This is a genomic window from Paenibacillus arenosi (assembly GCF_014841135.1).
Classification (GTDB): domain Bacteria; phylum Bacillota; class Bacilli; order Paenibacillales; family Paenibacillaceae; genus Paenibacillus_B; species Paenibacillus_B arenosi.
Window position 1 is genome coordinate 288,357 of sequence record NZ_JACYTN010000001.1, and the last position, 230,686, is coordinate 519,042.

General features: G+C 43.7%; 188 protein-coding genes and 4 pseudogenes (2 of these 192 only partly in view). 171 read left to right on the top strand and 21 right to left on the bottom strand.

The features are described from left to right. From IFO66_RS01260 to IFO66_RS01310, 11 genes are all read left to right on the top strand, one after another. Positions 1 to 1,016, top strand: the end of a protein-coding gene (locus tag IFO66_RS01260; protein ID WP_192023397.1) for a non-ribosomal peptide synthetase/type I polyketide synthase. 8,050 nt of this gene lie to the left of the window's left edge; the window shows 1,016 of its 9,066 coding nt (coding positions 8,051-9,066); its start codon lies off the left edge, out of view; the stop codon is at positions 1,014 to 1,016. A 17-nt stretch (positions 1,017 to 1,033) separates the two neighbouring features. Beyond that, positions 1,034 to 6,469 carry a non-ribosomal peptide synthetase gene (locus IFO66_RS01265; protein ID WP_192023398.1) on the top strand — a complete coding sequence of 1,812 codons (5,436 nt, stop codon included), beginning with the start codon at positions 1,034 to 1,036 and terminating at the stop codon, positions 6,467 to 6,469. 21 nt (positions 6,470 to 6,490) lie between these two features. Beyond that, entirely contained in the window at positions 6,491 to 10,504 is a 4,014-nt protein-coding gene (locus IFO66_RS01270; protein WP_192023399.1) for a non-ribosomal peptide synthetase, read from the top strand. A gap of 76 nt (positions 10,505 to 10,580) precedes the next feature. Then, positions 10,581 to 13,865 carry a non-ribosomal peptide synthetase gene (locus tag IFO66_RS01275; RefSeq protein WP_192023400.1) on the top strand — a complete coding sequence of 1,095 codons (3,285 nt, stop codon included), beginning with the start codon at positions 10,581 to 10,583 and terminating at the stop codon, positions 13,863 to 13,865. Positions 13,866 to 13,891: 26 nt separating this feature from the next. After that, on the top strand, positions 13,892 to 18,592 hold the full coding sequence (locus IFO66_RS01280; protein WP_192023401.1) for a type I polyketide synthase: 4,701 nt from the start codon (positions 13,892 to 13,894) through the stop codon (positions 18,590 to 18,592). Beyond that, entirely contained in the window at positions 18,593 to 24,169 is a 5,577-nt protein-coding gene (locus IFO66_RS01285) for a condensation domain-containing protein (protein WP_192023402.1), read from the top strand. 50 nt (positions 24,170 to 24,219) lie between these two features. Further along, on the top strand, positions 24,220 to 32,586 hold the full coding sequence (locus IFO66_RS01290) for a non-ribosomal peptide synthetase (RefSeq protein ID WP_192023403.1): 8,367 nt from the start codon (positions 24,220 to 24,222) through the stop codon (positions 32,584 to 32,586). Between the two features lie 14 nt (positions 32,587 to 32,600). After that, a complete protein-coding gene (locus IFO66_RS01295) occupies positions 32,601 to 33,557 on the top strand; it encodes a hypothetical protein (RefSeq protein ID WP_192023404.1) in 957 nt (318 codons plus the stop codon). Further along, positions 33,554 to 36,724 (top strand): cyclic peptide export ABC transporter, encoded by a 3,171-nt coding sequence (locus tag IFO66_RS01300; protein WP_192023405.1) that lies wholly within the window; start codon positions 33,554 to 33,556, stop codon positions 36,722 to 36,724. Before IFO66_RS01295 ends, IFO66_RS01300 begins: the two co-directional genes overlap by 4 nt. Before the next feature lie 22 nt (positions 36,725 to 36,746). Beyond that, positions 36,747 to 37,607, top strand: a complete 861-nt coding sequence (locus tag IFO66_RS01305) for a 3-hydroxyacyl-CoA dehydrogenase family protein (RefSeq protein WP_192023406.1) — start codon at positions 36,747 to 36,749, stop codon at positions 37,605 to 37,607. A gap of 23 nt (positions 37,608 to 37,630) precedes the next feature. Then, complete coding sequence (locus IFO66_RS01310; RefSeq protein ID WP_192023407.1) at positions 37,631 to 37,906, top strand: acyl carrier protein; 276 nt, start codon at positions 37,631 to 37,633, stop codon at positions 37,904 to 37,906. 2 nt (positions 37,907 to 37,908) lie between these two features. Here the strand turns inward: IFO66_RS01310 and loaP are convergent, their stop codons facing one another. Continuing rightward, positions 37,909 to 38,439, bottom strand: a complete 531-nt coding sequence (gene loaP / locus IFO66_RS01315) for an antiterminator LoaP (protein WP_192023408.1) — start codon at positions 38,437 to 38,439, stop codon at positions 37,909 to 37,911. Positions 38,440 to 38,622: 183 nt separating this feature from the next. Between loaP and IFO66_RS01320 the strand changes: the two genes are divergently transcribed. The 5 genes from IFO66_RS01320 (at position 38,623) to IFO66_RS01340 (ending at position 46,363) form a co-directional block, all read left to right on the top strand. Beyond that, positions 38,623 to 43,089, top strand: coding sequence for a non-ribosomal peptide synthetase (locus IFO66_RS01320; protein ID WP_225445409.1), 4,467 nt, complete (start codon positions 38,623 to 38,625; stop codon positions 43,087 to 43,089). A gap of 63 nt (positions 43,090 to 43,152) precedes the next feature. Beyond that, entirely contained in the window at positions 43,153 to 43,875 is a 723-nt protein-coding gene (locus IFO66_RS01325; protein ID WP_192023409.1) for a thioesterase II family protein, read from the top strand. A gap of 13 nt (positions 43,876 to 43,888) precedes the next feature. Beyond that, positions 43,889 to 44,953: an HAD-IIIC family phosphatase gene (locus tag IFO66_RS01330; RefSeq protein ID WP_192023410.1), complete on the top strand. Its 1,065-nt coding sequence runs from the start codon at positions 43,889 to 43,891 to the stop codon at positions 44,951 to 44,953. A 3-nt stretch (positions 44,954 to 44,956) separates the two neighbouring features. Next, positions 44,957 to 45,208 (top strand): acyl carrier protein, encoded by a 252-nt coding sequence (locus IFO66_RS01335; protein ID WP_192023698.1) that lies wholly within the window; start codon positions 44,957 to 44,959, stop codon positions 45,206 to 45,208. A gap of 3 nt (positions 45,209 to 45,211) precedes the next feature. Continuing rightward, entirely contained in the window at positions 45,212 to 46,363 is a 1,152-nt protein-coding gene (locus IFO66_RS01340; RefSeq protein WP_192023411.1) for an acyl-CoA dehydrogenase family protein, read from the top strand. A gap of 84 nt (positions 46,364 to 46,447) precedes the next feature. Here the strand turns inward: IFO66_RS01340 and IFO66_RS01345 are convergent, their stop codons facing one another. Then, complete coding sequence (locus IFO66_RS01345; protein ID WP_225445410.1) at positions 46,448 to 47,083, bottom strand: hypothetical protein; 636 nt, start codon at positions 47,081 to 47,083, stop codon at positions 46,448 to 46,450. Between the two features lie 297 nt (positions 47,084 to 47,380). Here IFO66_RS01345 and IFO66_RS01350 point away from each other — a divergent pair. The 16 genes and pseudogenes from IFO66_RS01350 to IFO66_RS01425 all read left to right on the top strand — a co-directional run. Beyond that, a pseudogene (locus tag IFO66_RS01350) lies at positions 47,381 to 47,959 on the top strand (DMT family transporter); the annotation flags it as partial. Between the two features lie 124 nt (positions 47,960 to 48,083). Further along, positions 48,084 to 48,605 carry a YfiT family bacillithiol transferase gene (locus tag IFO66_RS01355; RefSeq protein ID WP_192023412.1) on the top strand — a complete coding sequence of 174 codons (522 nt, stop codon included), beginning with the start codon at positions 48,084 to 48,086 and terminating at the stop codon, positions 48,603 to 48,605. 16 nt (positions 48,606 to 48,621) lie between these two features. Continuing rightward, positions 48,622 to 49,509: a TIGR01777 family oxidoreductase gene (locus tag IFO66_RS01360; protein WP_192023701.1), complete on the top strand. Its 888-nt coding sequence runs from the start codon at positions 48,622 to 48,624 to the stop codon at positions 49,507 to 49,509. A gap of 77 nt (positions 49,510 to 49,586) precedes the next feature. Next, the gene (locus IFO66_RS01365; RefSeq protein WP_192023413.1) at positions 49,587 to 49,865 is read left to right on the top strand and encodes a hypothetical protein; all 279 of its coding nucleotides are present in this window, start codon (positions 49,587 to 49,589) and stop codon (positions 49,863 to 49,865) included. A 100-nt stretch (positions 49,866 to 49,965) separates the two neighbouring features. After that, entirely contained in the window at positions 49,966 to 50,298 is a 333-nt protein-coding gene (locus IFO66_RS01370) for a hypothetical protein (RefSeq protein ID WP_192023414.1), read from the top strand. Positions 50,299 to 50,678: 380 nt separating this feature from the next. Continuing rightward, positions 50,679 to 51,443 (top strand): hypothetical protein, encoded by a 765-nt coding sequence (locus tag IFO66_RS01375; RefSeq protein WP_192023415.1) that lies wholly within the window; start codon positions 50,679 to 50,681, stop codon positions 51,441 to 51,443. Positions 51,444 to 51,457: 14 nt separating this feature from the next. Next, positions 51,458 to 59,716 carry a polymorphic toxin-type HINT domain-containing protein gene (locus tag IFO66_RS01380; protein WP_192023416.1) on the top strand — a complete coding sequence of 2,753 codons (8,259 nt, stop codon included), beginning with the start codon at positions 51,458 to 51,460 and terminating at the stop codon, positions 59,714 to 59,716. Positions 59,717 to 59,724: 8 nt separating this feature from the next. After that, positions 59,725 to 60,126 carry a barstar family protein gene (locus IFO66_RS01385; RefSeq protein ID WP_192023417.1) on the top strand — a complete coding sequence of 134 codons (402 nt, stop codon included), beginning with the start codon at positions 59,725 to 59,727 and terminating at the stop codon, positions 60,124 to 60,126. Positions 60,127 to 60,223: 97 nt separating this feature from the next. Next, positions 60,224 to 60,751 (top strand): annotated as a pseudogene (locus tag IFO66_RS01390) (polymorphic toxin-type HINT domain-containing protein); the annotation flags it as partial. 22 nt (positions 60,752 to 60,773) lie between these two features. Further along, positions 60,774 to 61,271 carry a hypothetical protein gene (locus tag IFO66_RS01395; RefSeq protein ID WP_192023419.1) on the top strand — a complete coding sequence of 166 codons (498 nt, stop codon included), beginning with the start codon at positions 60,774 to 60,776 and terminating at the stop codon, positions 61,269 to 61,271. A 92-nt stretch (positions 61,272 to 61,363) separates the two neighbouring features. Continuing rightward, positions 61,364 to 61,642 (top strand): annotated as a pseudogene (locus IFO66_RS24280) (pre-toxin TG domain-containing protein); the annotation flags it as partial. Positions 61,643 to 61,771: 129 nt separating this feature from the next. Then, positions 61,772 to 62,489 (top strand): annotated as a pseudogene (locus IFO66_RS01405) (polymorphic toxin-type HINT domain-containing protein); the annotation flags it as partial. Positions 62,490 to 62,503: 14 nt separating this feature from the next. Next, entirely contained in the window at positions 62,504 to 62,872 is a 369-nt protein-coding gene (locus IFO66_RS01410; protein WP_192023420.1) for a DUF7674 family protein, read from the top strand. A 91-nt stretch (positions 62,873 to 62,963) separates the two neighbouring features. Further along, positions 62,964 to 63,299, top strand: a complete 336-nt coding sequence (locus IFO66_RS01415) for a hypothetical protein (RefSeq protein ID WP_192023421.1) — start codon at positions 62,964 to 62,966, stop codon at positions 63,297 to 63,299. A gap of 29 nt (positions 63,300 to 63,328) precedes the next feature. Next, on the top strand, positions 63,329 to 63,724 hold the full coding sequence (locus IFO66_RS01420; RefSeq protein ID WP_192023422.1) for a barstar family protein: 396 nt from the start codon (positions 63,329 to 63,331) through the stop codon (positions 63,722 to 63,724). Positions 63,725 to 64,322: 598 nt separating this feature from the next. After that, positions 64,323 to 64,631: a hypothetical protein gene (locus IFO66_RS01425; RefSeq protein WP_225445411.1), complete on the top strand. Its 309-nt coding sequence runs from the start codon at positions 64,323 to 64,325 to the stop codon at positions 64,629 to 64,631. Positions 64,632 to 65,052: 421 nt separating this feature from the next. On the opposite strand, the gene IFO66_RS01430 is transcribed toward IFO66_RS01425, so the two are convergent. Continuing rightward, positions 65,053 to 66,132, bottom strand: coding sequence for an alpha-helical endospore appendage domain-containing protein (locus IFO66_RS01430; RefSeq protein WP_192023423.1), 1,080 nt, complete (start codon positions 66,130 to 66,132; stop codon positions 65,053 to 65,055). 532 nt (positions 66,133 to 66,664) lie between these two features. On the opposite strand from IFO66_RS01430, the gene IFO66_RS01435 reads away from it, so the two are divergent. The 3 genes from IFO66_RS01435 (at position 66,665) to IFO66_RS01445 (ending at position 70,632) form a co-directional block, all read left to right on the top strand. Continuing rightward, the gene (locus IFO66_RS01435) at positions 66,665 to 68,101 is read left to right on the top strand and encodes a hypothetical protein (RefSeq protein ID WP_192023424.1); all 1,437 of its coding nucleotides are present in this window, start codon (positions 66,665 to 66,667) and stop codon (positions 68,099 to 68,101) included. A gap of 358 nt (positions 68,102 to 68,459) precedes the next feature. Next, positions 68,460 to 69,236 carry an exodeoxyribonuclease III gene (locus tag IFO66_RS01440; protein WP_192023425.1) on the top strand — a complete coding sequence of 259 codons (777 nt, stop codon included), beginning with the start codon at positions 68,460 to 68,462 and terminating at the stop codon, positions 69,234 to 69,236. Between the two features lie 112 nt (positions 69,237 to 69,348). Next, positions 69,349 to 70,632 carry a BslA/BslB family hydrophobin gene (locus tag IFO66_RS01445; RefSeq protein ID WP_192023426.1) on the top strand — a complete coding sequence of 428 codons (1,284 nt, stop codon included), beginning with the start codon at positions 69,349 to 69,351 and terminating at the stop codon, positions 70,630 to 70,632. 267 nt (positions 70,633 to 70,899) lie between these two features. Here IFO66_RS01445 and IFO66_RS01450 read toward each other — a convergent pair whose 3' ends face one another. Both IFO66_RS01450 and IFO66_RS01455 read right to left on the bottom strand, forming a co-directional pair. After that, complete coding sequence (locus IFO66_RS01450; RefSeq protein WP_192023427.1) at positions 70,900 to 73,092, bottom strand: alpha-helical endospore appendage domain-containing protein; 2,193 nt, start codon at positions 73,090 to 73,092, stop codon at positions 70,900 to 70,902. Positions 73,093 to 73,207: 115 nt separating this feature from the next. Continuing rightward, positions 73,208 to 73,360, bottom strand: a complete 153-nt coding sequence (locus IFO66_RS01455; RefSeq protein ID WP_192023428.1) for a hypothetical protein — start codon at positions 73,358 to 73,360, stop codon at positions 73,208 to 73,210. A gap of 57 nt (positions 73,361 to 73,417) precedes the next feature. Between IFO66_RS01455 and IFO66_RS01460 the strand changes: the two genes are divergently transcribed. From IFO66_RS01460 to IFO66_RS01515, 11 genes are all read left to right on the top strand, one after another. Next, complete coding sequence (locus tag IFO66_RS01460; protein ID WP_192023429.1) at positions 73,418 to 74,524, top strand: YheC/YheD family endospore coat-associated protein; 1,107 nt, start codon at positions 73,418 to 73,420, stop codon at positions 74,522 to 74,524. Between the two features lie 236 nt (positions 74,525 to 74,760). After that, positions 74,761 to 75,063: an alpha-helical endospore appendage domain-containing protein gene (locus IFO66_RS01465; protein ID WP_192023430.1), complete on the top strand. Its 303-nt coding sequence runs from the start codon at positions 74,761 to 74,763 to the stop codon at positions 75,061 to 75,063. 39 nt (positions 75,064 to 75,102) lie between these two features. Next, on the top strand, positions 75,103 to 75,477 hold the full coding sequence (locus tag IFO66_RS01470; protein WP_192023431.1) for an alpha-helical endospore appendage domain-containing protein: 375 nt from the start codon (positions 75,103 to 75,105) through the stop codon (positions 75,475 to 75,477). A 27-nt stretch (positions 75,478 to 75,504) separates the two neighbouring features. Next, positions 75,505 to 76,260, top strand: coding sequence for a hypothetical protein (locus IFO66_RS01475; protein ID WP_192023432.1), 756 nt, complete (start codon positions 75,505 to 75,507; stop codon positions 76,258 to 76,260). Next, positions 76,232 to 77,155 (top strand): MBL fold metallo-hydrolase, encoded by a 924-nt coding sequence (locus tag IFO66_RS01480; protein WP_192023433.1) that lies wholly within the window; start codon positions 76,232 to 76,234, stop codon positions 77,153 to 77,155. The genes IFO66_RS01475 and IFO66_RS01480 overlap by 29 nt, the downstream gene beginning before the upstream one ends. Before the next feature lie 380 nt (positions 77,156 to 77,535). After that, complete coding sequence (locus IFO66_RS23635) at positions 77,536 to 78,543, top strand: alpha-helical endospore appendage domain-containing protein (RefSeq protein WP_225445412.1); 1,008 nt, start codon at positions 77,536 to 77,538, stop codon at positions 78,541 to 78,543. A gap of 249 nt (positions 78,544 to 78,792) precedes the next feature. Beyond that, the gene (locus IFO66_RS01490; protein ID WP_028595669.1) at positions 78,793 to 79,119 is read left to right on the top strand and encodes an alpha-helical endospore appendage domain-containing protein; all 327 of its coding nucleotides are present in this window, start codon (positions 78,793 to 78,795) and stop codon (positions 79,117 to 79,119) included. A 311-nt stretch (positions 79,120 to 79,430) separates the two neighbouring features. After that, positions 79,431 to 80,558, top strand: coding sequence for a glycosyltransferase (locus IFO66_RS01495; RefSeq protein ID WP_337912553.1), 1,128 nt, complete (start codon positions 79,431 to 79,433; stop codon positions 80,556 to 80,558). A gap of 90 nt (positions 80,559 to 80,648) precedes the next feature. Then, on the top strand, positions 80,649 to 81,311 hold the full coding sequence (locus IFO66_RS01500) for a glycosyltransferase family protein (RefSeq protein ID WP_192023434.1): 663 nt from the start codon (positions 80,649 to 80,651) through the stop codon (positions 81,309 to 81,311). A 74-nt stretch (positions 81,312 to 81,385) separates the two neighbouring features. Then, the gene (locus tag IFO66_RS23640) at positions 81,386 to 83,665 is read left to right on the top strand and encodes a glycosyltransferase (protein ID WP_225445413.1); all 2,280 of its coding nucleotides are present in this window, start codon (positions 81,386 to 81,388) and stop codon (positions 83,663 to 83,665) included. Further along, the gene (locus tag IFO66_RS01515) at positions 83,662 to 84,921 is read left to right on the top strand and encodes a glycosyltransferase (RefSeq protein WP_192023435.1); all 1,260 of its coding nucleotides are present in this window, start codon (positions 83,662 to 83,664) and stop codon (positions 84,919 to 84,921) included. Before IFO66_RS23640 ends, IFO66_RS01515 begins: the two co-directional genes overlap by 4 nt. Before the next feature lie 128 nt (positions 84,922 to 85,049). Here IFO66_RS01515 and IFO66_RS01520 read toward each other — a convergent pair whose 3' ends face one another. Next, on the bottom strand, positions 85,050 to 85,715 hold the full coding sequence (locus IFO66_RS01520) for a class I SAM-dependent methyltransferase (RefSeq protein WP_192023436.1): 666 nt from the start codon (positions 85,713 to 85,715) through the stop codon (positions 85,050 to 85,052). Between the two features lie 238 nt (positions 85,716 to 85,953). Between IFO66_RS01520 and IFO66_RS01525 the strand changes: the two genes are divergently transcribed. From IFO66_RS01525 to IFO66_RS01580, 12 genes are all read left to right on the top strand, one after another. Beyond that, positions 85,954 to 86,370 (top strand): hypothetical protein, encoded by a 417-nt coding sequence (locus IFO66_RS01525; RefSeq protein ID WP_192023437.1) that lies wholly within the window; start codon positions 85,954 to 85,956, stop codon positions 86,368 to 86,370. A 320-nt stretch (positions 86,371 to 86,690) separates the two neighbouring features. Continuing rightward, complete coding sequence (locus tag IFO66_RS01530) at positions 86,691 to 87,959, top strand: helix-turn-helix domain-containing protein (protein WP_192023438.1); 1,269 nt, start codon at positions 86,691 to 86,693, stop codon at positions 87,957 to 87,959. Positions 87,960 to 88,286: 327 nt separating this feature from the next. Continuing rightward, on the top strand, positions 88,287 to 88,457 hold the full coding sequence (locus IFO66_RS24285) for an aspartyl-phosphate phosphatase Spo0E family protein (RefSeq protein WP_225445458.1): 171 nt from the start codon (positions 88,287 to 88,289) through the stop codon (positions 88,455 to 88,457). Positions 88,458 to 88,643: 186 nt separating this feature from the next. Next, positions 88,644 to 89,504: an HNH endonuclease signature motif containing protein gene (locus tag IFO66_RS01540; RefSeq protein WP_192023440.1), complete on the top strand. Its 861-nt coding sequence runs from the start codon at positions 88,644 to 88,646 to the stop codon at positions 89,502 to 89,504. Between the two features lie 18 nt (positions 89,505 to 89,522). Further along, a complete protein-coding gene (locus IFO66_RS01545; RefSeq protein WP_192023441.1) occupies positions 89,523 to 90,083 on the top strand; it encodes an SMI1/KNR4 family protein in 561 nt (186 codons plus the stop codon). 51 nt (positions 90,084 to 90,134) lie between these two features. Then, positions 90,135 to 90,482: an SMI1/KNR4 family protein gene (locus IFO66_RS01550; RefSeq protein WP_192023442.1), complete on the top strand. Its 348-nt coding sequence runs from the start codon at positions 90,135 to 90,137 to the stop codon at positions 90,480 to 90,482. 339 nt (positions 90,483 to 90,821) lie between these two features. Then, a complete protein-coding gene (locus IFO66_RS01555) occupies positions 90,822 to 92,279 on the top strand; it encodes an alpha-helical endospore appendage domain-containing protein (RefSeq protein WP_192023443.1) in 1,458 nt (485 codons plus the stop codon). 188 nt (positions 92,280 to 92,467) lie between these two features. Beyond that, the gene (locus IFO66_RS01560) at positions 92,468 to 93,712 is read left to right on the top strand and encodes an alpha-helical endospore appendage domain-containing protein (RefSeq protein ID WP_192023444.1); all 1,245 of its coding nucleotides are present in this window, start codon (positions 92,468 to 92,470) and stop codon (positions 93,710 to 93,712) included. Positions 93,713 to 94,112: 400 nt separating this feature from the next. Next, positions 94,113 to 94,679, top strand: a complete 567-nt coding sequence (locus tag IFO66_RS01565; protein ID WP_192023445.1) for a delta-aminolevulinic acid dehydratase — start codon at positions 94,113 to 94,115, stop codon at positions 94,677 to 94,679. Between the two features lie 182 nt (positions 94,680 to 94,861). Further along, positions 94,862 to 96,862 carry a prolyl oligopeptidase family serine peptidase gene (locus tag IFO66_RS01570; RefSeq protein WP_192023446.1) on the top strand — a complete coding sequence of 667 codons (2,001 nt, stop codon included), beginning with the start codon at positions 94,862 to 94,864 and terminating at the stop codon, positions 96,860 to 96,862. Positions 96,863 to 96,891: 29 nt separating this feature from the next. Further along, positions 96,892 to 97,617: an HAD family hydrolase gene (locus IFO66_RS01575; RefSeq protein ID WP_225445414.1), complete on the top strand. Its 726-nt coding sequence runs from the start codon at positions 96,892 to 96,894 to the stop codon at positions 97,615 to 97,617. Positions 97,618 to 97,640: 23 nt separating this feature from the next. Continuing rightward, positions 97,641 to 98,390, top strand: coding sequence for a suppressor of fused domain protein (locus tag IFO66_RS01580; protein WP_192023447.1), 750 nt, complete (start codon positions 97,641 to 97,643; stop codon positions 98,388 to 98,390). A 127-nt stretch (positions 98,391 to 98,517) separates the two neighbouring features. Here the strand turns inward: IFO66_RS01580 and hmpA are convergent, their stop codons facing one another. Beyond that, positions 98,518 to 99,732, bottom strand: a complete 1,215-nt coding sequence (gene hmpA, locus IFO66_RS01585; RefSeq protein ID WP_192023448.1) for an NO-inducible flavohemoprotein — start codon at positions 99,730 to 99,732, stop codon at positions 98,518 to 98,520. Positions 99,733 to 100,379: 647 nt separating this feature from the next. Between hmpA and IFO66_RS01590 the strand changes: the two genes are divergently transcribed. The 5 genes from IFO66_RS01590 to IFO66_RS01610 all read left to right on the top strand — a co-directional run bounded on the left by IFO66_RS01590 (position 100,380) and on the right by IFO66_RS01610 (position 105,781). Next, positions 100,380 to 101,054 (top strand): YitT family protein, encoded by a 675-nt coding sequence (locus IFO66_RS01590; protein WP_420488634.1) that lies wholly within the window; start codon positions 100,380 to 100,382, stop codon positions 101,052 to 101,054. Positions 101,055 to 101,184: 130 nt separating this feature from the next. Further along, complete coding sequence (locus tag IFO66_RS01595; protein WP_192023449.1) at positions 101,185 to 102,066, top strand: NAD-dependent epimerase/dehydratase family protein; 882 nt, start codon at positions 101,185 to 101,187, stop codon at positions 102,064 to 102,066. A 939-nt stretch (positions 102,067 to 103,005) separates the two neighbouring features. Next, positions 103,006 to 103,290: a hypothetical protein gene (locus IFO66_RS01600; RefSeq protein WP_192023450.1), complete on the top strand. Its 285-nt coding sequence runs from the start codon at positions 103,006 to 103,008 to the stop codon at positions 103,288 to 103,290. A 224-nt stretch (positions 103,291 to 103,514) separates the two neighbouring features. Next, the gene (locus IFO66_RS01605; protein WP_225445415.1) at positions 103,515 to 104,351 is read left to right on the top strand and encodes a GAF domain-containing protein; all 837 of its coding nucleotides are present in this window, start codon (positions 103,515 to 103,517) and stop codon (positions 104,349 to 104,351) included. 221 nt (positions 104,352 to 104,572) lie between these two features. Continuing rightward, positions 104,573 to 105,781, top strand: a complete 1,209-nt coding sequence (locus tag IFO66_RS01610; RefSeq protein WP_192023451.1) for an MFS transporter — start codon at positions 104,573 to 104,575, stop codon at positions 105,779 to 105,781. A 129-nt stretch (positions 105,782 to 105,910) separates the two neighbouring features. On the opposite strand, the gene IFO66_RS01615 is transcribed toward IFO66_RS01610, so the two are convergent. After that, entirely contained in the window at positions 105,911 to 106,267 is a 357-nt protein-coding gene (locus IFO66_RS01615; protein ID WP_192023452.1) for an LSm family protein, read from the bottom strand. 142 nt (positions 106,268 to 106,409) lie between these two features. Between IFO66_RS01615 and IFO66_RS01620 the strand changes: the two genes are divergently transcribed. From IFO66_RS01620 to IFO66_RS01660, 9 genes are all read left to right on the top strand, one after another. Then, positions 106,410 to 107,381 (top strand): phosphotransferase enzyme family protein, encoded by a 972-nt coding sequence (locus tag IFO66_RS01620; protein WP_192023453.1) that lies wholly within the window; start codon positions 106,410 to 106,412, stop codon positions 107,379 to 107,381. Positions 107,382 to 107,459: 78 nt separating this feature from the next. Next, positions 107,460 to 108,365 carry a BsuPI-related putative proteinase inhibitor gene (locus IFO66_RS01625; protein WP_192023454.1) on the top strand — a complete coding sequence of 302 codons (906 nt, stop codon included), beginning with the start codon at positions 107,460 to 107,462 and terminating at the stop codon, positions 108,363 to 108,365. 619 nt (positions 108,366 to 108,984) lie between these two features. After that, positions 108,985 to 110,223 (top strand): sugar ABC transporter substrate-binding protein, encoded by a 1,239-nt coding sequence (locus tag IFO66_RS01630; protein ID WP_192023455.1) that lies wholly within the window; start codon positions 108,985 to 108,987, stop codon positions 110,221 to 110,223. Positions 110,224 to 110,338: 115 nt separating this feature from the next. Then, the gene (locus tag IFO66_RS01635; protein ID WP_192023456.1) at positions 110,339 to 111,238 is read left to right on the top strand and encodes a carbohydrate ABC transporter permease; all 900 of its coding nucleotides are present in this window, start codon (positions 110,339 to 110,341) and stop codon (positions 111,236 to 111,238) included. Between the two features lie 45 nt (positions 111,239 to 111,283). Beyond that, entirely contained in the window at positions 111,284 to 112,102 is an 819-nt protein-coding gene (locus tag IFO66_RS01640; RefSeq protein WP_192023457.1) for a carbohydrate ABC transporter permease, read from the top strand. Positions 112,103 to 112,138: 36 nt separating this feature from the next. Beyond that, entirely contained in the window at positions 112,139 to 113,134 is a 996-nt protein-coding gene (locus tag IFO66_RS01645) for a LacI family DNA-binding transcriptional regulator (RefSeq protein ID WP_192023458.1), read from the top strand. Positions 113,135 to 113,160: 26 nt separating this feature from the next. After that, on the top strand, positions 113,161 to 113,922 hold the full coding sequence (locus IFO66_RS01650; RefSeq protein ID WP_192023459.1) for an alpha/beta hydrolase: 762 nt from the start codon (positions 113,161 to 113,163) through the stop codon (positions 113,920 to 113,922). Between the two features lie 92 nt (positions 113,923 to 114,014). Then, on the top strand, positions 114,015 to 116,189 hold the full coding sequence (locus IFO66_RS01655) for a glycoside hydrolase family 3 N-terminal domain-containing protein (protein ID WP_225445416.1): 2,175 nt from the start codon (positions 114,015 to 114,017) through the stop codon (positions 116,187 to 116,189). A 33-nt stretch (positions 116,190 to 116,222) separates the two neighbouring features. Then, positions 116,223 to 119,603: a GH36-type glycosyl hydrolase domain-containing protein gene (locus IFO66_RS01660; RefSeq protein ID WP_192023460.1), complete on the top strand. Its 3,381-nt coding sequence runs from the start codon at positions 116,223 to 116,225 to the stop codon at positions 119,601 to 119,603. A gap of 118 nt (positions 119,604 to 119,721) precedes the next feature. Here IFO66_RS01660 and IFO66_RS01665 read toward each other — a convergent pair whose 3' ends face one another. From IFO66_RS01665 to IFO66_RS01685, 5 genes are all read right to left on the bottom strand, one after another. Further along, entirely contained in the window at positions 119,722 to 120,060 is a 339-nt protein-coding gene (locus IFO66_RS01665) for a L,D-transpeptidase (protein ID WP_192023461.1), read from the bottom strand. 142 nt (positions 120,061 to 120,202) lie between these two features. Further along, positions 120,203 to 120,580, bottom strand: coding sequence for a VOC family protein (locus IFO66_RS01670; protein WP_192023462.1), 378 nt, complete (start codon positions 120,578 to 120,580; stop codon positions 120,203 to 120,205). Between the two features lie 87 nt (positions 120,581 to 120,667). Beyond that, positions 120,668 to 121,150 carry an SRPBCC family protein gene (locus IFO66_RS01675; protein WP_192023463.1) on the bottom strand — a complete coding sequence of 161 codons (483 nt, stop codon included), beginning with the start codon at positions 121,148 to 121,150 and terminating at the stop codon, positions 120,668 to 120,670. 45 nt (positions 121,151 to 121,195) lie between these two features. Further along, positions 121,196 to 121,558 carry a VOC family protein gene (locus IFO66_RS01680; protein WP_192023464.1) on the bottom strand — a complete coding sequence of 121 codons (363 nt, stop codon included), beginning with the start codon at positions 121,556 to 121,558 and terminating at the stop codon, positions 121,196 to 121,198. A gap of 65 nt (positions 121,559 to 121,623) precedes the next feature. Then, the gene (locus IFO66_RS01685) at positions 121,624 to 122,511 is read right to left on the bottom strand and encodes a helix-turn-helix domain-containing protein (RefSeq protein WP_192023465.1); all 888 of its coding nucleotides are present in this window, start codon (positions 122,509 to 122,511) and stop codon (positions 121,624 to 121,626) included. Between the two features lie 423 nt (positions 122,512 to 122,934). Here IFO66_RS01685 and IFO66_RS01690 point away from each other — a divergent pair, with 423 nt between their 5' ends. The 4 genes from IFO66_RS01690 (at position 122,935) to IFO66_RS01705 (ending at position 126,376) form a co-directional block, all read left to right on the top strand. Then, positions 122,935 to 123,282 (top strand): DUF4181 domain-containing protein, encoded by a 348-nt coding sequence (locus IFO66_RS01690; protein ID WP_192023466.1) that lies wholly within the window; start codon positions 122,935 to 122,937, stop codon positions 123,280 to 123,282. Positions 123,283 to 123,579: 297 nt separating this feature from the next. Further along, positions 123,580 to 124,017 carry a hypothetical protein gene (locus IFO66_RS01695; RefSeq protein ID WP_192023467.1) on the top strand — a complete coding sequence of 146 codons (438 nt, stop codon included), beginning with the start codon at positions 123,580 to 123,582 and terminating at the stop codon, positions 124,015 to 124,017. 332 nt (positions 124,018 to 124,349) lie between these two features. Continuing rightward, positions 124,350 to 125,330, top strand: coding sequence for a hypothetical protein (locus tag IFO66_RS01700; RefSeq protein WP_192023468.1), 981 nt, complete (start codon positions 124,350 to 124,352; stop codon positions 125,328 to 125,330). Positions 125,331 to 125,401: 71 nt separating this feature from the next. Further along, positions 125,402 to 126,376: a hypothetical protein gene (locus IFO66_RS01705; protein ID WP_192023469.1), complete on the top strand. Its 975-nt coding sequence runs from the start codon at positions 125,402 to 125,404 to the stop codon at positions 126,374 to 126,376. Between the two features lie 169 nt (positions 126,377 to 126,545). Here IFO66_RS01705 and IFO66_RS01710 read toward each other — a convergent pair whose 3' ends face one another. Both IFO66_RS01710 and IFO66_RS24020 read right to left on the bottom strand, forming a co-directional pair. Beyond that, positions 126,546 to 128,828 carry a PA14 domain-containing protein gene (locus IFO66_RS01710; protein ID WP_192023470.1) on the bottom strand — a complete coding sequence of 761 codons (2,283 nt, stop codon included), beginning with the start codon at positions 128,826 to 128,828 and terminating at the stop codon, positions 126,546 to 126,548. A 328-nt stretch (positions 128,829 to 129,156) separates the two neighbouring features. Beyond that, positions 129,157 to 129,291 (bottom strand): hypothetical protein, encoded by a 135-nt coding sequence (locus tag IFO66_RS24020; RefSeq protein ID WP_273014973.1) that lies wholly within the window; start codon positions 129,289 to 129,291, stop codon positions 129,157 to 129,159. Positions 129,292 to 129,544: 253 nt separating this feature from the next. On the opposite strand from IFO66_RS24020, the gene IFO66_RS01715 reads away from it, so the two are divergent. The 3 genes from IFO66_RS01715 to coaD all read left to right on the top strand — a co-directional run bounded on the left by IFO66_RS01715 (position 129,545) and on the right by coaD (position 131,450). Continuing rightward, on the top strand, positions 129,545 to 130,138 hold the full coding sequence (locus IFO66_RS01715) for an NAD(P)H-dependent oxidoreductase (RefSeq protein ID WP_192023471.1): 594 nt from the start codon (positions 129,545 to 129,547) through the stop codon (positions 130,136 to 130,138). 221 nt (positions 130,139 to 130,359) lie between these two features. Beyond that, on the top strand, positions 130,360 to 130,950 hold the full coding sequence (gene rsmD, locus IFO66_RS01720) for a 16S rRNA (guanine(966)-N(2))-methyltransferase RsmD (RefSeq protein ID WP_192023472.1): 591 nt from the start codon (positions 130,360 to 130,362) through the stop codon (positions 130,948 to 130,950). After that, positions 130,947 to 131,450 (top strand): pantetheine-phosphate adenylyltransferase, encoded by a 504-nt coding sequence (gene coaD, locus IFO66_RS01725; protein WP_192023473.1) that lies wholly within the window; start codon positions 130,947 to 130,949, stop codon positions 131,448 to 131,450. The genes rsmD and coaD overlap by 4 nt, the downstream gene beginning before the upstream one ends. Before the next feature lie 36 nt (positions 131,451 to 131,486). On the opposite strand, the gene IFO66_RS01730 is transcribed toward coaD, so the two are convergent. Continuing rightward, complete coding sequence (locus tag IFO66_RS01730; RefSeq protein WP_192023474.1) at positions 131,487 to 132,911, bottom strand: nucleoside recognition domain-containing protein; 1,425 nt, start codon at positions 132,909 to 132,911, stop codon at positions 131,487 to 131,489. 119 nt (positions 132,912 to 133,030) lie between these two features. On the opposite strand from IFO66_RS01730, the gene IFO66_RS01735 reads away from it, so the two are divergent. Beyond that, a complete protein-coding gene (locus IFO66_RS01735; RefSeq protein ID WP_192023475.1) occupies positions 133,031 to 134,116 on the top strand; it encodes a YlbL family protein in 1,086 nt (361 codons plus the stop codon). Between the two features lie 189 nt (positions 134,117 to 134,305). On the opposite strand, the gene IFO66_RS01740 is transcribed toward IFO66_RS01735, so the two are convergent. Beyond that, entirely contained in the window at positions 134,306 to 135,568 is a 1,263-nt protein-coding gene (locus IFO66_RS01740) for a nucleotidyltransferase (protein ID WP_192023476.1), read from the bottom strand. 263 nt (positions 135,569 to 135,831) lie between these two features. Between IFO66_RS01740 and IFO66_RS01745 the strand changes: the two genes are divergently transcribed. The 12 genes from IFO66_RS01745 to ftsY all read left to right on the top strand — a co-directional run bounded on the left by IFO66_RS01745 (position 135,832) and on the right by ftsY (position 148,633). Next, a complete protein-coding gene (locus tag IFO66_RS01745) occupies positions 135,832 to 136,344 on the top strand; it encodes a YceD family protein (RefSeq protein ID WP_192023477.1) in 513 nt (170 codons plus the stop codon). 52 nt (positions 136,345 to 136,396) lie between these two features. Then, positions 136,397 to 136,570: a 50S ribosomal protein L32 gene (rpmF, locus tag IFO66_RS01750; RefSeq protein WP_028595623.1), complete on the top strand. Its 174-nt coding sequence runs from the start codon at positions 136,397 to 136,399 to the stop codon at positions 136,568 to 136,570. Between the two features lie 270 nt (positions 136,571 to 136,840). Continuing rightward, complete coding sequence (gene fapR / locus IFO66_RS01755; RefSeq protein ID WP_028595622.1) at positions 136,841 to 137,449, top strand: transcription factor FapR; 609 nt, start codon at positions 136,841 to 136,843, stop codon at positions 137,447 to 137,449. Then, positions 137,433 to 138,431, top strand: coding sequence for a phosphate acyltransferase PlsX (plsX, locus tag IFO66_RS01760; protein ID WP_192023478.1), 999 nt, complete (start codon positions 137,433 to 137,435; stop codon positions 138,429 to 138,431). The genes fapR and plsX overlap by 17 nt, the downstream gene beginning before the upstream one ends. An 11-nt stretch (positions 138,432 to 138,442) precedes the next feature. Beyond that, the gene (locus tag IFO66_RS01765) at positions 138,443 to 139,432 is read left to right on the top strand and encodes a beta-ketoacyl-ACP synthase III (RefSeq protein WP_192023479.1); all 990 of its coding nucleotides are present in this window, start codon (positions 138,443 to 138,445) and stop codon (positions 139,430 to 139,432) included. A gap of 43 nt (positions 139,433 to 139,475) precedes the next feature. Beyond that, positions 139,476 to 140,408, top strand: coding sequence for an ACP S-malonyltransferase (fabD, locus tag IFO66_RS01770; RefSeq protein WP_192023480.1), 933 nt, complete (start codon positions 139,476 to 139,478; stop codon positions 140,406 to 140,408). A 251-nt stretch (positions 140,409 to 140,659) separates the two neighbouring features. Further along, complete coding sequence (fabG, locus tag IFO66_RS01775) at positions 140,660 to 141,406, top strand: 3-oxoacyl-[acyl-carrier-protein] reductase (protein WP_192023481.1); 747 nt, start codon at positions 140,660 to 140,662, stop codon at positions 141,404 to 141,406. 108 nt (positions 141,407 to 141,514) lie between these two features. Beyond that, positions 141,515 to 141,751 carry an acyl carrier protein gene (gene acpP / locus IFO66_RS01780; RefSeq protein ID WP_028595617.1) on the top strand — a complete coding sequence of 79 codons (237 nt, stop codon included), beginning with the start codon at positions 141,515 to 141,517 and terminating at the stop codon, positions 141,749 to 141,751. 135 nt (positions 141,752 to 141,886) lie between these two features. Beyond that, on the top strand, positions 141,887 to 143,122 hold the full coding sequence (gene fabF / locus IFO66_RS01785) for a beta-ketoacyl-ACP synthase II (protein WP_192023482.1): 1,236 nt from the start codon (positions 141,887 to 141,889) through the stop codon (positions 143,120 to 143,122). 12 nt (positions 143,123 to 143,134) lie between these two features. Then, entirely contained in the window at positions 143,135 to 143,833 is a 699-nt protein-coding gene (gene rnc / locus IFO66_RS01790; protein ID WP_028595615.1) for a ribonuclease III, read from the top strand. Positions 143,834 to 144,038: 205 nt separating this feature from the next. Next, positions 144,039 to 147,611 (top strand): chromosome segregation protein SMC, encoded by a 3,573-nt coding sequence (gene smc, locus IFO66_RS01795; protein WP_192023483.1) that lies wholly within the window; start codon positions 144,039 to 144,041, stop codon positions 147,609 to 147,611. A gap of 14 nt (positions 147,612 to 147,625) precedes the next feature. Continuing rightward, positions 147,626 to 148,633, top strand: coding sequence for a signal recognition particle-docking protein FtsY (gene ftsY / locus IFO66_RS01800; RefSeq protein WP_192023484.1), 1,008 nt, complete (start codon positions 147,626 to 147,628; stop codon positions 148,631 to 148,633). Between the two features lie 130 nt (positions 148,634 to 148,763). Here ftsY and IFO66_RS01805 read toward each other — a convergent pair whose 3' ends face one another. The 3 genes from IFO66_RS01805 to IFO66_RS24025 all read right to left on the bottom strand — a co-directional run bounded on the left by IFO66_RS01805 (position 148,764) and on the right by IFO66_RS24025 (position 151,611). Then, complete coding sequence (locus IFO66_RS01805) at positions 148,764 to 149,990, bottom strand: MFS transporter (RefSeq protein WP_192023485.1); 1,227 nt, start codon at positions 149,988 to 149,990, stop codon at positions 148,764 to 148,766. A gap of 147 nt (positions 149,991 to 150,137) precedes the next feature. Beyond that, on the bottom strand, positions 150,138 to 150,716 hold the full coding sequence (locus IFO66_RS01810; protein ID WP_192023486.1) for a thymidine kinase: 579 nt from the start codon (positions 150,714 to 150,716) through the stop codon (positions 150,138 to 150,140). A gap of 142 nt (positions 150,717 to 150,858) precedes the next feature. Next, positions 150,859 to 151,611 (bottom strand): MerR family transcriptional regulator, encoded by a 753-nt coding sequence (locus IFO66_RS24025; protein WP_337912554.1) that lies wholly within the window; start codon positions 151,609 to 151,611, stop codon positions 150,859 to 150,861. 600 nt (positions 151,612 to 152,211) lie between these two features. Between IFO66_RS24025 and IFO66_RS24035 the strand changes: the two genes are divergently transcribed. From IFO66_RS24035 to IFO66_RS01905, 18 genes are all read left to right on the top strand, one after another. Then, entirely contained in the window at positions 152,212 to 153,864 is a 1,653-nt protein-coding gene (locus IFO66_RS24035) for a glycoside hydrolase family 19 protein (RefSeq protein ID WP_192023487.1), read from the top strand. Positions 153,865 to 154,061: 197 nt separating this feature from the next. Continuing rightward, positions 154,062 to 155,804: a glycoside hydrolase family 19 protein gene (locus tag IFO66_RS01825; RefSeq protein ID WP_192023488.1), complete on the top strand. Its 1,743-nt coding sequence runs from the start codon at positions 154,062 to 154,064 to the stop codon at positions 155,802 to 155,804. Positions 155,805 to 156,008: 204 nt separating this feature from the next. Beyond that, a complete protein-coding gene (locus IFO66_RS01830) occupies positions 156,009 to 156,368 on the top strand; it encodes a putative DNA-binding protein (protein WP_192023489.1) in 360 nt (119 codons plus the stop codon). Positions 156,369 to 156,387: 19 nt separating this feature from the next. After that, positions 156,388 to 157,761: a signal recognition particle protein gene (gene ffh / locus IFO66_RS01835; RefSeq protein WP_192023490.1), complete on the top strand. Its 1,374-nt coding sequence runs from the start codon at positions 156,388 to 156,390 to the stop codon at positions 157,759 to 157,761. A 39-nt stretch (positions 157,762 to 157,800) separates the two neighbouring features. Further along, positions 157,801 to 158,073 carry a 30S ribosomal protein S16 gene (gene rpsP / locus IFO66_RS01840; protein WP_144991032.1) on the top strand — a complete coding sequence of 91 codons (273 nt, stop codon included), beginning with the start codon at positions 157,801 to 157,803 and terminating at the stop codon, positions 158,071 to 158,073. A 23-nt stretch (positions 158,074 to 158,096) separates the two neighbouring features. Beyond that, entirely contained in the window at positions 158,097 to 158,327 is a 231-nt protein-coding gene (locus IFO66_RS01845; protein ID WP_144991030.1) for a KH domain-containing protein, read from the top strand. A gap of 133 nt (positions 158,328 to 158,460) precedes the next feature. After that, positions 158,461 to 158,979 carry a ribosome maturation factor RimM gene (gene rimM / locus IFO66_RS01850; RefSeq protein WP_192023708.1) on the top strand — a complete coding sequence of 173 codons (519 nt, stop codon included), beginning with the start codon at positions 158,461 to 158,463 and terminating at the stop codon, positions 158,977 to 158,979. Then, positions 158,979 to 159,764 carry a tRNA (guanosine(37)-N1)-methyltransferase TrmD gene (trmD, locus tag IFO66_RS01855; protein ID WP_192023491.1) on the top strand — a complete coding sequence of 262 codons (786 nt, stop codon included), beginning with the start codon at positions 158,979 to 158,981 and terminating at the stop codon, positions 159,762 to 159,764. The genes rimM and trmD overlap by 1 nt, the downstream gene beginning before the upstream one ends. Positions 159,765 to 160,183: 419 nt before the next feature. Continuing rightward, positions 160,184 to 160,597 (top strand): GNAT family N-acetyltransferase, encoded by a 414-nt coding sequence (locus IFO66_RS01860; protein ID WP_192023492.1) that lies wholly within the window; start codon positions 160,184 to 160,186, stop codon positions 160,595 to 160,597. Between the two features lie 28 nt (positions 160,598 to 160,625). Further along, positions 160,626 to 160,826, top strand: a complete 201-nt coding sequence (locus tag IFO66_RS01865; RefSeq protein WP_192023493.1) for a Ni2+-binding GTPase — start codon at positions 160,626 to 160,628, stop codon at positions 160,824 to 160,826. Positions 160,827 to 161,138: 312 nt separating this feature from the next. Beyond that, complete coding sequence (gene rplS, locus IFO66_RS01870; RefSeq protein WP_192023494.1) at positions 161,139 to 161,480, top strand: 50S ribosomal protein L19; 342 nt, start codon at positions 161,139 to 161,141, stop codon at positions 161,478 to 161,480. 121 nt (positions 161,481 to 161,601) lie between these two features. Further along, a complete protein-coding gene (gene lepB, locus IFO66_RS01875) occupies positions 161,602 to 162,219 on the top strand; it encodes a signal peptidase I (RefSeq protein ID WP_192023495.1) in 618 nt (205 codons plus the stop codon). Positions 162,220 to 162,252: 33 nt separating this feature from the next. Continuing rightward, positions 162,253 to 163,113, top strand: a complete 861-nt coding sequence (gene ylqF, locus IFO66_RS01880; protein WP_192023496.1) for a ribosome biogenesis GTPase YlqF — start codon at positions 162,253 to 162,255, stop codon at positions 163,111 to 163,113. 234 nt (positions 163,114 to 163,347) lie between these two features. Further along, entirely contained in the window at positions 163,348 to 163,740 is a 393-nt protein-coding gene (locus tag IFO66_RS01885) for a hypothetical protein (RefSeq protein ID WP_192023497.1), read from the top strand. A 139-nt stretch (positions 163,741 to 163,879) separates the two neighbouring features. Continuing rightward, positions 163,880 to 164,542: a ribonuclease HII gene (locus tag IFO66_RS01890; protein ID WP_192023498.1), complete on the top strand. Its 663-nt coding sequence runs from the start codon at positions 163,880 to 163,882 to the stop codon at positions 164,540 to 164,542. A 91-nt stretch (positions 164,543 to 164,633) separates the two neighbouring features. Then, positions 164,634 to 166,628 (top strand): DNA ligase, encoded by a 1,995-nt coding sequence (locus tag IFO66_RS01895; RefSeq protein WP_192023499.1) that lies wholly within the window; start codon positions 164,634 to 164,636, stop codon positions 166,626 to 166,628. Beyond that, positions 166,625 to 166,939 carry an EscU/YscU/HrcU family type III secretion system export apparatus switch protein gene (locus IFO66_RS01900; protein ID WP_192023500.1) on the top strand — a complete coding sequence of 105 codons (315 nt, stop codon included), beginning with the start codon at positions 166,625 to 166,627 and terminating at the stop codon, positions 166,937 to 166,939. The genes IFO66_RS01895 and IFO66_RS01900 overlap by 4 nt, the downstream gene beginning before the upstream one ends. Continuing rightward, positions 166,932 to 167,339: a YraN family protein gene (locus tag IFO66_RS01905; RefSeq protein WP_192023501.1), complete on the top strand. Its 408-nt coding sequence runs from the start codon at positions 166,932 to 166,934 to the stop codon at positions 167,337 to 167,339. Before IFO66_RS01900 ends, IFO66_RS01905 begins: the two co-directional genes overlap by 8 nt. A gap of 753 nt (positions 167,340 to 168,092) precedes the next feature. Here the strand turns inward: IFO66_RS01905 and IFO66_RS01910 are convergent. Beyond that, the gene (locus IFO66_RS01910; protein WP_192023502.1) at positions 168,093 to 169,640 is read right to left on the bottom strand and encodes a YifB family Mg chelatase-like AAA ATPase; all 1,548 of its coding nucleotides are present in this window, start codon (positions 169,638 to 169,640) and stop codon (positions 168,093 to 168,095) included. Positions 169,641 to 170,118: 478 nt separating this feature from the next. Between IFO66_RS01910 and sucC the strand changes: the two genes are divergently transcribed. The 61 genes from sucC to IFO66_RS02215 all read left to right on the top strand — a co-directional run. Beyond that, entirely contained in the window at positions 170,119 to 171,279 is a 1,161-nt protein-coding gene (gene sucC, locus IFO66_RS01915; RefSeq protein ID WP_192023503.1) for an ADP-forming succinate--CoA ligase subunit beta, read from the top strand. 26 nt (positions 171,280 to 171,305) lie between these two features. After that, positions 171,306 to 172,244 carry a succinate--CoA ligase subunit alpha gene (gene sucD, locus IFO66_RS01920; protein WP_192023504.1) on the top strand — a complete coding sequence of 313 codons (939 nt, stop codon included), beginning with the start codon at positions 171,306 to 171,308 and terminating at the stop codon, positions 172,242 to 172,244. A 304-nt stretch (positions 172,245 to 172,548) separates the two neighbouring features. Beyond that, positions 172,549 to 173,667: a DNA-processing protein DprA gene (gene dprA / locus IFO66_RS01925; protein WP_225445419.1), complete on the top strand. Its 1,119-nt coding sequence runs from the start codon at positions 172,549 to 172,551 to the stop codon at positions 173,665 to 173,667. Positions 173,668 to 173,729: 62 nt separating this feature from the next. After that, positions 173,730 to 175,820, top strand: coding sequence for a type I DNA topoisomerase (gene topA / locus IFO66_RS01930; protein WP_192023505.1), 2,091 nt, complete (start codon positions 173,730 to 173,732; stop codon positions 175,818 to 175,820). Between the two features lie 50 nt (positions 175,821 to 175,870). Next, entirely contained in the window at positions 175,871 to 177,199 is a 1,329-nt protein-coding gene (trmFO, locus tag IFO66_RS01935) for an FADH(2)-oxidizing methylenetetrahydrofolate--tRNA-(uracil(54)-C(5))-methyltransferase TrmFO (protein ID WP_192023506.1), read from the top strand. A gap of 70 nt (positions 177,200 to 177,269) precedes the next feature. After that, positions 177,270 to 177,812: an ATP-dependent protease subunit HslV gene (gene hslV, locus IFO66_RS01940; protein ID WP_192023507.1), complete on the top strand. Its 543-nt coding sequence runs from the start codon at positions 177,270 to 177,272 to the stop codon at positions 177,810 to 177,812. Between the two features lie 30 nt (positions 177,813 to 177,842). After that, positions 177,843 to 179,240: an ATP-dependent protease ATPase subunit HslU gene (gene hslU, locus IFO66_RS01945; protein ID WP_192023710.1), complete on the top strand. Its 1,398-nt coding sequence runs from the start codon at positions 177,843 to 177,845 to the stop codon at positions 179,238 to 179,240. A gap of 296 nt (positions 179,241 to 179,536) precedes the next feature. Then, complete coding sequence (gene flgB / locus IFO66_RS01950) at positions 179,537 to 179,941, top strand: flagellar basal body rod protein FlgB (RefSeq protein WP_192023508.1); 405 nt, start codon at positions 179,537 to 179,539, stop codon at positions 179,939 to 179,941. A gap of 3 nt (positions 179,942 to 179,944) precedes the next feature. Next, a complete protein-coding gene (gene flgC, locus IFO66_RS01955) occupies positions 179,945 to 180,397 on the top strand; it encodes a flagellar basal body rod protein FlgC (protein ID WP_028595582.1) in 453 nt (150 codons plus the stop codon). 35 nt (positions 180,398 to 180,432) lie between these two features. Beyond that, positions 180,433 to 180,738: a flagellar hook-basal body complex protein FliE gene (fliE, locus tag IFO66_RS01960; protein ID WP_192023509.1), complete on the top strand. Its 306-nt coding sequence runs from the start codon at positions 180,433 to 180,435 to the stop codon at positions 180,736 to 180,738. 40 nt (positions 180,739 to 180,778) lie between these two features. Beyond that, entirely contained in the window at positions 180,779 to 182,371 is a 1,593-nt protein-coding gene (gene fliF, locus IFO66_RS01965) for a flagellar basal-body MS-ring/collar protein FliF (protein ID WP_192023510.1), read from the top strand. 7 nt (positions 182,372 to 182,378) lie between these two features. Further along, positions 182,379 to 183,392, top strand: a complete 1,014-nt coding sequence (fliG, locus tag IFO66_RS01970; RefSeq protein WP_192023511.1) for a flagellar motor switch protein FliG — start codon at positions 182,379 to 182,381, stop codon at positions 183,390 to 183,392. Position 183,393: 1 nt separating this feature from the next. Next, positions 183,394 to 184,236, top strand: a complete 843-nt coding sequence (locus tag IFO66_RS01975) for a FliH/SctL family protein (protein ID WP_420488641.1) — start codon at positions 183,394 to 183,396, stop codon at positions 184,234 to 184,236. Then, entirely contained in the window at positions 184,226 to 185,563 is a 1,338-nt protein-coding gene (fliI, locus tag IFO66_RS01980) for a flagellar protein export ATPase FliI (RefSeq protein ID WP_028595577.1), read from the top strand. The genes IFO66_RS01975 and fliI overlap by 11 nt, the downstream gene beginning before the upstream one ends. Positions 185,564 to 185,566: 3 nt before the next feature. Then, positions 185,567 to 186,013, top strand: coding sequence for a flagellar export protein FliJ (gene fliJ, locus IFO66_RS01985; protein ID WP_192023513.1), 447 nt, complete (start codon positions 185,567 to 185,569; stop codon positions 186,011 to 186,013). Positions 186,014 to 186,064: 51 nt separating this feature from the next. Next, entirely contained in the window at positions 186,065 to 186,988 is a 924-nt protein-coding gene (locus IFO66_RS01990) for a MotE family protein (protein ID WP_192023514.1), read from the top strand. A 75-nt stretch (positions 186,989 to 187,063) separates the two neighbouring features. Further along, entirely contained in the window at positions 187,064 to 188,386 is a 1,323-nt protein-coding gene (locus IFO66_RS01995; protein ID WP_192023515.1) for a flagellar hook-length control protein FliK, read from the top strand. 41 nt (positions 188,387 to 188,427) lie between these two features. Continuing rightward, entirely contained in the window at positions 188,428 to 188,949 is a 522-nt protein-coding gene (locus tag IFO66_RS02000; protein WP_192023516.1) for a flagellar hook capping FlgD N-terminal domain-containing protein, read from the top strand. Beyond that, on the top strand, positions 188,946 to 189,338 hold the full coding sequence (locus tag IFO66_RS02005) for a TIGR02530 family flagellar biosynthesis protein (protein WP_192023517.1): 393 nt from the start codon (positions 188,946 to 188,948) through the stop codon (positions 189,336 to 189,338). Before IFO66_RS02000 ends, IFO66_RS02005 begins: the two co-directional genes overlap by 4 nt. A 94-nt stretch (positions 189,339 to 189,432) precedes the next feature. After that, positions 189,433 to 190,251: a flagellar basal body rod protein FlgG gene (gene flgG / locus IFO66_RS02010; protein WP_192023518.1), complete on the top strand. Its 819-nt coding sequence runs from the start codon at positions 189,433 to 189,435 to the stop codon at positions 190,249 to 190,251. A 90-nt stretch (positions 190,252 to 190,341) separates the two neighbouring features. After that, positions 190,342 to 190,566, top strand: coding sequence for a flagellar FlbD family protein (locus tag IFO66_RS02015; RefSeq protein ID WP_192023519.1), 225 nt, complete (start codon positions 190,342 to 190,344; stop codon positions 190,564 to 190,566). Then, positions 190,563 to 191,018 carry a flagellar basal body-associated FliL family protein gene (locus IFO66_RS02020; RefSeq protein WP_028595570.1) on the top strand — a complete coding sequence of 152 codons (456 nt, stop codon included), beginning with the start codon at positions 190,563 to 190,565 and terminating at the stop codon, positions 191,016 to 191,018. The genes IFO66_RS02015 and IFO66_RS02020 overlap by 4 nt, the downstream gene beginning before the upstream one ends. A 61-nt stretch (positions 191,019 to 191,079) precedes the next feature. Beyond that, positions 191,080 to 192,078 carry a flagellar motor switch protein FliM gene (gene fliM, locus IFO66_RS02025; RefSeq protein WP_192023520.1) on the top strand — a complete coding sequence of 333 codons (999 nt, stop codon included), beginning with the start codon at positions 191,080 to 191,082 and terminating at the stop codon, positions 192,076 to 192,078. Further along, the gene (gene fliY / locus IFO66_RS02030) at positions 192,068 to 193,342 is read left to right on the top strand and encodes a flagellar motor switch phosphatase FliY (RefSeq protein ID WP_192023521.1); all 1,275 of its coding nucleotides are present in this window, start codon (positions 192,068 to 192,070) and stop codon (positions 193,340 to 193,342) included. The genes fliM and fliY overlap by 11 nt, the downstream gene beginning before the upstream one ends. 29 nt (positions 193,343 to 193,371) lie before the next feature. Further along, entirely contained in the window at positions 193,372 to 193,734 is a 363-nt protein-coding gene (locus IFO66_RS02035) for a response regulator (RefSeq protein WP_028595567.1), read from the top strand. A 4-nt stretch (positions 193,735 to 193,738) separates the two neighbouring features. Then, positions 193,739 to 194,290 carry a flagellar biosynthetic protein FliO gene (locus tag IFO66_RS02040; RefSeq protein WP_192023522.1) on the top strand — a complete coding sequence of 184 codons (552 nt, stop codon included), beginning with the start codon at positions 193,739 to 193,741 and terminating at the stop codon, positions 194,288 to 194,290. Further along, positions 194,287 to 195,042 (top strand): flagellar type III secretion system pore protein FliP, encoded by a 756-nt coding sequence (gene fliP / locus IFO66_RS02045; protein WP_192023523.1) that lies wholly within the window; start codon positions 194,287 to 194,289, stop codon positions 195,040 to 195,042. Before IFO66_RS02040 ends, fliP begins: the two co-directional genes overlap by 4 nt. 72 nt (positions 195,043 to 195,114) lie before the next feature. Then, positions 195,115 to 195,384, top strand: coding sequence for a flagellar biosynthesis protein FliQ (gene fliQ, locus IFO66_RS02050; RefSeq protein ID WP_192023524.1), 270 nt, complete (start codon positions 195,115 to 195,117; stop codon positions 195,382 to 195,384). 11 nt (positions 195,385 to 195,395) lie between these two features. After that, a complete protein-coding gene (gene fliR, locus IFO66_RS02055; protein WP_192023525.1) occupies positions 195,396 to 196,190 on the top strand; it encodes a flagellar biosynthetic protein FliR in 795 nt (264 codons plus the stop codon). Between the two features lie 8 nt (positions 196,191 to 196,198). Next, on the top strand, positions 196,199 to 197,293 hold the full coding sequence (gene flhB, locus IFO66_RS02060; RefSeq protein WP_192023711.1) for a flagellar biosynthesis protein FlhB: 1,095 nt from the start codon (positions 196,199 to 196,201) through the stop codon (positions 197,291 to 197,293). A 26-nt stretch (positions 197,294 to 197,319) separates the two neighbouring features. After that, positions 197,320 to 199,353 carry a flagellar biosynthesis protein FlhA gene (flhA, locus tag IFO66_RS02065; protein ID WP_192023526.1) on the top strand — a complete coding sequence of 678 codons (2,034 nt, stop codon included), beginning with the start codon at positions 197,320 to 197,322 and terminating at the stop codon, positions 199,351 to 199,353. Next, on the top strand, positions 199,350 to 200,657 hold the full coding sequence (flhF, locus tag IFO66_RS02070) for a flagellar biosynthesis GTPase FlhF (protein ID WP_192023527.1): 1,308 nt from the start codon (positions 199,350 to 199,352) through the stop codon (positions 200,655 to 200,657). The genes flhA and flhF overlap by 4 nt, the downstream gene beginning before the upstream one ends. Before the next feature lie 2 nt (positions 200,658 to 200,659). Beyond that, positions 200,660 to 201,562 (top strand): MinD/ParA family protein, encoded by a 903-nt coding sequence (locus tag IFO66_RS02075; protein ID WP_420488642.1) that lies wholly within the window; start codon positions 200,660 to 200,662, stop codon positions 201,560 to 201,562. Positions 201,563 to 201,653: 91 nt separating this feature from the next. After that, entirely contained in the window at positions 201,654 to 203,054 is a 1,401-nt protein-coding gene (locus IFO66_RS02080; protein ID WP_225445421.1) for a protein-glutamate methylesterase/protein-glutamine glutaminase, read from the top strand. 41 nt (positions 203,055 to 203,095) lie between these two features. Further along, a complete protein-coding gene (locus IFO66_RS02085) occupies positions 203,096 to 205,189 on the top strand; it encodes a chemotaxis protein CheA (protein WP_192023529.1) in 2,094 nt (697 codons plus the stop codon). Between the two features lie 16 nt (positions 205,190 to 205,205). Continuing rightward, complete coding sequence (locus IFO66_RS02090) at positions 205,206 to 205,667, top strand: chemotaxis protein CheW (protein WP_192023713.1); 462 nt, start codon at positions 205,206 to 205,208, stop codon at positions 205,665 to 205,667. Positions 205,668 to 205,671: 4 nt separating this feature from the next. Continuing rightward, on the top strand, positions 205,672 to 206,292 hold the full coding sequence (locus IFO66_RS02095; RefSeq protein ID WP_028595556.1) for a chemotaxis protein CheC: 621 nt from the start codon (positions 205,672 to 205,674) through the stop codon (positions 206,290 to 206,292). After that, positions 206,289 to 206,783 carry a chemotaxis protein CheD gene (locus IFO66_RS02100; protein ID WP_028595555.1) on the top strand — a complete coding sequence of 165 codons (495 nt, stop codon included), beginning with the start codon at positions 206,289 to 206,291 and terminating at the stop codon, positions 206,781 to 206,783. The genes IFO66_RS02095 and IFO66_RS02100 overlap by 4 nt, the downstream gene beginning before the upstream one ends. A gap of 1 nt (position 206,784) precedes the next feature. Continuing rightward, positions 206,785 to 207,225 (top strand): hypothetical protein, encoded by a 441-nt coding sequence (locus IFO66_RS02105; RefSeq protein WP_192023530.1) that lies wholly within the window; start codon positions 206,785 to 206,787, stop codon positions 207,223 to 207,225. A 9-nt stretch (positions 207,226 to 207,234) separates the two neighbouring features. Beyond that, the gene (locus tag IFO66_RS02110) at positions 207,235 to 208,026 is read left to right on the top strand and encodes a FliA/WhiG family RNA polymerase sigma factor (protein WP_225445422.1); all 792 of its coding nucleotides are present in this window, start codon (positions 207,235 to 207,237) and stop codon (positions 208,024 to 208,026) included. A gap of 88 nt (positions 208,027 to 208,114) precedes the next feature. After that, positions 208,115 to 209,518 carry a DUF342 domain-containing protein gene (locus IFO66_RS02115; RefSeq protein WP_192023531.1) on the top strand — a complete coding sequence of 468 codons (1,404 nt, stop codon included), beginning with the start codon at positions 208,115 to 208,117 and terminating at the stop codon, positions 209,516 to 209,518. A 23-nt stretch (positions 209,519 to 209,541) separates the two neighbouring features. Then, positions 209,542 to 209,868, top strand: a complete 327-nt coding sequence (locus tag IFO66_RS02120) for a hypothetical protein (RefSeq protein ID WP_192023532.1) — start codon at positions 209,542 to 209,544, stop codon at positions 209,866 to 209,868. A gap of 83 nt (positions 209,869 to 209,951) precedes the next feature. Continuing rightward, complete coding sequence (locus tag IFO66_RS02125; RefSeq protein WP_192023533.1) at positions 209,952 to 210,536, top strand: hypothetical protein; 585 nt, start codon at positions 209,952 to 209,954, stop codon at positions 210,534 to 210,536. Continuing rightward, positions 210,529 to 211,092, top strand: coding sequence for a hypothetical protein (locus IFO66_RS02130; protein ID WP_192023534.1), 564 nt, complete (start codon positions 210,529 to 210,531; stop codon positions 211,090 to 211,092). The genes IFO66_RS02125 and IFO66_RS02130 overlap by 8 nt, the downstream gene beginning before the upstream one ends. Before the next feature lie 194 nt (positions 211,093 to 211,286). Further along, entirely contained in the window at positions 211,287 to 211,985 is a 699-nt protein-coding gene (gene rpsB / locus IFO66_RS02135; RefSeq protein ID WP_028595549.1) for a 30S ribosomal protein S2, read from the top strand. A gap of 128 nt (positions 211,986 to 212,113) precedes the next feature. After that, entirely contained in the window at positions 212,114 to 212,764 is a 651-nt protein-coding gene (gene tsf, locus IFO66_RS02140; RefSeq protein WP_192023535.1) for a translation elongation factor Ts, read from the top strand. A 119-nt stretch (positions 212,765 to 212,883) separates the two neighbouring features. After that, positions 212,884 to 213,612 carry a UMP kinase gene (gene pyrH / locus IFO66_RS02145; protein WP_028595547.1) on the top strand — a complete coding sequence of 243 codons (729 nt, stop codon included), beginning with the start codon at positions 212,884 to 212,886 and terminating at the stop codon, positions 213,610 to 213,612. Continuing rightward, positions 213,612 to 214,166 carry a ribosome recycling factor gene (frr, locus tag IFO66_RS02150; protein ID WP_192023536.1) on the top strand — a complete coding sequence of 185 codons (555 nt, stop codon included), beginning with the start codon at positions 213,612 to 213,614 and terminating at the stop codon, positions 214,164 to 214,166. The genes pyrH and frr overlap by 1 nt, the downstream gene beginning before the upstream one ends. Before the next feature lie 122 nt (positions 214,167 to 214,288). Beyond that, positions 214,289 to 215,059, top strand: coding sequence for an isoprenyl transferase (locus tag IFO66_RS02155; RefSeq protein WP_192023537.1), 771 nt, complete (start codon positions 214,289 to 214,291; stop codon positions 215,057 to 215,059). Positions 215,060 to 215,077: 18 nt separating this feature from the next. Next, entirely contained in the window at positions 215,078 to 215,872 is a 795-nt protein-coding gene (locus IFO66_RS02160) for a phosphatidate cytidylyltransferase (protein WP_192023538.1), read from the top strand. Between the two features lie 49 nt (positions 215,873 to 215,921). Beyond that, positions 215,922 to 217,073: a 1-deoxy-D-xylulose-5-phosphate reductoisomerase gene (locus IFO66_RS02165; protein WP_192023539.1), complete on the top strand. Its 1,152-nt coding sequence runs from the start codon at positions 215,922 to 215,924 to the stop codon at positions 217,071 to 217,073. 104 nt (positions 217,074 to 217,177) lie between these two features. Next, positions 217,178 to 218,452, top strand: coding sequence for an RIP metalloprotease RseP (gene rseP, locus IFO66_RS02170; RefSeq protein ID WP_192023714.1), 1,275 nt, complete (start codon positions 217,178 to 217,180; stop codon positions 218,450 to 218,452). Between the two features lie 115 nt (positions 218,453 to 218,567). Then, entirely contained in the window at positions 218,568 to 220,016 is a 1,449-nt protein-coding gene (proS, locus tag IFO66_RS02175) for a proline--tRNA ligase (RefSeq protein WP_192023540.1), read from the top strand. 124 nt (positions 220,017 to 220,140) lie between these two features. Beyond that, positions 220,141 to 224,454: a PolC-type DNA polymerase III gene (locus IFO66_RS02180; RefSeq protein WP_192023541.1), complete on the top strand. Its 4,314-nt coding sequence runs from the start codon at positions 220,141 to 220,143 to the stop codon at positions 224,452 to 224,454. Positions 224,455 to 224,677: 223 nt separating this feature from the next. After that, positions 224,678 to 225,139 (top strand): ribosome maturation factor RimP, encoded by a 462-nt coding sequence (rimP, locus tag IFO66_RS02185; protein WP_192023542.1) that lies wholly within the window; start codon positions 224,678 to 224,680, stop codon positions 225,137 to 225,139. A 76-nt stretch (positions 225,140 to 225,215) separates the two neighbouring features. Then, the gene (gene nusA / locus IFO66_RS02190) at positions 225,216 to 226,406 is read left to right on the top strand and encodes a transcription termination factor NusA (protein ID WP_192023543.1); all 1,191 of its coding nucleotides are present in this window, start codon (positions 225,216 to 225,218) and stop codon (positions 226,404 to 226,406) included. Positions 226,407 to 226,456: 50 nt separating this feature from the next. Further along, complete coding sequence (rnpM, locus tag IFO66_RS02195; protein WP_144990915.1) at positions 226,457 to 226,768, top strand: RNase P modulator RnpM; 312 nt, start codon at positions 226,457 to 226,459, stop codon at positions 226,766 to 226,768. Further along, positions 226,758 to 227,102, top strand: coding sequence for a L7Ae/L30e/S12e/Gadd45 family ribosomal protein (locus tag IFO66_RS02200; RefSeq protein WP_192023544.1), 345 nt, complete (start codon positions 226,758 to 226,760; stop codon positions 227,100 to 227,102). Before rnpM ends, IFO66_RS02200 begins: the two co-directional genes overlap by 11 nt. After that, positions 227,080 to 229,920 carry a translation initiation factor IF-2 gene (gene infB / locus IFO66_RS02205; RefSeq protein ID WP_420488635.1) on the top strand — a complete coding sequence of 947 codons (2,841 nt, stop codon included), beginning with the start codon at positions 227,080 to 227,082 and terminating at the stop codon, positions 229,918 to 229,920. Before IFO66_RS02200 ends, infB begins: the two co-directional genes overlap by 23 nt. A 41-nt stretch (positions 229,921 to 229,961) precedes the next feature. Next, on the top strand, positions 229,962 to 230,324 hold the full coding sequence (gene rbfA / locus IFO66_RS02210) for a 30S ribosome-binding factor RbfA (RefSeq protein WP_028595535.1): 363 nt from the start codon (positions 229,962 to 229,964) through the stop codon (positions 230,322 to 230,324). Next, positions 230,314 to 230,686, top strand: the start of a protein-coding gene (locus IFO66_RS02215) for a DHH family phosphoesterase (protein ID WP_192023546.1). 710 nt of this gene lie beyond the right edge of the window; the window shows 373 of its 1,083 coding nt (coding positions 1-373); its start codon is at positions 230,314 to 230,316; its stop codon lies off the right edge, out of view. Before rbfA ends, IFO66_RS02215 begins: the two co-directional genes overlap by 11 nt.

Sequence of the window (230,686 nt, forward strand, 5' to 3'; positions counted from 1 at the left end):
CATTGCGAATTGGGCTCATCCAGACAAGTGAGCAGCGTCATATTTTAATGGTTGATATTCATCATATTGTGACAGATGGCGTATCCATGGAAATACTCGCCCGCGACTTTATGGCTCTGTACGCAGGAGAGCAGCTGCCAGATTTGAAAGTTCGCTATCGAGACTATACGGAGTGGTACAGACAGCTTTGTGCACCGGAAAGAATGGAAAAACAGGCAGCCTACTGGCAGGAACAGTTCCAAGGCGAACTTCCTGTACTGCATTTGCCTGTTGATTATGATCGACCGTCTATTCGAAGCTTTGAAGGTGGTTATGTTGAATTTAAGCTTGCGTCAGATAAGACGGAACAATTAAAGCAGTTGGCGCTGCAAGAGGGAGCAACGTTATACCTTATCCTTTTGTCGGCATTTAATGTGCTGCTTGCTAAGTTGAGCGGTCAGGAAGATATCATTATCGGAACAGATACAGCAGGCCGGGGACATGATGATATTCAACAATTGATCGGCAATTTTGCCAATACGCTGGCGCTGCGGAACTATCCCGTTTCATCGCTATCTTTTTACGAGTTTTTGGCCGATGTCAAAGGCAGGCTTTTGGAAGCATATGAGCATCAAGATTTCCAATTTGAAGATGTTGTTGAGATGGTTGTGCACAAGCGTGATTTAAGCCGACATCCTTTATTTGATGTTATGTTTGGATTTTTAGGTCATGAAGGTAAAGAGCTGGAGATGAGTGGTTTAATGCTTCGCTCCTGTTCTCCGGAAAAAAGAACGGCTATTTTTGACCTTGTTTTGCTAAGTTATCAACAAGGAGAGTCGCTTGTGTTTGAGTTGGAATTCAGCACAAAACTGTTCAAACGTTCTACAGTCGACATGTTTGTCCGAAGCTTTATCCAAATTGTTGATCATATCATTGCACAACCAAATTGCAAACTTGCGGATATTCGGATAAGCCATGGGCTTCAAGCGACAAGCGTTGGCAAGCTAATGGACTTAGAAGGAGATTTTAGGTTCTGAATGAGAGGAAGGCGCTTATGAAAGGTCGTACACATTCAATTCATAAGGCTATAGCAGCTAATCAGCACATTGTGGAAAAGAATTATTGGCTTTCACAATTCGTGGGGGAAGGGGCAATGGATGGTTTTCCATCCATTGTGCCGCTTTCCTCTTCTCCTCAACGTGATCTGGACTCCTTGCAAATAGAGCTTGGAGCAGAACTGAGCAGCAAGTTGTTGCTGCTCGCTAATCACTCTGATGTGAGACTTCATGTCGTTCTCGTTGCCTCTATAAGTGCGCTATTATTCAAATATACGGGAAATAAAGAGGTTGTTATCGGCTCACCCATCTATCAGCAAGACGTAGTAGAAGGTGGAGAGGGATCGTATGATAGGGAACATGAGAATAGCGAATTTATTAATACGATGCTTCCTTTACGAGTCCAAATGGAAGAAGGGACAAGCTTTAAGGAACTGCTGATGCAGGTAAAACAGACGTTGGCTGCGGCGGTAGAACATCAAAATTATCCGATTGACGTGCTGTTCGATCAGCTTCATTCGGAGAGTGGAGAATCAGGAACATCCTTGTATCGCACGGTCGTTATGCTGGAGAACATTCATCCGAAGCAGTATTTGGGCGATGCGGACTGTAAACTGCTATTTCGCTTTGTGCGGGAAGAAGACTGCATTCGTGGAACGGTGGAATATGATACAGGCATATACGCTCAAGCAGGAATGGAGCGTCTCATTTCTCATTTCGCAACCTTATTGGAGCATGCCCTGCTGCACCTGGGAGCAGGTATCGGTGAGCTGAGTATGCTGCCAGAGGTGGAACGTGTCCAAATTTTATTTGGGTTTAACGGTAAGCAAGGCTTTTGTCCGGATACGACGATGAGTCAATTGTTTGAAGAACAGGTTGTGAAGACGCCGGACGCTACAGCTGTCACGTGTGGAGAAATAAGTATGACGTATGTGGAATTGAATGAGCGAGCCAATCAACTTGCCTGGCTGCTCAAAGCGAAGGGCATTGGTCCAGAACGATTGGCAGCCGTGCTGTGCGAGCGATCAATTGAGATGTTGGTCGGTATTTTAGCCGTCTTTAAGGCAGGAGGCGCTTATGTACCGATCGATGTGAACTATCCGATGGAGCGAATTCACACGGTGCTTGCGGATTCCGAAGCGAGCGTTGTCCTGACGAAAGCGGATGTTTATCCACATCCAGCAGAGCTATGCCGTAGTATCATCCGTGGTACATCGGTGGAACATGTGGTGTATTTGGATAAACTGGCTGAACCCGAATTCGGGACAGCAGTTCTCCAAGTAGAGCGTCTTGCGTGGCTGCTGGAGCAGGGACAGGAGCTGGATTTTGACTCGTTAATGCAGGTTGATGCTGTTCGGCATGCTGTTGGTGGAGAACAGTTGAGCTACAAGATGTGTGACGCACGTGTTGGACAACTGTCGGTTTTTTTGAATCAGTGCTTAGGAAGTGACGTGAAGCAATACGCTGTAGGTGTGTTGGCAGACGAGCCGATGGAGCGTATTACTGCGCTGTCAGCGCTGCAGCGGCTAGGTGTGGATTATGCGGTTGTTAAAAACATGAAGGAAGCGACGAAATGGATCGGGACAGGCAAAATAGGCTTCATGGTAACAATGAGTCAGCATCTTGATCAGGTGGACCGTCTATTCTGGGAACAGGAAGCTTTGCATGGTTATGTACTGCTAGACGAATATGATCCTCTTGATAGCGTGAAGCAGTCGCAGGTGCAGGATATTTGGGAGGCGGTAGCTGAGCAGTCAAGTGAGGCGATCAACGACTATGGTTGGAGCAGCAGCTTTGGAGGTGAACCATTCCGTCTAGAGGAAATGCAAGAATATATCGACAACTTTCAAGTGAAGTTAGCTCCATATATAACGAAAGAGTCGAAGGTGTTTGAAATTGGCTGTGGACATGGCTTAGTGCTGTTCCAGCTTGCTCCATGTGTGAAGTCTTACTTTGCAGTTGATTTGTCCGGTACCATCATCGAGCGCAATAGAGAGCGTGCGATGCGAGAAGGTCTGCATCACGTTGAATTGAAGCAGGCTTTTGCAGCTGAAATTGGCTGTCTAGATGTGTCAGATGTGGATGTAGCGATCGTCAGCAGCGCTGTTCATTATTTCCCGAACACGTTGTACTTGGAGGAGGTCATCCGGAGTGCAATTGGACTGCTGAAAGAGGAAGGCATCATCTATTTGGACGACCTGCTGGATGCTGGTCGCAAGCAGGAGTTGGTAGCTGCAACAGCGGCTTATAAACAGGCGAATCCTACTGCACTGGTGAAGACAGGATGGGATGAGGATTTGTTCGTAGATGAGCAATTCTTTGTAGAACTGCAGCGATCCTATCCAGAAATTATAAGCTGGGAAAGCAGTCGCAAGCGAGGAATGATCGACAACGAGTTGACGAGATTCCGCTATGACGTGTTGTTGAAGATCGACAAGAAGCAGAATCGTCGAGAAGAGGTTGTGAATTCGGATCAATTGCTTGGAGACGGCAAGGGTCGATATACATGGAAAGAAGTACACCAGTTGGCAGTAGGTACAGGAGAAGTGGATACACGTAATGATACACACGAGGGAATAGAGCCATATACGTCCAATACTTCAAAGAATCACAGCGGAGCGCTGTTAGTCGAAGCAGCTGCACGGGGAACTGTGACAGATGTATCAACGATGACAGCGATGCCGAAGCACAATCCGCCTTCGATTAACAAGCCAGACGATTTAAGCTATGTCATTTATACATCAGGTTCAACGGGCCGCCCGAAAGGCGCAATGGTGGAACATCGGGGTATGATCAACCATCTTTATGCGAAACAAAACGATTTTGCAGTCAGTGATACCAGCATCATTGCTCAAAATGCATCTCATTGCTTTGACATTTCAGTATGGCAGATGTTTTTAGGCTTAGTGCTAGGTGGTAGTGTCGTCATCTATCCGAATGAAGTGACGCTTGATGCGGATACTTTTATCCATCAAATTGAACAGGATGGCATTACGATACTGGAGGTCGTGCCCTCCTATTTGAGCGTGCTGCTGGAACAATTAGAGCCGGAACGTAACAGCTTGGCTAATCTGAAATTATTAGTGGTGACAGGAGAGGCCTTAAAACCTGCGCTGGTAGATCGATGGTTTACAAAGTATCCAGGAATCCAGTTGGCGAATGCATATGGTCCGACAGAAGCGTCGGATGATATTACCCATTATATGATGGACCGAGATCCATTACTTGCTTCAATTCCTGTTGGGCATCCCATTCAAAATATGACCATTTATATCGTGGATCAAGGTGGGCAGTTAAGCCCAATTGGGATCAAGGGAGAAATTTGGGTTTCGGGTATCGGCGTAGGCCGAGGATATGTAAACCAACCGGAGAAGACGAAAGAAGCTTTCGGAGAAGATCCATTTTCCATCGTATCAGGAATACGTCTATACAAGACAGGCGATATCGGCAGGTGGATGGAAGATGGAAGTATCGAATTTTTAGGGCGGAAAGATCACCAAGTCAAAATTAGAGGCCATCGAATCGAACTGGGAGAAGTGGAAAATCGATTGGCAGAGCTGCCTGGTGTGAAGGAAAGTGTCGTAACGGTTGGCAGTACGATTGGTGAAGAAAGTTTCTTATGCGCTTATGTCACAGGTGCAGAATTAAATATATCAGAAATGAAAAAGCAGCTAGGCGAACGTTTGCCAGACTACATGATACCAGAATACGTAGTCGTGCTGGAGCGGCTGCCGTTAACCCCAAATGGAAAGGTAGACCGCAAGGCATTGCCTGAAGTAGAAGAGGCGACAGGTGGTGGGAGTGCGGATTATATAGCTCCGAGTACAGATATCGAACGGAATCTAGCCGCCATATGGTGCGACGTGCTGGGTATCGATCAAATAGGGGTGAATGATGACTTTTTTGCAAGAGGCGGACATTCCTTAAAGGTTACTAGAATGGTTGCCCTTATTCATAAACAGCTTCATAGTAAGCTGTCCTATAAAGACATATTTGAGCATACTACGATACGTTCGTTGGCGGCTTATATTGAGAATAAAGAGCAGGAAGGATTTATTTCGATTCAGCCGGCTCCGACAGCGCTGCATTATCCTTTATCGGCGGCACAGAACAGAATGTTCATTCAGCAGCAAATTTATCCGGAAAGTACAAGCTACAATATTTCACTCGTATACCTTGTGGAAGGAACTATCAATAAAGCGAAATTGAAAGAAACTTTCAATAAGTTGATGCATAGACACGAAAGTTTACGTACTCGGTTTGCGTTGATTGCAGAGAATCCTGTACAGCAGATCCTTGAACAAGTTGAACTGAACATAAATGAATTCCGCTGCAGCGAAGAGCAGGTGGAAGCGATCATTCACCGTTTTGTACAGCCTTTTGACTTAGAGCAAGATACTCTATTTAGAGTAGGGCTTGTTGAAATCAGCAATACAAACCATTTGTTAATTTTGGATATGCACCATATTATTGCAGATGGTGTATCAGTTGAAAGAATAGCCAGCGACTTTTTTGCCCTTTATTCTGGTACAGATTTGCCACGGCTTCGACTCCAATATAAAGATTATGCGGTGTGGCAAAATGGACAAGAGCGGGAGAGATTGCTTCAGCAGCAAGAGCACTATTGGTTGGACGTATTTTCAAAGCCGGTTGAGCCATTGGATTTACCGCTTGATTATTCGAGGGAATTGGATGTGCAAGATTATGCAGCTGATCTGGCCATCTTTACACTGAACAAGAACTTAACTGCTGCAGTAAGGGAAATAGCGATTCGTAATAAAGTGTCTTTGTTTGTGCTCTTGTTAGCGATCTATAACATCATCCTTTCAAAATGGTGCAGTCAAGAGGATATTGTCGTCGGGACGGTAACGTCGGGTCGCAATCACGATGATTTGGAACACGTCGTTGGTATGTTTGTCAATACACTTCCACAGCGTAATTACCCGAACGCAGAGCAAACTTTCTCAAGGTTTCTACGAGACGTGCATAACAATGCGCTGCTAGGATTGCATAATCAAGAGTATCCATTTGATAGATTGGTTACTAAACTCAACATTAAGCGAGATTTGAACCGTTCTCCACTGTTCGATACTTTTTTTCAAATTCAATATTTTGAGAAAGTCCAGAAGGAGTTGGAGGGTCTCGTATTTACCCCTTATGACTATAAGAAAAATAACACATCGCAGTTTGAATTGGAGCTGTTGGTAGAGGAAGAACAAGAACAAATTCAGTTTACCTATCAATACTCTGCCCATTTGTACAAGTATGAAACGATTCATCAAATGTGGAATGATTACGTAGAAGTAATCCGATACATCGTGCAGGATGAGCAAATCAAGCTTGGCGATATGAAAGTAAGTATAGACAGCATGGAAGTCCATTCGGAAAAAGAATCGATCGTCGCGCTCAACGATAGCATCCAATTTAATTTTTAATAAGATAAGGATGTGTACTTCATGGATGGGAATAGCATGTTTGTTAAGGCAAATCACAGGAGCAGAAAGCAGAAGAGTTATTGGTTGGAGAAACTGAGCAAGGTAAATATCAAGGATGTGATCCCTACAAAATGGACCGATCCGTCGGGGGAGTCCTTATCTACAGCATCGAGCAAGATTGAATTGCAGCTTTCTCTACATCCTACTGTATCGAAAAAGCTTACTCATATTAGTAATCAATCCGATGTAACCCTTTTTATTATGCTGCTGTCCGGATTTATTGGCTTTTTGCATCGCTATACGGATGAAGAAGAAATCTTTATTACGATGCCTGTATACAAGGAGCTGCGAAACGATCATGCATCGAATGATTTCGTTATCGTTGGTAAACAATTCGATGGAGAAGTCAGCTTTCGCAACTTGTTGCTAGATATGAAAGAAGAGTTTGTACAAGCAGTAGAGAACCAGGATTATCCACTATCCGAAATATTCGCAGCCTTAAAAGTAGATGCCACTGAAGCGCAAAATTGGCTTAATGGGATTGTTTTTGCCAGTGAAAATATCCACAGCATGAAGCATGTGCTGGGCAATGACAACAATCGTTTTCTTGCCTTGTGCAATCGTGAAGATGATCGGATCGTTATCAGCTTTTCTTTTGATAGACGTAGCTATGACGAAGTTGAGATCGGACAGTTGATCCGCTGTTTTCATGTCTTTTTGGAAGAAGTTCTAGCCGATATGTCGCTGCTTGTATCCCATGTTACGATCATGACGGAAAGCGAGGAAGCAGCATTACTAGCTGCTTTTAATGATACGTATCTTGACTATCCTGCACATCAGACGATCATTCAGATGTTCGAACAGCAAGTGATAAAAACACCTCAGCGTATAGCAGTCGTTCATCAGGAATGGGAGATGACTTATGAGGGACTGAACCAGCTATCGAATCGGTTGGCTTGGGAATTGAGGGAGCGCGGGGTGGACAGGGAAACCCCTGTTTGCATCATGCTGGAACGCGGATTGGAAATGGTTGCAGCCATTATCGGAATTCTTAAATCAGGGGGAGCCTATATACCGCTTGATCCGAACAGTCCGAGCAACCGTCTTCAATATATGGTGGAAGAGAGCAAGCCGCTGCTAGTCATTACAAGACAGGAATTAGCTGGCAAATGCCCGTTGTCCAACGTGCTGCTTCTAGAAACAATGATGGAACGGGATCAGCAAGCAGATTGTGGCAATCCGGATCATCGAAATGAACCGACGGATTTAGCCTATCTGTTGTTTACGTCTGGTTCAACAGGCAAGCCGAAAGCTTCTATGATCGAACATCGCAACGTCATGAATCTTGTAGCTGGTGTGCATGAGCGTGTATATCAGCATTATGATGAAGGTTTGCGAATTGCCGTGCTCGCCCCGTTTATATTTGATATGTCTGTCGAGCAAATCTTTTGTTCCTTGCTGCTTGGTCACACGCTCTATATTGTACCTGAAGAAGCGCGAGCTGACGGGGAACGTTTGCTCGAATTTTTCATTCATAAGCAAATTGATATGACAGATGGTACACCGAGCCATCTCGTTCTATTGCTGGAAGCGATGAGGCACTCTACGGCGGAATTGAAGATGAAAAGGCTTATTATTGGAGGAGAGTCTCTGCCCAAAGAGACCGTAGAACGAATGTATGCTCAGCTTGGGGAACATGCTCCGATTATTACGAATAGTTATGGCTTAACGGAAGTTTGCGTAGATACCACTTACTATGATGTTACGGAACAGAATATGAATCTTTATCACCGTATTCCAATAGGTTCGCCCTTGCCGAATCAGCAAGTATACATTGTGAACAAGCATAATCGATTACAGCCAGTGGGAGTAGTCGGGGAGTTGTGCATCGCTGGGGACAATGTAGGTAGAGGATATTTGAACCGTGATGAGCTGAATGCGAATACATTCGTGGACAACCCGTTTTGTAAGGGACAAAAGATGTACAAGACAGGTGATCTGGCAAAATGGCTGCCTGATGGCACTGTGGATTGTCTCGGAAGGAAGGATACACAAATTAAAATTAGGGGCTATCGCATTGAACTCGAAGAAATCGAGAACCAATTGCGCAAGCATCCAGCAGTTCAAGATGCAAAAGTACTTGCCATTGATGCTATCCATCATCAGGATCAGGAAGCACAAGAGCGAAGTGGAGATTCGAAGCAGCTTGCCGCCTACATGGTGCTTAATACGGTAGTTGATAATGGAACATTACGCGAATTTCTCATTCAAGAGCTCCCAGCCTACATGGTTCCTACGTACTTTGTCCGACTAGAGCGAATGCCGCTGAACCAAAATGACAAAGTGGATCGCAGCAAGCTACCACCGATTGATTTAAATACTTATGACGATGGAACAGATAAATCTGGCCCAACAAATGAACGAGAGCAGCAGTTGACGGAGTGCTGGAAGCAAGTGCTGGGACGGACATCATTTGGGATAAAAGATAACTTTTTTGCTATCGGCGGGGACTCCATTAAAGCGATTCAAATGGTTTCGAGAATGAGACAGCATCAATATAAATTAGAAGTAAGAGATGTATTTAAGTACCCAACGATTGCACAATTAGCTAACATCCTAACCCGATCCACCCGCATCCCTGATCAAAATGAAGTGACAGGCGAAGTGCCGTTGACACCGATTCAGCGTGATTTCTTTGATGGATGTCCTGCGGATCTCCATCATTACAATCAGTCTGTACTATTGAACGTTGCCGAAGTGTTCGATGAAGCTGCTCTTCCTTTTATTTTAACGAATTTACAAAATCATCATGATGCGCTGCGCATCGTCTTTAAAACGGAAGGCGGGCAGCGGATTCAGTTCAATCGAGGACAACATACTTCGATCTGTGTGGAACATATCGATCTACGGGCGAAGGATCATGCCAAACAACAACTTCGCGATCATATGTATAACCTTCAAACGAGTATCAATTTAGAAAATGGGCCTTTAATGAAGGCTGCCTTTTTTTATACAAACGAAGGCAACAAGCTCTTCCTTACGATCCACCATACGGTAATCGATGGTGTGTCATGGCGTATTTTGTTTGAGGATATGATGACCCTGTATCAACAATTTAAAAACGGGGAGAAAGTTTCGCTCCCATTGAAGTCGGATTCTTTCAAGTTCTGGGCGGAACGGTTGTGTGAATATGCAGACAGCGAGGCAATGGCAAAAGAGCTTCCGTTTTGGTTGGAAATGGAATCTACGATGAAAGCGATGATGAAAATAAACCGTGATTTCCCTGCGAGTTACTATATTAAAGATGAGGATATCGTGTCTTTTATTTTCAACGAAACCGATACAGAGATGCTGCTTAGTCATGTGCACCACGCATTTTATACGGAGGTTAATGATGTTTTACTTACTGCGCTGGGGCGTGCAGCTCAATCAGCTTTAGGCATTTCATCTGTAGCTGTTGAACTGGAGGGGCATGGACGCGAGCAGATCGTTGCTGATATGGATATTAGTCGTACGGTAGGTTGGTTTACGAGCTGGCATCCGTTTGTTGTTGATATATCCGTAAGCGATCAGCCAGCTTATCAGATTAAGCATGTCAAAGAGACGCTGCGTGCCGTACCTAATAAAGGGATTGGCTATGGGATTATTAAACATGTGGCCGGCGACAAATCGCTGCGATTCGAGGAACGCCCATCCATTTCGTTTAATTATTTGGGTCAGTTCGATGAGGACTTGAACGATACCTTGTTTCAGATAGCGGAGGAAGCGATAGAAGGCAATGAAAGTACGAATCGGATAAGGGAGAATGATTTTGCCTTTAATGGAGCTGTTGTAGATGGGAAGCTGCACATGGATCTGCACTATAGCAGCAAACAATATAAGCCCGAGACGGCCCGAGCTTTGCTTGACCATTATCGCGATGAGCTTCTTTACCTTATTTCTTTTTGCGCTTCCCGTACGGAATCGGAGGTAACACCTAGCGATTTAGGTTATAAAGAGCTGACTATGGAACAATTGGACAGCTTTTTTGATTAGGAATAGACTTTGCAAGTTCCTGATAGCGTTTTCTCATGAAATCGACTGTGGAAGCTGAAAAGGAGGGAATATCAGGGTGAATGAGTTTGTTCGACAAAATATACAAGATATATACAAAATGACGCCCACGCAGGAGGGCATGTATTTTCATTATTTGTTGGATAAATTCTCAATGGCGTATTTTGAACAGACTGCTTATCGCTTACAAGGGAAGCTGGACATAAGACTCGTAAAGCAGAGCCTTGAGGAATTGTTCAAGCGATATGATATTTTGCGTACTGTTTTCAATCATGAAAAAGTCGATGTTCCGCTTCAGGTTGTGCTGAAGCAGCGGAACGTCGATTTTTTTTATAAGGATATCCGAGACGTAAACTCGGAAGCAGAGAGGGAACAGATACTGACCGACTTTAAAGACTCGGATAAAAAGCGCCCATTTGATTTGAACAAAGATGTATTAATGCGTGTTGCTGTCTTTTGTTTAGGTGAGCAGGAGTATGAATTCATATGGACGTCCCACCATATTTTGATGGATGGCTGGTGCGTGGAAATATTGGTTGCTGATTTTGCTGAAATGTATAGCAGTTTGGTGCATGATCGCCCGAGCAGTCTAGGACCTGTTAAACAGTATCGGACTTATATCGAGTGGTTGGAGAAGCAAGATCAGCAGCAGGGGAATGACTATTGGAAAAATGTTTTACAAGGGTTCAAAGAAAAGACGGAAATTCCAAAGTCCTATGCGGTAACGACGCTGCAGTCGGCTTACGAACATGCACAGTTTAAGTTGGAATTAGATCGAGACCGTGCTGCTGCCTTACATCGAGCTGCAAGTGCTAACCAAGTTACTTTGAGCACATTGATGAAGACGGCATGGGGAGTATTGTTGGCGAAGTACAACCACACAAAAGAAGTCGTTTTCGGTGGTGTTGTTTCAGGTCGTCCGCCTGAATTGGACGGAGTTGAGGACATAGTAGGATTGTTTATTAATACGATCCCGGTGCGTATTTCTGTTGATGAGGAAATGCGATTTGATGATCTCATGAGGCAAGTTCAAGCTGAAGCTGCCGATACCGAGCCGTACCATTTTTGTTCATTAGCTGCTATTCAAGCTACGAGCGAGTTGAAGCAAAACTTGTTCGACCATATATTTGTGTTTGAAAATTTCCCCATTGCGGAGCGTATTCAGGCTGTTCATCACGCACAGGAAAACAATGAATCGCATTTCACCATTACCGATGTGAACGCTTTTGAGCAAACGAACTATGATCTAAATATCGTTATCGCGCCAGGTGATAGCATCTGCATTCAATTTGATTTCAACAGCAGGGTATACAGCAGTGAAAGTATAGGGGTACTTGCTAAGCAATATGAATGTGTGCTGGATCATATTTCGAAAAATGCCCAGCTTCCGATTAAGGGAATTGACCTGTTAACTGAGGACGAAAGAACGCGTATTATAGACGAGTTTAATCATACAAGTGCATCGTATCCTGACGATCAAACGATACACGGTTTATTTGAACAACAAGTTGAAAAAATCCCTCATCATACGGCCTGTATAGATGGTGAGCGGACATGGAGCTATAGAGAACTGAATCAAAGAGCTAATCGATTAGCAAGGACGTTGCAAGCCCGCGGCGTACAGCCAGAAACGGTTATTGCTCTTATGGTAGAACGTTCGGTGGAGATGTTTGTGGGGATCTTGGCGATTTTGAAAGCAGGGGCAGCTTATCTGCCGCTTGATGCACGTCTTCCACAGGAGCGGGTTGCCTATATGCTTGCAGATGGTGATGCGCAGTGGGCGATTACGGATTCTGGATCACATGGATTGGCGGCGGAGTTTGGTATTGAATCCATTGATATTTATGCCATCGAGGAACATGAAGTTGCTAGCGATAATCTGCACCTAGAATGCTCTTCAAATCAGTTAGCCTATGTTATTTATACATCTGGTTCAACTGGCAAGCCAAAAGGAGTGATGGTAGAACATCGTTCTGTAATCAACCGGTTGAATTGGATGCAGTCGGCTTATCCACTGCGGGCGGAAGATACACTTCTCCAAAAAACACCGATTACGTTTGATGTTTCCGTCTGGGAGCTGTTTTGGTGGTTTTTGGCTGGTGCAAAAGTATGCATGCTTCCCCCGGGAGCAGAACGTAATCCAGTTCAAATCGTCGATGTCGTTCAACGTGAAAAGGTCACGGTGATGCACTTTGTACCGTCTATGCTGCTCGCCTTTCTTCATTATGTTGAGGATGCGAATGCAGTGGAAAAGCTGGCTTCCTTGAATAGGGTTATCGTCAGTGGAGAAGCCTTAACTGCGGCGCATGTTCATAAGTGTAATGATACACTGTATACGGTTAACGGCACAGTACTGACTAATTTATACGGTCCAACAGAAGCGACTGTAGATGTATCTTATTTTGATTGTCCTCCTGGAGAGAACATCGATACGGTTCCTATCGGCAGGCCGATCGATAATACGGAACTTTACATTGTTCATCAAAATAAACTGCAGCCAATCGGCGTTCCCGGTGAATTATATATCGCAGGAGACAATTTGGCACGGGGATATCGAAATAAGTCAGAGTTGACTGCAGAGAAGTTCGTACATGGCATTTCGGGTATCGAGAAGCGCATGTATCGGACAGGGGACTTAGCAAGATGGCTGCCTGATGGAAATATCGAATATTTGGGACGAATCGATCAACAAGTGAAAGTTCGAGGCTTCCGTATCGAGCTGGAAGAGATCGAGTCTGTCCTTCATAGCCATGACAAGCTGCGTGGAGCGGTTGTGGCAGTGAGCGGAAGTGATGGCGATAAGAAATTAATCGCTTATATCGTCGCAGTGAGCTATGTATCCGCAGCGGAGTTAAGGGACTATGTAAGTGATAAATTGCCTGATTACATGGTACCTGTGGAGTACATTCAGATTGATGACATCCCACTCAATGCAAGCGGCAAGGCTGATCGCAAGCGATTGCTGGACATCGAAGGGACGAGATTACGTGTTCAAACGTCATTTTTGGGACCTTCTACAGAGACGGAGAAAATAATAGCAGAAGTGTGGAAGGAAGTATTGAAGGTAGAGGAAGTTGGAATACATGATAACTTTTTTGATCTAAATGGTACTTCGCTTGATGTGATTAGAGTGACGAGTAAATTAAGCAAAGCTTTACAGACTCCTTTTGAAGTGGTCACCATGTTTACGTATCCAACGATCGCTTTATTTAGCAAGCATCTCATGCAGGAGCAAGCTGCGGAGAAGTCTGATCAAGATAGAGAAGCAGTGCTGCAGGCTGGAAACTCCAGAATGATGTCTAATGTATCTAGATTTAAACAGCAATCTGGCAGGACTCGCTAAATCTACGGAAACACATCGAGCACACAATGAAAGAGTGGAAGGACAATAACAAGGAAAGCGGGTTTGCGATGATGAATGACGAGCAGAGAACCGGCTTGGAAATTGCCGTCATCGGCATGGCGGGCAGATTTCCTGGAGCGAGCAATATCAATCACTTTTGGAACAACCTTGTACAAGGTGTCGAATCGATTGTGTTTCTAACGGACGAGGAACTCGAACGAGCAGGGGTTAGCAAAGATACCTATAACCGAAAAGATTATGTCAAATCATGTGGTGCTGTACTGGAAAACAGAGATGTATTCGATGCAGCCTTCTTTGGATATACGCCTGCTGAGGCGGAGATGATGGACCCGCAAACGAGAATATTTCATGAGTGTGCTTGGGAAGCGCTGGAGCATGCTGGTTATGATCCGGGGCGATACGGACAACGAATCGGTTTGTATGCCGCTGCTGGCTCCAGTTTCGACTGGGAAGTTACGACTCGTTTATCTGGAAAAAGAGAGCGTTTAGGCGACTATGCCTCATGGCTGCTAGACAGCAATGGTTTTTTGCCAACGAGGGTGTCTTATAAGTTGAATTTAACAGGACCGAGTGTACTACTGCATACCACGTGTTCTTCATCTCTTATTGCTATAGATATGGCTTGCCGCTCCTTATTGACGGGGCAGTGTGAAATCGCTCTTGCTGGAGGTGTTTCGGTCGGGACAGCACCAAGAGAGGGCTATCTTTATCAAGATGGCATGATTCTATCAGCGGATGGGCACTGCCGGGCATTTGATGCAGAGGCGAGTGGGACGGTTGGTGGTGAAGGTGCTGGTATTGTTGTACTGAAGCCACTAGAGGATGCCATTCGTGACAGCGACCATATTATGGCCGTTATAAAGGGATTTGCAGCTAATAATGACGGCAGTCGAAAAATAGGATATACGGCACCGAGCACTGTTGGTCAAAGTGAAGTCATTATGGCGGCAATGGACATGGCTGCTGTGGAAGCGGAGAGTATTACGTATGTAGAAACCCATGGGACAGGAACGGCTCTAGGTGATCCCGTGGAATTGAAGGCGTTAAGCACGGCCTTTGCTACCGACAAAAAGCAATTTTGCCGCATTGGTTCTGTGAAGACGAACATCGGACATCTGGATGAGGCTGCTGGTATGGCTGGGTTTATGAAGACAGTCTTGGCTTTGCAGCACCGAGTATTGCCGCCAAGCCTTCATTATAAGAAAGCGAACCCTAATATTGATTTTGAGAATACGCCATTTCAAGTTAATGCGGGGGCAACCGAATGGAAAGATGATGGTTACCCTTTGCGGGCAGGCGTGAGTTCTTTCGGCATCGGAGGCACGAATGCTCATCTCGTACTGGAGGAACCCCCTCAGGAAATGAGAAGGCAGGAAACGAAAGTTATTAATTATGCGGGGAAACAACAACAGTTATTATTGTTATCAGCCAAAACGGAAACCGCTCTTGCACAGGTTAGCGCTAATTTAGCACAGCATTTTAAGGATAATCCAGATCTCAATCTAGCAGACGCCGCTTATACACTGCAAGTAGGAAGATCCGTAATGGAACATAAGCAGGCATTGGTCGTTTCCTCGGCTGATGAGGCGATTGCTATGCTGTCGGACAAAAAGGCTGATACCAGCATTCGATATGCATCCAAAGATGTCGATGTACCTATTGTTTTTATGTTTCCGGGTCAAGGCTCTCAGTATGTCGATATGGGGAAAGTACTTTACGAGACGGAACCTGTGTTTCGCGAGAAGCTTGACTACTGTGTGCACATTTTGGAAAAAGAAACAGGTCGTGATTACCGAGAAGTTTTATATCCATCTATTATTACGGAGCAGACCAAACAAGCTATTAACGAAACGGAGTTCGCACAGCCACTGTTGTTTAGCATTGAGTACGCACTGGCATCGGTACTTATCAAGTGGGGAATAAAGCCTTCTGCCATGATTGGTCATAGCTTAGGAGAGTACGTTGCTGCTTGCTTGGCTGGTGTTCTTTCACTCGAAGAAGCTTTAAAGCTGGTCGCTCTCCGTGGAAGACTGATGCAAAGCATGCCACCAGGCGGGATGTTAAGCGTACAGATGCCGCAACAAGATTTGTACAAGCTCCTTCGTGCTGAGCAAGGGCTCTCTGATCTATCGATTGCTGTTATAAATACACCGATGAACTGCGTCGTATCGGGGCCGGACGCGCAAATAAGTTTATTGGAAGATAGACTTCTGGAGGAAGGTTGCCTCAGTTTCCGAGTTCATACTTCGCATGCGTTTCACTCGGATATGATGACACCTATGCTGCCGGAGTTCAGATCAGCAATAGAACGATTAAACGTGCAAGCGCCTAGCATTCCGTATGTGTCCAATGTAAGCGGGAATTGGATGGAAGCAGATCAGGTGTTGGATCGTGAATATTGGCCTAATCATTTACTATCTGCTGTTCGCTTCTCAGACGGTATTCAGAAGCTGCTTGAGTACGAATCATGCCTGCTAATAGAGGTAGGACCTGGACGTACGCTAAGCAGTTTCGTGGCTAAACATGATGTTCCAAAGGATAAATATAAGGTGCTTAACTTGATCAAGCATCCTAATGAAACCGTGTCTGATGATGTTCACTTCACAGCACAGCTTGGGAAGCTATGGAGTTGGGGTGTGAATATAAATTGGAAATCGTATCATCTACCAGCCTCTCGCTCTCGTACTCCACTGCCAGCCTATCCTTTCGAGGGTCAGCGTTACTGGCTAGATATCGACATGGATCAGATTACGATGAAGGAGCAGCTAGTACCAATAGATAAGAAAGAACAACTTGCTGACTGGTTCTATGCGCCTATTTGGAAACAAAGTAGAAATCATGTAAGTAGGGTGACTTCTTCTCGTTCACGTGTGTTATTGCTTGCGGATTCAGGCGAGTTCGGTTCCCGACTTAAGCATGCATGGGCGGAGAATGGAAAGGAAGTCATTCTTGTGCATTCGGGAGATTCTTATAGGAAGGAACTTGATGGTACCTATACCGTTTGTTCCGAGCAAAGCAGTGACTATGATCAATTGTTTAGCGATTTGGAAGCATGCAAAATCATACCGGACGTAATTGCTTTTGCCTGGGAGATTGAGAGAATAGGGCATATAGCAGTAGAAGAAGTAGAGGCAGAGATGATTGCTAGAGAATCTTCCTCGGCTATGGCTTGTCTCATTCGGATTGCACAATCGTTAGGAAGACGGTCTATTCATACACCAATGGAGATCGTCGTATTGAGCAATAGCATACATCAAATAACAGGTGAAGAACAGCTGCAGCCTGAACAGGCGGTAGTGTTGGGACCGATCCGAGTCATTCCACTGGAATATGCCAACTTAACCTGTCGAAGCGTGGATATCGCTCTCCCGTTGTCTCAGGCATGGAATCGTAAGTTTTTTGAAACGATCACTGCCGAAATAACCAGTCGAATGCCTGAGCAAGTTGTTGCCTACCGAGGCGGTAATCGTTGGGTTCAAGATTATGAACAGGTATTGCTGCCAAGTAGTGAAGGAACTCCAGCGCTGTTAAAACAACAAGGTGTATATGTCATTACTGGGGGACTTGGAGGAATGGGGCTTGCCATAGCTCGATACTTAATATCGGAGCTACAGGCAAAGGTCATTATGTTTGCTCGCCATCTCGATCCTGCTAAGTTAGAGCAAGCGAATAGCCTAGCGGCAGGCGGCGGTGAGTTGCTTGTCCTCCAGGCGGACGTGACTAATAAAGATCAACTTTATCGTGCAGTAGTGGAAGCAGAAGTCCAGTTTGGCGTCATTAACGGTGTTTTTCATACGGCTGGAGTGCCGGACGGTGGGATTATGCAGTTCCGGTCAGAGAAAGATACCGAGCAGGTACTTGCTCCAAAGACGGAAGGGGCATTACATCTGTATCAAATTTTTAAAGATCGAGGACTCGATTTCTTGTTCCTATGTTCCTCTATCAGTTCAATGCTAGCTCCTGCAGGTCAGGTTGCTTATTGTGCTGCTAACAATTTCCTTGATCATTTTGCTCTAGCAACATCTTCTACGGGGCATATGCATGTGGTAGCAGTCAACTGGGATACTTGGCGAGATACGGGGATGGCACTTGATGCTGAGAAACGTGCACGCTCCTCACACCAAATAAGCGAGAACTTCATACTGGAGGATGGAATACTAGCTGCAGAAGGAATCGAGGTGCTTAAGCGAATTCTCAATGTAAGGCTGCCGCAAGTTGTAGTGTCGGTAAGCGAGCTGAGCAGCAAGCTGACAGCCAACCAGCAAAAGGCTCAATTAGCGGAATTATTGAAAACATCCAATCCATTAGATGAGTCTTTTGCGAACAACGATGAGCAGAAGACGAGCAACAAAGGGATGGAAGCCGATAGAGAACAAACGATTACAATGATTTGGAAGGAGCATCTCGGCGTTCAGCACATTGGCCTTGAGGACAATTTCTTTGATTTGGGGGCTAGCTCACTCGATCTTATTCAGGTAAGACTCAAGATCATGGAGAAGCTGAAAGTTGAACTCAGCATTATTGATATGTACACCTATTCGACGATCGCTGCGTTAAGCAACTATTTAGGCCAGCCATTCAAAGCTTCCGAACATTCAGCAGAGCAGGAAACGGTCGAAGAAGTTCTTGTTCCTACAGCGTCAGGGTATGAACGTGGACAGAACCGCCTTCAACAACGGAAACGCAAACTTAGAGGAGGGGATTGAATGAATACGCAAGCTCATGATGATCGCAATGGGCTGGAAGTTGCTGTTATCGGCATGTCATGCCGTTTCCCCGGGGCAAGAGACATTCATCAATTTTGGGAAAATGTAAAAAACGGACTCGATACGATTTCTGATTTTACGGATGAGCAATTGGAACAGGCTGGAGTTGAACGGGAATGGATAGCCGATCCCAATTACGTCAAAGCCAAGGGGATCATTGGTGATGCAGAAATGTTCGACCCTTCCTTTTTTGGATATACACCTACAGAAGCTGCGTTGATGGACCCTCAAATTCGCATTTTTCATGAATGTGCTTGGACGGCACTTGAAGATGCCGGATACGATCCTAAATCGTATAAGAGGCCGATTGGATTATATGCAGGAGCTTCCAGTAACCTAGATTGGAAGGCTAAAACGATTTTATCCGATCAGCAGGATATGGATGATTTCTCGAAATCGATATTGAGTGATAAAGATCTGCTTGCACAGTTAGTTGCATACAAACTTCATTTGACGGGACCTGTCAATACGGTGCATGCAGCTTGCGCAACTTCTCTCGTCTCGATTCATCTCGCTTGCCAAGCTTTGATTGGGGGAGAATGCGATATTGCCCTTGCTGGCGGTGTATCGATTACGACACCGGAAACGCAAGGGTATTTTTATTATGAACATATGCATGAATCGCCAGACGGACGCAATCGCGCATTTGATACGCAAGCCCAGGGAACGATTTTTAGTAACGGAGCGGGTATCGTTGTATTGAAAATGCTGGAGGATGCACTTGCGGATGGAGATCACATTTATGCTGTCGTTAAAGGAAGCGCCCTAAATAATGACGGCAGCCGTAAAACAGGGTTTACAGCTCCGAGTCCGAAAGGTCAGGCAGAAGTCATTAAGGCTGCCCTTAAAGTGGCTGAAGTTTCTTCAGAAACGATCAGCTACGTGGAGGCTCATGGTACAGCAACACCAGTAGGAGATCCGATTGAGATTGAAGCGCTAAAATTGGCTTACGACAGTAATAAAACAGGGTTTTGTAAAATTGGCTCTGTCAAAAGTAATTTTGGTCATTTAGATGCAGCAGCAGGAATAGCTGGATTTATTAAGACGGCTCTTTCTCTCAAAAATAAGCAAATTCCACCGAGTTTGCATTATACAGCCTCTAATCCGCGTATTGACTTTGTCCATAGTCCTTTTCAAGTAAATACAGAACTGCAGCCGTGGAAGCAGGAAAATGGACCACTGCGGGCAGGGGTGAGCTCCTTTGGAATAGGGGGCACGAATGCTCATGTCATTTTAGAAGAGGCGCCTATAGAAAGCGAAGAGCATGAGGAAGTAGAGACGAACGCTGCGCACGAAACGAGTAAGGAGCATCTCATCGTACTTTCTGCTAGAACGGAATCGTCGCTGCAGCAAATCGAAGCCAGATTAGCTGAATATCTCAATGAGAATCCAGACGTCGATGTCGCAAATGCTGCATTTACGCTGCAAATGGGCCGTAGGGGCTTCGCATATAGAAGCTATGTTATTGGTTCACGTGCAGGAGACATTGCTAACACGCTTCGATCCGGTGGTTCCATTCGGTCGGATGATTCGTGTAAGGATAAGCGCTCAATCATGTATATACTGCCTCGATTCGACCCATCCATATCGTACTTGAACATGGGATACGATTTTTACGAGAACGAAGCGACATTTCGTACCAATATGGATGAATGTTTCGGCATCTTGCAAAGTCTGTATGGCCGAGATGTGAAAACGCTGCTATATCCTGAGTCGAGTGGGCGGCAGTGGACACCGGTGGAACAGGAAGCGGGCATTCTGCTCTATGCAGCAGCGTTTCGGGCAAGTATTGCCTATTCTTTTGCTGCTCTTCTAAAGGATTGGGGAATCCATCCGCAGATAATGATTGGCGACGAGCATGGCAAAGCCGTTTGGGCTTGCCTCTCCGGAAAAATGTCTCTGTTGGAGACGTTGCAGTCAGTGAAGGAAGCAGAAGAACCCTCAACGGCCGTATCTGTTGTTGATCGAGAATTCTCTTTTTATGCGATCTCGGATAATGGGCGTTTTGAAGAGAACCCTCAATTTAGTGAAGCCATTGTGATTCATCTTGATTTCTCCGATCGTTATCCGGTTGGGGATGAGATGAGAACATGGAGTGATATTTCCTTATACACGATGAGAATTGTGGGCGAGTGCTGGCGTCATGGTATTGAGCCTAATTGGGCAAACATGCACCGAAATAAGCATCTCAAGCGTGTATCTTTACCGGGTTATTGCTTCGACCGCCAACTGTATACGATTAAAGATCAATCCTATCAAGCCTTCGCGCAATCTTATTTCCGCACAACATTAAGTAAACAAGCCAATATTGCTCAATGGCTGTACGCGCCAGCTTGGGAATCGTCCCTGCTCTTTTCTTCTTCGGCGGTTGGTACGGACAAAGGGATTTGGCTAATTTTCAGTGATGAAGCAGGATTTGGCATGGAAGTAGCCGAGCAAATGAAACAAGCGGGGTATGAAGTAGTTACGGTTCAACAAGGGGAGAGCTATAGCCAGATTAAAGAGAGTCGTTACTGCATTCGACCAGATATGTACATGGATTATGTAAAGCTGCTGGAGTCCATTGTTTCTGGCGGGAAGCAAGTGTATAAAGTGGTACATATGTGGAGTGTCTCGGCCGTACATCAGTTCCCATTGCATGTGGACGCCGTTCAACGTGCTCAAATATCTGGGTTCTATAGCCTCGTTCATTTGGCTAATGCGCTGCGTGAGCAGCTATTAGGCGAGATCACGGTGGATGTTGTTACTAACAATACGATGCAAATTACTAGCGACGAGAGGTTGCATCCGGAAAAAGCACTTATTTTAGGCCCATGTAAAGTTATTCCGCAAGAATATCCAAATGTAAACTGTCGATACATTGATATGGAACTCGATGGACATGAGGAAATTGCTTTCCGACATGCTAAATTTACTAGACAGCTATGCCGTGAAATTACAGCTAACAGTGATGATACCGTTGTTGCTTATCGCGGTAATACGCGTTGGTTGCAGTCGTACAAGCCAATTGTTTCTGATGAGCCGAAGCAGGAGCAAATACCGCTTAGACAGGGTGGTGTCTATTTGATCACCGGTGGTCTGGGTCGTGTCGGTTATGTGCTTGCCAAGTATCTCGCGACAGCATGGAATGCAAAGCTAGTGTTGACGGGTAGCACGCCTATTCCAGATAAACAAAATTGGGAGCAGTGGCTGCAAGCTCATGATGAACAAGATCCGATCAGCTGCAAAATTCGCCTCATACAAGAACTGGAACGAGCCGGTGCAGTCGTGTGGGCTTGTCAGGCTGAAGCTGGAAATCAGGAACAGATGTTAGTCGTTGTACAAGAAATGGAGAACAGGTTTGGGACTATCCATGGAGTCATACATGCTGCGGGAGCGAGGGATGATGACAGCTCGGGGCTGCTTGAACAGCAAAACAAACCATTTTGTGAAAGACAGTTCTCTCCGAAAGTATATGGATTACTCGTGCTTGAACAGGTACTGCGCGGGAAAGAATTGGATTTCTGCCTGCTAACTTCATCCCTATCTTCCATACTAGGTGGACTTGGGCATTCATCCTATTCGGCTGCGAACATCTTTATGGATGTGTTTGCACAACAAATGAATAGATTAATCGATGTTCCATGGATAAGCGTAAACTGGGATTCTTGGGCCATTTTTGAACAGGGGCATGAGACAGGGATCGGCAAGGAAGTTATGCAGCTGGCGATGACTCCAGAAGAAGGAATTCACGTATTTAAGCGTGCACTGTATAGGAAAGAAGCGTGCCAAATTATTGTCTCAACCGCTGATCTGAAGGCTAGAATGGAACGCTGGATTCAGCGGAGCGCTCTACGTACGGACGAGGATAATCAGGGAACTTTTGTATCTTTAACGGGACACATGGACAATGATGAGATCTTTGTTTCCATTGAACAAGTGGAACATACGCTTGCTCAAATTTGGAAAAATGTGCTTGGTGTTGCAGCTGTCTCTCCTACTGATAACTTTTTTGACCTAGGAGGGGACTCGTTAAAGGCAGTTACGATCTTGTCTCTTATCTTTAAAAAGCTTCGCTTAAAAGTTCCGCTCGCAGCATTTTTTAATGCCGCAACGATTCGTCAGCTAAGTCAATATGTGATAGGGCTAAAGACGGCATCTACGGAAGAACGAATTCAACCAGCAGATAGAAGGGATGCGTATCCATTGTCTGCTGCCCAGCGGCGCTTATTCGCTTTGGAGGAAGTAAGGGATACAGGTACAAGCTACAACATTCCGTATGCTTTTATATTAGAAGGTCTGCTTGATATATCGAGATTCGAGCAAGCTTTGACAGATCTTGTAATGAGGCATGAGCCGCTGCGGACTTCATTTGAGTACCGAAATGGTGAGCCGGTTCAAGTTGTGCATGAATACGTAAGCTTTGATATTCAATACGTGGATTGGAAGAACGAGGAAGTAGATTTGAAGCGGATGTCAGAACAACGGATACAGCAATTTGTGTACCCTTTTGAGCTAAATACTGCTCCTCTGTTCCGGGTTGTGTTGGCACATCTGAGCCCTACTAAATATGTATTGTTTATTGATATGCACCATCTTATTACGGACGGAATTTCGATAGGTTTAATGACTAAAGAGTTCATGGCTTTGTATCAGGGCGTCGATCTGCCTGTGTTAAGCATACAGTACAAAGATTATGCCGTCTGGCAGAGTCATCATTTGCGTTCTGAGTGGAATCATAAACAACGAGCGTATTGGATGGAATCGTTTAAAGGGGATATACCGGTACTGCAAGTTCCAACCGATTACGAGCGATCTGCTGTTCAAAGCCCAGAAGGAAACAGTCTTCAATTTTCTATTGATGCGGAGACTACAGCACGATTGAGAATGTTGGCGAAGGATACAGATGCTTCTATGTTTATGATCATGATTACTATTTTCTACGTACTGCTACACAAAGTAAGTGGGCAGGAGGATGTTGTGGTTGGAACGGTGGCTTCTGGACGTTCCCATGAGGATATGGAGCAGATGCTGGGCGTATTTATCAATACGTTAGCGTTGCGTACTTTCCCTAAAGGCCACAAATCTTTTATAGAGTATGTGCAGGAAGTGAGAAAGACGGTTCTAACTTGTTTTGAAAATCAAGATTATCAGTTTGATCAACTTGTTGAAGACGTATGCACGCAAGCAGATGCGGGGCGAAATCTATTGTTTGATATGATGTTTGATTGGCAAAACGTACCTGCTAAAGAATTGGAAATGGACGGTATTCACATTACGCCATACCCGTTTGAGCATCGTATATCTCAATTTGATGTGGCATTCATCGGCTGGGAAACTTCGGATCAGGTGGCGTTCGAGGTTGTTTATCGTACACACTTGTTCCGCGAAGGGACTATTCGCAAATTTGTTGCGTATTTCGAAGAGATAGCTATGCAAGTTGTACGGAATCGAGGTATTGCGTTATCTGATATCGTCATTTCTCATCAGTTCGTTGCGGCACAGGCTAACCGTGTAGATATTGAGTTTGATTTCTGAATTGATGTTTGAAAATGAATACGTTAGTTTCTTGATACAGGAGGCTGTCCATGAAACCGAAGCAACTTTCGATGAATCAAATGATTATTGCCCATCAGCATGCACGGGAGAAAGAATACTGGCAGCAGCAGTTGGATGGTGAGATTGGGTTGGAAGGATTCCCTAATCATAATAGCCTTGCTCAAGTTACGGGGACAGAAAAGGTGATGGAAGCTTTTCCTTTTATGTTGCCAGAAGCAATCGCCGCTCAATTGATTAAACGGGGAAATCAATCGGATTATGCTGTTCATGTTATTTTGCTATCTGGAATTGCTGCCCTACTGCACAAATATACTGGGAGCAGCGACATGATTATTGGCGCTCCTATTTATAAGCAGGTGCAGGAGACTGGCAATTTTATTAATACGATGCTTCCTCTGCGAGCCCAGGTGGATAGAGGGACAAGCTTCAAGGAACTGCTCATGCAAGTAAAACAGACGTTGGCAGCAGCGATAGAGCATCAAAACTATCCGGTCGAGGCGCTGTTTGAGCAGCTCCATTTCGAAGATGGAGAGTCAGGACTATCCATGTATCGGACGGTCGTTATGCTGGAGAACATTCATCCGCGGCATTATTTGGGCGATGCGGACTGCAAGCTGTTATTCCGCTTTGTACGAGAAGAGGATCGAATTCGTGGAACGGTGGAGTATGATGCAAGTGTGTATGCTCAAGCAGGTTTAGAGCGTTTGCTAGCTCATTATTATACCTTTATGGAGCAGGCCTTGCTGCAAGTGGGAGCAAGTATCGGTGAACTTACGATGCTCCCAGAGGAGGAACGTGCTCAGATTCTATTTACGTTTAACGGTAAGAAAGGCTTTTGTCCAGACACGACGATGAGCCAATTGTTTGAGGAACAGGTTACGAAGGCGCCAGATGCTATAGCTGCCACGTGTGTGGGAATAAGTCTGACGTATACGGAATTGAATGAGCAAGCAAATCAACTGGCATGGCTGCTCAAAGAGAAAGGGATCGGTCGGGACAGATTGGTAGCGGTACTGTTCGAACGTTCGATTGAGATGTTGGTTGGCACATTAGCCATCTTTAAGGCTGGAGGCGCTTATGTACCGATCGATGTGAATTATCCAATGGAGCGGATTCACACGGTGCTAGCGGATTCGAGAGCAAGTGTCGTTCTGACAATGGCTACTGCTTATCCAGATCCAGCGGAACTGTGCCAGAGTATTGTCCGCGGTACATCTGTAGAGCATTTGGTGTATTTGGACAAGTTGGCTCAACCAGAATTCGGAGCATCAGCCTTCCGTGCAGAGCGTCTTGCATGGCTACTGGAGCAAAGAAAGCCGTTTGACCTTGACCTGAAGATGCAAGATGACGTGCAGGTTGATGCTGCTCAACTTGATGCTGCTCAACTTGATGCTGCTCAACTTGATGTTGGTGAAAGTCAGTTGAGTCATGCGATGTGTTACAGACGCTCCGAACAACTGGCTCGCTTCTTCGAGCATCGCTTGGGAAGCGAGCCAAAGCGCTATCCTGTAGGTGTATTGGCAGAGGATCCAATGGATCGTATCACAGCGTTGTCAGCGCTGCAGCGTCTAGGGGTAGATTATGCGGTTGTTAGAAACATGAAGGAAGCGGCGCAATGGATCCAAGAAGGCAAAGTAGGCTTCTTTGTAACAACGAGTCAGCATGTGGATCAGGTGGACCGTCTATTTTGGGAACAAGAAACGCTGCATGGCTATGTGTTGTTAGATGAATATGACTCTCTCGGCAGCGTGAAACAGTCGCAGGTGCAGGATATTTGGGAAGTAGTAGCTGGGCAGTCCGGTGAGGCGATCAACGACTATGGTTGGAGCAGCAGCTTTGGTGGTAACGCATTTCGTCTAGAAGAAATGCAAGAATATATCGACAACTTTCAAGCGAAGCTAACGCCATATTTGACCAAAGAGTCGAAGGTGTTTGAGATCGGCTGCGGTCATGGTATCGTGCTATTCCAGCTTGCACCGAGCGTGAAGTCTTACGTTGCTACCGATCTGTCTGGTACTATCATCGAGCGCAACCGGGAACGAGCAATACGGGAATCACTGCACCATGTTGAACTGAAACAGGCTGCCGCAGCTGAAATCGGTTGCCTAGATGTGTCTGATGTAGATGCAGTGGTCGTCAGTAGCGTTGTTCATTATTTCCCGAACACGTTGTACTTGGAGGAGGTCATCCGGAGTGCAATTGGACTGCTGAAAGAGGAAGGCATCATCTATTTGGACGACCTGCTGGATGCTGGTCGCAAGCAGGAGTTGGTAGCTTCAACAGCGGCTTATAAACAGGCGAATCCTACTGCACTGGTGAAGACAGGATGGGATGAGGATTTGTTCGTAGATGAGCGATTCTTTGCAGAACTGCAGCGATCCTATCCAGAAATTATAAGCTGGGAAAGCAGTCGCAAGCGAGGAATGATCGACAACGAGTTGACGAGATTCCGCTATGACGTGTTGTTGAAGATCGACAAGAAGCAGAATCGTCGAGAAGAGGTTGTGAATTCGGATCAATTGCTTGGAGACAGCAAGGGTCGATATACATGGAAAGAAGTACACCAGTTGGCAGTAGGTACAGGAGAAGTGGATACACGTAATGATACACACGAGGGAATAGAGCCATATACGTCCAATACTTCAAAGAATCACAGCGGAGCGCTGTTAGTCGAAGCAGCTGCATGGGGAACTGTGACGGATGTATCAACGATGACAGCGATGCCGAAGCACAATCCGCCTTCGATTAACAAGCCAGACGATTTAAGCTATGTCATTTATACATCAGGTTCAACGGGCCGCCCGAAAGGCGCAATGGTGGAACATCGGGGTATGATCAACCATCTTTATGCGAAACAAAACGATTTTGCAGTCAGTGATACCAGCATCATTGCTCAAAATGCATCCCATTGCTTTGACATTTCAGTATGGCAGATGTTTTTAGGCTTAGTGCTAGGTGGTAGTGTCGTCATCTATCCGAATGAAGTGACGCTTGATGCGGATACTTTTATCCATCAAATTGAACAGGATGGCATTACGATACTGGAGGTCGTGCCCTCCTATTTGAGCGTGCTGCTGGATCAATTAGAGCCGGAACGTAACAGCTTGGCTAATCTGAAATTATTAGTGGTGACAGGAGAGGCGTTAAAACCTGCGCTGGTAGATCGATGGTTTACAAAGTATCCAGGAATCCAGTTGGCGAATGCATATGGTCCGACAGAAGCGTCGGATGATATTACCCATTATATGATGGACCGAGATCCATTACTTGCTTCAATTCCTGTTGGGTATCCCATTCAAAATATGACCATTTATATCGTGGATCAAGGTGGGCAGTTAAGCCCAATTGGGATTAAGGGAGAAATTTGGGTTTCGGGTATCGGCGTAGGCCGAGGATATGTAAACCAACCGGAGAAGACGAAAGAAGCTTTCGGAGAAGATCCATTTTCAACAGAGCCAGGAATGCGTCTGTACAAAACAGGTGACATCGGCAGGTGGATGGAAGATGGAAGCATCGATTTCTTGGGTCGCAAGGATCATCAGGTCAAAATTAGAGGCCACCGAATCGAGCTGGGAGAAGTGGAAAATCGGCTGGCAGAGCTACCTGGTGTGAAGGAGAGTGTCGTAACGGTCAGCAGTAGGGCTGGTGAAGAAAGCTTCTTGTGCGCGTATGTAACAGGTACGACAACGGATATTTCGGTATTGAAAAAGCAACTAACTGAGCGATTGCCAGACTACATGGTACCAGAATACGTGGTTCTGTTGGAGCGGCTGCCGTTAACTCCGAATGGAAAGGTAGACCGTAAGGCTTTGCTTGAGCCAGATGGCGAAACAGTTGGCGGAATGACGAGCTACAAAGAACCGAGTACAGATATCGAACGTAAACTGGCCGTCATTTGGAGTGAAGTCCTTGGAATTGAGCAAGTAGGGGTGAATGACAGCTTCTTCGATTTAGGTGGACATTCACTGAAAATGATGTCGATTTCCGGAAAAATTCAAAAGGAATACGGATATAAGATTACGATGAATCAAATTTTCGAGTATCCAACTATAAAAGCGCTGAGCAACTTTATTGAGCAGCATGTTAATAAGGAGAACTCGCTTCATCAGCTAGAATTTATTCCCATTCAATCGATAGCTGCTCTTCCATTTTATGAGGTTTCCTCTGCACAGAAGCGTATTTATTTGCTTAATCGGATTGATAACGTAGGCCTAAGCTATAACATCTCAGCAGCCTTTATCATTAAAGGTTTGTTGGATCGAACTGCTGTGGAGCGTTGTTTCCATCAACTGCTAGTAAGGCATGAAGCGCTGCGAACTTCTTTTGTGTTTCATAACAATGAGCTTGTTCAACGAATAGCCGAGAATGTTCCGTTTGAACTGGTACATTACCGTGCAAGCGAAGAACAGGTGGGTGCACGGATTGGTGAATTTGTAAAACGTTTTGATTTAGCGAAAGCACCACTCTTTCGAGCAGGATTGGTTGAAATTGCTGTAGACAAGCATATTCTTCTATTTGACCAACATCATATTATTTCAGACGGTATATCTCAGGAGTTATTAATTGAAGAGTTTATTCGTTTGTATAATGGTGAGACGCTTGCAAGTTTGCCGATACAATATAAAGATTTTGCGGTATGGCAAAATCAAATCATGAAGACAGAGAAGTATCGAAGTCAAGAGAGTTACTGGCTGAATGTATTTGATCAGGAGCTAGCGAACTTGAATCTTCCATTGGATTATGTGCGCCCGAAGCAGCAAAGCTATGAGGGAAATATCATCGATTTTGCGCTTGATCCTGCTACTACTGGACGCTTACATGAGTTGGCAAGAAATCAAGGTTTGACACTCTATATGGTTTTATTGACTGCCTTTCATATTTTACTCTCTAAATATGCTGCCCAAGAGGATATTGTCATAGGGTCCCCGATTGCGGGTAGGCAACATCCTGATGTAGAGCGAATGGTTGGCGTATTTATCAATATATTGTGCATGCGTAATAAGTGGAGTGCAGAGCAAACCATTGGTGATTTCCTGCAGCAAGTAAAAATAAATACATTGAATGCTTATGAACATCAAGATTATCCATATGAGGAGCTAGTCGCACAACTGAATTTACCTCGAGATGCAAGTCGCAACCCACTTTTTGATGTCATGTTTGTGCTGCAAAATATGTCTGTCTCTAAAATGGAGATGAACGGTCTTGATGTCGGACCATATGAATATAACCACACTACGACACAATTTGATCTCAAGCTGGATGTAACGGAAACGGAAGAACAGGGATTGTTATGTACTTTTGAATACAGTACGCAACTGTTCAAACCTACAACGATTCAGCATATGGCTGAACGATTTGAACTGCTTGTGAATCAAATGATCGACGGCATTCATCGGAAAGTGGTTGATATCTGTCTAGTCACAGAGAAAGAACGAGCTCAAATTCACGCTTGGAACGATACAGCAGTGGACTTCACTAAGGGAACGATTCATTCCTTATTTGAGAAGCGTGTGCAGCAAACACCTAATGAAATTGCCATTGTACATGGCGAACAAACGATTACCTATAAAGAACTCAATGAAAGAGCCAATCAATTAGCTCGATTGCTGCAGCAGATAGGTATTCAAAGTAATGAACGTGTTGGATTATGTGCGGTTCGAAACCCAAATATGATCATTGGCATACTAGGAATCTTAAAGGCAGGAGCTTGCTATGTGCCCCTCGACCCAGATTATCCGCTGCAGCGCAAGCAATATATTCTAAACCATTGCGGAGCACGAAAGCTTATTGTCGAGGGAGTTAAGGAAGCAAACGAGCTGCTGCATAAGGAATCTGACCTTGAGGTTGTGATTTCGTTAGAAGATGGTGATAGCTCAGGTCAATGGAAAGAAATGAGACATGAGCTAAAGCTTTATACGATTGATGACATTCAGCATCATTTGTCGGTTAATCTCGATCTTAATCATGACGTGGAGAGTCTCATGTATGTCATGTATACATCGGGTTCGACTGGTGTTCCCAAAGGGGTCATGGTTACACATGCAAATGTAAGCAATTATGTGCAGTGGAGCATCAGCCATTTCGGATTAAGCGCTGATGACAATATGATGTTGGTTACATCAATGTGCTTTGACATATCTGTATTTGAAATGTTTGGAGCGCTATTGAGCACGGCTACCCTTCACATTTTAGATATACGGACCCTTCATGATCCGAAGCGGCTGTTAGCGTATATTTGCGAGCATCAGATTCATGTATGGCATTCTGTACCGACGCTAATTACACAAGCCTTGTTGATGCTGGATCACTATGAAGATGAAAAACGTTTTGATCTGAGACATGTTCGTCTTATTATGCTGGGTGGAGAAGCTTGGAGTACCACTCTTGCCGAGCAAATCCGTACAAAATTTTTAGGTGCACAACTTTATAATATGTACGGGCCAACGGAAGCAACGATCTGGGTAACTAGCTTTCAAGTACCTGCCGCAACAAGTGGATTGAAAGCTATCTCGATTGGTACCCCAATTGCTAACAATCAAATATGGATCATGGATGATGCAGGGCAACTATGCGGCGTCGGCATTCCAGGGCATATTTATGTCAGCGGTACGAATGTAACACCTGGTTACTACAATAACGCAGCAGAAACAGCCAGTAAGTTTGTGTTTGAGGAAGCTATGGGCATGGTTCTATATCGAACAGGCGATATCGGCCGATATTTGGCTGATGGCAACATTGAGTTTTATGGTAGAAATGACAATATGGTCAAAGTAAGAGGCTATCGAATTGAGACAGGCGAGATAGAGCAGGCACTATTACGAAAGCAAGAGATTAGTGAGACGGTTGTAGTCGTCCGTCAATACCAAGGATCAGCAAGCTTAGTCTGCTATTATGTTGCACAAACGGATTGCAAATCTGCTCAATTGACAGCACATTTGGAGGGCTTGCTGCCCACCTATATGATTCCATCGCAATTTGTATCTATGGATCAATTGCCGCTTACCCCTAATGGAAAAGTAGATCGCAATGCATTGCCAGACCCAGCTTCACGCTCAGATGAAGCTGACGTATATAGCACTCCAGCCAATGAACTGGAAGAGAGAATTGCATCGGTATGGCGAACCGTGCTTTCCGTGAAAAACATTGGTGTTCATGATGACTTCTACCAGCTTGGCGGTAATTCACTGCTTATCATTAAATTAGAGGTAGAGCTTGAAAAGCAAGGATTGTTTAGTAAAGGCATTTATTTAACGGAGTGCAATACCATTCGTAAATTAGCTGATCGCTTGGAACTGAGCGAACAAGGACAAAGCGAGCAAGCTGCTGCTGTAACTGGGAACAGCTTGGTTTATGAGCTAGATTGTGCTAGACAAGTGGATGAGAATAAGAATACGTATTTACTGCCTAACATCGAACCATTTAACGATATTTTCTATAAAAACTGCTTCTACAGTTCAGCCTTTTCCATGTTAAAGTACTTCGAGTGTGATGCTGTTGATCTAATTACAGATGAACGTTGCGTCTATGAATATGATAGGTTACAAAATAGATTTCGTGTGGAGTACGTGTCGCTTCAGTCACTAGATGATACCTTAGCCGAAAAATGGGTTAGTATGGATACGAAAATGATTAGTCAGCACATTATTGCAGATATGCAGAAGGCTATATCGAATGGACGCCCGGTTATTATTTGGATCGATTGCTATTACGCGTCCATACGAGCAGACAAATATCAACATGAGCATTTTCCACATACTTGGCTTATTTATGGATATGATGAAACGAAGCAAATCGCATACATCATCGAACAACTTCATAGTGAGCATTCGGTTTATGAGAAACGGACGGTCGCTTTTGAAGAAGTGGTTGCCGCTTATAACGGATATTTGCAGCACCTAGCCCATATGTATACCGACATACCATCTTACTATGAATTCTTTTCATCTAAGGAAAAAGAGTCTGATATGGAAGAAAAAAATGAAATATATAGAAACCGCTCTACCCGCTACCTTACACTAATTCGGGAGAGTGAGCTTTGTCGTAGTGCGGACAAAGATTCACTACAGAATTTAGCCCAGTTTATTGTTGATTTTGAAGCAATGGTATCCAATCTGGAGTTACTGCGTGATAAAGCAGCCCAGCTCATAGACAATTTAAACGATGTTATTAATGGAAAGCGAGTTGAGAAATATACGCTTCGTACCTTGTTTGGCGAGGAGTGGGTAGGAACAAGGGTTATTTCTGAAATTGTTGATGGGTGGGAGGCAGTTCGAGTCATCATTGCTAGAGCTCATTTCTCAGCTAGTTATACTCACCATTCGTTAGCAAAAGCAGTGACGATGCTGAAATCCATTGAACGGCTTGAGCACGAATATGTGTCTTGTGCCTTCAAGTAGATGGGGGTATAACAATGGATAGGCAATTTCAATTCGAGTCTTGGTACTTTGATTGTCGAAAGTTAAACTATTTGATGGAATTGCGCAAGCATCAGTTTCCAACATCGAGCTTATGTTTTAACGTTTATGAATACATCGGGGATATTGCGGAGCATGTTATCGATGCTGAAAAGCAGATATGGTCCTATGAAAGTAAGGGATTGCAAGGCGATTTCTCATGGGTTCCTCTCCAAATCGACAGTATTGATTTCAGTGCCCCCAATCATTTGCTGCCAGTTCTACAAGAGATACAGCTATCTCAATCGGCAGTGATATGGGTATACCGAGACAAACTGGATTATGTAGTCCCAGAAGGGGCACCGGCAACCGATGTACTTCATTCCTTATATGTCGATGGCGTAAGAATGGTTGGGGACGAGTGCCAATTGCATATTCATGATATGTTTCCAGAGTATAAAGGATGGGTGAGGGCGGATTGTATCGTCGCCTCTATCGAAGGTATGTCAAAGGACTATTATTATGCTGAGTTACTAAAATACGAGAAGAACCATTCTCTACACATTGAGCGCCTGCCTTTATGGCAGGCTTTTTCGGCTGATATTTTACAACTGAACAATGATTTCTCTGCTTATGAAAAATTTCTCGACATTCAAGCAGATTGGAATGAACGGTATGGTAGTCACGAAGAGGCATGTCATTTTCTCGGTGATACGTGGTCTTTTCTAGCAGGCTCTCGATATCTCACGCAACAGTTTCTACAGTGGATTGGCTATGAAGGTCCTGTGCTTGATCGGCTGAACGAGTATGTGAGGAAGGCCTTGATTATTCGCAATTTTTACCTCAAATCGCTGTATAGTGGCAAAAAAACGTCTGATTCGATCGAAGCTATTATTCGAGAAATAGCTCTAGTCGATGAACAGGCACTCACATTATTGAAACAGCTTCCGACAGATTGGAGGGGACCCAATTGAATATTCATGTAAAAGTAGAGATTCTATTGAAGCGACTGTTCGTTATCATGCTCTTCATCCACTTGCTATTTCCATACAATAGTGTTCAAGCAAATGGATCATCTTCATCAGCGATTCCCTTCTCAGAGATCGAGCAATGGATTGAAGAGCAGATGAAATCTGGCGATATTCCAGGCTTAGCCGTTATCATGGCGGATCGAGAACAAGTTATTTATCAAAAAGGATTTGGATATGCTGATGTGGAAAGTCAGCGTCTAGTTACTAGCAAAACCCTTTTTGAGCTTGGTTCGACTAGTAAAGCATATACGGGTCTGGCATTGCTCCATCTGCAAGAGCAGGGGAATATCCGCTTGCAAGATCCAGTCTCTACTTATTTGCCATGGTTTCAAGTCCATTTTAAAGGTGAGCATAAAGGGCAAAAAATCGACGGTAACGTTGAAATTACGCTAGAGCAGCTGCTGCACCATACGAGTGGAATTCCTTTCAACACGATAAAAGATATACCGACTGGAAATGATGAGGAAGCTTTGCAGCGTACGGTTAAGCAGGTGTCAGGTACTGAGCTTGAGTTCTATCCTGGCGAGGAATATTTATATGCGACGATTAACTATGATGTGTTAGGGCTTGTCATTGAACAAGTATCGGGTGATACATTTGAGAATTATGTGCATGATCATATTTTGCAACCGAACGGCCTACATCAAACCGAACTTATTCGAGAAGAGGCCGCCAAACATGATTTAGCTACTGGTTACAAATATGGATTCCTGCAAGCAGAAGCTTACGATGCACCTATGTATCGTGGGAATACGCCAGCAGGTTATGTGATGACCAACGCGGAGGACATGGGGAAATGGCTTCAGCTTCAGCTTGGTGGAGCGGAACAAGAGACCATGAAGCAACTAATTGCACAATCTCACCAGCCGGATCGTTCGGTACTGCCTGCTGGAGACGGCTCATCTTATGCTGCGGGATGGAATGTAATTCCATCAGGTGATGGAATTCTTTCTCATGCGGGTAGCAATCCTAACTTTTCCTCTCATCTTGTGTTGTTGTTACGTGAACAGGTGGGCATCGCAGTCATGGCTAACTTGAACACGGATTATACGGCTGCAATAACTAGCGGAATAGCAGATATTATACAAGGGAAAAAGCCATCACCACCTACGGAAGATATGTTTCGAGATTTAGATAAGTTAAGTACGGTTATCCTCGCAGTGGCTTCGCTACTCATGGTAGTGTTTATTATATTAACGGTGCTTGTCTCAATCGATTTTGCTAGAGGCAGAAGAACCTGGTCCAGTTTTAAGGCTAAGCATATGGTTCATCTTGTGTTTACAGCTGCATTTGTTTCTTATATTGGTTATTGCTTGTATCGTATTCCAGAAGTGCTATTTTGGGATCTATCGTGGACGTTCTTACAGGTATGGGGACCTAATAGTTTGCTACCTGCGGTATATACGGTCATGGCGACTTCCATCTTCTTTTCCTTATACATGCTCGGCATTATGATTTTCCCTAAGAAAAAGGAGAAACCGTTATTTCCTTTACTTATTTTGAGCTTTGTCAGTGGCTTCGGCAATGCGATCATTATTTTTTCTGTTGTTGAAGCATTGAAACGAGTGGAACGTTTTGATGTGGGCTTGCTGCTGTATTACGCACTGGGAATCATCTTCTATGTAGCAGGACAAAAGCTGATACGCAACAAGATGATAGAGATGACCCATACGTTAGTGTATGAGAAGCGATCTGGACTCATTGATAATTTACTGCATACTCCATTTTACAAATTTGAAAAGATTGATCGTGGTGAAATCTACGCAGCGCTCAAAGGGGATACAGAATTAGTCAGCCAAGCGCCCGATGTAACGATAAGCGCATTGACAAATCTAGTGACACTTTTGTTTTGCTTTGGCTACTTAGGAGTTGTTAATTTTTACGGCCTACTTATATCAGTACTCATATTGGCTTTAGCTGCTGGTTTATATTTCATCATGGGACGTTCGGCTGATAAGTTATGGGAGCAGAGTCGGGACATTCAGAACCACTTTTTTAGTTTCATTAATGATTTGGTACAAGGTTTCAAAGAATTGAGTTTAAGCAAGCGTCGGAAAAAGGATTTTGCAGCTGATATGGATAACAGCAATCTGGATTTTCGCGCAAAAAATATGAAGGCTTCGATGAAGTTCGCCAATGCGTTTGTTGTCGGTGAGCTATTGTTTGTGCTTGTTATTGGCGCCGTTGCTTTTTTGTTTCCAGTCATATTTACTGACTTGCCAGTATCTACATTAACCACCTTTGTGTTCGTATTTTTGTATATGACAGGTCCAATCAATGCTTTATTGGATGTCATACCTGAACTAGTACAAATCCGTATTAGCTGGAACCGACTGAATCAGCTCATTAAGAAAACAAGTGAGTTGAAAATCAATTCTGTAGGAAACTCACATGTTATGCTACCTGCTCCTCGCAGACTATCATTACGAAATGTCGAGTACGACTATAAGCAAGAGGAGAGAAGCTTTACGGTTGGACCGATTAATATTGAGTTCTGTAGTGGAGAGATTACGTTCATTACAGGCGGAAATGGTAGCGGGAAAACATCACTTGCAAAATTATTTACAGGGCTCTACAAAGCAGATCGAGGAGCGATATTTATAGACGAGCAGGAGCTGGATCATTCCGAGATTGGTGAATACTTCGCACATATATTTAGCGATTTCTATTTATTCAAACGACTATATGGGATAGAAACGGAAGGAAAGGCAGAGCAGATAGATTCCTATTTGCATTTGCTTCAAATGAAAGAAAAAGTAGCGATAACAGATGGAGAATTCAGCAGTTTGGAACTATCCACCGGTCAAAGAAAGCGACTAGCCTTGCTTCTAAGTTATTTAGAGGACAAGCCCTTCTATTTGTTTGATGAATGGGCAGCCGATCAAGATCCACAGTTCCGCCAATTTTTCTATGATGAGTTACTCCCTGAATTGAAACATCAGGGCAAGTGTGTTATTGCAATTACCCATGATGATCGTTATTTCCATCTCGCAGATAAGGTTATCAAAATGAATCTAGGTCAAGTGGAAGCTAATTTGGTCAACCGAGATGTGTCTGAAACCGATATGGTTGATAGTGACGGTGATGTTTCAGCAAATAGGACAGGATAACAGAAACGGAGTGGTTAAGCTAATGGGAACTGCGCTAAAAATTGGTGTAATAGGAGCAGGTACGATGGGTACATGTATAACAGCCGATTTGTTATTTCACGAACTGCCATGCGTTCTTGTAGATATATCAGAAAAGGCTCTTGCAGATGCAAGAGCCGAAATAGAAAAGGTGCTTCGATTTGCTGTCGTTATTAATAAAGACTTGCCAAAGGTAAATGTAGCAGAAGTAATGGAAAAAGTTCGTTTCACAACGGATATACGAGATGTTTCCGACTGTAGTTATATGATTGAAAATGTTCCTGAGCATTGGGAGACGAAAGAGCAAGTTTACAAGCAAATGGATCATATTTTTGCAGGTGAAATGTACTATGCTGCGAATACATCGTGCTTGTCGATTACGAAGCTGGGAGGAGTAACTAGTAGGCCTGAAAATGTCATCGGTGTTCATTTTATGAATCCATCTTATTTGAAAAGTACGGTCGAAGTAATAAAAGGGCATCATACCTCAGATACGTGCATCGAACAAACGGTAAGTGTTTTAAAGAAGTTGAATAAAGAAACGATAATTGTCAATGATTATCCTGGCTTTGTGAGCAATCGGATTTCACATTTATTTATGAACGAGGCTGCGTTTGTTGTGCAAGATCAAGTAGCAGATGCTGCTCAAGTGGATGCCATATTTAAGAAGTGTTACGGGCATAAGATGGGGCCTTTGGAAACAGCCGATTTAATTGGATTGGATACGGTAGTCCATTCCTTGGACGTACTGTATCAGAGCTACCAAGACCCCAAATATAGATGCTGCCCTTTGCTACGCAAAATGGTAGATGCGAACCTGTTAGGTAAGAAATCGGGTAGAGGTTTCTTCACCTACAAAAAATAATAATTGATTATGAGGAGGACACAATGGCTGAACAAATGATGCAACGACTTGCAAAGGTGATTGCTACAAAAACGGAAAATGAAGAAGTACTAAGCAGAATTCGGATGGACAGCAGTTTTGATGAACTAGGTATTCACTCGGTTTCATTTATAAAAATTATGGTTGGTGTTGAAGAGGAATTTGGAATTGAAATCGAAAATGAAGAACTTTATATGGAAAATGAGTCGTTTAGCAACGTAGCCTCGCTAGTTCAGTTCGTACAGCTCAAATTGGATAGAGGGGAAAAATTACTCGGGTAGGCTCATCTGATTGATAAAATATGTATGCCTACGTCGATAAGACTTGTTTTATTAAGGAATGAAACTTCAATTTTGGCTCTTCGTTTTCTTTTGTCCACTTTTTTGATAAGTCCTTCTTTGCCTTTGAGTGGACCAGATACCACTTCGACTTTTTTGTTAATGATATTAATATTCGAATAATCAACAATGCCTTGCTTTCCTGTAAATTTATAAATCCAGTTCATTTCTTCTTCAGAAATAATGGAGTAATAGCCGCAACTTTTGTCCTTTTTATGTTCGCCGCAATTAACGAGGTAGTACAAGTCCGGAACTTGTTTTAAATTGTAATACAAATCGGCATTCATCTCTGTTCGTATAAATATGTAGCCTGGAAACAAGACGCAAACGGAATCGTGGATCGTTCCATCTCTATATTCAGGTACAATTTTTTTAGGAATAAAACATTGTAGCGGATATTCTTTCAGAAGCTTATTTAAGTTTTTACTTACAGCATCTTCTTTTCCGGTCTCAACATATAGGGCATACCATGGCATGAAATATCTCTCCTATTGTAAGTATGATAGAGGTGTGAATCTGGATATAGGCGAAGAGCAATTCTGAGGAAAAATTTCGAATATAAGGGTTAATTCTATATCATGGTAACCTTGCGTTTTACAATCGTCAAGATGGTCATATTCCAATCTGGATAGGAGGTATTCTCTCTGAACAGGTGTGATTTGTATCCGTTAACCCATTCACAAAGACGAATTTGGTATGTCGAGAATATGGTTCCAGGGAGCAGTATTCATAACATCGGCGGGCTTATTAAAATATATGGTCCAGTCGACTTTGTAAGGTTAGAACAAAGCATCCATCAATTTATTATGCAGAATGATGCTATCCGAATGCGGATGACTGAAAGTAATGGACGCATCGAACAATATATTGCAGAATACTGTCCGAGAACATTACCTTACATTGATTTTACAAATGAGGCATGTGAGATAGATGTAGATACGTGGGTTCGTGAAGAGTTTTCCAAGCCCCTCCCAATAGATGGGGAACTCCTCTTTGATTTCGCATTGGTTAAAATAAGTGAGATGGAGAGCGCTTACTTAACTAAAGTTCATCATATTATTTCAGACGGTTGGTCATTTCAATTAATGACCTCACAAATTAACGAAATTTATAAGAATCTTTCGAATGGCAAAGAGGTGGATTACCAGCGTCCAAGCTATATTGATTATATGGAGCAAGAACGCAAATATATAAATTCAGCTCGTTTTTTGAAAAACCAGCAGTTCTGGAAGCAGAAATTTTCAGATGTGAAAGATGTTGATCTGCATATGACGGCAAGTCGTACAACCGGTCAGAGGCGAAGCTTTTACCTAGATACGGAGGTATCAACTTCGTTGCAACGTTTTGCAAAAGAACAATCTATTTCTTTAAATACGTTGTTCATAGCTGCGATGCTATTATACCTTCATAAATCCAAACAGCAAGATCTGATTATTATTGGTACACCTGTACTGAATAGGACAGGTGTTAAAGAGAAAAATATGTTTGGTATGTTTACGAGTACGATGCCGCTTGTTGCTACGATTGAGGAGGAGTTATCGTTGTCCTCTTTTATCCACTATGTGAATCATGAGTTAATCCAATGTTATTTCCATCAAAAATATCCTTATAACTTGCTTGTGCAGGATCTTGAGCTTCATAAAAGGGGGATCGATCAGTTATTTCAAGTAAGTGTCAATTATTATAACACCAAGTTTGATCGGCAATTTGGACCTGGATGGGGGATGCGGCAGGTAGAAGTGCACAACGGAAACCAGTTGTATCCCTTGCAGCTTATTGTGACAGAATGGTCAGAGGATGGTGGGTTAGAACTTCATTTTGATTACAAGATTGGTGATTATAGCGATACGAAGATTGAAGATATTTATACACGGCTTCTCTATATTACAGAACAACTTGTTAGTCAAGCGGAGACGAAAATTTGTGATTTACAATTGTTTAGGTCAGAGGAGAGAATGTCCCTTCTTTATGAATGGAATCAAACAGCGCAACCTTATCCCCGGGAGCAAACGATTGTGCAATTATTTGAAGAGCAGGTAGAAAGGATGCCAGACCGTATTGCTTTATCGGACAAGGAGCGCACCCTATCTTACGCCCAACTGAACGCTCGTGCCAATCAACTGGCGCGCCATTTATTAAAGCGGAGATTGAAGCCTCAGGATATTGTTGTCGTAATGATGAAGCATTCCATAGAGATGGTAGTTTCCATTTGGGCGATCATCAAGGCAGGCGGAGTATACTTGCCAATTGATCCAGAGTATCCGCATGAAAGAATAGATTATATTTTTAAAAATAGTGGCGCTTTGATGCTTCTGACAGAAGGAGAGCAGTGGAGAAGTCTATCCTATCAAGGGACAACAATACTAGTCGATGCTGAGCATAACTGTACAGAAGTGACACATAACTTACGTGCAAGAAGTAAGGCGGATGACCTGGTTTATATTATTTATACGTCAGGCTCGACAGGAAATCCGAAAGGTACGATGATCGAGCACCGTGGGCTTACGAACTATGTATGGTGGGCAAATAAAACGTATATCAGAGATAGCGATGACGTGTTTGCCCTTTATTCCTCGATTGCCTTTGATTTGACGGTTACTTCTATTTTTACCCCACTTCTTAGCGGCAATCGCATCGAGATCTACGATGATAACGGCAGTGAATTTATTTTGGAGCGTATTATCCGAGAAAACAAAGTGACTGTGCTTAAATTAACTCCAGCGCATTTGACCTTAATGAAAGACATTGACACCAGCGGGAGTAAGTTACAGCGGTTTATCGTTGGCGGTGATGATTTGAAATCGATACTGGCTGCTGACATCGTTGAGCGCTTCCCTCAAGCTATTGAAATCTATAATGAGTACGGACCAACGGAGACCGTTGTGGGATGTATGATCTGTCAGTATGATCCCTGCATAGATAGGGGGACGTCTGTCCCTATCGGGCAACCAATCGACAATATGTATATCTATTTGCTGGATCGATATTTGGAGCCTGTTCCAACGGGCTCAGTTGGTGAAATTTATATTTCTGGGGATGGTGTAGCGCGGGGTTATTTACAGCGCCCTGATCTGACGAAAGCACGCTTTCTGGACAATCCGTTCATGCCAGGACAGCGAATGTATCGGACGGGAGACTTAGCCATGCGTCAGGATGATGGTCATATCGTCTACCTTGGTAGGGTGGATCATCAAGTGAAAATAAAAGGCTACCGAATTGAAATCGGAGAAATCGAGAACCAATTGCTTGCTATTGAGGAAATGGATGAAGTCATTGTCATTGATCGCTTAGATGAGGATGGTCATCCGTATTTGGTCGCCTATTACGTCGCCAAGGTTGAGATAACTTCGTTAACGATAAGGATGAAGCTAGCAAATGTGCTGCCCTCTTATATGCTGCCCTCTTATTTTGTTCAACTTGATCAATTGCCGTTAACGCCAAATGGAAAAATAGATCGTAAGCTCCTGCCAGCCGTTGAATCTGGGAATACACCTCTTCATGATAGACAAATGACAGTAGTTGAAGAGTTGTTGTCGGACATATTTGCGGATGTGCTGCAAATCGAAAAGGTAGATATTTATCAAAACTTCTATCGGATGGGTGGGGATTCCATTAAGGCGATCCAGATTGCATCCAAAGTAAACGCCCACGGTTATAAAGTAAAAGTACAAGATATTTTAAGTTATCCTGTTATTCATGAACTAGCTACCTTGGTTGAAATTAATAAAACGAGCAGGGCAGATCAAGGAAAATGTGAAGGTGTCGTACAGCCTGTGCCAATATTCTCGTGGTTTACCAATAGGAACTGGAAGAATTCGCATTTCTTTGTTCAATCCGTGCTACTTCGCTTGAGTTACAAACTGACTAATGAACAAGTAGAGGAAGCGTTGTATCAACTAATTACACATCATGATACGTTGAGGCTCTATTATGATGCAGAATCAGCGTTGCTCACTTATCGTTCCATAGAGCGAGCAGAAATAACGGTCAACGATTGTGATCTTTCTGGTCTGATGCTGGAAGAGCGGGCTCGTACGCTAAAGCAAAGGGCTCAAGAAGTAAAAGAGAGTATTCGTATGGATCGTGGGCTGCTCATTAAAGCTACGTTATTCGACATGGGCGAACAAGGGCAGCGGCTGTTGCTCACCGCACATCATTTCATCGTCGATGGTGTATCTTGGCGCATTTTATTAGAAGATTTAGCTTTGCTCTTACAGTCCGTATGGAAAGAACAATCCGTAACGCTGCCACTTAAAACACATTCTTTGCAAAAATGGGCGCAAGCAATGACCATATACAGCTCTGAGCATGCACCTGAACAGCTTTCTTATTGGCAGTCTGTCTTAGATGAGACAGAAGCTACCCTGCCTGTTGATCAGGCAGTGGAAAGGGAACAACAGCCGAAAATAGAATTGATTGCGAGAGAGTTGATGATCGAAGATACACAAAAGCTTCTTGGTGCTGCAAATGATGCCTTTCATACACAGACAAATGATTTGCTACTAGCAGCGCTTGCAATGGCTGTACGGGATATAACAGGTCAACGATCCGTCAGCATTGAGTTGGAAGGCCATGGACGGGAAGATATTGATCCGGAAATGGATGTATCTAGAACAATCGGTTGGTTTACTTCGATGTACCCTGTGAATTTACAGATATGTGAGGACGAGATAGCTCGCATTATTAAAAGTGTAAAAGAACAACTGCGTGCCATTCCTCGTAAAGGGATAGATTACGGCATCTTGACCTATCTATCTCGCCAGCTTATCGGATGTACTCATGACCTCATAAGGTTTAATTATATGGGCGAGATGGATAATAGCCTTCCTAACTCGATTATCGAGATTTCCACAGAAGATACAGGGGTTGATGTATGCCCGAGTAACGAGCTAACTTGCTTAATGGATATCGTAGCGATCGTAATAGGGAAGCAGCTTCATCTCCGCATCACCTATGATTCTGCTCATTTCCAACCATCGGAGATCGAGAGATTTACGAAGGTATATATGGAACAGCTATCAGAAATGATTCGATTTTGTGTCGAGCAGAAAGAGAATGATTTTACTCCATCCGATTTTGATACGGTCCATGTGAGCCAGGATGAGTTAGATGTACTTTTCAGTTAATAGATGGTACTAATGGTACCGATATTTCACTACCCGATATAGATAGTCAAGGAGTTGAGTGAGATGAAATACAAATTATTTTGTCTTCCCTACGCTGGAGGCTCGGCGATGATTTATACACCGTGGAAGCGTATGCTGAATTCTTATATTGAATTGCATCCGCTTGAAATGGCCGGACGGGGTCGTAGAATCATGGATCAACCACTTGATTGTATGGAGGATGTTATAGAAGATTTATGGTCAAGTGTGCAAGGTGAATTAGATGAGTCTGAATTTGCATTGTTTGGTCATAGTATGGGTGCGCATGTTGCCTACGAACTAGCACTATCGATTAAGCATCATACAGGTAGGGAGCCTGTTCATTTGTTTGTTTCCGGAACATATCCTCCTCATATGAATACAGACAAATTGCATCCTGCATCGTCAGATAAGCAGCTAATAAAAGAAATAAAAGAGTTGGGTGGATTGCCTGAGGAGGCTCTTCAATGTGAAGAGCTAATGCAGTTATTTTTACCTGTAATAAGGAAAGATTTGCAAGTGATGAATAGGTATCAGCCTCAGGTTGGTTCTCCAATAAATTGTGATATGTCTGTTCTATACGCTGAAGACGATGTCATGACAGAAACATGTCATATAGCTGAATGGTCTGCATATGTGAGTCAGCGCTTTAAAAGCTACAGGTTTACAGGAGGTCACTTTTTTATTATGGAGCATGCGACAGACGTAACCGCCATCATAAACGAAACAATGCGCATGCCGGCAAACCTTCACTATAACAGAGGCTAAAAGGAGAGGTGACATGGAGAAGAATGAAGATAAAAGGAAGGAAATTAAGTGTGTTGTATGGGATTTGGACCATACCATCTGGAACGGGGTACTGCTGGAATCGGATGAAGTTGAATTAAAGGCAGGCATTCGTGAGATTATTGCGGAACTGGACGCGCGTGGAATTCTACATTCGATTGCAAGTAAAAATGATGCTGAGACAGCTATGGATAAGTTGCGTGAACTCGGGATCGACCATTACTTTTTATATCCAGAAATCAACTGGAGCGCTAAATCACTTTCTATTTCCTGCATCAGCACAAATCTAAACATAGGGCGGGATACCATTTTATTTATCGATGATCAAATATTTGAGCGAGATGAAGTCAAGAGTGAACATCCGGATGTGACCTGTCTGGATGCAGCAGAGTATATGAGTTTGCTCGATAATCCACGGTTAAATCCAAGGTTTATTACTGAAGATTCGCTGCGCCGCCGTACTATGTATTTGGAAGACATTAAACGCAAAAAAGAAGAGGATTCGTATAAGGGGCCTAAAGAATCATTTCTTCGTTCCCTAGACATGAAATTTGTCATTAGCGAAGCGCGTGAAGAAGACTTGAAGCGGGCGGAGGAACTGACAATCCGCACGAATCAATTGAACGCGACGGGATACACATACAGCTATGAACAATTAGATCGCTTTAGACAGTCTTCTGATCATCTATTGCTTGTGTGTGAATTGACAGACAAATACGGCTCATATGGAAAAATTGGACTGGCCTTGCTTGAATTAAAGCCAACTCATTGGCATTTAAAATTGTTACTGATGTCTTGCAGAGTGATGTCGCGCGGAGTTGGCACGGTCATCTTAACGTATATTATGCAGCAGGCAAAAAACAAAGGAAAACGACTACAAGCTGATTTTAAGCAGACCGATCGTAATAAAATGATGTACGTTACTTATCGGTTTGCTAACTTTAAGGAAATTTCTAACGATGAACAAGGACAAATTTTGTTTGAAAATGAATTAGATCAAATTCAGCCGTTTCCACCTTATTTAGAGGTAAAAGTAGCGGTTGCAGGGAGGCAGGCGTAAATGATGGAAATTAAACAAAAAGTACGTCAATTTATCGAAAGCAATCTAATCGTATTTGAAGAAGAAGTAGTGTTTGCGGATGATGATCATATTTTTCAGATGGGCTTTGTCAATTCGCTGTTTGCCATGCAATTGCTTACTTATTTGGAGCAAGAATTCGAAATCACGATTGGAAATGAGGATATGGATATTGCCAACTTCAGCACAGTAAACAGCATCGTTCATTTAATCGATAAGCATTCACGGGTGGTGTAGAATATGGGCGTTCAAGTAAGTGATTTTACGGCGCAGATCATAGAGGATGCAATCGGTTTTGCTAACCGAGAAGTAAGGCCACTAGCAGCAGAGATTGATAGTTCAGGAGTGTTTCCTCGCAGTTTAATAAATAAAATGGCCCGGCAAGGCTACCTGGCTGCAAGCTGGCCGAAAGAGTATGGCGGATTGGGACTAAATCCTATGGCGTATGGATTACTGACCGAGCAGATTGGAAAAGCATGCAGTAATACGAGAGCGCTCCTTACGGTACAAACTTCGCTGTTGGGTGAAACCATGCTGCGATTTGGAACGGTTGCACAAAAGAAAACCTGGCTTAACCAGATGGCAAGTGGTGATCGGATTGGAGCGTTCGCCTTGTCCGAGCCCAATGTGGGGTCAGATGCAAAGCATGTGCAGACGACGTACCGCAAGGAGGGCGGCAAATATATATTGAATGGAATTAAAAAATGGATATCGTTTGCAGCTATTGCTGATTTCTTTGTTGTTGTCGCTGCTGATGAAAGTGGACGTGTAACCACATTCATTGTCGAGCGTGAAAGAGAAGGAGTAAGTACAATTCCTATGGCAGGTATGCTTGGCAACCGTGGTGTTCATATTGCAGAGATTAGGCTCCACGATGTAGAGATACCGGCTGAAAATGTACTTGGCAGTGAAGGATCCGGGTTTACTTATATTGTGTCTACTGCTCTAGATCATGGACGCTACAGTATTGCGTGGGCGGGGGTGGCGATCGCGACGGAAGCGCTCGAAGCCATGGTTGCATATTCGCGAACAAGGTCACAGTTTGGTGAGAAGTTGCATCATTTTCAGCTTATAAAGGGCATTATTGGCGATGCTGTAACGAAAGTCCATGCAGCACGAGCACTCTGCCTTTCCGCAGCTCAAATGCGTAAAGATGGAACTGGAGATTCGATACATGAAACGGCGATAGCCAAATATTTTGCGTCGAAAGTAGCAGTTGAAGTGACAAACGATACCGTTCAAGTTCACGGTGGGAATGGAGTTCGGGATGAATACCCTGCGGAGAGGCTTTTTCGCGAAGCGAAGGTGCTTGAAATTATTGAAGGCACTAGCCAAATCCAACAGCAGGTAATTTCTCAATTTGGATTGCGTAAATATATGGTGAAGAGATAGGTACTTCGAGAAATCCCCATAAGGTGATAAGTGAATGCGATCCTACTGAGGAACAGCAAACACGGACAGCCTTAGGGGATTTTTTTATGCGCTAAAGGCGTACGGGAATTGCTTCATAAAACCATGTGCAAACATATCTGCCATTGCTAGAGCTTGCTGTTCAATGCGGTCATAAGCAGCGATATCAGAAGCGTAGTCTTTGTGCAATCGATAGATAGCCTCTGCCTTTGTCATATCTAGATGTTCATACAGCATTTTTTTCATTTCGTTTTCTGGCCAGTATGGATTAATGCTGCTAAAAAATTTGGCAAGTTGATCGGCATTGGCATACCATTTTTTGTTCAGCTCGGCTACTTGTGCATTGTCTCCTGCTTTTGCTGCGTGTACAAGCTGTGCAGCTAACACAAGATGTTCTAGGAACAAGGTCTCAAATCGGGCAGCTACTTGATTTCCATAGAAAAGACGAAAGACAGCTGCCATATCTGGAACATTACGCAGAAGTCGTTTGGTCGTTTGTTCTTCATCAGCTAATCCTTCTGCAATACTAATAATCGTCATTCTTGTCCATGCTACATGCTGCTCCCAGAGCATGCGCATCACATTCATAAATTGCACAGCAGTACTGCTAATGCCCGTTCGAGACCATGAATGGAACAACAGATGGTTGTCAGGGTGGATAGGGTGTGGGTACACAGGAATCCCTGTTGGGTACATATACATTGTTTTGAGCTCCTTCACCTTTTTTCACAGCATATGTAAAGATATTTATTTGGGTGAATGTCACGAACGTATGATCAATAAAAGCTATTTAGTAGTAGAGTAATAGAATAAAATCGAAATAAGAGTGAATTTTTGGTAAAATAGTAGAGGTATGATAGCCAAAAGGGAATTGCTGAATGGATGCAGCAGATTTCAGATAGCAGATAGTCAATGAAAGGAAGAACGTAATGATAAGCCACCTATGAATGACATAAGATTGAAAGGATATGACGAGTGAATACACAAGCAGTAATAAAAATGATTATTGCAATGTCCATCTTCGGCTCCGTTGGCTTCTTTTCGGTGCAAACAGGGATACCTGCGTTGGAGCTCGTTTTTGTCAGATGTATATGTGCGACGATGTTTCTAAGTCTGGCCTGGTATGTAACAGGAAGCTACAAATCAGAGCAGTGGAAGTCAAAAGAAGTGCTGCAAATTTTGTTTTGTGGGTTGTTTTTAGTATTAAACTGGGTGTTCTTGTTCAAGTCGTTTGAATTAACGTCCATCACGATCGGGATTACAATTTATCATCTTGCGCCTGTCATTGTACTTATTGCGGGAAGTATCTTTTTTAAAGAGAAGCTAACGATGTTTGCGCTACTGTCCGTCGTCACTTGCTTTGTCGGTACCGTGCTTATTGTGGGTGTAGATGCATCGATATCGTGGACGGAACTTATGTCATCCGGATTACTATGGGCCTTTTTGGCGGCGGTTTGTTACGCATTCATGATGATGCTTGGTAAAGGTGTACAAGTGATGAGTTCATACACGGTGACCTTTTTGCAGACAGCACTCGGCATTGTCATCCTGCTGCCGTTCGTTAATTTCACGGAATTTGGGGCTGGAATCGTCCTTATTTTTGTAGGTATGGTGCTTGCTGTTAGAAAGCCAGCAACCGAGCATAGCTTACCGGAAAAGGTTTAGATACATAGCTAGTTTAAATGGAGCAGGAGGAAGTTACATGAACAGACAATATCCAATCGGGACATTTACTTGGGAAGGAACTATTACACCAGCACAGAGACAGCAGTGGATTGCAGAAATTGAGCATTTGCCAGCGAAGCTGCGTGCGCTCGTGGAAGGGCTTAACGAACAACAGCTAGAAACTCCCTATCGGGAGGGAGGATGGACGATTCGGCAGGTTGTGCATCATATTGCTGATAGCCATATGAATAGCATTACTCGCTTTAAGCTCGCATTGACGGAGGATGTGCCAACGATTAAACCTTATGATGAAGCGAAGTGGGTAGCACTTGGAGATTCGATCGATGTGGATGTTGAGGTGTCACTTGCTTTAATTGAAGCTCTGCATAGGAAATGGGTTATTTTATTACAATCGATGACGGAGCAAGACTTCCAGCGAACGTTCTACCATCCTGATTCGAAGCAGGAGATTCGACTCGACTATAATGTTGGCTTGTATGCATGGCATGGCAATCATCATGCCGCTCATATTGAGCTGGCGAAGCAGCTACTAAACTAGGAAGCGAGTGATGGAGATGGGAAAGAAAGTTGTCATAGCTGGCGGCACAGGGTTTATCGGAAAATACTTCGAGAAGCAATTTCGCAGCATGGGATACGACGTAATTATCATCTCTAGGCAACCGCATCATTTGGCATGGGACAACGAACAAGGGATTGTAGAGGCGGTAAATAACGCTGACATGCTTATTAATTTAGCAGGTAAGTCAGTGGACTGTCGTTACAATGAGAAAAACAAGTGCGAAATTATTCGTTCCAGAACGAGCACGACCAATCTGCTTGGTAGGGCAATTCTAGCGTGTTCCAATCCACCTTCCTTATGGATAAATTCCAGTACGGCAACGATTTATCGGCATGCAGAAGATCGACCTATGAGTGAGGAAGGTGGAGATATTGGAACGGGCTTCTCTGTTGATGTAGCGAAGCAGTGGGAAGAGGCGTTGTTCTCCTTTAATCTGCCTGCTACACGGCAAGTTGCTTTACGGATCGCCATTGTATTAGGAAAAGATGGCGGGGTGATGACGCCGTTTAAGAACTTAGTTCGTTTTGGGCTTGGTGGTGTGCAGGGCTCAGGTGATCAGCGCTTCAGCTGGATTCATATTGAGGATTTGTTCGGCATCGTTATGTTCCTGCGCGAGCACGAAGAGCTGAGTGGAGTGTTTAATTGCTCTGCTCCTTATCCGGTTACGAATCGCGAGTTGATGGAGCAACTGCGGAAGACGATGAATGTGAGGATCGGGCTGCCTTCGCCGCGCTGGCTGCTTGAGATCGGCGCCGTATTTATTAAGACGGAGACAGAGTTAGTGTTGAAAAGTCGCTGGGTCATTCCCGAACGGCTGGAGCGGGCGGGCTATGCGTTTACGTATGACAAGTTGGATAAGACGCTGGAACACCTTTTGAAATAGTGTTAATTGTAAGAAGTGTTGACAACTTAGAACAACCTTTATGCATGCGCATTACTATTATGAAGAGGTGAACCTAGTTGAAGCGGACGCTGCTGCAAGCCTTTCTATTTTCCATTGCTATCTGTCTCCTTTACTTCGTTATTCAAATCGCAATGGGTATGTATAACACCATTACTTATGTACCAGACATCGAGAAACATTATGAAACCGTTGAATATGTATCCCAAGAAGTAAGCATTGGTGCAACGGGAGGCGTAGTTGGAACGATTGTGCCAATTGGTATTATATTGGTTGTCGGGATGATTGGCTTTATTGCTGGTAAATTGGTGTGGAAGAAAGTAAGACGTATTACGTAATACGTAATTGGCAGGCTAGGGGGATTTTCTGTCGTAGGCCAATAGGTTCCTTTCCCCAAATTATATAGAAGCTTGTCATCTAATTCATAGCGAGGTATGTATGGAGAAAAAAATAGTTAAAGCGGGATTGTATGGCCTTATCGTTGGTATATTATTTTCCATTGTATATTATCCAGATGTAGTAACCGTACAGCAGTCGATAGGATATACAAGTTATCAAGTTCCACTTAGGGAGTATGTGTTCAAAGTGCTGCGCAACGGGATAAACATCTGTTTTTCAGCGATAATCGTGATGGGATTGTTCCAAGTTTATAAAAGGCTTCCCAAATCGGAGTATTCCAACAAGCAGTTTTTATGGGGCGTTATAAAATCGTTTCTCATTGGAATTGTAATCTTTTACGTTATTTATTCTTTGATTACGATGATGACGTAATGCGGTTCAAAAATGTAAATATTAATTTGGATAACACCCTTTTGCTTAAAGATGTTAGTGGAGCCTGTATGGTGAAGCTAATGCTTGCTAAAGGGTGTTTTTATTTAATATTAGTTCAGTTTTTCCTGCGAAATAGTAATCAATTTCATTAAAATAGCTATAATTCGACAAAAATTTCGGGAATCTCAATAAAATTAAGTAACAAAGTACTACGCAATTGATCGATAAGGATAATAGGTTTCATTCCTTTTTTTTCGTATAATTAAACTCTTGTTTGAGAGGAAGGAGTTGGGATGCAGCTTGTTTATATAATGAATAAATGATCAAACTATCATTTATTTGAATGTACATAGGGTGAGGAAAAGAAAGGGGTCATAGGTATGAAACGCAAGTTAGTGAGTGTATTCATAGTGGTTATTGCCGTAGCGAGCTTGTTTCAGTATACAGGCTTAGCGGCTTATATAACTCAGTATACGTATGATGCTGGGGATCGATTAATAACAGCATCTTCGAAAGAACATGGGGATACTTCCTATCAATATGATGCAGCAGGTAATATTTTGCGAGTAAGTACAGCGCAACATGCGGCTGGAAGCTTAGTTAATGGGAATTTTTCAGGCGAGGTGCTGCCTACTGGAATCGCACAAGGCTGGAACAGCTATGCCACAGAAGGGGTTACTGCGGCTTATCAGATCGTAACTGAGCCTGTTACAGTAGCTATGCCAGCGATTCCAAATGGCGTAACACCATCTGTATATGAAGCTGTCTATCAATCTACTAGCCCACACGTCCAGATGATTCAAGTCAGTTCGACGAAACCGGGTGGAGCGAACATTTATCAGGACATGTCCGTAATGGGTGGTGCGACATACAGCTTAAGCGGTTGGATGAAGGCAGAACTGCTCAATCATGCAGCAGCTCAAATGGTCGTGAATTACTATGACAAGGACAATACATATGTGAGCCATGCCATTGTGAGAAATGTGCTGACTGCTGAAGGCTGGGCACCTGTACAAACGGAACTAAAAGTTCCTGACCATGCAGTAAAAGCACGACTTCATCTGCAAGTATTACTTCTCAGTGACAGTGGATCTGCGGTTGCGAAATATGGCAATGTGGCAGTTCAACTGTTAGCGACACCATAATGGAGGCTTCTGCTATGAAATCTAGCTTAATTCGTTGGCTCGTGCTTAGTATGGGTATGCTATTTATTTTACTAAATGGCGTATTGCATACTACTTACGCGGTTGACTACACACACAAACTATCTCCCGGTGAATCCGCCGAGGTCAGCTCGAAAGACGGTAAATCGATAACGGCTAAAATGAAAGGGCCTACATACGATTATGCAGAAACGAGCGAAACAAAAGGAGTAATTGGATACGGTAGAAGTAAGAAATCCTCTTCTCGGATGGTGACGGGTGACGAACGGCTAACCATTACGAATACATCCAGTGATACCGTTACCGTAACGGTTGATGATAATAAAGCGAGCGTCTACTATTCATCGACTCCTGCACTTGTAACAAAGTGGTTACAGCCAGGTGATAGTGCAGAAATAACAAACGTAGGGATTTCAGATGAATATTTTCATGTAAAGGGTAAAAATGATCATGCAGACTACGATGAAAATAATACGTTAATTTCTTTTGATGAAAATCATTCAGGCGGTCAGATGAGTCTTAAAATGGGCCGTAAGATGGCGATCACGAATGTAGATAAAGAAGCGATTGAAATATACGGACCTTATATCCAGTATAAAATAGCGCCGAGATACAATCCTGCTGTATTCCATCGCTATGTGGGGACTGGACAGACACTAGAAATAAACAATGGAAACGAAAATATTTTTAGTGTTTATCTATCTGTTCCTAAAGGAATGAACAACTACGACTATGTTTTCTATTCCAATAATGAAATTGTGGGCTATGGCTATTCTTCAAATTCTTATAGAAGATTGGATAAAAATGAACGATTAGTTGTAACGAACAAGAATGAACAGACATTACATGTGTATGGTCCTTATGACGGTTTTTATCTCTATGACAGAGATGTCTATGCCATGGAATCAAGGATATTGAAAAAAGGGGAAAGTGTGCAGATTTCCAATAAGTCTGCTGAATCCCGTACGCTTACGCTTCGTGGAACGTATGATTTCGCTGAGTACGATAGCCTTGGTAAAGTCGTTGATTTTGAAAAAGGATCTTATTCTACCAGTAAATCTATCGGCGCCAATAACAAAATGGTGATCACGAATAATAGTGCATCGGATGTAGAGATTATTGCGCCAAAACAGGGATTTACCTATGCATCAAGTCCGAATCCTGCTCTAATGGTGAAACAAATCGCTCCAACTCAAAGCATTGCAGGGGCTAATGGAACAACCGGAAGAGCAGCGATAAAGCTAAACGGTCTATTCGACTATGCGACGTATGATACGTTAGGCATGATTCAAACTTATTATCAAAATAGAAGTATTGCTCAACTTCCAATTGATTCGATGGAGAGGTTTGCCTTAACGAACGTGGGCTCTGCGACAGCGGAGATGTACACGGCTTATGATGCTTTCGTCTTTACGAAGCGTGACAAGCCGGTCAGCTTCCGTAAGCAGCTTGCTGTTGGTGAAACGTTGAAAGCGATGAATAAAGCGACGAAGAGCTTCACGGTAACAGCCAGTAACCAACATCATTATGCAATCTATAGTGGACAAAATAATGTAGAGAAATTTGGTCGTCCATTAACAGGTGATACCTATAGTGTGGCAACAACGGAGCATATCGTGCTCACGAACAGTGGGGCTGCGAATCTGACCATATCAGGAGCTGAAGATGCGTTTATCCTTACGGAACAAGCGAATCCGGCTCTGTATAAAGGTTACTTGCCTGTTGGGGCAAGCTCCCGCATAACGAGCATCACGCCTGGGAACTTCAATCTGGATATCGAAGGAACCTATGATCAGGCAAGTTATAAACAAGATGGAGCATTGCGATCCTTTGATCGACTGCGTTCATCGAAATCTTTGCTGCTGTATGGTGGGGAAAGAATAACCATCACCGGAGCAGGTACGGCCATGCTGCAATGGTTTGCGCCTTATGAAGCAGTGAGCGCTCAAGCTAGTGAAACACCTGCACTTGCCCTACGCAAGTTGGCAGCAGAGCAAAGTGTTGAATTTACGAACCAAACGGCTCGATCTGCGAACATCAATCTCACAGGCAATTATGACATGATGGACTATGAGGTAGATGGGACACCAGGTACATATGCGCGGGATCGCAGTATCAGCTATCGTAGTGTAGAAGCTGGACAGCGTATTGCTGTCATGAGTCGACATGAAGAACCGATCGAAGTATATGGTGCGTATGAAGTCTTTACGATGAAAGACCGTAAGCATCCGGTTACGTTCAAGCACAAGCTGCCGGCAGCTGCAAGTTTAGACCTGACGAATACATCGAAAAAGGCGTATTCCATTTATAACGAAGGCAGTTATAACTTTGCCATGTATGATGTAAAAGGACATGTAGCTGACGTAGAACGTGGATATAAGAGCAAGTCCAAGCTTGTGGGCAGTGGCAATCGACTCGCACTGACGAATGCGTTAGCGACGACCACGATCATTGAAGGACCGTATGATGTGTTCCAAGTGAAGGAACGCAATTTGCCAGCCATATTCGAACATGAATTGAAGCCAGGAGCGAGCATGGAAGCAACGTTGATGAGTACACCGTCTGCTGAAGTGAAGATGACAGGCATTCATGATATGGCGAAATATGATCCACAAGGCAAACTTACGTACTATCAAAATAATCGCAGTACGATAACGACCGAGAAGCTTGTCCATGGCGAAAAAGCAGCGGTGCAAAATAGTGACGCGCAGCCGATTATCGTCTATGGGGCGTATGATCCGTTCCGTGTTCAAGTACGAGAGAATCCGGTAACGTTTAAACGTCATCTTCAAGCAGATGAAACGATCATGCTGCGTAATAAGCTGAATAAAATGATGTACGTCGATTTCGTAGGTACGTATGACTTTGCGCAGTACAATGCGGAAGGCGAAGTCTCTACTTACTATTCCAACCAGAGTGGCAGCACCAAGTCGATGTACAATCTATATAAAATGGTTGTGTCTCCGACAAGTGGACAATCTGTCACCGTATCAGGAGCATTTGATGCATTTGAGATTGTGAATCGTAAGGAACGAGCTGTAACGATCAAAACGATGCAGCCGATGGATACGATCTCGTTCTATAACATCTCAGCTGGTCCGTTTGCTCCTAGAGCTGACGCGCAGTATGAGTATCAAATTTATGATGCCGCTGGAACATTGCAGTCCTCAGGTAAAGCGGGCGGTGGTACGGCAAAATCATTTGATTCCACAGAACGTAAAGCAATCACGAATGCACAAGTGATTCCGATTACCGTGGAAGTGCCAACCGATGCGATTCGTTGGGCTGGGGATCAAAATCAATTTTTCCTTAAGCTTCTATCAGGAAACAGCATTGTAGCAACGAATGCAACAGGAGCTCCGCAGGAACTGATTGTGCGAGGGAAATATGATATAGCTGTCTATGATGGACAAGGAAAGGCTGTTCATTACAGTAAAGATGATTTGCAACAATCCGTTAACGTATTGCCAGGTCAGCGAGTTGTGTTAACGAGTGCGAAAGTTAACGGAACAGTGGTGACAGGTAATAAGAACGAGCTGCAAGTAGTTCCAACGGATAAGTCCGCTCTTATTCATGCACAATTGGGCAGCGGCAAAGTGCTGGAAGCTACGAATATGAGCAATGCACAGAGTGCTATAACGGTTGTTGGTGACTTCAAATACCGTATACTTCAGCAGCCGGAACAAGTCGGCTACAGTCCGATGACGATTCCTGCGGGCCAGACAGTATCGATTCGAGGTGCAGACACGAGCTCGATCAGCGCGTTCGCACCGTATGATTTGTTCCAATTTGCAGAAAAAGATGCACCGCCAGCTCCGATCTCAGGTGCTGCTGCGGCGGATGAAATCGCGAAGTTAGAAGCGTCTGACTATGATCCACAGTCGTTCCATGCCGATCCGATTGATACGTCGACAGGTGCACAAATTATTAACCGAACGCTGCTAACTGCGCATGGCGCAGTGCCGATTCCTTTCCAAGCACAATATCATTCTTTGCTAAAAGGTGATGCAGCGTTAGGTAAAGTGTGGGGCCATAACTATGAGCTTCGACTAGAGGTAAGTGAAACGGGAGAAGCGATAAAGGTTTATCGCAATGCTTTCCATAGCAATACCTTTAAGCAACAGGCAGATGGAAGCTATAGATCGGAAGATAAAGCAGTCAAGCTGGACAAAGTCGTGAAACAAGCTGATGGCGGCTATGTGTGGTCACGGAATAAAGGCACTAGCTACCACTTTGATTCCGTTGGTCGTCTCACGGAGATGAAAGATAAGACAGGTCAGACTTTGCAGTTCCAATATGATGCAAACGGTTTGCAAGCTGTCATTGATCCGCTCACAGGAGCAGCATTAACAATTAGCTACAATGCAAATGGTGATGTGTCTGCTGTAAAAGATCATGCCAATCGCGCAGTGACATTTGGCTATGATGATGCACGACGATTGACTAAGATTACCGATGCAATGGGCAGAGTGACGAACTACGCCTATGATGAGCAAGATCGCATTGTGTCAGCGGAAAGCGAAGGTACGAAGCTATTCGTGAACGAATACGATAGCGAGGGCCGTGTCGTGAAACAGCAGGATGCGCTTGCAGGCAGCAAACCGACGTTGTTTGCTTACCAAGAAGCAGATGGGAAGCTAATCACGACGATAACAGACCGCAACGGAGATGTAATTAAACGCACACATAATCGCAACTATCAATTGCTTGCCGTTGAAGATGCGTTGGGTCGTACGACTTCGTATACGTATGATGAAGCGGGCAATCGTGCAAGTATGACGAATGCGCTGAAGCAAACGGCACGTTACTCGTATGATGAGCGCGGGAACGTAATCAGTGCTGTCGATCATATGAACCAAGCGATGACGATGACGTACGATCAAGCAAACAATTTGCTAACCGCAACTGGGCCCGATAAGAAAACGATTGTGAATACGTACGATCAGCATAATCGTCTGATTACCGTTACGGACCCTGATCAAGGAAAAACAACGTATGCCTATGATGCAAATGGATTGCTTCAGTCGGTAACTGATGCGCAAGGCGCTCAATCGCTGTACAAATATACGGGCAATCGTGTAAGTACGGTACAGAATGGCGAAGGGGAAACCCTTCATCTCGGTTATGATGAAGCAGGTCGCCTTGTTAATGAGCGGGATGAAGCAGGCAATACGACGAAGGTAGTTTATTTGGCAGACGATCAGTTATCTACAGAGACCGATGCATTAGGGAACATTGTACGTTATGCGTATGATAACCAAGGATTTTTGGCTAGCACGACAGATGGGCGAGGTAATAAAACTTCATTCGTCTATGATGGCAATGGCAAGCTTACACAAGTTACGAATGCTAAGAAGGAAACAAGTACGTTTGGATATGATGGCGAAGGTCGCTTGAACCGAATCACGAATCCGCTTGGTAATTATACGGCATATCAGCATGATGCGATAGGCAATGTTATTGCTGCTGCGAATGCAGAAGGTGAAACGTTCAAGTATGAGTATGATGCTTTGAATCGCCTTACAGCAGTGGAAGATGCAGCAGGTGTCAAAGTGTATCGCGTAACGTATGATGCGGCTGGAAATATGAAATCCCAGTCCAACGCATTGAACGAAACATGGACGTATATGTTCGATGAGAACAATCGCCTTACGCAATCCATTGATCCATTGCAGCGCCAAACGGCATACACTTACGACGGCATGAACCGTCTGAATGCAGTAACCGATCCGCTGCAAGGACAAACGACTCAACAATTTGATGCGCTTGGCCGATTACAAGGATTAACGGATCCCAATGGCAATGCTGCTGGATATACGTATGATCGGATCGGCAGATTGACAGGTCAGTCCAACGCTTCTGGTGGTAATGAAGCTTATGCTTACAACCCATTAGGACAGCTGGACAAGTCAACGAATGCGCGTGCACAAGTGACGACGTACAAATACGATCCAGCAGGACATTTGGCTTCTTTCACAGACCCAACTGGAGAAGTGACGTACACGCGTGATGCTAATGGAAATGTAGTGGAGCAGAAAGAAAACGGTGATGTTATCACACGTACTTTCGATGAGCTCGATCGTGTGACACAATACGTAGATCAAGATGGTCAGCGCATGCAGTATGTGTACGATGCGGCTGGACGTTTAACGACACTCATTTATCCTGACGGCAAAGCAGTGAAATACACGTATGATCGTGCAGGACGAATGAAGACGGTAACGGATTGGACGAATCGCGTGACGACGTACAGCTATGATGCGAATGGCCGTCTTGTTACAACAGAGCGTCCTAACGGTACACTCGAAAAACGTGAATACAATCCAGCAGGTCGCTTAATCAAGCTTACAGATACATGTGGAGATGGGGCGATGCTGCATGGTTACACGTACACGTATGATGCTGTAGGCAACGTATTGACGGAGCAAGAGTTGGCTGGCACTTCTGTTACAGCCAATGTGTACGGTACTGGCGCTACTAGCGCTATTGGTGCCAGCACGTCTGGACAACCCGTTATGGATATCAATGGGCCAGGTCTTTCTCCAATGACGCAAACCGTGCCAGATGCTGAAATGACCTACACAACGGACAACCGAATGGCAACGTTTAATGGTCAAGCTGTAACGTACGATGCAGATGGAAATCTCATCAATGGACCGCTTGGCGGCAGTATGCAGCCGTATACGTATGATGCACGCAACAGGTTGATCGAAGCTGGCGGTGTAAAATATGGCTACAACAGCGATAATATCCGTACTTCGGTCACGGTTAATGGAGTCACGACCAAGTATGTCGTCAATCCAGAAGCGATGCTGTCGCAAGTGCTTATGGAGACGAATGAGCAAGGCCAAGCACAAGCGTACTATGTTTACGGTCTTGGATTAATTGGACGTGAAGATGCATCAGGTGCATATGCTACGTATCACTATGACCGTCGTGGAAGCACGAAGGCATTGACGAATCCAGCTGGAGAAGTCACAGATACGTACACCTATGGTTACTATGGCGAAGCACTAGGACATGAAGGCGTCACAGAGCAACCGTTCCGCTACAATGGTCGAGATGGTGTTATGACGGACTCGAATGGCTTGTACCAAATGAGAGCTCGTTACTATCATCCAGATCTGAAGCGTTTTGTAAATCGGGATATTGTAAGAGGCTCGATCGATCAGTCGCAGACGTTGAACCGTTTCGCCTACGTAAACGGCAACCCGATCTCTTATATCGATCCATTTGGACTTAGTAGAGATGGAGATTCCCCGTGGATTCAAGGCGGAGATTTCCTCGTAGATACGATGCCGGGGCTCGGTACAGCGAAGGGCTTCCAGCAAGCCTTTAGCGGCTACAACCATATTACGGGCGAAAGATTATCGACAGCAGAGCGCTGGGCAGAAGGCGTAGGTGCGACAGCGAGCTTTATTCCGATTCCTGGTATGAAGCATGCAGGTAAGTATGCAACCGAAGGTGTCTTCTGGGCAGGAAGTAAGATTAAGAACTTCTTCGGCTGGGGCAGTAAGAAGGCTGATGACGTAGCGTGTAACTGCTTCACCGCAGGCACGAAGGTGCAGACGGATGAAGGGGAGAAACCTATCGAAGACATTCAGGTCGGAGATATGGTTCTTGCTAAGTCCGATGAAACGGGAGAAGTAGCTTACAAAGAAGTAGTGGGTCTGTTCCAAAAACAGTCTGACGAAATCTATTATGTTCACGTCGGAAACGAAGTAATAGAAGCTACGGCGGAGCATCCTTTCTGGCTGGATGGCAAGGGATGGACAGAGGTCAAAGACTTGAAGGTCGGGGACTTGCTTGTTACGAGTGACGGTTCTAAACTATCTATAGATAAGATAAAAAAGGAACCACGAGTAACAACGGTTTATAACTTTGAGGTTGCGGACTTCCAGTCTTACTTTGTATCCAACCTTGGGGTTTGGGTTCATAATTGTGCTGTAATACCATGGATTACAAATCTTCCGGAAGAGGAGTTAGCGGCTGTTATTAATACTCTAAATTATATTACTTCTGGTACCGAACCAACCGATCGGAAATTAAAGAGGAACTGGGGAGCTGATTTTAAGAACAGAGAGGGTCACTTGCCCGATGATGGTAGCTACAAAGAGTACACTGTTAGCCCACCTAGAGGTACGACTAACCGAGGTGTAAGAAGAATTGTAATAAATGAGAATACAAATATAATATACTATACATGGACGCATTATGGACAAGCAGGAGATCCGCCATTTGTGAGAATCAGATAGCACAGGAGATGATGAATATAAGCTACTTATCAATTTCCCAATTTGATGAAACAGAATTTAGTGTTGTGCTAAAGGAAATTAATAAGAATACTTCAGAAGTTTTTCTTCTGAATGGTTCAAATATTTCAAACAAATATTCTTTTTTTAAAAAGGTTAGTAGTATACTTCCACAAGATCCACCTTTAATAGGTGATAATTTAGATGCTTTTATTGATTCAATATCTGGTGGTTTTTTAGAATGTGAGTCCCAGAAGCTATATATTTTATGGACTCACGTTGATATCATGGCAAAAAATGATCCTGAAAACTATAAACTGATAATTGAATGCTTTAATGATGTTGTAATGAGAACGGCAAAAGAGGAGAAGGAATTATCAGTGTTTCTCTTTGGAAGTGAGGCTAGTTTGTAGTAGCAAAATTAAAGGTGTATAGTATAATATTTCTGGACCTTGAGGTGATATTACTCTCAAGGTCCTTTTATTAATGGGCAGTAAAAAGGTTGATGACGTAGCATGTAACTGCTTCACCGCAGGCACGAAGGTGCAGACGGATGAAGGGGAGAAACCAATCGAAGACATTCAGGTTGGAGACTTGCTTGTTACTAGTGATGGTTCTAAACTATCTATAGATAAGATAGAAAAGGAACCACGAGTAACAACGGTTTATAACTTTGAGGTTAAGGATTTTAATTCGTACTTCGTTTCAAATCTTGGTGTTTGGGTTCATAATTGTGAAATAATTGCAGGTAAGAATTTCAAAGCTCATTTTCTAAAGCATAAGACATTACTAGAAAAAACACTTGGTACAAAGTATTCTAAACTTGAAGCAGACGGACCAAGATTTCTTGAGGATATTGGGAAAATGATAGATGATGGGACAGTAAGTTTCATAGGTCAAGGGACGATAAATAAAAATTCAGGCTTGATGAATATTTATCGTGGGAACGGGCTGACTGTAGTAACTAAACCTGATGGAGAACAGGTTACATTATTAGAATCTGGCAAAGGGATGGATCTTAATATAGTTTTCAAATAATGCTTCCGAATGGAGTTTCCGAATGTTAAAAGAAATTACAGAGGTAATAAGTAAGTTTTGTTTAGATGAAATATATTTAACGGGTTTTGTAGATTTCGAAGAAGGTGAGTTGTCTGAGTTTGTTGCCAATACGGATTACCTCATTTTTGAATTTGGAGAACAATTGATTAAACTTCAATCCATTGAGCAATACTCCAAGATTTCTATCTCCAAAGTTGATACTATTCAAATTGATATCGATTTGGAAGATGTGATACCTGCAAAATCGAGAATCAGTGGGGTTATCTTTAATAATCCAATGCTAGACAACAAGATTGTAAATATCGAGTTTTTCAATTTAGAGGTAAATAATTGTGAGCTAATATGCGATGCTTTTAAATTAATTTTATTTAACAAGCAAGAAATTTTTATAGATCCTTCATTTTTAGGTATCAATATTGGTGGATATGAAGTTGAGGAATTATGGAAATACAATCTCCCGGTAGGGTATAAAATAAAATCAACGAGTATTAAATTCTAATATTATAATGTTTATTTCATTAGACCTTGAGGGTGTAGAACCTCAAGGTCTTTCTTTTTTTGTTCTAAGTAGCAGATACTTACTATCATCCAGAACTGAAACGATTTATGAATCGAGACATTCTAAGAGGCTCGATCGATCAGTCGCAGACGCTGAACCGTTTCGCCTATGTAAACGGCAACCCGATCTCTTATATCGATCCATTTGGACTTAGTAGAGATGGAGATTCCCCGTGGATACAAGGAGGAGATTTCCTCGTAGATACGATGCCAGGGCTCGGTACAGCGAAGGGCTTCCAGCAAGCCTTTAGCGGCTACAACCATATTACTGGCGAAAGATTATCGACCGCAGAGCGTTGGGCAGAAGGCGTAGGTGCGACAGCGAGCTTTATTCCGATTCCTGGTATGAAGCATGCAGGTAAGTATGTAACCGAAGGCGTTTTCTGGGCAGGAAGCAAGATTAAGAACTTCTTCGGCTGGGGCAGTAAGAAGGCTGATGACGTAGCGTGTAACTGTTTCACCGCAGGCACGAAAGTGCAGACGGATTAAGGGGAGAAACCTATTGAAGACATTCAGGTCGGAGATATGGTTCTTGCGAAGTCAGATGAGACGGGAGAAGTAGCGTACAAAGAAGTAGTGGCTCTGTTCCAAAAACAGTCTGACGAAATCTATTATGTCCACGTCGGAGTATCCTTTCTGGCTGGATGGCAAGGGATGGACTGAGGTCAAAGACTTGAAGGTCGGGGACTTGCTTGTTACGAGTGACGGTTCTAAACTATCGATAGATAAGATAGAAAAGGAACCACGAGTAACGACTGTTTATAACTTTGAGGTTGCGGATTTCCAGTCTTACTTTGTATCTAACCTTGGAATTTGGGTTCATAATTGTGCTGTTAATAGTGTTACTAGACTTTTAAACAATATGCCTGAATTTACTGGTTCTAATAGAGAAAAATTGTTATCTACTGTTCAAAGTGTAAATCTCAGAGGATTCATAAATGAACTTTATAGACCTGGTGCAAAAGTTGGAGATGGCGGAACTGCTGCTATACTTACAAAGGAGTTTTACGAGGGTTCTTCAACTCATCTACAAAAAGCTCAGGACCAGTTAAGGGGGTTAAATAAGCTAGCGAAATCCGGGAAACTTAGCCTTAATGACTCAGATATAGTTGATGCTATAAGAAATGATCTAGAGAAAGCAATAAGACTGTTTGATTAGAGGAGTTGGTGGTTGTGAATAAAAAAACGGAAGAATTCTTTAGAATAATGTTAGATTTCTTACCGTCGGCTGAAGATGAGTATAGAGAATCAATCGAGTATTACGGTGAGGTGCTAGAAACTATCATAATTGAGAGAGTATTCATGCCGAAAATAATTAAATTATTGAGCGAGGAAAGAAACATTAATTTGCTAGAAAGTATCTTTAAATATTTTGAAGAAGTATCTGCTGATAAAGATGTTCACTTAAAGAGCATTTTTGCAACTACGGTGTTGGAAGTACTCGGAAATGACAGAATGATTCTGAAGACTGCACAGAAATACATGGGATCTAAAACGATAGAACTTCAAATAGAAGCTGATAGAGCATTAGGTAGAATATAGTCAGCACAGACTCGTAAAATATTGACGGTTATCCATAATGGATAACCGTCTTCCTTTATTATGGGCGGAGGGGGAGAGAAAAGGAGGCTATATGACTTATAAATATGCTTTAATAGATACTGAAAATGGTATGGTCGTAGGAAGATGTACCGAGTTAAAAGGATTAACAGGGGCTAAGACAGAGCAAATAGATGGTGAAGAATTTAATAAAATAACGTTTATAGATTTTAGTTTTACAGATCATTTTATAGAGATTTGTAATAATACAAAAATGTATATCAACAATCTAGATCTCACTATCATTAATAATGAGGGTAATCCAATAGGGGTCTATTATTTTTATTTGAGAGAACCATTTTATTTTCATAAGTCAGGATTTAGTGGTAGTGTGCGGGAGTTTGATATGGTTGGTACGTTACCTATGTAGCCACAAAGGAAGCGTTAGAAATCTGGGAGATGTGGAGGGCAGAACTTTCCCAAAAAAACTTATGGACAGAACTATCGGACAAGCAACGAGTAGGATGGTTAGAAGTTACTCGATTAAATTACAATACAATTAATCGCAATCACACTCAAGACCAGGAGAATGGTGAGTACGAGTTGAATGGAAAGCATGTAGACGATGCGACTTCATTCTTTTGTGCTCTAGGAGAAGCTATTAATGGTCCGGGTGGCTATTATGGTTATGATTTATTGAGTATGACAGATTGTCTTTGTGGAAGTTTCGGTGCAGTTCCGCCATTTAATATCAATTTGCAGGGGGCCAATGGGAAGCTAAAGCAGGAACAGAAATTTCTTCAAGAATTGAAAGAGGTATTTTTAAACCGTAGAGTTGCTTTACATTGGAACTGATTTTTTGTTAGCCCTGAGGATATTTGTCCTCAGGGTCTTTTTACAGACAAACATAATTTTTTCATCTCGATAGAAAAAGGATTGTGGTTATGCAGGATAAATATATTTATAAAGTAGATTGGTGTAACGGTTGTAATCAGGGCTGGATTGAAATAAAAAAAAGATAAAAGGGATGGTGAATTATTCTATAAATGCTCAGAGTGTCTTGCGGAATTTTCAAAATATACTGATATAAATCTGAAACCACGGGATAGAGAATATGTCGAAAAGTATACGCAACTACCATTGGAGGACGAAATTTCTAACAGCCCATTAGGTGGATATATCTTAGAAGAATGGGAAGATTCATTTATTAGAATGGATGGCAAGGTAATCAGAGTTTGGGATGAAAAACTCAATGAATATGTGAAAAAAGAAAGTTGAATATTTATGCTACAAAAAACCACGAGAATTTTCTTAAGGTTTTTTGTTTATTATCAACTTATAGAACTCTAATGCAATGGTAGTAGCTCAAATAGTTGCGAATTTCTTTCTTCCCTGAATCAAGTTCTGAACTAACGAAGGGGAGAAAACCATTGAAGATATTCAAGTCGGGGATGTGCTTCTTGCTGAGGAAGATAATGAGCGATTAGATCATGTTATTTTCCTTGAAAAGAATAATGGTGATGTAACAGGTATATTTATTAGAGGCATGAATCCGTTACTTTCACCAAATAGAATTTTTGATTTGGATGATTTCAATTTACTTGCTAGTTACGATGGATTGATTGAACGCAAAGATAATATACTATTCAAAGTAGAGCATTTATGTTTGTTTTTTAGTACGGAATACAATGAGCTTTTAGGTGCATATTTATCGAATGCCAATGATTCAACTTCCCTATTTATTTTATTTCTACATGATTAGATTGATGTAAAAAAGGGATATAATAAGTCAGATATAACTGAGATAATTACAGATAAATATTCGAATGATGGTTATATGACATATGAAAAGAATAGTGGGGGAGGCTGGGAAGAAATAAAATTGGAAGACGGGTAACGTATTCCATAATATGTATACTGTGTATTGATTTTATTAAAGAAAGACCTTGAGGACGCAGAAGCCTTCAAGGTCTTTCTTTATCCAACATAGTTTATATAGGCTCAAGAAAATTAGGCGAACACTTCCCAATTGAATGAAAGGAAGCATTCGCCGCTATATAGCTCTTATCCGATTATCTGCTTGAGATGACCATGTGTTTCATCATCAATGTTCTGTATCTTCCACTGGCTCATTTTTTTAAATTTTACTAGTTAGAAAAATGCTTGTTTAAAACCTCGCTAAACTATATGAGCTTAATAACCGTAACGCCTGGTGCCGCTATCGTTGTAGCCGCGGCGAAGACATTCCGTAAAGTCAAAATGTTTGGCGCAGCCCCTGTGTTAAACACAGCCCCTCCAGTAATGGTAGGTTGGATAGCGCTATTGGCTCCAGTATTCGCAACGGATTGAATCGTCCCTGGTATTTGTACGCCATTCAGGAACAAGGCGAACGCTCGAAGCTGGCCAGCTGCTAACGTGTTAGCATTTGCGTTCCAAGTCGCGTAGTAAGTCTGGTTCGGATCTAGAAGTATATCCGTTGATCCTGCAACGTGTGATATTGCGGTTCCATTAATTGTCCCGTTGTCACTAAACGGCACGCTACCGTTAGCTCCTACGGCTACGTTAATTGGATTAAATACGGTGGCGTTGTTCGCGGTTACTAATGGTCCTGTTGGACCTGTAGGACCCGTCACTCCAACGCCGGTCGCTCCTGTTGCTCCCGCTGGCCCGGTCGCTCCTGTTGCTCCCGCTGGCCCGGTCGCTCCTGTTGCTCCCGCTGGCCCGGTCGCTCCCGTAGCGCCAGTTGCTCCAGCGGCGCCCGCAGCCCCGGTCGCTCCCGCAGGTCCAGTAGGGCCAGTAGGTCCTGGGTCTCCCGTGGCACCCGTAGCGCCTGCCGTTCCTGCAGCGCCAGTTGCTCCTGTGGCACCTGTTGAACCGGTCGCGCCCGTAGCGCCAGTCGCTCCTGTCGGGCCTGGAGGCCCACCAGATGGACCCGTTGGTCCAGGAGGCCCTGTAGGGCCAATCGAAATTGGCGTGTTCAAAATACTGTTTAGCTTGCTGTCCAATAAATATTCCTTTTTCGTTAACTCACGTATCGTATTTCGCACACTTTCATTCATTGTGAGCACGTCACTAATGGTTGCTGGCGGTGATGTCACTCCAGGCAGTGTACCAAGTACGTATTGAAGCTTTTCCCCCTCAGCATTCAAAATGTGACTTAGACCAAGTTCCTCCAAAGCGATCGATGATAAGAGTAAGGTAATGGCATCATCGCGTGTCACAGAGATGATCGGCGTAATATTAGGAATGTTTGATTGTGACATTAGCTAACCTCCCGTACTACTAAACTATTCAATTATTATAGAGTCAGCATATTAATCTATCGTGCATCTGGCATCCAACATTTGCTGATAATCTCTTATCCGTACATAAAATAGATAATAGTTTACGGGATATATGCGGGAAGATCGAAACCAATAGATAGCATCTTAAATGACTATGGAAGGATGCAGCTATTGAGCAATTACCGGATAGTAGTGAAGACTAGATTGGTGAATGCTAATAATTTCAGAAGTTTTTGTGAAAAATAGGTCTTCAGTATCATGTAGAGCGGATTCTGTTCACTTTAAATCATAAATATTTACATATGTTCAAGAAAACATAATTAAAGCAAGTAATAAAGTACTATGCAATTGGTCTGATAGGTTAATATTCAGACACATTCTTATTTTAGTATAATCGTAATATTGTATATGCACGTGAGGAAGAATGATTGAATGTATTCCAAGCACATAATTGAGAACAAATTATACATATATATTTTAAGATAGAGATACTATTATGGGGGCAACTGCTATGAAGTCTAGTTTGAAACGCTGGCTTGTGCTTAGCGTGAGTATGCTGTTCGTGATTCTGCTTGGTATATCGCAAACCGCTTATGCTACTGAATATACATATCACTTGGCTCCAGGTGAATCCGCTCGGGTCAGTTCAAAAGACGGTAAAACGATAACGGCTAATCTGAAAGGAGATACATTTGATTTCGCAGAGACAAGTCAATCGAAAGGGGCAAATGCATACGGGAAAGGGACAACGTCTTCTTCTTATGCTGTCACGGGAGATGAACGATTAGTCATTACAAATACGTCAAATGATATCGTCACGATAGCGGTTGCTCAAAACAAAGCTGATATTGTTCGGTCGGAATCTCCTGCACTTGTAAGCAGATGGTTACAGCCGGGTAAGAGCGTGGAAATAACGAATATCGGAATTACTGATGAATATTTTTATGTGAATGGAAAAAATGATCAAGCGAATTACGATGAATATAATATGCTGCAATCGTATGAGGCTGATCATAAAGGTGGGCGAATGCTCCTTGAAATCGCTAGAAAGATAGCGATAACCAATCGAGAACAAGAGGCAATCGAAGTGTATGCGCCGCATTCGTATTTTAGCATGGAAACAAGAAAGCATCCTGCTGTATTTCATCGATACATAGACACGAATAAAACATTGGAAATGAATAATGTAAGCGATAACATCTATTATGTTTATTTTAATGTTGATAGCGGAAAGATGCAGTATGATTATGTTTCTTATTTAAATAACGAGCTTGATCGTTATGGCAACAGTTCAGCTTCCGCTCGACAACTTGGTAAGATTAAATATGTTGTGACGAACAAAAGCGACGAACCATTGCATGTATATGGTCCTTATGAGGCTTTTTCTTTGTTTGAGCGAGAGGATTTTGCTTTGGAGAGAAAGACCTTGAAAAAAGGAGAAAGTATGCAGATTGTAAATAGCTCTGCCAGCTCTCAATTACTTAGCTTCAAAGGAACGTATGAATTTGCTGAGTACGATAGCTATGGAGAGGTTGTTGATTTGGATAAAGGTGTGCTTTCCAGCAGTAAATTAATCCATGCGGGAAGCAAAATCATAATTAGCAATAACAGTGCGAGTAATGTAGAGATCATCGGTCCGAAGGATGGGGTTCTGTATGATACAGTCGTATATCCTCCACTATTAATGAACAAACGTGAGCAGTCTATCAGCTATAACGAGAGTTTGTCTATTGAATATTTTGCAAAAGACATCTACACCACATCGGTTAGTGATAGAGGTGGTGAGTTTACTAAGCAGATCGTTCGAACGGAGGACGATTCTTTAGGTAACACTGACAGGAATTATACGGAAAGAAATGGGCCACTGGATGGATATACTCATGATAGGACCAGTAAAGATCGTAGTGGGGATGATGGGCGGCGTATTGCTGTTATGAACGACAGCTAAAAATGTTCGAAATCATGCCTTTTATTTGATGAACGTAATTATTTTCGAAGCTACAATGGGCTTGCCCTCGAATTGAATGTGTCATAACAAAAAGCTAACTATCTCTTGAAAATTTGGATATATGGTTACATTCCATGATTTAAATCCAGAGCAAGGAGATGGTTATTTGTGTTGGTTGAAAAGTACGGAACTCATTTGAGCAAGCCTACCGAGAAAAGGGTAGATGAAGAGGACTTCGTTGACAGTAGGAAACTGCTTTTGAACCTTATTACGAAGTAGGTATTCAAATATACAACGCTAAATATGGTACACTATAAGCTATGCAGTAAAAAGTGATAGCAAGGAGATAGAGGTAACGATGAAGCTTATTTCATGGAATGTAAACGGCTTGCGGGCTTGTGTAAATAAAGGATTTATGGACTATTTTCAGGAAATGGATGCAGATATCTTTTGCGTACAGGAAACGAAGCTGCAGGAGGGACAGATTGATCTGGACCTTGGCGAACACTATTCGCAATATTGGAATTATGCGTTGAAGAAAGGTTACTCTGGTACTGCGGTATTTACGAAGCATAAGCCATTAACCGTACGTTATGGAATTGAGGAAAATGAAGAGCCAGAAGGTCGGATTCTTACCCTTGAATTCGAAACCTTTTATTTGGTGAATGTATATACGCCGAACGCGAAGCGGGATTTGTCACGTCTAGAAGAGCGTTTGGTATGGGAAGATCGCTTCCGTACTTATTTGCAGCAGTTGGATGCGAGTAAGCCAGTCATTGTATGTGGTGACTTAAATGTAGCGCATCAAGAAATAGACTTGAAAAATCCAAAGTCGAATCATGGTAATTCAGGATTTACAGCAGAAGAGCGGGAGAAGATGACGATTCTTCAAGAGGCTGGATTTACGGATACATTCCGCTATTTCTATCCAGAGCAGACGGATGCTTATTCGTGGTGGTCTTATATGGCGAAAGTGAGAGAGCGGAACATCGGCTGGCGCATTGACTACTTCCTTGTTTCTTCTAGATTGCATGGTTCCTTAGTTGACGCACGCATTGATTCTACAATCATGGGCAGTGATCATTGCCCTGTACATCTGATTGTAGATGATACGTTACTAGAGCAAAGCAAGTAATTTCGTATAAACAGACGTTTATTCTATCAACATTGACAGAGTAGAAGCATAAACTAGAGTAGTGGACCGAGCAGATCGGTCCACTTACTTTGTTTATGGAGGAGATACGTCTATGACAGAAAGATTTCAGGAAGATAACGTACCCTTTGCAGCGCAGTTACTAGTGACGGCTGTAACTAGTAATAGAGAAGGAGCGGTTACGGATATTATTATTTCTTATCGGCCAGACGCGATTTTGGCGCTTGGTGCTGTTGTATTTACACTACCTGCAGGATTTACGGCGACCACAAGCGACACACTTAATGGCACGACTTTACTTGCCAGTCAAATATCCAATAACGGGGGGAGAGTAACCCTTGGATTAACCCTAGATTTATTGGGGCTTGCCCAATTCGAATTAGTACTCAAAGCAAAATCGCTGCCGAGTGCTGGGACTTACCGATTTAAGGCTGAAAATACATTGTTGTTTCTGGGCTCACAAGGAGTAGCAGAAACGGAGTTCACGGTTGTGTCTGATTCGCTTGCCTATGTCACGAATAATACAGATAGTACGGTATCTGTGATCCGACTAATGAGTGCCACCACCGTACAAACGATTACGGGCATTACGTTTCCCGCGGGTCTAATTGATTCCCCTAATGGCAGCTATGTGTATGTTACGAATCTACTAACCAATCTAGTATCCGTTATTGATACGGTGACGAATACAATCGTACAATCGATATCAGTTGGGGTATCTCCAATTCGGTTGGCTGTTTCACCGAACGGGGCCTTTGTATATGTGGTCAACCGAGATAGTGGAACGGTGTCGGTGATCGATACCCCAACGAATACGGTAACCGCTACAATTGCAGTTGGAAATAGTATTAATGGAGCAGCAATAACGCCTAGTGGAACTCTATTGTATGTAACGGATTCGGTTGATAATAAGGTGTATGTAATTAGCACGGTGACGAACACGGTTGTCCAAACGATCCAAGTAGGTTTTTCCCCGATTGCTTTAGCCATTACGCCAAATGGCCAAAGAGTATATGTTGTTAACTCTGGAGACAGCACAATAACTGTAATCAGTGCTCCTACGAACACGATTGTACAAACTATAGTGGGGATTGGGGCTTCTCCGCAAGGAATAGCGATTACCGCGTCAGGAAACAATGCATATATTACTAGTTTGAATACGAATGAAGTTTTCGTACTAGACATTGCTACGAATACAATAAGCACTTCTTTTCCAGTAGGAAATGGCCCAATTGGAATAGCGTTGTCATCGGATGGTACGAAAGGTGCGGTTACGAATTATTATGACGGTACAGTGTCGGTCATTGATTTACTAACGAATACAGTGCTTCATGCCGTCACAGTTGGTGCGGGACCTTTTGATATTGCGGTAAAGTAAATTTTATCACTTGTTTAAAATAAATGCTGTTGAGAGTTAGCCATTTTACATGACCTTAAGCAAGTTAGGCGGTGTAAAGGGCTTTTTGTGTTGTTATGAATATGAATAAGCCGGTATAGCTGTAACAAAATAAAAGAAGAGGGCTAGGCCCCCTCCTTCTTGAATGTTGATGAAACGATATAATGGTTTGATCATTTCTAGGATCGTGTTAAGTCATTTGCTGGGTCAAGTAGCTTACCTTTTATTAAAGCAGTGAAATGTTAGCTGCTATACAATTTGATAACAAGACCATATGATACCTTGGTTGGAGTCGCCACCCAAATCAAGTCCGATCGTTAATCCATTGGCAACATATTGCAAGGCTATCGTGTCGCCAGCATTCAGTTCTACGTCACCAGCTAATACAACCTCACCACTACCTAGTATAGCTCTTAATGTGAGGATTAGTATTACGTTCACATCTAAGATAGGGAACAGGCCGTTTATAAGATCGGTTACAGTTGGGGTTAATCGTTGTATGGTGAAGGCGGGTTCTATACCTGCGCCTAGTGAAATGGATACAGTCGCCGTTGTTCGATAGTTTATGGTAGCTTTCATCGCATATCTTCCTGTAACAGGAACGGTAAAGATTCCAGTCGTGGCATTGAAGTTAGGACTGCTGAAGTAAGGGCTTGCTGTGGACCAGTTTGTTAATGTAGAACTAGCTGATAATGATACTGCATTAATACGAGCAGAAAATCCATTGGCGCCAAATGCAGGTCCAGTCGCACCGGTGGCTCCTGTAGAACCCGTCGCTCCAGTGACACCAGTAACGCCAGTGGCTCCAGTAGCGCCGGTATCCCCAGTCGGCCCCGTGACGCCCGTTGCTCCAGTAGCGCCGGTATCGCCAGTCGGCCCTGTGACGCCAGTGGCCCCAGTAGCGCCGGTATCGCCAGTCGGCCCTGTGACGCCAGTGGCCCCAGTAGCGCCGGTATCCCCAGTCGGCCCTGTGACGCCAGTGGCTCCAGTAGCGCCGGTGTCGCCAGTCGGCCCCGTGACGCCCGTTGCTCCAGTAGCGCCGGTATCCCCAGTCGGCCCCGTGACGCCCGTTGCTCCAGTAGCGCCGGTATCCCCAGTCGGCCCCGTGACGCCCGTTGCTCCAGTAGCGCCGGTGTCGCCAGTCGGCCCCGTGACACCCGTGGCCCCAGTAGCGCCGGTATCCCCAGTCGGCCCCGTGACGCCTGTGGCTCCAGTAGCGCCTCCGGCTGGCCCAGTTTCGCCCGTGGCACCTGTCAAACCAGTAGCGCCGGTGACCCCAGTGTCGCCAGTAGGCCCAGTCGGCCCAGTAACGCCCGTGTCGCCAGTGTCGCCAGTAGGTCCAGTCGGTCCAGTAACGCCCGTCGCGCCAGTGTCGCCAGTAGGCCCAGTCGGTCCAGTAATGCCCGTCGCGCCAGTGTCGCCAGTAGGCCCAGTAACGCCCGTGTCGCCAGTAGGTCCAGTCGGTCCAGTAACGCCCGTCACGCCAGTGTCGCCAGTAGGCCCAGTCGGACCAGTAATGCCCGTGGCGCCAGTGTCGCCAGTAGGCCCAGTCGGACCAGTAATGCCCGTCGCGCCAGTGTCCCCAGTAGGTCCCGTCGGACCGGTATCGCCCGTGGCCCCCCCAGCTGGCCCTGTCGCGCCCGTCGCACCAGTATCCCCGGTCGGCCCAGAAGGTCCAGTCGAGCCAGTCGCGCCAGTATCCCCTGTCGGTCCAGAAAGTCCAGTCGAGCCAGTCGCGCCAGTATCCCCGGTCGGCCCAGAAGGTCCAGTAACGCCCGTCGCGCCAGTATCCCCTGTCGGTCCAGAAGGTCCAGTAACGCCCGTGGCGCCAGTATCTCCAGTCGGCCCCGATGGCCCGGTCGCGCCCGTGGCACCGGAATCCCCGGTCGGCCCAGAAGGCCCAGTAGCACCCGTAGCTCCAGTCGGACCTGTAACTCCAGTTGGTCCAGTAGGTGTACTTAATAAATCGATCCTCACATTCGCAGAACCAGGTGTGACTTCAATCTCTAATGTACTGGAATTAAAAGCGACAAAATCTCCGACCCCTACTGGAGCGGAGCCTGAAGTTCCACTGACAGAGAAAAGAACGGCTGGCAGTACTCCTGTTGGCCCCGTAACACCCGTCGCCCCAGTCGGCCCCACCGAGATAGGGGTAGACAAGATAGCATCTAGCTTATTACCAAGGATGTATTCTTTTTTCGTCAATGCGCTAAGGGTGTCACGTACGCTGGCATTCATTTGAAGAATATCGCTTATCGTCACAACCGGTGGTGTAACTCCTGGTAAAGTCCCCAGTACGTACTGCAGCTTTTCGCCTTCTGCATTTAGGATATGACTAAGTCCCAATTCTTCAAGTGCGATGGAAGATAGCAACAGGTTAATCGCATCATCCCTAGTTACGTTAATGATCGGAGTAATATTGGGGATGTTAGATTGCGACATAGGAACACTCCTTTCTCTTATGATGAGCACTCTACTAGACGCCATCGTTGCATACATTTCCATAGATGTTGGAGGAACTAATTTGGCAAATGACCTGCTTAATGTACATAAGCGTCTATAGTCGTTTGATTGCTAACATAGGATATTCACGGATATAGCTAATGCTTGGGTGATAAGGCAAATTAGGTGGTATCCCAACATGGCTGGCAAGCAACGACGATAGGGAACTAGGTAGTTCACCATACGTATAATCACCGAACGGCTTCATCTAACATACTCATGGTTTATAGCCTATACATAGGCCACATTGAAAAGAGGGAAGGGCATGTTACAGTCATGGTTGGGAGTGCTCGTGTTTCTTCAACAGGGGAAGCGAAAAATGGAGGAACAGCATATTTACGAAAAAATGACCATAGCTGGTCAACAGATAGGGTTGAATGTATGTGTAATTCATCCCGCAGACGTTAATTATGCTACCAATAAAGTCAATGCGCTCATCTATTTGCCATCCTCTCAAAAATGGACACGAAAATGGATGAATATCCCTCCATATATTTTTGATCGATGTCGGAGTTCTAACAGGGGCAAATATCATATCGTTAGGAAATTTCGGATGAGGTACAGCCATTTGACTTATCTTAATTCCCCGCTTCGCAATAAATGGCTTATATATAATGTGCTGCGTGAACAGCCGGCTTTTCAAGCCTTTTTACCGAACACGATTCTATTCAATAGAGCGTCGGATATCAAACATATGATGAACAAGTACGGTATGGTCTATGTGAAACCTGCCAGTGGAACTGGAGGACGTGGAATTCTTCGCATTGAACATCATAGCAGACATCCTAGACATTTGTTTGTAGAAGGTAGGGATCGCTATCGCCATATTATTAAGCCCCAATATGTCAATTTCGATCGGTTGGGAAGGTATATGTATACCTGGGTGAAACAGGAGCGTTATATTGTCCAGCAAGGTATTGAGGTAAAGCTTCCTAACGGACGAGTTCATGATGTAAGAATGCTGGTTCAAAAAAACGAGGTTGGAATGTGGACATTAACAGGAACAGTCGGCAGGGTGGGCGCACGACAAAGTGTAACCTCCAATCTCCATGGCGGAGGTCGTGCGGTTCCTATGAGGGCCTTGCTTGAACGATGGATCGGTGACAATCCATCGATTTACGAGATAGAATCCCAGTTAGAGCGAGCGGGAATACAGATAGCTAAATATTTGGAAATGAAATACGGTTCATTATGCGAATTGGCTCTGGATTGGGCCATAGATAAAAATGGGCGACATTGGCTGCTAGAAGTGAATCCGAAGCCTTCTCGTGAAGCTTTTCAAAATGTTGGGGATGAAGCAGCTTACCATAAGGCAATTACCAAGCCGATTCACTATGCGAAGTGGATCATGACCAATAAGCATGTTAGATAGCATGAAACAGTGCTCCTCCTCATAGACTCATACAAGCAGCGTATGCCTGTCACTCTGGTATACGCTGTTGTCATGGTTAGAGGGGAAATATAATGGCAAGTAACTCTTGTTCACTTGTAATCATAATAAAAGCATTGTCCTCATAGAATTAGGATAAGCATAGCAAGCCTGCTACGTTAATGCTGGGGTTTGTGATAAAAAGGGATGAGCTTAATGAAAAGGGAGATGAAAAGGTAATGTCAATGCCAACTGTTCCAGATATAAAACCAGAAATCGTCTTAAGACGCCACGAGGTAATCAACTTGCTGCTAACTTCAATCGCCCTTGAAGAAATTGGTTTGTCACACATCATCAATGCAGAAGGTGAGAAGATACAAGCACTTCTTAAAGATTCATGTGTCAGCTTAGATGATGCGTTAAAAATAAATCACAGCGTAGAACGAATGATGCGGAGTGTAATTAAAAATCAAATGCTGCTCCAATTCAAGCTGGAGGACATTATGGCATTGGAAGATCGTGAAGAATATTTTGAGGAATAACGGATAACAGAAAGAATTGGATGGGAAAGGAGGAACATCGTGAGAAAAAAGAATGAACTCATTTATGAAGATCCGATTTCCAAAGAAGAAGCAGCTGCACACTTAATTAAGGCAATTGCGCTGGAAGAAGAGGCGTTGTCTAATCTTATTAATATGGAAACAGACAAAGCCGCAGCCTTTGTTGGTAAAAATCTTGATTTTCCTACAGGACCTTCTAATTCAGAAATTATCCAGTTTAATCACACGGTCGTTCAGTTTTTAGATACGCTGCTAATGGCTGAATGGCTGCTGTTGAAAAAAATTGATACGGTCACAAGTATGCGGGACTTTGATTGTGAAGACAGCTTAGAAGATAGGGATTTCAGGAGATTCAATAAACGAGAAACTTATAATGACGATGTATTTGACTATTAAAAACAATGAATAAATGAGGCGTTATATATGCTGCTCTCTAACATTGGAAATTATGATACCCCTTACTATCGTATGGAACGTGCCATTTTACGCTTAGTGCGTGGAAGCTTGTATAGACGCTTATCTGCAAACGAACGGGAAGCAGCTGCTATAGAAGCCGAAGTGTATTCTTTAGTCCATTCGATTATCGATCTTCATCGGTTTCGAGATCGAAGGCTACTGACTATCCGTTATAAAGCCAAACGATCTATCGAGTCAATAGCTGCACATGAACATATCATCACCGATATCGTAGAGAACATTCAAATTGTTAAAGAAGAAATCCTATATCATCCATTCGAATGTGACATACATATGGATTTTATTTTAACGAGTTTGGACAAGATTGTAGACCAATATACAGAAAGTAAAGGTCAAATCCATGCAAAACCTAGTTCTTTAGTCGAAACGGAATCTGTTGAAAATACGGCTGAAGATATGGAACTGGAGATTCTCGGTGTGACGGATGAACTGCCTACATTGGCAAAGCCAGAAATACTGGAGAAGCCAGAAATACTGGGAAAACAAAAACCGAGAACGATAAAGGCAAGGAAAAATGATAGTCCAGTTGTACCAACTCAGCTGGAATCAAAGAAGCCCTCCGTTCCATCTCTACCCAAAATAACTACATTTCTCACGGCAAATGTAGGAAATATTTTATATGAACAAGGCGAATATATGGATATAGGAACCTTGAACAAAGGGGAATCTATACATGAAAGAAAAGAGTCTAGAGCTAATTAACGGTAATAGTTATTTATTCGAAGAGGATTTAACGGTAGGGGTGTATGTTAATAAATCCAATCAATCTGCCGTTCTCATTGATAGCGGTGCTAACAAAGAGGTCGCGAAGCGGATTGATCAAGCCTTGAAGCAAAGTGGTTGCCAAGTAGTAGCCATCATTCTCACCCATGGTCATAAGGCGCAGTTGGGTGGGGTCAGTTACTTTAAGCAAAAGTATAAACAAGTAAAAGTGTATGCTACATCATGGACTGCACAATTTATGGAGAAGCGTGCTCTGGAAAATTGGCTGTCTGGGCATATTCCCTGTGTGACAAAGGAACACGAGCAATCTGAAGCTGCGGATATGATTACGGATATTATCCCTTATCGTGATCGTCATCTGGTCATCGATCAGGTATCTTTTTCTATCGTTACGTTGCCTGGACATTTCCCAGGCATGATTGGCGTGATAACTCCTGATCAAGTCTTTTATTGCGGGGATGCTGTCTTTGGAAATAAGACCTTGATGAAACAGAAGTTGTTGTATTATACCGATGTGAAAGGCGCTAGAGCAAGCCTTCGTAAGATCGCTCAAAGTAAGCGGTATGCCTATGTAGTGTCTCATGGTGGGAAATGCAAAGATATTGCATCGCTCGTACAGCAGCATCAGCAGCTTATTGATGAAACGTCTCATTTTATTCTTGGACTTATACGTGAACAGCCAATGACATTGGAAAATATCGTTCAAAAAGTAATGAATGAATATCAGCTGCAAAATAAATCAGCTCACTTCGCATTAGCTAATTCCATCGTCAGGTCTTATTTGACGGAGCTAAGCGATAGTTCAAAAGTACGCGCCACCGTAAATGATGGGATATTGCAATACTATGCGCGTACATCGGCGGCGTTGCTATAGTGGAGAATCATTATCGCCATAACGTTTTCACATTTGAACCTGTATGGTATTAGCCGTACTGGTATGTGGAGACGTTATTTTTTATGTCTTTTTAGATTAAAACGGAAGCAGCTCGTATGTTGTACATATTGTCCCTAAATTCGACGAGATCGAAAGTTTTTTTACGTACAGGCAAATTGCTTAACAAGTGCTCATATATTCTAACTGCACCGTAAAAGTGCCTATTTTCCCTTAGATTACTGCCGATAGAGCGATGGATGGACTACTTATATCGACACTTGCTTAGCGAAGGATAGCGATAGTTCCACAACAACAGATAGGGAAGGAGGCTGTTACATTCGTTTAAGTAACAAAAAATGCATCCTAGAGGAGAGATCGACATGTCACAAGCTAATATTCCAAATATTACACCCTCGATAACGCTGACACGAGATGATGCTATTAACTTGCTGTTGTCTTCCATTGCTTTGGAAGAATTGGGATTAGCTCATATCATTAATGCCGAAGCAGAAAAAATTCAGTACGCTGTCGGTACCATACCAGGTTTATCTGTACCGGCAACATTAAGTGACTTATTACTTATTGATGACAGTGTGAAAAGTATGTTGCAAGAGGCAATGAAGAAAGAAATTTTGCTTTCAAACAAATTGGACACCGTCGTTTCGGTTATTCCAGGTAGCACGGGTACGGGAAGTGTAGGTCCGACAGGTCCAACAGGTCCACCGGGGACTGGAGCAACGGGGGCAACCGGTCCAACAGGACCTGGAGGGGCTGGAGCAACGGGGGCAACCGGTCCAACAGGACCTGGAGGGGCTGGAGCAACAGGAGCAACAGGAGCGACCGGTCCGACGGGACCTGCGGGTACAGGAGCAACAGGAGTGACCGGACCGACGGGATCTGGAGGTACAGGCGCCACAGGAGCTACAGGGGCTACCGGTGTAACTGGAGCCACAGGTGTCGGTCTATCGGTAACGTCCAGCAATGCGAAAGTAGTTAGCTTTATTCAGCAAACAGTGGCCCCAGGTCAACCTTATGTATTTGAAGTCAATCTAGCTATTAACGGTACAGATATTTCTCATGTTGCAGGTACTCCTAATGTTCAACTCTCGCCGAATCAAACGTATTTGATCATTAGTTATTTGGAAGGGTTTCAGATGCCTTCCGAAGGGATTGGATATGCACTTCGTTTGGATGGTATTCCGTTGGTGGGCAGTCATGTTGGCAATGGTGGGGCAGTTGGCGTGGAGGAGCAGTTGTCAGGCAGTTATATTTTGACGACAGGTGTAGGTTTAAATGTGCTGCAAATGTACAATGACCGTGCTTCTGATACGACTACAGCCTCAGATGGTGTACCAGGTCCATCCTTAACGATCGTTAGGCTTGCTTAGGTAATGGAAGGAAGGTTAGAAAGAACAGTTAGAGTGAGAAAAAAATTACTCGCTGATGGTTCAGTTTTATAGCCCAATGCGCATAGACATAGAAGGAGCGAGTTGAGATGAGGCTATACGGCTAGTTATACAGAGAGGGATGGAGATACGGTTAAGTGTAAGCTCCAGCAGCAATAAATAATAGTAATTAGCCACACAATGCCATAAGAGAGAAAATGAAATACATTTTACTACAGAGGTGATTTGAGTATGTCACAAGCTAATATACCAAATATTACACCTACGATTTCCATCACAATTGGTGATTCGGTTAACCTGCTATTAGCGTCCATTGCACTGGAAGAGCTGGCTTTGGCGCACATTATTAATGCTGAGGCTGAAAAAATTCAATATGTACTTGGCACTTTGCCAGGAAGCGATGGATTATCTCCACCTGCTACACTTTCTAACTTGCTTGCTATTGACCGTAGTGTTGAAAGAACGTTGCAAGAAGTGATTAAGAAAGAAATCTTGCTTCAAATTAAGCTAGATAACATTGTGAATGGTTTACCTATTTCACCACCACCAAATCCATAAGCGATTATTGACTAGCTTACTATCAATCAGGCTAGTGTACATTCATTCATGCTTGATAACGTTGGAAGTGCCCGTATATTCATAGATCTTGTATGCAGGCCAGACTCTACCTCACCTTGCTCGTTAAAGATTCATATTGGAAGCCAGCGAGATCCTCGAAACGATATAGAATAGGTTGCCGTAGTGGCAGGCAGCCTATTTGCTTTGTTCGTCTTCGTTGCAGGATAAGATACTTATGCGGCTCACCTATCATTTGCAAATAGAAGCAGCGAATCAATTATCCGAAGCGTCGAGATCGGGAGGAAATAATAGTGGACACCGTAAAAATATCGTTATGCATGATCGTGAAAAATGAAGAAGATTGCATCGCTCGTTGTTTGAGCAGTGTGCAAGATGCAGTTGATGAAATCATCGTTGTAGATACCGGCTCTTCGGATCGAACCGTTGAAATATGTCTGTCTTACGGTGCTCAGGTGCTTACGTATGAATGGAACGATCATTTTGCAGAGGCACGTAATTGCGGTTTGCAGGCGGCCACAGGAAATTGGATATTGTGGATGGATGCCGATGAAGAATTAGATAGGCAGGACGCCAGCCAACTGAAGCAACTACTAGCAGAGCAAGAAGAACCCATTTGCTGGGTACACCTGGTCAACTTTATTGGAGATTCGCCCAATGAGAATGATGCATTCCATATTGCTCATTCTCGTATTTTCCGCAATCATATCGGATTTAAGTTTAAAAATGCCATTCATGAGATGCTGAATCTTGACGAGGTATTGCCTCATTTTACAGATACTCGCCAGCAAACGCTGCCGATTAAAATGTATCACTATGGCTATATGAATGAATGCGTTGAAGTGAAGAAGAAATCAGAACGAAATATTCGCTTGCTCGAAATCGAAATGCAAAAAGAAGACCATCACCCATGGATTAAATATCATATGGCAACTGAATATTATCGCATGAAAGATTATGTGAGGGCATTTGAATATTTAAATTTAGCCATTGTTCATTTTTTACAAAGAGAGACTGCGCCTCCATCACTGCTCTACAAGTTAAAGTACTCTATTCTTATTAGTTTAGGAAGCGTAGAAGGGGCTTGGCAAGGGATTGATCGGGCTATTCAAATGTACCCGGACTATGTAGATTTGCATTTTTACAAAGGTGTCATTTACTTTCTAAAAGAGTGGTATGTCGAAGCCCTTCCTATATTTGAACATTGTATAGAGCTTGGGGAGGAGAACATTAAGCATCTTACTTTGAAGGGAGTAGGGAGCTTCCACCCTTGGTATTATATTGGCCTGTGTCAGGAGAAGTTAGGCCAACATGAACTAGCAGTTCGAGCATTTGAACAAGCGATTCAACGATTCCCAGATTACACACCGGCTCTGGAGCGTCTCGAAGGAAAAGTTGGCTTACATCACGCTGTAGAGTAGTAAGGTTCTTACCAATCATGTGAATCCCTTGCACACAACAAATGTTCCATCCTTACACTCAGGCATGCAGTGGAAAGGATTAGAGACACGATGGGATTACAGCGAATTTTGTTTGTTATGTGTGTAAATGATGAAGCGTTATTCCAGCAGGCAAAAAGACAGATTGCGAATTTAGTAGTTCCATCAGGATTTACGGTAGAGCTATACGATGTTCGTGGTGCGAAAAGTATGGCCAGCGGCTATAACTGCGCCTATCATCTGGAGGCTGCTTATCGAATCTATATTCATCAAGATACGTTTCTCATTCATAAAGGCATGCTCTACGATCTCATTCGCTTGTTTGAGCTGAATCCGCAATTAGGTATGATTGGGCTTGCCGGATGTGTAGAGCTTCCTACCAACGGAATATGGTGGGAAGGAAGTGAACTAGTAGGCCAAGTAATCGAGCATCGACATGACGTATATCAGCTGCTTCGATTTGGTCATGGAGCTCTTGAATCTACGGATTATGTAGAAGTACAGGCGGTTGATGGTCTATTTATGGCGACAAGTATTAATCTTCCATGGCGGGATGAACAATTCGACGGCTTTCACTTTTATGATTCTGCTCATTCCAAAGAAATCGCGCTAGCAGGATATAAAGTAGGTGTTCCCGTACTTCAAAGTCCATGGTGTATTCATTACAACGGCGATGAGTTCGATCACGTTTCCTATGAACGGTACCGACAGCTGTTTGTCCAGCAGTACATGTAATCATCAATATAAGGAAACAAACTGATTACGAGTGAGCTTAATGAATGTGTATTTTCTTAGGAAGGATGAGAAGTATGCATCAGACTGACAACCGTGTCACCGAAACTCGCATATCTTTATGCATGATCGTCAAGAACGAAGCATTCCTGATTGGCAAGTGCTTGGAAAGTGTTAAGCATGTCGTGGATGAGATTATTGTGGTAGATACAGGATCGACAGATGAAACAGTATCCATATGCGAATCCCATGGTGCAAAGGTGTTTCCATTTGAATGGCAGGACAATTTCGCTGAGGCGCGCAATTATAGTCTACAGCAAGCTGCGGGGGATTGGATTCTTTGGTTGGATGCAGACGAGCAGTTGGACGAAGACACCTCTCAAACTTTGCGCGAAATATTGAATGTGCAGGAGGCAGACATTGCCCTTATCGAGCTGATCAATTATATTGGTGCCGCTGATAATCCCGAAGAAGCCTTTTTGCTGCATCATCATCGTCTGTTCCGTAATCATAAAGGCTTCCAATTTAATGGACGCATACACGAACAACTTAACGTACAGGAAATACTAGGTTCGAACTTCCCTGTCCACAAGCTGCCTGTCAAAGTCCATCACTTTGGTTATATAAATGCTGTAGTTGAAGTCAAAGGCAAATCTGAGCGTAACAAACAGCTACTTCTGAAAGAGAAGCAAAACGAAGCGTATAGTCCTTGGATAGACTATCATTTAGCAAGCGAATATTACCGACTTGGGCAGTATGAAGAAGCTTATGATACTGTGAATTCGGCGATCAAATCATTTATTGAAAATCAACAGCTTCCCCCCTCACTTTGCTACAAACTAAAATATGACACACTTCTCTCAAACGGCTCCTATGAAGGTGCGTGGCCTTCTATTGAGCGGGCTATTCTCCTGTACCCCGACTACGTCGATCTTCATTTTTATAAAGGACTCATCCTCGATCATAAAAAGAAGCCGGAATTAGCATTGGAAGTCTTCAAGCACTGCATTGAGTTAGGCGAAGAGAATTTGCAGCATCTCACCTTGCGTGGAATGGGAAGTTTTCATGCATGGTATCAGATTGGCCTCTGCTATGAGAAATTAGAACGCCGCAAAGACGCCATACATGCTTATGAACAAACGCTTGTGAGCAATGCTAAGCATGAACTGGCGCAGCAAGCCCTTGAACGGTTGCAGGAGCAGGAACAACTGGATTCGTTAGCGATTAAGATCAGCCTCTGTATGATCGTGAAGAACGAAGAAGAGAGCTTGCAGCGCTGTCTCGACAGTGTGAGCGGGATAGTAGACGAAATCATTATCATCGATACAGGCTCTACGGATAATACGAAGCTGATAGCGAGTGAGAATGCGGCTAACGTATATGATTTTGAATGGATCGACGATTTTGGCGCAGCACGAAACTTTGCGTTCAGTAAGGCAACACAGGAATACATTTTGTGGCTGGATGCGGACGATGTAATCGAGAGTAAGGATCGCACAGCATTAAAAGAGCTAAAACGTGAACTGTCACGTGATATTAACAGTGTAAGCATGCCATATGTGTTGACGACAAACGAGTCGGGAGAACCTCTATTTTCATTGCGGAGAAATCGGCTAGTGCGAAGAGATGCGAACTTTAAATGGATTGGTCCCGTTCATGAATATTTAGAGGTGTACGGACCTATTTTCCACAGCGAAATATGCATCTACCATAAAAAAGATAAGCAATATACCGATCGGAACTTGCGAATCTATGAAAACAGGCTGGCTGCGGGCGAAACGTTTACAGCAAGGGACTTGTACTATTATGCAAACGAGTTAAAAGATCATGCGCGATATCAGGATGCCTTGGACTATTACGAAAAGTTTCTGCAAACGAAGCAAGGGTGGTATGAGGATTGTATTCAGGCTTGCTTGAAAATGGAGTCCTGTCACGAGAAGCTCAATCAGGAGTCTGAGCGGCTGCCGGCATTGTTCCGGTCGTTCGAATTTGATAAGCCTCATTCGGATATTTGCTGCCAAATTGGAGAGTGGATGCTTAACCATAATCGCCATCAGCAAGCCGTTTATTGGTTTGAGCAGGCAACGCAGCTCGCGATCCCTGCGGGTCAGTTAACGATGACACAGGAATCGACGTGGACTTGGATTCCTCATCTGAAACTTTGTGTGTGCTACGATCAAAGTGGTCAGCCCGAGAAGGCTTGTTATCATAATGAGATTGCGTTAAGTTACCTCCCTGATCATCCAAGCATGTTGTACAATCAGACCTACTTCAAACGCATCTTGGGAGAAAAATATGAATTGGCATCCGTTAGTTCTGTTCGTTCAGACCATAGTGATGGGGGGAGCGAAGTGTGAGAACAGGCAAGACGAGTATTATTATCCTTACGCTTAATCAATTTCATCATACGGTGCTTTGCTTGGAAAGCATTCGGAAATATACATCTGAGCCCTACGAATTAATCGTAGTGGATAATGGCTCGACGGATTTGACGGTCTTGTATTTGAAGCAGCAGCCAGATGTAACTCTGATTTGCAACGGTCATAATAAAGGATTTGCTGCGGGGTGCAATCAAGGTTTGGCTATTGCAACAGGGGACAACATCTTATTTTTAAATAATGATACGGTTGTAACGCCTAATTGGCTGACCCACCTGTTGGATGCTTTGCATGCAAGCCCTGATATTGGAATGACTGGGCCACTCACCAACTATTCAAGCGGTCATCAGATCATACCTGTGGCGTATAAGGATTTGCTAGATCTTAATGCGTTTGCTCATGAACATCAAATACGCAATGCGGGGAAAATGACAGAGGTTAGACGGCTGATCGGTTTTTGCCTGCTAGTGAAGCGTGCTGTTCTGGATGAGGTCGGAGGTTTTGACGAGCGATACGATATAGGCAACTTTGAGGATGATGACCTTTGCTTACGGGCGGCACAAGCGGGATACAGGCTCTACATTGCCAATGCCTGCTTCATCCATCATGTGGGGCATGTGACGATGAACGACATTCAGACGGATGAACAGAGGAACAATGTTCAATATTTAATGGGAATAAACCGCCAGAAGGCAAGAGAGAAGTGGGGCGAAGATATTTTTGATTTGATTTATAAAGAAGATGCCAAGTTGAGCTGCTGTGTGATTGCAGCCACTGCTGCTGCGTTGATTAGAACATTAGATTCCATTAAAGAGATTGCAGATGAAATCATCGTTGTGGATAAGACAGGAACATGCGATGAGGTTGCGAGTAATTATAATGCTAGATATATATCTGGGCATTCAGGTGAAAATAAAATGATGCAGTGGGAACGAGCCGTGGAAAAAGCAGAGAGTCCTTATGTGCTGCTGCTTGATGTTGGGGAATATGTATCCGACCGTATGAGGAGAAAGATTCGGATATTGAAACGCTCCATTACGGGAGATACGGTTGGTGTTAAGGTGCTGGTTGAGCATGCAGACACGGAGCAGAATAACTCACAAGTACGATTCATCCAAAAATCATTCCCATTGCGTTATCTAGATAATCCGACGGGTTATAACGAAAATGTGCTAATTAGTGATATCGAAATAGTTGGTGAGTCTATTATTCAAGAAAAGGATGCGATTCATTAGTGCAATATAGTTGGCCTAGACGTTATTGCAAGGTTATTGCAGCGTTCACATACAAGCACAACAAAAGCGCAACTGCCTGTTAGGGTAGGTTGCGCTTCTTTGTATAGAAATTTGTAAAAAAGTTTGTGTTAGGTTTGGTATGCTTGCTTATGCTCTAACCAGTGCTGCTCCAGTGCGTGATAATGCTGATTGATCCCTTTAGGAAATAAAATGCCTAACCCACCAGAGTGTTCAAATTGAAGATGCGGATGCTCTTCCTTCAGCTCTTGCCATAGCTTCCATACGCCGAACCCATATGCATGAATCGAAATATCATGGAACCATACGACGCCGTGTGGGGCAAGCTTGGGCAGCCAAGATTCGTAATCATGCTTTACCGCTTCATACTGATGAAATCCATCGATATGAAGCAGATCAATCGATCCATTGGCAAATTGGCTTCGTGCATCGTCAAAGGTGGTGCGCAGTAGATGGCTAAAGTTAGGATACAAAGTGGATGCAATCGTTGAAACTTGTTCGTACACTTCATTTCCATATTGGCCAGAGTGTGCGTCTCCTACCCAAGTGTCAACGGCATAGCATGAAGTAGGTAATGCAGCATCCTTCACCGCTTGACACATGCTAAAAAAGGAAGCTCCCCAATGTGTACCCAATTCCACAGCTAAATTCGGTTCATGCAACCGAATGAAGTCATAGCAGAAATGGCGATGTCCTACCCAAGCAGAGTGTTGCAAAATACGAGGTTCAAGCTCCTCATATTCAAAAGTAGGGTTATGTTTATGCCAATTGGTCATAGGTCACCTTCTTTTTTCATAATCCAGCTTAACCATTCAAACAGAGGGAATGCATGATAGCAGGCTATAGGTTTATGTATATGAAGCCATTTGTCATTTCGTTCATTGTTACAGTAAAAGTAAGCCGAATGGCCTTATTTGTGCGGTTGGCTCATTCCCTCCGGTTGGCACAACGGGTACAAATTTCAGCACAGTTAATATTCGCGTAACGGATATAACAGATTACGGCAGTGTGTCGTTGACTGGAAATAATGCGGCGATCTACGGTTATGGCTATGTCGATGTTGCTTACAATGAAGCGGTCCCCTTTTTGGAAGCGGAAGTTGTAAATGGAACGGGCATTTCATTTTCTGCTGCGGCTCCAACCATAATTGCATTGGCACCTAACTCCACTTATTTTGCAGCCTATAACTTTATTGAATGCCCGCTGCTCGCAGGTCTTCCTGTAAGAGTCCAATTTACATTGAATGATCTGCCCTTGTTCCAGAGCTTATCCGTAGCCCCGCCATTAGTGGATGGTAACTCGCGTTCAGGAGGAGCAGGCTCTGCGGTGTTTAACACGGGCGCGGGCGTAAACCAACTGAAGCTTATAAATACAAACCTAGAGACGATAAAGTTTGTTGCAGCAAACGTAAACATTTTGCAGATTGGTTGAGTAGAACGGATTGCTATCATTGTACATTCTACAATTCAAGTGGCTTTCAATATTGTAACTAGCAAAGAAAACACCTTCTTAAATTGAGGGTGTTTCTTGTTTTTTAAGTTATTGTTTCAATATTTTAGAAAGATTTAATTAATTGACAACATGTAAAAATATGCTATAATCGTTTTCCAGAGATAGGTTTCCCCGGACCCCATAAAGAAAATTACCTCGAAACATCTTTTCTGAGATTTATCGTTTACTAACCTTCTTAGATACTCATAGTTCTCAACTCTTTGAATTTGTTTCAAAATAATAAAGGATGTGAAAGTGAGATGATTGATACTTTTGCAGACATAATTAGACACCGAAGGTCGAATTTAAAGTTGACAATGGACAAGTTAGCAGAGAAGGCGCGTGTGAATAAAAGTATTATCTCCAGAATTGAAAATGGAGAAGTCAAAAAACCTGAAATTACTACAATAAAATCGCTTGCTGAGGCACTAGAAATAACTTATGATGAGTACATAAGGATATACATCTCATTAGAGCGTAATGCAGAGGTTATTCTAAAAATACTTCAAGAAGCTATATCAATTTCATGTCCTGCACCCCTCATCACAGAAATCGCCACAAGGTACTTGGAACTTCCTCTCGTAGATAGCTATGACGCTATTGAGCAAATTTTTACCACAGCAAACGATGTTAATGATACCGCCATTAAACTGGAATTATTTAAGAAAGTAGTAAGTTATTCACGTGAACATGGTGTGATGACTTATATTGCGAAAGGCATGTATCAGGTTTACATGATCGAAAGAAATGATTTTAGCAAGTTAAATAGTTTGTACCATTATGGGAAAAATATTTTGAATTATGCTAATTTTCTTAATGATAACGACAGAATAGTTTTACATTATTGCCTTGCTGTTCACGCCTACAGCTTAATGTTGTATGAAGATTCTCTACAATTTAGTGAGTACGTAATTAATCATACAAATAAAGATGAATATAAGGCGGCAACAATAAATAACATTATTTTTTGCTTATATAATCTTAAGAGATTTGAAGAAAGCAGAATTTATCTGGAAGATTATAAGAAGATTGATCTTCCATATGTTAATGGGAATTCCAAGATGTTTGAAGGTTTTTTGACCTTAAATACAGGTAATGTGGAGCTTGCTTTGTTACAGTTAGAGTCATATTTAAAACTTTCATCGGAATACAATTTGGTTTACGTTGTCTCGGAATTAATGAATATCTATTTAACAAAAAGTGATTTTGATTCCGCTCTTACTCTACTTGTACATGAATCACAAATGAAAATATCCCTAAATGATTTGCGTACAACACCTGACAAATGGGCTAGGTTAGCTTTTTTTTATCAATTAGTGGGTAAACTGTTTCTGTTGCAAGATGTTAACAAAGCTTTTGAATACTATCTTAAAAGTGCAAAAGAATATTTGAACATAGGCCTTATTAATAATGCACTTGAGAGTTTGGCATTCATTAATATGGCTATTATTGAAGATAGCTCACGTTTTGATGTGAACATTGCAATTCGAACGAATGAAATGTATTTCACTATCATTAATAAAAAATAAAATATTAGAAAGGATTGGTTGGCATGAAAAAATTAATGTCTAAATTACCGATTCTTTTTGTCACAGCGCTATCAGTTGGAATTGCTCATGATATTATTTCCTTCACTGCTCCTTGGGTACTACCTAAATAAGGTATTCATATTTAATTTATTATCTAAGTAGACACTGAGTTTGGTGTCTACTTTTTTTGTTTTTGTTGCTAGTGATTTGCATTTAGTGAAATATCTAACAACAAAAGATATATTCTGTTTAGGGGAACTTGATTTATGGTGGACGGGAAATAGGGGAACCTCGTCCACCGTTATTACTCTGCAAGGACTGATGAGAATGCTTGAAGAGATCGAATTCTTACGGTTCCGAATGAACGAAGCCTATAAAAAAGGCTTAGAATTGACCGATGGTAGGATGGTTGAAATGAGTCAAGACTTAGATAAGTTATTGCTAAAGTATCAAAGGGAGAGTCTTCATAATGAAGTTAAGTATGAAGTATTTACGTAAAGATGCATTCGCAGAAGAAAATAAACTTCTTGTACGTAAGTTGGTGGGAGAAGAGATTAATGACGTAGACACAACTAATAAAGCGCACTATTACACTAGGTGCGGCTGCATGTACAAAAAGTCTTATTACAGGCGTTTTGAATTTGAAAGAACATTTATTGATGTATTTGCTTGTTCGTGCGGAGTATGGACAGTCAATCAAATGAAATGTTGGTGAAGTTAAAAGTATTTCTTGTTTATGTAAAAATATTCGTAACCAGCAGTGAAAATGGTACTGAAATTGTTATTCCTCTTTATGTAACTTACGATGAAGATCTGCAACAGGGGTTTCAGCTTACCGAAAGCGAGTATGAGCAACGTAAATCTTCTTTTTCTCCACTAAGAACTTCTACAATCAAATACGATGTTATTGTATTTGCACATAATGGCACTGTTTCTTACGGGTATCGTATTAGATCAATTTCAGGCTCTAAGCCGAAACCAATTGCAGCTAAAATAACTGTATCTTCATTAGTTTCATCAACTACACGCTTTGGAAGTTATAGCCAATGGGGTTCGGGAGACTTTAATTTGAGTGCTATTAACTTTGTACCAGGTACTGGTCAAGTTAAGCAGGATAACATGTACAATACGTATTACTGGAAGTTTAGAATTAACTCATCGACAACTTGGGATAGTGGAATGGTGACTGCTGATGAAGAAACTAGTGACGCTTTCCTTTATAATAAAAAAGGTGTTTTGTATCCTAAGTACTCCGATCCTCAATCTGGAATAGCACTAATTGAACCTCGCGCAGATATGGTGCCAAATCCCAGAACACCATCATCTACTTATCGTACTAATTTTATGAAGCATTATAACACTAGTTTTGGAAACCCCACATACTTCATTTGGGATGACGTACAAGTTCATCATATGATTCCAGTAAGATTTAATGGGAGTGACGCTATATCCAATTTAATTCCTCTCTGGAAGCCTGGTGTTCAACCGCAGAACGGAATATTGAGTCATAGTGTTTTGAATAGTTGGTGGGCTAACTATTATTAAGTAAGGAAGTGTTTGCGTTTGTCAGAAAAAACTAGATTAACATCAATTATAAAATCTCTTCAAGAGTTGCTTAATTCCTCTTCTGATAGAATGGTTACTACAATTACTCAAGAGGGAAATATCGGAAAAGCAACTTGTTTATTTAATGAACCTATCAGCAGAAAAGAATTTGAAGATATTATAATCACAAATAATTGGAATTTTCCACCTGACGTAATAGAGTTTTATTTAACTCATAATGGGGCAAGAATGTATACGGTTCCAAATTACGGTGGGGGTACAGATTTATTAAGTCTAGACAGGATTTTACGAATAAAACAGGAGCAAATTAACATACCTGATCGATGGGTACCTATTGCATGGACTGATCACACAATAGGAGGCATTTACGTTGATTGTGATCGAGTAGTCGAAAATAGATTCCCGTACCTATATTTTTTAGACGCAATTGCTCCTATAAATGAAGCAATACCAATACATTCAGATTTTACAACATGGCTTGAAAGGTTAATTATATGCCAGGGTGTTGAATATTGGATGTGGGATTTTTACAATTCAATTGAGTTCAAGAATAAATAGAATTTGACATTAGTTACAGCGGGTTACTCAAATAAATAAGGGTGAGTATCTATGTTTATTAAAAAAACTCTACAAGAACTTTATGACGTATATAAAGATGGTTCTAGGGTTGTTATTAGAGAAGAAGGTTATAATTTTGAGAGCATATGTGTATTTCATGCCCCTGCTACTTCTCATGATATTTCTCGTTTAGTAGAAAAGTATCCTGATATGCCTAAAGATTATCTTGAGTTCTTGTCGGTAACGAACGGACTTGCTCCTTTCACTGAGACTGATTTTTTTGGCGGAGGAGATATATATCGAATAGATTCAGTCATTGAGATTAATGCTGCAATCAAACATCCAGCGGCCCAAGGAAATAAATATTGGACGTGGCGTGTAGAAGATCGAAAGTTTTAAACGGGTTAGAAATAAAGCCTGTTTTTAATCGACTAAAATATTTCCTGTCGAGTGGACAGAATAAAACATAAAAAATCGTTTATTTTCCTCAGTTCTGTTCCGAGCTGAGGTTTTTCCATTATACAGATCACATGGTTTTGTAATCCGGTATATAGAAGCGTCCTCGTTGTTATCGAATTGATAATACGGGTCGCTTTTTTATGTTTGTGCTTTATTGAAAGAGAGTAGCATGCTATTTCAAAATCTCTTTATTATGGGCAAACGCCCAGACCAAATCTAGGCATCAGCATAGAATGACGGTATGAATGCATCAAAGACAATTGCCCAGGAGGAAAATAAATGTCTCAATCTAACATACCGAATATTACCCCGCAAATTACGTTAACTCGTGAAGATGCGGTTAACTTATTGCTCTCATCCATAGCCCTTGAAGAACTTGGACTCAGTCATATTATTAATGCTGAGGGAGAGAAGCTTCAATATATTCTCGGTACACTACCAGGAGTCACTGCACCTATTACAACAATCAGTGATATTCTTAATGTGAATGACAGTGTGAGGGAGACACTCCGTGAAGTGTCGAAGAAAAACTTTTTATTGGACAGTAAGCTAAGTAGTGTGTTAAATACACCAATTTCGGTTGGTCCAACAGGCCCTCCGGGACCGACAGGTCCGTCAGGTGGTCCTCCGGGACCAACGGGCCCGGCAGGAGCAACCGGTCCAGCCGGTGCAACAGGTGCTCAAGGGGTGGCAGGCCCAGCAGGGGCACAAGGTCCAACTGGCTCGCAAGGTCCAGCAGGCCCTGCAGGTGCAGTGGGCCCTCAAGGTCCAGCCGGGCCAGCGGGAGCACAAGGCCCAGCAGGTCCAGCAGGCCCGCAGGGTGACCCGGGTCCAGCAGGTCCGCAAGGGGTAGCGGGCCCAGCCGGTCCGCAAGGGGTAGCAGGCCCGGCAGGACCGCAGGGTGATCCAGGCCCAGCCGGTCCGCAAGGTGCCCCAGGCCCAGCGGGAGCACAAGGTGCGCCAGGCGTGGCAGGAGCAACCGGCCCAGCGGGTCCAGCAGGAGCGCAAGGCCCCGCAGGTCCAGCAGGACCGACTGGCCCAGCAGGCCCAGCGGGAGCGACCGGCCCGGCAGGCCCAGCAGGAGCGACCGGCCCAGCGGGTCCAGCGGGAGCGCAAGGCCCGGCAGGCCCAGCAGGAGCAACTGGCCCGGCAGGCCCAGCGGGAGCAACTGGCCCAGCAGGCCCAGCGGGAGCAACTGGCCCAGCAGGTCCAGCAGGAGCAACTGGCCCAGCAGGCCCAGCAGGAGCAACTGGTCCGGCAGGTTCAACAGGAGCGACGGGTGTTGGTGTGACCGGTCCTACAGGACCGACAGGGCCACTCGTAACGGCTAATAATGGAACGTTTACTACGCCTGGGGATGTCACGGTAGCAAATAACGTTGGTTTGCCTTTAAGTCAGAATGGAGTAGTCAATGGTACGGCCATTACTCATATTCCTGGATCGGCAGATATTTTGCTGGATCCTAACCAATCCTATTTAGTAAATTGGTCAGCTTCGGCACCTGGGGTGGCATCTGGGGAACTTAGTGCGCTTTCGTTAACGCTGAACGGTGTTACAGTCGTAGGAAGTATTAATTCAGTAACGAATACAGGTGCTAATAGCAATATTCAACCTGCATATAGTGCTTCCGCAATTGTCAACACTGGTGCAGCGCCCAATATACTTCAATTGGTTAACAGTTCTGGGGTAGCCCAAACATTTACGTTCCCTACAGTAACCATAGTTAAATTGATTTAAAAATATAGTCACAAATATAATAGTTCCACGAAAAAAGATGAGGCGAAAGGATGCCTCATCTTCTTTTCTTTTGTTATAAGTAACGGTAAATATCATCCTTATGGGCAAACACTCAATCAATGAGCTATTGATACCAATACAATACTGTTAGAAATACACAATAGACGAATGGCACGGGAGGTTATCCAATGTCTCAATCGAATATTCCCAATATTACGCCGCAAATAACGGTCACGCGGGAAGACGCGGTTACATTATTGCTCTCCTCCATAGCGATGGAGGAATTAGGGCTAAGTCATATCATAAACGCAGAAGGTGAGAAGCTCCAGTACATCTTAGGTACATTACCTGGTGTATCTGCGCCAACGGTATCTCTAACGGACATACTTGATGTAAATGAGAGTGTGCGCGATACGTTACGTGAAATTACGAAGAAAAACTTTATTCTCGACAGCAAACTAAACAACATACTCAGCACACCTATTGCGATTGGTCCAACTGGTCCTCCCGGACCGACAGGTCCATCTGGTGGTCCTCCAGGGCCGACAGGGGCAACCGGCCCAGCAGGTCCGGCGGGTCCAACAGGAGCGCAAGGTGTAGCAGGTCCAGCCGGTGCTCAAGGCCCAATCGGACCACAAGGCCCAGCGGGCCCGGCAGGTCCAGCAGGCACACAAGGTCCAGCAGGTCCAGCGGGAGCACAGGGCCCAGCAGGTCCGGCAGGACCGCAAGGCGTAGCAGGTCCAGCAGGACCGCAAGGTGAGCCTGGTGTGCAAGGTGCGCAAGGCCCAGCGGGTCCAGCAGGTCCGGCAGGCCCAGCAGGCGCAGTCGGTCCACAAGGTCCAGCAGGCCCAGCAGGTCCACAAGGTGTGGCTGGTCCAGCGGGAGCAACCGGCGCACAAGGTCCAGCAGGAGCAGCGGGCCCAGATGGTCCGATCGGTCCAACAGGTGCGACGGGCGCGACGGGCGCCACTGGTCCATCAGGCCCAACAGGTGCGACGGGTCCAACAGGAACCATTGGATCGGTACCATTTATAGATCTTCAAAATGCTGCACCACAAAATGTGGGAGCTGCTGCGGAATTAATAACTTTTACAACCTCTCTCACCAACAACCCGGCTGTTTTTGGATTTGTCGGTCCTAGTACGAACTGGACAATTAACCAAACGGGTAATTATTACATCAACTTCGAATTGGTAGCCGATAGTCTTGTAGCAACAACAGAACGAGTTACGGCGACTATACTAGGAGATGGTAACCCAATTGCTGGATTATTTATCGATGTTCCATCAGGTTTAGCACTAGAGCTTACTCGAACGATAATCGTGCCTGTAACAATCGTTCCTGCCACGATCCAACTGCAAGTGCAGGGAAGTGCAGGTTCTAGCTTCAATATTACTGCCGCAATGGTATCTTATAGAATTGGCGATCTTTAATGTAAATAGGGGTTCTTCCCTTAAAGTAGAATGTCACAACTGTATACGGAACCTACTATAAGAAAATAAGGAAACGATGAGCGAAGGTTAACGCCGTTACTCTACCGTTTCCTTATTTTTATTTATATGATGCAAGTTGTGATCAGCCTTTAGCTTTAACATTTTTCAAGTTTATTCCTTAAAAGGTGTAGGTTGAAGTAGTTGTGTTTGTTATGGTAATATACTCCACAATTCAAATGTTTATAAATATTGGTAAAGAGGAGTGTCTTTAACGATGACAAACACTAAGCGTTAACGTGTAGCTGTTAGGGTCGAATATCGAGCCCGATCACCTCCATATTTTAGTAGTTGAATCTCATATGTATTCAAAATAACGATGAAACTAATGGAGGAATGGAAGATGAGTAAACCTGTTATGAGTGTTGCGTTAGTATGCGGGCCGGACAGTGATATGGAGGCAAACGCCATCCGAACAACGTTGGAATCATTCGATGCTCGTGTCATTACGTATTGGATTGGCAGACCATCTGACTTGATGGATATTTTGTCAGGTAAGGATTTGTATCCAGATACGGATGTCATTATTTTTAGCTTTCATGGGGATGAAGGAAGCTTTGTCATGCCTGAACTGGATGAATCTGTGTATGAAGAGCATGAGCCAAGAGATGACTTTGGCCCTGAGGAAGTAGCACGATTCGTTAACCTGCCAGGCAAAGTTATACTTGCAAACGGCTGTTCATTAGGCGATCCGAAGCTGGCACAGGCTTTTTTGAACGGTGGTTGCCAAACATATATCGGACCGGATGATTATCCATATGGAAGTTCTGCGCTTATGTTCGTTGTACGATACTTCTACGAGGTTTTGCATAACAAGAAAAGTGTGCAAGAAGCTTTTGCTGTAGCAAAGGCTATGGACGAAGAGTTGGAGATGTATCGCCTTTATGAGCGAGAGCCTGTAGCTCGATAACACCGTTTTTCCTGGAGATGTGGTTGATTCACGTAATAAGAAGGATAGAAAGGCAAGCTAATTTTATCCAAATTTTTATGCAGTATTTTCTAATAAGATGATATGATGTAAGAAGATACATAACCCGTTCGGATATCCGAGCGGGTTATTGTATACGTAATCATCGGAGGAGGAGACAGCAAGTGGGGAAACGTAAAATAACTTCTGAGGATTTGTATCAATTCAAATGGGTGAGCAGCCCTGCCGTCTGTCCAGTCAGCAATCGTATTGCGTATGTATCGAAACAAGTGAACGATGACAAAAGTGGATATGATACCTCCATTCGAATCGTATCGAGTAACGGAGAACAGGATCGTGCTTGGACCCAAGGCCCAAAAGATACATTTCCTGCATGGTCGCAGGATGGAACATCATTGGCTTTTATCCGCAAAGATGGCGATCATAATCAAGTATGGGTGATGGATAGTTCTGGCGGTGAAGCCTATGTGGTTACGAAGGCTGAAGCGGGTGTGACAAGCTTTGCCGTGTCACCTGACGGGCAGTACATCCTTTATTTGTCCAAAGTAAGTGCTGTTGCATTACCTGTAGAAGAAGAGACAGAGAATCGCAAGCCCAGCAAGCAAGTGATCGTTGTGAATCGACTTATGTACAAGTCGGATGGATCGGGGCTATGGGATGGGAAGCGAACACATCTGTTTGTACACGACTGTGCAACTGGTGAAGCCAAGGCGTTAACGAATGGGAATCTTGATGTCACAAGCTTCGCGTGGGCTCCAGATAGTGTAACCATTGCGTACACGGCAAAGAACTTGCAAGATGAGACTGCTGATCCTGATTTAGTACGGACGAATGACTTGTTCGTTGTTGAACGTACGAATGCGGAATCTCGCAGATTAACGGATTCTAGCCTTTCGATTAGCCAACCGGTCTTTTCACATGATGGTCGGACCATCGCCTTCCAAGCATCTGATTTCTCCCATGGATTTGCGTCGCTTCAGCGCTTATATACAGTAACTTATCCAGAAGGCGTACTTGTTTGTCACTCTAAGCACGTAGATTGGCAGCTTGGCAACTATGCAATTACAGATATGAAGGCTGGCGAGTTTGAGGGCCCGATATTCAGTAAAGATGGTCAATTTATGTATACGCTTGCGACGATCGAAGGAAGTGTACATATCATTAAGGTTGGTTTGGATGGTACGTATGAGTTATTAACAGAAGGACCTCAAGAGGTTATGCAATTTGCATGGAATAAGGATGAGACAAGCATCATTATGGTGAAGGCTGATATGATGCAGCCTGGTGCATTGTTCTCTTTTAACGTAGATACAAGAAAGACTATTCAATTAACACATCATAATGATTCATTTTTAGATGAGCTGGAATTAAGTAAGCCAGAAATATTCTGGTTCGAGACATCTGACGGTTGGAAGGTTCAAGGCTGGATGGTTCCACCTGTAGGGATGGAAAAAGGACGAAAGTACCCAACCATTTTAGAAATTCACGGCGGTCCACATGGCATGTACGCAAGCTCCTTTATGCATGAGTTCCAACTGCTAGCTGCACAAGGCTATGCTGTTATATATACGAATCCACGTGGTGGGCATGGCTATGGGCAGAAGTTTGTAAATGCATGCCGTGGCGATTACGGTGGACGAGACTACCAAGATCTAATGGAAGCTGTCGATTATGCTATTGCGAACTTTGATTATATTGATGAACAACGGTTGGGTGTGACGGGCGGAAGCTATGGCGGATTTATGACGAACTGGATTGTCGGTCATACGGATCGTTTCGTAGCAGCTGTAACTCAGCGTTCCATAAGCAATTGGATTTCATTTTATGGTGTAAGTGATATTGGGTATTACTTTACAGAAGATCAAATCGATGGCAACGCATGGGCGGATATGGAGAAGCTGTGGAAGCACTCCCCGCTTGCTTATGTGGAACAGATCAACACGCCTCTATTAATATTGCACGGAGAACAGGATTTACGCTGTCCAATTGAACAAGCGGAGCAATTGTTTATTGCATTGAAACGTCAAGGCAAAGAAACACAGTTCGTCCGTTTCCCAGATGCCAATCATAACTTGTCTCGCAGCGGACATCCAGAACTACGTGTAGAACGGTTAGATCGCATCGTCGGCTGGATGAATCAATTTATTCCTGGCGGGGCTGTGTAAATTCGAGTGTATCTACGAGGTGGGAGAAGATGAGCGTATTGAATAATAAGAGTCAGCAGAATTCTAGTGCTAACCCTGTACCTACAAAGAACGATATGTACAATAGCTTCGCTCATAAACGGGGTATTATTTTCGACATGGACAATACACTGCTGCAATCGAAGATTAATTTCCAAGCTATGAAAGAAGAGACGTATGCGTTCCTTGTGGAACAATGCGTGCTACCTGAAGGACTTCCTTTGCCGCAATACACGACTTCTACCATTATAGAAGAAGCAATAGCAACCAATCGGATGACAGCAGAGCTGCTGCAAGCGATGTGGGAAATACCTGTTAAGCATGAGGTAGAAGGGATGCAGGGAGCAGCGCTGGAGCCAGGGGTAACAGAGCTGCTAGACAAATTACATGGAAGCTATCACTTAGCTGTAGTTACTAACAATTCAGAGAAAGCTGCGCATGCAGCTTTGCGAGATAACGGTATCATTCACTATTTTGATTATGTAGCTGGAAGAGAACACATGCAATCCCTAAAGCCTGCTCCAGACGGATTTATATATATTCTTGATCGATATCCAGCTACTTCTGCTCGTGATTGGCTATCCATAGGGGACTCTTGGATTGATGGGAAAGCGTCCGAAAGAGCAGGGATCGAATTCATTGCTTACCAAGCAGACATCGAAAAGATGAAAAATGCAGAAGTATTTCCGAGGAAATATTTTAGCCATATGAATGAGTTGATGGAGTTGCTGATCTAAGTATTTATATTAGGAGGATTATTATGAGTCATCAAGATCAAGATCAAGATCAAGTGTATACAGAAAGCGGTCAACCGATATATCGTCATACGGAACGAAAACATGACTTTCAACTTGCTGAAGGAAATGAACAATCAATAGAGAAGATTCGTAATCATATTGAGAAATATATAGGAAAAGTAGACAATGTATTTCACGAATTGATTTCTGATCTCGTTCATATTGATATTTTCATGGTTGCTCCAACTCCAGAAAGAAATTACTATACATTAATTACATCAGGAATGAGCGAATTGCCAATGACGGTACCAGAAGGAGCAGAATCGTATTCGTATGCAGAATTGATGCTCTGCTTACCGCCGACATGGGACGTATCGCAAGAAGGGTTTCAGAAGGAAGAAAACTATTGGCCAGTGCGCTGGCTAAAAACGATGGCGAGACTTCCGCATGAATACGATACATGGTTGTATGTTGGCCACACGATTCCAAATGGTGATCCGGCTGAACCATACGCGAGTAACACCAAACTGTCAGGCATGATACTGGCTATTCCAACATTAGTAAATGATGTAGAAGGATTTTTCAGTATGCCGTGCTCTGATGATAAAGTGGTGCATTTCTTTAGTTTACTGCCTTTGTATAAGGAAGAAATGGATTTTAAGTTGAAAAAGGATGTTGAGGATTTATTCGAGAAGCTTGAGCAAACGGGTGTAAATGAACTCGTAGATATCAAGAGAAAAAATGTGTGCAAAAAGTCATTCTGGATTTTTTAAACAATTTGAAGCGCAATAATAGTGTGTTGATGTTTACTATACATAAAATGCCCCTAACAAGCTAACTGGTTAGGGGCATTACTTCTATTAAGCAGGCGGTGAGGGGTCATTCTTTACAAGTGTTTGGTTATGCTAATGTACCTGAAGGACCAAAGAACTCATAATGGATTCGTTCAGTTGTAACACCAAGCTGCTGTAATTGCGCGTGTATCGATTTCATAAATGGAACAGGTCCACAGAAGTAGAAGTCTGCTTCTGCAAGCTGGTCTGTGGATAGTACGGTCTTGAGCCAATCGGCAGTAATGTAGCCTTCATGATCACAGTCTGTACCAACCGTTCCTTCTTCGTAACATGTTAAAGCGTTAACGTGAGCGTTTTCTTTAGATAATTTGTCCACTTCACTTCGTAAAGCGTGCTGATCTCGGTTCTTCGCTGCATGGATATAAATAGTTTCGCGAGCGGGCTCTTGCGCAGCAAGTGCATGTAGCATACTTACCATTGGTGTTAATCCTACACCGCCGCTGATAAGAACAACAGGATTATCCTTATCTTGATTCAAAATGAAATCACCAGCAGGTGGGGTAAGCTCCAATGTATCCCCGACATGGACCGCATCATGCAAGTAACAGGAAACAATTCCGCCAGGATGATTGTCCCCAGCTCCCTCGCGTTTGACCGTAATTCGATATAAATCTTCACCTGGTGCTAAGGACAAGCTGTAATGGCGATGATGTGTATTTGCTGATCCTTCTGGTTGTACACGAACCGTAATATATTGCCCTGGCACAAAATGGGCGATTGGTCCGTTGTCATGTGGCTTTAAGTAAAAGGAAGTAATGAGCTCCGTTTCTTGCACTTTGCGCATGACAATGAATGGTCGATAGTCGCTCCAACCGCCTGGCTGCTGCTCTGCTTCTTTATACATATCATCTTCGACTTGAATGAATACATTGGCGATAACTCCATAAGCTTCTCCCCAGGCTGAAATGATTTCGTCAGTAGCTGCGTCTCCGAGCACGTCTTTAATGGCCATCAGCAAGTATTTCCCTACGATAGGATAGTGCTCTGGCTTCACATTGAGTGCCCGATGCTTATGTCCAATTTGCTTCACGACTGGCAGAAGGGTTTCAAGTTTATCGATATTTGCAGCGGCTGCGTAAACTACATTAGCAAGTGCAGTTGGCTGACGGTGCTGCGTTTGGTTGGCATGATTAAAAATATTAAGCAGTTCAGGATGATTCTCGAACATGATGGTGTAAAAACGCTTCGTTATGGCAGTACCGTGTTCACCAAGAACTGGGACTGTAGATTTAACAATTTCAATTGTACGGGAAGATAACATAGTGGTGTCCTCCATCCATTTTCAATAATAATTGCATTTCTAGTTTAGATGTCGATCATTAATGGTAAGTACTTAATAAGCTGGTAGTGACAATTTCTTTCACAATTTGATTTTAAATTTTTCTAATCTGTCACAGTGTGATTGAACGCACAAGGAATGTGATAGGTTGATGAACTTCTTGTGGACAAGTCGTTCCATTGATTGAAATTTAAGTCAATAGTGTCCCTTTAGTAGCATTTAAGAGCAAAACCAAGAGGAAGCAGAACTTGCGTGGTGATCTTCTTCATTTCTAACGGTTCATTCCGTTATACAGCGAACGGCGCCGATATTTAAGGAATGAGGGTGCTTTGGAGTGTCTGAATTATATGGTATAATATACGTAAGTGAGAGAACAATCTCTAACTCAAACCAAACAAAAGAAAGGATCAGGATACCAATGCGTCCCCGAAGGATGATGCCCCAAAGGACAATCTGGAAACGTTATGATCTTTCCTACATCTAGCTTCCCTTCGCAGAGTAAAGTTGCCACGATGGTATGACAGACTGCGAAAAGGAAGCGAGAACTATGATGATTCGAAGGATGAAGTCCTCATCTCTTGCCCTCGCTGTCTGTCGAAGGACAATGACAACAGAAGCGAGAGGGTACAATGATGAGGAGAAATGAACAATTACGTAAGATTGCATGGATGTTGCTAGGATCCGTATTACTAGCATTTAGTTATTATCACATTAACTTTCAGAACAATTTGGCTGAAGGTGGATTTGTAGGGTTGGCGTTACTAGGCAAATATGCGTTTGACTGGTCACCAGCGGTTACAGTACTTGTATTAGATATTCCTGTTTTTATCGCGGCATGGTTTTTGAAAGGCCGTACCTTTATTATGAACACAGCGATTGCTGCAGGAGCGTTTTCGCTCACGTACTATTTGTGCGAGCAGTTCTCCACGCTCGTGCTTGACTTCGGCCCTAATTTGTTCTGGGCGGCTGTCGTATCTGGTATATTAACTGGATTCGGAGCAGGATTGGTGCTGCGCTTTGGCGGAGCTACTGGCGGTGACGACATTATGGCTTTATTCGTAAGTCGTGTCACTAAGTTAAGTGTAGGTACTGTATTTATTATATTTGACGTAGTTGTATTGCTAATATCTATGATGTATTTGCCACTAATGGATGTGTTGTACACGATTCTTGCGGTCGGCATTGCTGGTCAAGTCATTACATGGACGGTACAAGGTGGAATTACCGTACATCGTCCAGTAGTAGAGAAAGTTCAGTCTAAGGCTGCAGCTGTATCGGCTTCACCTACAGCAATACGCTCGTGATGAATAACATAAAGATCAGTACGAATATGAAGAAGAACCGTCTAGTTTTTTTCAATATCTTATTGAAGGAAGCTGGGCGGTTTTTGTGCATACATACATGAATATATGAACAGTAGGAGCTGAATTACATATGAGACGCATTCTAGTTATGGGTGGGACAAGATTTTTTGGTAAAAGGCTTGTACAGCGTTTACTGGAAAATGGAGATCAGGTTACAATTGCTACGCGTGGAACAACTACGGATTCATTCGGAAATCAGGTTCAGCGTATGATCTTGGATCGCGCAGATCGTCGATCTGTCCAAGCTGTAGCTCATGCAGGTGAATGGGACATCGTTTATGATAACATCTGTTATTCCCCTGAGACGGCGCAGTATGCAGTTGAGGCATTTGATGGGCGTGTTGGTCACTATGTATTTACTTCAACTTTATCGGTATACAATCCATCCGGCAAGCTGCATGTCGAGGCTGATTTCGATCCATACGGTGTAGATTTACATGAACCGATAGTTGAGGAACAGCTATCTTATCAAAAAGGGAAGCAGTTATGTGAAGCCGTGTTTCATCAAAAAGCTGCATTTCCTGTTGCTTCTGTACGGTTTCCAATCGTGCTTGGTCCGGATGATTATACGAAACGTCTGGAATTTCATCTGGAGCGTGTGCACAACGAAACGCCTATCTACATACCAAATATGAATGCTCATATGAACTATATTCAATCCAGTGAAGCTGCATCATTTTTAGAATGGGCGGGCACTCAGTTATGGAAAGGTCCGATTAATGCTTGTTCCGATGGAACGATACAGCTAGCAGAGGTTATGAGTATTGTGGAGCAGGCAGTTGGGAGAAAAGCAATTATGATGAGCGCTGGGTCTGACGAGGAACGTTCTCCATTTGGGGTGCCAGACAGCTGGTTAATGGATAATAGTGCTGCACGTCAAGCTGGATTTGTGTTTGATGAATTGCAGAATTGGCTGCCACCGTTGGCGAAGGAGCTTGCTGCAAGGTTGTAGGTATTGGATACAGCTAACTGAATTTAGGAAGTAACTGAATTAGAAAGTAAATTTCTTTATAGAGAAAGTCGAGGCGTAGGGATAGCGTTGGTTCCTGAGCTCGGCTTTTTTAGTTTTATTCAGCATAGCAAGCACAGAGTATGCAGCGAGAGTACATTAAATTTTTAGCAACGTGTCTAAGATAGGACAAATATGCAGTTAATTTTTCTATAAATACGCAAATTAGAGGAAAGATCCGCATAAGTGCATTTATTTTTGCATTTATAGCTTCTTTAAGGGCATTTCCGTTTACATGAACTGCACATTTGTCCATATTGGCTACTTAATTGAGAATTTCACTAAAAATAGATGCATTTTTGTCCAGCACACCTTTTCACATTGTTTAAAGTAGAGTATTGCTGGGGCTGCTGCCGTTGTTCGGTAGTCGTCATTATTAATCAGCCTGGTAGTACATCTGATTTTTGTTTTTGATAACAAGCAAGCTTATTTTCGGAAAAGATGTGAATAATGTGTGAAAAAAGTATGGATTATTTGTGAATGATTGCGTTATACTATACATATACAGTTCCAACACGCACTCGGCAACATCATTCCTTTTCCTCATCTACAGGCCGCTGCTGCTCTTACCTCATGTCAGTCGAACGATCATACTTGCAATAATGCGTGGATGATTACGGAACTGAGTATCCCTCTAATTACAGGTTCACATGTCTATTCTATATGTTCGCTTCTTTTATTAATGGTGAAATGTAAATAAGCGTCCAACCAAGTTGTAAGCGTTGCCAGAGCATGTCCTGTTCTGGTGTATGGTCAATTCAGAATAAATCTGATTGGCTCCTTATAGTTGATATGGATGAATCGTATGTATGGTGGATGGACAGAAGGCTGGGATAAAGAGAAGACCATAATTATAAATATGGATACCGGGAGGTAATGATGATGAAACGAAAAGTGTTATGGCTGTTTGTCATTATGTTTATAGCTGCTGGAGGATTTTTTCAGTATTTTATGTGGACCGATCAGTTACAAGCTGCGGCACAGCAAACGGTTGAAGTCGCTCAAGCGACACAGCTGCAAGCTGTTGCCAATGGACCTGATTTCTCATGGCAGGATGGAACAACGATCACGTTAGGCAGAAAAATTCAATTTTTGATGTATTCAACTGGTTACGTATTTGCCTGTGGCATTTTGCTCGTGATGATGCGGAGAATGCCTCGTTCCTGATGGGCATCCGAAGGTGAAGAGCTTAACTTAATACGTTGATTTTAATCATACGTAATTTATCGGAGCTATATTACATCGCAACCTATTCCGACAGCAACTAGCAGTAAGTTGGATGTAATTTAACAATTATTCCTTATTTTTTGTTCAAGAATGCATGTTCGCTTCACTTGCTGCATATGTTTGTACCATTACATGGTCGAGCGTTCGCGCAAGGAGGGGTGAAGATGGAAGCGGTTATCAAAGTATTATTGGATAAATTGCCGCCTTGGGGTTATCATTTATTTGCTGTCGTATTGGCAGTGGGATTGTTGTTTTATTTTGTCCGTACCATGTACATCAATAAGAAATTTAGTGAAATGATTACGGATGTATTGAAGCGGGATGAACGATTGCAAGGCTATCAAGAGAAGATGGAACAAGTTCAAACGGATAAGCTGCACAGCGAGCAGGCTGCACAGCAGACGATTTCCGCTTTACGTAATATGAAGCCTTTTCTTGAGACGTTGAATGATCTGCGCTCGACGCAAGATGCCTATAACGTGCTGACAGATACTTCGTTTTTAATGCAAAGGATGCTCGATATGATTGCAATTGACATGAAGCGCAAGCCCGGAGGACATCATCGATGTGGCATATGGCTATATGCGGATCAGAAGCTGACACTTCGGTTTGCCTCAGCTGGATTCCCGAAACATTACGTTGGTGAACGACAGCTGCATGTTGATCGCTCGGTTGCTGGTCGCAGCTATCGCAAGCAGTCTATCATCCAATGTGCTGATGTTACGAGGGACGAGGACTGGGAGCGTAATACCGACTCCAAAAGTCCATACCAAACCTTGCTCTGCCTTCCGCTTGGTTCATACGGCGTAATGACAGTGGATGGGATAGAACCATTCAGTGAGGCTAGTCGATTGATTGGCGAACTTTATGCTGAGATTGCTACCGGTGTACTCGCAGAACATGTGCAGGCCTATCAACGCTGGTCGGAGCAGATGAATCGGAGCATCCATGATGGAATGTCCTTGTCGGAAGAAGAAGTGGGGCAGAATTTAGGTATCTGAATTTATGTCGCAGTAGTTTACTTTCCCTGACGCTCTAATGATAATGTCTTATCCATATTTCATTCAAATACCGTTCTTTCTAGCAGGTCTTGGTGTTGAGCCACAGACCTGCTTTTATGTATTTTTTGAAAGCGAACAGTTGTTTGTTTGATGGACTGCTGGTATGATAGGAACATTAAAAAATGAGGAAAATTATACATATGAAATGAGGTGGATAGTAAGTGTGGAGAAACCGCAATGTATGGATTGTACTGGCAGGGGAATTTATTGCGAGTTTAGGCTTGTGGATGTCGATTATCGCCAACTTGGAATTTATGCAGAAGCATGTCCCTTCTGACTTTATGAAGTCGTTGATTCTGTTTACAGGCTTATTAGCAGGTGTATTGGTCGGTCCACTGGCAGGAAGAGTTATCGATGCGAATAAGAAGAAGACGATACTCATTTATTCAGGTATTGGACGATTAATTAGTGTGTGCTTCATGTTTGTCGCGCTCGCTTTTGACTCTGTACTATGGATGGTGATGTTCGCTGTCTTTTTACAAATTTCAGCTGCATTTACACTGCCTGCATTACAAGCATTAATCCCGCAAATTGTTGCAGAGAAAGATCTCATTACATTGAATGGGGTCAATATGAACGCTTCTACCGTGGCGAGAATATTAGGTACGGCAGCAGCGGGAAGCTTGTTAATGGTCGTTGACTTGTACACGTTGTATATGGCTTCATTTGTTGCTTATGTACTGCTGTTATTATCGACGATGCTGCTGCGTGTAGATGAAACGAAGAAAGAAGGCGGCAAGCGTCATGGATCGAAAGGCAGCTTTAAAGAAGTAATTCCAATGCTGAAAAGTATGCCGGTAGCAACGATGGCACTTATTATTTCTATTGTTCCCTTGTTATTCATTGGTGCATTCAACCTTATGGTTATTAATATTAGTGAAATGCACCAGAGCTCTGAAATTAAAGGTGCCCTGTATGCCGTAGAAGGCGTATGCTTTATCGTAGCAGCTTTTCTTGTGCGTTACCTTTCAGGAAACGGGAATTTGCTGAATCGGTTATATTTGTTCTCCGTAATGATAGCCATATCTCAATTCATGTTGTTGTTTGCAGACTATGCATGGGTTGCGCTCGCTTCATTCGGATTGTTTGGCTTTGCGGCAGGTTGTTATTTCCCGCTGCTCTCTACTTACTTTCAGACGACAATTCCTAAAGAATATCATGGTCGTTTCTTCTCCTTCCGCAGCATGATCGATCGGGTCATGTTCCAAGTCGTACTTCTAACGGTAGGTTTGCTGCTGGATACGATCGGGCTGCAGTATATGGCCGGCATCTTCGGGGCATTGTCTCTCGTGTTAATTTTAATATCGATGCTGCGCTTTACACAGGAGAAGCAAGTGCAGACAGCTTCATCCACGGAGCAAGCGCAATAAAGTGTAACAAGTTCATGAATGATTCAAACATTTAGCTTAAACAGATAGCTTGAATAAGAATAATGAAAATGCCGCATTTCGCTGTACGCTAACTAAGCGTGGCGAATGCGGCATTTTCATGTAGGTTTATTATAAAAGCAATGTGATGACAAGTAATTCATACAAGACTAGCGGTAAAATAACGTTGCTATAGCTTCTGTAATCGGGATCAGGTGACGTAGGTTGGTATCCTCTAGAGGTGGTAGCTTGGGGAGCTTGAACAGCTGCGGCAGGCATCATAACTTCGAGTAATAGAAAACTCCCATCGACACCAACAATCTTACCTTCATACATATTTCCATTATCAAGAGTAATCCGAACGGTCTTATGAAGATGAGGCTGAAGCACCTCTTGCATCGTGTCACGATACGTCTTCCATTGGGCTAATACATTTGGGTGGCCCTGATATAAAATGCCGGGTTTAGGTTGCTGGCAGGAGCAAGGCATGCTGTATTACCTCCATCTCACGATACATTTGTCATTAATCATTAATGTATGTATGCGCCTAGGCAGCGGTTCCTCTTTACACGTTAATGTATTCCTGATTTAATGAATGGAAAGAGATGTAAATGAGGTGAAAGGATACAACATGGATGATACAGTGAATAGCATACCATTACATGATGCTATAGCAGTAGCAGCATTGGTTTATGGCGTAGATCCAAGTGAGATGATCGAAATTGGCGGATTTGAAAGCTATGTCTATGAATATATAAAAGATAATCAATCCTTCATCCTTAAAATCATTCACCGAGAACGTCGTACCAAATTGATGCTGCTGGCAGAAGTAGAATATATCAATTATTTAGCTGAACACGGGATACCTGTATCTCGTTGTATTCCATCAATAGATGGGCAGTATGTTTATAAGGTAGCACAGTTTTACTTTGTCAGCTATGAAAAAGCAAAGGGTGAAAAAGTATCGGAAAAAGATTGGGTACCTTCTTTATTTGTTCAGCTAGGTGACATTGTAGGTCGAATGCATCAGCTAGCAGAGGTATTTACATCGTCAGATCCTTCATTTGTTCGTATTCAATGGCATGAGGAACCGCGCTTACAGCATTTTTCGAAATTGTTGCAGGGGCAACCCGCTGTCATTAAATACGGACAAGGAGTGCTGAAACAGCTGCATGCTTATCCTGTGACGTCTCAGAACTATGGGCTTATCCATTATGACTGTCATCGCGGCAATTATTTTGTTGTAGATGGGCAAATTACGTTATTTGATTTTGATGATATGCAGTACAACTGGTATGTGAACGACATTGCTGTCATTTTATATTATGTGATAACGGGTAATCAGGCTGGTCAAAACAATCAGCATATTCGGGAGTTCTTCTCCTACTTCTTAGCGGGATATACACGGCATCGTACGTTGGAGCGTGAAGAGCTGGAGCGAATACCGACCTTTTTGAAGCTTCGTCAATTCCTATTGTATATTGCGATTAGTGAAAAGCAAGCGGAAGGGAAGCTTACGGAAAGAATGAAATTAACGCTCGATCGTATTCGTGGCGAAATTGAACGTAATGAAGAAATCATAGATATAAATCTCCTTTTTTGAATCGAATAAGCAACTGTCTGCAACAATATAAGTTGGAGGGTCGTCTAATGAACATAATGATGAGAAAGGAGCAAGGCTATGAAGAAAAAGATAGCTGTCGTTATGTTGGTTGTATTTGGCGTACTTGGATCGTCTGTCTATGCCGCTCCGCCTATGCCTGAGTTTAAGAAGCCTGCTAAGTTAATTCATGATCGGTTGGATGAGAATTTGACACGTGCAGAATTGGCAACGGTTCTTGCTCGTTTATTTGAACTTCGTTCAACCAATATATCTTCAACCTTCGAGGATACGAAAGCGCACTGGGCTGTTAACAATGGGGCTATACCTGCTGTGATCGAGGCAAAGCTAATGAGCGGAGTTTCAAATCAACAATTCAAGCCAAATGATAAGGTTACATTGGAACAACTGCTAGTTGCTTTGATGAAAGGTTTTAAGATTCCGCTAGATGATAAAGTCACGTTGGAAACGGGAGCAAAGAATTTATTGGATAGCTCCGCATGGGCAGCGCCCTACGTATTTACAGCATTGAATAAAGGAATATTGACGGATGCGACGTCATTCCGTACGGAAGTAAAGCGAAAAGATGTAACTACATTGGTTAGAATTTTGGCAAATATAGATACAGCACAGCGGACAGAAGAGGCGTTAAAGACGGATGTCCAGATTAGTACGGATGCGACAACAGGAAAGACCAATTTCCTATTTACCGTACGTAATACAGGATCTGAGACGCTATTGTTAGAGTACAATACATCGCAAAGATTTGACTTGATAATTAAGGATGCAACAGGGGCTGTTGTTGAGCATTTATCTGCGGACCAAATGTTTATGCAGGTACTTGGAGAGGACTCCTTATCCCCAAATGAGACGGTGACGTATGATCATCAAGCGAAATTGGAGCGGGGCAAGTCGTACTCGGTAGAATTTTGGATTACGGCTAAAGATAATGGTGCTCGTATCGTTAAGCAATTTACGGTTCAATAATAGAACAACTATATAATCAACAGATGCGAAAAGATGATTCCTGTACGAGCATTGCAGGGTCATCTTTTTTTGCTGCGGTGCTATTGCCTCTGAGACAGAAGGATGGGCATATACTATAGGCGGCTGGAAAGCAGCATTGTTGATTGGGATAACTTTACCTGTCATTGCTTTCACTTATTATATGACAGAGAAAAAGGAGTAGATTTGAGTACACTTAGAAGGCTTGTTCCACCATTTGAAGATGGAGTGAGCCTTTCTTTTGCATGCAGAAAATCTAAAAAGAGGAATAGACAATGGAAGACGCAAACAGGAGTAATAAAAAAAGTAGTTGAAAACGCTAACATGCAAGATTATAATATGACCATCGAAACGTTTCGAATTATTGTACATCTATTTTTATAAACAAAGTGTCTTTTACTCGTAAACAGCTGTTTCCTTATGATATAAGTTGTTTACATAAACAATAAGGAATGTATGGAAGTACTTAGCCGAAATAGTTAGTAAGTATTTTTGTGCGAATAGTGGTCATAATTTCGACAATTATCGAAACGTTTCGAATTTATAAGTATTCATCATTAAGGTTCAAAGAGCACGTACATTACAGACGAGGTGAATGGAAATGAAGAGAAAATCGTTGTTGTTAGCGTTGACGGTATTACTCATGTTTTCGGTAGCTTTAGTTGGTTGTTCAGGTGGGTCTAAAGAAACAGCAGATGGAGAAAAGGTGTTAAAAGTTTGGGCCATGGGTGGAGAAGGTCAGAAGCTGCCTGAACTGGTAAAACAGTATGAACAGCAAAATCCAGGCGTGAAAATCGATGTGCAAGCGATCCCTTGGGGAAATGCTCATGACAAGCTCATGACGGCAGTAGCTTCAAAAAGCGGCCCTGACGTCATCCAGATGGGAACTTCTTGGATACCGGAATTCGCGAATGCAAACGCACTGCTGGATTTGACTTCTTACATGGAGAAGCATCCGAACTTAAAAGAAGAGAACTTCTTCGATGGAGCCGTTCAAACGATGAAACATGACGGTAAAGTGGTAGGTATTCCATGGTACGTAGAGACACGTGTGCTTTATTATCGCACAGACTTGCTAGCAGAAGCCGGCTATCCCGAAGGCCCAAAGACATGGGATGACTTGAAGGATGCTTCGAAGAAGCTGACAGCACGAGGGGAAGGCAAGTACGGTATTACAATCGATGGACGTGACCAAATTACGACAGCATTGTTCGGCTGGCAGAACGGAAGCGACTTAATTAATGATCAGCGTGAGCCATTATTCAATCAGCCAGAATATGTGGAATCGATTGAATATTTGAAGAGCTTCTGGGATGAAGGTTTGGTGCCGCAAGGTCTAGACTTGGATCTTACTGCAGCGTTCAAAGATGGAACAATTCCTATGTTCATTAGTGGACCTTGGATGATTGGTACGGTTAAAGAAAAAGCACCTGAGATTGATGGGAAATGGGCAACAGTAGTGATGCCTACGAAGAAAACGAACACATCTTCCATCGGCGGATCGAATCTTTCTGTGTTCAGTCATACGAAAATGGCGGATGAAGCGGTGAAATTCATTTCCTACATGTCAGAGAAAGAAACGCAGCTGAAATGGTATGAGATGGCTAACACGCTTCCATCTGTAAAAGAAGCTTGGAATGATGAAAAGTTGAAAGAGCCGCTTGTCGCTTCCTTCGGCAAACAGTTGGAACATTCTCGTCCTGCACCATTCATTAAAGAATGGGAAACGATTGCTCAAGCGATTATTGCTAGTTTCGAGCAGATTACAGTCGGTGATGCAGATGTGAAGACAGAGCTGGATGCTTTGAACGAGAAGGCAAAAGGAATTTTAAGCAAGTAAAGGCTATGTGTCCAGTTTAGTTCTACTAAATTAAAGTAAGTCATCATGTTGAATGTTCGATGCGGCTTGCTCCATCGGGGCAGGCTGCAGCTATAATCCGAGGGGGTGAAAGACGATGCAGCATATTTGGAAGCAGTGGACTAAATATAGAGTCCCATACTTATTTATCGCACCTACGCTTCTGTTGCTAATCGTATTTTCCATCATTCCAATCCTTATTGCATTGGTCATTAGCTTTACAGACATCGATCTAGCAGGGCTTGCTGATTATTCCAACATTAGCGCAGTTGGTTTCGATAATTTTGTACAGTTGTTTAAAGACCCGGTATTTTTGAAATCGATCTATAACACGGCATTCTATGTCGTTGTTGGGGTTCCGCTCGTGATTATACTTTCTATGAGTGCTGCCCTGCTGCTTAATTACGGAACAGGACGGCTGTTTAAGACGTTCCGAGTTATCTATTATATGCCTTCTATCACGAACATTGTAGCTGTCGCTGTCGTATGGGGCTATTTGTATAATAGTCAGTACGGATTGTTTAATCATATGTTGTCTTGGTTTGATATTCCCGCACAGAAATGGCTTCAGGACCCGGTGTTGGCGAAACTGTCATTAATTTTAATGGCACTGTGGAAGTCGATGGGCGTGAATATGATCATTTTCCTAGCTGCCCTTCAGGGCATTCCGCGTACGTATTATGAGGCTGCTGAAATCGATGGAGCGAACAAACGGCAAAGGCTGTTCTACATTACCGTTCCGCTGCTTGGCTTCGCTACTTTCTTTGTCACGATTACGACGCTAATCGGCTGGATTCAGTTCTTCGAGGAACCGCTCGTTATGACAAAGGGTGGACCGCTTAATGAAACGATGTCTATGGCGCTCTTTATTTACAACAACGGATTCCAGCTTAGTAATTTCGGTTATGCGGCTGCAGGTTCCTTTGTACTCTTCCTATTTATTATTGCAGCGACCATCATTCAGTTTATCGTAAGGAAAAAAGATGTGGAATATTAAGAAGCAGCTTTCTGAACTGTATGGAATGGGAAGGAGGAATATAGGATGACCGCTAGACGACTTGAAAAGGTATTTATGACAACACTGCTCGTTGCGGGAGGCCTTATCATGATGATTCCGTTCATTTGGATGATCGGTTCATCATTCAAGCCAGCGAATGAATTTACAGCTGTACCGCCAACGATTTTCCCTGATCAGCCGACGCTTGATAATTATAAACGGTTATTTCTAGAAATGGACTTTCTCGTCTATTTCCAAAACACGATGACAATTGTATTTTGGTCCTTTATTGGGCTACTCCTTAATGCGATGGCAGGATATGCGTTTGCCAAGTTCGAATTTCCTGGACGGAACAAAATGTTTTACTTGGTGTTGGCAACGATGATGATCCCGGGGCAAGTTACGATGATTCCAGTGTACTTGATCATTAATGCGATGGGGTTAACGAATACGATGACGGGGATTGTGCTGCCAGGGCTCGTTGGCGCTTTCGGTATTTTCTTGTTCCGTCAGTTTATGACGACGATACCGATGGATTTGCTAGAGGCTGCACGGCTTGATGGGGCAGGGGAAATTAAAATATTTTTCCGACTGATCCTACCTATTGCTAAGCCCGTGTTTGCGGTTCAAGGCATACTTACCTTTATCGGTGCATGGAATAGCTTCCTTTGGCCGCTCATTATGGCTAATGATGATTCGCTCTATACGTTGTCGGTAGGATTGTCATTGTTAAAAGGCGAGCATGGTACGGACTTCGGCCTGCAAATGGCAGGGGCTGCGTTCATGGTTGTTCCGATTATTATCATTTTCTCATTTTTCCAAAAACATATTATTGAAGGTTACACGATCTCTGGGATGAAGTAATATAAACAGTATTAAGGAAAGAAAGGACGACGTTTAATGGCAACGATTAAAGATGTGGCAAAGCTGGCGGGGGTCGCGCTTTCAACGGCGTCATACGCGCTTAATGGAGACAGCAAGGTGAGCGCAAAGACGAGAACGAAAGTGTTGGAAGCCGCTAGTCAATTAAACTACCGCAAAAACGGCTTCGCCATGGATTTGAAAAGGAGCCGTACGAAGACGATCGCCCTTATATTGACTGATTTGTCTGGGCCGTACTACTCCGAACTGATTCAGAGCATTCAAGATGTCGCGCTGGCGCGAGGCTATGACTTGATTGCATGCAGCTCTATGGGCGGTCGAGATTCTACGGCTGTGAAATTTTTGCGCGAGAATAGAGCGGATGGAGCTATCGTGCTGGCGTATAACATTAGTAATGAGACGTTGCAGGAATGTGCAAGTGAACGTTTTCCAATTGTCGTTATGGATCGAGAAATATCGAGTAATTGTTTGATTAATGTACTTGTTGATAGTGAGTTAGGAGGATATACAGCAACTCGCTACTTAATTGAAAAGGGTCACAAGACGATCGCTTATATTAGCGGTCCTACCAGTTCCTATGACAACCAGCGCCGTTATGAAGGTTATCTCCGGGCTTTGCAGGAGGCAGGTCTTGAAGAAAAGACGAAATGGCGGTTAAGCGGTAATTTCGTACGCGAAGGCGGCTACCGTGCTACGAAAATGATGATTATGCAGGGAGAACTGCCTTCGGCTGTTTTTTACGGCAACGATGAAATGGCGATCGGTGGATTGAAGGCTTTTGAAGAAAGCCAGATTTCCGTTCCTAATCATATATCTGTAATTGGCTACGATGACATCCAGCTTGCTGAATATGTGAATCCAGCGCTCACAACAATTCGTCAGCCGAAGCGTGAAGCCGGTTCATTGGCGGGGCATCTATTGTTCCAAATGCTAGATGGAGATGAAGTCAATCCTGCCTACAAGTTAGGGATCGAACTTATGGAGCGTAAGTCGGTAATTGCTGCAAAGAACTAAAGGAATGCGGGCAGGAGATGGTAGCGTTGGCGAATATTCAATGTCAATTTTATTCAGAGACGTTAGGCATGTCCACGAATATTCAGGTTATGTTGCCCCAACATTCTGCCTTGCGTGCGAGTCGTGATGGCAAGCTGCCTGTACTATATTTGCTGCATGGACTTGGTGCAGATCATACGGAATGGGGACGTCACTCGTCTATAGAAAGGCTAGCAGAGGAAAAAGGGATTGCCCTCGTTATGCCTAGCGTAGGCCGCAGCTACTATACCGACATGAAGAAAGGCGCTCCATACTTTACGTACTTGAGTGAAGAGCTTCCTGCTGTAGCCCGTTCTTTATTTCCTTTATCTGAACGCAGGGAAGATAACTTTGTAGCTGGTATATCGATGGGAGGCTATGGGGCTTTCAAGTTAGGTCTGAGCTTTCCTGAACGGTATGCGGCAGCTGCTAGTTTATCAGGGGGCTTGGATATTGTCAGTCGGGTAAATGGCCCCAATAGCTTCTTACCATTTGAAGTAGAATGTATTTTCGGAAATATAGCGGAGTTAAAAGGCAGCGAGAATGATTTATTTGTATTAGCTTCTCGACTTGCTGCTAGTCAACAGCAACCGCCGCATTTGTATCAATGCTGCGGCACGGGAGATTTTTTGTACCAAGACAATCTAATTTTTCGTAATCATGCGATAGCTGTAGGGCTAACGATAACGTATGAAGAAGAGCCTGGTGAACATGAATGGGGCTATTGGGAACGAAAAATAAAGCGAGTCTTGGATTGGCTTCCTCTATGAGGGTACGAGGTTTTATTTCGTATGTCTGTTTGGTGAAACGTTTCGATAAAGTGCAGCATGCTCAGTAAGGCATGTATGAACGGGAGGAAACAATGATGGTTAATCGACAGAAAATGGTGGATTTACTAAAGCAAATGACGTTAGAAGAAAAAATCGCACAGTTGCTCCAACTAGCGGCTCCCTTCTATGACGGAGCGGACAGCGATGGCGTTATTACCGGCCCGATGAAAGAGTTGGGAATTACCGAGGATACAGTTCGCCAAGCTGGTTCCGCCTTAGGGCTTGCTGGTGCGGAAAAGATTAAGCATATTCAGCAAACGCATTTGAAGAACAATCGATTGGGCATCCCGCTCCTTTTTATGGCGGACATCATTCATGGCTTTAAGACGATATTTCCAATTCCGCTTGCTATCGGTTGCTCATGGGATTTGGAGCTGGCAGAGAAAAGTGCGGAAGTTGCGGCTAAGGAAGCTGCGGTGTCTGGTGTGCATGTAACGTTTGCACCGATGGTAGACCTTGTCCGTGATCCTCGCTGGGGACGAGTGATGGAGTCTACGGGTGAAGATCCGTATTTGAACAGTATGTTTGCACGGGCATTTGTCCGAGGATTTCAGGGAGACGACCTTACGAATGATGTGCATCGTGTAGCTGCATGTGTGAAGCACTTTGCTGCGTACGGACTTGCTGAAGGTGGAAGAGATTACAACACTGTGGATTTGTCAGAACGCCAACTCCGTGAATACTATTTGCCCGCTTACAAAGCAGCATTGGACGAAGGCTGTGAAATGGTGATGACCTCTTTCAATACGGTAGATAGTATTCCGGCGACTGCCAACAGAAAGCTGATGCGTAACTTGCTGCGGGATGAATGGGGATTTGACGGTGTGCTCATTTCCGACTGGGCGGCTATTAAGGAACTTATTCCTCATGGAGTTGCGGCAAACGAAGAAGAGGCGGCTTACAAAGCCATTCAGGCGGGCGTTGATATTGAAATGATGACGTCGACGTATGTTCATCATATGCCTGATCTCATCGCTAGCGGTAAAGTGGATGAAGCGCTTATTGATGAAGCTGTACTGCGCGTCCTGCTATTGAAGGAAAAGCTCGGCTTGTTTGATAACCCGCTCCGTGGTGCTGATCCTGAAGTTGAGCGTGAGGTTGTATTTAGTCAGGAGCATCGCAGCATATCACGGGAAATGGCTGCTAAATCCTGTGTACTGTTGAAAAATGAAGGAGGCGTGCTTCCGCTGCAACGGAGCAGCCGTATTGCCTTGATCGGACCATTTGCGAAGAACAATGATATTTTGGGCAACTGGTCGTGGACTGGGGTGAAAGATGACGCAGTACGTCTGGATCAGGCGTTGTCTGCAAAAATTTCAGATTCACTCGTAGCGATCGCCGAAGGCTCCAGCATTGAGCTGATGACAGAGGAGCAGTACAGTGAAGCGCTATCTGCGGCTGAACAAGCAGATGTCATCGTGCTCGCATTAGGAGAACATTCAGACATGAGCGGTGAAGGCGGCTGTCGTGCTGATATTAAGCTGCCGCAAGCACAACTGGAGCTTATAGCAAGGTTGAAGCAGTTGGATAAGCCGATTGTTGCAGTACTGTTTAACGGACGACCGCTTGATTTGCATGGTGTTTATGATCAAGTCGATGGGTTACTTGAAGCGTGGTACCCAGGAAGCGAAGGTGGAGCTGCGATTGCAGAACTTTTATATGGCGATGTGAATCCATCGGGACGACTAACAATGTCCTTCCCTTATTCCGTAGGACAAGTGCCGGTTTATTATAATCAATTCAATACAGGGCGTCCGCATGATCCGAAGGATGTAGATGCGCGATATGTATCCAGATACTTAGATGCTCCGAATGCACCGCTGCTTCCGTTCGGTTACGGTTTGAGCTATACCTCGTTCGTTTATGGAGAACTTGTTCTATCAGAAGATATTATGACGGTGGAGCGACCGCTTCATGTTGAAGTCATGGTAACGAATACAGGCGAGCGGTCAGGTGAGGAAGTTGTCCAATTGTATGTGCGTGATATCGCAGGTGATGTTGTAAGGCCGCTTAAGGAGCTTAAGCATTTTGCGAAAATATCACTTGAGCCGGGAGAAAGTCGCAGGGTGACATTTACAATTACAGAAGAGGATCTTCGTTATCATCATGCCGATTTGCAGTTTACAAGCGATCCAGGGGAATTTGCTGTATTTGTAGGATCGAACAGTCGAGATGTAATGGAGCGTAGATTTCACTTTGTACAGTAATGCATAGAGACGATAAGGATTGGGAGTGAGGAGATGACAACGTTGACGAAAACACAAGTCCGTCTTGAAGCGGGACCTCTAGCTTTTACGTTCTTACCTAGTGGCGATCTATATCAGGCAACTTATCAGGGCGTAATGATTAACCAATGGTTGGCTAACTCCATCGATGGTTCGATGAACAATGTGTACTTGCGCTTGCACGAACCAGATGGCATTAAAGCCTATCCACTCTTAGGTGTTCGTTCCACGAGTCGTGTATGGACAAAAGGAACCACGATGATGTGGGAAGGCGAGCTGCCTAGAGAGGGAGTGTCGGTAAGTTATCGTGTCGTACTGACTTTGACGGAACAGGGGATTTGGTTCTGGGATGTAGCCGTAGAAGGGCAAGATACAGACGTGGATGTAGATGTCATCTATGGGCAAGACGTTGGTATCGCTGATCCACGCGCTGTCCGCAGTAATGAAGCGTATTTGTCGCATTACATTGATCATGCTGTATTTGAAGATGACAACCGTGGCTATGTGATTTGTTCTCGTCAGAACTTGCCGCAAGGCGGACAATTTCCATATATCCAGCAAGGCGCGCTGACAAAAGCGAGCGGATATTCAACAGATGGTTTTCAATTTTTCGGCTTGTCCTATAAAGAGACGAACGAACCTGAGAGACTAAAGCAAGCGACACTAGCCAATGAAATCTACCAATATGAATTTGCGTATACGGCCATTCAGTCAGAGAGAGTTCCGTTACGGGGAGAAGCTCGATTCGTATTTTATGGTCTATTTAAAGACAATCATCCTGAAGCTATTTCTTCCCTTGAATTTGATAATGAGGTACAGATGGCGTGGGAAGCTATCGAAAATGGTAAAGCGAAAGCACAAGCGCTTGGTGAAGGTGGAACATGGCTTGAGCCTATTCAGTTATCCACGCATTTCGGTGCTCATCTGGAAACACTGCCGATAACGAACAAAGAACTGGAACAGCTCTTTCCACAGCGTTATCAGGAGGAACGAGAGGACGGCCAGCTTCTGTCCTTCTTCACGGAACGATATGAGCATGTTGTATTGAAAGAGAAAGAGCTGCGGGTAGAACGTCCTCATGGGCATATTCTGATGAGCGGCGATAATGCGCGTATGAAAGATAATGTAATGACGACGACTTCGTACATGTATGGCATTTTCAATTCACAGCTTGTTGTCGGCAACACAAGCTTCAATAAAATGATGACGAATGCTCGCAATGCGCTAAATATACCAAAAACGTCTGGCCAGCGCATTTATGTAGAGTTGGATGGCATGTATCGTTTGCTTGCTATGCCGTCCTTGTTCGAAATGGGGTTCAATTACGCACGCTGGTACTACAAAACAGAACATGATTGGTTGATCATCACGAATGTTACGACTGTCGATACTCCAGAAGTGAGATTGAATGTCCGTTCGATGAATGGCTGCAGCTATCGTTTCGTCGTAACCAGTCAAATATCGATGAATGTCGATGAGTATGAGCTTCCGTACCATGCGAGCCAAGAGGGGAATATGCTGGTGTTCCAAGCAGATGCGGCTTCGCTTAGTGCAGAGGTGCATCCGAATTTAGCATACCGAATGCAAATAGATGGAGCTCATATGTCTATATTGGATGAACGGATGCTGGCTCCAAAGATACAACAAGGCAATGCGTCTTTATCTGTAATAGAGTTAAGTGCGAGCAGTGATTGGACATTGGGTGTGCAAGGGCTCATTGATGGTGAAATGCTGCCTTTGCAGCAGATCGATATGTCATCGGAAATCGAACAGTACCGAGCGTTTTTTGCTGATGTGATGAATGGGTTCCGTTTATCGCACCAAAATGGGCAGGAAGGTGACTTGTTCAAAGTAAATGCATTAGCTTGGTGGTATACACACAACATGCTTGTGCATTATTCCGTGCCACATGGCTTGGAGCAATATGGTGGTGCCGCTTGGGGAACACGTGACGTCTGCCAAGGCCCTGTGGAATACTTTATGGCGACGCATAAATATGAGCAGGTTCGCGAAATATTGCTGACGGTGTTCGCGCATCAATACGAAGATGATGGAAATTGGCCGCAATGGTTTATGTTTGATCAATATACGAAGATTCAACAAGAAGACAGTCACGGCGATATTATCGTATGGCCTTTAAAAATACTTGGCGATTACTTGGCTGTCACGCGCGATTTTAGCATTTTGGAGGAAGTGGTGCCGTACACTCGCAAGCACAGCTTCGACTTTACGGAAGAACGTGCAACAGTGCTGGCACACGCGCAAAAGGAAATATCCTATATTCGAGATCATTTCCTGCATGATACGTATTTATCTTCTTACGGGGATGGCGATTGGGATGATACGCTGCAGCCTGCGAATACACAGTTAAAGCAATATTTAATAAGCAGTTGGACCGTTGCGTTAACGTATCAGACGATTCGTCAGTTCTCACAAGTCATTTGTGAGTATGATAAGGAATTGGCTGCTGATCTCTGTGGAATGGCAGAGGGAATCGAACGCGACTTCAACCGATATATGATGCAGACGGATGTAATACCAGGATTCGTCTATATGGAGCAGCCAGATCAGGCGAAGCTTATGCTCCACCCAACAGATGAAGAAACTGGAATCCAGTATCGATTGCTGCCAATGACGCGCAGTATGATTAGCGAATTGTTGTCTCCAGAACAAGCGGAATCCCATTACCGCATTATTCGTGAGCAATTGTACTGCCCAGACGGGGTAAGGTTAATGAACCGGCCAGCCCAATACGCAGGTGGCGTAAGCACACATTTCAAGCGTGCAGAGCAAGCGGCGAATTTCGGTAGAGAGATCGGACTGCAATATGTGCATGCTCACATTCGCTATGTAGAAGCGATGGCGAAGCTCGGTAAGGCAAGTGAAGTATGGAGCGGGCTTGCAATGATTAATCCGATTGGGCTTCGTGATGTAGTCGGGAATGCAGATCTTCGACAAAGCAATGCATACTTCAGTAGCTCAGATGGCAAATTTAATACCCGCTACGAGGCGCAGGAGGGTTTTGATAAGCTTCGAGCTGGTGAGGTAGCTGTAAAAGGAGGCTGGAGAATTTACTCCAGCGGACCGGGCATTTATATGAACCAGCTTATATCTAACGCACTTGGTATTCGATTGGAAAATGGGGATCTTATTATCGATCCTGTGCTGCCGCAGTCGCTGGATGGCATGCGATTCGAGTTCGAGTATTCAGGAGTGGCTGTCACGTTTGTGTATCATATTACTGGAACGGCGGTTCATAAGGTAATTGTGAACGGAGAAGAGGTAGCTGCAATTGAAATAGAGAATCGCTATCGTAATGGTGGTGTACGTATCAGTCATCATATGTTTGACAATCTTCGTACAGATGCAGGAACGATCGTCGATATTTATATGTAAGAGAAATAGCCCGAGTGTATATGAAATAACCCTGGTCTTCGTGAGAAAAGATCAGGGTTATTTTCTATTTTTTCTAGGGAGCTTTTTCACAGTAAGGGCGGCCCTCACTCAAAATGAACTACGGTCTGATCGTAACACGAGTACCAATAGGTACAAGAGAAGCTAGTGTTAACACATCTTCATTGTACATGCGAATACAGCCATGGGAGACTTGACGACCGATGGAAGAAGGGTCATTTGTACCATGAATGCCATAATGCGGCTTGGAAAGTCCCATCCAAAAGGCTCCGAAAGGACCTCCAGGATTAGGCTCTTTATTTATAATCGTATACTCTCCAGTAGGAGTCTGCGTTAACATTTTCCCAATACCGACTGGAAATCCGCGCACGACAATATCACCATCTAATAAATATAAGGTCCGATCCGACAGATCGACAATAATACGGTATTTGGGCATGCCTTTGTTCTCCTTCAGCTAGCCGTTTATCTTTCATACATAATGAGCGATAGAGTGCTCATCATGTTTATGTAACATATGCCCTTCGATAAGAAGGAGTGTGTTTACATGGATAACAGGTATCAAAGACATGCATGTAAAGCTAAAAACAGCCCCCAGACCGAGAGTCTATTGGGTTCAAATATTGAAAGAAACCGATGCGATTACCCCAAGGATCAGTGAGAGTGCCCCATTTTACGGGTACTTCTTCTCTGGTATGGATGTCAAATCGTTCGATTTGCAACTGTTTCATCAGCCTATCCCGCTCGGCCTCAATATTTATTACCCCTAGACGGATAGGTCCGCTCCCTTCGGCAGGTTGCCCTTCAGCAACTTGCAGCCAGCAGCCAGGTATAAGCTCCCATTCTGCAAATCCTTCGTGCGGCACGTAATCGGGCTGTTTATTAAGTAACGTTTGATACCATTGTTGTCCTGCTGTGAAATTTGTGACTCGAATCTGAATCGTCATTTCAACTATCATCTGTTGAATCCTTTCGTTGGTAGCCACCATATAGAGCGTTGGTGTTAGATGTGCATTCTCATGAACCTTAACCGTAGCATGCTGCGGTTAGCAGCATCCTGTGCTAGATTCTGTTGGCTTGCTGCTCTCAGGTTGTAAATAAGATTTCAAGCTGGCAAGCATATTTGCCCATGCTTCCTTATGCCACTCGATAGCCTGTTGTGTTTCCTTAGTCTCATGGTTATACCAGCCGGTGTGCACAACAATGACGTTCGTTCCATTAGCAACAGGCTGTAGCGTGACCTTCACTTCGGTTAAGCGCTCTTCCTGATTCATCACTTCTGCGAAAGGATCAGGACCTTTCCACTGGAAGGTAAAAGATTCGAAAGGTTCGAGCTGGGCAATTTTACAACCCTTCGTACTCATTTTATTTTTATTGGATGGGTTAAAATACAGTTCAAATTTGCCTCCGACTTTAGCTTCAATCTCAGCTTCAGGGGAGAACCACTTTACAAGATGATCTGCTTCAAGCCACGCTTGCCATATTTGTTCTTGCTCTCTCTGGATAACCAGTTGTTGAGTAATTGTCATGGGCAGCCCTCCGAGTTGGTGTTAGATCGTAATGTAACGCAACAATCACTTATGAAACTCAAGCAATTCTATCGCGTTACCAAATGGATCGAGAAATGCATTAAAGTATCCTGGTGGGCAAGGTTGAGGCTCATCATAGATCATAGCGACTCCCTTGTCAGTCAGTTGGTTCATTTTAGTGAGTAGATTCTCCGTCTCAAATCCAAGCACAACCTGAGCTGTGTCGGGATAGCTTGATGCTGCTGGTCGTTCTGTTTTACAGAGCACAATTGTGATCCCATCATGCTTTAAGCCAACTGTTGCTGCATCGTATTCCTCTGCAATTTCAAATCCTAGTTTCTCGCAGTAAAATTTCTTAGCTGCGTCCATATCGCTCACATAAATGGAAATGACACATAGACCATTCATAAAAAAAGCCCCCTTCAGTAGTGTGATGATCACATTATAGAAGGGGACGGAGATTATAAATTCTTCTACTTTGCTCGGTTGGAAGCAGTTTGTTCGAATAGCAGCTGCGGCAAATTTACGATAATCGGTGGATCGGTCTCCTGCCGCTCTCTTAATGCAATGTGTATCGTTTGATCACTTTGATCTGTCACATGAATTACTTCCTCGTACATCCCGCGCAAACAATGATCGAGCACAAAATAGTCCTTTGGGTTTAAGCTCCATGGTATCGATACAGCCATCGCATAATAACGGCCAGCTGGCACTTCAGTGAAGGTATGCGTACGACGACCGCGGTTCAACGCAGTCCCAGCAATCGGTCTTTGATCCGGGATCGGTCGCGGAAAAAGGCCGACAAAAATGATTCCACGAAATGCAGCGGGTGCATCGATATGGCAAGTTATAGCTGCAGTCAATTCCGAACAAGTTGGGGATTGGGTCGGCACTTGAATTTTATCTAGAACGCTATCAATAGCAAGATCTTGGTCAATACCAACATCTTGATCTTTATATTGATTCATATAAGCAAGCAGTGAACGAGCCGATCTGTGAAACCGTTTCGGCGATACACCGACATGCTCTTTGAATCTAGTATGAAAGGAGCCTGCACTGCGAAAGCCAATTTTCAAAATGACTTTCATCATAAGCGAAGGCTCTTTGAGAAGCAGCTTCTTGCCAGACTCCATGCGCAACGCCGTCAAATAATGACGGGGCGAAATGCCGGTTGCTCGCTTGAATACCCTCGTAAAATGATAGGAACTGTAGCCAACATGAGCAGCTAATTGTTCAGACGTAATCTCTTCATCAAGATGTTCTTTCATATATTGAATCGCTCGCAGAGCTGCCTTGTGCCCTTCCGACTCCACATGTTGATTCGACTCATGATGCTGTTCATTCTCAATTTGCGAAGACATGACAATCCTCCTGTCTATGGCTTGGGTGCAACCTATATTTTACCACGTAAAAGCGAAATAAAGGTATAAATAGGAAAACTGTTTGTGGCTTTACTGCATCTTACAGACGAAACATCAATTGAAAATAAGTTAAAACTAGATAACACTGACTTCACGTTCCAAGGCTGTCTTCATTCGGTTATCGGATGTATAATAATGTAATTCAGATACATACATTTTTATAGTTTCATACAATTGGAGGAGTGAGTGTAAGGTGAATAAGATCACTTCTTGTTCCTATTATTATTTTTGACGCCTGCTTGAACAGTAAGTTGATAGGGGGCGTTTCAATGAACAAAAGAAGAACAAACCATCCTATCAAGCAAAGAAACAAGATCTAGATGAGAAGCCTATAGCAACGCTCTGTGGGAGGATTTATCATTTATGACGCTGTCCATTTCTATATTAGTATTGTTGTTAGCGGTTATAAACATTATTTTAGAAAAATATATACTTAAGAGTCCGTCACCTAAAATTTCTGATACGACTGGAAAAAATATAAACAGATGGGGAAAAGGATGTCTTGCAGTTCTTGCAATATGTTTCTACCTCTTTGTATTAGATATGACGGATGAATATATGATGAAATGGTTTTTCTTAATCGCTTTTGTCGTTAGTGCAGTATTTCACGCTATTGTAGAATGGTGGTATCTGAGAGGAAGCAAACAATACTTTATTTCAATTCTTTTATTAATGGTTGGTTTGGTCTATTTTCGAATCGTAATATTTTAGAGGAATAAGAAATGTAAGTGACACAGTGGATTCTAACGAACGCTATTAACGCTATTTTAGTAAATTCGTGCGTTCTCTGATTTTAACGGTCATGGGAGCGCTTATTTTTACGATTTTGGTGATTTTAATTGATTTTCTGATTAATAAGCTCTCTGGCAATCGTTACATTTTAAATGAAGGAAATTCAAGCTGATTAGCCTCTGTGGCAACCGTTACGGTCATTTCATACAGTTAGCCTTTACGACGATCGACAGTTTGATTGATATCACTAATAAAATGAAGCGGGAGTGCTACGGAATGGATGTTATTGAAATCGGTATGCTCGTAATTGTAGGGAGTGTAATCTCCTTACTCTTTTTTAGAATCATTTTTAGAATGATATGTGTTAGAAGTGAACATAGAGACGGGCAATATATATTAACGAGTTACCTATCTAATTTTTACGGTGTATCCTCCAAGGGTATGAAGCAGGTAAGAGGAAATGGCTTGCTATATTTAGCAAGGACGGCCATTTGTTACGAGATGTACGTTCCCAAAAAACGTTTAGAAATACCGCTTAATAAAATCGTCCATATCGGTACTACCAATCGTCATTTAGGCAAAATTGGATGTAAACTTTTGAAAGTTACATTTAAGACAGAACAGGGTGAGGAGACAGCTGCTTGGTCAGTAAATGATGCAGAGCATTGGATTCAAGAAATTAACATGTTGAGGCAGCAACTTAGTTCAAAATAAAAGCGCAGATGTTCGCTGTTGGCGGGACTCTCTGTACAATATGAGTTTACGCTCATAAAATGACTCAGCTTTATTTCAACGTTTAACTGTAGCGCCGTCACTTGTGAATAGGAACTCGCGTACATGTCTCAACTAGCACGCAGTCTCCTATGCGTCAGCATATTTAGGACAATGAGGTCTAGCAGATTGCTAGACCTTTTTCTTCGTTGAAGTGCACTCTGTTAGGGCCAGCCCTACATGGAATAAGGGGCGAATTACTTAAAAGAGAAAGCTTTTTACAACAGTAAATGCTCTAATAGATTGAATATAAAAAAACTAGGAGGGAAATGCATATGAAAACAGGAAAATGGTTGTTGGCAGTAGTAGTAGCGACAGGGGTGTTACTTAGTCCTTATTCCGAGGTAACAGCCGCGCAGGGTGTATCCATACAAGGTGTTGCGATTAAGAAGAGTGAGACGAAAAAGCTAGCTGATCTGGATGCAAAAATCGTAGAGGCAGCGAAGAAGAGCTTGCGACAATTGGCGGGCAAAGATGTGGAATTAATTGATTCCGTATCGATTTATGATAATAAAATTTTTATTCGTACTAAGGAAAAAGAAGACAAAGGTAATGTTGTTTTAGACCAAAAAACAGGTAAAGTATTATCAGCGTCTATCTATATAAGTAAAGATAAAGCAGATCCAAAGCTCATTGAGTTGGCGCTGAACAGTTTGAAGGAAGTAGACCCTGCACAAACGTTTGAGATTGAGAAAGTAATGAAAATGACAAGCTATGATGACAAATCTAGCGAGGTCGTATCTTCATCCGTACAAGGAAAAAACTTTGGGGTAACGATTTCTGGGGGAGAAGTAGAGTTTGCATCAGTAAGTTATCAAAAGTCCGAGTGGAATGCTGACATAAAGAAAAAAGGAGAGCGTGAATTTACAGCAGCGACAGGTCGAACAATGGAAGTATCAAGTATGGGGAGATATAAAGATAAGGGCAGGGACATGTGGTACGTTGTTGGTAAAAATGGTCAAAGCTCGATTGATATAGGTTTCAAAACAGGTAAAGTATGGAGTGTTTCTGATTATCAAGCAACTGGAAAAACAGACAAGGTGGCGTTAACAGAGAAGAACGCGGTATCCTATGCATCAGCTTTTGCAAAGAAAGTGTTTAACATTGACCTAAAAGGGTACAAGGCCAAAAAAGTGCCGGACTTTCCAGTATACGAAATGACGAAAAAAGGTGCTCCGACGGTAGTGATTGATTTTAACTCCAATAAAATAGTTACATCAATGTCCATCAAGCCTGTAAATGGCATTCGAAATTAGGTACTAAGGACATGCATGGAGGTCTGGCACTTTGCCAGGCCTTTTCATAAAAAACTAGGAGGGAAATACATATGAAAACAGGACAATGGTTGTTGGCAGTAGTAATAGCGACAGGGGTGTTACTTACTCCTTATTCCGAGGTAACAGCCGCGCCGGGTGCAGCCATACAAGGTGTTGCGATGATGAAGTCGATAAAGCTAGCTGAAGTGGACAAAAAAATCGTAGAAGCAGCAAAAAAGAGCTTGAGCCAACTCGCAGGCAAAGATGTGGAACTTATTGATTCAGCATCTATTTATGATACTAGAGTATTTATTCGAACAAAGGAAAAAGAAGACGATGGTTATGCTGTGGTGGATAAAAAAACAGGAAAAGTATTATTTGTGTCTATTACTGTAAGTAAAGATAAAGCAGATCCTAAACAAGTTGAATTGGCGCTGAACACTTTAAAGGAAGTAGACCCTGCACAAACGTTTGAGGCTGAGAAAGTAATGAAAATGATAAGTTATGAGGACAAAGCTGGTGAGATCGCATCTGCATCCATACAAGGAAAACACTTCAACGTATTGCTTCATGGTGACAAAGTAGAATTTGCATCGGTAAGTTATCCCAAGTCTGAGTGGAATGCTGACATAAAGAAAAAAGCAGAGCATGAGTTTAAAGCTGCTATGGGTCGAACAAAGGAAGTGGCAAGTATGACGAGATATAAAGGTAAAGGTAAGGATGTATGGTCCGTTTTAGGTAAAAATGGTCAAACCTCTGTAGATATAGGTGCGGAAACGGGGAAAGTATGGAGAGTTTCTGATTATCAAGCAACTGGAAAAACAGACAAGAAGGCGTTAACAGAGAAGAACGCAGTATCCTATGCGTCAGCTTTTGCGAAGAAAGTGTTTAATCTCGATCTTAAAGGATATACGGCTAAAAAAGTACCTGATTTTCCAGTATACGAAATGACGAAAAAAGGTTCTCCCATGGTAGAGGTTGATTTCAATTCCAATAAAATAGTTACATCGATGTCCATCAAGCCTGTAAATGGAATTCAAAATTAGGCACTAAGGTAGTAGCATTGTTAGGCCGACCAAGAAAGGCATACGATTTAGAGGTATCGCTAGCAGAATACCTCTAGTTCGTATGCCCAATCCTATGTGTGTTGCTATGGAGCGCTACATGTTAGGTGTTAGCCTCAGCAGCCTCTGCGTAGCGACTAGCTTATTACATTTACTCATATAAACGAATTTCCGCAAGCTGGAGTATTCCGCCACTGTTGTTGACTAGAGAAAATTTATAATATCGATAGGCAGTTGTATTGTTGATGTTATACGTCTTTGTCTGGAGTCGACTAGTGAAGACTTCATTTGATCTCGTATCAAGGGCAGTCCAAGTTGTTCCGTCGTTTGAACCGGATAGGGTCCAGTTACGTGGGTCTCTTTCCGGTACATCTTCGGCAGACGTGATCGCATACGATTGTACTGCATGTGCGTTAGACCCCTGGAATTGATATTGTATGGACGCTGTACTGTCAAATACCAACCACTTCGACGCTTCATTATGATCAAAGGCATTTTCTTTGCTCTCACCTACAGGGCTATTCGTATTGCTGACCGTAACCGTTCCACCAACAGCAATGCCTCTAGGTTGCTGGCTTGCTTTGAAAAAAGCACTGTTGCTTAATGTAATTGCACTGATAGGATCCCATTCTGGAAGTTCATTATCTTTAAAAATATAACCGTCCCCATCTTTTAATACAAAGAATCGATGCAGCCAATCGTATCCGCGCCACATAATGGAGTTCGGTCCTCCCTCGTGCGGCAGACTGAAGGCATGTCCAAGTTCATGCAATGCAGCTCCATAACCAATTGAAATTGCTTTCTGCACCGTATTTGCAGGTTCTCCTACGAAGGCAGGATCGACTGCGCTCAAGTCTGCAAATTTGCTCTGTATCTCGGTTTCGTCATTTGGGAATAACCATGCAGTAGAACCGCCGAATACGCCGTAATTTCCTCCACCGAGTGCAGTGTGGGCATACATGTAATTCGCGGTAGCGTCATACTTTGTAAAGCCGATAAAGGCAAGATTTTTAGTGCCAGATTGCGGATGTTGCTGAGGAATGAGACTAGCCACTTCATGATAGAGATCGTCTTTCTTGTATGTCGTGTTGTAATAGTAGGAGGTTGGATGATTGCTCTTTAGTACATGTACATTGACCTTGCCAGTGGTATTATTCAACTCCACATTGAACGTTTTGCGGCCGTAGCCATTATTGTTCATCGACTCTGCTGTGAAGGATTGGATTACTTTCATATAAGTGCTGAGTTTTGCTGCATAGTTCTGAGGATCGTTAGCTAATTTTGTTTGGTAATGCGTATTTCCGTCACTTGGGACATACCAGAAAATGCGGACAACTGCGTTGTTGGTTTGTGGTACATAGCTCAATTTTATAGCGGTCTGTTTTGTACCATTTTGGATAATTAAATTGTTTTCACCAGGAACCAGATCTACAAATACTTTGAACTTTCCTTGATGGACCTGCCCTTGCATCACTTTCGTGTTCCGATTGGAAGATGTGTTTGTTACTGTGATGGATGTTGCATTCGTATCGCTTACTAAACCTTGGAGCAAGGGCAAAGGATAGTCAATTGTCTCATTGTCGGCAAAGTTAGTCACTTCAATATCTGGTGCAGCGGCTGGATACAACTGTGTATGTGGGATGATGCTCTTCGGGGTAGATGGGCTGCTCCAAAATAACTTAGCTACAGCATTAGCGGAACGCTCATAATATTCCAGTTTGATCGCGTATTTTTGTCCTGCGCTGAGTGCTATCGTACCACTATGTTCTGTCGTATCGTGATCATTCCACTGATCGATAAGTAATTGATTATTAACCCATAATCGCACACCGTCGTTCGACGCGGTCGTAAACGTATACGTTTCGCTAAATTGGGCTTGAACTTCGCCTGTCCAGCGAACCGAGAACGTATCAACATCGATTAATGGACTAGGGGAATTTGCGCCCCAATCAAAATTAATTGAAGAATCAAAGCGCTTAAACTTTAAGTTAGAAAAATCAATGTTGTTGTAATAATACCCTGTAAGCCCGCTACCATTTCCAATTGGTGCAGGTGCCGTACTGCTGTTCGTGACAGCTACCGTAATCGATTGGCTTGATGCCTGTCCATGGTTGTTATTAAGCTTGGCGGTATACTTATATGAGCCATTTGCCTTGCCACTGAAGATTTTCGTCGCTGTCTGATGGTTGGGACTGTTGTCTATCAATGTTTGTGTGTCGATTAGAACATCATTTTCGTACCATTCCAATGCTGTTCCGTTATGTCCCCAATGCATGTTCATCGTAATTGAATAGTTTCCATCACCATCCCAGTTGTCATGCGCTAGGGTTGGTGTTCCTGGCACCCCGTTGGCTGCAGATGTAGCGGTTAGCGGCATTAAGGTGAGGAGTAGCACGATTACGATACTTGCGGTTGTCCATTTTGTAGTCTTCATTTTGCGTCCCTCTCTCTATTTATCTTTTGTGAGATCCTAACAGAACGTATTCCGCTTTTAACACTGACCTTAGCAAGATTTGTGGAGGATGGCTAGCACATGTCTTCACAAATGCTTGTCTGATCAAGTGAATGGAAGTTTGTTCCTGTAAAGTCTAGTCTTAATTTTATGGTTATGCAATAGAATGTAGGGGTAATTATTTCGTCCTTCTGCGGTAATATATTCGTTGATTTGCATGGTGATCCGGCTTCAGCGAGCTTACAAAACTTTTGTTGTGTGAGAACTAGGAAGAAAGGAAAATTTTACTTATTCCTACATGAATAGAAAATCAATTTGTACTTGTACGTATAATTTTGAGCGAATCGGCAATCCTTAAATTATCGACATCATCGAATGTCGTAGACAACCGCGGAGAAGACTTACGTTTCCCCATAAGCTCTTCGTCCGGTTTCTCCTCTCCCATGAAAAGGGGCTCTCGAAAGAGGGCCCCGATTTATTTTTTAAGCCCTACCTAGCGATAGTAATGTTCGTTAGCGGGGATGTCTAAGATATCCTCGTTCTCACAAGTCACGAGTCCAATAGTAAACCCATTTGATTCATACCATGTACCTATAAATTTTAAAGAGCGCGGAACTGTTTGGGACTTTCTTGAATGGATCTTCCTTCATCGAAGCATCTTAATACGTAGGGAACTGACTAAGAAGGAGGTCGCACACATGACAAATGTGTTAGTCATTAGCGCACACCCCAATTCTGACAGCTTCAATCACGGTGTTTTGGATGAAGCAGTATCTGAATTGCAATCACTCGGACATGAAATTCAGATCCGTGATCTATATAGTTTGCAGTTTGATCCAGTCATGACAGTTGAGGATTTGGCCAATTCGAAAGAAGGAACGGCACGAGGGGATGTACTGGCGGAACAAGAGTTGGTGCAATGGGCAGACATGTTAATTGTAATTTATCCTTTATGGTGGGCAGGTCTTCCTGCGCTGTTAAAAGGATATATTGATCGTGTATTTGCTTATGGATTTGCATATGCGATGAATGACAATGGGTTGCAGAAGCTGTTAACAGGCAAGAAGGCGCTGTTGATTACGACGATGGGCAATAGTGAAGCACATTACCGCCAAGTAGGCATGTTTGAAGCTTTGCAAAAGACGATTGATGAAGGAATATTTGACTTCGTGGGCATTCAGGTGCTTGAACATCGTTATTTTGAATCTGTACCAACTGTAGATGATACCACGAGAGCAAATATGTTGGAACATGTGAAGGAATTGATTAGAACCCATTTATTCAAGAGCTGATTCAAGTGGTTGTATATGAAGTGAATGCTGAAGTTTAACAAAGTACCTTTTCCTCAGGAGAAGGTACTTTATTGCATGAAAGGGGAAGGTTGAACAAGCTGCACTTCTTTCACTCTATCATTGAATATGTTACGATTAACGTCGAATACTGGAGGATAAACTCCTATTCTTTTGCGATGCAACGAAGTGATACATGATAAACGTACAGGCAAGGTGATAAGATGAGAGTCATTTCAGGAACGGCAAGAGGTCGTTCATTGAAAGCGGTGCCGGGCATGAACACACGCCCGACGACGGATAAAGTGAAAGAAGCATTATTTAGTATGATAGGTCCATATTTTGATGGCGGTATAGCGCTTGACTTGTTTGCAGGCACAGGTGGACTCGGCATTGAGGCGCTTAGTCGAGGTGTAGACCATGCTGTATTTATTGATATGGATCCAAAAGCGATCGAGACGATCAAACATAATGTAAACGTTGCACGAGTAGCTGAGAAAGCAGAAATTTTCCGCAATGATGCGAAACGTGCTCTTAAAGCGATGTCGAAGCGGGATATGAAGTTTGATCTCGTATTTATGGATCCTCCTTATCGGATGACCGATGCAGACATGCTGCTGACAACGATACTGGAGCAAGAGATGCTGAGTGAGCACGCGATCGTTGTGATCGAGCATGATTCCAACTACACATATCCTGAACACATTGGAAGTATGACGTGCTTCAGAAATGCAAAGTATGGTGAAATCGCTTTATCATTATATAAAAAGAAGCAGGATGAGCTAGAGGATCGAGGAGAGGAGTTACCATCATGACGAACAATTGCAAACCACGAATAGCTGTTTATCCAGGCAGCTTTGATCCTGTCACTTTAGGACATATTGATATTATTCGCCGTTCGGCGAAACAATTTGATAAAGTAATCGTTGCCGTACTCAACAATTTGAGCAAAAATCCACTTTTTACAGTAGAAGAGAAAAAAGAACTCTTGCGAACAGCAACCGCTGACATTCCAAACGTAGAAGTAGATGGTTTCCGAGATTTGCTCGTTAATTATATGGACAAAAAAGAAGCGCACGTTATTGTGCGCGGTATTCGTACAGTTACCGATTTTGAGTATGAAATGCAATTGGCGAGTACGAACCAGAAGCTGAATGATCGCATCGAAACGATATTTATGATGACCAATCCTAAATATTCGTATTTGAGCTCCAGCATGGTCAAAGAGATTGCACGATTTGGTGGTGCGGTAGGGGAGTTCGTGACACCAGAAGTGGAACAAGCTCTTCGTCGCAAATACAGTGACATGAACTAATTTATCATTTTGAATTTTAAGTAATTTACCCGAATTTTATTGTTTCTTTGGTACAGTTATATATATCCAGCAGCTGAGAACGGTCAGTATAAGTAAGCCCGCACCTGCGAAGATTAGCAGTACAAATGGCTGAAGCCATACATAAAGGAATGACAGGTATTGTTCTGCTCCGTGTATTCCGTTTATATTGTTCCAAATCATGATCCAAAGAGATTCGATATTTCCTTCAAATAAGGATTGAAATAAAGTCATGGATGATTGATGACTGTGTGCTGTGATACCGATTCCAGATGGCAGAACAGATGCAGCATCTGCCCATACTGGAGCAACGGCAGCTGTGCTTCGAAACAGTGCGAGCAGCGGTTTCCAGCATACATAAGTAAAGATGAATGCGAGCGCGGCGTGAAGCAGTCTAGCAGCAAAGAAGCGCCAGTAACGCAAGTCCGTCTGCTTGATTAAGCTGTGTACTTGCAGATGTGAACTAATACCGCTCCATGCTAAGACAGCGCTGACAAGGGCGGCTTGGAACTCTGGGGAGCTAAAAGAAGTTGAGCTAATCGTGAATGCTCCCAGATTGACTTCTAGTAGCCCATTCATAAGCAAATTGCCCAGTGTAGATGGGAGTGCAAGACGGGCGACTTGAATAAGGACAGAGAACATCATCATATAGCCGCCAATCATCATTAATGTCTGGACAGCTGATGAGACAGCTTCGCCAAGCAGCCTGCCAATGGGCCTGCCATCCATTTGGCGGGCTTGTTCCATACTATTGAGTATTCGTTGTGGAAAAGATTGTTTAGGTGATTGAGCAACCACACGTTCAGTAAGATGAAGGTTTGATGTAGGATGTTGATCCGCTTCTACTGTTGTTGAACGAGATACATATTTGAAACTAGTTTTGGTGGGAACTTTTTTTCGACCATCAATGATGCGAAGGAAGACAGCTGTTAGCAATGCAGTTATCCAATGTATGCAAGCGAGTAATAGTCCAACATCGGCTTGCTTCATAAAGCCTACACCTACGACAGCGACGAGAAAGACAGGATTACTTACATGGGCAAGGGCGAGCAGTCGCTCGCCTTCCATGCGGCTAACACTCTGTTGTTGACGCAGGTTGGCAATGACTTCAGCTCCAGCTGGATATCCTGCTGTCCATCCTAGAGCCCATGCCCATCCACCGACCCCAGGAACGCGAATCAACAGCCGCATAATGGGTTCGAGCACAACACCTAACGCATGAACCCAGCCTAATGCTGATAGTAGATGAGACAAGACGAGAAATGGAAGTAGGGCTGGAAATATAATGCTCCACCATACTTGTAGACCTTGCAGTGAAGCTTGAAAAGCTGCTGTTGGGTACAGCATGATACTAACGACAAGCAGTACGACCGAGGCTCCGACAAAGAGCGTGTACAACGGGTGTTGAAAAGGAGAAGAGCGGAGTAAACGGACGGACCGCATTGAATTCACCTCTTTGTTAAAGATTAAGGGCAAGACGTAAGTCTGTACGCAGCTGCATATATTTTCATATGTACGTGAAATGGACGGGCTTTAGACCATACAGAAGGAAGGTGAGTCTAATGAATGAGAATGATGAGCAGTTTACGAAGCAGCAGCGCTATGGTGGATGGTATTTTTCCTGGCGGTGGCTAATCGCTATAGTAGCACTGGTGTACTTTTTAGTGTATATGCCTACTCCTTATGTGATTTATACACCGGGAAGCGCAGAATCGATCAAGCCGCTCGTTGAAGTAAAAGGCGGGGATGATACAGAGCAAGGTGCATTCATGCTGACTACCGTGCGCAGAACGTATGCCAATATGGGACTCATTGTCTGGCACTCCTTCAATTCAGATGCCCAATTTGGGAAGAAGCAGGATGCGCTGCAGGGACGTTCAGAAGCAGAATATGAAACCGAGCTTGTATTTAGTATGAGCGGTTCTCAGAGCAATGCGATATTAGCTGCCTATAATGCGGCAAATGTTCCGTACGATAAGGTCAATACAGGTCTGTATGTGATCTACAATTTGCCTAATGTGTCGAGTAATGAATTTAAGACGCAAGATCGCCTACTGAGTATAGAAGGGCAGAAGGTTAATACCGTTAAAGAAGTAAAAGCGATTATTGCGAAGTATAAGGAAGGTCAGACGCTTACGGTTCAAATTGAACGCGAAGGCAAGAAACAAGACGTTAAAGCTAAGCTAGTGCGCTACAAGCCATATAAGCAAGCGGAGAATACAGTAGTTGGTTTTGGCACGACGTTTGGTGAAAAGGTAGACATTGTACCTCGTAATCCAAAGGATAAGATTACGTTCCATGAAAGTGATATCGGTGGGCCTTCAGCGGGTCTTATGTTCACCTTGGAGTTAATTAACCGCTTGACGCCAGGAGACCTATCACGTGGCCATTTGATTGCCGGTACAGGTGAAATTACACCAGAGGGCAAGGTAGGTATGATCGGCGGTGTGCAGCATAAAGTGGTGGCTGCCCATCAAGAAGGAGCCAGTTTGTTCCTTGTACCGGAAGGGAATTATGACGAAGCCAAGGCGAAAGTGAATACGATGGACACGAAGATGCAGCTAGTGTCTGTACGTACGCTGCAAGATGCATTAACAGCGATTGAACAGTTGGAAGTAAAGGCTGCTAAGGCTGATATACCTAAATAAATCGTGTTCTATTATAAATCATAAAAAAACAAGCATCTGGGGTCAGTCCCCATGCCATGTGGGCAACTAGATGCTTGTTTTTTTGTAAAGATGAAAGGAAAGCTTGATGTGACTGATGCGCTAAATAAATGGATGTTGCAGTTAGATCGGTCTTAATTGTTACTATTTCTGATTCCATTCAGTCTGGTGTTAATTGCTCGGATGGGAGCGTCTTGGCGGTTCGTAAAAGTCGCGATAGGCAGTTCGTCCGTGAACTCGGGATATGCCAGCTGCATAGACAGCGGTAGCACGAATATCTGCGGTTAGGCCAGCAGTTCCTCCGAGCCTGCTATTCTCTCTCGTTACGGTTTGTACAATAGGTAAAGAAGCTGATTTTTTCATTTTTTTAAGCAGTGCCTGCCCTTTTTGACTGAATCCAAGGACACGAATGTAGTGTGGGCCTCGCTGCAATGATTCAGGACCAAAGTCATCTTTCGTATGGTCGAGCAAAATATGTGTAAGCATGCGCTGGAGCTTCGTAAGTGTATAGCGTTTGGTTTTTAATGCTTCAAGCAATGGTTGAACACGCCATTCTGTTAGTTGTGGCAGTGTGTGTAACAGTCGATGTTCCAAGCCTTCCGTAACTTCGAGTATGTTATGCAGCGCTTCTGGAGAAGCAGTAGATAGACGATAGAACAAAGCCGCGGCATATGACTCCCAATGGCCAAAATGTTTGCCTGCTGCTGCCCATTGGTTGATTATATTTTGTGATGCAGATGGCAGATATGGCTCAGCTGCCTGCGCGGACTCGTGATGAATGAGGCGTCTTACCGCTGTGGCGCTTGCAATCGTGTCTGAATGGGCGATCGTGTCGTGATAACCTGCTGAGACCCGTCGAATCGTGTAAGGCTTCATCGCGGACGTAAGCCGCTCTGAAGCCATCATATAATGGAGGCCGAGCGAATTGTTCGGCTCAGCCAGCCAACTTGCGTCGGCAGCAGCATCGCCACCTTCGGCAGCCGTCTCTGCTGCTGCCGCCTGAGCATATGCAGCAGGGTAGCTGACGCCCTGCTTCAATGCAGAGCGCAGCCTTGCAGCGAACGCGGAATCTTCCCGCGTCAGTCGCTGCGCGGCACGAGCAAGCGGCTCTAGCTCGCCCAGCTCGCTGCCGAAGCAAAAGGCGTCCACGACACCGGTAGCGGCAAGCGTCGCCACCGCCCCGTGGGCGAACCATTCTGCTGGCTGCACCGCATAAGCGGTCGGCAGCTCCAGCACAACATCAACCCCGTTCGCGAGTGCCATATCGGCTCGCGCCCATTTATCTAAAAGAGCAGGCTCGCCACGCTGAAGGAAGTGGCCGCTCATAACAGCAACAACTGCATCGGCATTGGCTATTTGTTTCGATTGTTGGAGATGATACAAATGTCCATTGTGCATCGGATTGTATTCAACGATGAGGCCAACCGTGTGCATATTTTTAATATTCCTTTCCATCCGATAAGGATGTATAATTTTCTCATTATCGTTCCTAAGCAAGTGATGGCATAATCATAACATGGACAAGCATCGATGTCCTAGTCGCTCACAACGAGAGGAACGGTGCAATCGACTAGATAGCTGCCGGCAGGGAGACGAAGGAAGTCACCGCACGCAATCTCGTAAACTGTCAAACATAATTGGTTGACAAAGCATGAGAAAAATCGCTATAATTAATTTTGTTTGTTTGGGGTGATAACATGAAATTTTCTTTACGGGACGCGATCAATGGTCAACAGGCGCACATACGAGAAACGTTTGAGATAGAAGATCCTATGTTCAACCGTAGCGATATTCGCCGTATTGCACCCGTTAACGTCGACTTAACAGCGGCTGCGGAAGACGACGACCTAGTTGGCGTTACAGGGAAATTGACAACAACGTTGGACGTTAACTGTTCACGTTGCTTAACGCCTCACACTGAGACAGTCGTCATTCCGTTTCATGAGCATTTTAAGCTGACGGACTCTACTACTGATCTTCCAGCAGATGACGAAGATGATGTCATATACGTGACGGATGAACGCGTTAATCTGATTCCATATGTGGAGGAAGCGGTGTTTGTTCATTTACCATTTACAACCTTATGCCGTGAAGACTGCGAGGGGCTTTGCTCGACTTGTGGTACGAATCGCAATGATAAGGACTGTGGATGTTCCAATGAACGAATTGATCCGAGACTAGCAGGGTTGAAAGATTTCTTTAAGAACTAAAGAACTAACAACCGAGTTTTGCAAGATGTAATTTGGGTAAGGAGGTGTAAACATGGCAGTACCTCAGAGAAGAACTTCTAAAACACGTCGTGATAAGCGCCGTACGCACTTCAAACTGTCCGTACCGGGCATGGTTAAGTGTGATCAATGTGGTGAGTTGAAATTGGGCCACCATGTATGTAAAGTGTGCGGAACATACAAAACAAGAGAGATCATCAAACAATAATCGTATAACTAGCGACTGATGTTTACATTCGTGAATGAAGTCTCTAAATACGGGAAATGTAGCATTTCATCATTTGGTGGAATGCTACTTTTTTTATGCATCATCGGTTCCATTTTAATCCAAATGAGAACTTGTGCTTTTCAGAACTGAAAATATTATATATACTACAATTAGTACCTGGTTCTAATACGAGCCTAAACCTCATTAGAGCAGGTTAACAAGAACGGATAAGCAGCATGTTACTCATAGTGATTAAAGGTGGTGTAACACATCGAAAAGCTACCTAAGCGCGAGAGACAACGGCAATTGGCCGGTATTATAGAAGAAAACCCATTCGTTACAGATCAGGAGCTAACGCGCAAGCTGCGAGTCAGCATCCAGACGATACGACTTGATCGAATGGAATTAGGCATACCAGAACTAAGAGAACGATTGAAAGTGATGGCAGAACAAACGTATGATCAGGTTCGATCACTTCCAATTGACGAGGTTATCGGGGAAGTTATTGATTTGCAGCTTGATCGCAGTGGTATTTCTATTTTTGAGATCAAGCAAGAGCATGTATTTTCTCGGAATCATGTTGCACGTGGACATCATTTGTTCGCGCAGGCGAACTCATTAGCTATTGCGGTCATCAACGAAGAAGTCGCCTTGACGGCAACAGCAGACATACGCTTTGTTCGGCAAGTGCATCTTGGTGAGAAGGTAGTGGCAAAAGCATATGTGCGCTCTGTTTCAGGTGAGCGGAACAAAGCCAAAGTTGAAGTGTTTAGTTATGTCGGAGATGATTTGGTTGTCCATGGACACTTTATTATTTTCCGTTCTACATCAGAGGGTACAGTCAGCGAAGGAGGACATGAAGATGAGAATCGCCATTGATGCAATGGGGGGAGATCGTGCACCAGCCAGTATCGTAGAAGGTGCATTGGAAGCGGCAAAAAATTGGAGTGAACTAGAAATCATTCTTGTTGGAGATGAACAAGCTATTAAGCCGCATTTATCCAACCAGCCTTCCAATATCCGTGTTGTTCATACAGAAGAACGTATTGAAGCTGACGATGAGCCTGTGCGCGCAGTGCGTCGCAAGAAGGGTGCTTCGATGGTCATGGCAGGACGAATGGTGCGTGAAGGTGAAGCGGACTGCATGATATCAGCGGGCAATACAGGCGCTTTAATGACAACAGGGCTATTGGTAGTCGGAAGGATGGAAGGGGTGGAGCGTCCAGCTCTTGCACCTATGATACCAACGATGGATGGCAAAGGAATGTTGGCGCTTGACCTTGGTGCCAATATGGATGCCAAGCCTGAGCATCTCGTACAATACGCAATAATGGGCAGTATATATAGGGAAAAAGTACACAGCATTAAGAAGCCGCGCGTAGGATTGTTGAACGTTGGCAGCGAGGCGCAAAAGGGAAATGAATTAACGAAAGCCGTTTTCCCTTTGTTAGAAGAAGCGCCTATTCATTTTATCGGGAATGTAGAATCACGAGATGTGCTGGAAGGCGCATGTGATGTTCTCGTATGCGACGGGTTCGCTGGTAACGTTATGTTGAAGACTTTAGAAGGCACGGCTGGTTCTTTATTTAATGTCTTGAAGCAGGAATTTACACGTTCTTGGCTTACGAAGCTGGGAGCAGCATTAGTCATGCCGGGATTGAAACGCCTCAAGCAAACGATGGATTACAAGGAACATGGCGGGGCTCCTTTACTTGGATTGAATGGGCTCGTCATCAAAGCCCACGGCTCTTCTGATGGGCGTGCGGTATTTAACGCAATTAGACAAGCGCGTACAGCACTACAGCATAATTTAACGGAGACAATCTCCGCTGAAATTGTTCGTCAACCTAGCGGAAAGTGAGTGTGAGAGTTATGAATTTGCGTCCGGTTGGTATTATCGGAACGGGTAAATATGTACCTGAACGTATTCTTTCCAATGCAGACTTGGAAAAAATGGTAGATACGACTGACGAATGGATTGTAACACGCACAGGGATGAAAGAGCGTCGTATCGCTGCTGATGATCAGAACACTTCTGACTTGGCATATGAGGCTTCTATTCAAGCGCTCGCTGCAGCAGGAATTACGGCGGAGCAGCTAGATTTAATCGTAGTAACGACAGTAACACCTGATATGCCTTTCCCATCAACCGCATGTATCGTACAAGAGCGGCTTGGAGCTAAGCATGCAGCTGCATTTGACCTATCTGCAGCATGTGCAGGATTTATTTATGGACTGGCTACTGCGTCAAATTATATTGCTACGGGCATGTACAAATATGTATTGGTAATTGGTGCAGAAACTCTTTCACGCATTACGGACTATACGGATCGCAACACTTGTATTTTGTTTGGTGATGGAGCAGGTGCTGCAGTCTTGGGGCCAGTAGAAGAAGGGTATGGCATTCAGTCGTTCGAGCTAGGCGCGGATGGAACAGGTGCTGATTTGCTTAAAATAGAAGGTGGCGGAGCACGCTGTCTAACAGCAGCAGATTCCGGGGAAGAGAAGCGTCCTTTCATTTATATGAATGGTCGTGAAGTGTTCAAGTTTGCCGTTCGTATTATGGGCAGCGCTGCAGAGCAAGCGTTGGCTAAGGCAGGCAAGACGAAGGAAGATATTGACTTGTTCATTCCTCATCAAGCCAATATGCGTATTATTCAATCTGCAATTGAACGCCTTAAGCTGCCAGAAGAGAAGTGTGTCGTTAATCTTCCGAATTATGCAAATACGTCTGCGGCCTCTATTCCACTTGCGTTAGCAGAAGCTGTTGAGCAAGGGCGCTTAAAGCGCGGCGATACCGTTGTGCTCGTTGGCTTCGGTGGTGGTTTGACTTGGGGGTCAACCGTTTTAACTTGGTCATAAACAAAGAAATAATAGATTTCATTGGATGCAAGGAGTGGAATTGATGGGTAAGATAGCGTTTGTGTTTCCTGGACAAGGAGCCCAGTCTATAGGAATGGGCAAAGATGTCTATGAAGCCAATCCAGCTTCGCGTGAAATTTTTGAACGTGCCAACCATGTGCTTGGATATAACCTTACTGATATTATTTTTAATGGACCAGAAGAAGTGTTGAAGCAAACGATCCATACACAGCCTGCCCTTGTGACGGTTAGTTATGCACTATATACTGCATTTGCTGAACGTGGGATTCGTCCCGATTATTTAGCGGGGCACAGTCTTGGGGAGTATAGTGCATTAGCTGTGGCTGGTGTAATGAGCTTCGAAGATGCGGTTGCTACTGTACGCAAACGAGGCGAATACATGGAAGCGGCTGTTCCGAAGGGGCAGGGCGCCATGGCAGCTGTACTTGGAGCGGGACGTGAGCAGCTCGGTGCACTTTGTGATGATATTTCTGCATTCAGAGCACCCGTTGAAATGGCAAATATCAATTGCCCGGGGCAAATCGTAATCTCTGGTTCAGCCGATGGTGTTCAGGCGGTAGTCGAGCGCGGGAAAGAAGCTGGAGCTAAACGTGTCATTCCACTTGAGGTGAGTGGTCCATTCCACTCCTCTCTTATGCAACCTGCTGCTGATCAGCTAAGCGATGCTTTTGAGCAGGTCAGTATGCAAAATACGCAAATTCCGATTGTATCGAATGTTTCCGCTCAGGCGGAGCTAGAAGCAGGACGTATTCGTCAGCTGCTAGTGGAACAAGTTTGCTCTCCTGTATTATGGGAAGACAGTATACGGTATATGATTGGACAAGGCGTCGATACATTTATCGAACTTGGTTCCGGTACAGTACTAGCTGGACTTATTAAGAAAATTGATCGTTCGGTAAAGGTTGTTTCCATCAACAGTTTAGAATCGCTTGAGGCATTCCAATTACAGGCGTAAGTGAACGTAGGTCGTAAGGGAATGCTGCTGTTTGAATCTTATAGAAACGGCAGTACCAGCTCGAGTCGGTGTTGACTTGAACCTTGACAATGTATGAAGTTGTGTTGGATCTGTCATCGTTTATCTTTTGTTGTATGTAGATGGGAGCATTCTCTCGGTCTAATAGACCTAATCATCGTCATCTTAAATGGCGATGCAGGGCATACCCCGATGCGGCGTATGCCCTAATAAAGGACAAGGAGGGTATTGGGATGTCCAAATTGGAAGGTAAAGTTGCGCTTGTTACTGGAGCTTCTAGGGGGATAGGCCGTTCTGTTGCGCTTAAGCTTGCATCTGAGGGTGCAGATGTTGTCGTTAATTACGCAGGTAGTGAAGCGGCTGCTGCTGAAACCGTTGCTGCGATTGAAGCTTTGGGACGCCGTGCTATTGCGATACGTGCGAACGTTGGCAAAACACAAGAGGCAGATCAGCTTATCCAATCCACCATGGAACAGTTTGGCCGTATTGACATTCTCGTGAATAATGCAGGCATTACAAGAGATAATTTAATTATGCGCATGAAGGAAGAAGAGTTTGATCAAGTCATTGAAACGAACCTTAAAGGTGTGTTCAATTGCTTGAAAGCTGTAACTCGTCCGATGATGAAGCAGCGCTCTGGCCGCATTATTAACATCTCGTCTGTTGTAGGTGTGCTTGGCAATCCAGGTCAGGCGAACTATGTTGCAGCTAAAGCTGGCGTTATCGGCTTGACGAAAGCTTCTGCACGTGAGCTCGCTTCACGTAACATTACGGTGAACTGTGTCGCACCTGGCTTTATCGAGACAGATATGACAGATGCATTGTCTTCCGAAATGCGTGAACAACTGCTCCATGGCATTCCGCTTGCTCGACTTGGCCAGCCAGAGGATATTGCGAATGCCGTATTATTCTTGGCCTCTAACGACTCGTCTTATATGACGGGACAAACGATTCATGTCGATGGCGGCATGTATATGTAAGGCTTTTCCGTCTACTATAATAGTAGATGTTGAGCATTTTTTTGTTAGTTGATTGATATGGCAATTTACAAGGAATTCTCGTATAATACCAAAGAGGAGGTGAACCGGATGTCTGCAGAAGTATTTGAGCGTGTTAAACGTATTATCGTTGAACGCTTAGGCGTAGACGAAGCGGAAGTAACACTCGAAGCATCTTTCAAAGATGATCTTGGTGCTGATTCCCTCGACGTTGTGGAATTAGTAATGGAACTAGAAGATGAGTTTGATATGGAAATCTCTGACGAAGACGCAGAGAAGATTACGAGTGTAGGTGAAGTAGTCAGCTACATACAATCTCATACCTAAGGTTGTTCAAGTCCCGTTCATAACTGACGGGACTTCTCCACATTCAGTACATGTTTTAATGGTGAAGTCAACGGTACACAAATAGATGGTGTTGAAGTATAGAGCCGAAAGTGAATATAATTGAGGTGATCTTGTTTGAAGCATAGGGTTGTCGTTACCGGAATGGGTGTCATTACCGCTCTTGGTTCAGATATACCGACGTTCTGGAATCATTTGACGGAAGGGAAATCAGGAGTATCCAAGATTGAATCGTTCGATGTATCTGAATACTCTACTCAGATTGCGGCTTCGGTTAAAGATTTCAATCCAGAAGCGTATGTGGATAAGAAAGAAGTACGTCGCATGGATCGGTTTGTTCAATTTGCAGTAGCTGCTAGTAAAATGGCTGTTGAAGATGCTAAGTTGGACATGGAATCTGAGGATCCCGAACGTGTCGGTGTTATCGTTGGCTCAGGCATCGGTGGACTTGGAACTTGGGAAGAGCAGCATACGACATTGATGCAAAAAGGTGTAAAGCGCGTAAGTCCATTTTTTATTCCGATGATGATTGCGAACATGGCTTCGGGTCAAGTGTCGATGACAATTGGGGCTAAAGGACCTAACACAGCATCTGTATCGGCTTGTGCAACAGGTACTCACTCGATTGGTGACGCGTTCAAAATTATTCAACGCGGAGACGCTGATACGATGGTTTGCGGTGGTGCAGAAGCAACGATTCGTCCTCTTGGTGTTGCAGGTTTCTGTGCGATGCGTGCAATGTCCAATCGCAATGACGAGCCAGAAAAGGCAAGTCGTCCTTTCGATGTAGATCGTGATGGTTTCGTTATGGGTGAAGGATCGGGTGTACTCGTGCTTGAATCATTGGAACATGCGCTTGCACGTGGAGCACATATTTATGCTGAAGTCGTTGGCTACGGCATGAGCGCGGATGCGCATCATATTACAGAGCCAGATCCTAAAGGAGCTGCCAGCTGCATGCAGCGAGCGCTGAAGGATGCTGGTCTTGAGACTACTGATGTTGATTATATTAACGCTCATGGTACGTCTACGCCAGCCGGAGACAAATCCGAGACAAATGCGATCAAGATCGCTTTTGGTGATCATGCCTACAAATTAGCTGTTAGTTCAACGAAGTCGATGACCGGACATATGTTAGGTGCTGCAGGCGGTGTTGAAGCAATTGTATGTGCAATGACATTGAAGGAAGGCGTTATAGCGCCAACGATTAATTTGGACAATCCAGATCCAGATTGTGATTTGGACTACGTACCTAACGTTGCGCGTCAAGCAGACGTGAAGGTGGCTATGTCGAATTCATTTGGCTTCGGGGGCCATAACGCAACAATTATTTTGAAGAAATTCGAAGCATAAGGGGTCAGGCAGTTGAGTGCAGATCTGAAGCAGTTGCAGCAGAAACTCAACATTACATTTCGTAATCGTCAGCTGTTGAAGCAGGCGTTCACTCATGCATCCTATGTGAATGAACACCGCTTCGGACAGCATCAAGATAACGAAAGATTGGAGTTTCTAGGTGATGCCGTGTTGGAACTGACCGTCTCGGAGTTTTTGTTCGAGCGGTGCCCGACACGGCCTGAAGGAGAATTAACGAAGATGCGAGCATCGATTGTCTGTGAGCCTTCACTGGTCAAATTTGCGAATCAACTGCAATTCGGTCAGTACGTTCTACTAGGTAAAGGTGAAGAGCTGACAGGTGGTCGTACGCGACCGGCATTGCTTGCCGATGTATTCGAATCTTTCATCGGTGCGTTGTATCTTGACCAAGGGCTTGAAGCGGTTTGTGACTTTTTGCGGCGCTTTATTTTCCCTCATCTTACACTGGATGGGAAGCTGCAAACGAATGATTACAAAACACAGCTTCAAGAGCTTACTCAGCATCACAACTTAGGGGTGCTGGAATATCGAATCGTGGAAGAGCGCGGACCTGCGCATGAGCGTGAATTCGTATCCGAGGTTTACATGGGCGATCAATGTCTAGGCAGCGGCACAGGCCGTTCTAAGAAAGAAGCGGAACAGCAGGCGGCAGCCAAAGCATTGGAGCATGCAGTCATACCGAAATCATAACGTACTGTAAGCCGGCGCGTCGCTGCCGGCTTGTTTCGCAGAAAGAGCAAAGGGCAGCGTGCGAGACGGACGGAAGGATACCGTCAGCGGCTGGTTTTTGCTCTTTCTTTGTCCAGAAAGCAGTAGACGGATGCATAGGTACGAGGTGCATCGTATGAGTGGATAGCGATGTAGTACTAAGAAACGTTGAGGTGAATGGAGAACAATGTTCTTAAAGCGGTTGGAACTTGCAGGCTTCAAATCATTCGCCGATCGAACTGAATTGGAGTTTGTGCAAGGGATTACAGGTGTCGTTGGTCCGAACGGCAGTGGAAAGAGTAATATTTCGGACTCCATCCGCTGGGTACTCGGTGAGCAGAGTGCCAAGTCGCTGCGAGGCGGCAAGATGGAAGACATTATATTTGCAGGTAGTGACGCCCGTAAGGCAGTAAATTTTGGTGAAGTGTCGTTAACACTGGATAACAGTGATAGCGCGCTTTCTTTGGATTTTAATGAAGTTACCGTCACACGTCGTGTTCATCGCAGCGGTGAAAGTGAATATTTTATCAATAAACAGTCGTGTCGTCTTCGTGATATTACCGAGTTGTTTATGGATACAGGTATTGGTAAGGAAGCATATTCGATTATTGGACAAGGCCGGATCGAAGAAATCTTAAGTACTCGCTCAGAAGATCGTCGAGGTATTTTTGAAGAGGCATCGGGTATTGTCAAATACAAGTCGAGAAAGAAAGATGCAACGAAGAAGTTGGATGACACCGAACAGAACTTGCTCCGAATTCATGACTTGGTTACCGAATTGGAAGATCAGATTGGTCCATTACGGGAGCAGTCGGAGAAAGCTCGTCATTATAAACAGCTGCGTGATTGGCTGAAGACAAAAGAAATTGCTGTGTATGTCCATCAGATTCAACAGCTTCATGATCAGTGGCAGGCTGCAAATGAAAAGTTACAGACTCTGAAACATCGGGAACTGGAACTTGCGACAGTTGTAAGCGAGCATGATGCACAGTTGGAAGTGCATCGAATTGAGCTTCGTAAATTGGAAGAAGAGTTGGAAAAGTTCCAAGCTTCGCTTCTTCACTATAGTGAAGAATATGAAAAATGCGAGGGACAAGGGGAAGTGCTGCGAGAACGTAGACGCAACCTTGAAACGAATGAAGCCCAGTTGAAGCAGTCGATCGCTATGACATCTGAGCGAATGCAGGCTAAGGAGATGGAAGTGCAGGGTGTTCGTGATAAGTTGCGAGCACTTGAAGTAGAGCGGAGTGAAGTTCAGCGTCTTATACAGGACGAGCAGTCTAAGCTTGTTGGTGTTGCTGGCAGTGCGAATTCAAATGCTGAGGAATCGTTAAAAGGCCAATTGCTCGATATTATGAACCAAATGGCGCAGCAGCGAAATGATATTCGGTACTATGACCAGCAGCAAGAGACGCTGCAAAAACGGATGGACAAGATGTCTGCCAATCGCAGTAAGCGGGAGGCGGAACGTGCGGAGCTTCTTCATAAAATTGAAGAGACAAAGGGACGTACGGAAACACTCGCAGAAGACCTGCTATATATTCGCAATCGATATATGCAGGAGAATGAGCAGCTTAAGCAAGATGACAAGCTGCTAGAGGAAAGTGAGCAAGCGCTGCGCAAATGGCAGCAGAAGTATGATTCTCTCATTTCTCGACGAGATACAATGAAAGAGCTTCAAGATGATTTCGATGGCTTTATGCTAGGTGTCCGTGAAGTGTTGAAGGCTGCACGTCGACCGAATGGCTTATCTGGTGTTCATGGCGCTGTTGCAGAGCTTATACGTGTTCCTGAATATTTAGAAACAGCTGTCGAAACCGCACTTGGTGCGGCTTTACAGCATGTTGTCATGGAGAACGAAGCGGTTTCCCGTCAAGCGATTTCATTCTTGAAGCAGCGTCAATTGGGACGAGCTACCTTCTTGCCATTGGATGTTATACGCAGCCGGACGATGCACGATACGGATCGTAGAATTGTTGATGGTCTTGATGGCTTTGTAGGTATTGCTGCGGATCTTGTTCAGACGGATCGTGCATATAGTCAAGTTGTAGGTAGCTTGCTAGGTAATGTTGTTATTGCTGAAACATTGGAAGATGCGAACCGGATTGCAGCGAAGCTGAACTATCGTTATCGTGTAGTTACTCGTGAGGGTGATGTCGTTAATGCCGGCGGTTCCATGACCGGGGGAAGTTTAAACAAGAAAAGTGCGAACTTGCTCGGACGTCAACGCCAACTTGAGCAGTTGGATGAAGAGATTCGTGGAGTTGATACTCAGCTTGAGAAACTTTCCGTATCTGTGAAGGAACTGAAGCAGCGTACAACGACATCCATTAAACGGATCGAGGACCTACGTGAGCAAGGCGAAGCGAAGCGTATGAATGAGCAGCAGCTTGTTCATGAGATTGCTCAGCTGGAGAAAGAGGAACGTCAGCATGATACGTATGTAGAGGCTGAAGATCAAGAGCTATCGCTTGCAAATGAGGAAATGTCTACGCTCCAAGCGGGGCGTTTAACAGCTGAACAGCGTCTTGCTGAGCTTAAGGTTGAGGAAGATCGTTTGAATGTGGCGATCCAGTCGGCTGAACAGTCCCGCCGCGCGAGCGAAACGGCCAAGGAGGAGCTCCAAGGTCAATTAACGGACTTGAAAGTATCGCAAGGAAAGCTAGATCAAGAGCTCTTCTCGCTTAGTGAGCAGTTGAAGCGTTCTGAGCAGGAAGCGCATACGTACGAACAGGAATATTCACATCAGACTCAATTGCTTATTCAAGTTCAGATTGATCTGGAAACGGTTGAACGAGAGTCTGGCAAGCAGACAGAAGACTTGAACCATTTCCATGTGAAGAAGCAAGAGGCGTCGAAGCAAATCGAGTTCAAGCGTGCAGATCGTGCAGCACTTGTACAGCAACTTGATTTAGCTGAAAGTGAGACACGTGAGCAGCGTACAGAGCTGAAACAAACCGAAGAGGCAATGAGACAGACGGAAATTCAATCGAATCGAATGGATGTCGAGTTGGAAAATCTGCTGCGTAAGCTGAGTGAAGAATATGAACTAAGTTATGAAATGGCGAAATTCCGCTATCCTGTCCCAGAAGACATCCAAGCTGCGCAGCTCGAAGTGAAGGATTTGAAGCGTCAAATTCAAGCGCTTGGGGAAGTGAATCTGGGCGCGGTTGAGGAATTTGAACGTGTCAATGAGCGCTACCAGTTCTTAAGTGAGCAGAAGAATGACCTTATTGAGGCAAAGACTACGCTGTATCAAGTTATTAAGGAAATGGACGATGAAATGTCCAAACGTTTCAAGTCTACCTTTGATGAGATTCGCAAACAATTCGTAGTCGTATTTGCGAAATTGTTCGGCGGTGGCAGAGCTGATCTCGTTTTGCTGGAGCCTGATCGAATTTTGGAGACGGGTATTGATATTGTGGCACAGCCACCAGGGAAGAAACTGCAAAACCTTCAACTGTTGTCCGGGGGAGAACGAGCATTGACGGCGATGGCATTATTGTTTGCTATTTTACACGTGAAGCCAGTGCCGTTCTGCGTACTTGACGAAGTTGAGGCTGCTTTGGATGAAGCGAACGTGACTCGATTTGCACAATATTTACGTGAATTCTCGGAAGAAACGCAATTTATTATCGTTACTCATCGTAAAGGTACAATGGAAGAAGCAGACGTACTATATGGCGTGACGATGGAAGAAGGCGGCGTATCGAAGCTAGTATCCGTGAAGCTGGAAGATGATGAAGCGCATATTGCATAGAGCGGAGGAGAACGATGAGTTTTTTTAAGAAGCTAAAAGAAAGTATCGCGAAAAAGACAGAAGCGGTAACATCGGTCTTTAAAGAAGGTTTGGAAAAAACACGTAAAGGATTGGTTGAAAAAGTAACTGATCTTATTACACGTCGCAAAAAAATTGACGAAGAGTTCTATGAAGAGCTTGAAGAGATTCTCATTGGAGCGGACGTTGGCGTCACTACGGTAATGAATCTTATCGAAGATCTACGTGCTGAAGTGCGTAAGCGCAAAATTGAGGAAGCAGCTGAGCTTCAGCCTGTGTTGTCTGAGAAGCTAATTGAATTACTTCGCGGCGATCAAAATAACGAGCTTCGTATGAGCCCGAACGGATTGACGGTTATCTTATTTGTTGGTGTTAATGGCGTAGGTAAGACAACGACGATCGGTAAGCTTGCACATCGTTTCAAGCAAGAGGGTAAAAGCGTACTTATGGCAGCGGGGGATACATTCCGTGCTGGAGCGATCGAGCAGTTGGAAGTTTGGGGACAGCGTGTCGGCGTTGAGGTAATCAAGCAGCAAGCTGGTTCTGATCCGGCCGCTGTTATGTTCGATGCAGTACAAGCCGCGAAACAGCGCGGTGTCGATGTTCTTTTGTGCGATACAGCAGGCCGCCTACAGAATAAATCGAACTTAATGGAAGAGCTGAACAAAATCTTCCGTGTTATCCAACGTGAAGTTCCTGATGCTCCGCATGAAGTGTTGATGGTATTGGATGCGACAACAGGTCAAAATGCGCTTTCACAAGCAAAATTGTTTGGTGAGAAGAGTGGTGTGACAGGGCTCGTATTGACGAAGCTAGATGGAACAGCAAAGGGTGGTATCGTTGTTGCCATTCGTCAAGAGCTGAACTTGCCAGTTAAGTTTGTTGGCCTTGGTGAGAAAATGGATGATCTGCAGCAATTTGACTCAGAGCAGTTTGTTCATGCGTTGTTTGCTGGTATCATTCAAGATCAAGAGAAGCAAGAAGAGCCAACAGAGCAGGTATAAAAATATAGAGCCTTACAGGGCTAGAACAATAAAAGAAGCTAAACGCTCCTATGGGACAGTACCCATGTTAGACAGGGAGGTTTAGCTTCTTTTTTTATATGATAGAACGGGTAATGTTGTCGAGTAATTCTTACTTCACTTCATGCTGTAAAGCTGCTGTGTGATGTTTTTTTAAGGAAAACAAGAAGAACCCAATAAGGGATGAAATGGAATACATGACGCCAGCAAGAATATAGACCATTTGCGCGCCCCACAAATCAGCAATTAACCCGGTAAATGCGATCGATAGGCCGAAGAGAAGTGTCCCTAATGCACTTTTAGCTGCGTATAAGTTGGGCTGCTGATCAAGATCAACGTTTAGTTGGGTGTAAGTAAGTTGTGATACATCTCGCATTTGTGTGGCTGGGCCCATGATGAATACGATAACAAGTGCTATCCAAGGAGTGGTTGTAAACGCGTAGGCGAACAACATGAGACAAAACATTACTGATCCTATAATCATAGATGGCAGCAATTGATTCTGCAGTTGTTTGGCTCTTTTCATAATAAGATAGGCTCCAAAAATAGAACCTGCATAATAAGCGGCATTAATATAGCCCCACCATGCTTCCGATTCGTTCAATACTTGTTGAACAAATAGCAGTGTGACGCCTCCTATCCAAATTCCGTTTGCTAGCCCCTCGATAATATCCATCGTTGTAATAATACGTATGCGCGAATCGCGGAACAAAATTCCCCAGCCTGACCACATTGACTGTTTCTTAGCCGCTATGTCATTGACAGTAGAAGGAAGTGGGATGAACGCTAATAGTAATGCTGCTAATGATAGGATAACCGCACTTAACAACAGCACGTTGAAGGAGCCGAGCTGCTGAATCAATATTCCACCAACCGTCCATCCGAACATGGAAACGAACTGTGTACCCATATTGACGATACTGTTTGATTTCGCCCGCTGCTCTTCTTTCACAAGTCTTGGATATAGAGCGGTTGTGGCCGCGTTCGCACAGCCTCGTGAGTAACCAGAGATTACATTGCTTATGTATGCAAAAAAAACAATGAGAGGTACCGAGTCGATATCTGCAAGCTGTAGCAGAACGACAAAGAAGAGTGAGACGATAATGTTTATAAATTGAAACCGTCGTAATACTGTTTCTACGGACCATCGCTTATACCATAGTGGCAGCGTAAGACCACTGCATAGGGCGGATAATGAGCGAACAAGCGATATTCCCCCAGCTAATGCAGCTGAACCTGATAGTTGATATACGGCAGCAATCCAAGTCATCAGCCAAAGTGATGAAGCGAGTTCGGCAGCAGAGTGGTTAAACCACAATGCTTTGAATGACTTTCCCATCCTATCTCCTCCAATATGTAAGTACTTTCTAAACAAAAATGTTTCATAACTATATCATGGAAAAAGATTCCTGTCCATGTAGGTAATCTTATCGATAACAAATAAAAAGCACTTTCCATCCGAATCGGATAAAAGTGCTCTTTCTCATTACTCGTTTATTGGTGGCTGCTTATGGCAGCGACGACATACAGGGTAATAGCTGTCATTACCGCCAATTTGAATTTGTTCACCTGTATAAATAGGACGACCAGCCTCGTCTACTCTTAGATTCATTATAGCTTTACGTTCGCAGAACCAGCAGATAGTCTTCATTTCTTCGATTTTGTCTGCGTAGAGGAGCATGTAACGACTTCCTTCAAACAGCTCATTTTGAAAGTCATTCTTCAGCCCGAAGCCCATTACAGGAATGTGAAGCTCATCTACAATCTGGGTAAGTTGCATCACATGTTCATGCCCTAGAAATTGTACTTCATCAACTAAAATGCACGAAAGTGAATCGGCATGAGTGCGAACAATTTCCAATAGATTCGTATCTGGATGGATAGGTATCGCTTTGCGTCTTAAACCAATGCGAGACGATACAAATCCTACCTCATCTCGATTGTCGACTGCTGAGGTGAAAATGAGTACTGATTTGTTCTGCTCCTCATAGTTGTGTGCAACTTTTAAAATTTCGATGGATTTTCCACTGTTCATGGCACCGTAGCGAAAAAATAATTGAGCCAAACTAGCCACTCCCGTTCTTTCTAAATATCGAATCACATCATAACATATCTGAAGTCAGACGTATAGGAAGAGGAAAAAGACACCTGTCTTTGCAAGTGTCTACCTAAAAGAGAATGCTATGGAATTAAATCAGCTTACATCATCAAATGTTCTGTTGGTGCTGTGTTATAAAAATAAGCATTGCTTGACGTAGAAAGTGGGCTAGCTGTGGATGGATAAGATCGTAATAGGAACGAAATTGTTCCTCGTTCACGTACAGATCGGCAAGCTTGGCATATCCCTCCGGTGTAGTAAGGTACATGTGACTTACCCATGCGTAGTGGTGTCCAATCAGCCGCTGCACTTGTTCATCTTCGGGCTGAATACCAGCTTCAAGTAGTTGTGCGATGAGGCAGGCTAGCCTTTCATCATGCAGACCATTATCTTGTATCGATATTGAATCAGTTGAAGCATGCATGGTAAGTTGTCCTGCTTTGTCATACCGTTCTTTTAATTCCTTCACATAGCGATTCTGCTTCCCGTTGTCGAAGCCAGCGAAGCGCTGCTGCTCAGTCAAATCACATTCCCCACGTAAGTTGGCGATGGTACGATCCAACGTCTTGATTAGTGTATGAAGTCTATTTACTTTGCTTAATAGTAATTGGCGATGGTGCTGTAATGCTTCTGCTTGATTAAAAGTATCTCGCTTTATCATTTCATGAATATCAGCAAGTGGCAGATCAAGTTCACGGAAGAACAGTATATGCTGAAGCTTAATAAGCTGCTCTTGTTCGTAGTAGCGGTATCCGTTATCCCCATAGTATGCAGGCTTGAGGAGGTCGATTTGATCGTAATACCTGAGTGTGCGAACACTCACGCCTGAAATTTCTGCTACGTCTTGAACTGTATAGGGCACAGTGGCACCGATGTCAAAAGGATTGTAAGAGGTGTTCGTATTGTGGCTCTATATAGCCTTGTGAATCTATGACTGTCATTTGATTGTTATCATTCTATGATGTAGTCCGTTATACCTAGATAGTGTTGTCTGAGCTATATAGGATTGTATTAGAAAACGAGCCAATCAATTGACGTTCTCACCTCTACAATGTTGCATGCTTTGACAAAGCGGCTTCCCTCCTTATTCATGTCGTATTTCTGAGATAGTCTGCGCTGCAATCTGCGCAATTGGTTCTCAGCTTGCCTTGGTGCTCAATTGGCAACCATTCTAGATGTAGTGGCCTGGTGGTTTCTTGGGGTGCCTGCTCCTTTTCTTGCATTTGTCGCTCCTCCTTCTACTACCACTGTAAGGGATGACGTGGCGTCACAGTCAAGCATTATTTCTTAGAATTTACAATTGCCTCTATTACACGTTGAACATCTAAAAAATATCCAGAATCAAGAAGAAAAACGACACTTTTATCACTTATTTATAGGTATTTATACCTATAGTTACTACCTATTAGCTCTACTATAATAGAGTAGTGTTACCATAATTCCATAAAAAGGAGGATTTATCATGAAACAGAAGTATCCGTTCTCACGTTCCTTCCTACTTCGCACGCTGACTGCTGCAATAAGCGTATCTATGCTTGCATCGGGCACTGCTGCATTTGCTGCAACCGCGCCTTTGGCACAATCTGCATCTGCTCAAATAGCAAATGCACCTGCACCATGGTCAGCGACTCAAGCTTATACGGCTGGTTCGCGAGTCAGCTACAACGGCCAAGTATTCGAAGCCAAATGGTGGACACAAGGCGAGACACCAAATGCTTCGAATCAATGGGGCGCATGGAAAGTTGTTAGTGGAGGCGGCCAAAATGACACAATTGCTCCTACTGCACCAACGAATGTCGCTTCACCTTCTCAATCTGCCACTTCTATTACTCTCAATTGGAATGCTTCCACTGATAATGTAGGCGTAACAGCGTATGATATCTACCGCAACAATGTTAAGGCCGGAACAGCGACTACAACTACTTTTACAGACACTGGTTTGCAAGCGTTAACATCTTACTCCTATAAGGTTAGAGCCCTTGATGCAGCAGGTAATTTCGCTGATTCTACTGCTTTAACGGTGAGCACATCAAATGTTCCTATTCCTGGTGACGATCTCACAGTTGGTCAAAGTCGCGTATTGACTGATGCACAAGTTCAAAGCACTTGGGGCGGCATTGATCCTCAGTATGGACCTGATTTGGCTGTACAAGCAGTACAATCGATATTGCCCAAAGCAGAGTTTGAACTTTTGTTCCCAATGCGTATCGGTACAGCTGAATGGCACAACTTCGCAAAAACAAAAGATTACTATAAACCGAACCAAGCAGATTACTACTCCTATGACAACCTCATCGCTGCTGTGCGTGACGTAGCTAATATCAAGTACAAGATTGTATACCGCGAAGGCAGCACTTGGACACATCAAATATTCCGCTTAGATAAAGCCGCTAAGAAAGAGACACTTCTCTATGAAGAGAAAGACTTCAATTCAGAATGGAACCGTAATAAGGCCAAAATTCCTTATATAACTGATTTCGGTACATTCTTAAAGGAAGGCACGGAAAATAACAAGAAGCGTGAGCTAGCAGCATTCTTGGCTAACATTTCGCATGAAACAGGAGGAGGATGGGCGACAGCACCAGGCGGAGAACTTCGCTGGGCACTGTTCTGGAATGAAGAAATGGCTTATATCAATCAACCAGGGAGGGTCGGTTACGTAGCTGCAAGTACAGATTACCCGGCTGTAGCAGGGAAATCTTATCATGGACGTGGTCCAATGCAATTGAGCTGGAACTATAACTATGGTCTTATCGGATCTATTATTTTTGGTGACAAAAATGTCCTACTTCAAAATCCTGAAATGATAACAAATGAAGGCAAGCTTGGCTTCATGACAGCTATTTTGTTCTGGATGACGCCACAAAGTCCTAAGCCGTCTAACCATGACATTATTGTTGGTAACTATGTACCTACAGCTGCACAGTTGGCTAAAGGCTTAGTTCCTGGCTTTGGCGCTACAATTATGGTAATTAACGGTGGATTGGAAGGCAATAAAGACGAGACTGACTATCGTGTTAAGCGTCGTGTTGCTCATTACCGTGACATTACGACTAGAGTTGGTGCAAACATACAAGGTGAGAAGTTAGATACTCTTGGCATGCAGCCGTTCTAATAATCGAAGTGCGTCTGTGTTTATTGTAATAGATATAGTTAAGTAACTCTGAAAATGAGTATGGATAGGAATGGAGATAGAAATGTTGGTTTGAAGTGATAGTAGGCATGAAGACACGCATAATCATATACAGTCGTATTCGTTCACGAAACTGCAAGGTTGTAAATTAGTATGTACGTTTTGGGGGAGGTATATTAATGAATTTGAAGTATCCATTCTCGCGTTCTTTTTTACTTCGTACGTTGAGTGCTGTTGTAGGGGTCACGCTGCTAGCTTCTAGTGGACATGCGTTTGCTGCTAGCGGCAAACACGTCCATGAATCCGTTCAAACTGCGGCCTCATGGCAAGCGCAGAAGGTGTACAATGCTGGTGATATTGTGGTATACAAGGGGAAAGTATATCAGGCTAAGCGTACAACTTCAGGAGATCAACCATCTGGTTCATCGAAAGAATCGCCATGGAAGCTGATTGATAAAGACGATGACGACGATGATGACGACGATGATGATGACGATGACGACGATGATGACGACGATGACGATGACGATGACGATGATGACGATGATGATGGCAACAATGGCCCTGATCATCAGGCGCCTACAGCACCAGGGAAGCTCACATCTCCTGTGCAGACCTCGGGTCTAGTGAAACTCATATGGAAAGCATCAAAAGACAATGTTGGTGTTAAGAAATATGAGGTATATCGTGATAACGTAAAAGTAGGCGAGACGAATCGACTTGCGTTCACGGACACAGGCTTACAGGCGTCAACATCGTACACGTATTATGTGAAGGCCTATGATAAAGCGGGGAACTCTTCACAATCAGCTACAATTACGGTGAAGACGAAGGCTGTTATTATTGCGCCAGGTGATGGATTGGAAGTTGGACAAAGTCGAGCGCTATCGGACAAACAAGTTGTTCAGTTGTGGGGGGGCATTGATGCAAAATATGCTCCTGACAAAGCTATAGAAGCAGTTCAATCCGCACTGCCGCGAGCTGATTTTGAAGCGTTATTCCCATTGCGCTTCGGATCGACAGAATGGCATCAGAGAGCGAAGAGTCAACCTTTCTATAGTCCAGATTTGAAAGAATACTACTCATATGACAATCTAATTGCAGCCGTTAGAGATATTGCGAACATTAAATACAAAGTTGTATCACGAGTAGGCGTTGCGAATGCATACCAAATTGTCAGACTGGATAAAGCAGCTAAGACAGAAATGTTAATTTATCAAAGTCCTGATTTTAACGCTTCTGTGAATGTTGGTAAGTCTAAGTCAGTGGAAGTATCAGACTTCGGAACGTTCCTAAAAGAAGGTACGGAGAATCATCGTAAACGTGAGCTAGCTGCTTTCTTAGCTAACATTGCTCATGAAACCGGAGGAGGATGGCCGACAGCACCAGGTGGTGAGCTTCGTTGGGCGTTGTTCTTTAATGAAGAAGTAGCATATGCAAACGATCGGACGAAGATCGGTTATATTGATACTGAGAATAAGGATTATCCTGCTGTAGCAGGTAAGTCTTATCATGGTCGCGGACCCATTCAGTTAAGCTGGAATTACAACTACGGCTTAATTAGTTCCATTATATATGGGGACAAAAATGTTCTGCTTCAAAACCCTGAAATTATTACGCAAGACGGCAAGATGGGCTTCTTGACAGGTATTTTGTTCTGGATGACACCTCAGGCACCTAAACCATCAAGCCACGATATTATCGTTGGAAACTGGATACCAACAGCAGAACAGCTTGCTAAAGGACTTGTTCCAGGCTTCGGCGCTACTATTATGGTCATTAATGGTGCCCAAGAGGGTAATAAGGGAGAAGACGACAATCGTATTAGACGTCGTGCGGCTCATTATCGTGACATAACAGGTAGAATTGGTGCGAACATTCAAGGTGAGAAACTTGATACGCTTGGTATGCAGCCTTTCTAAGTAAACAGATTAGTAATGATTGTAGTTCGGTATTTGTAATTTTTCATCCTCTAATAGCTTCTGTTGGGCCCTTCGCTGAGCGATCTGCGAAGGGTTTTTTTATGTTGTTAAGGTATATTGCTTGACAATTGAATGGGTTTCAGATAAGATAAAAAACGTCGATGGGCTGTAAAGTGTTTTTCCTTGACGAAAGGAGTGGCCCGTATGAACGAAGAACAGATGTTAGCGAAGACGAATCGAATTAACATGCTGTTTGATTTCTACGAACCGTTACTAACAGAAAAACAGCAAACCTTTTTGAAATGTTATTTTCATGATGATTTCTCCTTAGGTGAGATTGCAGCGGAATTTGGGATTAGCCGTCAAGCGGTATATGAACATATTAAGCGTGCCGAACAAACCCTTGATACTTATGAAAGTAAGCTTAAGCTTCTTGCTAAGTTCGAAGAGCGTTCGAAACTGCTAGCCTCCCTGCAAGATACCTTGATAGAACATATGCAAATACCCGACCCGCAGCGTGCGGAACTGCAGGAGATTGTCCGTGAACTGCAGGCGTTGGATTAAGGGAACGGGGTGACTAACCATGGCATTTGAAGGATTAACGAATCGCTTGCAATCAGTATTCAGCAAGTTGAAGGGTAAAGGAAAAGTTACCGAAGATGATGTAAATGAAGCAATGCGCGAGGTGCGTCTAGCGCTTCTCGAAGCTGATGTCAACTTCAAAGTAGTAAAAGAATTTATCGCAAAAGTTAAGGAAAAAGCTATCGGCCAAGATGTCATGAAGAGCTTTACGCCAGGCATGGTCATCATCGATATCGTCAATAAAGAATTGACAGATTTGATGGGTGGCTCTGCTGCTAAGTTGGCGAAAGCTAATAAACCGCCTACTGTCATTATGATGGCTGGTTTGCAAGGTGCTGGTAAGACAACGACATCTGCAAAGTTAGCTAAGCTTCTTCAGAAGCAGAATCATAAACCATTGCTTGTAGCGGCGGATATTTACCGTCCTGCTGCGATTAAGCAGCTTCAAGTACTGGGTGAACAGATTAAGGTGCCGGTATTTACACTTGGAGATCAAGCGAATCCAGTTGATATCGCGCGTCAAGCGATGGATCATGCACGTGAACAACATTTGGATTATGTCATTATTGATACGGCTGGTCGTTTGCACATCGACGAAGCGTTGATGGACGAGCTAAAGCAAATTCATGAGACGGTTAAGCCAGATGAAGTATTGCTAGTCGTTGATGCAATGACAGGTCAAGACGCTGTTAACGTCGCTGAAAGCTTTAATCAGCAGCTGACACTGACAGGGGTTGTATTAACGAAGCTTGATGGAGATACGCGTGGTGGTGCTGCGCTATCTGTTAAGGCAGTTACTGGTTGCCCGATCAAGTTTGCAGCGCTAGGTGAGAAGATTGATGCATTGGAGTCGTTCCATCCAGAACGTATGGCTTCTCGTATTCTGGGTATGGGTGATATGCTCTCCCTAATCGAGAAGGCACAAGCGAATATTGATGCTGATCAAGCTAAGGAAATGGAGCGCAAGATGCGTAACGCCGAATTTACGTTCGACGATTTCCTAGAGCAAATGCAGCAAGTGAAAAAGCTTGGACCTTTGGATCAAATTCTTGATATGATACCTGGCATGGGTAAAATGAAACAGCAGGCGAATATGCAAGTTGATGAACGTCAGATGGATCGTATCGAAGCGATTGTCCGTTCCATGACTAGCAAAGAACGCCAAGATCCAGATTTGATCAATCATAGCCGTCGTAAACGTATTGCTACTGGTAGTGGTACTCAGCTCGCTGATGTGAATCGCTTGATCAAGCAATTCGATGAAATGCGTCGTGTTATGAAGCAATTCTCGGATATGATGGGACCTAAAGGCCCGAAAATGATGAAAAATTTAAAGAGCAAAGTCGGTAAAGGAATGCGTTTCCCGTTCCGCTAAGCTCCAATATAATGAGATTTTATTAAGGAGGTGAATTTCGTGGCAGTACGTATCCGTCTTAAACGTATGGGTGCTCATAAGGCGCCTTTCTACCGTGTAGTTGTATCTGACTCCCGTTCCCCGCGTGACGGTCGTTTCATCGAGGAGATCGGTCATTACAACCCAGTTGCTCAACCAGCTGTAGTAAGCATCGACGAAGAAAAAGCGTTGAAATGGCTTCAAACTGGTGCTCAAGCTTCTGATACAGTGCGCAACTTGCTTAGCAAAGCTGGCGTTATGAAGAAGTTCCATGAGTCTAAACTTCAGAAGTAATTCATTCGTTCGGAGGGTCGGAGATGAAAGAGTTGGTGTCAGTAATTGCACGCGCTTTGGTCGATCATCCGGATGATGTCCGTGTTGAGGTTGTGGAAAAGGAGCATGTGCTCGTTTATGAACTTCATGTTCATCCCGAAGATGTCGGTAAAGTTATCGGCAAACAGGGCCGCATTGCGAAAGCACTTCGCACGGTCGTTACATCAGCAGCCGTGAAGGTTCCTAAGCGGGTAGCTGTGGACATTATTTCTTAATAAGTCGAAACGGGTTAGGATACGTTCCTAACCCGTTTTCGTATATTTTTATTATGTTTTGTTGGAAACTGTTATAAGAACTAACTATCTTCTTATTGAAGTGATGTGCTTGATTGGCGCAGGAGGTTGAATGATGAACGAGAAGTTGATTACAGTTGGAGAGATTGTAAATACACAAGGTATTCGCGGAGAATTAAAAATTGTTTCTCATACGGATTTTTCAGAAGTCCGCTTTGCAAAAAATAGTCAGCTGTTTATCGTTGATGAAGCAAAGAAGTTGCACTTGCCTGTAACGGTCGAGAAAGCTCGTGAGCATAAAAAATTATACATTATAAAGCTGAAAGAATACGACAACATTAATGATGTCGAAAAATATAAAGGCTGCTTGCTTAAAGTATCCGAAGACCAACAAGTGAAGCTCGAAGAAAATGAGTTCTACTATCGTGACATAATTGGCTGCCGTGTCATCAGTGATGCAGTTGAAGAACTTGGTGTTATCAAGGAAATTCTATCTCCAGGAGCAAATGATGTGTGGGTTGTAAAGCGTCCAAAAGGTTCGGATTTGCTATTGCCGTACATTGAAGATGTTGTACTTGAGATTAATGTGCAGGACAAGCTTATAAAGGTTCACTTAATGGAGGGTCTGCTCTAATGCGCATTGATGTTCTAACGCTTTTCCCTGAAATGTGTGAGGGTGTATTTGGCGCAAGTATTTTGGGGAAAGCGCGTGAAAAAGGGCTTGTATCTTTAAATACGGTCAATTTCCGCGAATACGCTACGAACAAACACAATACCGTCGATGATTATCCATACGGAGGCGGCGGTGGAATGGTGCTCAAACCAGATCCAATATTCGGAGCAGTTGAGGATGTTATTCAAAAGGCATCTATTGAACATACTGAAGGTGAGGACGGAGCTGAGAAGCTTACATTACGCCGTCCTCGTGTTATTTTAATGTGTCCGCAAGGTGAGACATTTACACAGTCTAAGGCGGAAGAGCTATCACAAGAAGATCATTTGATCTTTATTTGCGGACATTATGAAGGATATGATGAACGTATTCGCGAGCATCTTGTTACGGATGAGCTTTCCATTGGTGACTATGTGTTGACAGGGGGGGAACTGCCTGCAATGGTCGTGGTGGATTCTGTAGTAAGGCTGTTGCCAGGCGTTCTTGGTAATGAATCTTCTGCGATAACGGATTCATTCAGTACTGGTTTGTTGGAATATCCTCATTACACGCGTCCAGCAGATTTCCGTGGCTTGAAAGTGCCAGATGTACTGTTAAGTGGACATCATGCGAATGTTGAAGCGTGGCGTCGAGAACAGTCACTTCGTCGAACAATAGAGCGCAGACCAGATCTGCTGGATAAAGTCGAACTGAGTGACAAAGATCGAGCTATTTTGCAACGACTGAAATCAAACCATTCGAAATGATTGATAACGATAGAAAAGCGGCTGTTTCTATGGGTAACGACATCCATGAAACAGCCGCTTGTTGTTCCTTCTATAAGAATAAAATGCGGTGATCATATTAGGTTATCTGAAACGACAAAAGCCCTACCTCTCTTTCGTCCTTGCGGCTCCGATGACCGCGCCAGTGTGAATCAAGTCTACCATCGTCAATTCTTTAGGGTTAGTTGGGAATTAGACAAGATATGAGGAGTTTAATTATTCTTGTTTGAGGAACTCATATGGGTGAGGGTTATACATGCAACTTTTATAGTATAGCACATCTGAATGAATAAGTATAGCTGTTCGTATATTGTTCGTATATAATAGAACGATACGCGGTATATATACGAGCGATGGGCAGTTAGTAAGGTACTTCTTATTCTTGAATGGAGAGATGTGTCATGAAATTACACACAGCAGACTATCGCTGTGCGGAAGTAGTTGCAAGATTTTTCGCCAAGCATATTCAGGCATCGCATGATGGAATAAGTAATCTTGAGTTTTTGTGTCCAGATGGAGCAAAAGCTGCATGTCGCAGGCAACAAGTTATAATAGCGGCAGAAGAAAGCAAGTTGGTGGGCGCACTTCGATTTTATCGCAGAAAGACCAGTAACTCTGCTTCACTGTATCAATTTGCTCTTAATGAACGTTTTCGAGGCAATGGGGTAATAGCGAAAATGCTGCGAAAAATAGATGTGGAATATATTGAGGCTAGCTGTTCTACAATGTCTACCTTTAATGTTTATTACGAAAAGACAGGGTGGCAGTGTGTGCAAGAAAGTCGTGGGATGTACATATGGAAGTATCAGCTTTAAATCTTAATGGCTAGGAGCATAGATAATAATGACTAATATACAAGATTATCGCCAACGTGCAGATGTAGTTAAATTGACCGCAGACGAACAGGCGTGCCAACTACTTGAAGAACTGCTTCAAGAGCTAGAGTCTTTGCACGATGCAAATGAAAGACTGCGTAAATCCCTCTTAGCGTCAAGAGCCTCAAGTGGGATGTCTAGCAAGTTAAGGGATGCACTATATGAATAGTCGGGTCATTTAAATGAAGTTTACAAATGAAAGAGCAGTTGTTGTTATCTGGTATGGATTGTTATCATCCCTTTATATGGATAGGTATGCTAGAAGTGCGCCAGAAGCTCACCATTGTCACATTTCGTGTATGTATGAACAGCACAAAGATTAGATATTTATTTTGCAGTTAATTATCTTGTGCAAGAGGTAGTCGTATGCTATAATGAATTTTGTTGTTTCAATACGGCGGTCCTCTACAGATGATGACGAGCATGCAAATAGAGCATCTCCGAGATGTAAGAACGCCTGTGTGGAAGGAGGGAGTCATAGATGAATATCGTACAAGCGATTACTCAAGAACAACTTCGTAAAGATGTACCAAGCTTCCGTCCTGGTGATACTTTGAAAGTACATGTCAAAGTTATCGAGGGAACTCGTGAGCGTATCCAACTTTTCGAAGGTGTTGTAATTAAACGTCGCGGTGGCGGAATCAGTGAAACGTTTACTGTTCGTAAAATTTCCTACGGTGTAGGAGTTGAGCGTACATTCCCGATTCACTCGCCAAAAATCGATAGAATCGAAGTGGCTCGCCGTGGTAAAGTCCGTCGTGCGAAGCTTTATTATCTTCGTAACCTACGCGGTAAAGCAGCGAGAATCAAAGAGATTCGATAATGAAAGACCGGGGGCTTGCAATCTCGCAAGCCCCTTTTGCTATTCTTTAAACAATTTGGTACGCTAATGATATGTAAGTTACATTGGATAAGCATCCTAGGAAGAAAGCGGGGCACGGCCTATGGAGCAAGATCAAGTATCGAATCAAACATCTGTGGCGGAACAATCGACGCAGCCGCGACGAAAAAACGAGCTGGTAGAATGGATTAAGGCGATTGCTGTCGCTGTCACGCTCGTTGTGTTAGTGCGTTGGTTATTATTCGCACCATTTATTGTCGATGGCCCATCAATGGAGCCGAATTTCTACACGGGTGAGCGTCTTATTGTTAATAAGGTTTTGTATGATTTCCGTGAACCGAAGCATGGAGAAGTTGTTGTATTCCACGTGCCAGCAGAGGATCGCGATCTCATCAAGCGTGTAATTGGTGTAGCCGGTGATACGATCGAGTATCGTGGAGACGACTTGTTTGTGAATGGTAAGAAAGTAGAGGAGCCATACATACAAGAAGCAATTGCGGAAGCGCAAAAGCAAGGTGGAACTTATAACAACAGTGATTTCCCGAATGAAATGAGATCAGAAAATAAAGTTCCAGAAGGTCATATTTTTGTTATGGGTGACCATCGCGACAATAGTACAGACAGCCGTGTATTAGGCTTTATTCCATTGAGTGAAGTAATTGGACGTGCTGATGTCATTTTCTGGCCATTGAATCAGATGAAGTTTATAAATCATTATTAAAAAATACAGCATAGATAAGGGAGGTGGAACGCGATGTCGATACAATGGTTTCCTGGGCATATGACAAGAGCACGTAGGCAGATTCAAGATAAGCTGAAGCTTATTGATGTAGTCATTGAGCTATTGGACGCGCGCTTGCCGCTTTCCAGCCGAAATCCAATGATCCATGAGATTCTTGGTGATAAACCAAGATTGATCATTATGAACAAGTGCGATTTGGCTGATCCAGAAGTGACTGCAAAATGGTTGGAAGTCTTTCGTAAAGAAGGGCATGCAGCGATTCCAGTGGACGCTTCGTCTGGATATAATATTCAGAACATCCAAGTGGAAGCACGTAAGCTGCTGGAAGCGAAGTTTGAGCGCCTAATAGCTAAAGGATTGAAGCCACGACCTATTCGTGCTCTTATCGTAGGTATTCCGAACGTTGGTAAATCCACATTGATCAATAAGCTGGCGGGTAGACAAGTTGCTGCTACGGGCGATCGTCCAGGTGTAACGAAAGGCCAACAATGGATTCGGGTAGGTTCTGAAATGGAGCTGCTTGATACGCCGGGTATTTTGTGGCCTAAATTCGAGGACCAGATGGTTGGTTATCGTTTGGCGGCTACCGGGGCAATTAAAGATCAAGTGTTGAATGTGGAAGATATTGCCTTCTATGCACTGGAGTTTATGTCTGCTCATTATTTGGAACGCCTTAAAGAGCGTTTCGAATTGGAAACGCCACTTCATGATATTGAGGATCCGAACGAGATTGTCTCTATTATGGAGGAAATCGGACGTAAGCGTGGTTGCTTGGTCAGTGGTGGGCGCGTCGATCTTGAGAAGGTTTCAGGCATTATTTTGCGTGAGCTTCGAGCAGGCAAGATGGGGCAAGTTACGTTGGAACATCCTTGATGTACGATTGCAATAAAATATGCTTTTCAGTAAGCTGCTTCGCCATTGGGTGGGCAGCTTTTTGTGTTGGTCTGGGGCACCTAGAGAGTACTGCGGATTGATGTTGAATCATTTTCATGTAGCATTTGTGAACAACCCTTGTTACTATCAATTGGGAATGGTTCGAATGAATGTTCATTTGTTTATCTAACAATAGGAACTCGTTATAGACATAGATGGTTAGGGGGAAGTTGGGTGAAGAAAGTGCTCATCTATATGCTCTGGCTGATAGGAGCTATCGTATTTATTTATTTTGGACATAAAGGTGTACGGATCATGACTCAATGGGCACAAAAGGGTGATTTTGTTGAGTTGACAATCGTAGCAAAAGTACTATTTTCAGCTTTAGGTGGAGCTTTGCTCGTCTGGATAGGAGGAGCAAGACGTAAAAAGCCAACAAACTGGAAGTTATTTTATGTGATTACGATGCCATGCTTACTTATTGCTTTAGTGCCAATTATGTGGATGCATATACCGTTGAATTGGTCATGGTTGTATCCTTTGTATCATGATGTATATGTATACTACTTTGGGCTAGTTGCTGGTTATTCTTATTGCAAAGCATTATTTCGTTCTCAGGATCACTAAGCCCCAGCATGTGGAATGTTTGTAAGGGTTGAGTGAACACGGGATTACATATACAATATAAGTCTGTAAATCGAGCGTTTTGTAGACTCCGTAAGTTGGTGTTTTGTTCGTAAGGTACAAATGGCAGGGGGAAACGATTGTGGGTGCGAAACGATCGTCTGCGTCTGAAGCAGAGGTTATCGATCTGTTGGCTTTGGAGCGTGAAGCTTGGTCAGCAGGCTATGAAGCGATAGCAGGTATTGATGAGGTGGGGCGTGGCTGTTTATTTGGTGATGTGGTAGCAGCTGCCGTCATTTTGCCTCGTGATTGGCAGTTAGAGGGGATAAATGATTCGAAGAAATTGTCAGAGAAGAAGCGGGAAGCGCTCTATGAGGACATTATTGCAAATGCTGTTGCGTGGTCAGTCGCGCATATGGATGCGAAAGCAATCGATGAGCTGAATATAAAGCAAGCAACCCGTTTGGCGATGAAAACAGCTGTTGAACAATTGAAAATTGCACCAGACATGCTATTTATCGATGCTGAAAAAATACAAGTAGATGTACCACAAAAATCTCTTATTAAAGGTGACGCGACGAGCCAATCCATCGCCGCAGCATCCATTATTGCGAAGGTGACAAGAGATCGATTGTGCAGCAAGGAATGGAATGAGTTGTACCCTGAGTATGGAATAGCCGTACATAAGGGTTATGGAACAAAAGCGCACTATGCAGCGTTGGATGAGTATGGGCCGACAAAGATGCATCGCAGAACGTTTTTGAAGAAGTGGGAAGAGACGAAGACGCAGCTGACGTTGTTTTAAACAGGCTGCGTCTTTTGTATGTTCATTTATTATTTATGATATATCTGCCGATATATAGGATAGTGATGCTGCAAGTATCGGAGGGTTATGGTTGAATATATCACATTTGGTGCGAGGGATGACTGGGGAGGCGAAACCCGGAGACTCGCGAGCGTTAGAGCTTCGTTCTGGACAAGTTGTACGCGGTGTAGTAATGAGTGTATCGGAAAATGGACAAGAAGCAGTTGTTCAAATAAATGGTGTGCCAGTCAAAGCGGTGCTTGAAACACCTATGCGCCCAGGTCAGACGACTTGGATGCAAGTGCAAGGCCAACAAGAAGACGGGCTTATTATGTTAAAGCAATCAGAAGCTCATTCTTCACAGCCGCTGCCAACGATAGGGGATGCACTTAAGCAAGCTGGGCTTCCAGATGAGCCTTGGGCACGTACGATACTGCGCGATTTGCAGAAGAGTGGAATCCCGTTGACGAGAGAAACGATGGCGCAGTTGTCAAAGGTAATGGCAATGAAGCCTGACGGTGTGGCAATGGATGAGTGGGTGCAAACGGCTGCGCTGGCTCTGAAGCGTAATTTGCCGTTGACTGCAGAGACGATGCGAGGTTTGCAAACGGTTCTATTTGGCAGACCGATGCATGATATGCTGACGCAGCTGACACGCAGCAGCGAAGCTTGGCTTCAATCATCGGCTTCTTCTGGAACGTCTGCGATGACAGGTGCAGTGAAAGATGCGCTTGCACTTGTTCGTACGCTGGTAGCAATGATGCCGAATCCTACAAATAGTGGGGATTTGATGGACAATGGCGGTAGTTCGGCACGTGGTGGACACTCTTCGGTCGCTGCTGGAACAACAGGGCCTCTTACTACGTCATCGAATGGTAATACGGGCAGTGGTACACAGACTGGGGCACAGTCCGCTGGTATTTCACAATCTTCGAGTGCGGCGCAGACAGGAGCGGGAGCAGGTGCTGCAACAAATAGTGGTGCCCAAAATACGGCTCAAGGTACGGCAAATGGTTCGGCAGCTGGGGGAGTAGCTCAAGCAGGAGCGGGAGCCAATGCTGCAAGTGGTACCGCTACGCCTGCCACTGGTGGCGCGGCGGGAAGTACAGCTCCTGCGATGCCAACTGGCGCAGGAGCTGCTGGCAACGCCCAGCCAGCTGAAGCTGGGCTGGCTGGGCGTCAAGCTGCGGGATCCACACCTACTGGTGATGGTGCGGATCCCGCAGCACAGCGCCCGATAAGCGCTCCATCCAATGGAGGCGCGCTTATCGGGCGTATGTTGACGCTGCTCGGCGTATCGCATGAGCAGCAAGTGCAGCGCGCGCTGCTGCACAGCGCAGCAGGCGCTGCACAGGCGGCGCCGCAGGCAGATGCGCCGCCTGCGAGCGCGAGCAGCACAGCCGCACCACAGCAGCAGGCTGCGCCTGCAGGTGCGGACAGCGCTCGCGCTGGCGTGCCTATGGCACGCCTAGGGGCGGAGGCCGCGCAAGCAGCAGCTGCCCCATTGCCAGCGGCAGCCGCGCAGAGCGCCGCTCCGGCTGTCGCTACAGAGTCGCTGAAGAGCGCGCTGCTTCAGCTTCTCCAACACGAGCAGCTGCCGCCAGCTGTACGCGATGCGGCCCAGCAGCTCGTGCAAAATATAACGGGACAGCAACTGCTCTTAACGAGCGATCGGTCATTGCCATTTGCACATGTCACCTTGCACGTCCCGTTTGTAACGCCTGATGGGCGTCAAACAGCAGCTGTGCATATCCAAGCTCGCCAAGGTCGCAAGGGCGAGCTTGATGCAGACAACTGCCGTTTGTGGTTTGACTTGGATCTGAAAGCACTCGGACATACGGTTGTTGATGTTAATGTGGTTGACAAGCTCGTTGCTTTGAATATTCATCATCCGAGCGAGCAGGTGCAAGAAGCACTGCAAGGCTACCGTGAAGAAATTGATCAAGCGCTGGTAAGCATCGGGTATCAATTGTCGGCATTCCGAGTGCAGGCGCCTCCTGAGAAGCATGCGGATACAGCGGAAGTAAATCGTACGCTCGATTCGTATTCACCGACTCCGTACAAAGGGGTGGATCTGCGCATATGAGTCGCAAGTCATCAACATCAACCCCGCAGAAACGGGGCAAGGCGGTTGCGCTTTCCTATGAGCCTGGGCAAGCTACAGCACCTGTTGTCGTTGCCAAAGGGCAAGGGCTATTAGCAGAGCGCATCGTAGCTACGGCTGTCGAAAATGGTGTCCCGATTCAAGAGGATGCCTCTCTCGTGGAAGTTCTTTCTAAGCTTGATCTGGATCAGCAGATTCCTGCTGAGTTGTATCAACTTGTAGCAGAAGTACTCACATTTGTTTATCGTTCTGATCAACGTGCAGCGAAGGGATGGGTGCGAGCGGATGACTGAACGGAGGCAACCGTCGACTAGAGGTGTCCAAAGAAACCGTCGTGAAATAGGAAAACATGCGGAGCAGCAAGCAGAGCAGCATATCACGCAAATGGGTTGGACGGTAGTCGAGCGCAATTGGCGCTGTCGTCAGGGAGAGTTGGATTTGATTGCTCGAGATGGCGAGTGGTGGGTGTTCATTGAAGTTCGGAGCCGTACGGAAGGTGGTTCGTTCGGCACGGCTCGGGAAGCGATAGATGTTCGCAAACAGCAGCAAGTGAGAGCTATAGTCGAACAGTATATTCATCGGACTCGTCTATATGAAGCGAAGATTCGATGTGATGCCATTATCATTACGTATCCGAAGCAAGGGGATGGAGATACAGTACTGGAACTAGAGCATATTGAACATGCATTTTAAATATAGTTCTAGTTCTGACACTTATCAGAGATTCTATGGATAGAGATATGAAGTATGAACTGTGAAGCATGAACGTCAACGTATGCACTATGATGTATTTATGAACTGTAAAGAGTGAATTACAATACATTAGGCGGCAAGGATCTTATCTTTTGTTCGGTCTATTCTATGTGAAAAGTAGCAGGAGGCGGCCGTGTGCTTCTGTCAACATACACTCATTTGAATTAGGAATACGCCGCTATTGACAGCATGGATGGTTACTGTCAATAGCGGCGTATTTTAAAATTAGCTCGGTTTGATATGAAGCAGTATATTGAATCGCAAAATAACAGCAGCTTGGATGTTGCATCAACATATTGGTAATATTGTTCTAGTTGTTTAATCTATTCTTCGTGATCTCAATGTAAGTTTGAGCTTCGTGTTCATCTATAATCCGCAATTTATTTTTCAAATAGGTAGACTACCTCTAATGGGTGCTGTTGACGTTACTTGCGCTGTATCGCCCATTTTAAAAAGATAACGGGTGTAGATGAGCTTAATTTAGCCAAACTGAAGCATATACTTACTCTTTCTGACGAAAAGCGCTGTGACACCCGTTACTATTCAAAACTCGTCCATTTTAACACAATAGGCTCTACTGCACTCGTTAGAGTGATTACGATAGCCGTAGTATTCAGGTTGTCTATAATACAAACCCGCTGGCTCTATTACAACACCAGAATTACTCTTACATACATGAACGTTTGAAATACATTATGCAGGTCTATCCAGCTTGCGATAGCTGATCGCTTCTGCTAAATGTCCGATTTCGATCTGTTCGCAATCTTCTAAATCTGCAATTGTTCGTGCGAGCTTGAGAATACGATCGTGAGCACGAATGCTTAGCCCAAGTTCATCATACACCTGTTGAAGCATAGTAGATGACGCTGTAGAAAGGGCGCAATACTGCTGGAGCCAAGAACCTCTTAATTCGCTGTTGAAGCGTAATGGCAAATGACGATAGCGGTGCAACTGCCTTTCGTGAGCTAGCATGACCTGTTCCCGCAATTGAGCGGAATCGATCACTTTGTTATTGGTGGCGTGCAATGAGATGCGAGGTACTTCTAGCTGCATGTCAATTCGATCTAATAAGGGCCCTGATAGGCGCGAGCGATAATGATGCAGGCGTGCGGGTGTACAAGTGCATATAGAGTGTTCAGTAGCTTGAAAATGGCCGCAAGGACAAGGATTCATACTAGCAGCCAGCATAAAGTGCGCAGGGAAGCGATAAACGGCTCGTGTGCGGCTAATCGTGACATGCCGATCCTCGAGAGGCTGTCGCAATACTTCTAACGTCTGACGCGGAAATTCGGGTAGTTCGTCTAAAAACAATACACCTCGATGAGCGAGACTAATCTCCCCGGGCTTAGGAAAGCTTCCTCCGCCAATTAACCCAGCAGGAGAAATGGAATGGTGGGGAGAACGGAAAGGTCTCATCTGAATCAATCCTGTTGATGATTGCTCCCATTTTCCAGAAACACTGTACAGCTTGGAAACTTCTAATGCTTCATCGTCAGTTAATAGGGGCAATATCGTAGGGAGACGGCGAATAAGCATTGTCTTCCCCGTTCCAGGTGGACCGCTAAGTAAGATGTTGTGCATCCCTGCAGCGGCAACGGTCATCGCACGTTTGGCATGTTCTTGACCTCGAACCTCCGCATAGTCTTCATGTCCGTCGTCCAGGTATCCGACTTTGGTCATGGATGGTAAATAGGAGGAATGAGGGGAGAACAACAGACTGGACAAGCTGCCGGCACTGTCCGTCACCTGGCGTAATTGTGCTAATGTAGACAGGCTATAAACTTCTATTCCACTTACCAATACAGCTTCAGGTGCGTTGGCACTTGGAACGAGTACTTGTGTAATGCCTTGTCTTCTCGCCTCATCAACTATTGACAATATTCCTGGGATGGGACGTGTCGTTCCGTCTAAGGCTAATTCACCTGCGACTAGCATATTGCGAAAAAGCGATAAATCCAGTTGTCCACTAGTACCAAGGATGCCAATTGCCATAGCCAAGTCGTAAGACGTTCCTTCTTTACGTAGATCAGCGGGGGCTAAATTGATCGTTATGCGCTCTAAAGGAAATTTCCAGCCGCAATTGCGTACTGAACTGCGGACTCGATCGATAGACTCCCTCACTGCTGCATCAGGTAAGCCTACTACTGCGACATGTGGTAGTCCAGAAGAAATATCAAATTCCATTTGAATCATGCGACCTTCGACCCCATATACAGCTGCACTCCATATACTTCCATACATAATAAAAAACACCTCTTCTTTCACATTCCAAATTGTAGTAAGGGAATGCGCAAGAAAGGTGCTTCCTTATCCAAGCGCGAATAATCTCAATTTGTGATATATTATATGGAAGAAACGCATTTTTCGTCAACTAGCTGATAGATTTTTACTAGTTTTAGGGTAAATATCTGCTGTAAACGTATGCTAAATGAACTAAAAATAGTGATCTATCTCATTGAGAGATGAATTTGATATCAAACAAATGTGTATTTTGTAATAATTATGGTAGGAAAGCGCTTTAAAAACATGTTACAATGTGTTCGGATTGGTTGGAATTACCGTCCATTCCTTGACATGCACTAGTATTATTATTGCAGCAGACCTTAGTATTAACCGTTCCTCTGTTAACGACACAGTTGTCGAAATATGCAAGGAGCATTTGCTTGGCTGCATAAGCATTATCATTCTAACCCATACGATTCGGATAGGGGGATGCACAATGAATATCCATGAATATCAAGGCAAAGAAGTATTAAAACAATACGGCGTTGCTGTACCGAATGGTAAAGTTGCGTTCAGCGTGGATGAGGCCGTGCAAGCTGCAGAACAATTAGGTACATCAGTAGTTGTCGTTAAGGCTCAGATCCATGCAGGTGGCCGTGGTAAAGCAGGCGGTGTTAAAGTTGCGAAGAGCCTAGATGAAGTTCGTGCCTATGCAAGTGAAATACTAGGTAAAGTGCTTGTTACACACCAAACTGGCCCTGAAGGTAAAGAGGTTAAGCGTCTCTTAATCGAAGAAGGGTGCGACATCAAGAAAGAATACTATGTAGGTATCGTAGTAGACCGTGCGACAGGCCGCGTCGTTATGATGGGTTCTGAAGAAGGCGGTATGGATATTGAAGAGGTAGCTGAAAATACACCTGAAAAAATCATTAAAGTCGTAGTTGACCCAGCTGTAGGACTTCAAATGTTCCAAGCACGTAAGTTGGCTTATGACATTAATATCCCAGGAGAGCTTGTGAACAAAGCAGTTAAGTTCATGTTGGCTCTATACCAAGCTTTCGTAGATAAAGATTGCTCTATCGCAGAGATCAATCCTCTAGTTGTTACTGGCGATGGACAAGTTATGGCATTGGATGCGAAGTTGAACTTCGATTCCAACGCATTGTATCGCCATAAAGATATTTTAGAGTATCGTGATCTTGATGAAGAAGATGAGAAAGAAATCGAAGCTTCCAAATTTGATTTGAGCTACATTGCACTAGACGGCAACATTGGCTGTATGGTTAATGGTGCAGGACTTGCAATGTCAACAATGGATATTATTAAATATTATGGCGGCGAACCGGCTAACTTCCTTGATGTTGGGGGCGGCGCGACGACTGAGAAAGTAACAGAAGCGTTCAAGATCATTTTGTCTGATCCGAATGTTAAAGGTATTTTCGTTAATATCTTCGGCGGCATTATGCGTTGTGATGTTATTGCGAACGGTGTTGTTGAAGCGGCGAAGCAAGTTGGCTTGAGTCGTCCACTAGTCGTACGCTTGGAAGGTACGAACGTTGAGATTGGTAAACGCATCTTGAACGAATCCGGCCTGAACATTGTAGCAGCGGATTCCATGGCTGACGGAGCGCAAAAAATTGTCGCTTTGGTTCAATAATCTGGCGAACGAGAGGTGGATGTGCGATGAGTATCTTAATTAACAAAGAAACCAAAGTCATTACACAAGGAATTACGGGCGCTACAGGACTATTCCATGCGAAGGGCGCCCTTGAATATGGTACACAAATGGTCGGCGGTGTAACACCAGGTAAAGGTGGTACAACGGTGGACATTACTCTTGAAAACGGTACGGAAATTAAACTTCCTGTCTACAATACAGTTGTAGAAGCTAAGCAACAGACAGGCGCTACAGCTAGCGTTATTTACGTAGCTCCTCCATTCGCAGCAGATGCAATTATGGAAGCAGTAGATGCGGACCTGGATCTCGTTATTTGTATCACAGAAGGAATTCCTGTTCTTGATATGGTAAAAGTGAAGCGCTATATGGAAGGCAAACGTACGGTTCTTATTGGACCTAACTGTCCAGGCGTAATCACACCAGGAGAGTGCAAAATTGGCATCATGCCTGGATACATCCATGCACCAGGTCATGTCGGTGTTGTATCCCGTAGTGGAACATTGACTTATGAGGCTGTTCATCAGTTGACAACACGTGGTATCGGGCAGTCTTCTGCTGTAGGTATCGGTGGTGACCCAGTTAAAGGCTCTGAGTTCATCGATATTTTGAGCCGTTTCAATGATGACCCGGACACATATGCGGTTATTATGATCGGTGAAATCGGCGGTACAGCTGAAGAGGAAGCAGCAGAATGGGTTAAGGCTAACATGAAGAAACCTGTAGTTGGCTTCATCGGTGGTGCAACAGCGCCTCCAGGAAAGCGTATGGGTCATGCGGGCGCTATCATTTCCGGAGGCAAAGGTACAGCTGCTGAAAAAATCGCGGTTCTTGAAGCTTGCGGTATTCAAGTAGCACCGACTCCTTCTGAAATGGGTTCTACGTTGGTTCGTGTTCTTGAAGAGAAGGGCATGTTGAAAGACTGCATTACGCATCAACACGCATAATCAAATATCGTAGTTAAACAAGGTAAGCAACCTTTTGCACATTCGTGTGGGAGGTTGCTTTTTTTATTTTCATTACGTCAATTGAGCGGATAAACATGTAATTCCTGAAATTTTATTTTACAAATGGAAAGAAGAGAAGTGCTGACAGGCACTCAAATTTGTAGCTGTCGTATAAAGGATTTGTAGAAATATTACAAAGTTGAGATATACGTATGTAAACGTATACTTGCATTCTGTCTTAAGGTAAAGCAAAATAAGGGGAGCGGTTGACGAGCTTCCTTCATCTGTAAGAGGAGGAAAGAAGATGAGTCGAATGTGGAGAATCCAAGATTGTTTGTTTGCCCTGCATCAAATTAAGGGTATAGGGTGGCATACGATCGATACCTGCATCAAACTGCTTGGTTGCGAGCAACTGTCTGCATGGCTTGACCGACCAGGCGCAGAATGGGTAGATGCAGGATTTAAACCTGCTTATGCACAACGCCTTGCAGGAGGGTACACAACAAGTCATTTACAAAAAAGGTTAGAGTTGACGTATAAATCGGGTATAGATTGGATTACGATGTATGATGAAAGCTACCCTGAATGCTTGAAAGAAATTCATGAGCCGCCTTGGGTGTTGTATGGCCGTGGAGTATGGTCGGTGGCAGAACAATATTCCATTGCTATGGTCGGCACACGAAACCCGACTGTCTATGGTAAGACAGTGGCCAAGTCTTTATCTTCACAATTGACGGAGCAAGGATTAGTCGTTGTGAGCGGGCTCGCACGTGGCATTGATGCAGCGAGTCATGAAGGAGCGCTCAATAAAGGACAAACGATAGCCGTACTTGGTACGAGCTGTGACGCGATTTATCCGGCTCAGCACAATCATTTAGCAGATACGATAGCAGCATCTGGCTTGGTCCTATCTGAATACCCGTTAGGAACTCCAGGGCATCCTGGTATGTTTCCGAGACGCAACCGTATTATTGCTGGACTTAGTTTAGGAACAGTCGTTGTCGAAGCTGCCGTTAGAAGCGGAGCACTAATTACTGCGCAGTTTGCGTTAGAAGCATCTCGGGATATATTCGCAGTTCCCGGCCCTGTTACTTCACCTAAATCAGCAGGTACATTTGAATTGTTAAAGCAAGGGGCTAAACCAGTTGCAACAGCAGGGGATATTGTGGAAGAATACGTTCACCTGTTGACAAGCCTGCCTCAGTCATACAATAATGAAACGGTCGTAGATGTGAAAGCTAATGAATGGCTGAATGACATGGAGCATTTACTATTTGATATCATTAGTGGGCAAGACTGTTCACTTGATGACTTATTTCAGAAGAGTGGTATGCCATTTGCGGATTTGCATCAGCATTTGTTATCCTTGCAAATAAAGAAACGTATTTATGAACATCAGCCTGGAGTGTATCGTTCGATATGAATGATTATTCTCTAGGAATTATAGGATAGTATTGATTGGTTGTCGGAGAGGAGGATGCGCCTATGGCAGATTCACTAGTTATTGTAGAATCACCAACTAAGGCCAAATCCATTGGCAAGTACTTAGGTAGTAAATATATTGTTAAAGCATCAATGGGCCATGTGCGTGATTTGCCGAAGAGTCAGATTGGAGTAGAAGTGGATAACAACTTCAATCCTAAATATATTACGATCCGTGGCAAAGGCTCTGTTCTTAAGGAATTAAGAGATGCACGCAAAAAAGTAAAAAAAGTTTATCTCGCGGCTGACCCCGATCGCGAAGGAGAAGCAATCGCATGGCATCTTGCTCATGTATTGGAATTGGATGAAGCAGAGCCATGTCGAGTTGTCTTCAATGAGATAACGAAGCAAGCGGTGAAGGATGCGTTTAAGACACCGCGTCAAATTAATATGGACCTCGTGCATGCACAGCAAGCGAGACGTATCCTTGACCGTTTGGTCGGTTACAAAATTAGTCCATTGCTTTGGAAAAAGGTGAAAAAGGGGTTGTCTGCTGGACGTGTCCAATCCGTAGCAGTCAAACTCATAATGGACCGCGAGAATGAAATTAACCTGTTTGTTCCAGAGGAATACTGGACCATAACAGCGATGCTGAAGAGTGACAAATCTCCGATTGAAGCGAAGTTCCATAGCATGAACGGAGAGAAGAAGGAACTGGGCTCTCAAGCCGATGTATCAGCAATTATGGATGCTATCGGGAAGCAGGCTTTTGAAGTAAAAGAAGTGAAGGAGAAAGAGCGTCTACGTCATCCTTCGCCACCATTTACAACGAGTTCCTTGCAACAAGAGGCAGCCCGCAAATTGAATTTCCGTGCTGGTAAGACGATGTCTGTGGCACAGCAATTATATGAAGGGGTTGACTTAGGTAAAGAGGGTACCGTTGGTCTTATTACGTATATGCGTACAGATTCGACGCGTGTTTCTCCAGTTGCCCAAGAAGAAGCGGGTACTTACTTAAGTGAAAAATTCGGAGCAGATTACGTACCAGAAACACCACGTCAATATGCTAAGAAAGCTGCAAATGCACAAGATGCGCATGAGGCGATTCGACCTACTTCTGTTCTTCGTGATCCTGAAACGTTGAAGCCTTTCTTGTCTCGTGACCAGCTCCGCTTGTATAAGCTTATCTGGGAGCGGTTCGTAGCGAGCCAAATGACATCTGCTGTTATGGATACAATGACAGTTGATTTGCTGGCTGGAGGAGCTTTGTTCCGCGCAAATGGTTCCAAGGTACGCTTCCCGGGCTTTATGAAGGTTTACGTAGAAGGAAACGATGATGGTACGGTAGAAACAGATAAGCTACTTCCACCATTAACGGTTGGAGACAAATTGCAACAGGAAGCTATCGAGCCTAAGCAGCACTTTACACAGCCTCCACCGCGATATACAGAAGCGCGTATGATTAAGACGCTTGAAGAGCTCGGTATAGGACGGCCTAGTACGTATTCTCCTACATTGGAGACGATACAGAAGCGTGGCTATGTGGCAATTGAAGAGAAGAAGTTTGTTCCGACAGAGCTTGGTGAGCTGGTTATTCAACAAATGGAAGAATTCTTCCCAGAAATTCTTGATGCAGAATTTACAGCACATATGGAAGAAGATCTCGACCAAGTAGAAGATGGCCAGCAGCAGTGGGATAAAGTACTAAGCAATTTCTATGAATCATTCGAGAAGCGACTGGAAGTTGCTGAAGAAGAAATGAAAGAAATAGAAATTGAAGATGAAGTATCTGATGAAATATGCGAAAAATGTGGTAGACATTTCGTGTATAAGATCGGAAGATTCGGCAAGTTTCTTGCTTGTTCAGGTTTCCCTGATTGCCGCAATGCGAAGCCGATCGTTAAAGATACAGGAGTAGCGTGTCCAACTTGCCACGAAGGTAAGCTTGTAGAGCGTCGAAGCAAAAAAGGGCGCGTATTCTACGGTTGCGATCGTTATCCAGAATGTGACCACGTAATGTGGGATAAACCATCTTCGAAGCCATGTCCAAGCTGTGGTAAGTTAATGGTAGAGAAACGTTCCAAGCAAGGGACGAAGCTGCAATGTACACAGTGTGAACATAACGAAGTGTTACAAGAATCAGAAGAAGAATAGTTGAATCGTTACAGGTACAGTTTGTAACAATGGAGAGGGGTACATCATAGATGGATAAGCCGAGAGTAACCGTCATTGGTGCCGGCTTAGCGGGCAGTGAAGCGGCATGGCAAATAGCACAGCAGGGGGTCCCTGTTACTTTATATGAGATGAGACCGGTACGTAAGACACCAGCTCATCACACCGATCAATTTGCAGAGCTTGTATGCTCTAATAGCTTGCGGGCAAATGGCTTGACGAATGCAGTAGGTGTTATTAAAGAAGAAATGCGCATGATGAATTCTCTAGTACTTCAAGCTGCTGATAAGCATGCTGTTCCAGCTGGTGGAGCCTTAGCGGTAGACCGTGACGGCTTCTCTGGTGAAATTACAGAGACACTTAAAAATCACCCTTTAATTGAAGTTCGTAATGAAGAGATGGAGTCTATTCCATTGGATGGGATTACTGTCATTGCTACAGGTCCTTTGACTTCACCGGCTTTGTCCCAGCAAATTAAAGATTTGATGGGTGAGGAATATTTCTATTTCTATGATGCAGCTGCACCGATTATTGACAAAGACAGTATCGATATGGATAAAGTATATCTTGCATCACGCTATGATAAGGGTGAGGCAGCCTATTTGAACTGTCCGATGACAGAAGAGGAATTCAATGCATTCTATGAGGCCTTGATTACGGCTGAGAAGGCAGAGCTGAAAGAGTTCGAAAAGGAAATTTACTTCGAAGGCTGCATGCCGATTGAAGTTATGATGAAACGAGGCAAACAAACGGCTCTGTTCGGTCCTATGAAGCCAGTAGGGCTTCCTGATCCGAAGACGGGCAAAATTCCATTTGCAGTTATTCAACTTCGTCAAGATAATGCAGCAGGCACGCTATACAATATGGTTGGCTTCCAGACTCATTTGAAATGGGGAGAGCAGAAGCGGGTATTCCGTATGATTCCAGGTCTTGAGAACGCTGAAATTGTACGCTACGGTGTTATGCACCGTAACACGTTCATTAACTCTCCAAAATTGTTGGAGCCAACTTATCAGTTCAAGGGACGTCCGTCGTTGTTCTTTGCTGGACAGATGACAGGTGTTGAAGGTTATGTAGAGTCCGCAGCATCTGGTATGATTGCAGGCTTGAATGCTGCTCGATTAGCTCTTGGAAAAGAGTGTGTCACACTACCAAAAGAATCTGCTTTAGGTAGTATGGCACAATATATTACAACTGCAGATTCGAAGCATTTCCAGCCAATGAATGCGAACTTTGGTTTGTTCCCTGCGCTTGAAACACGTATTCGTAATAAAAAAGATAAAAATGACGCGCTTGCACAACGAGCGTTGGAATCGATTCGTAACTTTAAAGAAGAGCTTGAAACGATTCATTCATCATAACGTATTATAGAAACAGCAGGATATCCTGCTGTTTCTTTTCGATATTCCTATACGAAAGGTGGTTCCTCCGATGGAAATGCAGTTTCATGCGACAACAATATGTGCTGTAAGGCATAATGGGCAAGGCGCCATTGCAGGTGATGGACAGGTAACATTCGGCAATAGTATGGTCATGAAGCAGCATGCTCGAAAAGTGCGCCGACTATATCGAGGTCAAGTAGTGGCAGGTTTCGCCGGTTCGGTTGCGGACGCAATCACTTTGTTCGAGAAGTTCGAAGGGAAGCTGGAAGAACATCATGGTCATTTGCAGCGTGCCGCTGTTGAGCTTGCTAAAGATTGGAGACAAGATCGAGTTCTTCGTAAGCTGGAGGCGCTCATGATCGTTATGGATAAACAACATATGCTGCTCATTTCTGGCGGTGGAGAAATTATAGAGCCCGATGATGGTATTGTGGCCATTGGTTCTGGAGGTAGCTTCGCATTATCAGCAGCGCGTGCTTTGAAACGGCATGCTGTTGATATGACAGCAAAAGAAATGGCCGAGGCGGCTCTTCATATTGCAAGTGAAATATGCGTATATACAAATGATAACCTTGTTGTGGAAGAATGCTAAAACAGCAATAGCAGAAATGGAGGATAAATGATGAGTGAGCAAGCGTGGACACCCAGACAGATTGTGAACGAACTTGATAAATATATTGTTGGTCAAAAAAAAGCAAAGCGCTCCGTGGCTATTGCACTGCGCAATCGTTATCGTAGAAGCTTGCTGGATGAAACTATTCAAGATGAAATCGTTCCAAAAAATATTTTGATGATCGGACCTACCGGAGTAGGTAAGACTGAGATAGCACGCCGTCTAGCTAAGCTTGTAAAGGCTCCTTTTGTCAAAGTGGAAGCTACGAAGTTTACTGAGGTAGGATACGTTGGTCGTGATGTGGAGTCAATGGTTCGTGATTTGATTGAAACGGCTATACGTATGGTCAAAAATGAACGGACAGAGAAGGTAAAAGAGAAAGCAGAAGAGCAGGCGAATGAACGCTTAGTTGAAATTCTCGTTCCTTCTGCAGCTCAATCTTCTCAACAGCGAAATCCGTTCGAAATGTTATTTGGACAAAATAATGGATCGGCTAACAAGTCGGAACCGGAAACGGACCCAACGCTGGATGAGAGACGTCGTAAAACACGCTTTGAATTATTGTCGGGCAAATTGGAGCAAGATGTTGTAGAAATTGATGTGGAAGAAGCAGCACCTAACATGTTGGATATGTTCTCTGGCCCAGGACAGGAACAAATGGGTATGAACATGCAGGAGATGCTAGGGAGCCTGCTGCCGAAGCGGACGAAAAAACGGAAGTTAGCAATTAAAGAAGCTCGTAAAGTCCTTACGCAAGAGGAAGCGGCTAAATTAATCGATATGGATGATGTGATTCAAGAGTCGATTCGTCGTGCAGAACAATCGGGCATTATTTTCATCGATGAAATTGACAAAATTGCATCCAGCAGTCGCGGAAACGGGCCTGATGTATCACGCGAAGGGGTGCAGCGAGATATTTTGCCAATCGTTGAAGGCTCAACGATCATGACCAAGTACGGCTCTGTAAAAACAGATTATATTTTGTTTATGGCTGCAGGAGCGTTTCATATTGCGAAGCCATCTGATTTGATCCCTGAATTGCAGGGCCGTTTTCCGATTCGGGTGGAGTTAACGAGCTTATCCACCGACGATTTTGTGTCTATTCTTACAGAGCCGAAGAATGCATTGACAAAGCAGTATGTGGAGCTGCTGAGAACGGAGCGGCTTGACCTTGAATTTTCTTCAGACGCAATTCGTGAAATAGCTAATATTGCCTATTCCGTTAATCAGAACATGGAGAATATCGGAGCTAGAAGATTGCATACAATTATGGAAAAATTACTGGAAGATTTGTCCTTTGAAGCTCCGGAATTAAATTTAGGACAATTTGTAATTACTCCAGAATATGTACGGGAAAAGCTTACTGATATTTCAAAAGATCGAGATTTAAGCCAATACATTCTTTAGTAGTGAAAAATTGTATTCAAATAATGATAATTTCCCAAAAATTGTCCTATCTTTCGTGCGAAAGATAGGGCTTTTTTCATATTGTCATTTTCGACAAATTTTAAGATGATTAAGATGTTTCGATATACGAACGAATGTAATATTATGAAAAACATGCTCGAATGATGAAAGATATTAAAATGTTACAGGTAACACTGTCTCATTTTTTTATTTTTTTGTCGAAACTTTGCAGGATAATAGCAAGACATGTAGAACTACGATACAAAGGAAAATGTGTAGAATGCGAGGTTAAGTGCATGAATTTAATGGGAGGTTCACACGTTCAGCGCTTAGAAGGTGCTATACAGGCCTCAGTATTGAGACAAAACGTTATAGCGAACAACGTTGCGAATGCTGATACCCCTCACTTTAAGCGCTCTGAGGTTCAATTTGAATCATTGCTTCGTGATCAGCTTAGCAACAACAAGCTTAGAGGTAGACGAACTCATGAGAAGCATATGTACATTGGTCCTAGATCTGGGGTACCTCAAGCATCGCTCATCCAGGACAAGCATAGTGTGATGGGGAACAACAAGAACAATGTGGATATGGAACATGAGATGACATTACAGGCTGAAAATCAGCTTCGTTATTATACTTATGTTCAGCAGTTGAATCATCATATCAACATGATGAAAACGGCTATTGATGCAAGGAGGTAATAAATAATGATAGGCAGTAGTTTTCAAATCAGTGCTTCAGGCCTAACTGCCCAACGACTGCGTATGGATGTTATTTCCGCAAACATTGCCAACGCTGAATCGACTCGTGCTCAATATGTGAACGGGCAGTTCGTGCCATACCGCCGTAAGATGGTTGCAATGTCACCAACAGAACCTACTTTTCAACAATCATTGAACGCAGCTATGAATGGACAATCTATTCCTCGTGGCGTAAAAGTCACTCAAATTAAAGCAGATGAAACTCCATTTAAGCGAGTCTATCAGCCAACACATCCTGATGCAGATGCACAAGGCTATGTATCTTTACCAAATGTGGATATTGCGAAAGAAATGGTAGATATGATCTCTGCTACACGCTCCTATGAGGCTAATGTCACGGCCCTGAATGCTTCCAAGTCAATGATAATGAAAGCACTAGAGATCGGTAGAGGCTAATATGCAACAAGCGATAATTGACTAGGAGGTCCACCATGATTCATAATTCGATTTCACCTGTGCAAACAGGCTCAATCTCAGGTATGAGCAATGTGATTAAACCAACATCTCCAGCTGAAGTAACAGAATCCTTCAACTCATTCCTAACAGACGCAATTGCAAATTTAGAGCAACAAGAACAACAAGTACATAATGTAAATGACAAGTTCCTAATAGGTGAGGCCAGTGTCGATCAGGTCATGATTACCTCGGAACGTGCGCTTCTCAACTTGCAACTAACAACTCAAGTCCGCAACAAGGTGATCGAAGCGTATCAAGAGATCATGCGCATACAATTATAATGTCGTGATGTCTTACACAGTATTGGTGGGGTGACGAGGTGTGAATGAAAAAATTGGCCAGTACAGGGAGCGAGCTACCCAGTATTGGAATCAGTACAGCAAGAAGCAGAAGTTGCTTCTAGGATCAACATTTATCATTTTACTTTTAGCTATTGGAATCGTTACATATCAGTTATCTAAGACAGAATACTCACTAGCTTTTAAAGATTTGAATTCTAGTGATGCTGCAGGAATTATTGAATACTTAAATACGAACAGCATTCCCTATCAACTAAGCCCTGATGGTGCATCTATTTCTGTTCCAGCAGCTATGGCAGCAAAAGCAAAGGTTGATGTAGGCGCACAAGGTATCGTCCAGAATGGTTCTCTCGGCTTTGACTCCTTCTCTCCAGACGGAATGATGGGCGGAATGACCGATAACGTGTTCGATGTTCGTTACAAAGATGCGCTAAACGGTGAAGTAGAGCGCTTGTTAAGACAGATGGAAGGCATCCAGGATGCACAAGTTCTTATTAATTTGCCGCAAGAAACCGTATTTATGGAAGCAGAGAAGCCACAAGCTTCTGCATCAATTGTATTGAAGTTCAAACCAGGCTATGTGCCGGATCAAAAAGTGATAGACGGATACTTCAATCTAGTAAGTACAGCCGTGCCTAACTTAGAGATCGACAATATAAGCATGATGACAGGGAATAGCCCACTGTATGCATCAAGCTCAAGTAATGGCGTAAATGGTTCATTCCTTGGCACAGTTGATGATCAACTGGCCGTACAACGCAGATACGAACGTGAACTAAGTGATAAGGTTCGCATGTTCTTATCCAGCTTTGTAGGTCCTGACAAGGTTAATGTATTAATCTCTTCTAATCTCAACTTCGATATTCAAACAGAAGAACATAACGAAGTTAAGCCAGTTGACGAAGAGAATATGAAAGGTATCGAGATTAGCGTCGAAGAACTTCAAGAATCGTTTAATGGCAGTGGTGCTGGAGAAGGTGGAGTTGCAGGTGTTGGCGATGGTGAAGTTCCAAATTATCCAGGCGACACTAACAGTGGTCAAACACAATCCGAAAAATCACAGCGTACAGTCAACTATGAAGTAACGCGTATTAAAAAAGCGATACAATCTAGTCCATATGCTGTAACAGATTTAACCATTCATGCAGCAGTTGAATCACAGCTTACTGATGCACAGCGAGATTCTATTGAAAAAGTTCTTAAGTCTATCGTTGCTGCTCAGCTTCAGACAACAGCTACGAAAAATAACGTTACTATTACAGACGATGTATTGAAGCAAAAAGTTTCTGTCATTGCACAAAATGAGACTAATGTAGCGGTAACAGCTGAGTCTGGAATCCCGACATGGGTATGGTATGGGGCTGGAGTCCTCTTATTATTACTTGTGGGCGGTGGAATCGCATTTGCTGTAATGCGCAAACGGAAGCGCCAAGAAGAAGAATATGAACTCGATGATGTGCAATTTATTCCGACAAATATCGAGCTTCCTTCCATCGATTTGGAACATGTTACAAGTGAGCACCAAGTGCGTAAGCAGTTGGAAGCTCTAGCTAAGAAAAAGCCAGAAGAGTTTGTGAACTTGCTACGAACTTGGCTACTAGATGATTCGAGGTGAGCAGATAATGGCTAGAGGTTCAGTGAGTTTGACAGGTAAACAAAAAGCAGCGATTCTGCTCATATCATTAGGGCCGGAAGTGTCAGCACAAATTTTTAAGCATCTACGTGACGACGAGATCGAGCAATTAACATTGGAAATTGCGAACGTTCGTAAAGTAGATACACCTGAGAAAGAGCAAGTTTTAAGCGAGTTTCATCAGATTTGCTTAGCTCAAGAGTACATTTCTCAAGGCGGTATTAATTATGCGAAAGAGATTTTAGAGAAAGCATTAGGCTCCTCTAAGGCTATCGATATTATTAATCGCTTGACAGCAACACTACAGGTGAGACCATTTGATTTTGCTCGCAAAGCAGACGCGCTACAAATTTTGAACTTTATTCAAAATGAAAGTGCTCAAACGATTGCATTGGTATTGTCTTATTTGCAAACGGAGCAGTCTTCGCAGATCCTGTCTTCGTTGGCTCCAGAAAAACAGGCGGATGTAGCACGCCGTATTGCCTTAATGGACAGCACTACACCTGAAGTAATCAGCCAAGTAGAGTCTGTTTTGGAACAGAAGTTGTCAGCGACAGTCACACAGGATTACACAAGCGCGGGCGGCATCGAGTCGATCGTAAACATTTTGAATGGTGTAGACCGTGGTACAGAACGTACCATCTTGGATTCACTTGAAATTCAAGATCCTGAACTTGCAGAAGAAATTAAGAAACGCATGTTCGTGTTCGAAGATATTGTTAATATCGATAATCGTTCGATTCAACGTATTATCCGTGATCTCGATAACGGTGATCTACAACTTGCACTTAAAGTGGCAAGCGAAGATGTGCGCAATGCTGTATTCCGTAACATGTCGAAGCGTATGGCGGATACATTCAGAGAAGAAATGGAGTTTATGGGCCCAGTGCGGCTGCGTGACGTGGAGGAAGCACAGACTCGTATCGTGGCAATCATTCGTCGTCTAGAAGAGTCTGGAGAGATCATTATTGCACGTGGCGGAGGAGACGATATCATTGTCTAATGTGCTCAAACCTTCTCACTATGTTCCAGTAGAACAACTTCGCCTGCTTGAGGCAGTGCGTAAACATCAGCAGCTGCAGGAAGAAGAAACTGCAGCTGCTAAAACGGAAGAAGAATGGAATGCAGAGCGATTATTGGCTCGTGATGAGCAGTTGGCTCATTTGCGCCGTACTATATTGGAAGATGCACAAACGTTGGCAGAGGATCAGGTTCGGCATGCGACAGCTGAGGCAGAGCAATTAATTGAACAGACTCAAGCGCAGATTGAAGCATGGTGGAATGAGCGTCGGAGTGAGGATGATGCTTTGCGTGATGAGATTAGAATGCAAGCACTATCAACCGGATATGCAGAGGGATACGAGAAAGCGGAGACAGCTGTGCAAGAAGTTTACGCCAGCAAAGTAGTAGAATCAGCAACGATCCTTGAACAAGCTTATCAGCTCAAAGAACAGATCATTCAAGAAGCCGAGCCATTTGTTGTGTCACTCAGTTGTATGATTGCTGAAAAAATAATGAATGAGCAGATTGCAGTTGACCCAGAACGGATTGTGGATATGATTCGTACACAACTATCTCGCAAGCGTGAATCTGGAACGATTACATTATGTGTTTCAGCGGAGCATTTCAACATGCTTCATGCAGCTAGAGAAGAATTGAGTCTATCGATAGACTCTCAGGCAGAACTGCAAATTATACCAGACGCAACGGTTAAAGATCACGGATGCGTGATACGCTCAGCACTTGGTAGCATTGATGCGAGAATTGATACGCAGCTAGCAGAGATAAAGAAAGCACTCTTGCAAGTGGCGCATCAACAAGAGGAGAGAAGCGATAATGACATCTAATACCCATTATCGTTGGAATCTGGAGAAGTATAAGGAACGCTTAGAGCATGTTGATTCCGTTCGTGTAAACGGAAAAGTTACTCAAGTAATTGGTTTGACCGTTGAATCGGAGGGGCCAGATGCAAGTATCGGAGAGGTATGTTACATCTATCCGAGCAAAGGTCGAACTCCTTTAAAGGCTGAAGTTGTTGGGTTTCGTGACAATAAAGTTCTCTTAATGCCATTAGGAGAATTGGACGATATTGGTCCTGGTTGTGACGTTGTAGGTACGGGGAAGCCACTTACGGTGCAAGTAGGCTCTGAGTTACTTGGAAAAGTGCTTAATGGACTAGGAGAACCTTTGGATGGCTCCTACTTACCAACGAGAATGAAGCCCTATTCTACTTCTAATAGTCCAGCTAATCCATTGAAGCGATTGCGCGTGGAAGAACCAATTGGTGTAGGCGTAAGAGCGATTGATGGCTTGCTCACAATAGGTAACGGTCAGCGTGTCGGTATATTTGCCGGATCAGGTGTCGGGAAAAGTACGCTATTAGGGATGATTGCTCGTAATACAGCAGCGGATGTAAACGTAATTGCCTTAATTGGTGAACGTGGTCGAGAAGTGTTGGAGTTCATTGAACGTGATCTTGGTCCAGAAGGGCTCGCGCGCTCAGTTGTTATTGTCGCTACCTCAGATCAACCAGCATTAGTACGGATTAAAGGAGCAGTTATTGCTACGACAATCGCGGAGTATTTCAGAGATAGAGGCATGAACGTCATGCTGATGATGGACTCTGTAACTCGATATGCGATGGCTATGCGTGAAGTTGGGCTCGCAATTGGTGAGCCACCAGCAACACGAGGCTACACACCATCTGTGTTCGCCAATTTGCCGAAGCTATTGGAACGAAGTGGTACAGGAACACATGGGTCCATAACGGCCTTTTATACCGTTCTCGTCGATGGTGATGATATGAACGAACCAATAGCCGATGCTGTACGAGGCATACTAGACGGTCATATTGTACTAAATCGGAGCATAGCTCATAAAGGACATTTTCCTGCAATTGATGTGCTTGCAAGCGTAAGTCGAGTAATGAAGGATATCGTGAGCGAAGAACATCAACTGGCAGCAGAACAGCTGAAGCGTCTGTTGGCCGTATATCGCGAATCAGAAGATTTGATTAATATAGGGGCTTATCAACATGGTTCAAATCCAGCTATTGATGAAGCCATTGCTTCTATTGAAGCGATAAATGATTTTACGAAGCAGCGTATACACGAGCACCCTGATTATCAGGAAACGATTGAACGATTGAAGATGCAATTCACAAGGAGTGAGTAATAGGTGAAGGGTTTCCAGTATCCTTTTCAAAAGGTACTCGATCTAAAGACAAACACGAAGAAGCAGGCAGAATGGATGTTGTCGCAAGCAATTGGTGAGCTTCAGGCAGAAGAAGATTCATTGTCTCGTGTTAAGAAAGAACGTCATGACGCGACTATTACTTTGCAGGAGCTGGTAAACACCTGTGCACCTGTTCATGAGCTTCAAATGTGGCAGCATCACATCTTACATTTGGATGAGAAGCTAATCGTTCATTATCAACGTGTCAAGCAGGCGGAAGGTGTCGTATCGACAAAACAAAGTGCCCTGCACCAGTGTATGTCCGATGAGAAACTATGGGTTAAAGCTCGTGAAAAAGCAGAACAGCAATTTAAGCTTCAGGTTTCATTGATGGAGCAAAATGAACTCGACGAAATGGCTACAGTACGATATTTTATGGCTTCTCGTTAATGTAAAGATTACATAACATCTATACCCGCCGCACAAGCAGGAGGGATAACAATGGCGCAAGAGATGTACGAAGAAAAAACGTCTTATTCAGGATTTGAACGCTTTTTGTTTATCATTACACCGATCGTATTCACGGTCATTCTATTAGGTGTATTGTTGACACTGTTCAATGTAGATTGGCGCAATAATATTTTAAATTGGGCAGAGGACATACCTGTTATCAATAAGCTTTTGCCTGAATCGGACAAGAAGGAATCAGCTGGAGGAGCAGACAGTAAGAAGGATGAAGAGAAAAATTCTTCTCCATCAGATCCTTCAGCAGAAGAGCAAATAGCTGATTTGAAGGAGCTGCTTGCTTCTAAGGATAAGGATTTGCGAGTTTTGGCTGACAAGCGCCAAGCACTTGAATCAGAAGTTAAGGATTTGAAGAAACAAGTAGATGAGTTCAAACAACAGAATGAGAACTCTGACAAAGACAGTTATACAAAGCAAATTAAAGAGCTTGCCTCTATGTATGGCAAAATGATGCCGAGCAAAGCAGCTCCAATTATGGAAAATTGGGCGCCTGAAGAAGTGAGTCTCATTATGAATGAGATGAAAGAAGAACAGCGCGTGAAAATTTTGGAAAAAATGAATCCCAAAGTAGCTGCTGATGTGAGCATGATTCTTAAGGACAGCAAGTCTTCTGAAAATCAACAAATTGCAGCTTTACAAGCAAGATTGAAGAAGCAGCAAGTGCAAGAAAAGTCTCACACAGGTTTGGATAAAGCAGAGTTATCTAAGACATTTGCTAGCATGACTCCACAGAGTGGTGCTGAAGTGCTGTTAGAAACAGCGAAGGTTAGCCCAACCAAGGCATTAGCAGTATTGAATACAGTGGATAACAACGTACGTTCTAAACTGCTAGATGCGATGACAAAGATTGATAAAGAAGCGACTGCTAAGCTTGTTGCTAAGCTTCTTCCTAATCAGTAGAAGTAAGCTGATAGTACGCAAATAGTAAACGGTAAGATGAGCTTTAAAGTAATTTAAGAAAGGAGGTGAACAATAATGACAATGAACGTATCAAGTGTTTCTGCAACAAGTGCAGCTTCCTCAGTGGCTGGAAATGGTGCTGCTACTACGAGTGGTGTGTCACCAGTTGATGGAGCGGCATTTAGCAGCTCGCTAGCGCAATTGATGAATGGTTCTTCGACAGCTACTTCTCAAACAGGGCTTGCATATCCTCTGCCATTACTGGCGGATGCTTCTCTAGTAGAAGGTAACGAGCAACTAGCACTTATCGAGCAATTACTCGTTCAACTAGAAGCTGCTCTTAAAGAAGCGGAACAACAGATCGAGCAGGATTCGGGATTGTTTAATGCATTACATCAGTGGATCGTACAAGCTCAAAACTTATTAACTCAACAAGAAGGGCAGTCCTTATCTGCTGAACAGCAAGCAGCAATTCAAGCATTAATGAACCAACCGCAAACGATTAGTATTGTTGCACTTGATCAGTTCGAACAATTTGCACAGTACGCGCGCGTGATGACGAACCAAGCAACTGGTGAAATGGCTGCTGTAAAGGTAGACGATATGCTGCAGCATCTGAAACAACTCGGTGAAGTGCTTATGAAGCATCAGCAAGCGAATCCGAATCAGACAGTACTTGCGAATGTACTGGCTCAAGTAACGGATACGAATACGGTTGCGGCAGAAACATTGCGTCAATCGCTTTCTGCTACGGCCCACCAAGAGCAGGGCGCTGGCAAGAGCGGTGAAATGATGGCGACAGCAATGAGCGGTGATGGGTCAGAAGTCCCAACTCAACAAATGACAGTCAGTCAGTTTGCTCTTCGATCAGAGGGAATGACATCTGCCAAACCGATACCGCAAGTGCCGATTCAGCAATTTGCACATAACATGGGCGAGATGTTGATCAAACAAATGTCGATCCGTCATTTTAACGGTACTTCGGAGGCGAAAATTCGACTATATCCTGAGCATTTGGGACAAGTAGATATCAAGATTACGATGCAGAATGGGCAATTAATAGCTCAGTTCTTTACCGAACATGCTGGGGCGAAAGAGATGATTGACCAACAGCTTGCTTCTTTACGTGGTGCACTGCAAGCTTCAGGTATCCAAGTAGACAAGCTAGAAGTAAGCCAGCACTCAACTGCTGAAGCTTCTGCAATGGCATCTTCGATGTTCCAAGGAGACCGCCAATCTCATTCCAGTAAAGAGCAGCATTCATCTTCTAACCGCTCTTCATCTAAGGTGGATACGGTAGAGTTGGATGGTAATGAGATCGAAGGATTGGATTCGGAAGAACAAGTGAACCATGCATCTTCTAGCTTAACGGGTTCTTCTTTTGATGCTAGTGCCTAAGTACGGCTTTCGGGGACTACAAGCGGTAAGGAGGTGTACAAATGGCGAGTGTCAATGCAGGTGTAAACAATCATTTAATGTGGCCTAACTACCATCAAGATAATCTGAAGCTTGCTAAGCCCTATGACGGCAATCAATTGGGTAAAGATGACTTCTTGAAAATTTTGATGACGCAATTACAGAATCAAGATCCGACGCAGCCGCTGCAAGATAAAGAGTTTATCGCGCAAATGGCGCAATTCACGTCGGTAGAGCAGTTAACATCGATCAATCAACAATTGAGTACGTTGCAGCAAGCGTTCGGCATGTCTTCTAATCTAATCGGCAAGCAAATTTCTTGGACATCCAGTGGAGAAATGGGCACAGATGGTAAACCAGGTGAAACGACGCTGAAATCAGGAGTTGTTGATTCTATCATCGTTCGTAATGGCTTGACTTATGCGAAGGTTGGAGACGTAGAAGTTGATATGACGCTTATTACGGAGATTCGAAATGCGAATGATGGAAATGCTAGTAATCCGTCAACATCCAATGCCGATAAGGAAACGGATGTGAGCGCATGAGAATGAATATTCCAATTGGGGTGATTGGACAATCACCGCCCATACATCAAACAGCTAAAACGTCGACAAAGGCAGCATCCTTACAGGGGAATGCAACCTTTCAACAAATGCTGGACCGCGAAATTTCACGTACGGATGAGCTTCGTTTTAGTCATCATGCAGAGCAGCGCATGAAAGAGCGTGGGTTGAAATTGACGCCTGAATTGATGGACAAGCTGAACAAAGCCATTGTTGAAGTAGAGGCTAAAGGATCAAGACAATCTCTGCTCCTTGCTGATAACGCGGCTTATATTGTTAATGTACCTTCTCGAACGGTAATTACAGCTTTAGCGGACCCTCACAAACAAGGGCATGTATTTACTGCGATAGATAGTACTGTATTTATTTAATTACGTTATGTTAGGCCGGACCATTTGGAGGCCTTTTATCCACTGACCGACTGAAGTGGACACAAATGCAAGTTCAATTAAGGAGGATACAACGATGATTCGTTCTATGTATTCAGGTGTTTCGGGTATGCGGGGCTTCCAAACGAAACTTGATGTCATTGGTAACAATATTTCCAATGTAAATACAGCTGGTTTCAAAAAAGGTCGCGTTATGTTTAAAGATATTATGAGTCAAACGATGTCTGGTGTTACGGCTCCAGGAGACGGCCGAGGCGGCGTAAACGCGATGCAGGTAGGTCTTGGTGTTTCAATCTCTGCTATTGATACAGTTCACACTGGTGGTAGTGCACAAACAACGAACCGCCCACTAGATCTTCGTATTGATGGTGATGGATTTTTTGCAGTTAAATTGAATGAAGAGCAAGAAGTTCCATTTTTGACACGTGCTGGAGATTTCCATATGGATGCGGACCGTCAATTGGTTACAGCTGACGGACTACTCGTATCCAGTTTGGATGGTGGACCGATTGTGCTGGATGAAGAGGTTACACAATTCACCATTTCACAAACAGGTCAAATTATTGCGAAGATGGCAGATGGTACTACAGAGGCGCTTGATGTGCAAATTGGTATGGTAAAAGTGATTAACCCAGAAGGATTGGAGAAGCTCGGTGGCAACTTGTATCGCACAACACCAAATGCTGCACCTGATGGTGAGATTGAGATCGTAGCTGCTGGTGATCCTGTTGCCGGAACTGGCGCAATCATTTCTGGTCAGTTGGAAATGTCTAACGTTGATCTAACAGAAGAGTTTACAGAAATGATCGTTGCTCAGCGTGGTTTCCAAGCAAATTCTCGTATCATTACAACTTCTGATGAAGTTCTTCAAGAAGTAGTTAACCTCAAACGTTAATCATTAATGGTTTAGTAATGATATAAGCTTTATCTCGGTCGCCCATTATGGGTGACCGAGCCAACAGAGGCGAAAAGGAGGGATTCGGACATGATTAAAGTAACCAAGTTAAACGGTTCAACGGTATGGATTAATGCGGTACATATCGAATCAGTTGAAGAAACACCGGATACGTACATAACCCTTTTTAACGGCAAGAAAATTATTGTCTTAGAAAAAGCTCCTGAAGTAATTCGTCTTATCTCTGAGTATGTTCAAACAGTCGGCGCTATTTCCGCCACGATCAAGCTGCAGTCAACGGAGGGACAGTCATGAAACGAATGTTGCCATGGATGATTACCATGCTGCTAGCGATTACGTTGGTAGCTCTGGTAATAATAATGGTCATGAACTCTATGAATGGGAATTCTGAAGGAAATGGTGAGTCATCAGCGGTAGTGCGGTTGTCAGCAGATGAAATTGTTGAGATGACATCTGAACTTAAAGACATTAAGACAAACTTAGCTGGTCGCGATACGATTGTTGCGATAGACTTTGCTTTCCAGTTGGATTCTAAGAAGACAAAAGAAGAGTTTGAGAAAATTAAAGAGCTTATTATTAAGCCAGAAGTATTGAAAACATTAGCTGATACGAAGCCAGAGGATTTAGAAGGTACAAAGGGTAAAGACCAATTGTCTGCTAAATTGCTGGATTTAATCAACAAAAAGATTCCTGAAGGAAAAGTAATTCAAGTAGACATTACGAATTTCATCATGCAACGTATTTAGCACTAGCATCAAGCATCAATAATAGATTGATGCGGCTGATTCCTGTAAGGGGGTGAAACGATTGGTTGACGTTTTATCGCAGAATGAGATCGACGCTCTTCTAGCGGCACTATCTTCCGGAGAAATGGATGCGGAAGAACTTAAAAAAGAAGAAACGCAACGCAAGATCCGTTCTTACGATTTCAAGCGGGCCGTTCGTTTTTCAAAAGATCACATAAGGACGTTAACACGTATTCACGAAAATTTTGCAAGGTATTTGACAACGTATTTCTCAGCACAGCTGCGTACATTTGTTCAAATCAATGTCGTGCAGGTTGAGCAGCTTCCTTATGATGAGTTTATCCGCTCCATACCGAAAATGACAATTTTGAACACCTTTGAGGCTGAGCCTCTCAAAGGAAGAATGGTGCTTGAAGTGAATCCGAATGTCGCTTTGGCGATGTTGGATCGTCTATTAGGCGGCGCTGGTATTGCTCCAAGTAAAATCCAAGGTTTGACTGAGATCGAGACTACAGTTTTGGAGCGGGTGTTCAGTCGAGCTTTTGATAGTCTTCATGAGGCATGGAAGACCGTGTTGGATATTCGGCCGCGTTTGGAAAGCTTGGAGACAAATCCGCAGTTTATGCAGATTGTTTCGCCGAATGAAACGATCGCATTGATATCTTTAAGCACCAAAATCGGTGATACGACAGGTATGATTAATCTATGTATTCCACATGTGGTCATTGAACCAATTATGCCTAAACTATCTGTCCATCACTGGTTCGTATCTGAGAAAAAGATGAGCGAACCCATCGAAGTTGAGAAGCTTCGTCAGCGTGTTACCAAAGCAGAGCTGCCAATTGTTACTGAACTAGGGCAATCTCATATTACGGTTAATGAGCTGATGCAGCTGACTATAGGTGATGTCCTGCCACTTCAGAAAAAAGTCAATGAAGGGCTGGGAGTGTTCGTTGGGGAGCGCCTGAAATATATCGCTACACCAGGCAACGTAAAGGACCGTTTGGCGGTTCAAATCGTTGATGTAATAGAGGGGGAAGTGGAAGAGGATGACGAGTAAAGAATATTTGTCACAGGAAGAAATCGACGCTCTATTGAACAAGAGTGATGACCAGTCGTCGTCGAATCCGGATTCTTTAGTTAATCAATATTTAACGGAATTGGAAATTGACGCACTAGGTGAAATTGGAAACATCACGTTCGGCAGTGCTGCCACTGCCCTATCAACCTTGCTTGGTCGTAAAGTTGATATTACAACCCCTCGCTTGAAGCTGATAGAGAAAGAGAATTTGGAACAAGAGTTTCCAAGGCCGCACGTAGCTGTACATGTACACTATGTGGATGGATTCGAAGGCATCAATTCACTCGTCATTAAGACGTCCGATGCGCAGGTAATTGCTGATCTCATGCTTGGTGGTGACGGCAAAAATGTTGCTGATGAATTGAATGAAATTCATATAAGTGCGGTGCAAGAAGCGATGAATCAAATGATGGGTTCTTCCGCTACATCGATGTCAACTATTTTTAATCGACTTGTTAATATTTCTCCTCCAGGAATAGGCATTTTGAATGCTGAGAGTGGAGAAGGTATTGACATCTTGCCACCTGAGAACATGTTGATTAAAGTGTCATTCCGACTTATGATCGGTGACTTGATTGACTCTACCATCATGCAAATATTAACAATTCCATTTGCTAAAGAAATGGTAGCACGCTTATTGAATACATCCGAGGTGGATGTACCACAGGTGGAGGAGCAACCAGTTCCACAAACAAACAATCATTCAACGTCTGCACCTTCGGCAGATTTTGGTATGGGCTCTGCGATGACGCCGCCAATGCAGCCGGATGGAGGAGGATATGCTATGAATCAAATGCCTTATCCAACAGCTCCAAATCAGCAAATGCATATGCAGCAGCCAATGAATATGCCTATGGGACAAGCACCACAAGGTAACCCATACGGAGCACCAGGGTCGTTTGGAATGGCTCCGAATCGTCAAGTAAATGTACAGCCTGTGCAATTCGCGAATCTGCAAGCAGCACCCTATCAAATGGGTGATGATTCCAACTTGAATTTATTGTTGGACATCCCCTTGCGAGTCACAGTAGAATTAGGTAGGACACACAAACAAATCAAAGATATTTTAGAGCTCTCTCAAGGTTCGATTATTGAACTGGACAAGTTGGCAGGGGAGCCTGTTGACATTTTGGTCAACAACAAATTAATTGCCAAAGGGGAAGTCGTAGTAATCGACGAGAACTTTGGTGTGCGGGTAACAGATATTATTAATCAATGGGACCGCATTCAGAAACTTCAATAATAAAGATAAGTTAGGGAGGAAACCCAACGATGGCTAACCGTATTTTAATCGTGGACGACGCTGCTTTTATGAGAATGATGATTCGAGACATTTTAACCAAGAATGGTTATGATGTCGTAGGAGAAGCCGCGGATGGTGCTCAAGCGATTGAAAAATATAAAGAGCATAAGCCAGATCTCATCACTATGGACATTACGATGCCAGAGATGGACGGTATTACAGCACTAAAAGAAATTCGCAAAATGGATCCAAGTGCAAAAGTTATTATGTGTTCTGCTATGGGACAACAAGCAATGGTTATCGATGCAATTCAAGCTGGAGCTAAAGATTTCATCGTGAAACCGTTCCAAGCAGACCGTGTAATTGAAGCTATTAAGAAAACGTTAAGCTAAACCTATGTTTCTACAAGCGCAACCACCTGTTACACCCGATTTCGGAACTCATACGTCTAGTGTATTGACTGTACTGATGTCATTAGGATTGATCATTGTACTTATCGTTCTATTTATCAAAATACTTAGTCGAAAAAGCCGGATGTGGCAGATGAATCAGAACATTCGCACACTAGGCGGAACGGGTTTGGGACAGAACAAATCGTTGCAAATCGTAGAAGTTGGAGGCGTCATTTATGTGCTTGGCGTTGGGGATGACATCACCGTTATTGACAAGATCAGCGATGAGGAGCAAGTAGCAGTTTGGCTTGCTTCCTTCCAACAACAACAAGCACCGTCAGGAGTAAGCTTGCCTCCTACCCTTGTGGAGTGGTGGAATAAACGACGTGGTAACACATCGGCATCTCATTCAAATGCTTCGAACATGGAAAATGAGTCGACCACCACTTTTCATGAGATGTTTCAATCGAAACTGGAGCAGCTTCCTGACCGTGATGCTCGTATGAAACGATTGTTGCAAGACGATACCAATGAAGAACGGCAGATGGACCCATGAAAAAGAAATACATGTTGGCTTTGATGGCAGCAGCAGCATTATTCGCTCTATCAGCTTCCGTGGGCTCCGCGGCTCCTATATTGCCGGATATTGATATCAAGGTTGGAGGCGGAGAAGGACAACCGGGTGTAACCTCACTGTCTCTCGTTCTGCTGATTACGATATTGAGCTTGGCTCCTGCCATTTTGATTCTGATGACTTCGTTTACTCGAATTGTCATCGTGCTAGGATTTGTGAGAACGTCTCTTGGAACCCAACAGATGCCTCCGAACCAAGTGCTGATCGGACTGGCTCTATTTATGACTTTGTTTGTGATGTCTCCCACACTTGGTGAAATAAACCAAGCTGCTCTTCAGCCATACTTGAAGGGCGAGTTGAATCAGAATCAAGCCTTGACCAAAGCGGCTGAACCAATGAAGAAATTTATGTTCAAGCAAACGCGTGAGAAGGACTTACTCTTATTCATGAAATATACGAAAACGGAGAAGCCGAAGACTTATAAAGAAATTCCGCTCTCTGTACTTGTACCAGCTTATGCAATAAGTGAATTAAAGACCGCATTTCAAATGGGCTTCATGATATTTATTCCGTTTCTCGTCATTGACATGATTGTGGCTAGTACGTTGATGGCGATGGGAATGATGATGTTGCCGCCAGTAATGATATCTTTACCTTTCAAAATACTGTTGTTCATACTTGTTGATGGCTGGCACTTAGTTGTGAAGTCGCTACTTATTAGCTTTAATACGTGACGATCTGTCACGTATTTACAAGCGGAGTATAGGACGAACGTATGGGAATAAGAAAAGGAAAGGGAGAGTATCATGAATGCAGAATTTATAATCGGTCTAGCGGGGCAATCGGTGCTGGCTGTACTACAGGTCAGTGCTCCGATGCTCATCGTAGCGCTCGTCGTAGGATTAATCATTAGTATTTTCCAAGCGACAACACAAATTCAAGAACAGACGCTTGCATTTGTACCAAAGATTGTTGCTGTATTTATTGTTATCCTCATTTTTGGGCCGTGGCTATTAACGACAATGGTTGATTTTACGTATTCTATTTTAAATAATTTGCATCAATATATTGGTTAGGCTGTGGAACCATGGACATGTTAGCTCAGGCGTTCCCTGTTTTTTTGCTCATACTGTGTCGAATTACAGCTTTCTTTGTCGCTGCACCTGTCTTTTCTTCCCGAGGTGTGCCGAATCATTTTAAAGTCGGACTCGCTTTTAGTATAAGCCTAATTGCCTATCTACTATTCGGGTTAGGAATATCAGTGCCGATGGACGGAATATATGTTACCTACATTATTCGTGAAATTATGATAGGTTTGCTGATTGGATTCGTTGCGCAGCTGTTTTTTACAATCGTTCAAATTACTGGTTCCTTCGTGGATATGCAAATTGGATTCGGTATCGCGAATGTCGTTGACCCACTTACGGGGATGAGTTCCCCTGTCACTGGTAACTTCAAATACATATTTATGATTTTGTTGTTCTTGGGAATGAATGGTCATCACTATTTGATAGATGCAATTATGAAAAGTTATCAGTGGCTTCCTATCGATAGCAACTCTTTTTTCGGCCAAATTCAAAATGGGAACATTATGAATTTCGTCGTTACTACATTTGTTCAGGCATTTATTATCGCGTTACAAATTGCTGCACCATTGATTGTTTCCATGTTTCTCGCGGATGTAGCCCTCGGCTTTCTTGCAAAAACTGCACCACAATTTAATATTTTCGTCATCGGCATACCTCTAAAAATTATTTTAGGTCTTGTCGTACTGCTGCTCACGATGCCAAGCATGGTATACGTGATGGAGCATTTATTCAGTAAAATGTTCCAAGCATTGGACGAGTTACTACGATTATTTGCTAAGGGGGGAGCTTCGTAGTGGACACGATACCATATCGTTATTCACTCAAGCTGGACCTCCAGCTATTCTCGCAAGAGAAAACGGAGAAGGCAACACCGAAGAAACGTCAAGAATCACGTGAAAAAGGACAAGTAGCTAAAAGTATGGATTTGTCCGGTTCCGTCATATTATTGGCGACCTTTTTCTGCCTGCTGATGTTGGGCGGGTTTATGCAGGAACGTATTATCAGTCTATTTGGGGATACGTTTCAACATCGATTAAATATGGAGTTAAGCGTTGCAAATGTATTAGATTATTTCAATAATTTATTTATTCAATTCCTTATCGTAATGGCGCCGATATTTTTAGTCGTTGTTGTTGTGGGATTGTTAATCAATTACATGCAGATTGGCTTCTTATTAACAGGTGAGCCTCTTAAAATGCAATTCAGCAAGATTGATCCGATTAAAGGGTTCAAAAATATTTTCGCGATACGAGCATTAGTTGAGTTTCTTAAATCTATTATTAAATTGGTTGTTATCGGAGTTATTGTTTATATGTCTTTATGGGAAGAGCGAGATCGTATTTTAGAGCTTAATCATATGCCTGTAGAGAATATGTTGACATATACAGCACAATTGACGGTTGATTTAGGAATACAGATTGGGATCGCCCTATGTATACTATCTGTTTTCGATTATATGTATCAGCGATATGAATTCGAGAAAAGCATCCGAATGTCCAAGCAGGATATCAAGGATGAGTTCAAAAAGATGGAAGGCGACCCGCAAATTAAAGGCAAGATCAAAGAGCGCCAGCGTCGTATGGCACTTATGCGAATGATGCAGGAAGTGCCGAATGCAGATGTCGTGATCACGAACCCTACGCACTTTGCTATTGCGCTTAAGTATGAAGGAGGTTCCATGGAAGCTCCTCAAGTTATAGCAAAGGGTCAAGATTATGTCGCTCTTCGCATAAAAGATATTGCCAAAGAACATGGTGTTGCCATGATCGAGAACAGACCATTGGCACGTGCATTACATGAACGAACCGAAATTGGTGATGCCGTTCCAGCAGACTTGTTCCAAGCGGTCGCAGAAGTATTAGCCTATGTATATAAGCTCAAAGGTACATCTAAATGAGCAGGCATGGATGGAGGTAACAATTCGTGAAAGCGAGAGACTTAACCGTCTTACTTGGTGTTATTGGCATCGTGCTGATGATGGTTCTCCCTATACCAACGCTATTATTGGACATTTTACTTGTCATTAACATAGCGATAGCGCTCATGATTCTGCTCATAGCTATGAATACGAAGGAAGCATTAGAATTTTCTATATTCCCAGCGTTGCTCTTGATTACGACGTTGTTTCGCCTGGCATTGAACATTTCCACTACCAAGCAAATCCTTGGCACGGGACATGCCGGTGAAGTCGTACAAACATTTGGTCAGTGGATTACACAAGGTCAAGTAGCTGTTGGACTTATTGTGTTCCTCATTCTGGTCGTAGTTCAGTTCATCGTTATCACAAAAGGTTCTGAGCGCGTAGCGGAGGTTGCTGCACGCTTCACCCTCGATGCGATGCCTGGTAAGCAGATGGCAATTGATGCCGATCTCAATGCAGGACTGATTAACGAGCAGCAGGCGAAAGAGCGGCGTCAGAAAATTGAACGCGAAGCGGATTTTTATGGTGCAATGGATGGTGCCAGTAAATTCGTAAAAGGAGATGCGATCGCAGGTATCGTCATTCTCATTATTAATCTCGTAGGTGGATTTATTATCGGTATGGCTTCGATGGGGATGAGTTTCTCTGAAGCAGCCGAGAAATTCTCTACGTTATCAATCGGTGATGGCTTAGTCAGCCAAATCCCTGCACTTCTTATTTCAACGGCAGCAGGTCTTATCGTTACAAGATCTGCATCCAAAGGAAACTTGGCGGAAGAACTAAGTACTCAGATGTTCGCCTATCCAAAGTTGTTATACATTGTTGCAGGTACAATTGCTATGCTCGGAGCGTTCACACCGATTCCGATCATGTCGACATGGCCGTTTGCTATTTTACTAGCCTATGCAGGTTATCGAATGCAGCAGATGCTTGATCAAAAAGCAATTGAGCATGAGCAGCTCGAAGAAGAGCAGGAGATCGAAGAGGTGCGTAGCCCAGAGAGTGTTATTAATCTACTTCAAGTCGATCCAATTGAATTCGAATTTGGATATGGTCTGATCCCACTAGCTGATACACAACAGGGCGGAGATTTGCTGGATCGTATCATTATGATACGTAGACAGTGTGCCTTGGAACTAGGACTTGTAGTACCTGTAATCCGTATTCGAGACAATATTCAACTTAAGCCAAATGAGTATGTCATCAAAATCAAAGGTAATGTTGTTGCTCGTGGTGAGTTGTTGTTAAATCATTATTTGGCGATGAGCCCTGGTTATGACGATGAGACAATTACTGGTATTGACACGGTGGAGCCTGCGTTTGGACTTCCGGCATTGTGGGTGGATGAAACGATGAAGGAACGAGCAGAAATGTCAGGTTATACAGTTGTTGATCCACCTTCAGTGGTAGCGACGCATTTGACAGAGATGGTTAAGAAGCATGCACATGAATTGCTAGGACGTCAAGAGACGAAGTCATTGATCGAAACGGTGAAAGAACAATATCCTGCAATTGTGGATGAACTGATTCCGAACGTGCTTGGTGTTGGAGACATTCAAAAGGTGCTTGCTAAATTGTTGCGTGAAAAAATATCAATACGTGACCTGGTCACTATTTTTGAAGCGTTGGCTGACTATGGTACCTATACAAAAGATGCTGATGTTTTGACTGAATATGTAAGACAGGCACTAGCTCGGCAAATTACACAGCAGTATTCAATTCAAGGAGAGACTCTCCATGTTATAACGGTTGGGCCAGCGCTTGAACGTAAAATAGCTGAGAGTGTGCAGCAAAACGAAAATGGCACTTATCTTGCAATGGACCCTGGAACAACACAACAATTGTACCAGCGTTTCAATGAGCAAGTTGGCCGACTTGTGCAATCTGGTCATCAGCCAATTGTACTGGCTTCTCCATCTATTCGTATGTATCTCAGACAGCTCATGGAGAGAACGATGCAGGACATTCCAGTGTTGTCGTATAACGAGTTGGAGCCAAGCATCGAAATTCAAAGTGTCGGAGTGGTTAACGTATGAGGGTAAAGAAGTATATCGTCGAAACGATGCCCGAGGCAATGAGCCAAATTCGTCAAGAATTGGGGAAGGACGCAGTCATCGTCAGCACGAAAGAAATAAAGAGCGGAGGATTCCTTGGATTCTTTGCTAAACAAAAAATTGAAGTGACAGCAGCTGTTGATGAGCAACCTGCATCAGTGCCTGCTAAGGAGATGGCGTCAGCAAGGCCTTCCGTACCATCTTCGGTAGCTCGCAATGCCTATGTGGGTCGGAATCAGGCGACTTCTTATCCATCAGAACGTGTCCAACAGAAACCTGCTCGACAAGATGAGCTTCCAGTGAAAGAAGTGCAGAGCACTTCTTTCACACCTTCGGATCGTATAGGTCAACAGGAGGTAGCAGCTTCTTCTACTGTTTCAAAACCTTCCGTTTCTGCTGTTGCGAATGAAGCTTCAGAAGCCTCATTACAGCACGAGCTGCAGGAAATGAAAGCTATGGTCAAGTCTATGCTTCGTCACACGGAGCATGAACGTTGGCCCGATACGGTAAAGCAATTAGAGAAGTATTTGCTCGAACAAGGCGTTTTCTCAGAGTACGCTTATGACTTGGCGAAGCAGTCGATGGATCGCTGCATCCAGCTTGGAATAAACGAACCAGATGCAGAAATGGTGAAGCGTGAAGCATGTTCTATATTGTCGGAATTGTTTATGCGAAACGTAAAAGAAGGAATTGCAGCTAATACGCGGATCATTTACTTTGTGGGTCCTACTGGGGTAGGTAAGACAACGACGATTGCGAAGTTAGCTGCGGACCAAATGTTCCATCATAACCGTAAGGTTGGATTTGTAACTTCGGATACGTATCGAATTGCAGCAGTTGAGCAATTGAGAACATATGCATCGATTCTAAACTCACCATTAGAGGTTGTTACATCTCCAAACGATTTGCAGCGTGCTTTACTAGCGTTAGAAGATTGCAATTTAATATTGATGGATACGGCTGGACGCAATTATCGTAACGATATGTTTGTTAATGAGATGCGGTCATTATTGAAGCCCCTTGAAGGTTCTGAGTCTGTGCTTGTTCTGAGCCTCACATCGAAATCAGATGACATGATGGCTATCGTGAAACAGTTCCAGGCTAACAAGCTTGATCGCATCATCTTTACAAAGGCTGACGAAACCGTTACTTACGGTGCTTATGTTAATGTAGCGATGCGTACGAAAGTACCATTTAGCTATATAACATATGGACAAAATGTCCCTGATGATATTCGTGCTTTCTTGCCTAGTGAAGCAGCAGAACAATTGTTAGGAGAGTTCTAATGATGAAAGATCAAGCGCAAGCTCTTCGACATCTAGTGGCTCGTGCCTCTCAACTATCTGCTGAGCGAGAAGAGCAAGCAGTTGTATCACATCGACAAGCAAGAATAATTGCCGTTACAAGTGGAAAAGGTGGGGTTGGGAAATCTAACTTTTCGTTAAATTTTTCAATAGCTTTGCAAGAAGCTGGCTACCGGACATTACTATTCGATGCAGATATCGGTATGGCCAATATCGATGTACTTATAGGTAATCCTGCTTCTGCCAACTTATTTCATGTCATTAACGGCACAAAAAGCCTAGAAGACATTGTACAGATTGGTCCGAAAGGGATGCATTACATTTCTGGTGGTTCTGGCCTGCATGAATTGTTTAACTTACCAGATAACAGCTTAGAGTCGTTCTTGGCTGAATTGGAAAGCTGGAATGAGCGCTATGATGTTATTTTGTTTGATACGGGTGCAGGATTGAGCAAAGAAAGTTTGAGATTCATTGCAGCAGCGGATGAAACGTTTGTTGTAACAACGCCAGAGCCTACTGCGATTGCGGATGCTTACGCGCTTATCAAAGTGGTACATCGTATTGCTGAGCACACCACATTCCGGCTTATTGTAAACCGTGCATCGGATTGGGCTGAAGGAAGACAAACAGCAGATCGTATATTAACGGTTGCTCGTCGATTTTTGTCGTTAGATATTGCGATTCTTGGTTATATTTTCGATGATATCCATGTCATGAAAGCAGTAAAGAAGCAAATACCGTACAGTGTGCTATTTCAAGATAGTTTAGCATCACAGCAGATTAGGCAGCTTGCAAAGGCTTATATGAATAATAGTCAACAGCAGCAAGACAGTATGGTGAAACAAAAAGTAAGCAGTTGGTTAAAGAGATTTACAAGTTTTAAGTAGTCGAAATGGCTCGATACATATTAAGATAATGATAGAACGAGCTTGATTTAATGAGGCTCGCTCAATCATACCATGACGGAGGAGAGTGGGAATGATGGCAACGAAGAAAATTCTTGTCGTGGACGATTCGCCCTTTATGCGAACAATCATTTCCGATCTTATCTTAGAAGATTCCACTTTTGTAGTAGTTGGAACAGCCAGCAACGGTGTCGAGGCTGTAGAGCAAGTGAAGCAGCTGAATCCTGATGCTGTGACGATGGATGTTGAAATGCCAATTCGTAATGGAATTGATGCACTGAGGCAGATCATGTCTGAATGTCCAGCCCCGACGATTATGCTGTCTGGCTTAACGGAGGAAGGGCGTCAAGAAACGTTAGCAGCCTTAGAGTATGGTGCTTTTGACTTTGTATGCAAGCCAAGCCCATCAGGTGGACAGCAAGATATTCACAAAGTAGGTATGATGCTGCGTGAAAAGCTTCATGCGGCGATCGTATCAGATGTTAGACGCAAGCAATTAAACAGCATGGCTGAAGAGAGACGCATTTCCGAGCAACAGCGTTCAGAAAAGCCAAGTACTCCGCCATCCATTGGACAAGATGCTCGTCTGTTAAAGATGACAAGAAGCGAAGCTAACGTTGGCAACAACGTATCTGAGCGTCTAGATAGCAAACGATTGCGTCCGCATACTTCTAGTGAACTGGTCGATAAGCAGAAGAAAGAAGTACAATCCACCTCTAAGGATGATACTTCAATTCTAAGAAAGCAAACATCGTCTATTAGCAAACCATTGGATGAAACGGTTTCTATTCGAAAATTGCCTGATAAGAAGCGCTATGCGGTGGATCAGCACCGAGCACCTTCTGAACATCAAAGTTCCCGCTTCAACATGTCTAAGCGGATGTCTAACAACACGAATTATAGTCAACTTGTTGCCGTGGGGACATCAACCGGGGGACCAAGAGCTCTTAAGGAATTGTTGTCAAATCTGCCAGGGGACTTGCCTGCTCCTGTATTGATTGTCCAACATATGCCGCCTAATTTTACGCATTCTTTGGCTCAGCGACTCAATACTTACTCTGAATTGCATGTGAAAGAAGCTGAACATGGAGATGTTCTACAGTCGGGTTGGGCGTATTTGGCACCAGGTGGACAACATATGACCGTTGTTGCTCGACCGGATGGTACTCATGTAATTGAATTAAGTGTAACGGCGCCTCGTTCAGGGCATCGTCCTTCTGTTGATGTGTTGTTCGAATCTTTGCTTCCATTCGATGGATTTGAACGTCATATCCTCCTGCTTACAGGAATGGGGAGTGACGGCGCTAGGTCGATGAATACGTTATACCAGAATGGTGTAACATCGACGTTTGCTGAAAGTGAGCAAAGTTGTATTGTATACGGAATGCCGCGTTCTGCAATTGAGTTGAACTGTGTGACCCATGTGGTTCCTATACAAGATATGGCAAGACAACTCGTAAAAGCGATGAAATAGCGATTAATTCGCTATGGAGACGAGGAAAGGGGTGTTTTAGCATGGATTTGAATCAATATTTATCCATGTTCTTGGATGAAGCGAACGACCATTTGCAAGCACTTAACGAACATATGCTGGAGCTTGAAAACTCTCCAGATGATGTAGGGATTGTACAAGTTATTTTCCGTTCGGCTCATACACTTAAAGGTATGTCCGCTACGATGGGATACGAAGACTTAGCATCACTAACGCATGAGATGGAGAATGTATTGGATCTTGTTCGAAATCATCAGCTAAAGATGGACGAAATGATTTTTGATACTTTATTCAAAAGTTTAGATGCGCTTGAGACGATGGTTGCCGATATAGCAAATGGAGGAACAGGTAAATCTGATGTTTCTTCTATTGTAGCTTCGCTCAAGTCGATTGTAAGCGGAGATTATAAAAAAGAGCAATCAGGCGTAGCTGTTGAAGCTAGTGAGAATGAAGACAAGCATGCCGAAGATCAAATTGATGAGTTCCAACGTTCCATTTTAGAGCAGTCAATAGAAGCGGGGATGCACGTTTTATACATAAAAGTTACACTGCAACAAACTTGTGTGCTGAAAGCTGCTCGTGCGTATATGATTTTCCAAGCGTTAGGTAGCCATGGTGAAGTTGTGAAGACGACACCTCCTGCTCATGAGATTGAACAGGAAAATTTCGATACTGGCTTCTCTATTTTCTTCGTGTCAGGCTCTGGAGTCGAACAAGTAAAGAAAGATATTGCTGATATTTCCGAGGTAGAATCGGTTGAAATCCAGATGCTTACGATTGAAGATGTGAAGAACTGGAATGATATGAAAGATGCTGAGTCGCAAGCGAAGCAAGAAGCAGTTGCAGCGTCGGCTGAAGTTGCGGCAAGCAGTGCCGTAGCAGAAAGCCCTGCTGACAAGTCCGCAGACGAACAGAAAGCTAATCGTTCTGTTCAGTCGGGCAGCAGTGGGAACAAAGCTGTACAAAATCGTACCATTCGTGTCGATATTGAGCGTTTAGATGTGTTGATGAACTTGCTGAGTGAAATGCTAATCGATCGTGCGCGTTTGGAGGATCTTGCATTAGATATTAAACGTACGGATCTAACAGAGACCGTAGAACATCTTGCTCGCATAAGCACAGACTTGCAAAGTATCGTATTGAAGCTGCGTATGGTTCCGATTGATGTTGTATTTAATCGCTTCCCACGTATGATTCGTGACTTAGCACGTTCATTGAACAAAAAGGTAGACTTTGTCATTACAGGAGCGGATACAGAACTGGATCGTACAGTCATTGATGAGATAGGAGATCCACTTGTTCACTTGCTTCGTAATGCAATCGACCATGGTATCGAATCCATTCAAGATCGTGTGGCAGCTGGAAAGCCAGAAACAGGAACCTTGAATTTACGTGCCTATCATAGTGGCAATCACGTATTTATTGAGATTCAAGAAGATGGTAAAGGCATTCAGCGTGAAGCTGTCCTGAAGAAAGCAATCAAAAATGGACTTGTTGATGCAGATAAAGCAGCGAACATGACAGATGAACAGGTGTACCAGTTTCTGTTTGCATCTGGATTTAGTACAGCAGAGCAAGTTTCGGATATTTCAGGACGTGGTGTAGGACTAGATGTTGTCAAAACCAAAATTACTTCACTCGGGGGACATGTTGTTGTGCAGTCCAAGCCGGGTCAAGGAACAACGTTTATTGTTCAGCTTCCATTGACGTTGTCTATCTTGTCTGCAATGTTGTTCCGTCTAGGCGATGAGAAGTATGCGATTCCGCTAACTTCTATTGTTGAGACAGGATTAGTTCGTAAAGAAGAGATAAGACGCGTGCATGGCGGAATGCGTATGATCGATTATCGTCAGGGTGTCATTCCTCTACTATCTTTGAGCTCTATGTTTGGCTGTTCTGGGTATTCTGACTTTGAGGAAGATGAAGTGGAAATTATCATTATCCGTAAAGGAGATAGTGTGGCAGCTCTTGCTGTGGATGACTTTATTGGACAAAGTGAGATTGTACTTAAACCACTTGGAAACTATTTAAAATCTGTGCAGGGCATTTCTGGTGCAACGATATTAGGAGACGGCCAAGTCGCACTTATCGTAGATCCTAACGCACTACTCAAATAAGCAAGGAGGAATCATGATGGCAGAAGAGATTAAAGTAGTCGTCTTTAAGCTAGCACACGAAGAGTATGGTATAGAGGTAGAGAAAGTAAAAACAATTGAGCGGATGATGCCAATTACACGTGTGCCGAAAACATTCACCTTTATCAAGGGTGTTGTTAACTTGCGAGGTGTAGTTGTTCCAGTTATGGATTTGCGTGGTCGTTTCGGTCTTCCCGAAGCAGAGTATGATGATCAGACTCGTATCATTATTGTGAACTCACATGAAATGGAAGTCGGATTCATTGTAGACGGTGCAAGTGATGTCATCGATATGAATGCAGAGCAGATTGAGGCTCCTCCAGAAGTAGTTGGCGGGGTAAAGGCGAAATATTTGCGCGGCGTAGCCAAAATTAACGATCAACGTTTGCTCATCATGCTGAATTTGGCTGAAGTGTTGAATCGAGATGAAATTATTAAGTTAGAAGAGCTAGAGGCTTAATTACGTGCAACTTTACGAGAGCCTAGGCGAATTTAAGCTGGATGTATTGAAAGAAATCGGGAATATTGGTGCCGGGAACGCCGCCACGGCCCTTTCCCGACTTCTGAATCGTCCAGTAGATATGCAAGTTCCAAAAGTAAGAGTGCTGCCTTTCGAATGCATTGCAGATGAAGTAGGCGGTCCTGAGCAAGTCGTAATTGCCATTTATTTTCGCGTCGAGGGAGAGGTTCCTGGACATCTCTTCTTTATTTTTGAGCAAGAGCCTGCAAAAAGATTGCTTTCTTATCTAGTGAATATGAACGACAACAAGGATTTGGACTTCTGTGATATGGAGATCTCAGCTCTTTCCGAAATCGGAAACATTTTAGCTGGGTCGTATCTATCATCGTTAGCTGACTTTACGAAATTAGCCATGAGTCCGACAGTTCCTCAACTGGCGATTGACATGGCAGGTGCTGTTCTTAACTATGGGCTGATTCAATATGGTGAAATGGGAGATAGCGCATTGCTGATCGATACAAAGTTTCTTGAAGGTTGCGAAGAGATACAAGGAACGTTCTTCCTGATCCCAGATCCAGACTCCTTTTCTAAAATATTTACAGCATTGGGAGTGCCGATCGAATGATAGAAGAGTCCACCGTAGTAAAAGTCGGAATGGCTGATCTTAATGTTTGTCGAGAAGGTTCTTTGCGCACCACGGGACTTGGCTCATGTGTTGGGTTGACCTTGTACGATTCCATTAGCAAAGTAACCGGAATGGCCCATGTTATGCTGCCTTCATCTGAAATTGCTAGAGAAGGCAAGCTGAATATGGCCAAATATGCAGATACAGCGATTCCAGAATTAATTCGCCTTATGCAGGAGCAAGGTGCGATCGTCAATAGATTAAAAGCTAAAATGGCTGGTGGGGCTCAAATGTTTGCTTTTTCATCCAATAACGATATGATGCGGATTGGTCCGAGAAATGTGGAATCCTGCAAGCAAGTTCTCGATCATTTCTCTATCCCCATCATTGGCGAGGATACAGGCGGCAATTATGGCCGTACCATTGAAATTCGCTGTGAGGATGGTATTTTGAATATTCGCAGTGTACAAAAAGGAACGAAGGAAATTTAATATGGCTGGATCATTACGTTGGAATATTGTTGGCGGAATAATAGGCTTCCTTATAACAACCTTTGCTGCTTCGATGACAAATCCTTTGTCAACGAGCATCGTTCGTGGAGTAATCGGTGGTGTAATATGGTTTGGACTAGTCTTCGGGTTTCGCTGGATTGCTCAAATGCTGCTGCAGGGAAGTGGTCAAGGTGATCATAATGTTCAGGCGATGGAACCTTCATCAGTTACGGTACGTGGACAAAATATCGATTACACAACACCAGATGAGCAAGACATACATGCAATTTTAACATCATCACCAGTTGAAAGCAGTTCTTCGACGGCACATTCAGACCAAGCTGTGGAGTTTACACCGATGAACCCACCTAAGCTAGTCACTAAGCCGCCGCTTAATGACGAACAATTGGCTCAAGCCGTTCGTCACCTGACACAAAAGTAAGGAGGCTGAATGTCGGTGAGCGTGCAAAAAATAACCCAATGTTCGCATTATGAGTTATGGCAAGCGTGGAAAGAGCGCGATAATGTAGATGCAAAAAAACAGCTCATAGAGTTGTATTTGCCTATTGTGGATTTTGTATCTAATCGAATGGCTGCAGGATTGCCGCGAAGTGTATCTAAAGACGATCTTGCCAGCAATGGGGTAATGGGCTTAATAGATGCTATTGAGAAGTTTGATTACAGCCGCGGGCTTCAGTTTGAAACATATGCATCTTGGAGGGTACGTGGAGCAATCTTGGATGGCCTACGCTCAGGAGATTGGGTTCCCCGCTCTGTTAGAGAGAAGGCTAAAAAGATTGAGGAAGCTTATCAACACCTTGAACAAAAATATTTACGTACGGTAACAGAAGAAGAAGTGAGCGATTATTTAAACATATCTGGACAGGATTTTCATACGATGCTTCAGGATGTTTCTGTCATGTCTCTTTGTTCATTGGAGGACCCGATCCGCGAGGAAGATTCAGAAATGAGAATCTCTTTGTTGGTTGATGAAAAGGCTAAAAATCCTGAGTTCAAAGTGAATGAACATTATTTGCATCAATGCCTTGTTGAAGGGATTGATAGATTGACAGAAAAAGAGCGTACGGTTGTGTCTCTCTTTTATTATGAAGACTTATCTCTAAGTGAAATTGCAGAGGTTATGAGCCTATCTCCTTCGCGAATCTCACAATTACACTCGAAAGCTATCATGCGCTTGCGTTCGGTACTTGATAAGCATAAGACTATGCTGCTAGAATCGTAGCGTACGTATGTCATTTGGAATATATGTATTGATAAGTTTACATAGGATATACAATTAGTTCGCTAAATATATGGAAAGGGGAACGACTATGAGCACCGTGGATATGTTGGCGCAATATATGGACGTGACTTTGTCTGAAGATAAAATGAGCGCATATGTGCATGTTTTGAAGCAGGATGACCCTCTTGAATGTACGGCAGATGATGTAATTCTTTATCTCCGGATTCATCAGGTGAAATACGGCATCAATATGGAAGTGCTTCGCGAGATCGTTTCCCAGCCTGAACTGTATGCAAAAACGTCAACATTGGTTGCGAGCGGAAAATTGCCGGTTCCAGGAAAAGACGGCAGTATCAGAGTTCTTATTAATGTTGAGGAAGGGGACTCGCGTCCCCTGGAGCAAGAAGACGGTTCAGTAAATCTTAAAGAACTCAAACAGCTGCAAAATGTAGCGAAAGGTCAAAGGATAGCCGAGTTGGTCCCACCACTTGCCGGGATTCCAGGAATGGATGTTACAGGTGACGTTGTAGATGGAAAAATGGGTAAAGAGGCTCGATTCAAGATTGGTAAAAACGTTGTTGTCGTTGAAGAGGATAGTGCTATGTATGCCGCAATTGACGGTCTCATAAGCAAAACAGAAGGCGACAAAATGAATGTGTTTCCTGTATATGAGGTCAATGGAGACGTTGATTATCGGACAGGAAACATTGACTTTATTGGAACGGTTGTCATTCGTGGGAACGTGTTGACTGGTTTCAAAGTTAAAGCAGCAGGTGATATTCGTGTCTATGGTGGCGTGGAAGGAGCTGTGCTGGAGTCGCAAGGATCTGTTGAGGTATCAGGCGGTATTATTGCAGGAAATAAGGGTAGTGTTAATGCAAATCACACGATTAAATGCTCTTTCATTCAGGAAGCGAACGTAACTGCTGGATTGGACGTAATAGTATCTCAAAGCATCATGCATGCTCAAGTTAGAGCAGGGCGTGGTGTCTTCTGCAAAGGGATGAAAGGTCTTATCGTTGGCGGACTGATTCAAGCTGGTGAACGGGTGGAAGCTCGCACGATAGGCAATACGATGTCTACAGTAACGACGATCGAAGTTGGAGTACTGCCTGATTTGCGAAACGAGCTGAACCAGTTGCGTGCGAATCTGAAAGTATGCTCAGACAATCTTGAGAAAACAGAGAAAGCATTGCGTATACTTGATCAGCTTGCATCAGTCGGACAGCTAACAGATGAAAAGCTTGTTATGCGCATCAAGCTTAATGCAACAAGGAAGCAAGCTACACAAGAAAAATTAAATATTCGGGACCGAATACTTGAGATTGAAAGAAAGCTTGAGGAAACAAATGTGTCTCTCGTACATGTCACACAAACGATCTATGGAGGAGCCAAAATCGTTATTGGACGTTATACACGATACGTCAAAGATGCTTGTAAGCGCGCTACATTCCAAATTGTGGATGGAGAAGTTGGCATGTCCTCCATGTAGCAGCAAACAATTGAGGTGAGGTTATGAATCTGAAGCCCGTTGAATTGCAGGTAGCAATACCTCGTACACAAGAAGCATCAACGATTCAGAACCAGATGCAGCATCGTCCTGGTGCTGAGCAATCCATGCTCAATCATCATGCAGCTAAGCAGATTGAAATATCTCGCCAGCGAGGGGAAGAAGTCGATGCAACGGCGGATGGTCGTATTCGTGATGACGGACAAAATGGAGGACATAAAGGGGACGATAAGTCAAGGCAGCAGCGTTCCGAGAGCCAAGGCGAGAACCAGGCTGAAACGATTGCAGCTGAGCACCCTTACAAAGGGAAACATATTGATTTTTCGGTTTGAACACAACGCCGCTGCTCTATGATGAGTTTGCGGCGTTATAGTTATAATAAAGGTATTTTCGTCGGATTTAGAGGAGGACACTAATGGAACAGCCATGGATTTATCTCGTACTATTAGGGGCAGTTATTATGCTCGTTGGCTGGAAAAAACCTGCTCGCAGCAGCGATGAAGCACAATTTTCTAAAAATGTGGAAGCAACATTGGAACATTTTATTCACGAAGTTGGTGAAGAGAATGAAAAAGTGCTTGCTGTAGTTGAACAGTTGAAAAAAGAAAATGATCTGCGATTTAACGCTGTTCGTCATCGTATGGATGCACTAGAAGCTTCCTTGTCACAGGCTGAAGAGCGTGCATGGCATGCTGAGCAAACACTTGCACAGATTCGTCGTGAACAATCTATGCAGCAACCTGTTGGTGTGAATACGTATACAATTGCAGCTGATAGCGGACACACGATTTCAGCACTAGATCATGATATTGTAAGTGAAAGTTCGTCTGATCAACCAAATACAGTGCCGCAATCGATTCGCAGCCGCTATGAACAATTGTTTGCTCTAGTAGACGAGGGTAAGTCCAATCAACAGATTGCTGATGAGTTACACATGAATCGCGGTGAAGTTGAGCTTATCCGCCAGCTGAGTCAACAGGAGAGTGAGCGGCGTGTTTAAGGATCGTACATTTTTAATCGGTCTAGGAGCAGGAGTCATCATCGGTACGCTAATGCTCCAAATCATGTTGATTGGACAGACAGTGAGTACAGAATTGACAGAACAGCAGCTTGTACGAGAAGCAGATCGTCAAGGATATGATCTTGTCCCAAAAGATTCAGTGCTTCCATCAAAAAAGGATGGGAACAATTCGGATAAAAGCAAAGCTGAAGGAGTGAAACAAAATGACTCCACAGATTCCAATCAGGTCAAGTCTACTTCTGGGACTGAGAAGTCAGAGCTTCCTACTGCAAAAAACAAGGTAGCAGATAATAATGCTGGTAAAAACAAACCAGACAGTAATATGGTAAGTGTGTTTATACCAGCAAAGTCTACTTCGGATGATATCTCCAAGTTGTTGGAGGCAGCTGGTGTCGTGAAGGATGCTGACAAGTTCCAACAATTTTTGCAACAGGAGAAAAAGGCTCGAAGTTTGCGCACTGGCAAGTTTCAATTTACACTTCCTATGACAGAGCAAGACGTACTGAAAACATTATTGAAAGCTCCGAATGGTTAGTTGAAATAGAAGATAGATGTAAAGTGAAAATAGTTGCAACGTTATACACAATATGATATATTAATTGACGGTGTTAAAACACACGCTGATTAATTTTGGCAAGGGTGCTTTCTGTCGTGGGAAACTGTGCGGGAAGTCTTGTCGGAAGATGACATTGGCGGAGGAAAACGAACCAATTAGGAGGTGTAGTGAAGATGGCAGTTATCTCCATGAAACAGCTTTTGGAAGCTGGCGTACATTTCGGTCACCAGACTCGTCGCTGGAACCCAAAGATGGACAGATATATCTTCACAGAACGTAACGGTATTTACATCATTGACTTGCAAAAGACAGTGAAAAAAGTCGAGGAAGCTTACAACTTTGTAAAATCCCTTGCAGCTGACGGCGGCACAGTGTTGTTCGTTGGTACTAAAAAACAAGCACAAGATTCCGTTAAAGAAGAAGCGGCTCGTGCTGGTCAATACTTCATCAACCAACGTTGGTTGGGTGGTACATTGACTAACTTCCAAACTATTCAAAAACGTGTTGATCGTTTGAAGAAACTTGAGGCTATGGAAGAGGACGGTACTTTCGCAGTACTTCCTAAGAAAGAAGTTATCTTGCTCCGTAAGGAGAAAGATCGTCTTGAGAAATTCTTGGGCGGTATCAAGCACATGAAACAATTGCCTAGCGCATTGTTCGTAATCGACCCACGTAAAGAGCGCATTGCTGTTGCAGAAGCTCGCAAATTGGGTATCCCAATCGTAGGTATCGTTGATACTAACTGCGATCCGGATGAAATCGACTATGTTATCCCTGGTAACGACGATGCAATCCGTGCTGTTAAATTGTTGACTGCTAAAATGGCTGATGCAATTATCGAAGCTAACCAAGGCGAAGAGACAACAGCTTAAGCATAAGAATTGGATGAACAAAGGGTGGTTGAAAGGTGATTCGCCTCTCGCCGCCCTTTTTTTAAAGTGAATTGAACTTTACGTCTTCGTTACATAACGAAGCTAATATTGTGTTGGAGGGAACTATCATGGCAGTAAATGCGAGTGCAGTAAAAGAATTGCGTGAAAAAACAGGCGCTGGTATGCTTGATTGCAAAAAAGCGTTGGAAGAAGCTAACGGTGATATCGCAAGAGCAAGCGAAATCCTTCGTGAAAAAGGATTGGCTGCTGCAGCTAAAAAAGGCGACCGTATCGCTACAGAGGGTGTAGTACAATCCTACATCCACGCTAACGGACGTATTGGCGTATTGGTTGAAATCAACTGCGAAACTGACTTCGTAGCAATGACAGATCAATTCCAAGCTTTCGCGAAAGACATCGCAATGCATATCGCAGCTTCTGCTCCGAAGTTCGTTCGTCGTGATGAAGTATCTGCTGATGAGATTGAGAAAGAAAAAGAAATTTTGAAAGCTCAAGCTCTTAACGAAGGCAAGCCTGAAAAAATCGTTGAAAAAATGGTTGAAGGCCGCATCAGCAAATACTACGAAGAGTTCTGCTTGTTGGAGCAATCTTTCGTTAAAGATCCGGACAAAACAATCGAAGAACTTCTTAAAGAAAAAATCGCTACAATCGGCGAAAACATTTCTATCCGTCGCTTCGTTCGTTACGAACTTGGTGAAGGTTTGGAGAAAAAACAAGATAACTTTGTTGAAGAGGTTATGGCACAAGCTAAAATGTAATTTTCATTCGGAAATACATTGCAAGCAAGCCTTAAGGCTATCAACAGGCACGCTGAAAAGTTGGGACACATTGTGTTCCTTCTTTTTTAGCGGTCGTTATGGAAAGTGGAGGGTATACATTGAAGCAACCGGTTTATAAACGCATCGTATTGAAAGTTAGCGGTGAGTCGTTGGCAGGTCAAGCTGGATATGGCATCGAGTCAGATATGATCAATTCTATCGCAGAGCAAGTGAAAGAGGTCGTTGAGCTTGGCATAGAAGTGGCTATCGTCTGTGGTGGCGGAAATATTTGGCGTGGAATTGCAGGAAGCGAGAAAGGCATTGATCGTGGCACAGCAGACTACATGGGTATGCTTGCAACTGTAATGAATTCTCTAGCTTTGCAGGATGCACTAGAGCAAATTGGCGTGCCTACACGTGTTCAAACATCGATTGCTATGCAGCAAATTGCTGAGCCGTATATTCGTCGTCGTGCCATTCGTCACTTGGAGAAGGGTCGAGTGGTTATTTTTGCGTCAGGTACAGGAAACCCGTTCTTCTCGACGGATACGACTGCAGCTCTACGTGCTGCGGAGATCGAAGCAGATGTCATCCTAATGGCTAAAAACAAAGTGGATGGCGTATACTCTGCGGATCCATTCAAGGATGCAACGGCAGAAAAATTCGATCAGTTGACTTACTTGGAAGTGTTAAACCGAAATCTTGGTGTTATGGACTCAACAGCTACTTCTCTGTGTATGGACAATGATCTGCAACTTGTTGTGTTTAATATCACAGAAAATGGTAACATTAAGCGAGTCGTGCTCGGTGAGAAGATCGGTACTATTGTAAAAGGGAGTGTAGACTAATGCCGCAAGCAGTTAAGAAAAATGCAGAAGAGCGTATGGAAAAAGCGATTGGTGCACTCAAACGTGAATTGACGTCACTTCGTGCAGGTCGCGCTACTCCGGCTTTGCTTGATCGTATCCAAGTTGAATACTATGGTGCAATGACACCTGTGAATCAGCTTGCTAACCTCAATACGCCAGATGCTCGTACTTTGATGATTCAGCCATGGGATAAATCTTCTATTGGCGCGATTGAGAAAGCAATTTTGAAGTCTGATCTTGGATTAACTCCGGCAAATGATGGACAAATGATTCGTATTACGATTCCTGCTCTAACAGAAGAGCGCCGTTTGGAGCTTGTAAAGCAAACGAAGAAATATGGTGAAGAGGCTAAAGTAGCTGTTCGCAATATTCGTCGTGATGCGAATGATGATATCAAGAAGATGGAGAAGACAGATATTTCTGAAGATGAGTCTCGTCGCCATCAAGATGATGTTCAAAAGCTTACAGATAAGTACATAGTCGAAGTTGACAAAGTACTTGCTGCAAAAGAAAAAGAAATTCTGGAAGTGTAACGTTCTAGACAACAGTGACTTGATACCCCTCCACACGGTGGGGTTTATTGTCTTTTTATTCGAACCCAACAGTCATAAGGGCTTCGACGTCAGTATGTTATCACCGGGTTGGAGGAGACGGAATGATTAAGCGATTCCAAGCGTGGTTGAAGCAACGCGAAACTAGCCATAAGCCTTTGTACGTTTCTAAAGACAATGTCCCAGAACATGTAGCCATTATCATGGATGGCAATGGACGCTGGGCGAAGCGCCGTGGATTGCCTCGTGTTGCTGGCCATCATACCGGCATGAAGGCTGTCAAACATGTTACGATAGCTGCAAATGAGTTGGGTATCAAAGTACTTACGATGTATGCATTTTCAACAGAGAATTGGAAAAGGCCGAAGGATGAAGTTGAGTTTCTAATGAAACTGCCTCAAGAATTTTTGGCTGTTGAATTAGATGAGCTAATCAAAGAAAACGTTCAAGTTCGGATGATGGGACATCGGGAACAGTTACCTGAACATACACGCAAACCCTTAGAAGAAGCAATTGAACGGACGAAACACAACACCGGTCTTATTCTTAATTTCGCCTTAAATTATGGCGGACAGCGTGAGTTGGTTGAAGGTGTTCGTGAAATCGCAGCTGATGTATTAGCAGGACGAGTACAAGTGGACCAGATCGATGAGCAGATGATTTCTGCGCATCTTTTAACCAATAATTTGCCTAATCCTGATTTGCTTATTAGGACGAGCGGAGAAATGCGTCTAAGTAACTTTATGTTGTGGCAGTTGGCATATAGTGAATTTTGGTTTACTGATGTGCTATGGCCAGACTTTACTGGGGAACACTTGAAGGAAGCCGTAGCCGAGTACCAAAATCGTCATAGGCGGTATGGCGGACTACAATAAGTTGGAGGACGAGTCTATATGAAACAGCGCATCATGACGGGAGTTATCGCCGGATCGTTCTTTGCAGTGCTGGTTTACATTGGTAACTTACCTTATGAAGGATTGCTTATCGCCCTGGCGTTAATTGGATTTTACGAATATGCTCGAATGCTTCATAAGCAGCCGTTTGATTTGATATCACTCTTAGGATATGGATTAGTTTTATTGCTAACCGTCCCATGGTCACGCTGGGGGATCGAAATCAGCTGGTCTCCGGATATGATTCTGTGGTTGTTTATGTTTATCGCATTATCCATCACGGTCATTAGTAAAAATCGCATTACGATCCAAAATGCTGCTGTCTTATGGTTCGGAGCATTTTATGTAGGTTTTGGATTTAAATATATGATCGTGATTCGAAATGAAATAGAGCACGGATTGTTCTGGACGATACTGCTGTTTGCTGCAGTTTGGTCTTCTGATATTGGTGCCTATTTTGTAGGTAAAGCGATAGGCAAGCATAAATTATGGCCGGCGATTAGCCCTAACAAAACAATTGAAGGTGCTCTTGGAGGCGTGCTTGTATCTATAATTGTATGCTTGATTGGTGCTTTCGTGAATCCAGACATGATGTCGATTACGCAAGCAGTAATGGTTGGCTTAACCGTTTCTCTTGCGGGCCAAATGGGTGATTTGATCCAGTCAGCGTACAAGCGAGTACAGGGGGTTAAAGATTCTGGAAATTTACTTCCAGGACATGGCGGTGTACTTGATCGTTGTGACAGTTGGTTAATTGTATTCCCATTTGCGTACTTCATAGGTGTTGTTTATTAGTAAATAAAACAACATCATAACGCGGCAACATAATGAATAGAGGTGTTTCATGAAACGGATCGCTCTACTAGGTTCCACAGGTTCGGTTGGAACTCAGACGTTAGATGTGGTAGCACAGCACCCTGAGCAATTTCAAATCGAAGCAATGGCTGCTGGGCGGAACATTGATTTGCTATTGCAGCAAGTGAAGCAATTTCGTCCAAAGCTAGTATCGGTACAGGACAAGGCAACTGCTGATGCGATTCGGATTCATCTGCCAGAAGGAACGGCACTGACACATGGTGATGAAGGTCTAATCGAGGTAGCTTCTGTTGCTGAAGCGGACACGGTTGTTACCGCAGTGGTAGGAAGTATCGGATTGAAGTCTACGTTAGCTGCTATTGAACAAGGCAAACAGATCGGTTTGGCTAACAAGGAAACGCTTGTCACAGCTGGACATCTTGTCACAGCGGCGGCTCGCAAGCATAATGTAGCTTTGTTACCGATTGACAGTGAACATTCAGCTATATTCCAATGCTTAAACGGAGAATCTATGCGTCATTTGCGCTCGATTACGTTGACAGCATCGGGAGGTAGCTTCCGAGATAAAGGTAGAGAAGAACTTAAAGATGTAACCGTAGAGCAAGCGTTGAACCACCCTAACTGGTCTATGGGTGCCAAAATTACAATAGATTCCGCTACAATGGCGAATAAAGGTTTAGAAGTTATTGAGGCACACTGGTTATTCGACATTCCTTATGAGCAAATACAAGTGCTCATTCATCCCGAAAGCATTATTCATTCTTTCGTCGAATATGTCGACGGTTCCGTTATTGCGCAGCTTGGGCTGCCTGACATGCGCGTACCTATCCAATATGCATTGACATATCCTGAACGGCTTGAGATGAAGGGGCCGTCACTAAGCTTGGCTGAGATTGGGAAGCTTCATTTCCGTGAAATGGACATGGGCCGTTATCCGATGGTTCGTTATGCGTATGAGAGTGGACAAGCAGGCGGTACGGCAACCACCGTGTTTAATGCTGCTAATGAAGTTGCGGTAAGTCGCTTCCTCAAAGGGGAGATTGGTTTTCTGGATATTGAACGCATTGTAGAGAAAGTACTGTCCAATCATCAAGTTCATGCCGAACCTTCTTTAGCTGAAATTGAAGATGCTGATGGAAGAGCAAGAGCAATTGCGGCTAGCTTGCCTCCAGTCGAATAACTTGCATACAATTCTAGGACAATGGATTCTCTTGTGCGATGATGGAGAATAATGATAATGTATAGGTTATACGCGTCCCGCAACGCTAAAGGAGGATGTTACGCTTGCAAATGGTGCAGATAGTACTGTCTTCAGTACTCGTTTTTTTCATTATCGTTACGATACATGAGTGGGGTCATTTCATATTTGCGAAGCGTGCTGGCATTCTTGTGCGGGAGTTTGCAATTGGTTTTGGACCCAAAATTTTTGCATACAAGAAGGGTGAAACTCGCTATACGCTAAGGCTGCTTCCAATTGGGGGCTATGTCAGAATGGCTGGCGAAGATCCTGAAGTTGTAGAAATTCAGCCAGGACAAACGATTGCGATTCGCATCAGCGATGGACAAGTGAAGAAGCTGTATGCTGATCAACTCGATATGAGGAAAAATGTCATTCGAGGTGAGATTGTTAGTATTGATTTAGAGCACAATCTAAATCTTACGCTAGCGGTTGATGGCGAACAGCAGACGTATCAGGTTCATCCGCAAGCACTTATCGTAGCACGTAATCAGGACACTCAAATTGCTCCCCGCAATCGCCAGTTTGGCGGCAAGACCGTAGGTCAGCGTGCGTTAGCCATTTTTGGTGGACCATTAATGAACTTCATTCTTGCGTTTTTCTTGTTTGCTGCCCATATTTTGATGGTAGGCATTCCATTGGAAAACCCGACTTACGTCAAAGTAGGCAATATCAAAGAAGATATGCCTGCTTCTAAAGCTAATATCCAAGAAGGCGATATCATTGAGAAAATTAATGGGGTCGCAATTGGTGGAAATGCTGAGAAGCTTGTGAAAATGACAGCTGAATCAGAAGGTAAGCCGATGACGTGGAGCGTATTACGAGGAACTGAGCGTTTTGAAGTGACATTGACTCCTGTAAAATTAGAGGGGCATGAGGGTGGAAAAGTCGGTATTTCACCTATTCTTCCGACTCGTTCGCCTTCGTTTACAGAGACGTTCCAGCATGCTGGAACTTCAATGGTTAACATGACGAAGCTAATATTCGATGGTTTCAAACAGTTAGTGTTCGGGCAATTCAAGCTCGATGACTTAGGTGGACCTGTACGAACATTCGAAATAACAGGTCAAGTGGCCAAACAAGGAATTGAACAACTAACATTATGGACAGCCATACTAAGTTTGTACTTGGGTATATTCAATCTTCTTCCAATTCCTGCATTGGACGGAAGTCGTCTAGTGTTCATTGGAGTTGAGGCATTGAGAGGCAAGCCAATCGATCCGAACCGTGAAAGTATGGTTCACTTTGTCGGCTTTGCTATGCTTATGATGCTTATACTGGTTGTTACTTATAATGATATATTACGTCTATTTAAAAGCTAATATTTGTGACGTCATTGGCGGGACTGCATCGGTTCACTAATTTATTATTTTATTTTCAGATAATAGTACATGATGTACCTCGCTAATGCACAGATTCAGGAGGAACTTATCCGTTATGTCTAAGGAGAAGCAGTTCGTATCGGAAATTACACCACAGCAAGAAGATTTCTCTCGCTGGTATATTGATGTTATTAAAAAAGCAGAGCTGATGGACTACTCCCCAGTTCGCGGCTGTATCGTATTTCGTCCAGATGGATTCGAGATTTGGGAACATATTCGTGAGGAATTGGATCGTCGTTTTAAGGAAACAGGTCACCGCAATGCTTACTTCCCAATGTTTATTCCTGAAAGCTTCTTCCAAAAAGAGAAGGAGCACGTAGAAGGATTTAACCCAGAGTTGCCATGGGTTACGGAAGCAGGCGGAGAGAAGCTTGAAGAGCGTCTTGCCATTCGTCCTACATCTGAAACAATGATTGGTCATATGTACTCCAAGTGGATTCAATCTTATCGTGATCTACCAGTACTTATTAACCAATGGGCGAATGTCGTTCGTTGGGAGAAGCGTACATTACCGTTCCTTCGGACAAGTGAATTCTTGTGGCAGGAAGGCCATACGGCACATGAAACGGAAGAAGAAGCACGTCATGAGACGATGCAAATGCTTCAAATTTATAAAGAATTTGTTGAAGACTACTTAGCGATTCCAGTAATCGTTGGTCAAAAAACACCTTCTGAGAAATTTGCGGGTGCTGTAGATACGTATTCGATTGAAGCAATGATGAAAGACGGACGTGCTGTACAAGCGGGTACTTCTCATTACTTGGGAACAAACTTTGCGGTAGCATTTGATATCCAATACCTTGGCCGTGAAAATTCGATGGAATATGTGCACACTACATCTTGGGGAGTAAGTACACGTCTTATTGGCTCTATGATTATGGTGCACGGTGATGATCGTGGATTGGTACTTCCTCCTAAGGTTGCACCTACACAAGTCGTTATTATTCCAATCGGTCCAGCGAAGTTGCGTGATCAAGTAGTAAGTCGTGCAGATGAGTTGTTTGCTGAATTGAAGACAGCAGGCGTTCGCGTGCGTATGGATGATCGCTCTGATGTATCGCCGGGCTGGAAATTCAACGAATACGAAATGCGTGGTGTCCCAGTTCGCCTTGAAATCGGTCCTCGTGATATGGAAAACGGTGTTTGCGTGCTTGTTTCCCGTGTTACAGGCGAGAAGCGAATTGTTGAGCAAGCGAAGTTAACAGAAGAAGTACAAAAAATGTTGAACGATGTACATGCTGAAATGTTCAATCGTGCGCAAGAATTCCGCCAAGAGAACTTCTATTCCGTGAATACAATTGACGAAATGAAAGCATCTATGGAAGAGAAGCGTGGCTTCACATTGGCTGGATGGTGTGGTTCTGATGCTTGTGAGAATCAAGTGAAGGAAGAAACAGGTGCTACTAGCCGTAACATTCCATTTACAGTAGATGAACACAAGTCTTCCTGCCTAGTTTGTGGTGAGAAGGCTAAACATACCGTTGTATTTGCACGTGCATATTAATTACAATACTAATAGTTGATAAAGATGAAATGGCTTTCGATGCGGGAGCATCCCTCGGCAATCCGAATGATGACTCCTAGCGAAAGCCATTTCTGTTCTATAGATTAGACAGGAGGTGGACTTCATGACGGATCGTAGACAACGTTTTGAGCTGCTAATGAAGCAAGCCGAACTGCCGCCCGAACTTATTCAAACCTTTTTTCAAGATGGACACATAGATCGTGTCGAAACTAGCCGTTCGAATCGAGAATGGACGATCCACATCGAAAAATCAACGGTCGTACCACCGGAAGCGTACCGAACATTTTGTTTGAAAATCCAAGACAAAATGTCGCATATCGCGAAGATAAAAATCATTTTTCATTATGAAGAAGTGGTTTCTTATCAAGAAGTCGTTGAAGCCTATTGGCAGCTATTCATGGAATGGGTGAAGCGTGAGGTTGCTTCTGTGAACGGATGGCTGCATAGGGCACGGATCGAAGTTGAGTCTGATCTTGTTCGAATATTATTAGCTGAAGAAACTTCATTGGAATTGGCTAAGAAGAAGCAAATTGATGAATACGTCAAGCGCTTCTACGATACGTATTTCTCACGCCAATTGCGTGTACAGCTTCAGATTGGACAGCAGGATCAAGAAGTGGTTCAAGAATTCCAAGCGAAGCTGGTTGAGGAAGAACGTAAAGCTGTTCAGCGTATGATGGAAGAAGCAGCGTTGGAGTCTGTCGATCAAGCAGCTGAACCGGGAGTCGTTCCAGATCGTCTGCAATTCGGCTATGAAGTTAAAGATCAGCCCATGCCCATCATGGACGTACAGGATGAAGAGAAGCGTGTCACCCTTCAAGGTATGGTATTTGGTTTGGAAACGAAGGAACTGCGGAATGGTAATACGTTATTCACGTACAATGTAACTGATTTTTCTGATTCCATGCTTATTAAGATGTTTGCTAAGTCAAAAGAAGATGTGCTTAAACTCAGTCTTTTATCGAACGGAAAATGGGTTAAAGTTCGTGGTCGTGTCGAGTACGACCGTTTTATGATGACTCCAGAGCTCGTTATGTTAGCGTCTGATTTGCAAGAAGTAACTGCTCCTCCAGAACGTCAAGATAATGCAGAGGAGAAGCGGGTAGAGTTCCATTTGCACACAACGATGAGTACGATGGATGCTGTTACTTCGATAGATAGCTATGTGAAGCAAGCTGCTAAGTGGGGACATAAGGCAATTGCTGTAACGGATCATGGCAATGTTCAATGTTATCCAGAAGCCGCTAAGGCTGCGAAGAAGCATGGCGTCAAAGTGATTTACGGTCTAGAAGCGAATGTGGTTAATGATAATACAGAAGTCGTTATGAATGCAGGACCTCGCAATTTGAAAGAGGCAACATATGTTGTATTTGATATTGAGACAACGGGGCTTTCTGTAACGAATAACAAAATAATCGAGATCGCGGCAGTAAAAATGCAGGACGGTAAAGAAATCGATCGCTATGCTTCCTTCGTTAATCCGCACGAACGTATTCCATACAACATCCAGCAATTGACGAATATTACGGATGATATGGTACAGGATGCTCCCGAAGTGGATGAAGTACTGAAGCAATTCGTGGCGTTTGTGGAAGACGACATCCTTGTTGCTCATAATGCTCGATTTGATATGGGCTTCGTACAGAATAATTTGAAACAGCTAGGAATGTCGGAACTGTCTAATCCAGTATTAGATACACTTGAGCTAGCAAGATTGATTCACCCAACACTCAAAAATCATCGTCTAAATACGTTAGCAGACAAGTATAAAGTATCGCTTGAAAATCATCACCGTGCGATCGATGATACGATTGCATTGTCAGGTGTATTAGTCGGATTGTTACATGATGCGCATTCGATTCGCGGAATTGAGATGTTGGATCGTCTTAATGATTATGTTGGGCAAAATTTAAAAAATACACGTCCATTCCACTGCAGTATTTATGCATTGAATGATGTGGGCAGAAAAAATTTATATAAGCTTATTTCGTCATCACATACGGAGTACTTCCATCGTGTAGCATGTATTCCAAAGCGTAAGCTCATTGAACATCGTGAAGGGCTGCTTATTATTTCTGGCTGCGAGAAAGGCGAGTTCTTTGAGGCTGTATTGAACAAGTCACGAGAAGAAGCTGAAGAAATCGCACAATTTTATGATGTGTTGGAAATTCAACCGCTCACGATGTACATGCATCTCGTTGATAAAGGTCTTGTAGGTGCACCGTCTGATATTGAGCAGGCGATACGTAAAGTATGCGATATTGGAGATAAGTTCGGTAAGCCAGTTATAGCGACTGGTAACGTTCATTATTTGAACCCACGGGATAAAATGTTCCGTGATATTACGATTCATGGTATTACTGGCTTTAGTCCGCTCAAAGATCAAAAGAAACCGGACGCACACTTCCGTACGACGACAGAAATGCTGAAGGAATTTGAGTTCCTCGGTGCTGATGTTGCAAAGCGAGTTGTGATAACGAATCCGAATGATTTGGCAGATCGATTTGAAGCGTTAAAGCTGTTCCCAGATGAGTTGTTTACGCCGATTATTGATGGCGCAGATGAAGAAATGCGCAATACTTGCTATGAGACAGCAAAAAGTATATATGGTGAGCCTGTACCGGAAATTGTCGTTGCACGACTAGAGAAGGAACTTGAACCGATTATTAAATTCGGTTTCTCCGCCAACTATTTGATCTCGGAGCGACTTGTAAAAAAATCAAATGCAGATGGTTACTTGGTTGGTTCCCGTGGTTCCGTAGGTTCATCAGTAGTTGCGACATTCCTGGGTATCTCTGAAGTTAACCCATTGCCACCACATTATGTATGCCCTAATGCTGAATGCAAGCATAGCGAATGGATTACAGATGGCAGCGTGCCAAGTGGCTTTGATTTGCCTGATAAAGAATGCCCGAACTGTAGTACTCGTATGAAAGGTGAAGGCCAAGATATTCCGTTCGAAACGTTCCTTGGATTTAAGGGAGATAAAGTTCCCGATATCGATTTGAACTTCTCTGGTGAGTACCAACCGATTGCTCATAATTACACGAAAGAGTTGTTTGGTGAGAAAAGTGTATTCCGAGCAGGGACGATCGGTACGGTAGCAGAGAAAACGGCATTTGGTTTTACGAAAAAATACGAAGAGGACTACCATAAAAAATGGCGCGGTGCAGAGCTATCTCGGCTTGCCTTAGGCTGTACAGGTGTAAAACGCAGTACAGGACAGCATCCAGGTGGTATCGTTGTCGTGCCAGATTACATGGAAGTTGAAGATATTACGCCTGTTCAATTTCCAGCAGATGATCAAAATGCGGAATGGAAGACAACGCATTTCGACTATCACGCTTTCGATGCCAACTTGCTGAAGCTTGATATTCTCGGACATGATGATCCGACCATGATGCGGATGCTGCAAGATTTGACTGGATTTGATCCGACGAAAATCCCGATGAATGATCCGAAAGTAATGAGCATGTTCAACTCAACGAAAGCGCTTGGTGTTGAGCCTGATCAAATACGTACACCGGTTGCGACATATGGTATACCCGAGATGGGGACGCGATTTGTTCGCCAAATGCTTGTCGAATGTCAACCGAGTTCTTTTGCCGATTTACTGCAAATATCAGGTTTATCCCATGGTACAGGGGTATGGTTAGGAAATGCTCAGGAACTTATTAAAAGCGGTATTTGTACGATCAAGACCGTTATCGGTTGTCGTGACGAAATTATGTTGTTCCTTATTTACAAAGCCGGTATGGATGCAAGTCTAGCCTTTAAGATTACGGAAAATGTGCGTAAAGGTAAGGGACTTTCGGAAGATTGGATCAACGAGATGAAGCGTTGCAACGTACCACAGTGGTATATTGATTCTTGTTTAAAAATCCAGTACATGTTCCCGAAAGCCCATGCGGCTGCCTATGTTATTTCAGCAGTGCGCTGTGCTTACTACAAGCTGTATCATCCAATTGAGTTCTACGCCACGTATTTCACAGTTCGTGCGGAAGACTTTGATATCGAGCTACTTTGCCAAGGCTACGAGGCCATCAACCGTAAAATTGATGAAATCGAAGCGAAAGGCTTCCAAGCACTTCCGAAAGAGAAGAACATGCTTCCTGTTTTGGAAATGGCATTGGAGATGACAGCTCGTGGTTTGAGCTTTAAGTCCCTTGATCTTTATCGATCAGATGCAACGATGTTCTTAGTGGATGGGGATTCACTAATTCCTCCGTTCTCTGCGATGCAGGGTATCGGTGAGAACGCGGCACGCAACATTGCGGCATCGCGTGAAGGTGATGAGTTCTTGTCCATCGAAGATTTCCAACAGCGGTCGAAAGCGTCAAAAACGATTATTGAGCTGTTAACACAGATGGGCTGCTTCCGTGGATTGCCTGAGACGAACCAGCTGTCGCTGTTCTGATACATTGCTTTTTCGTAATTGTTTATGCTATAATTCTTTTGGTAATCATGTGGATACAGCCGTTGAGAAGAGTGGGGAAACCCACTCTTTCATATTTACATCCGGTCTTTTTTTGATGATATGCCAATTTGTGTTAACAATTGGATAGGTATTGTGATGTGAATGAAACGGAGTTAACCATATATTTGAAAAAGACATACCTAGTGTAACGGAGGTACAAAGCTTGAGCACACCGAACATCAAATCGGTAGTAGAAAACATGTTGCAACCTTATTTGGATGAGCATCAGTTCGAGTTAGTTGACATTGAATATGTCAAAGAAGGAAGCAGTTGGTTCCTGCGAGTGTTTGTGGACAAGGATGGCGGGATCGATATTGAGGACTGCGGTCGCATTAGTGAATATTTGAGTCTGCAATTGGATGATAATGACCCAATTACAGATGCTTACTTCCTAGAAGTATCTTCTCCTGGCGCAGAACGCCCGTTGAAGAAGCCGAAGGACTATGAGAAATCGATTGGCAAGCATGTCTTCGTGACTACATATGAGCCTGTTCAAGGCCTTAAAGAGTTTGAAGGTACGCTTGTATCCTATGATGGAGAAACAGTCGTCGTACGAGTTGGCAAGAAAGAATATGAATTGTCTGCATCCAAAGTAGCCAGCGCTCGTTTGGCTATTGTGTTCTAAGATTAATATGTAATTTTCTTTACGTACATGAGTACATGATGAAGCCGTTTCGCGGCTGAAAGGGGGAGCTTACCGCATGAGTATTGATTTTATTGAAGCGTTGGCAGAGATTGAGCACGAAAAAGGAATTGCCAAAGAAATATTAATTGATGCGATTGAAGCTGCTTTGATCTCCAGCTACAAGCGCAATTTTAATGCAGCACAAAATGTTCGTGTGGATATTAATCGTACAACGGGTGTAATCAAAGTATATGCCCGTAAGACGGTCGTAGATGAGGTTATGGATCCTCGACACGAAATTTCGCTGCATGCATCCCGTGAAGTGAATCCGAACTACCAGATTGATGACGTCTGTGAGATTGAAGTGACCCCACGCGAGTTCGGTCGTATTGCAGCACAGACGGCTAAGCAAGTTGTAACACAGCGTATTCGTGAAGCAGAGCGCGGACTCATTTATCATGCGTTCGTTGATCGTGCTGAAGATATCGTAACAGGTATCGTGCAGCGTCAAGATACGCGCAACGTATTTATTGATTTGGGCAAGGTGGAAGCTGTTCTTCCTTTGAACGAAATGATGCCGAACGAGAAGTTCAAACACGGTGATCGTGTTAAAGCATACATTACGAAAGTAGAGAACACTACAAAAGGTCCTCAAATTATTTTGTCCCGAACGCATCCAGGATTGCTCAAGCGTCTGTTTGAGTTAGAAGTTCCTGAAATCTTCGAAGGTGTGGTAGAGATTAAGTCTGTTGCGCGCGAAGCGGGTCAACGTTCTAAGATTGCGGTTTATTCTCGTAATCCTGAAGTAGATCCTGTAGGCTCCTGTGTTGGTCCTAAAGGTACACGCGTACAAACGATCGTGAACGAACTTCGCGGTGAAAAAATCGATATCGTGCGCTGGTCTGAGGATGTAGAGGAGTACGTAGCGAACTCACTTAGCCCATCTAAGGTAGTAGAAGTTGATGTTCGAGAAGTTGAGAAGATGGCACGTGTAATCGTTCCTGATTATCAATTGTCTCTTGCAATCGGCATCAAGGGTCAAAATGCTCGTCTTGCAGCTAAGCTAACAGGCTGGAAGATCGACATTAAGAGCGAGTCCCAGATTGGCGAAGTTATTGCTGCTGAGTTGGAAGCCGAAGACCTTGCGAATGAGCAAGAGCGTTTGGTTGCTGAACAAGGCTTCGAGCCTACGGAGTCGTTTGAACAAGAGGAAGCTCTAAATGAGAGCGATGAAGAGATTACAGAAACTCAGCAGACACAAGAGTAATTCGTGTAAACAAGTTCTCGTTGTACGCTGGAGGGCAAGGGGGTTCAGTCATGAAACCGAGAAAAGTACCGCTGCGCAAATGCGTTGCTTGTCAGCAAATGATGCCCAAAAAGGAGCTTATCCGCGTTGTCAAGACTCCCCAAGATGAGGTTCAAATCGACTTGACAGGCAAGAAGTCAGGTCGGGGTGCTTACTTATGTGGGAAACTAGCTTGCTTCAAGCTGGCACATAAGTCAAAAGCTCTTGACCGTGCGCTTAAGCAAGCCGTGCACGCTGATATATATCAACAGTTGGCGCAGGATTTCATCCGCGTCGAAGATGATTTTCTCGCTAACAAGGAGCGAGATGAAGATGAAGAATAAAGTCCTGTCTCAACTTGGCTTGGCGCAACGTGCTGGCAAGCTAGTATCCGGAGACGACATTGTGTTTAAAGCAATACGAAATAGTCAGGCTCGATTAGTAATCGTTGCAGGTGATGCATCTGAGAACACAAAGAAAAAGTTCAAAGATAAATGCAATACCTACAATGTTCCACTTGTTATTGGATTTACCCGAGATGAGCTTGGAGAAAGTATTGGTAAGCTAGACCGAGTGATATTGGGGGTAACCGACAAGGGCTTCGCGAGCTTGATGCATAACGGGCTGATAACTATGTCGGAGGTGGAGTATATTGGTGAAACAAGGGAAGGACAATAAGGAAAAGTTAAGAGTTTACGAATATGCAAAATCAATCAACATGAGTAGTAAAGAAATTATTACGATTCTTAAACGACTTAATTATCCTGTAAACAATCATATGAGTGTAATGGAGACTGATGCTGTGGGTAAAGTAGAGCAACATTTCAAAGACGTAAAGGCAAATGCACAAGCTAAGAACGAAGGAACGCCGGCTAAGCCTCAAGCAGAAGCGCAAGTTAGCCAATCTGCTGGAGCGGCTTCTGAGGCGCCACGTGGTGGCGAACAACAGCGTGAACGCACTGGTGGACAACGCAGTGAAGGTTCGCGTTCTCAAGAAGGCCGTCCAGCGCGTGATGGTCAACAAGGAGGACGCCCGTTCAATCGTGAAGGTGGCGACCGTCCTCGTGGGGACCGTCCACAAGGTCAAGGACGCCCGCAAGGTCAAGGCGGATATAACAGCGGTGGTCAAGGACGCCCGCAAGGTCAAGGCGGATATAACAGCGGTGGTCAAGGTCGTCCGCAAGGTCAAGGACGCCCGCAAGGCCAAGGTGGATATAACAGCGGTGGTCAAGGCCGTCCGCAAGGTCAAGGACGGCCGCAAGGCCAAGGTGGATATAACAGCGGTGGTCAAGGCCGTCCGCAAGGTCAAGGACGCCCGCAAGGCCAAGGTGGATATAACAGCGGTGGTCAAGGCCGTCCGCAAGGTCAAGGACGCCCGCAAGGCCAAGGTGGATATAACAGTGGCGGTCAAGGTCGTCCGCAAGGCGGTGGCCAAGGTGGTCAAGGAGGATTCCGTGGTGGTCAACAAGACCGTCGTCCAGGTGGTGCACCAGGTGGTAACCGTGGTCCAGCAACACCTGCTCCAGCTCGTTCAACAGTGGATAAGCCGCAACCGGCTCGCATGAACCAAAATCCAAAAGGCAATCGTTTCAACGAGCAAGATGATCGTCGTGGCGGTGCTGGCAAGAAGACTCAAGGATTTAATCGCTTCGATGACAATCGCAATCGCGGTCCTAGAGGTAAAGGCAGAGGCAAAGGCCGTAATGATAGAAAAGTGGAAGTGCGCGAGAAGATCGATAACACACCTAAGAAAATTATTGTGCGCGGCACAATGACGGTTGGCGATCTAGCTAAACTTCTTCACAAGGATGCTTCTGAAGTTATTAAGAAGTTACTACTCATGGGCGTTATGGCAACGATTAACCAAGAGGTTGATTTGGATACAATCCAGCTTATCGCTGAAGAGTTCAAAGTTGAAGTTGAATTGAAACTTCCTGTACAGGAAGATCCATTTGAAGAGCAAGAAGAAGCAGACGAGGAAGCGAAGCTTCAATCTCGTCCACCAGTTGTAACGATTATGGGTCACGTTGACCATGGTAAAACGACTCTTCTTGATGCAATCCGCAAAACGAACGTAACAGGCGGCGAGGCTGGCGGTATTACGCAGCATATCGGTGCTTATCAAGTAGAGATTAACAACAAAAAAATTACGTTCCTTGATACTCCAGGTCACGAAGCGTTTACGCTTATGCGTGCACGTGGTGCGCAAGTTACGGATATTACGATTATCGTTGTTGCAGCTGATGACGGTGTAATGCCTCAGACAGTAGAAGCAATCAGCCACGCGAAGGCTGCTGGTGTGCCAATTATCGTAGCGGTTAACAAAATCGATAAGCCGGCTGCTGACGTAGATCGCGTAAAAACAGAATTGATGGCATATGAACTTGTAGCGGAAGAGTTCGGTGGAGATACTATCTTCGTTAATGTATCTGCTAAGCAACGTACTGGCCTAGAAGATTTGCTTGAGATGATTCTTCTTGTATCTGAAGTAAATGATTTCAAAGCTAACCCAGACAAATTGGCTCGTGGTACAGTTATCGAAGCAGAGCTTGATAAAGGTCGCGGTTCTGTAGCGCGTATTCTTGTACAAAGCGGTACACTTAAAGTCGGTGATGCATTCGTTGCAGGCACATGCTTCGGACGCGTTCGTGCAATGGTTAATGACCGTGGTCGTCGACTCAAAGAAGCAGGTCCTTCCACGCCTGTAGAAATTACAGGTTTGACGGAAGTTCCACAAGCTGGCGATGTATTCATCGGATTTGAAGATGAGCGTAAAGCTCGTTCGATTGCAGAGAAGCGTTCCACTACACTTCGTGAGAGCCAATTGGGTGCAAACACTCGTGTTACGTTGGATGACTTGTTCAAGCATATCAAAGACGGTGAAATGAAAGAGCTTAACGTGATTATTAAAGCTGACGTTCAAGGTTCTGTTGAGGCACTTCGTGGTTCCTTGCAGAAGATTGAAGTTGAAGGCGTACGCGTTAAAATCATTCACTCCGGCGCAGGTGCAATTACAGAATCTGACGTTATCTTGGCAACAGCATCTAATGCAATTGTCATCGGATTTAACGTCCGTCCTGACGCTCAAGCTCAATTGACTGCTGACCAAGAAAAAGTTGACGTTCGTATGCACCGCGTTATCTACACGATCGTGGAAGAAATTGAACAAGCGATGAAAGGTATGTTGGATCCTGAGTACAAAGAAGTTGTACTTGGTCATGCTGAAGTCCGTAATATGTTCAAGATTGGTAAAGTTGGTACGATCGCTGGTTGTATGGTAACTTCCGGTAAAATGGTTCGTAACGCAGAAGTGCGCGTCATTCGTGAAGGCATTGTTGTCTTCGAAGGTAAGTTGGACTCTTTGAAACGCTTCAAAGACGACGCGAAAGAAGTCGCACAAGGTTACGAATGTGGTATTATGTTCGATAAGTTCAATGACCTCAAAGAAGGCGACATTATCGAGAACTTCCAAATGGAAGCAGTTGAACGTAAGTAGGTATTAAATAAGCCCTCACAGAGAAAAAGAGGTGAAGTAAGATGGCAAAAGTTCGTACTGGTCGTGCGGGAGAGCAGATCAAGAAAGAATTGAGCATGCTTATCCAAACGGAATTGAAAGATCCACGTATTGGATTTCTAACAGTGACAGGTGTTGAGGTTACGAGTGATCTATCGTTAGCTAAAGTATATTTGAGTGTACTTGGTGATGATGAGGCACGTGACAACTCACTTAAAGCATTGGAGAAGGCTAATGGGTTCCTTCGTACTGAACTAGGCAAGCGAATTCGTTTCCGCCATACGCCTGAGCTTGTATTCAAGCTTGATTCTTCGATTGCATACGGCAGCAACATCGAGCGTCTCTTATCAGAGATTAAAGATGGAGATAAACCTGATGAGCAATAAGAAAGCTGGTTTCACTCAGGAACAATCACAATATAACGGCAAAGTTCTGTCTTCTGCGAATAACCATTCGCAGCTAGACGGGGCTCTGCCGTCTTCCTATGCGCACGATCTTGATCGTGCGCTAACGTTTATTCAGGAACATGATCAATTTCTAGTCGTTGCGCATGTAAACCCAGATGGCGATGCGATAAGTTCTACGGTCGCAATTGGATGGTTGTTATCACAATGGAATAAATCTTATACAATGGTCAACGCGAATGAAGTACCGAGTAAGCTGACGTTCTTGTCTAGAGCAGATGAGATACAAATAGCCGAGCAAGGTCATCTGGAGCAAACAGAACCATTTCAGGCGGTCATTTGTG

What these genes read in the sequence shown, in the direction of transcription:
- IFO66_RS01335 (WP_192023698.1), top strand. Translation starts at nt 44,957, where the DNA reads ATGGAAATTAAACAAAAAGTACGTCAATTTATCGAAAGCAATCTAATC.
- IFO66_RS01490 (WP_028595669.1), top strand. Translation starts at nt 78,793, where the DNA reads ATGTCACAAGCTAATATACCAAATATTACACCTACGATTTCCATCACA.
- trmD (WP_192023491.1), top strand. Translation starts at nt 158,979, where the DNA reads ATGCGCATTGATGTTCTAACGCTTTTCCCTGAAATGTGTGAGGGTGTA.
- IFO66_RS01290 (WP_192023403.1), top strand. Translation starts at nt 24,220, where the DNA reads ATGAAACCGAAGCAACTTTCGATGAATCAAATGATTATTGCCCATCAG.
- IFO66_RS01555 (WP_192023443.1), top strand. Translation starts at nt 90,822, where the DNA reads ATGTCTCAATCTAACATACCGAATATTACCCCGCAAATTACGTTAACT.
- IFO66_RS01345 (WP_225445410.1), bottom strand. Translation starts at nt 47,083, where the DNA reads ATGTATATGTACCCAACAGGGATTCCTGTGTACCCACACCCTATCCAC.
- rimM (WP_192023708.1), top strand. Translation starts at nt 158,461, where the DNA reads ATGAACGAGAAGTTGATTACAGTTGGAGAGATTGTAAATACACAAGGT.
- fliI (WP_028595577.1), top strand. Translation starts at nt 184,226, where the DNA reads ATGACATCTAATACCCATTATCGTTGGAATCTGGAGAAGTATAAGGAA.
- proS (WP_192023540.1), top strand. Translation starts at nt 218,568, where the DNA reads ATGTCTAAGGAGAAGCAGTTCGTATCGGAAATTACACCACAGCAAGAA.
- IFO66_RS01330 (WP_192023410.1), top strand. Translation starts at nt 43,889, where the DNA reads ATGGAGAAGAATGAAGATAAAAGGAAGGAAATTAAGTGTGTTGTATGG.
- IFO66_RS01435 (WP_192023424.1), top strand. Translation starts at nt 66,665, where the DNA reads ATGAAGTCTAGTTTGAAACGCTGGCTTGTGCTTAGCGTGAGTATGCTG.
- fliP (WP_192023523.1), top strand. Translation starts at nt 194,287, where the DNA reads ATGAAAAAGAAATACATGTTGGCTTTGATGGCAGCAGCAGCATTATTC.
- IFO66_RS01375 (WP_192023415.1), top strand. Translation starts at nt 50,679, where the DNA reads ATGAAACGCAAGTTAGTGAGTGTATTCATAGTGGTTATTGCCGTAGCG.
- IFO66_RS01480 (WP_192023433.1), top strand. Translation starts at nt 76,232, where the DNA reads ATGAAAGAAAAGAGTCTAGAGCTAATTAACGGTAATAGTTATTTATTC.
- hmpA (WP_192023448.1), bottom strand. Translation starts at nt 99,732, where the DNA reads ATGTTATCTTCCCGTACAATTGAAATTGTTAAATCTACAGTCCCAGTT.
- IFO66_RS02075 (WP_420488642.1), top strand. Translation starts at nt 200,660, where the DNA reads ATGAAAGATCAAGCGCAAGCTCTTCGACATCTAGTGGCTCGTGCCTCT.
- IFO66_RS01635 (WP_192023456.1), top strand. Translation starts at nt 110,339, where the DNA reads ATGCAGCATATTTGGAAGCAGTGGACTAAATATAGAGTCCCATACTTA.
- IFO66_RS01355 (WP_192023412.1), top strand. Translation starts at nt 48,084, where the DNA reads ATGAACAGACAATATCCAATCGGGACATTTACTTGGGAAGGAACTATT.
- IFO66_RS01370 (WP_192023414.1), top strand. Translation starts at nt 49,966, where the DNA reads ATGGAGAAAAAAATAGTTAAAGCGGGATTGTATGGCCTTATCGTTGGT.
- IFO66_RS01440 (WP_192023425.1), top strand. Translation starts at nt 68,460, where the DNA reads ATGAAGCTTATTTCATGGAATGTAAACGGCTTGCGGGCTTGTGTAAAT.
- rbfA (WP_028595535.1), top strand. Translation starts at nt 229,962, where the DNA reads ATGGCAAAAGTTCGTACTGGTCGTGCGGGAGAGCAGATCAAGAAAGAA.
- IFO66_RS01645 (WP_192023458.1), top strand. Translation starts at nt 112,139, where the DNA reads ATGGCAACGATTAAAGATGTGGCAAAGCTGGCGGGGGTCGCGCTTTCA.
- IFO66_RS01990 (WP_192023514.1), top strand. Translation starts at nt 186,065, where the DNA reads ATGGCGCAAGAGATGTACGAAGAAAAAACGTCTTATTCAGGATTTGAA.
- IFO66_RS01430 (WP_192023423.1), bottom strand. Translation starts at nt 66,132, where the DNA reads ATGTCACAATCAAACATTCCTAATATTACGCCGATCATCTCTGTGACA.
- flhF (WP_192023527.1), top strand. Translation starts at nt 199,350, where the DNA reads ATGAGGGTAAAGAAGTATATCGTCGAAACGATGCCCGAGGCAATGAGC.
- IFO66_RS01730 (WP_192023474.1), bottom strand. Translation starts at nt 132,911, where the DNA reads ATGCGGTCCGTCCGTTTACTCCGCTCTTCTCCTTTTCAACACCCGTTG.
- IFO66_RS02165 (WP_192023539.1), top strand. Translation starts at nt 215,922, where the DNA reads ATGAAACGGATCGCTCTACTAGGTTCCACAGGTTCGGTTGGAACTCAG.
- IFO66_RS24035 (WP_192023487.1), top strand. Translation starts at nt 152,212, where the DNA reads ATGAAACAGAAGTATCCGTTCTCACGTTCCTTCCTACTTCGCACGCTG.
- flgG (WP_192023518.1), top strand. Translation starts at nt 189,433, where the DNA reads ATGATTCGTTCTATGTATTCAGGTGTTTCGGGTATGCGGGGCTTCCAA.
- frr (WP_192023536.1), top strand. Translation starts at nt 213,612, where the DNA reads ATGCCGCAAGCAGTTAAGAAAAATGCAGAAGAGCGTATGGAAAAAGCG.
- IFO66_RS01340 (WP_192023411.1), top strand. Translation starts at nt 45,212, where the DNA reads ATGGGCGTTCAAGTAAGTGATTTTACGGCGCAGATCATAGAGGATGCA.
- IFO66_RS01735 (WP_192023475.1), top strand. Translation starts at nt 133,031, where the DNA reads ATGAATGAGAATGATGAGCAGTTTACGAAGCAGCAGCGCTATGGTGGA.
- IFO66_RS02090 (WP_192023713.1), top strand. Translation starts at nt 205,206, where the DNA reads ATGGCAGAAGAGATTAAAGTAGTCGTCTTTAAGCTAGCACACGAAGAG.
- rnpM (WP_144990915.1), top strand. Translation starts at nt 226,457, where the DNA reads ATGAAACCGAGAAAAGTACCGCTGCGCAAATGCGTTGCTTGTCAGCAA.
- rpsB (WP_028595549.1), top strand. Translation starts at nt 211,287, where the DNA reads ATGGCAGTTATCTCCATGAAACAGCTTTTGGAAGCTGGCGTACATTTC.
- IFO66_RS01655 (WP_225445416.1), top strand. Translation starts at nt 114,015, where the DNA reads ATGATGGTTAATCGACAGAAAATGGTGGATTTACTAAAGCAAATGACG.
- IFO66_RS01445 (WP_192023426.1), top strand. Translation starts at nt 69,349, where the DNA reads ATGACAGAAAGATTTCAGGAAGATAACGTACCCTTTGCAGCGCAGTTA.
- IFO66_RS01845 (WP_144991030.1), top strand. Translation starts at nt 158,097, where the DNA reads ATGAAAGAGTTGGTGTCAGTAATTGCACGCGCTTTGGTCGATCATCCG.
- IFO66_RS01540 (WP_192023440.1), top strand. Translation starts at nt 88,644, where the DNA reads ATGGACAGTCAATCAAATGAAATGTTGGTGAAGTTAAAAGTATTTCTT.
- IFO66_RS01385 (WP_192023417.1), top strand. Translation starts at nt 59,725, where the DNA reads ATGATGAATATAAGCTACTTATCAATTTCCCAATTTGATGAAACAGAA.
- topA (WP_192023505.1), top strand. Translation starts at nt 173,730, where the DNA reads ATGGCAGATTCACTAGTTATTGTAGAATCACCAACTAAGGCCAAATCC.
- nusA (WP_192023543.1), top strand. Translation starts at nt 225,216, where the DNA reads ATGAGTATTGATTTTATTGAAGCGTTGGCAGAGATTGAGCACGAAAAA.
- fliQ (WP_192023524.1), top strand. Translation starts at nt 195,115, where the DNA reads ATGAATGCAGAATTTATAATCGGTCTAGCGGGGCAATCGGTGCTGGCT.
- IFO66_RS01415 (WP_192023421.1), top strand. Translation starts at nt 62,964, where the DNA reads ATGACTTATAAATATGCTTTAATAGATACTGAAAATGGTATGGTCGTA.
- lepB (WP_192023495.1), top strand. Translation starts at nt 161,602, where the DNA reads ATGGAGCAAGATCAAGTATCGAATCAAACATCTGTGGCGGAACAATCG.
- IFO66_RS01675 (WP_192023463.1), bottom strand. Translation starts at nt 121,150, where the DNA reads ATGACAATTACTCAACAACTGGTTATCCAGAGAGAGCAAGAACAAATA.
- IFO66_RS01325 (WP_192023409.1), top strand. Translation starts at nt 43,153, where the DNA reads ATGAAATACAAATTATTTTGTCTTCCCTACGCTGGAGGCTCGGCGATG.
- IFO66_RS01640 (WP_192023457.1), top strand. Translation starts at nt 111,284, where the DNA reads ATGACCGCTAGACGACTTGAAAAGGTATTTATGACAACACTGCTCGTT.
- IFO66_RS02115 (WP_192023531.1), top strand. Translation starts at nt 208,115, where the DNA reads ATGAGCACCGTGGATATGTTGGCGCAATATATGGACGTGACTTTGTCT.
- IFO66_RS01450 (WP_192023427.1), bottom strand. Translation starts at nt 73,092, where the DNA reads ATGTCGCAATCTAACATCCCCAATATTACTCCGATCATTAACGTAACT.
- IFO66_RS01680 (WP_192023464.1), bottom strand. Translation starts at nt 121,558, where the DNA reads ATGAATGGTCTATGTGTCATTTCCATTTATGTGAGCGATATGGACGCA.
- IFO66_RS01395 (WP_192023419.1), top strand. Translation starts at nt 60,774, where the DNA reads ATGTTAAAAGAAATTACAGAGGTAATAAGTAAGTTTTGTTTAGATGAA.
- IFO66_RS01265 (WP_192023398.1), top strand. Translation starts at nt 1,034, where the DNA reads ATGAAAGGTCGTACACATTCAATTCATAAGGCTATAGCAGCTAATCAG.
- IFO66_RS01420 (WP_192023422.1), top strand. Translation starts at nt 63,329, where the DNA reads ATGTGGAGGGCAGAACTTTCCCAAAAAAACTTATGGACAGAACTATCG.
- IFO66_RS01360 (WP_192023701.1), top strand. Translation starts at nt 48,622, where the DNA reads ATGGGAAAGAAAGTTGTCATAGCTGGCGGCACAGGGTTTATCGGAAAA.
- hslV (WP_192023507.1), top strand. Translation starts at nt 177,270, where the DNA reads ATGGAAATGCAGTTTCATGCGACAACAATATGTGCTGTAAGGCATAAT.
- IFO66_RS01575 (WP_225445414.1), top strand. Translation starts at nt 96,892, where the DNA reads ATGAGCGTATTGAATAATAAGAGTCAGCAGAATTCTAGTGCTAACCCT.
- IFO66_RS02120 (WP_192023532.1), top strand. Translation starts at nt 209,542, where the DNA reads ATGAATCTGAAGCCCGTTGAATTGCAGGTAGCAATACCTCGTACACAA.
- IFO66_RS01865 (WP_192023493.1), top strand. Translation starts at nt 160,626, where the DNA reads ATGACTAATATACAAGATTATCGCCAACGTGCAGATGTAGTTAAATTG.
- tsf (WP_192023535.1), top strand. Translation starts at nt 212,114, where the DNA reads ATGGCAGTAAATGCGAGTGCAGTAAAAGAATTGCGTGAAAAAACAGGC.
- IFO66_RS02015 (WP_192023519.1), top strand. Translation starts at nt 190,342, where the DNA reads ATGATTAAAGTAACCAAGTTAAACGGTTCAACGGTATGGATTAATGCG.
- IFO66_RS01475 (WP_192023432.1), top strand. Translation starts at nt 75,505, where the DNA reads ATGCTGCTCTCTAACATTGGAAATTATGATACCCCTTACTATCGTATG.
- loaP (WP_192023408.1), bottom strand. Translation starts at nt 38,439, where the DNA reads ATGCCATGGTATGCCCTATATGTTGAGACCGGAAAAGAAGATGCTGTA.
- IFO66_RS02105 (WP_192023530.1), top strand. Translation starts at nt 206,785, where the DNA reads ATGGCTGGATCATTACGTTGGAATATTGTTGGCGGAATAATAGGCTTC.
- IFO66_RS01580 (WP_192023447.1), top strand. Translation starts at nt 97,641, where the DNA reads ATGAGTCATCAAGATCAAGATCAAGATCAAGTGTATACAGAAAGCGGT.
- IFO66_RS23635 (WP_225445412.1), top strand. Translation starts at nt 77,536, where the DNA reads ATGTCACAAGCTAATATTCCAAATATTACACCCTCGATAACGCTGACA.
- IFO66_RS02040 (WP_192023522.1), top strand. Translation starts at nt 193,739, where the DNA reads ATGTTTCTACAAGCGCAACCACCTGTTACACCCGATTTCGGAACTCAT.
- IFO66_RS01670 (WP_192023462.1), bottom strand. Translation starts at nt 120,580, where the DNA reads ATGATAGTTGAAATGACGATTCAGATTCGAGTCACAAATTTCACAGCA.
- IFO66_RS01280 (WP_192023401.1), top strand. Translation starts at nt 13,892, where the DNA reads ATGAAAGAGTGGAAGGACAATAACAAGGAAAGCGGGTTTGCGATGATG.
- IFO66_RS01740 (WP_192023476.1), bottom strand. Translation starts at nt 135,568, where the DNA reads ATGCACACGGTTGGCCTCATCGTTGAATACAATCCGATGCACAATGGA.
- IFO66_RS01660 (WP_192023460.1), top strand. Translation starts at nt 116,223, where the DNA reads ATGACAACGTTGACGAAAACACAAGTCCGTCTTGAAGCGGGACCTCTA.
- IFO66_RS24285 (WP_225445458.1), top strand. Translation starts at nt 88,287, where the DNA reads ATGCTTGAAGAGATCGAATTCTTACGGTTCCGAATGAACGAAGCCTAT.
- IFO66_RS01565 (WP_192023445.1), top strand. Translation starts at nt 94,113, where the DNA reads ATGAGTAAACCTGTTATGAGTGTTGCGTTAGTATGCGGGCCGGACAGT.
- sucD (WP_192023504.1), top strand. Translation starts at nt 171,306, where the DNA reads ATGAGTATCTTAATTAACAAAGAAACCAAAGTCATTACACAAGGAATT.
- IFO66_RS01500 (WP_192023434.1), top strand. Translation starts at nt 80,649, where the DNA reads ATGGGATTACAGCGAATTTTGTTTGTTATGTGTGTAAATGATGAAGCG.
- IFO66_RS01305 (WP_192023406.1), top strand. Translation starts at nt 36,747, where the DNA reads ATGGGAACTGCGCTAAAAATTGGTGTAATAGGAGCAGGTACGATGGGT.
- IFO66_RS01560 (WP_192023444.1), top strand. Translation starts at nt 92,468, where the DNA reads ATGTCTCAATCGAATATTCCCAATATTACGCCGCAAATAACGGTCACG.
- IFO66_RS01685 (WP_192023465.1), bottom strand. Translation starts at nt 122,511, where the DNA reads ATGTCTTCGCAAATTGAGAATGAACAGCATCATGAGTCGAATCAACAT.
- IFO66_RS01285 (WP_192023402.1), top strand. Translation starts at nt 18,593, where the DNA reads ATGAATACGCAAGCTCATGATGATCGCAATGGGCTGGAAGTTGCTGTT.
- IFO66_RS02125 (WP_192023533.1), top strand. Translation starts at nt 209,952, where the DNA reads ATGGAACAGCCATGGATTTATCTCGTACTATTAGGGGCAGTTATTATG.
- IFO66_RS01605 (WP_225445415.1), top strand. Translation starts at nt 103,515, where the DNA reads ATGGAAGCGGTTATCAAAGTATTATTGGATAAATTGCCGCCTTGGGGT.
- IFO66_RS01700 (WP_192023468.1), top strand. Translation starts at nt 124,350, where the DNA reads ATGAAAACAGGAAAATGGTTGTTGGCAGTAGTAGTAGCGACAGGGGTG.
- IFO66_RS01530 (WP_192023438.1), top strand. Translation starts at nt 86,691, where the DNA reads ATGATTGATACTTTTGCAGACATAATTAGACACCGAAGGTCGAATTTA.
- IFO66_RS01295 (WP_192023404.1), top strand. Translation starts at nt 32,601, where the DNA reads ATGGATAGGCAATTTCAATTCGAGTCTTGGTACTTTGATTGTCGAAAG.
- IFO66_RS01310 (WP_192023407.1), top strand. Translation starts at nt 37,631, where the DNA reads ATGGCTGAACAAATGATGCAACGACTTGCAAAGGTGATTGCTACAAAA.
- IFO66_RS23640 (WP_225445413.1), top strand. Translation starts at nt 81,386, where the DNA reads ATGCATCAGACTGACAACCGTGTCACCGAAACTCGCATATCTTTATGC.
- IFO66_RS01830 (WP_192023489.1), top strand. Translation starts at nt 156,009, where the DNA reads ATGAACGAAGAACAGATGTTAGCGAAGACGAATCGAATTAACATGCTG.
- IFO66_RS01710 (WP_192023470.1), bottom strand. Translation starts at nt 128,828, where the DNA reads ATGAAGACTACAAAATGGACAACCGCAAGTATCGTAATCGTGCTACTC.
- IFO66_RS01825 (WP_192023488.1), top strand. Translation starts at nt 154,062, where the DNA reads ATGAATTTGAAGTATCCATTCTCGCGTTCTTTTTTACTTCGTACGTTG.
- IFO66_RS01615 (WP_192023452.1), bottom strand. Translation starts at nt 106,267, where the DNA reads ATGCCTTGCTCCTGCCAGCAACCTAAACCCGGCATTTTATATCAGGGC.
- IFO66_RS01595 (WP_192023449.1), top strand. Translation starts at nt 101,185, where the DNA reads ATGAGACGCATTCTAGTTATGGGTGGGACAAGATTTTTTGGTAAAAGG.
- fabD (WP_192023480.1), top strand. Translation starts at nt 139,476, where the DNA reads ATGGGTAAGATAGCGTTTGTGTTTCCTGGACAAGGAGCCCAGTCTATA.
- IFO66_RS02160 (WP_192023538.1), top strand. Translation starts at nt 215,078, where the DNA reads ATGAAACAGCGCATCATGACGGGAGTTATCGCCGGATCGTTCTTTGCA.
- IFO66_RS02155 (WP_192023537.1), top strand. Translation starts at nt 214,289, where the DNA reads ATGATTAAGCGATTCCAAGCGTGGTTGAAGCAACGCGAAACTAGCCAT.
- IFO66_RS02085 (WP_192023529.1), top strand. Translation starts at nt 203,096, where the DNA reads ATGGATTTGAATCAATATTTATCCATGTTCTTGGATGAAGCGAACGAC.
- IFO66_RS02005 (WP_192023517.1), top strand. Translation starts at nt 188,946, where the DNA reads ATGAGAATGAATATTCCAATTGGGGTGATTGGACAATCACCGCCCATA.
- hslU (WP_192023710.1), top strand. Translation starts at nt 177,843, where the DNA reads ATGAGTGAGCAAGCGTGGACACCCAGACAGATTGTGAACGAACTTGAT.
- IFO66_RS02080 (WP_225445421.1), top strand. Translation starts at nt 201,654, where the DNA reads ATGATGGCAACGAAGAAAATTCTTGTCGTGGACGATTCGCCCTTTATG.
- fliE (WP_192023509.1), top strand. Translation starts at nt 180,433, where the DNA reads ATGATTCATAATTCGATTTCACCTGTGCAAACAGGCTCAATCTCAGGT.
- IFO66_RS02020 (WP_028595570.1), top strand. Translation starts at nt 190,563, where the DNA reads ATGAAACGAATGTTGCCATGGATGATTACCATGCTGCTAGCGATTACG.
- IFO66_RS01910 (WP_192023502.1), bottom strand. Translation starts at nt 169,640, where the DNA reads ATGTATGGAAGTATATGGAGTGCAGCTGTATATGGGGTCGAAGGTCGC.
- rsmD (WP_192023472.1), top strand. Translation starts at nt 130,360, where the DNA reads ATGAGAGTCATTTCAGGAACGGCAAGAGGTCGTTCATTGAAAGCGGTG.
- plsX (WP_192023478.1), top strand. Translation starts at nt 137,433, where the DNA reads ATGAGAATCGCCATTGATGCAATGGGGGGAGATCGTGCACCAGCCAGT.
- IFO66_RS24020 (WP_273014973.1), bottom strand. Translation starts at nt 129,291, where the DNA reads ATGGGAGAGGAGAAACCGGACGAAGAGCTTATGGGGAAACGTAAGTCT.
- fliR (WP_192023525.1), top strand. Translation starts at nt 195,396, where the DNA reads ATGGACATGTTAGCTCAGGCGTTCCCTGTTTTTTTGCTCATACTGTGT.
- IFO66_RS01745 (WP_192023477.1), top strand. Translation starts at nt 135,832, where the DNA reads ATGAAATTTTCTTTACGGGACGCGATCAATGGTCAACAGGCGCACATA.
- fliY (WP_192023521.1), top strand. Translation starts at nt 192,068, where the DNA reads ATGACGAGTAAAGAATATTTGTCACAGGAAGAAATCGACGCTCTATTG.
- IFO66_RS02110 (WP_225445422.1), top strand. Translation starts at nt 207,235, where the DNA reads ATGTCGGTGAGCGTGCAAAAAATAACCCAATGTTCGCATTATGAGTTA.
- IFO66_RS01995 (WP_192023515.1), top strand. Translation starts at nt 187,064, where the DNA reads ATGACAATGAACGTATCAAGTGTTTCTGCAACAAGTGCAGCTTCCTCA.
- coaD (WP_192023473.1), top strand. Translation starts at nt 130,947, where the DNA reads ATGACGAACAATTGCAAACCACGAATAGCTGTTTATCCAGGCAGCTTT.
- IFO66_RS01665 (WP_192023461.1), bottom strand. Translation starts at nt 120,060, where the DNA reads ATGCCCAAATACCGTATTATTGTCGATCTGTCGGATCGGACCTTATAT.
- IFO66_RS01590 (WP_420488634.1), top strand. Translation starts at nt 100,380, where the DNA reads ATGATGAGGAGAAATGAACAATTACGTAAGATTGCATGGATGTTGCTA.
- IFO66_RS01380 (WP_192023416.1), top strand. Translation starts at nt 51,458, where the DNA reads ATGAAATCTAGCTTAATTCGTTGGCTCGTGCTTAGTATGGGTATGCTA.
- IFO66_RS01695 (WP_192023467.1), top strand. Translation starts at nt 123,580, where the DNA reads ATGGATGTTATTGAAATCGGTATGCTCGTAATTGTAGGGAGTGTAATC.
- IFO66_RS01465 (WP_192023430.1), top strand. Translation starts at nt 74,761, where the DNA reads ATGTCAATGCCAACTGTTCCAGATATAAAACCAGAAATCGTCTTAAGA.
- flgB (WP_192023508.1), top strand. Translation starts at nt 179,537, where the DNA reads ATGAATTTAATGGGAGGTTCACACGTTCAGCGCTTAGAAGGTGCTATA.
- trmFO (WP_192023506.1), top strand. Translation starts at nt 175,871, where the DNA reads ATGGATAAGCCGAGAGTAACCGTCATTGGTGCCGGCTTAGCGGGCAGT.
- dprA (WP_225445419.1), top strand. Translation starts at nt 172,549, where the DNA reads ATGAGTCGAATGTGGAGAATCCAAGATTGTTTGTTTGCCCTGCATCAA.
- IFO66_RS01270 (WP_192023399.1), top strand. Translation starts at nt 6,491, where the DNA reads ATGGATGGGAATAGCATGTTTGTTAAGGCAAATCACAGGAGCAGAAAG.
- rpmF (WP_028595623.1), top strand. Translation starts at nt 136,397, where the DNA reads ATGGCAGTACCTCAGAGAAGAACTTCTAAAACACGTCGTGATAAGCGC.
- IFO66_RS02180 (WP_192023541.1), top strand. Translation starts at nt 220,141, where the DNA reads ATGACGGATCGTAGACAACGTTTTGAGCTGCTAATGAAGCAAGCCGAA.
- acpP (WP_028595617.1), top strand. Translation starts at nt 141,515, where the DNA reads ATGTCTGCAGAAGTATTTGAGCGTGTTAAACGTATTATCGTTGAACGC.
- ftsY (WP_192023484.1), top strand. Translation starts at nt 147,626, where the DNA reads ATGAGTTTTTTTAAGAAGCTAAAAGAAAGTATCGCGAAAAAGACAGAA.
- IFO66_RS01715 (WP_192023471.1), top strand. Translation starts at nt 129,545, where the DNA reads ATGACAAATGTGTTAGTCATTAGCGCACACCCCAATTCTGACAGCTTC.
- IFO66_RS01455 (WP_192023428.1), bottom strand. Translation starts at nt 73,360, where the DNA reads ATGAAGCCGTTCGGTGATTATACGTATGGTGAACTACCTAGTTCCCTA.
- ylqF (WP_192023496.1), top strand. Translation starts at nt 162,253, where the DNA reads ATGTCGATACAATGGTTTCCTGGGCATATGACAAGAGCACGTAGGCAG.
- IFO66_RS01600 (WP_192023450.1), top strand. Translation starts at nt 103,006, where the DNA reads ATGAAACGAAAAGTGTTATGGCTGTTTGTCATTATGTTTATAGCTGCT.
- IFO66_RS01550 (WP_192023442.1), top strand. Translation starts at nt 90,135, where the DNA reads ATGTTTATTAAAAAAACTCTACAAGAACTTTATGACGTATATAAAGAT.
- smc (WP_192023483.1), top strand. Translation starts at nt 144,039, where the DNA reads ATGTTCTTAAAGCGGTTGGAACTTGCAGGCTTCAAATCATTCGCCGAT.
- IFO66_RS02200 (WP_192023544.1), top strand. Translation starts at nt 226,758, where the DNA reads ATGAAGAATAAAGTCCTGTCTCAACTTGGCTTGGCGCAACGTGCTGGC.
- IFO66_RS01630 (WP_192023455.1), top strand. Translation starts at nt 108,985, where the DNA reads ATGAAGAGAAAATCGTTGTTGTTAGCGTTGACGGTATTACTCATGTTT.
- IFO66_RS01625 (WP_192023454.1), top strand. Translation starts at nt 107,460, where the DNA reads ATGAAGAAAAAGATAGCTGTCGTTATGTTGGTTGTATTTGGCGTACTT.
- IFO66_RS01860 (WP_192023492.1), top strand. Translation starts at nt 160,184, where the DNA reads ATGAAATTACACACAGCAGACTATCGCTGTGCGGAAGTAGTTGCAAGA.
- IFO66_RS01460 (WP_192023429.1), top strand. Translation starts at nt 73,418, where the DNA reads ATGTTACAGTCATGGTTGGGAGTGCTCGTGTTTCTTCAACAGGGGAAG.
- IFO66_RS01520 (WP_192023436.1), bottom strand. Translation starts at nt 85,715, where the DNA reads ATGACCAATTGGCATAAACATAACCCTACTTTTGAATATGAGGAGCTT.
- sucC (WP_192023503.1), top strand. Translation starts at nt 170,119, where the DNA reads ATGAATATCCATGAATATCAAGGCAAAGAAGTATTAAAACAATACGGC.
- IFO66_RS01905 (WP_192023501.1), top strand. Translation starts at nt 166,932, where the DNA reads ATGACTGAACGGAGGCAACCGTCGACTAGAGGTGTCCAAAGAAACCGT.
- IFO66_RS01805 (WP_192023485.1), bottom strand. Translation starts at nt 149,990, where the DNA reads ATGGGAAAGTCATTCAAAGCATTGTGGTTTAACCACTCTGCTGCCGAA.
- IFO66_RS01765 (WP_192023479.1), top strand. Translation starts at nt 138,443, where the DNA reads ATGAATTTGCGTCCGGTTGGTATTATCGGAACGGGTAAATATGTACCT.
- rplS (WP_192023494.1), top strand. Translation starts at nt 161,139, where the DNA reads ATGAATATCGTACAAGCGATTACTCAAGAACAACTTCGTAAAGATGTA.
- IFO66_RS01620 (WP_192023453.1), top strand. Translation starts at nt 106,410, where the DNA reads ATGGATGATACAGTGAATAGCATACCATTACATGATGCTATAGCAGTA.
- IFO66_RS01705 (WP_192023469.1), top strand. Translation starts at nt 125,402, where the DNA reads ATGAAAACAGGACAATGGTTGTTGGCAGTAGTAATAGCGACAGGGGTG.
- ffh (WP_192023490.1), top strand. Translation starts at nt 156,388, where the DNA reads ATGGCATTTGAAGGATTAACGAATCGCTTGCAATCAGTATTCAGCAAG.
- fliG (WP_192023511.1), top strand. Translation starts at nt 182,379, where the DNA reads ATGGCTAGAGGTTCAGTGAGTTTGACAGGTAAACAAAAAGCAGCGATT.
- IFO66_RS02035 (WP_028595567.1), top strand. Translation starts at nt 193,372, where the DNA reads ATGGCTAACCGTATTTTAATCGTGGACGACGCTGCTTTTATGAGAATG.
- fabG (WP_192023481.1), top strand. Translation starts at nt 140,660, where the DNA reads ATGTCCAAATTGGAAGGTAAAGTTGCGCTTGTTACTGGAGCTTCTAGG.
- IFO66_RS02100 (WP_028595555.1), top strand. Translation starts at nt 206,289, where the DNA reads ATGATAGAAGAGTCCACCGTAGTAAAAGTCGGAATGGCTGATCTTAAT.
- IFO66_RS02000 (WP_192023516.1), top strand. Translation starts at nt 188,428, where the DNA reads ATGGCGAGTGTCAATGCAGGTGTAAACAATCATTTAATGTGGCCTAAC.
- IFO66_RS01900 (WP_192023500.1), top strand. Translation starts at nt 166,625, where the DNA reads ATGAGTCGCAAGTCATCAACATCAACCCCGCAGAAACGGGGCAAGGCG.
- IFO66_RS01690 (WP_192023466.1), top strand. Translation starts at nt 122,935, where the DNA reads ATGACGCTGTCCATTTCTATATTAGTATTGTTGTTAGCGGTTATAAAC.